Here is a 230,686-nt window from a genome sequence, read left to right on the forward strand (position 1 = left end):
GTCGACGTCCTCGGCGAGCACGTCTTCAAGCCGGCCCACATGAAGACGGCGCGCGGCATCAGCGAGGCGGACATCATTCCGAACCGCGCGGCTGGCTACCGGCTGGTCCGCGGCGAGGTGAAGAACCAGCGGTGGGTGTCGCCCTCGCTCAACACCACGGCGGACGGCTCGCTCTACTTCTCCCTGAAGGACCTGCTGGCCTGGGATGCCGCCGTGGATGCGCGCGCCCTCCTGACGCAGGGGAGCTGGCGGGAAATCCTGACGCCCGTGAAGCTCGACAGCGGCGCTCCCCATCCCTATGGCTTCGGGTGGTTCCTCGAGGAGCGCAACGGCAAGCCCCTGCACCAGCACACCGGCTCGTGGCAGGGCTTCAAGACCGCCTACTTCCGCTTCCTCGGGGACTCGCTCTCCGTCATCGTGCTGGCCAACCTCAGTCAGACGGACCCCGAGGCCTTCGCGAACGGCATTGCCGCTGTTGTCGACCCGGCGCTCGCCGTGCCCCCGCTGGCGCCCATTCAAGACCTGGAGCCGGAGGCCACCGCCCGGTTCACGACGCTGCTCGAGCAGGCCCGGGCCGGGACGATGGACCCGGCCGACTTCGCGTACGTCCCCTGGTGGTTCTTTCCGCATGGCGCGCTGAACTACCAGCGCTTGCTGCAAGGCCTGGGGCCGGCGGGGCCGCTGGTCCTGGCGAAGCGGGAAGTGGTGGGCGATGACCGCGTCTACACGTACCTGGTGGAGTTCGAGTCCGGGACCTGGCGCTACGTCGTGTCGCTCATCCCGGATGGTCGCGTGTCCTCCTTCATCCTGGAAGAGAACTAGCCGCACCGCTTGAAGCCCGCGGCGCGGTCTCCAGTCTCGAAGACCGCGCCGCGTTTCCCTGGGAGAAGCAGGTCTCAAAGGCTCTTGAAAATGCGCAGCCCGGTTGGATTGCCCCCCCCGGAGTCAGGGCACGGGGTGTATCCACCCGCGGACAGAAGGGCCCGCCGCCGCGTTGCGCCGGTGCGCGGAGCCCCCGAGAGCCAGGCCCACCATGCTCACCCGCGTCCACCTGGGGAACAACGCGTTCCGGCGCCGCGTCACGGCTGCGCCGGGGGGACCCGGGGCAGCTCGATGACGAACCTCGCGCCCTGCCCGGGCTCGCTCTCCACCCGAATCCACCCGCCGTGCGCCTCGACAATCTGCCGGGTGATGAAGAGCCCCAGCCCGAGCCCGCCGTAGTTGCGGGAGGCGGCGCGCTCGAAGCGCTCGAATATCTTCCCCTGGGACTCGCGCGCGATGCCCACCCCCTGGTCCTCGACGCTCAGCCGGGCCCTGTCCCCCTGAAGCGCGACCTCCATCCGGATGGGCTTGCCGGCGCCGTACTTCATCGCGTTCGTCAGCAGGTTGAGCATCACCTGCTCCAGCCGGAGCCGGTCCCACTGTCCGACCACCGGCCTCTCGGCGACGAGCTGGAGCTCGCATCTGGCCCTGCCGAACTGCTCCTGGAGGTGGCCCACGACGTCGCGAGCCACCTGCGCCAGGTCGACATCCTCCCGGCGGAGCTGGAGCCGGCTGTCATCGATGCGGGAGACGTCGAGCAGGTGCTCCACGAGGTGCGCCAGCCGCTTCAGTTGTTCGTCGAAGACGTCCAGCATGGCGGAGACCTTCCTCGCCAGCGGCGAGTCCTCGGGCTGGCGCGCGAGGGCCAGCTCCAGCTGCTGGGCGCGCAGCCTCATGGACGTCAGGGGCGTCTTCAGCTCGTGCGAGGCGATGGACAGGAACTCATCCCGGGTGCGGATGGATTCCTGGGCCTTGCGGTAGAGCCAGGCGTTGTCGATGGCGAAGGCCGCGCGGCGTCCCAGCTCCTCGATGAGGGGCAGGTCCGCCGGGCAGTCCGCCTGGGCCGGCTGTTCGAAAATCAGCGACAGCGCGCCGAGGATGCGGCCTCGCGCCCGGAGCGGCACGCTGACGGAGCGCTTCCCGTGGAGCGCCCTCAGGGCCTCCCACCGGGGCTCCTCCAGGGCGTCGTCGTCGAGCAGGCCCCAGGACTCCGGAGCGACTTCAGAGCGGCCGGTGGACATCACCCACGACGGGCCCCGGGCGGAGTCTGGCGCGGGCGGGTGGCGCTCGAGGAACTCGCGGAGCTGGAGGGCCCGGCCTCGCGAGCGGTCCGCGACCGCGACGGGCTGGAGGGCCGCCCCGTTGCTGGGCATGAAGACGACACACGTGCTCGCGAGCGTGGGGACGGCCAGCTCGGCCACGCGCTGGAGCGTGGCCGAGACGTCCAGCGTCGTCCCCAGCTCCCGGCTGACCTCGGCGAGGAAGCGCTGTGACAGCTCCATCCGCTTGCGCTCGGTGATGTCGGTGGAGATGCCGCAGATGGCATAGAGGGTGCCGGTGGAGTCGATGAGCGGGAACTTCTGCATCAGGTGGGTGTGGATGCCGTCCGCGTGGGGAACCCGCTCCTCGCGGACCACGGGCGCGCCGGTCTGGAAGATGGACAGGTTGGCCTGATGGAAGCTGTCGGCGACCTCCCGTGGGAAGAAGTCGTACGCGGTCCTTCCGGCGACCTCCTGCCGGGAGTGGTGGAAGAAGCGCTCCCACTGCCGGTTCGTGAAGATGTAGCGCTCCTGGGGGTCGAGGAGGAAGAAGGCGGCGGTCGCGTTGTCCAGGATGGCGCGCAGGCGCTTGTCGCTCTCCCGCAGCGCCTCCTCCGAGCGCTTCCGCTCCGTGACGTCGATGAGGACGGCGAGGGAGCGGAAGATTTCCCCGTTGGCGTCCCGCTCCGTGATGGCCGACAGGAGCACGTCGATGGGCTCGCCGTCCTTCTTCACGAACTGGTAGGGGACGTCCTTGCAGGACCCCGTCTTGAAGAACTCGGGAAGGACGACCTCCCGCGCGTACCGCTGGGACTCGGGCGTGAGGAACTCCACGGAGGGGCGTCCGATGACCTCCTCGCGCTTGTAGCCGAGCGTGCTCAGCCAGCAGTCGCTCACGCTGACGAGCCGTCCCTCGCGGTCGATGGAGTGCATCATCACGGGGGTGCTGTTGTAGAGCGAGCGGTACTTCTCGCGGCTCTTGCGCAGCTCCTCCGTCGCCGCCCTGAAGGGGGTGATGTCGTTGAGGACGGCGACCGCGCCGCGAAGCGCGCCCGTCGCATCCCGGATGGGCTGGGCGCTCGTCAGTATCCAGGTGCCGGCGGGCCGGGCGGAGTTCCGCAGGAACAGCTCCGTCCAGCTCGCGGACTCGCCGTGAAGGGCCCTGGCCAGCGGCAGTTGGTCGAAGGGACAGAGGGTCACCCGGTCGGGAAGGTAGAGGCCGTAGACCTCCGGCCACTTCTCGGGTGGCGCGTCCACCGGCCCGAACCCCAGGAGCTGCTCCGCCATGGGGTTGAAGAGCTTGAAGTGCCCGCACTCGTCCACCGCCGTCACGCCCTCGCTGATGCTGGCGAAGACCGACTCGAGAATCCGCTCCTGACTTCGCGTGTCCCCTCCGGCGCAGTCCTCCTTCCCCGCCTCGGTGAACTCTGGGTCCGGGCGCGAGGCCGGGTGCCCTGGGCTGTCGTGCAGGCGGGCCATGGAGCGGTTGGTGTGGGAAGGTGCCTCCATCATCAACGATGCTGACGCCGCAACCCGGCGCCAACCCGGCCCTTCGTGCGGCCTGAACGCGGCCAGCCATCCACGCGCTGCCTTCCCCGTTCCGTCTTCGCATGAGATACACGGAGGCCATGACCTCCCGATCTTTCTTCCTTGCCATGTCCATGGGACTTCCCGTCCTGCTGAGCTGTGGGGCTCCTGCTTCCGGAGAGCCCGTGGGTGCCTCCGTCATGGTGTCCCAGTCGCAGGCGCTGGCCGACGGAACTCCCGCCTCCACGGGGGTGCTGGCCTTCCTCAATGACCGCTCCACCACGCTGGCGGTGCTGGACACGGAGGTGCCGCTGGAGGTGCGCGCCGCGCAGGGCCTGATTGCCTGGCGTGCGGGCCCCGACGGCGTGGAGAACACGGCGGACGACCGCCGCTTCGTCTCCATTGCCCAGGTGGACGCGGTGCCCTACGTGGGCCCGGCCGCGCTCGCGGACCTGGAGTGGTACGCCCGGGGCACCGGCCGCGTGGCGGAGCTGCCGCTGGACGCGCTGGTGGGCAACTTCGACGGGCACGCCTTCACCCTGGCCGAGGCGCGGCGCACGCTTCGCGCGGCCAACACGGAGACCGCCGCCACGCTGCAGAACGGCTACGGCATTGCCCCGCTCGCGGTGCAGGACATCCTGGCCGCGCGTCCCATCGCGCACATGGTGGAGCTGTCCCGGCTGGCCCACGTGGACTCCACCGTGCTCCAGCGCTTCAAGCTCAACACCGCGCTGGCGCCCGAGGGGGACCCCTGCACCGGCGCGGGCACGTGCCAGCCGGGGCTGGTCTGCGAGGGCGTGCCGCATGACGGCTCCAGCCCCTACGGCCGGTGCATCAACCCCGCGCCCATTCCCGGCGACGGCGCCACGTGCTCCGTCTTCGCGCCGTGCCAGCCCGGGCTCGTCTGCCGGGGCATCCCCTCCGGAGCGCCGGAGGGCTGGTGCCGGCCCGCGTGGATGGCCGGGGAGTTCATCCAGTACGCGGACGTGTCACTGCCGTCGTCCGCCACGCCGGTGGAGTCCACCGTCGCCGTGGTGGGGCTGGCCACGGTGCCGGATGACATCACCGTGGAGCTGGACCTGGTGCACGCCTCGCCCCACCGGCTGGTGCTGACGCTGGTGGACCCGGGCGGGGACTCGGCGCTGCTGTGGGACGGGCCGAACGAGGGCACGCCTCCCTCGCGCATCTCCGTGACGCGGGGCATCTCTCGCGACAGCACCGTCAACGGCCGCTGGCTGCTGCGCGTCACCAACCCGTCCGGTGTGGGCAGCGGCACGCTGCGCTCGTGGAAGCTGAAGCTCAACAGCCGCTACGACTGACGCCGTTTCCGGGGCCGGCTCGGGTGGGCGAGCCGGCCCGCCGGCTCAGTCCGCCCGCGTGACGTGCACCGGCGGCCGGCGTCCTGCCCACGGGCGGGCCTCTTCCAACTGCCCGGCCAGCCGGAACAGCGTGGACTCGTCCGCGTAGCGCCCGGCGAACTGGACGCCGATGGGCAGGCCCTGCGCGTTCCAGTGGAGCGGCACGGACATGGCCGGCTGGCCGGTGACGTTGAACAGCGCGGTGAAGGGGATGAAGCCGAAGACGTACGTGTACCACTCCTCGGGCTCTCTCGGCACCATCGCGTCAAGCACGCCGAGCTTGTAGGGCGGCACCGCCACGGTGGGCGTCAGCAGCACGTCGTGCTCCACGAAGAAGGCCCCCACCGCGCGGGACACCTGGTTGAAGACGGCGAGCGCCCCCTGGAGCTCGGAGACCTTGAGCGCGCGGCCGAGCTGGACCGCCGCCCACGTGGTGGCCTCCAGGTTCTCCGGCCCCGGCGTGCGTCCCAGCATCCCGCCGAACACATCCGCCATGCCCATCATGGCCGAGGCCCAGACCTTCGTCATCGCGGAGTTCAGCGCCCCGGCATCGTACGTGGGGGCGGCCTCCACCACCTCGTGCCCCAGCTCCATGCACAGCCGCGCCGCGTTCTCGGCGGCGGCGACGCAGTCAGGGCTCACCGGCACACCCGAGGCGGCCGTCCGGGACAGCGCGATGCGCAGCCGGCCCGGCTTGTGCTGGACCTCCTCCAGGAACGGGCGCTGTGGCGGGGGCGCGTGGTACGGGTCGCCCACCTCCGGCCCGTGCGTGGCGTCCATCATCGCCGCGCTGTCGCGCACCGTGCGGGACACCACGTGCTCGATGGCCATGCCGTTGAGGAGCTCGCCCACGTCCGGACCGAGGGAGATTCTGCCGCGGGTGGGCTTCAGGCCGAAGACACCGGAGAGGGACGCGGGGATGCGGAGCGAGCCTCCGCCGTCGTTGCCATGGGCCACCGGGACGATGCCCGCCGCGACCGCCGCCGCGGAGCCGCCGCTGGAGCCTCCCGGGCTGTGCTCCAGGTTCCATGGGTTGCGCGTGGGCCCGTGGAGGACGGGCTCGGTGGTGGCGTTGTTGCCGAACTCGGGCGTGTTGGTGCGGCCCAGCAGCACCAGGCCGGCCCGCCTGAAGCGCGCCATCAGCGCGCTGTCATGCGGGTGCACGAGCCCCTGCGTCAGCCGGCTGCCCAGGTCCGTGGGCACGCCCGCGGCGTGAATCGCCAGGTCCTTGATGAGGAAGGGCACGCCGTGAAAGGGCCCCTCCGGAAGGCCCCGCTTCACGGTGTCCAGCGCCTCCGCCTCGCGCACGTCGATGACGGCGTTGAGCCGCGGGTTGACTCGCGCGATGGCGGAGGCCGCCGTCCGCACCAGCTCCTCGGGAGTGACTTCCTTGCGGCGGACCAGTTCCGCCAGCCCCACCGCGTCGTAACGACTGTAGTCGTCCAGATGCATGAGTCCTCGCTTGCTCGCGCTCCGGGAAGGGAAGCATGTGCTCGGGGCGTGCGGCCGAGGATACTCCCGGCCACCTCGGGTCCGCTGACGCGGCCGCCCATGGACGAGGGAGGGGCGGGGCGAGCCGTTGTCCAGTGCACCCATGCTCGAGGGGGGCCGGCAAAAGCCGCGCTGTGTCACCCGGCGGACTGTTAGACGAGATGGCCTGGATGCCCATGAAGAACGACTCGGTCCACGACATCTTCGACAGGGGAGGCGAGATGGGGGCGCTGATGCGCTCCTTCGACTGGGCGCGGACTCCGCTGGGCCCCGTGGAGACGTGGCCCACCAGCCTGCACACCGCGCTGGGGCTGGTGCTCGGCGGCCGCTTCCCCATGCTCCTCTGGTGGGGGGAGCAGCTCATCCAGCTCTACAACGACGCGTACCGGCCCATCCTCGGGAGCAAGCATCCGCGCTCGCTCGGTGCCTCCGGGGCGGAGGTGTGGGCGGAGATATGGCACATCATCGGCCCGCAGGCGGAGGACGTCCGCGCGGGGGGGCCGGCCACCTGGAACGAGCACCTGCTGCTGCCCATGCAGCGCAGGGGGTTCCTCGAGGAGACGTACTTCACCTTCTCGTACAGCCCCGTGCCGGACGACTCGGGCGGGGTGGGCGGCGTCCTGGTGACGTGCCAGGAGACGACCGCGCAGGTGCAGGACGCGCGGCAGCTGCGGACGCTGCGCGACCTGGGGGCCTCGCTCGTGGAGACGCGCTCCGCGGAAGAAGCCTGTGAGGTGGCCGCGCGCATCCTCGGCGCCAACGCCGCGGACGTGCCCTCCTGCCGCGTGTTCCTCGCCGGGGAGGCGGGCGCGGTGGCCCGGAGGGTGGCCGTCTCGGGCACCCTTGGAGCCGGCGAGCCGGCGGGGCCCTTCCCCATCGCCCTGGAGGATGGGACGCCACAGGAGGGGCCGTGGCCGCTCGGCCAGGTGGCGCGCACCGGGCAGCCCGCCGTCGTCCGCGAGCTGGCGCCGCCCGTGGAGCCGGCCATCTGCGTGCCCCTGTCGCGTCCGGGCCAGCCCCACGTGGATGGCTTCCTCGTGTGCGGGACGAACCCGCGGCGTGTGCTGGACGAGAGCTATCTGGGCTTCTTCCGGCTCGCCGCCGACCAGGTGGTGACGGCCATCGCCAACGCGCACGCGTGGCAGGAGGAGCGCCGCCGGGCCGAGGCGCTCGCGGAGGCGGATTGGGCGAAGACGCTCTTCTTCAGCAACGTCTCCCACGAGTTCCGGACGCCGCTGACGCTGATGCTGGGGCCGCTCGAGGACAGCCTGACGGACACGCAGCACCCGCTGCCGGAGCCGCAGCGCGAGCGCATGGAGCTGGTGCGCCGCAACGGCCTGCGCCTGCAGAAGCTGGTCAACAGCCTGCTGGACTTCGCGCGCATCGAGGCGGGGCGGGCGAAGGCCCACCTCGTTCCCACGGACCTCGCCACCCTCACCGCGGACCTGGCCAGCGCGTTCCGCTCGACGATGGAGGTGGCGGGCCTGTCGCTCACCGTGGACTGCCCGCCGCTGCCGGAGCCCGTCCACGTGGACCCGTCCGCGTGGGAGAAGGTCGTCCTCAACCTGCTGTCCAATGCCTTCAAGCACACGCTGCGGGGCGGAGTCCGCGTGGCGCTGCGGTGGCTGGGCGACCGGGTGGAGCTGTCCGTGCAGGACACCGGCACCGGCATTCCGCCCGGGGAGCTGCCCCGCATCTTCGAGCGCTTCCACCGCGTACAGGGCGCGCCGGGCCGCAGCCACGAGGGCAGCGGCATCGGGCTCGCGCTGGTGAGCGAGCTGGTGAAGCTGCAGGGCGGCACCGTGGGCGTGCGCAGCACCCTGGGGCAGGGCACCACCTTCACCGTGACGCTGCCCACGGGCACCGCCCACCTGCCCGCCGGGGAGTCCCCCTCGGGGGGGCGCCCCTTCGCTTCCAGCGGGGCCGCCGCCTTCCTCGTGGAGGCGACCCAGTGGAGCAACCTGTCCGCGTCCGGGCCCTCGAAGGAGCGAAGCGCCGCGGGGCCGGTGCAGTCCACGCTCCAGACGGGGGCGCGCATCCTGGTGGTGGACGACAACGCGGACATGCGCGGCTACCTCGTGCGCCTCCTCTCCGCGCACTGGCACGTGGAGGCGGTGGGGGACGGTCCGCGGGCGCTGGCCGCGGCGCGCGCGCGGCCTCCCGACCTGGTCCTCTCCGACGTGATGATGCCGGGGCTGGACGGGCTGGGCCTGCTGCGGGAGCTGCGCGCGGACGAGCGCACCCGCACCACGCCCGTGGTGCTCCTGTCCGCCCGGGCCGGGGAGGAGGCCACGGTGGATGGGCTGACGGCGGGCGCGGACGACTACCTCGTCAAGCCCTTCTCGGCCAGCGAGCTGCTCGCCCGCGTCAACGCGCAGCTCACCCTGTCCCGCCTGCGCCAGGAGGCGCTCGCCGCGGAGCGCGCCCACACGGACGAGGCCACGCGCCTGCTCGAGGAAGCCGAGCGCGCCACGCGCTCGCGTGAGGAGATGCTCGCCGTCGTCAGCCACGACCTGCGCACGCCCCTCACGTCCGTCTTCACCTGCGTGGAGTTGATGGAGCGCTTGCTCACCGGCGAGGGCCGCGAGGCCACCTTGAGGAAACACGTCGCCACCATCCGCCGCGCGGCGGGGCGGATGAAGCGGCTCATCGGCGACCTGCTGGACCTGGCGAGCATCGACTCCGGGACGCTGTCGCTGGACCGGCAGCCGCACGCGCCGGAGGAGCTGGCGCGCGAGGCGCGCGAGGCGTTCGAGCCGCTGGCCCTGGAGAAGGGGGTGGCCTTCACCACCCACGTCGAGCCCGCGCTGCCGGTGCTCGTATGTGACAGGGAGCGCGTCTTCCAGGCCCTGTCCAACGTGCTGTCCAACGCCATCAAGTTCACTCCCCCGGGGGGCCGCGTGGACCTGCGGGTGTGCGCGGATGGGGAGGGCGGGGTGGGCTTCTCCGTGGAGGACACCGGCCCGGGGATTCCCGCCGAGGCGCTCTCGCGCGTCTTCGAGCGCCACTGGCACACCGCGCAGCGGGGGCGGGAGGGCCACGGCCTGGGGCTGCCCATCGCCCAGGGAATCATCGAGGCCCACGGTGGGCGCATCGGCGTGACGAGCACGCCGGGCCAGGGAAGCTGCTTCTCCCTCCGGCTCCCGGGGGGAGCGGCGCGGGAAGAGCGGCCCGAGAGGCGCGAGCCGGGAGGGCCGGCGCTGGCGCGGCTTCCGGCCGGCGGCGCACTCTTCGAGGGCGGGGGAGAGCTGGGCGAGCTGATGCGCTCCACCGACTGGGGGAAGACGGCGCTGGGGCCCATCGAGACCTGGCCGCAGAGCCTGCGGACCGCCATCAGCATGGTCCTCCCGTCGAGGTTCGCGATGGTGGTCGCCTGGGGACCGGAGTTCCGCTTCTTCTACAATGACCGGTACCGGCCCATCCTCGGCGACAAGCATCCCGCCGCGCTGGGCACTCCGGCCTGGTCCATCTTCCCGGAGGCGTGGTCCGTCGTGGGCCCCATGTTCGAGCGGGCGCGGGGCGGCGAGTCCATCGCGCTGGAGGACCTGCTCGTGCCGCTGTACCGGAGCGGCTACCTGGAGAACGCCTGGTTCACCATCGCCTACAGCCCCATCCGGGAGGAGTCCGGCGGAGTCGGCGGCATGCTCGCGGTGGTCGCGGAGACGACGGAGCGCGTGGAGGGGGAGCGGCGGCTCGCGACGCTGCGCGCGCTGGCGCGCCAGGTGTCCGACGCAAGGACTGTCGACGGAGCGCTCGAGGTCGCCGCGGCCATCTGCTCGAAGAACCCCACCGATGTTCCGTTCGCGCTGCTGTATGTCACCGAGGGAGACGGGAAGCGGGCCCGGCTCGCGGCGTGTGCCGGGCTGTCCCCGGGACAACCCGGTGCGCTCCTCGAGGCCGACCTCCGGGAGGAAGGTGAGGCGCCGGGCTGGCCGCTCGCCCGGGCGCTGCGCTCCCGCCAACCCGAGGTGGTGACGGATGTCCTCTCCCGGTTCGGCGCGCTCCCGGGAGGCACGTGCCCGGAGCCCGCGCACACCGCGGTCGTCCTTCCGCTGGCGAAGGCGGGAACGGGCAGGACGCACGGCTTCCTGGTGGCGGGTGTCAGTCCCCGCAGGGCGCTCGACGAGCGCTACCGCGCGTTCTTCGAGCTGATGGGCGAGCACGTGACGGCGGCCATCGCGAACGCCACCGCCTATGAAGACGAGCACCGCCGGGCCGAGTCCCTGGCGGAGCTGGACCGGGCGAAGACGGCCTTCTTCTCCAACATCAGCCACGAGTTCCGCACGCCGCTCACGCTCCTGCTGGGCCCGGTGGAGGACGCGCTGGCGGACCCGGCGAAGCCGCTCACGGGCGAGCGGCTCGCCATGGTGTGGCGCAACGTCCTGCGGCTGTCGCGGATGGTCAACGGCCTGCTCGACTTCTCCCGCGTGGAGGCGGGGAGCGCGCAGGCCGTGCTCGTCCCCACCGACCTGGGCGCCTTCACGTCGAGCCTGGCGAGCGCCTTCCAGTCCGCCGCGGAGCACGCGGGGCTGAAGCTGACGGTGGACTGTCCACCGCTGCCCGCGCCCGTCCTCGTGGACCCCGAGCTGTGGGAGAAGGTCGTGTTCAACCTCCTCTCCAACGCGGTGAAGTACACCCACCAGGGGGAGATTGGCGTCTCGCTGCGGAGGGAGGACGGGCAGGCCGTGCTCGCCGTGCGGGATACCGGCGTGGGCATTCCCGAGGACGCGCTCCCGCACCTCTTCGAGCGCTTCTACCGGGTGCGGACCACGCGGGGCCGCAGCCACGAGGGCACGGGCATCGGCCTGTCGCTGGTGGGGGAGCTGGTGAAGCTGCACGGCGGCACCGTGGAGGTGGCGAGCAGGCCGGGCGAGGGGAGCACCTTCACCGTCCGGCTGCCGACGCGGAATGCGCCCGCGGGGGAGCCCGTGGTGGGCGCGCGCCCGGTGGTGGCGGAGGCGGCCGCCTTCGTCGAGGAGGCCCGCCGCTGGGCGGAGGGCGTGGAGGACTGGGGGGAGGCCGGGGCGCCGGCCGGGAGGGACTCCGTGCTGTCGGGGGCGCGCATCCTGGTCGCGGACGACAACGCGGACCTGCGGGCCTACGTCACCGGGCTGCTGCGCCAGGACGCCTCGTGGGTGGAGGCGGTCGCGGACGGGAACTCGGCGCTGGAGCGGGCGCGCGAGTGGCAGCCGGACCTCGTGCTCTCCGACGTGATGATGCCGGGGCTGGACGGCTTCGCGCTGGTGCGCGAGCTGCGCGCGGATGCTCGCACGCGGACCGTTCCGGTCATCCTGCTGTCCGCGCGCGCGGGCGAGGAGGCGACGGTGGAGGGGCTGGGGGCCGGGGCGGATGACTACCTGGTGAAGCCGTTCAGCGCGCGGGAGCTGCGGGCCCGGGTGCGCGCCACGCTGGAGCTGGCGCGCGCGCGCCGGGAGGTGGGGGTGCACGAGGCACGGGAAGCGTCCCTGCGGGAGGCGGTGCGGGCCCGGGACGAGTTCCTGTCCGCCGCGAGCCACGAGCTGAAGACGCCGCTGGCCGCGTTCCGGTTGAACCTGGACCTCATCGAGCGGGGGCTCAGCGCGGACTCACGCGCGCGCGTCAGCGACAAGCTGGTGGCGGCGAGCCGCCAGGTGCAGCGCCTGCGCGTGCTGCTGGAGCGGCTGCTGGACGTCTCGTTGATGACGACGGGGCGGTTCCAGCTCTCGCGGAGCCGGATGGACCTGGGCGCCCTCGTGCAGGAGACGGTGGGCCAGCTCCGGGACGAGCTGGCGCGGGGCGGGACACACGTCGAGGTGTGGGCGGAGGACGGGGTGAGTGGCGACTTCGACGCGGCGCGGGTGCGGCAGGTGCTGACGAGCCTGCTCCAGAACGCGGCGGCCTACGGCCAGGGCCAGCCCGTGGAGGTGAGTCTCGCGAAGCGGGGCGCGCGGGCCCGCCTCGGCGTCGTGGACCACGGGATGGGCATCCGCCCGGAGGACCGGGCCCGCATCTTCGAGCGCTTCGAGCGGGCCGTCTCCACGCGCCACCACAGCGGGCTGGGCGTGGGGCTGTGGACCGCGCGGGTCATCGTGGAGGCCCACGGTGGCACCATCTCCGTCGAGGACACTCCGGGCGGTGGCGCCACGTTCGTCGTGGAGCTGCCGCTCGGAGAGGCCTGACGGAGGTGAGGCGCGGCGGCCCGGGTTGACGCAGTGCTTCCACGCGGCTGGGCATGATTTGCCCGTCTCGCATGTCTTTCCAGCGGCGCTTCCACTAAGAGAGTGGCTCCCATTCGTCTCTCGGAGTGAGAGAAGGGAGTCACGTCATGCCCGGGTATCACCGTCTGGCCCGCCCTGGAGTGCTGGCCGCGCTGTCCTTCACCCTTGGTCTGGGCTGCGGTCCCGTAGAAGAGGAACCGCCGCTTCCCGTTCCCGAGCCGTCCGCCGAAGCCTCGCAGGCGCTGGCGGTGCCGGGGTTCGCGGAGTTGCACCACCACATGTTCGCGGAGGAGGCCTTCGGCGGAGGCTGGTTCCACGGCAGTCACCTGGGCTCGTTGACGAGCTGTGACGGTGGCCTGCCGGAGAGCGACCACGCCCGCGTGCGCATGGACCTGAGCAACCTGCTCGACCTGTGTCCCAACTCCGGCGGGGTGGACCTGAGCGGCGTGCCCCTCCTGTCGCAGCTCTTCGGCATCGGCGGCGCGGTGGGCTCCGAGTTCATCGGCAAGATTGAGGGCACCGAGGGCGACACCGGCCTCCACCTGGGCCGCGCCACGGTGCACACGCAGTGGCCGCGCTGGGACACGATTGCGCACCAGCAGTCGTGGGAGGGCTGGCTGCGGCAGGCGCACCAGGGCGGCATGTCCCTGGTGATGGTGTCCCTGGTCAGCAACGAGTTCCTCTGCAAGGCGCTGCCGTACCAGAACCTCAAGCGCCCCTGTGACGAGATGGCGGACGTGGAGGTGCAGCTCCAGATGGCGCGCACCTTCGACGCGAACAACGACTGGGTGGAGATTGCCCTGTCGCCCTCGCACGCGCGCAACATCATCAACTCCGGCCGGCTGGCGATGGTGCTCTCCATCGAGGCGAGCAAGCTGTTCGGCACGAAGGACTGGCGCACGGAGCTGGACCGTCTCTACGCGCTGGGCGTGCGCTCGCTGCAGCCGGTGCACCAGCTCGACAACCGCTTCGGCGGCGCGGCGCTGCACAACCCCATCTTCCAGGCGGCGCAGTTCCTGGAGAACTGCTACGTCGACTACGACTGCGGCGTGACGACGGACTCCTTCACGCTGGGCTTCGACGTGTACCGGGACGCCGCCGGCAACTGCCGCAACACCAAGGGGCTCACCGCCGACGGCCGGGCGCTGCTGCAGGCGATGATGGCCCGGGGCATGCTCATCGACGTGGCCCACCTGTCCGAGAAGGGCCTGCACGAGGCCTACGCGCTGTCGCAGGCGAACGCGTACTACCCGCTGGTCATCTCCCACGGCCACTTCCGCGAGGTGATGAACCCGGAGCTGGCGGACGACGAGAAGACGACGCCGTCGTGGGCGGTGCGCTACCTGCGGCAGACGGGTGGCATCTTCGGCCTGCGCACCGCGCATGACGAGACGCGCGCCTATACGCGCTCCGGCGTCGCCAACAGCTGCCAGGGCTCCACCCGCTCGCTGGCGCAGGCGTACGAGTACGGGCGCCAGGGCCTCAAGGTGCCCATGGCCTTCGGCGCGGACCTCAACGGCTTCATCCAGCAGACGCGGCCGCGCTTCGGTGACCACGGCGCGTGCTCGGCGGGCTTCAAGGCCGAGGCGGACGCGCAGGCGCGGCAGCAGACGGTGGGAGGCCCCGCGCGCCTGGGCACGTCCTTCGACGAGTTCGGCCTCGCGCACGTGGGCCTGCTGCCGGACCTGCTGACGGACCTGGGCCGCGTGGGCGCGAACACCACCGCGCTGGCCGGCTCGTCGGAGACCTTCCTTCGCGTCTGGGAGCGCGCGGCGGGCCCGCGCTCGGGCATGGCGGACGCGGCGGCGGACATCGACACCAGCGGCGTTGCTCCGTACGTGTCCAAGGCCACCCGCGAGGCGCAGTACCCCGTGCTGTGTGGTGAGCACTACGCGCCGGACTCCAAGGTGGTGGGCCAGGAGTGCCGCTTCGACCAGGAGTGCATCAGCGACACGTGCACCGCGGACGGGTGCGACGCCGTGGGCGTCTGCGCCTGTGACTCGGATTCAGACTGCGCCACCGGCCAGTACTGCGGCTATGCCCTCAACGAGGGCAAGTGCCAGAACAAGAAGCCCAAGGGCGCGTCGTGCCTGTACGGGCGCGAGTGCCTGTCCGGCTCGTGCAGCTGGCTGTCCTGCCGCTGACGGTGAAGGACACACGGGTGGGCCCTGGCCCGTTTCCAGGGCCCACCCCCGCGCGCCCCGGCGTGTTCGCGGGGCGCCTGTCCGGCGGCGGAGCGCCCTCAACGGCATTGCGCGGCGCACCTCCGGGGCGTAGGGAAACAGCGCCCCATGTCAGCGACCGCGCAACTGCTCGAAGCCGTCCGGAAGGAAGCCAAGCCGGGAATCTGGTCCAACGGAGTCAATCTCGCCCGCTCTGGAGCCGTCGTCCTCCAGTCCCAGAAGGAGGGCGAGCTCGAGCTGCGGGTCCGGGCCAAGGGCCGCCCGGTTCCACTCACGGTCGTCCTCTACCCGAACGATGACGCCTGGGAGTGTGACTGCCCCAGCCAGGTGGACCCGTGCGAGCACGTGGTGGCGGCGGCCATCTCCCTCCAGCAGGCGGACAAGCAGGAGACGCCGCTGGAGATGGCGGCCACGCGCTGGTCGCGCGTCGTGTACCACTTCACCCGCGCGGATGGCGGGCTGGCGCTCCACCGGGCGCTCGCGCACGCGGACGGGAAGGAGGAGCCGCTGGAGGGCAGCCTCGCCTCGCTGGTGGCCCAGCCCGCGAAGGCCGCGACGTTGCAGGTGGAGCAGGCGGACCTCCTCGCGGACCGCATCCTGGAGCAGCGCCGCACGCGCGGCACGCTGGCCCCGGAGACGCTGGAGGCGGTGCTCAAGGTGCTGGAGAACGCGCGCAACGTCCTGCTCGACGGGCGCCCCGTGGCCGTGTCGGACGAGGTCGTCGTGCCCCGCGCGGTGGTGGAGGACCGGAGCGGGCAGCTCGTGGTGACGGTGACGAAGGACGCCCGCATCCAGGAGGTGGTGAGCCCGGGCGTCGCGCTGCTCGGTGACGCGCTGGCCCGCCTGGGCGAGACGGCGATGACGGGCGCGTGGCTTCAGAGCCTGCCCATCGTCCGCACCTACGCGCCCGAGCAGATGGGCGAGCTGTCCTCGAAGATTCTCCCCGAGCTGGCCCGCCGCATGCCGGTGGACATGCGCAGCAGGCGCCTGCCGCCGCTGGACCGCGAGCTGAAGCCGCGCATCCTGCTGGAGCTGAACCAGCTCGAGTCGGGCCTGTCCGTCCTGCCCACGCTCGTCTACGGCGCGCCGCCCACGGTGCGCATCGACAACGGCCGCATGACGTACCTGCGCGGCGCGGTGCCGCTGCGTGACGAGGCCGCCGAGCAGCGCCTCATCCACCAGCTCCGCGACGAGCTGAACCTCGTGCCCGGCCGCCGGCTGACGGTGCAGGGCCAGGAGATGGTGCGCTGGGCGGACAAGCTGCGGCGCTGGCGCGGCGACCTCGCCGGAGACGCGGCGGGCGTGGTGAGCCCGGACGTGAAGCTGCGGCCGTCGCTCCAGGTGCAGTCCGCCGTCACGGCGCAGGGCATCCCCGACGTGCGTTTCACGCTGGAGTTCCAGGTGGAGGGCGCCAAGGGCGAGGTGAAGTCCGTGGACGCGGCCGCCGTCATCCGCGCGTGGACGGAGGGGCTGGGGCTCGTGCCGCTGGATGGGGGCGGGTGGGCGCCGCTGCCCCGGGCGTGGCTGGACAAGCATGGCCAGCGCGTGGCGGACCTGCTGGCCGCACGGCAGGCGGATGGCAAGGTGTCCAACCACGCCCTGCCGGAGCTGTCGGCGCTGTGCGAGACGCTGGAGCAGCCGCCGCCTCCGGGGCTGGACCGGCTGGCGCCGCTCATCGCCGGCTTCGAGAAGCTGCCGCCCCCGGTGCTCCCGCCGGACCTCACCGCGACGCTGCGCCAGTACCAGCTCCAGGGCGTGAGCTGGCTGGGCTTCCTGCGCGGGGCGGGGCTGGGCGGAATCCTGGCCGACGACATGGGCCTCGGAAAGACGCTCCAGACGATTTGCGTGCTGGGGCCTCGCACGCTCGTGGTGTGTCCCACCAGCGTGCTGCCCAACTGGGCCGCGGAGCTGAAGCGCTTCCGCCCGTCGCTCAAGGTCTCCGTGTACCACGGGCCCGGCCGCGCGCTGGATTCGGCCGCCGACGTGACGCTCACCACGTACGCCATCCTCCGGCTGGACGCGGCCGTGCTCGGGGTGAACACCTGGGACGCCGTCGTCCTGGACGAGGCGCAGGCCATCAAGAACCCGGAGAGCCAGGTGGCGCGCGCGGCCTTCGGGCTCAAGGCCGGCTTCCGGCTGGCGCTGAGCGGCACCCCGCTGGAGAACCGGCTGGAGGAGCTCTGGAGCCTGATGCACTTCACCAACCCGGGCCTGCTCGGAGGGCGCAGGCACTTCGACGACAAGGTGGCCCGGCCCATCTCCGAGGGGCGGCCCGAGGCCGCGGAGGGGCTGCGCCGCCGCATCCGCCCGTTCGTCCTCCGGCGTCTCAAGCGCGACGTGGCGCCCGAGCTTCCGCCGCGCATCGAGAACGTCATGCACGTGCAGTTGGACGAGCGCGAGCGCAGCGTCTACGACGCGGTGATGGCGGCGACGCGGAAGGAAGTGGTCGCCCTGCTCAACGAGGGCGGCAGCGTGCTGAAGGCGCTGGAGGCGTTGCTCCGGCTGCGGCAGGCGGCGTGCCACCCGGCGCTCGTGCCGGGGCAGCGGGCCAACACGTCGTCGAAGGTGCAGACGCTGGTGGACGCGCTCGACACCGCGGTGTCGGAGGGCCACAAGGCGCTGGTGTTCTCGCAGTGGACGTCGCTGCTGGACCTCATCGAGCCGCACATGAAGCAGGCCGGCATCGCCTACGAGCGCCTGGACGGCACCACCGTCAACCGTGGCGAGGTCACCTCGCGCTTCCAGTCACCGGAGGGCGCGCCGGTGCTGTTGATGTCGCTCAAGGCCGGCGGCACGGGCCTCAACCTCACGGCGGCGGACCACGTGTTCCTGGTGGACCCGTGGTGGAACCCCGCCGCGGAGGCGCAGGCGGCGGACCGCGCCCACCGCATCGGGCAGGAGCGGACGGTGATGGTGTACCGGTTGGTGTCGCAGGGCACGGTGGAGGAGCGCATCCTGGGCCTCCAGGAGAAGAAGCGCGCCATCTTCGAGGCGGCCCTGAGCGAGGCGTCCGCCGCCACCGCCATCACCCGCGAGGACCTGCTCGAGCTGTTCTCCTGAGGAGCGTGAATGCTGACATTGACCCGGTCTCACGTCCGGTTGGGACAGGCCGCCGCGAGCAAGGCGGAGGCGATTCGAATCGTCGGACAGACGATGGTCGACGCCGGCTTCATCGAGCCCGGCTACGTCGACAGCATGCTCCGCCGTGAGAGCGTCTCCGCGACGTACCTCGGCAACGGCATCGCCATTCCCCATGGCACGCCCGACGCGCGCGACCAGGTGCGGGCGACCGGGGTGGTCGTCGTCCAGTTCCCGCGGGGCGTGGAGTGGAGCGGGGACGGCCACGCCCGCGTGGTGGTCGGCATCGCCGCCCGGTCGGATGAGCACCTCCAGGTGCTGGCCAACCTCACGGGCGTGCTCGGGGACGCGGTGAAGGCCGAGGCGCTGGCCCGGACGACGGACCCGGGTGACATCGTCGTCGCGCTCAACGGGGCCTCCGCCGCGCCGGAGCCCGCCGCGGCCGAGCCTCCTCCCGTCACGGGCCCCTTCATCCAGGTCACCTCTCCGGTGCCCCATGGCCTGCACGCGCGGCCGGCCACCGCGCTGGTCGAGGTCACCAAGCGCTTCCGCGCGGACATCACCGTCCTGCACGGGGGCCGGTCCGCGAACGGGAAGAGCCTGGTGACGCTCCTCTCGCTGGGCGCGGTGGGGGGCTCGACGCTGACCATCACCGCCACGGGCGAGGACGCGCGGGCGGCGCTGACCGCCATCCGCGCGGCCTTCGACGCGGGGCTGGACGAGGAGGTGGCGGCGCCCCCCGCTCCCGTGCCGGCTCCGAAGCCGGCCGTGCGGCTCGACTATGAGGGGCCGCTCGTGGCCGGCATCTCCGCCTCGCCCGGTATCGCCACGGGCCGCGTGTGGGCCTTCCAGCACGAGCGCCTGGTGGTGGCGGAGCGGGCGCTCGACCCGGCTCGCGAGCGCCACCGGCTGGACCAGGCGCTGGCCGGCGCCACCGCGGACCTCCACAACCTCCACCAGGAGTTCCTGAAGAAGGCCGGGGCCGCCCGGGCCGCCATCTTCAAGGCCCACCAGGAGTTGCTCGACGACCCGGACATGGTGGCCGAGGCGCACCGCCACGTGGAGACCGGGGCCAGCGCCGGCTGGGCGTGGCGCCGGGTCTACGAGGAGCGGGCCGAGGTGCTCGCGCGCCTTCCGGACCCGCTGCTCGCCGCGCGCGCGGGAGATTTGCGCGACGTGGGCCGGCGCGTGCTGCGCTTCCTGGCGGACGTGGTGGAGGGCGCGGCGACGCTGCCGGACCATCCCGTGGTGCTGCTGGCCGAGGACCTGGCGCCGTCCGACACCGCGAAGCTGGACCCGGCGATGGTGCTGGGGCTGTGCACCGCCGGAGGCGGGGCCACCTCACACACGGCCATCATCGCCCGCTCGCTGGACATCCCCGCCGTGGTCGCCGCGGGGCCGTCGGTGCTGGACGTGCCCAACGGGCAGGAGTGCATCCTCGACGGGGAGGCCGGCGTCCTCGTCGCCCGTCCCTCCGCGAGGGACCTGGAGCGGGCGGCCACCCGGCGCGAGCGCGTCCGCGGGCAGCGGGAGGCGGAGACGCTGGACCGCTACAAGCCGGCGATGACCCGCGACGGGCGCCGGGTGGAGGTGGCCGCGAACATCGGCTCCGCCAGCGACGCGGAGAAGGCGGTGAACGCGGGCGGCGAGGGCGTGGGGCTGATGCGCACGGAGTTCCTCTTCCTCCAGCGCGAGGACCCGCCGGGCGAGGAAGAGCAGTACGAGGCCTACCGGAAGATGGTCCGGGCCCTGAACGGACTGCCCATCATCCTCCGCACGCTGGACATCGGCGGCGACAAGCAGGTGCCCTACCTGTCGCTGCCGGCCGAGGCCAACCCGTTCCTCGGCGTGCGCGGCATCCGCCTGTGCTTCGAGCGGGAGGACCTGTTCCGCACGCAGCTCCGCGCCATCCTGCGCGCGTCGCTCGAAGGGCCGGTGCGCATCATGTACCCCATGGTGGCCACGGTCGCCGAGCTGCGCCGGGCGAGGGCCATCACCGAGGACGTGCGGCGCGAGGTGGGCGCGAAGCCGGTGGAGACGGGCATCATGATTGAGGTGCCCTCCGCGGTGATGCTGGCCGAGCAGCTCGCCCGGGAGGTGTCGTTCTTCTCCATCGGCACCAACGACCTCACGCAGTACACGCTGGCGATGGACCGCGAGCACCCCGTCCTGGCGCCGCAGGCGGACGGCGTGCACCCGGCCGTGCTTCGCATGGTGGAGCTCACGGTGCGGGGCGCGCGGAGCGCGGGCATCTGGGTGGGGGCCTGTGGCGGCGTCGCGGGAGACCCGGCGGGTGCCCTCACCCTCGCCGGGCTGGGCGTCACCGAGCTGAGCGTGGCCATCCCCACCATCCCCTCCATCAAGGCGCTGCTGCGGAGTGTCTCCATGGCGGACGCGGAGGCGCTCGCGCGCCGGGCGCTCGCCTGTGGCGACGCGGCGGAGGTGCGGGCCCTGGTGCGGGAGCTGCTGGCCAGGACAGGGGAGGGTGCATGACTCCGGCGAGGCCCGGCATCGTCACCGTCAGCCTGAACTCCGCCATCGACCACACGCTCGACTGTCCGGGCTTCACGGCGGGCGCCGTGAATCGCGCACGGCCGGCGGCAAGGCCATCAACGTCGCCGCGTTCCTCGCCGGAGTCATGCGCCCGCTGCCGGAGGAGCCGGTGCCGGGGAGCCCTTGAAGGCGCTCCCCACGCCAGGGCCCGTCAACGGGGCGCGCCGATGTTCTCCAGCATCTGGCGGTGCATCCGCTCGATGACGTCGTAGGCCGCGTTCTGCTGGCGCTGCAGGTCCGCGAGCCGCGCGTTGCGCTCCCGGTCGATGATGCTGCGCAGCTCCGGAGAGCCCGCGGCGCGCATGCGGGCGTCGTACTCCGCGTTGATGGCGCCCTGGCGCTGCCGGTACTGCGCCTCGGACCTCGCGTGCGCGTCCGAGGTGATGCGCGTGGCCTGCTGCGTGAGAGACGTGCGGTCGGTGCCCGTCAGGCGCTGGGCCTGGGCCATCATGTCCTCCAGCGGCACGTTGAGCTCGATGCCCGCGTTGGGGATGCTCGGGAGTCCCAGGATGTCGGTCGTGCTGAGCAGGTCCCTCTCGACGGTCAGCGTGCCGTCCGTGCCCCCCTTGATGGTGACCCCTCCCACGAAGGGGAGGTCGGCCGACATACGCCCGTTGATGGCGGTGCCCTGCCCCAGCAGGGGCGGGGCTCCCTCGAACCCGAACGCCACCGAGAGGGACGCCCCCGGGGTGGCCGGAGTGCTGACGCCCAGCGCGGCGCTCCAGGAAGGGCCTCCCGAGGGATAGGGGTAGACCTGGGCCGACAGGCTGCCGTTGACCACGGAGCCGTTGAGGTTGAAGCCAATCTCGATTTTGTTCAGCCGGCTCAACGGCAGCCCGAGAGCGGCCGCGGTGGAGGCCGCCTGGTCGACGACGGCCGTGCGGATGCGCTCGCGTGTCTCGGGGCTGATGGTCCCGGGGAACCGGTCGAGCGCCCGGTCCACCGCGGTCCCGATTTCCTGGCGGATACGTGCGTCGTCGGCGGCCGCGGGGCCCGAGACCGGCGTGGCGGCGGAGGCGGCGGGGGCGCCGGAGTACTGCGCGGCGAAGGCGCGCCCCCGCTCGGCCAGGGGCGTGTCGCCGAAGGCATCCGGTGCGCTGGCGGGCGCCTGCTCTGGCGCCGGAGCGGCCGGCGCGGGCGCGGAGGCCGGGGTGGGGGCGTCGATGCGAGGGAGCTGCGTCGGGCGGCTATCGATTCGAACACTCATGGCTGATGGGATTATCGCGCGGAATCCCGGAAAGTTGAGTCTTGACGCGCCGCATCCTCCCGATGACCGATGGCGCCGGTTCCATGTGTCCGGACGCTCTCGTGGGGAGGCCAGGTGTCCCGGACAGGACGCTCGGGCGGTGGATTCGTGCGGCGGACGATGCAAAGGAGGGCCATGCTCCGCGCCATCCTTCTGTTCGCCATGGGGTCCATCGCGATGCTGCCTGACACCGCCGAAGCCGGGAAGCCGGAGTCTCCCGCCGCCGCGCTGCACTCGCTCATCCAGCGCGAGTGGCAGTACCAGTTGGAGCACAGCCCGACGTACGCGTCCGTGGCGGGTGACCGCAGGTGGAACGGCCGCTGGGATGACCTGAGCCTCGAGGCCATCGAGGCGGACCATCAGCACAACCTCCAGGTCGTCGCGCGGTTGAAGAAGCTGGACCGGGCGAAGCTCTCCGTCGCGGACCAGCTCAACTACGACCTGTTCCTCCGCGACTACGCGCTGTGGGCCGAGGAGCACCGGTTCAAGGGGTACCTGCTCCCAGCGAACCACCTGGGCGGCATCCCCGAGGGAATCAAGCAGCCGCCGGGCGTCCAGACGGCGTACCAGCTCGCGGACACGCTGCGCTTCGAGAGTGTCCAGGACTACGAGGACTGGATAACCCGGCTGAAGGGGTTCGGCACGTACGTGGACCAGGTCATCGCGCTGATGCGCGAGGGCCTGCGTCAGGGCCGCGTCCACCCCCAGGCCATCCTGCGGCGGATGCCTTCCCAGGTGGAGAAGCAGCTCGTGGACGACCCCGCGAAGAGTGGCTTCCACGCCCCCTTCGGACGGTTCCCCGCCAGCATTCCCGCCGCCGAGCAGCAGCGGCTGGCCGCCGCGGGCCGCGCCGCCATCACCCAGGGCGTGCTGCCCGCGCTGAAGCGCTACCACCAGTTCCTCGTCGAGGAGTACGTCCCCCGGGGCCCGGAGCAGGTGGGCATCTGGCAGCTCCCGGAGGGCGCGGAGCTGTACGCCTTCCTCGCCCGCAAGTACACGACGACGCCGCTGACGCCGGACGAGATTCACGCGCTGGGGCTGTCCGAGGTGAAGCGCATCCGCGCGGAGATGGAGGCGGTGAAGTCGAAGACGGGCTTCCAGGGCTCGCTGGCGGAGTTCTTCCGCTTCCTGCGCGCGGACCCGCGCTTCTACTACCGCACCGGCGACGAGCTGCTGACGCGCTACCGCAGCCTCTCCAAGCGCATCGACCCGCTGCTGGTGCGGCTGTTCAAGACGCTGCCCCGGCAGCCGTACGGCGTGGAGCCGACCCCGGAGGCCATGGCCCCGGACGCGACGACGGGCTTCTACTACCCCGGCGCGCCGGACGGCTCGCGCCCCGGCACGTACCTGGTGAACCTCTACCGCCCGGAGACGCGGCCCCGGTGGGAGATGGTCCCCCTCACGCTGCACGAGGCGGTGCCCGGCCACCACCTCCAGACGTCGCTGGCCGCGGAGCAGACCGGCATCCCCGACTTCCGGCGCTTCGGCTACCACGTGGCCTACGGCGAGGGCTGGGCGCTGTACTGCGAGACGCTGGGCGATGAGCTGGGGCTGTACGAAGACCCGTACGACAAGTTCGGCCAGCTCGCGTACGACATGTGGCGCGCCGTCCGGCTGGTGGTGGACACGGGCATGCACGCGAAGCGGTGGACGCGCCAGCAGGCGCTCGACTTCTTCATGGAGAACTCGCCGCGCCAGGAGCTGGACACCACCAACGAGATTGACCGCTACATCGCGTGGCCGGGACAGGCGCTGGCCTACAAGATTGGCCAGCTCAAGATTCGCGAGCTGCGCACGCGCGCCGAGCAGGAGCTGGGCTCCCGCTTCGACGTCCGCGAGTTCCACGACGCGGTGCTGCTCGACGGCTCCCTGCCGCTGGACGTGCTGGAGACGAAGCTCCAGGCGTGGGTGGCCGCGAGGAAGGCCGCGCCCGGAGCGCGGGCCCCCTGAGCCGCCAGACTAGCCGCAGCGCACCACGAAGCTGGCGAGCTCCTGGTTGAAGCGCGTCGTGTCCTCGGAGAAGGGCGAGTGTCCCACGTCCGGGTAGAGGGACAGCTCCGCGCCCGGCACCCGTGAGGCGATGTGCCGGCTGGTGGCAGGCAGCACCACCGGGTCCGCCAGTCCGTGGGTGATGAGCACGGGGACCTTCAGGGCTGGCAGCACGTCGTCGCCGTCCTCCACCCGCTGGCCGATGCCCACGCGCACATGGAGGGGAACCCGGGTGTTGTAGGCGACCATCTCCTCCCGCCGGTCCTCCGTCATGGGCTGGTGGGAGAGGAGGCTCACGAAGGCCGCGAGCGCGCGGAGGCCCCCGTCGCCGTCCTGGCCGAGGAGCCGGGGGATGAGCTGGAGGAACCCGGGCCCGAAGTCCGCGAAGAACTCCGGCCGGCCCACGCGCGTGAGCGCGCCGACGAAGTGCACGCCGGCCACCCGCGCATCTCCGAAGTGGCGCAGGTAGTCCGTGACGACCACGCCCCCGTAGGACCAGCCCGCCAGCACCGGGCGGTGGAGGCGCAGGGTGGTCATCACGGAGTCCACGTCTCCGGCCCACTGGCGGCTGTCGGCATAGGCCCCCTCGGGCTTGTCCGAGTCACCATGGCCGCGCAGGTCCATCGCCACGAGGCGGAAGTCCCGCGCCAGCTCGCTCTGGAGCTGGTACCACCAGGCCTGGTGTGACTGGCAGAAGCCGTGGACGAAGAGCACGGCCGGGCCCTCGGGGTTGCCGGTCTCCACCACGTTCAGGTCCACCCCTCCGGCGCCCTTCACGGTGTGCCGTCGCACGGGGTGGGGCTCGGCGAGCTCACAGGAGGGCACGAGCGCGGTGGTGACGAGGGACGGCTTCGGGGCGGAGGAGGGCGTCATGGCGGCACCTGTCGGAGCGATGAAGAGGCGCGCGCATCGAGGGCCCGCCCTGCTTCCTCATACGCACCCACCGGACGTTCCTGGCTGCCGGCGCCGAGGTCATCCAGCCGGGAAGGCCAGAAGGCCCGCTGGGCCTCGAGCCAGGACGCGGCCTCGTCGAACGGCTCCGGGTTGAAGGACAGGATTGGACGCGATGTGAGGTAGCTTCGGGGCTCTCTCGACGTCTCCCCCGGAGCGCCTGCGTGAACCCCGGTATCCGAACCGCCGTCATGTCGCTGGGTCTCGTCCTCTCGCTGTCGGCCACCGCGGCCCGGGCCGAGGGCTTGTCCTTCATCCCCTACGGAGACAACTGCTGGGGCACCGGCACGGACGCGGACCAGGACGGCCTCAGCGACGACTGCGAGTACCAGGTCGCGCTGGCCTTCATGCCCATGCTCTGGTTCGACAGCGGCGAGAGCGGCTACGGGCGGCGGCCGTACTTCGCGGTGAAGAGCCACAGCTTCTCCACCCGCACGCTGCGCATCTTCTACCTGGACACCTTCTTCGAGGACACCGGCGTCACCACCGGCCACGACGGCGACCCCGAGTTCCAGCTCTTCGAGGTGCACTACTCGGCGGGCAGCTGGTACCTCGACTGGGCCTACCTGTCCGCGCACCGGAAGAGCGCGTGTGACTCGTCGGCCTGGTACTCGTACGAGCAGCTCGAGTACGACCTGAGCGACTCACGCAACGCGTACCGGGGTTGGCCCACGCTCTACGTCGCCGAGGACAAACACGCGACCTACAACAACCTGACCACCTGCGACCGGGGCTGCTTCCTCCAGGACTACTGCAGCCGTTATGCGGCCCAGTACCTGGACACGAGCAGCCGGCTGAGCTCTCGCAACGTCGGCTCCACGGCCGTGCCATTGATCAACCAGGTCCTCCTCAACGGGAAGACCGAGCGGTTGCTCGATGACGTCGACTTCAAGGGCTGGGATGATCAGTGGTATCGGCCCAACTCCCAGGGCTACCGGCGGCACCTCAACGACTTCGGTTTCTAAGCCTCATGCTTTCTGATGCTCCCCCGGGCCGCCGTCACAGGGTCCGCGTTCGTACACTCCTCGCGCTGTCCGCCGGCATGGTGCTGCTGGTTCTCGGCGGGGCCATGGTGGTCCCCGAGGAGGACGCGGCGCCGCCCCGGCCCACCAGCCTGGGCACCGTCGTGGCGACGAGCCAGCACGCGTCGGAGGCGGCTTCGGAGCTGGAATCGGTGGCGCTCATGGAGCGCTCGCCCATGGCCTCCGAGCCCGTTCCTCCGGAGGCCTCCGGTGAGGCGCTCTCCGCCGCCCTGAACGAGGAGCGGGTCCTGCTGGAGCCCCGTGCCGTCATCGAGGGCATCGACGCGAACCGCCCATGGGTGTGTACGGGCGAGCCGATGATTCTGTCCGCTCGCGTGGGAGGGGCTCTGGAGCCCGACGCGGTGCGGCGCTGGGTGTGGCCGGGCTTCGAGGGAGGAGCGGAGCTCCAGCCCGGCTCCCGGCTCCAGTGGCGTGCGCCCCCCACGCCGGGCCGGTACTTCGTGCGCTTCCAGGTGTGCAGGGACCTGGGGGGCCGGCGCGTGGGCGTGCTGGCGGAGCAGGTCGTCCTCATCGATGTGCGCTCGTGCGGCAGGGGCGAGGGGCAGGAGGCGGACTCGCTCCGTGTCGAGGTCTCCCAGCGGGGACAGGGGGAGTTCGTCTTCCGCGCGGTGTCGGCGGGAGCAGGGCCCCTCTCCGCGTACACGTGGGACTTCGGTGATGGGAGTTCGGCCGCGACCACCGGGCCCCTGGTCTCACATACCTACGACACGCGGGCGCTGGGCGCGGGGGACATCCGTGGCTTCACGGTGGGGCTGCTGGCGCTGAGCAGCAAGGGAGAGTCGCTGGCCGCCACGGCCTCCGTGCTGGTCCGGGGACAGCCGCCTCCGGACACACCGCCCCTGGCCTCGCTGGAGGTTGCCCGGGGGCAGGAGGCCGCTGGTGGCGAAGGCTGGCGGAGCGAGGTGAAGGTCCAGGTCCCGGAGGGAAGTGCCGTCACGTGGGAGCACGTCGAGCGCGTCACCCTGCGCTGGGATGACCAGGTGGAGGCCGCCACCCACGCGTGGCGCGAGGTCATCACGGTGGAGGAGGAACTGGAGCGCGGTGGCTTCCGGGGGCACGTCACCGTGCGCGCGTCCGAGGTGTCGCCGGAGGTCAAGCAGGTGGTGGACACGCTCCACGGGCGCGACGCGACGGGCCGGGAGGTGGTCCTGTCGTGGGCCTCCTTCAAGCGGAGGGCCATGCCGGTGGCGGCCGGTACTCCGGACCGGCCGCCGCCCAAGTACCCGTAGCGCTCGGGGCTCCGTGCCGTTCCCATTCCCTCGCGGGCGTGGAGGGGCGAGGATGGGGCCATGTCGTGTGATGGTGAACTCCACCCCGTGAGTGGCTGATGGTGGCCCCATCCTCGGACACCTACCGGGCGAGGCTGGAGGGACGCGCGGAGCTGCTGGAGGCCGCTCGGCTCCGTTACCGGGAGCTGCTGGACACCCTGCGCGCGCCGAACTGGGAAGAGCGGGTGCGCGCGAGGGCGGGGGGCTTGCGAGACGTGGGCGCGGAGCAGGAGCGCGTGGACGCGGCGCTCGCCATGGCCCTGCGACGCGCGCGGGCGGAGGGCTGGCCCGAGTCGTCGTCCACCGTGCGCATGCTCCACGAGACGCAGGCCCTGCGCGATGCGTGCTTTCTCACCGCTGCCCGGCGGCTTGGGGCCGGAGTGGAGGGCGCGAGCCCCACCGGGCTGCTCCGGGCGCTGGAGGACCACGCGCGGTGCGCGCCTCGCGAGGTGGTCCCGGCGCGGAGGTGGTCCGTGGCCGTCGAGGTGCTGCCCGATGACCTGCCCGCGCTGCGGGACGTCTCCACGTTCGGCACGCTGCTGCGAGACCTCTTCGCCGAGCCCCGAGACTTCGCCGGGCCGCCGCCGCTTCGGGATGATGACCTCGCGGTGCTGCGGCGGCAGTGGCCGGTGGGGGAGGCGGCGCTCTCCGTGTGCTGGGCGCGGCTCGCGGGTGTCGACCCGGCGGGAGGTGTCGAGGCGGAGGTGCGCAAGCGCGCGGGGCGTGAATCGCACCACGCGCCGCACGACGGACCCGAGCACCTCGCACGGGCCGAGTACTGGTTCCAGACGGCACGGGCATGGCTCGACTCGCTCGTCCGCGAGCGCCTGGAGAACTTCCAGCCCACGCCCGCCGAGTGGCCGGACGTGTCGTTCTGGCTCTGCGCGCGCGAGCGGTCGCCCGACGCGCGGCTGGGTGCCTCGAACGCCGTGCCGGAGGTCCGGGCCGGACTCTTCGAGCTGGCTTATGAGCTGTGGGAGGCGCTCCACCCCGAGCGTTTCGAAGCCGAGCGCTGGCCGGAGCATCGGTGGATGCGAATGGTGGAGAGCGCCCGCCGCGCGGCACCGGCGTCCCTGAGCCCGGAAGCGTCGAGGGTGCGCGGGGTCCTGCGCACGTTCATCGTGTCCCGCTCGGTGGGGACGTCGATGGCGCGGGGCTGGTGGGAGCCTGACTCACTGGAGGGACTGGTGCTGCGGGCCTGGGAGGCCGCTCGCGTGGACGCCTGAGGCCCCGGACGCGCGTGTTAAGCAGGCGCGATGCGAACCGCTCTCCTCATTCCCCTCGTACTCACGCTCGTCACCGGCTGTGCCACCGGCCGGAGCGCCGCCGGCCCCCAGCCCGAGCCGGAGAAGAAGTTCTCCATGCGCACCTATTACATGGCCTTCCTGCGGCGCGGGCCGGCGTGGACGAAGGAGCGCACGCCGGAGGCCGTCGAGGCCGGCAAGGGGCACATGGCCAACATCGAGCGGCTGGCGAAGTGCGGGAAGCTGGTCATCGCCGGCCCCTTCGACGTGCCGGCCGACGCACCGCCGGACGCCCTCGCCGGCATCTTCATCTTCGACGTCGCCACGCGTGAGGAGGCGCTCGCCCTCACGGCCCAGGACCCGGCCGTGAAGGCCGGCCGCTTCACCATCGAAGTGCTGCCCTGGTACGGCCCCACCGGCCTCACCTATGAAGGACACATTCCTCCCGAGCCCGGCCTGTCCTGCACGCCGTAGCAGCCGAGCGGAGCGCCGGCTCAGTGAATGCCGGGAGCCACCTCCTCGGTGACTCCGGGCCGCGTGCCCGCCTCCTCGCGGCGCGCGTACTGGGACATGCCCTCGAAGTCCACCAGGGTGCAGGGTTCATCACCCACGACCCAGGCATCATGGCCGGGCGGGATGATGGCCATGTCCCCCGGCCCCAGCTCGCCCCGGGTGCCGTCGTCCATGGCGATGGCCAGCCGGCCGGAGACGACGAAGCAGGTGTGGGCGACCTGGCAGCTGTCCGTGCCAGCGATGGGCCGGATATCTTCCGACCACTTCCAGCCCGGCTCGAAGACGCCCAGCCCCGTGGTGCGTCCGCCCTCGAAATTCAGGATGTCGGCATGTCCGTGCGCGACGAAAGGACGGCGCTCGTCCGGTGTCGAGAAGTGCTTGATGATGAGTTGGCTCATGGCGCGTTCCTCCGCGGTTGTCCCTGTCTTCCAGTGGAAGCTAGGGGCGCGCGCGAGCCCGGGCAGCGCTCAGGCGAGGAACTCCAGGTTCATGGACAGCCCGGCCTCGAACTCCGGCGCCTGCCGGAGCTGCTCCAGCACGCCCTGCGTGCAGTGCAGCGTCACCAGGGGCAGGGCGCCCGGCTCGCTGATCCACCGCACCGCGCTCATCAGGCGGCGTGCCTGCAGGAAGCCCAGCACCGCGTCGCGGAAGCGCCGGCCCTCTTCGCCCCCGGAGGCATGGAGCCGCGGGCGCTCGGGGGCAGGCGGGGAAACGGCCGCCCGGCTGCCCCGTGAACGCCGCGACAGCGACCGGGTCGGCCGGGGATTCTCTCGGGGCATGACGATGGCCTCAATCCACATCGCGTCATCCTCCGCGCACCACGTCGTGCAACGTTCCTTGAAGATTATCGGACAGGTCGCGTCCCGGTTTCTTGGAACCGTTGTCGCCCTGGAGGGTGGGGTCGCGTCACCTCAATGGCACGGGTGGGCCGAAAGGCCCCCGTTCGCCAACCCGGAAGGGGGGCGCCCGGACAGGTGCTCGCCCGTCTGCCTGCTCTTCCCCCAAGTCGCCTGAACGCCAGGGCTGACGGGCGCTTGCCGAAAACCGGCGCGGGCGCACCCGGGGAGCGCCTGCCACGCGGCCCGCCACTTCCTACCTTGAGGGACATGAAGGCCACGCGTCGGCAGCTCCCGGTCTATGTACCCCCGCGCACGGTGTGGGCCGTGGGGCTGCAGGTCCTGCTGCTCGGCCTGTGCTGGCTGGCCATCCGGCAGTTGTATCCCGTGCTCACGCTGCTGGCCGTGGTGGTGCTGGTATCCATCGCGCTGGACCCGCTGGTGCGCCGGCTGGAGCGCTGGGGGCTGAAGCGCGGGCTGGGCGTGGCCGTCGTGGCCTTGCTGCTGCTGGGGGTGATGGCCCTGCTGGTGGGCACGCTGGTGCCCATGCTGGTGCAGCAGCTCCAGTCCCTGGTGCAGTCCCTGCCCGGGCGGCTGCAGGCGCTCTCGGAGGCGGAGTGGGTGAGGGACTTGAGCAGGCGCTACGACGTCCAGCTCAGGACGGAGGACCTGCTGGCCCGCTTCGAGCCGGCGGACCTCGCGGGCCGCGCCATCGACGTCCTGTCCTCCACGCTGGGGTTGGTGGCGACGGGCATCACCGTCGTGGCCCTCACCGTCTTCACGCTCCTCTTCGGCGCGGACCTCTACGAGAGCATCCTCCAGTGGGTGTCCCCGCGCCGCAGGCCGCGCGTGCGCCTGCTGGTGTCGCGGATGCGCGAGGCGGTGGGCAACTACCTGGCGGGCACCCTGCTGGTGATGACCATCGGCGGCACGGTGGCCGCCACCGTGGCGCTCATCCAGGGCGTGCCGTACTTCCTGGCGCTCGGGCTGGTGGTGATGCTGCTGGGAATCATCCCCTACATCGGCAGCGTCATCAGCGCGGTGCTGGTGGCGTTCACCACGCTCGCCACCCTGGGCCTCAAGCCCGCGCTCATCGCGCTGGTGGTGTTCATGGTGTACCAGCAGATTGAGTCCAACGTGCTCGGGCCCATCATCCAGCGGCGCGCCATCCGGATGAACCCGCTGCTCATCTCCATCGTGGTGCTCTTCGGAGGCGCGCTGGCGGGACTGTCCGGCGTCGTGCTCGCCGTGCCGCTGGCGGCGGCGGCGCAGGTGCTCGTCCAGGAGGTGCTCCGCTACCGCCACGAGGGGTACAAGGAGGCGCACCGGCGCGAGCAGGCGCGGCGCGAGACGGGCCGGGGCGCGGTGGAGGAGGGGCTCCTGTTCGCCGGGCCCATGGAGGAGCCCCGGCCGTCCGTGCCGGAGCGGCCCGAGCACGCCGAGCCCCCGGAGCGGAACGAGCCCCACTGAGGTCCGCGGCCCGCGAAGAAGCGAAGGGCCCCCGGAGCGCTTCCCGGGAGCCCTTCGTCTATTCAGGTGTCACACCGGACAGGCCCACCCCGGCTCGGGGCCGGGGCGGGAGACCGGCGGGACGTCAGCGGTCCGCGGGAGCGGAGCGGCCCTGCGCGCTGCTCTTCTTGCCCGAGGGCGAGGCCGCCACCGTCGAACCGACGCCGAACACCAGGTCGTCGCGGTCGTTGTAGCTGCCGGAGGTGCAGGCGCTGGCCGTGCCGCCGTAGCGGAACTGCGCGCGGATGGCGTGCGTGCCCGCCGTGGCGCCCAGGGTGAAGGTGTGCGTGAACACCCGGGCCGCGCCACCGCCGGTGCAGGCCTGGTTCGTGGTCAGCGCCGTCCAGGTCGGCGTCGCCGCGTTGGTCGTGTAGTACAGGTCGAACTGGTCCGACGTGCCCCAGCACCAGGCCGTCACTTCCACCGTCACCTGCTTGCCCACCGCGAAGGGCCCGTTGTCCACCGTCTTGATGACCACCCGGTCGATGCTCTCGTCGGAGTGGTACGTGCCGGAGTTTCCGTCCGCGCACGAGTCGGCGATGGTGTTGGGCTGGTTGGGCTCGTTGCCGCCGGACAGCGTGCCGCGGCCGTTGACCAGCGTGGTGCCGGTGTCGCAGCCGCACACCGTGCCGCAGGCCGGGGCCTGGCGGGTGGTGTCGAACGCGGCGGCGACCGGCGTGCAGATGTTGGTGGTGGTGAAGCTGTTCGTCGCGCTGTAGGCGCTGGTGCCGCAGCTATCCGCGGCGCGGGCCCGCCAGTAGTACACGGTGGAGCTGGACAGGGCCGGCGACACCGTCCACGTGCTCGCGGCCAGCGTGGTGTTGGAGCGCACCACGTTGGTGAAGGCGGAGTCGGTGGCGACCTGCACCTCGTAGCGGGCGGCGCCCGTCACGTCGTTCCAGTCGAGCACCGCGGAGGTGCCGATGCCCGTGGCGCCGTTGGCCGGGGAGACCAGCGTGGGGGCGGCCAGGGTGATGCAGCCGCGCGTGGTGTAGCTGAACGTGGAGGACCACGCGCCCACGCCGCCGCACGAGTTCTTCGCGCGCACGCGCCAGTAGTAGGTGGCGTTGGTGTTGAGCGCCGGGGACACCGTCCAGTTGCTGCTCACGAGCGTGGTGGCGGTGGCCACGACGTTGGTGAAGGCGGAGTCGGAGGCCACCTGCACCTCGTACGTGGAGGCACCCGACACGTCGGCCCAGTCCAGCGCGGCGGCCGGCTCCACGCCGGTGGCGCCGTTGGCGGGCGTGGACAGCGAGGCGACGCCCGGCGCCGTGCAGCTCGGCGTGGCGCAGCTGCAGGTGCTGGCGCGGCCGTAGCAGGCGTTCGAGGAGGCCGGGACGATGGAGTAGCAGTACTGACGGCCGTTGGCGACCTCGGTGTCGGTGTAGCTGGTGCCGGTGACGGTGGCGACCTTGGCCTTGCCGAAGTCACAGCCGGCGAAGCCCTCGGTCTTCATCACCCAGTACTCGGAGGCGCCCGCGGAGGCCGTCCAGCTCAGGGCCACCTGGCCGTCACCCGGGGTGGCGGTGTGGGTGGGGGCGGCGGTGGGGCCACCGGAGCAGCCCGAGTTGACGGGAGCCGGCGTGCTGCACGCGATGTTGTGGCGGTTGTAGGCGGCGTAGATGGCCGTCATGTGCGGCGTGCCGTCGTTCAGGTTGCCGTTGTCGTCGTCCGCGGCCAGCCACTGCATGTAGCCGTTGGTGGCGCCACAGCCGTCGGAGGTGCCGGCGGTGCAGTTACAGCCGTGCCACGTGCCGATGTTGCCGCTACCCTGGTAGAAGACCTTGTTGCCGACGATGAAGGCGGTGTTGGAGTCGTAGTTGAACGGCGCCGCCCTCAGGTCACGCGTGACGAGGTCCCAGGCGGCCTGGCGCGCGGGAGACGCGGCGCAGTGCACCTGGCGGCCGCAGGGGCCGGTGCTGGAGCTGCACATGGGGCACACGAAGTTCTGCGGCGTGGCCGGGGTGTTGGGGACGCTGGCCGCCCAGTCCGCGTCGCGAACGCCGGAGCACTTCGTGTTGCACCACGACTGGCCGGTGACCTGGGACTCCTGCTGGTTGTAGCCGGAGCCGTCCGGCGTCTGGCCGCAGCCGCGGTTGCTGGTGTGGAAGAAGCCGTAGCCCACGCACGAGGTCTGCAGGCGGTAGATGGCGGCGATGTCCGCGTAGCCCTCGGAGGAGTTGGACAGCGTGCCGTTGGCGTCGAAGTCGTCGATGCCGTGGCCCCACTCGTGGTCGAACACGGCGCCAATCTCACCGGTGTTCCGGCAGCCACCGCCGCTGCGGTAGAAGTTGACGGAGGAGCCGTTCCAGAAGGCGTTGCAGGTGCTGTTGATGTTGACGTTGGAGACGAGCTGGCCCTGGAGCCAGGTGTTGGTGGGGAGCCAGCCGCGGGCCTGCTCGGCCAGCTTGTTCAGCTCGTAGAAGCTGGAGCGCGAGGCGGAGGTGTTGCCCGGGGAGGAGCCGGGGGGCACGGTGCAGTCATGCTGGCCGTTGGTGCCGCCCATGTCGATGTTGCCCGTGGTGGAGCTCTCGCTGATGGCGCCGCAGCTGTCCGACACGCGGACGTACTTGCCGGCCAGGGTGGTGGTGGCGGTGCCGGACGTGAAGTTGTAGATGCCGGCGCCGTCGGTGAAGTTGTTGGGGGACGCCACGCCCGTGTTGGCCCACGGCATGGGCGTGTTGGGCTGCATGGTGCCGCAGACGGTGTTGTCGGCGCAGGTCTCGATGTTGGTGGACGGGTAGACGCCGCCCTTGATCTGCGCGTCGAAGTAGTGGTTGTCGTCCTCGATGGCGAGCACCTCGCCGGAGTGGGCGTCCACCGTCACCTTCCAGCGCTGGTGGGCGTCCGGGTCCTGGAAGCCGTAGGCGTAGACGAGCTGGTGCTCGTAGCCGGTACCGACGGCGCCGCTGAAGGCCTCACCCTGGCGGGCGACGGGGGCGACCTCGAGCGTGGGCTGCTGCCAGAGCACCTGCGGGGAGGTGTTCAGGCCGACGAAGCCGTTGCCGGCCACGAGCGCGTCGGCGGGGGCGAGCGTGGGGCGGGTGTCGATGCCCACGTTGGCCCAGGCCTCGGTGCCCAGGAGGATGAGGTTGCCGTGGCTGATGGTGGCGGCCAGGCGGCCGTGGCGCACGGCGACGCCGTTGATCTGCTGCGGGATGTGGACCTGCCACAGGTGCTCGGCCACCTGGGTGACGCGGGGCGAGCCCAGCTGCATCAGGTCGATGTTGAACGCGGCCTGGTTGTCCGCGATGAACTTGAGGACGAGGTCCTCGACGACGGACGCGTCCACGTCCGCGACGGAGCGGCCGATGGACTCGCGCACCTGGTCGAGGGTGACCTTGTTGTTGAAGCCGTCACCGGGGATGAGGGGAATCGAGCCCTGCACGGCGGTGGGAGCGCCGGTGCGCGGGTCGATATAGACGTGGAAGTCCTTCCCGTTGCGGGCGAAGAAGTCATCCCACGCGTCGGCGCTGAGCGAGTTCATGCTCCGGCGCGCGGTGTCCAGCGGGACGTTCTGGATGGGGAGGTACAGCTCGGGCTTGAAGAAAGCCTTGTCTGCGACGGCGCTCTGCCCGGCCTCGGGTGGCTGGAACGCCCAGCTCACTCCTGCCACGAGCAGGGCAAGACATGCTGCTGACACCTTGGTGTGGCGCATGCGGTTCTCCTCGACGGGGGCCCGCGGGGTTACGGACCCGGGGTGGCTCCAAGACCGGAGCCCGCACACGCAATTAGCGACACTGACACAAATTGAGAATCCGGGTAATTCCCAGGGAGACCATTGAAAGCAGATCCTCAAGGAAAATCAGGGGTAGGAGTGTTGACTGGAGGACACTGCCGCGCACCGAGTGTGAAACCGGCAATGTCTCCGAGCATCACTCGGAGACATTGGTGGCGGATTTGTATTGACAGGCTGGTTCTTGCCGCTAGCGCGGCCAGATGCGCACCCAGTCGTCCTGGATGAGCTTCCCGCTGGTGCTGTCGGTGCTGCCGCTGGCCATGAAGCCGCGGGGCGCGCCGAGCGCGAGCGCGCCGGCCTCCACCCACAAGAGGAGCAGCAGGGCGGCGGCGTACGCGGGCAGCCGCGAGGCCAGCGAGGGACGGCGCGCGGCGAGGGCGACGAGGGGGAGCAGCAGCAGCGGGAGGAGCGCGGGGAAGATGGCGAGCAGCCCGCGGGAGTAGCCGAAGAAGGCGAGGGTGATGAGGGCGCGGTGCAGCAGCACCGCGGTGAAGAGGGCGAAGGTGCGCCAGGGGGGCAGCAGCGACAGCGCCGCGCCGGCGAGGAGCAGGAGGAGCAGCGGCCACTTGAGCCAGGCGCCCTCGGGCACGAAGAGGTCCACGGGCGCGCGGGCGCCGCTCAGGCCGGAGGGCAGGTTGGACGCGCCGAAGCCCAGGCTCAAGCCGTCCAGCCACCGGTCCAGCTTGGCCACGCACAGCCGGGCCGCGTCGGCGGGGTGCTCGCGCATCCACGCCAGTCCCTCCGTGTAGCCGTGCAGCAGCAGGCGGCGCTGGGCGGGGTTGGCCACGTCCAGGTTTCCGTCCTGGCCGAGCCGGTTGACGGCGTCCGGCGTGAAGCCGCCGGTGGCGCCGGCGTGGTTGGCCATGGCGAAGTTGATGGGGCCGTAGACGGTGATGGGGGCCAGGGTGGGCAGCGGCTCCAGCCCCGGGGTGCGCGCGTTGATTTCGCGCAGCACGCGCGCGTTGTGGATGGCCCACGGCGCCAGCACCAGCGCGGAGACGAGCACCGCCGCGCTCCAGCGCATGGCCAGCGCGGGCAGCGGCGTCTTCCCCCGGTACAGCCACGCCCAGGCGGTGAGGAAGGGCCAGAGGTAGAGGTGCTCGGCGCGCGTCAGCGAGCCCAGGCCCATGACGGTGCCCAGCAGCACGGCGCCCATCCACGTGGGCCCGGCGCGGTAGCGCAGCATCAGCGCGCAGGTGGCGGAGAGGAAGAGGGCGTACAGCACCTCATTGCTGTACGTGGTGGAGAGCACCAGCCAGCCGAAGCTGGAGGCGAAGAGGGCCGCGCCCAGGAGGCTCCAGCCGGTGCCGAGCACCTTGCGCCACCACACCCAGGTGAAGGCCACCGTGGCCGAGTTCAGCAGCGCGAGGACGAGCTTGTACGGGTACGCGCTGCCCTGGGGCTCGCCGAGCACGCGGTAGAGCAGCCCCAGGCTCCAGGGGAACAGGGGCGGGTGGTAGGGCAGGGTGGCCTGGGCCGGCGTGCCCCGCGCCCAGTCCAGGGCGTACGTGTGGAAGAAGCGCGAGTCACCATAGAAGAAGATGGAGAAGGGCCAGTTGCGGTCCGGCGTCCCCTGGAGGAACAGCCACCGCAAGAGCAGGCTCAGGCCGAACGCCGCCGTGGCACCCAGGGCCACCGGGTGCCGAGTCCACAGCTCCCTCGCGCTGATGACGAGCCGGCGCATGCCACCCCCCACTCCAGGTCCGGGGCCTACGTTACACAGGCCCGGCTCGCGGCGGCCAGGGTGGCCCGGCCAGGGCCCTGCCCGGATTGGAGCAGTTGATCGACTCCCATGCTCCACACTGGTGGGGCATGAACTCCCAGCCGGGCAAGGAGAATTTCGAGTTGCGTCGGGCGCTGGTAATGATGGTCGGCGCGGACAGAAAGCGGAAACACTGCCTCGTGCCGACGCTCGTTCTGGATGACCGCGGACGAACGGTGACCCTGGGCGATTACCACAGTCATCCCTGGTTTCCTTCTCCCATGTCCCAGGAGGACAGGTGGAACGAAAGTCAGCACTGGACCATCCGCATCCAGTTCGACTCCGAGTGCACGATCATGAAGCTGATTCCCTACAAGGGTGAACGCCGCCCGGGAGAGGTCTATCTGCGGCAGTCCAAGACCTGGAAGCTTGTCGGGTACATCCTCGAGGGGGACAAGGAAACCGGCTTCATTACGCCCGTGGATGGAGAGTAGCGGCGGTGATGTGGATGTTCGTTCGGATGTCTCCCTTGATGCCCAGGAACGCCTCATGAAACGGAGCCTGCTGATTCTGCTGGGGCTTGGCCTCCCTGCGTGTGCGCTGCTCTATCGCCCCTATCGTCCCGTGCATGCTCCTCCCGATGAAGCGGCCCGGTTCACGTTTCCGTTGGACCTGCCCGCCGAGGGGCGGATGAAGATTCACGCCAACGTCGCTGTAGCAACGCAGATCGCGATGGACGACTTCCGCCCATTGGACGTGAAGCCCCACAAAGGGGCGACGCCAGATGAAGTGTGTCTCTACAGGAGGGACTCCTTCGATGTGTGGACGGCACCCGGACCGGAAGGGGTGATGTTCGTACGATTCGTCCCCAAGCCGCAGACCTGCGACTCAGAAGGGCCCGTTACCGATGTCAGCGCGACCTATGCCATCGACATGCGTCAGTGGCGCATCCTCGCGGTGCAGCGTTAGGTCCGCAGTACCTCGGCTCGACTTCAAGCGCGGAGTATTACAGAACCACCGCACATCCCCGTGCTCGCCGGGGCTCCCGGTGGCCAGTCCTCCCGTCAGGCGCCACGCGATTTCCGAAATGGAACTTTCTTCGGCGTTTCGATGTCGGCATCTGTTACGCACTCCCTGGAGTTGGTGGAGTCTCTCGTCCGACGACTCCTGACCCGCAGCAGGGAGGGCCGCGTGTCCCACGCAGGTGAGCAGTGCATCCTGGCCATCGACCTTGGCACCTCGGCCGTCAAGCTGGCCGTGGTGTCCCTGCGGGGAAGAATTCTCGGCGGAGACGTGGAGCCGCTGGAAATCGACCTGCTCCCCGACGGAGGCGCCGAGCAGGACCCCGAGTCGTGGTGGCGCGCCATCGTCCATGGCACGCGGCGGCTGCTGGCGTCCGGCCGCGTCCGCGCCGAGGACATCATCGGCGTCAACTGCAGCTCGCAGTGGTCCGGCACCGTGGCCGTGGATACGGCGGGCAGGCCCCTGCGCCCCGCGCTCATCTGGATGGACTCGCGCGGCGCGGCCCATGTGAAGCGCGTGGCCGACGGCTTCATCCCCATCGAGGGCTACGGCATCCGCCGCCTGCTCACGTGGATACGCCTGTCCGGAGGGGTGCCGAGCCTGTCCGGGAAGGACCCGGTGGGCCACATCCTCTACCTTCAGAAGGAGCACCCCGGCGTCTACCGGAACACCTACAAGTTCCTGGAGCCCAAGGACTGGCTCAACCTGCGGCTGAGCGGCCGCTTCGCCGCCTCGTACGACTCCATCACCCTGCACTGGGTGACGGACAACCGCGACTTGAGCCACGTCACCTACGACGAGCGCCTCCTGGCGATAACGGGGCTCGAGCGCGAGAAGCTGCCGGACCTGGTGCCCGCCGCCACGGTGCTCGGCCCCCTGCGGCCGGAGGCCGCGCGGGAGCTGGGCCTGAGCGAGGACGTGCAGGTGGTGACGGGCGCTCCGGACATCCTCGCCGCCGCGGTGGGCTCCGGCGCGGTGCGCGACAACGAGCCGCACCTGTGCGTGGGCACCTCGTCGTGGCTGAGCTGCCACGTGCCCTACAAGAAGACGGACCTCTTCCACCAGATGGCCTCGGTGCCGTCCGCGCTGCCGGGACGCTACCTGCTGGCCAACGAGCAGGAGTCCGCCGGCATCTGCCTCACCTTCCTCAAGGACAACATCCTCTACAGCCGGGACACGCAGCCCGGGCACCCGGAGGCGGAGGACGACTCGGCGGAGGTCTACAAGCTGATGGAGCGTCAGGCCGGCAGCGTCCCCGCCGGGAGCGACCGCCTCATCTTCATGCCCTGGCTCAACGGCGAGCGCAGCCCCGTGGACGACAAGGCGCTGCGCGGCGGCTTCTTCAACCAGTCGCTGAAGACGACGCGCGCCCACATGGTGCGGGCGGTGATGGAGGGCGTGGCGTACAACTCGCGCTGGCTGTTCACCTACGTGGAGCAGTTCGTGGGCCGCCGGCTGGAGTCGATGCGCATCATCGGCGGCGGGGCCCGCTCCCCGCTGTGGTGCCAGATTCACGCGGACGTGCTGGGCCGCACCATTCAGCAGGTGGACGAGCCCGTGCTGGCCAATGCCCGGGGCGCCGCGTTCCAGGCGGCGGTGGCGCTGGGGAAGCTCACGGTGGAGGAGATTCCCTCGCTCGTCCCCATCGCCCGCACGTATGAGCCGGACCCGAAGAACCGGGCGCTCTACGACGAGTTGTTCCGCGAGTTCGTCAACCTCTACAAGGCCAACAAGGCCATCTTCGCGCGGCTCAACCGCGCCCGGAGCGCCTGAAGCCCGGCACACGGAAAGGAACCCCCATGGCACTGCCCGACCTGAAGTCGATGCGCCTGCTGAACCACGTGCCGCCGCGCCTGCTGTCCAAGGCCGAGCGCTACCTCAAGGCCGTGCCGATGGTGCGCGACCTGCTGTCGAAGGAGACGGACTCGCTGATGTCCGAGCTGGAGGGCAGCCTCAAGCCGTACCGGGGCAAGGTGCCCAGCTTCGACCACCTGCCGGTGACGGGGCGCTCGCGCGAGGAGGTGCTGAAGGAATTGCAGGCGCTGGAGCTGAAGGAGGAGTCGCGCTGGCGCGAGGGCAAGGTGTCCGGAGCCGTGTACAACGGCGACTCGGAGCACATCGACTTCCTCAATCGCGTCTACGCGCTCCACTCGCAGAGCAACCCGCTCCACGCGGACCTGTGGCCCAGCGCCACCAAGTTCGAGGCCGAGGTGGTGGCCATGACGGCGGGCATGCTGGGCGCCGATGCCGCCAACGCGGGCCGGCCCGCGAATGAGCACATCTGCGGCTCCATGTCGTCCGGTGGCACCGAGAGCATCATGCTCGCCATCAAGACGTACCGTGATTGGGCGCGCGAGAAGAAGGGCATCACGAAGCCGGAGATGGTGGCGCCGGCGAGCGCCCACCCCGCCTTCGACAAGGCGGCGCACTACTTCGGCGTGAAGATGGTGCGCGTGCCGGTGGGGCCGGACTACCGCGCGGACGTGGCCGCGACGAGGAAGGCCATCAACCGGAACACGATTGTGCTCATCGGCTCGGCGCCGGGCTTCCCCCACGGTGTCATCGACCCCATCGAGGAGCTGTCCGAGCTGGCGCGCAAGAAGCGCATCGGCTTCCACACCGACGCGTGCCTGGGCGGCTTCGTGCTGCCCTTCGCCAAGAAGCTGGGCTACGAGGTGCCGCCCTTCGACTTCCGGCTGCCCGGCGTGACGTCCATCTCCGTGGACACGCACAAGTTCGGCTACGCGGCGAAGGGCTCGTCCGTGGTGCTGTACCGGGGCACGGAGCTGCGCTCGTTCCAGTACTTCACGGCCACGGACTGGCCGGGTGGCATCTACTTCTCGCCCACCTTCTCCGGCAGCCGGCCCGGCGCGCTCATCGCGACGGCCTGGGCGTCCCTGGTGAGCATGGGCGAGCAGGGCTACCTGGAGGCCACGCGCCGCATCCTGGAGACGGCCTCCACCATCAAGCAGGGCATCCGCGCCATCCCCGAGCTGCACGTGCTGGGAGAGCCGCTGTTCGTCATCGCGTTCGGCTCGGAGACGGTGGACGTGTTCAAGGTGATGGAGCGGATGAGCGAGCGCGGGTGGAGCCTCAACGGCCTGCACAAGCCCTCCGCGGTCCACCTGTGTGTCACCCTGCGGCACACGCAGCCCGGCGTGGCGGAGCAGTTCCTGGAGGACCTCCGCGCCGCCGTGGAGCACGTGAAGGCACACCCCGGCGAGAAGGGGACGATGGCGCCCGTCTACGGCATGGCGGCCAGCGTGCCCTTCCGCGGGTTGGTGAGCGACCTGCTCAAGAAGTACATGGACCTGCTCTACAAGGTGTGAGGCCTCCTCGGCCCTGCCTCCTCGGCGGGGCCGGGCCGCTCAGGCCCACAGGTGCATGGGCCCGCGCTGCGAGGTGTGAGGCCGCGGGGGCCGTGGCCTCACGTCTCGTCAGTGGGGCCGGGCCGCCCACTCCCACGCGGTGCCCCGGTGCAGCGCCGCGTAGATGTCGTCCCGGAGCGTGTTGCACTCGTCGTGTGTCAGCGTGCGGTCCAGCGCGCGCAGCACCACGCGCAGCAGCACGTTCTTCTGTCCGGGCGTGACGCCCATCCGCTTCACCGCGCTCGCGGGCAGCGCGGCGTAGGGCGTCTCCGAGAGCACCTGCACCGTCTCCACCAGCTCCGCCCGCTCGCCCAGCGCCGCGCGCACGGCGTCTCCGAGCTCCTCGGGGGTCTGCTGCTCGTCGAGCACGATGGAGAGGTCCCTGCGCACCTCCGGCATGGAGGACACGGGGCGGTAGGGCTCCAGGTCCAGGAGCTGTGAGGCGATTCGTGGGTCCGAGGTGCGCAGGAGGCGGATGTCGTCCAGGCCCTTGCGCAGCATCAGGATGCGGTCCAGCCCGATGCCCATGGCGAGGCCCGTGGTGGTGCCGGTGTCCAGCCCGCTCTCCTCCAACAGCGCGGGGAGCGCCAGGCCGCACTCGCCAATCTCCACCCACTCCGTGCCGTGGCGCACGTCCACCTGGAGCCCGTCCGTGGTGTACGGGTGGACGGCCGGCGTCAGCTTCATCTCGCGGCCCGGGAGAAGCGCGCGCACGACAGTGGCAATCATGTCGCGCAGGTCGTCCGTGGTGAGGGGCGGCCCCCGGCGGATGCGCCAGAGGTCCATCTGGTGGGGCTCGCCGGTGTGCAGCCGGTCGATGCAGTCGCGGCGGTAGACGAGCCCGGGGCAGGCGAGCAGCACGTCCTCGGGCGGCGCCACGGACAGCCGGCGCAAGAGCCCCGGAATCATGGCCGAGGTCTGCGAGCGCAAGAGCGCGGTGTCACAGACGTAGCGCGTGTAGCGCGCGTCCCGCGCGGCGCCACCCGGTGGATAGTGCAGCCGGTCGTAGTTGTCGGCGATGGAGACGACGGGGTTCTGACGGTGGATGCGCACCTCGCAGCCCCAGGTGGAGCGCAGGGCGTCCAGCGCCGCGGACACGAGGAGTTGCATGGCGTGCGGGCCGGCGGCGGGGTCGGTGAGGTCGCGGACGGACAGGGCGCGCCGGAGCTCGTCGGCGCTGAGGATGGAGATGGACGTGGAGACAGGGAGGGAGACGGACGACATGGGAAACCTCTCGGTGGAGCGATGGAACGGAACGGTCTCCGGGACGCCGGGCGGGAAGGCCGCCTTGCGCCACCGGCCTCGGATGTCCCCCCGGCGAGTTCGGGAGGGCGTCGCGCCTGACGGCGTTCCACCAACGAGAGGGGCGTGCGCTCAGTCGAACAGCACGGCCTCCCGACTCCCAAACGGGGCCGGGGGGCGGCTAAATCGACGTGCGCTCACCACGAGGTGCATGGCGACAGGATTAACGATGCCGGTGCTTCCTGGCAAGTGGGCCCATGGAGACTCCATCACGCAAGCACGCATGCCCGGTGCCCCGGTGCGGAGTCGTGGCAGGATGCGTCCACGGGCCGGCGTTTCGAAGGAGCGCTTCCATGCGTGAGATTCATCTCCGGACCCGTGGAGTGGTGACGGGGCTCGGATTGTTCCTGGGGCTGTGCGCGAGCGTGGCGTGGGCGAATGACGACGAGCCATGTCCCTGTCAGGCGACGAACCGGAAGGTGGTCTCCGAGGTGTCGTGCCTCGATGTCAGCCTGGAGCAGGGCTGCAGCATCAGCACTGTCTGGAATGAATGCGACCAGCCCGTGACGCTGGTCGGCTGGTCCATCTTCCACTGTCGGACGGAGCCGTGTGTCGTCGAGCTGGCGCCGGGCGAGTGGAAGGGCTTCGATTACGCGGACCTGGAGCGCCCGGGCGGTGGGCGCGGGGACGGCTTCGTGGAGCAGACGTTCCACGTCGTGATGGATGGCCGCGAGTACCCCCTTACCCTCTCGGCGGACGTGGACTGCCGGCAGCGCGCTTCGTCCGCTGATGGAGCCTGTGCCGCGGCTCCCGGCGCGCTGGTGGCCGCGGGGCTGCTGTGGCTCGTCGGGCCCCTGCTGCGGGGACGCCGACGAGGCTGAGCGGCTCAGGTCCGCAGCGTCCGGTTGAACAGGTCGAGCAGCCGCTGCCAGTGCTGCTCGGCCGCCTCTTCGTCGTACGCCGCCGTGCCCGCCACCGCGTAGCCGTGGCGCTTGCCCGCGAACAGCTCGGAGCGGTGCTTGACGCCTGCTTCCTTCAGCGCGGCCTCCAGCTTCTGGATGGCCTCGGCGGGCATCGAGTTGTCATTGTCCGCGTGGCCGAAGTACAGCTCGCCCTTCACCCTGCCGACGAGCCGGTGGGGACTGTCGGGCGCGTCCGTCGCCAGGCGCCCGCCATGGGACGAGGCCGCCGCGGCGATGCGGTCCGGGGAGTCCGCGGCCATGCGCACCGCGATGCCGCCGCTCATGCAGTACCCGGCCACGCCCACCTTCGGCCCCTTCACCCTGGGATGACGGGCGAGGAAGTCGAGCTCCGCGGCGGCGTCCACCCTGAGCCGCTCGGGCGTCAGCCCTCCGATGAGCGCGTAGATGCGCTTTCGGAACGCCTCGTCCTCGAAGGAGCCGTTGAGGTCCAGCTTCGACGCGTGGCCCTCCCGGTAGAAGACGTTGGGCAGCAGGACGACGTAGCCCTCCTTCGCGAGCCGGTGCGCCATCTCCTCGAACACCGGCCGGATGCCGAACGCATCCACCAGCAGGATGACGGCGGGCCACGGCCCCTGGCCTTCCTCCGGGTGGAACAGCTTCGCATCCATCGTTCCGTTTGAAGTCTTGATGTCGATGTCCTGCATACGCCTCTCCGACCTCCAGTGGGTTACATCGAACGGGTGGCAATCTCCGTGAGCTCCGCGTCCGTGAGCACCAGGGGATTCGCCTTCATGCTGCTCGCGGCCTTCGCCCTGGCCACCAGCGCCGGGACTTCCGCCGCCGTCAATCCATAACGCCCCAGGCCCGGGACTTGGAGCGCGGCGCGCAATCCCTCCACCCAGACGAGCGCATCCTCCGCGCGTGCATCCGGCCGGCCCGTCAGCAGCGCCGCGACCTCCTGGAAGCGAGGCACCGCCGGGTGTTCCGGCGCGCGTGCGCGCAGGGCCCGCAGGTTGACGTCCAGCACCGCGGGCAGCAATGCCGCGCACACCGCGCCGTGGGGCGCCTCGAACATGCCGCCCACCGGCGCCGCGAAGCCATGCACCGCGCCCAGGCCGGAGTTGGCCAGACACAGCCCGCCGAAGAGACTGGCCAGCGCCAGGTCCTCGCGCGCGGACGCGTCCGGCCCCTCCTGCACCGCGCGCCGCAGCGAGCGCGCCGAGCGCCTCATGCCCTCGCGCGCCAGCGAGTCCGTGAGCGGGTTGGCGCGCGCGGAGAGGAAGGGCTCGATGAGCTGCGACAGCGCGTCCAGCCCGCTGGAGGCCAGCACGGCGGCGGGCGCCCCGGTGAGCAGGTCCGGGTCCACCAGCGCCAGCCGCGGCAGCATGTGCGGGCTGCGCAGGCTGGCCTTCACCTTCGCCTCCTTCGAGCCCAGCACCGCGTTGCGCGTCACCTCCGAGCCCGTGCCCGCCGTGGTGGGAATGGCCACGAAGGGCAGGGCGGGGCGTGTCAGCGGCTTGCCCCGTCCGATGACCTCCAGGTAGTCCAGCGGGTCGCCCCCATTGGCCGCCAGTGCGGCGATGGCCTTGCCCGCGTCCAGCGCGCTGCCGCCGCCGAAGGCCACCACCGCGTCGCAGCGGGACTCCACGGCCGCGGCCGTGCCCTCCCGCGCCAGCTCCACCGTGGGCTCTCCGTCCACGGGGAAGACGCGCACGGGCAGGCCTGGCCGCTCCAGCGCCTCATGCAGCGTCCGGGCGCGCGCCGGGTCCTTCCCGGTGACGAGCAGCACGCGGCTTCCACCCAGGCCGCGCACCGCCTCGGGGGCGTCGGAGACGCGGCCGGGGCCGAAGACGATGCGGGTGGCGGTGGCGAACTCGAAGGAGAGGCCGCTCACGTCACCACCCGGCGTCGTCGGGGAAGCGGTTGACGTACTTCCGGCTGGTACGCGGCTCCGCCATCATCGGCGCCACCGTGTCGCGCCAGGTGAGGTAGTGGGCCGTCTCCTTGTGCGCGGCCGGAGCCTGCGGCGTCCGGTACACCTCCACGAGCACGAAGCGCGTCGCGTCCTCCATGTCCTGGATGACGTCGAAGCGGGCGATGCCGGGCTCCTTCACGCTCTCGCGGGCATTGGCCAGGGTGGCCTCGCGGAACGCCTCCACGTGCTCCGGCTTCACGTGGACATGGACATGGACGACCAGCAGGGTCTGGGACATGCCCGGAAACTACTCCGGGCCGGGGCCGCGCGGGTGGACGGCCTTCGGCCCGGGAGTCACTCCGGTGTCCGCTGCCGGGCAGCCGCTACGGCGCGGTGACGACCGACGTCGGGCTGAGGACGTCCTGCAGCGAGCGGGCCATGGTCCACCCGTCGTGATAGACGATGCCCGTCTGGGTGATGGTGTCGTTCCGGTACAGGCCCACCTTCAGGTAGTTGAGCTGGCCCGGGAACTGGGTGGCGATGTAGCGCCTGGGCAGGACGAGCTGGCCATTGAGGTACAGCTCCACGAAGCCCACCGACGCGTCCGGCGACCACTTCGCGTGGAAGATGAAGTCCTGCCACTGCCCGCGCACCAGCGGCGTGCGCCAGACGATGACGCCCGGGTTGCCGCCGATGTTGAGGCGAATCTCCTCGCCGTAGACGTAGAACTCCACCGGCGGCGAGCCCGAGTCGCCCTCGTGGTGCCACTGGGTGAAGAGCTGCCACGTCCTCACGCTGGGGAAGGTGGAGTCGAACATCGTGCTCCAGCGGTAGTAGTACTCGGAGCCCACCGGCTCGCGCGTCATCTTCACCAGCTCATTGCGGTTGCCGCTGGAGTTGATGGGGTCGTCGCCCTGCCTCACCGTGGCCTTGATGGCGTAGCGGCCCTGGCGCAGCGGCGAGGCCACCACGGCCAGCCGGTCCGCGCTCACCATCTGCGTGTGGCTCCACTGCGAGCGGTCACCCGTCTCGAAGTCACCCACCCACACCACGCTGGAGCCGGTGGGCGGCGGGGGCGTCGTCACCGTGCCGGCGCAGGCGCGGGCCTCGGCGATGCTGGCCCAGTCATTCAACGTGTTGCCATTGACGGTGATGCGCAGGCGGCGGGCGGACACGGCCGGGAAGGTGTAGGTCTCCGCCGCCGTCGTCGTGCCGGAGCTCCTGCCGGAGAAGACCTGCGTGTACGTGTAGCCGTCCGGAGAGACGGACACCGTGAAGGTGTTGGACCGCGTGTTGCCGTTGTGCCACGCGACGGTGGCACCGGCGACCGTCCTGGTGGTGCCCAGGTCGTAGTCAATCCACGAGCCCTTGCCCAGGCTGCTCCACCGCGTGTCCAGACGGTCGTCCAGGGTGTTCGCGGGGACGTTGCCGTCATTGCCGCTGGCGATGACCGAGGTGGCCGTGAGCTGCGCGCAGTTGGACGCGGTGAGCCCGGAGGCGGAGGTGTCCGGGGCCTCGCCCGCTTCGGTGGAGGGGGCGTACGCGCCACAGCCAGCGCCGCCGACGCCGAGCAGCGTTCCAACCAGCAGGAGGGTCTTCTTCATGATGGCTCTCTGGGGGGGCAAAGGCAGACGGGGAGTGAAGCCGCGCCGCGGAGCGCGGGCGGGTGGGCGTCTGGCTTTGAGGGATGGGGGCTTCGCTGCGACGAGAACGAGTATCAGGGAGAACTATTTCGTACTCAACACTTCCCCCTGGAGCCTGCCTGCCCTCCAGGAAGGAAAGCGAGACATGCATCGCGGTATTTGGAGTAACCGGGTTGTAATTGTTCGTCGCGGCGCGATTGTCGTCCCGTTGTCAGCCCGAAGGTCCATGTGCACCGTGGGGTGACGACACTCGTACAGCCCTGAGGCGCGAGGCGCGCGAAATACCCGGGGCGTTAGAACTCCAGGGTCGCCCCACACATCATTTCAATGGAGGTGGCCATGGCCTCGTCCTCGGGCATTTGTGTTGCCTGTGGGGCTCGAATTCCGGCGGGCACCCTCGCATGCCCGCGGACCCCACCCGGGGGGCGACAGGGCGCACCGGTGCGCAGGTGGACGCCACCCACCTGCCAGCCCCCACTGGTCGGGAGAGCGGCGCAACTGGGCCGGCTGCGGGGCCTCGCCGCGGAGACACGGCGAGGGCAGGGGCGCGCGGTCTGGCTGGTGGGCGAGGCGGGCCTGGGCAAGTCCCGGTTGAAGGATGCACTCGTGGTGGAGCTGGCCCTCGGAGGTTTCGAGGTGTGGGAGGGCAGTGGCATGGCCCTGCCCGGCACGCCCGCCGGCCCCTTTCGCGAGCTGCTGGAGGCCACGCGCGCCCTGCAGCCGCCTCCCGGGGTGGGCCGTGTGTCCAGCTCGGATGCGGAGCTGCTCGCACGTTTCCTGGAGGGCCGTGAGCGGCAGGGGGTGCCCGCGAGCCTCGCCGCGGAGCGCACCGCGCTGTTCGACGCCGTCTGCCATGCGTTGATGCCCCACCGCCAGCCCCGGCTGCTCGTGCTGGAGGACTGGCAGCACGCGGACCCGCTGAGCCATGCGCTCCTCGAGGTCCTGGTGTCTCGCCTGAGCCACACGCCGCTGCTGCTGCTCGCGCTCCAGCGCCCCGGTGGCACGGCGCCGATGCCGCTGCCGGTCGAGGTTCTCACGGTGGGGCCGCTGTCCGACGAGGAGTCCGCGGCCCTGTTCTCACAGCGCGTGCACTCCAGCTGGGTGGCACCCGAGGCGCGTGAGGCGCTGCTCCGTGGCAGCGCCGGACATCCGCTGCACCTGCTGCATGCCATCACCCTCCACGAGGAGTGCCCCGGAGCCCCGGTGCCGCTCACGGGCACGGAGGCGCTCGCGGCGCGCCTGGAGGCGCTGTCCCCCGGGCAGCGCGAGGCGCTCCATGCGGCGTCCGTGCTCGGGCCTTCCTTCCCCCGGCCGGTGCTGGGCGCGCTGGTGGGCGGCTACGCGCCGCTCGCGTGGCTGGAGACGGGTGGGTGGCTGCGGGCCGCGGCGGGCGGACGGTACATCTGGGCCGCCAGCCTTTCCGAGGGCGGGGCGGACGAGGGCGGGGAGGACTCGTACGCGCTGCACCGCCGGGCCGCGGAGGCCTACGAGGCGCTGCCCGTGGAGCTGCGGCGCAGGGCCTGCGCGGAGCTGAGCCGGCACTGGCTCGCCGCCGGCCAGCCGGAGCGCGCACTGCCCCACCTGCTGGAGCTGGCGGGATGGCACCGCGCGGCGCTGGAGCCGGCCTCCGCGCTCGCGGTGTATCGCTTCGCGCTCGGGCTCGCGCTCGGACTGGAGCCGGCCGCATCCCGCGAGTGGCAGCGCGTGCTCTGGGAGCAGCAGGGCGATGCGCACCGGCTGTCCGGGGCGAAGGAGGAGGCCGAGTCCGCGTGGCGCAGCGCCCGTACGCTGGACCTGGAGGACCCACCGCCCACGGGCGTGGACCGGGCGAGACGCCTGCACAAGCTGGCCTCCGTGGTGTTCGCCCTGGGCCGTCATGAGGAGGTGGTGGCGCTGGCGGAGGAGGGCTACCGAGAGGGATTGGAGACGGTGCCCACGCTGGCGGCGGCGCTGGATGCGCTCGCCGCGCTCGCGCTCTGTGCGATGGGACGGTTCGAGCCGGCCCGCGCGCGGCTTCGCATCGCTCGCGAGCGGCTGCGGCTGGCGCCTCCGGAGTACGGGCCCGCGCGCGCCAGCGTGGAGGCGGCCCTGCACCGCGCCATGGGCAACGTGCTGATGGGCCTGGGCCGTCCCCGGCAGGCCACCGCGGAGTATGCCGCCGTGCTGCGCTGGAGCGAGCGCGCGGGGGACACGTGGGAGCACTCCATGGCCCTGCTCCACCTGGGAGATGCCCACGCGCGCGCGGGAGACAGGGAGCGCGCGGCGCACTTCTTCCAGCTCGCGCTGGACCTGGAGTCGCGCACCGGTGACCGCTGGGGCATGGCGTACACGCACCACGGGCTGGCGCTGCTTCACATCCAGGCGGACGCGCCGGAGCTGGCGAAGGAGGACGCCGTCCGTGGCTTGCAGCTCGCCGCGAGGATGGGAGACCGCAAGCTCCAGTCGCTGCTGCGCTGCACGCTGGGCCGCGCCCAGTTGCGGCTGGGGGAGCTGGAGGAGGCCGGGCGCCAGCTCCAGCTCGCCGCGCAGGACGCCGCCGCGGTGGGGGCCCGCTCGGAGCAGCTCCAGGCGGAGGCCGTGCTCCGGACGCTCGACTCCCTCCGTTGAGTGGGGAACCCCTACCGTCCCGGGCGACAGACGTGGAATCCTCCGGGGGTGATCGAGATCGAAACCATCGACGCGTTCGAACGGCACCTCCGCGCGGGAGCGCATTTCTCCAACGCCGTCATCCAGGGACTGGACCTGCGGCGGTACACCCGCGAGCTGGCCTCCGCCGAGCTCGCGGGCACCGTCTTCCTGGGCTGTGAGCTGGAGAAGGAAGCCCTGAGCGCCGCGCTCGCGCACGGGGCCATGGTGTTCCCTCCGTTCTCGGGGCTGCCCTACCAGCCCTACCGCGGCGGCCTCTACTCGCCGGAGGAGCTGTACGCCGGCTTCGACCCCGCGCGGCCGGAGACGTACGCCGACACGCCGGACGCCCGCATCTACGCGCACTGGGCCTCCCACGGCCGGGGCAACCCGCCCACCCTCCTGGAGACGCTGTCGCAGCGCCTCCATGACCATGCCGTCACCGATGCGATGGAGGACCTGCTCGGAGCCGAGGGCGGCGCGCGCAAGGTGGTGGCCATCATGGGCGGTCACTCCATGAAGCGCGGGCAGCCTGACTACCGCGCGGTGGCGGCACTGTCCCGGGAGCTGACCCGCCAGGGCTTCTTCATGGTCAGCGGCGGCGGCCCGGGCGCCATGGAGGCCACCCACGTGGGCGCCTGGTTCGCCCGCCGCACCGAGGCGGAGCTGGACGCAGGGCTCGCCATCCTCGCGAAGGCCCCCAGCTACACGGACCGCGAGTGGCTGTCGCGCGCCTTCGAGGCGCGCAACGCGTTCCCGCTGCGTGACGAGGACAGGCCCCACTGCGACAGCCTGGGCATCCCCACCTGGCACTACGGGCACGAGCCGCCCAACCCCTTCGCCACCCACATCGCCAAGTACTTCGCCAACAGCGTGCGCGAGGACGGCCTGCTCACGATTGCCCGCGGCGGCATCGTCTACGCGCCCGGCAGCGCGGGCACCATCCAGGAGGTCTTCCAGGACGCCTGCCAGAACCACTACAACTCCGTGGGCGTCATCAGCCCGATGATCTTCCTCGGCACCGAGTTCTGGACGCGCACCCGGCCCGTGTACCCGCTGCTGGTCCAGCTCGCCCAGGGACAGGAATACGCGCGCTACCTCCGGCTGACGGACTCTCAGGAGGAGGTCGTCCAGGCCCTGGTGGAGTACGACCGCGCGCGGCACGGCCCGAGGCAATGACCTCACGGCCAGCTCCGCCCGCCGCGAGACGGCGCGGCGAGCGGAGTGGCTGACGGGGTGGACGGCTCAGTCCCCCAGCCCCAGCCGGAAGTCCACGTGGTCCGCCCACTCGGGACGGTCGATGAAGGGGTTCCGGTTCCCCTGCACCTCGTGAATGGCCTGGTTGCGATGCCGCTCGTGGTCCGAGACCGGGTCCGCGCGATGCCAGCTCAGGAGGACCTGGAGCCGCTCGGCCTCGAGCTCCGCGCTCGAGTCATTGACGATGCCAGGGTAGCGGACGAGGAAGTAGAGCGTCGCGCGCGCGACCGCGCCCTTGCCGTGGACCGGCTCGAAGCCATTGTTCTCGGAGCGGCCGCACTCATCCCTCCAGGCCTCTTCGCCCCCCTTGAAGTCGAAGTACGGCGTGTTGCTCCGGAAGCTATTGCACCGCGACTCGCACGTGAAGAGGTGGTGGAGGTCGCCGCGCATCGGCTCCTTCTCCCGGAACCAGGACTGGGGAACGACGTGCTCGCAGTTGTACGGGAGGTCGGACTCCAGCCGGGCCGCCTCCTCGGTCAGGTCCTCGTAGACAATCATGCGCTCGGGGCGGAAGAGCTCCCGGAGGCGCTCGGCGCGCGCTCTCTCCACCTCGGCGTCGAGGCGGAGGATTTCTTCCGGCGAGAACGGCTTGCCCGAGTAGATGCTGCGCAGCCGCCAGTCCGGATGGAGGTCGACCCAGGTGTAGAGGTGCTCCGCACGCGCGCGCCGGTAGGAGACGGGGCGTGTATGGGACTGCTTCACGAGCCTGCTCAGGTCCTCGAAGGACGGGCGGCTGGGAAGCCCGCGGTAGTAGTCATTCCTCGCCTGGGTGTCCGCCGCCGCGTCGTAGTAGGTGCGGCGGCGGGATTCCTCCAGCCGCTCGAGCCCGGTCTCCAGCGAGGCCCGTGGAGGCACCATGCTCGTTGCCGGCCGCCTGGGAGGCTCGGGCGCGGTGGCCTCCGCCGTGAGCTGGTTCAGGACGGACATCAAACCGGCGTGGGGCGTGGAGCCTCCGCGCCTCGCGCGCGAGGCTTCAGGCCGGCTTTGATTGAGGCTCATCCGGATGAGCACGGGGCGGTGGTCGCTCAGGTCGGTGAGATAGGTTGGCAGGGTGCGATCGGCGGCGACCACGAAGAAGTCCTTCGCGCCGTAGGTCTTCGCCAGGTTGGGCGACAGGAAGACGTGGTCGATGAACGAGCGATGGGGCGCCTTCACGTAGGTGATGGCGCCAGCGCCTTCGTCCTCGGCACTGGCCGCGAGGTGGCCTGCCTGCGACAAGTGGGAGAAGTCCTCTGACGCGAGGGCCGCGTTGAGGTCACCCCCGATGACCCAGTCCTCGTCCTTGCCGTACTGGTTGATCATCCGGTCCACGGCGACGGAGAGGATTCGGGTGGCGAGCCTTCTGCGCTGGGAGCCCGAGGCGAAGGCCTTGAGGTGCAGGGGCAGGAGGAAGAAGTCCAGGGTGTGTCCGCCATCGCCGTTGGCGGCGGAGACCCGGTAGAGGGCGGGGTAGCGCGGAAAGATGCGCCCGCCTTCCGAGTCGCGCTGGGGCTCCAGGTCGAGCCCGTCGAAATCCTCGGTGTGTGCATGCAGCCAACGCTCGATGTCCTGAGGCCACGGCTCCTTCTGGAGCTTCACCGTCTTGGCGTTCCACAAGACAGTCACGGTCTGCTGGGTGTGAGGCGCGCCGGGTTCGGAGGCTTCCATCCGGAAGTCCAGCCCGTAGTCCTCGCGAAGGCGTCTGGCCAGCAGCTCGGCCGACCGGGCCGAGGACTCGCTGAGCGCCCAGACGTCCAGGTTCATGGAGGCGATCATTCGCGCGACCTCGTCCACCTTGCGCGCGTAGTCCCGCTCGAAGTGCTCGACGTTCCAGAAGCCCACGTCGACATCGCCGGCCTCGCCGCGATACGCGTTCACGACGTATTCGAAGTCCGCGTTTCCTCGCTGGGGACGTCCCAGCGTTCCGAAGAAGCCGCTCAGGGCGTCCGTGCCCCTGAAGAGGGAGAGGATTTCGAGCGCCACCTCCGTGTCGCGCCCCGTGTCGCGCCTTCTCTCCAGGTCCGCCGCGATGGCGGAGAAGAGAATGCCTTCGTTGAGGAAGCGTCCCGTCTCTCCCAGGGTGGGCAGGCCGTCCTTCGGCGCCTCCCGGCTCGCATGGTGAAGCGCGATGGGGGCCCATTCATTGTTGAAGATGGGCGCGCCGGAGCTGCCGGATTCGGTGTCGGTGGTGTAGTGGACCGTGACGACGCTCTGCCGGATGACCCTGTTCTCCTGGAGCGTCACGGCCTTCAGCCCGCCACGGGGATGGTGGATGGCATTGGCGAACTCGTCAGGGGTGACCTTGAAGGCGCTCCGGTCGAGAGGGATGAACTGATGGGTGCTTCCGGGCTCCCCCTCCACCCAGACGAAGGTGTAGTCGAGCCCGTTCCGGGCCGGGCTGGTGATGAAGAGGCGTGAGGGATTGAGCCGGTAGGTCTGAGTCACTCCGACCCCGCCGGTTTCGTCCGCCTGGTACTTGAAGAGACACGTGGCTCGCGTGGCGACGTCGGGGCTGTTGAGGACGTGGTGGTTGGTGAGCAGGATGTTGGGAGACACCAGGAAGCCCGTACCCGACCACTGCCCGGCCCTGCCCTCGTAGTCCGTGCCCGACGTGGAGATCTTGCAGACCGCGCTGGCGCGGTGTGCTCCCACCTCCAGGAAGCAGGCGGGGAGCTGGTTGGAACGCTCCAGGACCAGCTCCAGGAGGGCCTTCTCATCCATCCGGTGGGTTTCCCCACTCACCGGCAGTCCGGCTCCGGCCTGTGAATCCAGACGCAGCTTCAACCAGAGGCGCTCGGTCCTGAGCGGCGCCAGCCCGCGCTCCAATCGAGAGTCCAGGGCAATGATGCGATTGTCGTCCCGCGGAGCGGGGTCCTCGAGGAACTTGACTTCACGGCTCAATTCACGATCGGACGGCTGAAAGACTCTCATGTTGTGCCCCCCGGCAACGAGACCGTGGGATGAGGTCACGGTTCTTGCGGGATTTGCCATTGTTGGAATCCCGCATCTGTTGACTGGCAAATGATGGCCCCTGGGGGCTCCGGCCGGTCCGCGAGCGGCCCATGGCCCTGTTGCATGGGGGCAAGGCGGCGTATCCTCACCGCCCTTCGCGAGGAGTGCTCGGATGCGGCCCCGGGCCGTCTTCTTCGACCTGGATGACACGCTGATCGACCGCGCCGGCGCCTTCGCTCGCTACGTGGAGGACCTCATCCTCCGCCACCCGTCCGCGTTCCCGGAGGCCCGCAGGGCCGGGGACGTGGCCGCGCTGCACGCGATGGACGGGCGCGGCTCCTCGGACCGCACCGTCTTCTGCCGCCGCGTCATCGACACCTTTCCGGGCCTGGGGCTGTCGCCCGAGGCCCTCTGGCAGGACATGTCCTCCCGGCTCCCCACGTTCGTCCGGCCCTCCGCCGGGCCCGGTGCACTCGTGGAGGACTTGAGGAGGCGTGTGCCCGTGGCCGTGGTGTCCAATGGCTCGGGCCGCGTGCAGCGCGCGAAGCTGGAGCGAGCGCACCTCACGACGCTCCTTCCGGAAGTCTTCCTCTCCGGTGAGGTCGGCGCCGAGAAGCCCGACCCCCGTATCTTCCGCGCGGCGCTTGCGTGCGTGGACCGCGAGGCCGCGGAGGTGCTCCACGTCGGAGACGACCCGGAGCGGGACATCGCCGGCGCCGCCCGCCTGGGCATGGCCACCTGCTGGGTCTCCCACGGGCGCGCGTGGCCGAGCGGGCTGCCGCCTCCCACTTTCACCGTGGAGCGCATCGTGGGCAACACCGCGGAAATCTCCAGGGTGCTGGCGCAATGGACATGAACGCCGTGGTGGGCACGCACGACCTGCTGTTCCTCACCCTGGACACCCTCCGCTACGACGTGGCCGAGGAGCTGGCCTCCCAGGGCCGCACGCCGAACCTCTCCGCGCTGTTGCCCGGGGGGCGCTGGGAGAAGCGGCACTCGCCCGCCAGCTTCACCTATGCCGCGCACCACGCCTTCTTCGCGGGCTTCCTGCCCACCCCCGCCGCGCCCGGCCTCTACCCGCGCCTGTTCGCCATGCGCTTCGAGGGCAGTGAGACCACCTCCCCGGACACCTGCGTCCTCGACGCTCCGGACCTCGTCACCGGCCTGGCCGCGCGCGGCTACCACACCGTCTGCATTGGCGGCGTCGGCTTCTTCAACAAGCGCAACCCGCTGGGCAACGTGCTCCCCGGCCTCTTCGCGGAGAGCCACTGGAGCCGCGAGCTGGGCGTGACGGACCCGCGCTCCACCGAGCACCAGGTCGCCCTCGCCGTGAGCCGCCTGGACGCGCTGCCTCGCGAGAAACGCGTCTTCCTCTTCATCAACGTGTCCGCGCTGCACCAGCCCAACCGCCACTACCTGCCCGGCGCCACCCAGGACTCGCGCGCCTCACACGCCGCGGCGCTGGAGTACGTGGACGGCCAGCTCCCCCCTCTCTTCGACGCCCTGCGGCGCCGGGGGCCGGCCTTCTGCATCGTCTGCTCGGACCATGGGACGGCTTACGGCGAGGACGGCTACACCGGCCACCGCCTGGGCCACCCCGTCGTCTGGACGGTGCCCTACGCGGAGTTCGCGCTGCCCGCCAGCCCTCGCCCGCGGTAGGGGGGGCGGCCGCGTCACGGCGGGATGCTGTTCCGGAGGCGCGAGGCGGCATATCCTCCCGCCTTTCGGAGCCAGATACCGCACCATGACGCGCCTGGAGCAGATGCTCGGAGAGACGCCCTATGTGGCGTACCTCTACGGCTACCCCCACAAGACGGCCTACCGTCCCTTCACCCCCGCGCTGCCGCTGGAGTCCGTCTGGGCGGAGGAGCGGCGCGACGCGCTGTTCCTCTACGTCCACGTGCCCTTCTGCGAGATGCGCTGCGGTTTCTGCAACCTCTTCACCGCGGCCGGCCCGAAGCAGGACGTGGTGGACGGGTACCTCGGCGCGCTCGTCCGCGAGACGCGCCGGGTGAAGCAGGCGCTGGGGCAGGCCACCTTCGCCCGCGCCGCGATTGGCGGCGGCACGCCCACGCTGCTGGACGTGGCCGGCCTGCACACCGTGTTCGACCTCATGGAGGGCACCCTGGGGGCAGCGATGAAGGACATCCCCGTCTCCGTGGAGGTGTCGCCGGAGACGGTGGACGCGGAGAAGCTCCGCGTGCTGCGCTCGCGCGGCACGGACCGGGTGAGCATCGGCGTGCAGAGCTTCATCGAGGCGGAGGTGGCCGCGGTGAAGCGGCCCCAGAAGACCGCGCAGGTGCAAGCCGCGCTGGACCTCATCCGCTCCACGGGCTTCCCCACGCTCAACCTCGACCTCATCTACGGGATGGAGGGGCAGACGGTGGAGAGCTTCCTCTTCTCCCTGCGCGAGGCGCTCCGCTTCACGCCGGAGGAGCTCTACCTCTACCCGCTCTACGTCCGGCCGCTCACCTTCCTGGGCAAGAAGGCGCGCGCGTGGGACGACCTGCGCCTGTCTCTCTACCGCGCCGGGCGCGACTTCCTCCTGTCGCAGGGCTACACCCAGGTCTCCATGCGCATGTTCCGCGCGCCGCACGCGCCGTCCGCCGGAGGCCCCGTGTACCGCTGCCAGGAGGACGGCATGGTGGGCCTGGGCTGCGGGGCGCGCTCGTACACCGGCGGCGTGCACTACTCGTCCGAGTACGCGGTGGGCTCGCGCGAGGTGCGCTCCATCATCGCCTCCTACAGCGAGCGCACCGAGGCGTCCTTCGGCGAGGTGGGCTACGGCTTCAGGCTGAGCCCCGAGGAGCAGCGGCGGCGGTACATGCTCCTGTCGCTGCTGGCGGAGGGCGTGGACCTGGCCGCGTACCGCCAGCGCTTCGGCGCCGAGGTGCTGGAGGACTTCCCGGAGCTGGCCGAGCTGGAGACGCACGGGCTGGGGCGCCAGGAGGCGGGCGTGCTCCGGCTCACCGCGGCGGGCGTGGAGCGCTCGGACCTGATTGGCCCGTGGCTGCACTCCGAGCCGGTGCGGGAGCAGATGAAGGAGTACGCCTGGCGATGACGCTCACCGTGCTCTACCGGGGCCCGCTGTCCGGCTGCAACTTCGGGTGCGAGTACTGCCCCTTCGGCAAGTGGAAGCAGAGCGAGGAGGAGCTCGCGAAGGACCGCGCGGACCTGGAGCGCTTCATGGCCTGGGTGGAGGCGCGCTCGCACCAGCGCATCTCCGTGTTCTTCACGCCCTGGGGCGAGGCCCTCATCTGGCCCTGGTACCAGGAGGCGCTCGCGCGGCTGACGCACCTGGAGCACGTGGAGCGCGCCGCCGTGCAGACCAACCTCTCCTGCACGCTGGACTGGGTGTCGCGCTGCCGCGTGGAGAAGCTGGGCATCTGGGCGACGTACCACCCCGAGTGGATGAAGCGCCGCCGCTTCGTGGCCCAGTGCGAGAAGCTGTCCGAGCTGGGCGTGCGGCACAGCGCCGGCATGGTGGGCTTCCTTCGCTTCGCCGAGGAGGCCGAGGCCCTGCGCCGCGAGCTGCCCGAGGACACCTACCTGTGGATCAACGCGGTGAAGGACGGGCAGGAGGAGCCGTACACGCCCGAGGACCTCGCGCGCTTCACCCGCGTGGACCCGCTCTTCCCCGTGAACAACACGCGCCACCCCAGCCTGGGCCGCGCGTGCAGGGGAGGGGAGTCCGTCATCTCCGTGGACGGCGAGGGCACCGCGCGCCGGTGCCACTTCATCGACGAGCCCATTGGCAACATCTACGCGCCGGACTTCGATGAGGCGCTGAAGCCGCGTCCGTGCTCGAAGGCGGTGTGCGGGTGCCACATCGGCTACGTGCACCTGGAGTACCTGGAGCTGGACCGCGTCTTCGGCTCCGGCATCCTGGATCGCGTGCCGGCGTCGCCGCTGTGGCGGCAGCCGGGGCTCCCGCTCGCGCCGGGGTAGGGCTCGGGCCCCGGACGTCCGGTCGCCGCGTCCCGGGATGACGCCGCCGCGTGTCCGCGGAACGCGACCGGGGGGCGGAGCGTGGCTTTCGCGCACTTCTCGTGGGACGATGCCGGGGACGCGGCTCTGGCTCGGGGGTTGCTACCTGGGGGCCGCGAACCGAGGTCATCCCCATATGCCACTCAGGTACGAGGTGCGGGTGGGAGACTGCCTGTCGAGCATTGCCTTCGAGCATGGCTTCCACCCCGACACGCTCTGGAACCATCCCGACAACGCGGCCCTGCGCCAGCAGCGCGACAACCCGAACGTGCTCGTCGCCGGGGACGTCGTCTGGATTCCCGACCTCCGGCCGAAGCAGGTCCCCGTCACCACCGGCCGTGTCCACCGCTTCGTCCGGCGCGGCGTGCCGGAGACGTTCCGGCTGACGCTGCGGGAGATGGGCAAGCCCCAGGCGGGGCTCTCCTACACGCTGGAGGTCGACGGGCGGGAAGTGGCGCGCGGCACGCTGGGCGAGGACGGCGTGCTGGAGTGCCGCATCCCTCCCAACGCCCGGAAGGGCATCCTCACGCTGGGAGGCAAGGTGCGCCATGAGCTCCAACTGGGGGCCATTGCTCCGGCGGGAACGGCCGACGGCGCCCGCGCGCGCCTGTGCGCCCTGGGGCTGCTGGAGCGCGAGGACGCGTCCGACGAGGCGCTGGCCGAGGCCCTGGAGGCGTTCCAGTTCGAACAGGGACTGGAGGCCCATGGCCGGCTGGACGCTCCCACCCAGTCCCGCCTGCAGGAGGTGTTCGGATGCTGATGAACGAGAAGCGGGACCGGGACACGCCGGACGCTCCGCCGGCAAAGGCGAAGCGGCGGAAGGTCCGTACCGCCCGCAGGGCACCCAACTCCCTCGACCTGAGTCCCACCACCCACTACGCCTTCGTGGCCGGGGTGGAAGGGGACGACACGACGGGCTACCACCTCGAGCTGCAGTGCGTGGAGTCCACGTGGATGGAGCGCCTGTGGCGCTTCTTCTTGTCGACCTCCGAGGGGCAGCGCTTCCTGCAGCTTTGGGACGCTCGGGACTTCGACGCCGCGTACCCGAAGCTGAGCCGGGACGACCTGCTCTTCTCCTATGAGACGTGGTGCTGGTTCGTGCTCCAGGTCCGGGACGACGGTGGGGACCTGAAGGGCGCGCCCGTCTCCGTGCTCCGCTGCTTCGCCGAGGCGGACAGCCCATTCTGGCGGGAGCATGGCGGCAAGCTGCGCGAGTCGGACTGGTTCTTCGTCTCCCTCCAGCCGGACGAGCCCGCCTCGGATACCTGTTGTCCGGGCGAGCTGTGCACGCTGGGCTGGACGGCCGGCCAGGACGTGCTGGACGACGTGTTCCTCGTGGCCCTGGAGCGCATTCCCGACTCGACGCGCGGGAAGCAGATTCCCCAGGCGGGACTCAAGGCGCTCCACTTCCCGCAGGTCCACCCGGACCTGCTGGCGAAGCCGGACCGCGCCCCGGAGATTGGCGCGGGGCCCGGGGTGGCCCGCCTCGACGTCACCTACGAGGAGGCGTCGCCGGTGGATACGCCGGACGGGTCCGTCCAGAAGTCGCTCTCCGCGTGGCTGGAGCGCGAGGTGCTCTCGCCCGTGGGCCGCGCCGTCGCCGGGCTCGTGGGGAAGGCGCGGGACTGGCTGGATTCGCTCGTGCCCGGCCTGCCGGGGCCGCTGGCCGTGGCGGGGGCCTGTCCGGGCCATGGTGGCGCGGCATGGGGGGAGCGGGACTGGCTGCGCGGTCCGTTCGCCTACATCGGCAGTGGCGTGCCCGGAGGAGCGCAGGCGCCCAATCCCATGGCCGAGCCCGCTCCGGCCGCGGCCATGCCGCCCCTTCTGCAGCCCTTCGTCGGCGTGCTCGACATCGGCCAGGGCAACTGCAGTGCCCTCTATGACTCGCAGGGCGTGCCCTTCGCGTACTTCGACTTCGGCCTCGCCAGCGGAGGGACGGCGTGGACGATGCCTCCCGCGCCGCCGGCGCCCTGCCTGTGCAACCACCCGCTCATCATCCTGTCGCACTGGGACCTGGACCACTACGACCTGGCGCGCAACAACCACGTGGCGTACCAGCTCCGGTGGCTCGCGCCGCAGCAGCACATGGGCACGCCCGATGTGCGTGAGTCCATCGCGCGCCTGGTGACGTACGGGGGGCAGCTCTCCCTCTACGTCTCGGCGGCCCCGTCCCACATCCGCTTCGACTGGGGGTGGGTGGAGAAGTGCACCGGCCCGTGGGCCGTCCGGAACAACTCGGGCCTGGCGGCCTTCGTCTGCGTCAAGGACAACGGCGCGGTGCCGGCCGCCGCCGCGGGAGTCGCCCACCCGGCGCCGCTCGTGCCGGTGCTGCCGGGCGCGGCCGCGGCCGCCATCGCGGCGGTGATGCCCGTGGGCCCGGGCGCCTTCATCGCGCCGGCGCTGGTGACGGCCGCGCTCGCCTGGGCCGGGCTGCAGTGGGGCGCCATCACCGTCGCCCGCACCGCGGTCAACCAGGTGCGGGCCAATGCCGCGGCCCTGGGGGTCGCCTCCAATCCCGTCACCGAGGCGGTGGTGGCCACGGTGGCGCTCGGGGGCACGGGGGTGCCCGTCCCCGCGCTCGCGGTGCTGGGGCAGGCCGTCGTCGTGGCGGTGACGGCGCTCGGTGTGGCGGCGCTGCCCGGTGCCGTGCTGCTCAACGTGATTGGCCAGATTCCCGGCTTCGGTGTGCCGCTGGGCGGAGGCCCGGCCTTCGGACCGCTGCTGGCGGCCGCCCTGGCCGGGCTTGCTCCCGGCCTGCCGCCGGCGAACCTGAACAACGCGGTCGGCGCCACCGGCGGCGTCCATGCGTACGTCCTCCAGGCCGCGCGGGCCCACCAGCCGCCGGGCCCCGCGCCGGTGATTCCGGCGGTGATGACGGGGCACGCCCCCTTTGACCCGGCCGAGCGGTACGTGCTGCTCACGGGAGACGCGAACTTCAACGTCGTGCCGTCGCTCGGGCACAACGGCGTGGGGGGGCTGCCCGCCGCGCCGCCCTGCGTGGTGGGGCTCATGGCCACCCACCACGGCTCCAACATGGTCAACGGCGCGGCCATCCACGCGGACACCATTCCCTGGGCTCCTGGAACGCAGGCCACGCGGGCCGCTTCGAAGGCCTCGGCCGCGGCGACGGGCGCGCTGGGGCTGGGCGCGGCCATGAACGTGGTGGCCGTCTGCGCCGCGGCCGCCGCGGCGGACGAATTGGCCGCGATGCCCGCGCTTCCCGCCGCGCCTCCGGGGGCCGTTCCCGCCGCCTACCTGGGAGGGGGCCTGGCCGGACAGGCCGCGGCGGCGCTGGCCGCGGCGCCGGCGGCGGCCAACGTGGGGGCCATGCCGGGCGCCAACGTGGACGTGGACTGGGCCGCGCTGGCGGTCTCCGCGGCCCAGAACATCCCGGGCAATGACCTGGCAAACGCGTGGCTCGGCGTGACGGCGGTCATCTTCCCTCCCGCCGGGCTCGGGGTTCCCCCCGCCTTCTTCGGCGCCAACCTGCCCAACATCGAGCGCGTCGTGCCCGTGGTGCTCGCCGAGGCGCTCGCGGCGGGCTTCAGCCGCACCCAGGCGGTGCGCACCGCCGCGGCCGCCATGGCGGTCATCTCGGCGCTGCCCGGGCAGGACGCGGTGAACGTCGCGCGGGTGGCGCGGTTCGCGGCGGCGTCGATGATAGGAGGGGCCGGGGGCGCGGGCGCCATCCACGTCGCGGTGCTGGCGGGTCCGGCGGCGGCGGCGGCGGCCATCCCCGTCGCCATGGGAACCATGCTCGGGCAGGTCGTGGCGCAGGCGGTCTGGTGGGTGTGGAACGGAGCGGGAATCGGAGGCCTGGCCGTGGGCGGCGGGGGCCCGGTGTTCGCTCCCGGCAACAACCTGCTCGCGCGGACGGCGGCCATGGCGGTGGGGCGCAATCTCGGGCATGCGGTTCCCGCCCTGGTGAACCTCCCGCCGGCGTTCGCCAACCTGCCACCGCAGCTCGCCATCCTCCTCCGCGCGACGGAGGCGGCCGTGGCGCAGCAGGGGCAGCCCCGCCACTTCGCGGGAGCGGCCAATGCCTCGGACCGGATTGCCTACTCCTATGGTATCGGCCCCGGCCCCGGGTTCGCCCACCCGCACGTGAATGTCGCGGGCGTCGGGCACCCGGACCCCAAGGCGGCGGACAAGTACGCCGGTCACGGCTGGGGGGGCCGGATGAATACCTCGGTGAATGCGTGGCAGAGCGCGCAGCCGTACCCGGCACCGGCGCTGCTCGCCGCCCCCGCCGCGCCACTGGCCGGTGGCCACCTGGCCCTGGGCTGGGAGGACTTCTCGGGCATGGGTGGCTACGAGGGGCCGCTGCGGGGCACCGCGGCTGCTGGCGGAGGCGTGGCCGCCGCCAACGCGCTCCCCCGGCCGTGCCCGACGTGCGCGGGGCTGAACTTCGTGTGCTGAAGCTCACGCCCCGCGCAGGGCCTCGCGAATCTCCCACTCGTACACGGTGAGCCCGTCGCGGCGCAGGTTGGGCAGCAGGTCGCCGAAGGCGTTGGCCTCCAGTACGCGGTGTCCCGTGAAGTACTCCTCGAACATCAGGTCGATGCCCACGTGCAGGCAGTCGTGCGCGCGGGCCACGGCGCGGCAGCTCTCCAGGGCCTCCTCCCACTCGTTCGCGGGCGCCGCCGCGCGCAGTTCCTCCAGGTCCCCGCGCCAGCCGCCCAGGTGCAGGTTGGTGACGGGGTGCCGGCTCTGCCGCACCACCGTGAAGGCCGGCTCGCCGCGGACCATCAGCATCCGGCAGTCGAAGTAGTCGCCGCCCAGCCGCGCCTTGGGGATGGAGCGCTCCACCTGCGAGCCCTCGGCCAGGAGGAACTCCAGCACCTCGTCCACCCGCGAGGGCTCGTCGATGCGGCGGACCTTCAGCGAGTTGTACCAGCCCGTCTCCGCCTGCTCGATGGTGGTGACCAGGGTGTCCCGGGCGCGCCCCCGCCGGTAGATGGCCAGGCACGACGCCGACGAGCCGCAGGACAGCTTCACGAACACCTCGCGGCAGTCGTGCGCCCGCATCCGCTCGCGCAGCGACTCCGCGTCCGTCACCCCGTCCAGCGGCTCGGGCACGGGCACGCCCAGGGCCGCGTACTTCCGGGAGGTGAGGCGCTTGTCGAAGAGCTCCGCGATGCTCGCGGGCGACTGGAGCACCCGCCAGCGCGGGTGCGCCGTGAAGATGGACTCCAGCTCCGCCAGCGCGCGCAGGAAGCCCAGGTGGTGCTGCCGGGGGAAGAGGATGCGCCCGTGGTCGTACTCCAGGGCGTCCACCTCCTCCGGTGACAGGCGCCCGCATTCCAGGGCCCGGGCCTCCGGGAACCCGCGCTTGAGCAGCGCCTTCTCCACCTCCCAGCTCTCACCCGCCGAGTCGATGCGGACCAGCGCCTCCGTGTCCGGCAGGTCCGCGAGGAGCCCCGGGTGGGCGAGGAAGTCCACCCAGGGCACCACCCGGGCGGGTGGCAGCCCCTGGTGGGCCAAGGCCTCCTGGAAGAGGGTGACGCGGCGGTTCTCCGCGTTGCCGATGAGGATGAAGGGAGGGGCCGCCGCCATCCGGCGTTACTCGCCCACCGCCACGTAGCGGTGGTCGTCGTCCTCGTCGAAGTCGTGGCGGCGCTGGTGGCCGCGGGCCACGTCCGGGCACAGCTTCGCCAGCGACTTCGCGGCCTTGTCGCTGAGCAGGTTCTGGGTGACGTCCAGGTGCTTGAGGTGCTTGAAGGCCGCGGCGTTGGCGACCAGCACCTCCGCGCCCTTGTCCGTCAGGGTTCCCCGGGACAGGTCCAGCGTCTCGAGCTGCTTGAGCACCTTGGACTTCGGCAGCGCGTCGCACAGCGCGTCGGTGAACTCCGCGTTGCACAGCCCCAGGTGCTTCAGCTCCGGCAGACCCGTGGCGTCCAGGATGGGCTGGATGTGGCTCACCTCGCCCCCGGCGCCGTACTCCTCGGCGCCGAACCAGACCTCCAGCCGCTCCAGCTTCGGCCAGTGCGCGGCGGCAATGGACTTCACCGCCGGGCGGGGCAGGCCGCCCGTCTCCACGGTGAACTCACGCAGCTCCGGCAGGTCGACCTTCCCCAGGCTCACGTCGCCGCCGCGCAGGTGCAGCGAGCGGAGCTGGGGCAGGGCCTTGTACAGCGGCGCCACGTTGCCCACGTGGGTCCAGGAGATCTCCGTGTCGTCGGGGAACACGAAGTCTCCGATGAACAGTTTCCGGAGCGCCTTGGGGGCCGCCTTCGCGATGAGGCGGATGAGGTCGCCGTACTCGTTCTCCCCCTCGTTGTCCGCCAGGCCGAGGCTCAGCTCCTGGAGGAAGCGCGCGGACGGGTGGGCGAGGAGCATCGACAGCGTCTCGTCGATGGCGAACTCCACGTCCTGGCCATACTCCGCGGCCGCCACGCGGGCCTTCCGGATGAAGCCCAGGTGCCACTCCACCGACAGCGTCGGGTCGCCGAGCATCGTCGAGAGGCGCGTGCCCAGCAGCAGGCCCTGGTGCTTCTTGAGGTGGGCGGCCACCTTCCGCTTGAGCGCGGTGGCCTCCGCGCCCTTCGCCTGGAGCAGCGCGTGCTGGAGGGCAATCAGCTCGCCGCGGGGGTCTCCCTGGGACTGGAGCCAGTCGCCATAGACGAGATAGCCGTCCGGCGCTTCCGGAGCGCGGAGGATGGCGGCCTCCAGCTCCTTGTTGGACTTCGGCGCGGGCCCGGTCTCCGTCGGCTTGACGCGGGCGTAGCCCTTCTTCTCCTTCTCCAGGACCTGCTTCTGGTACGCGTTGCGCGCTTCCCAGCTGCCGTCGAACTTCTGGGTCTTCTCCTGACCGTCGGTGCCGATGCGCCCCCAGCGCGTGGTGAGGACGTTCTCCTGCCGGGTGATTTCCCAGAACTTGTTCGACGTGCCTTCCTTGAACTCGTAGCGCGGCATGGTGTGCCCCCCTCGGGCGTGGTGCGGGTGGTGCTACTCGCCCACGGCGGCGTAGCGGTAGTCCTCTTCGTAGTCGCGCTGGTTGCCCGCGCTCACGCTGGGGCACAGCTTCGCCACCAGCCGCTCGCCCTCGCCGGTGAGCGTGTTCTCGGTGAGGTCGATGTGCTTGAGGTGGGCGAAGGCCGCCGCGTTCTCCGCGAGGATGCGAGCGCCCTCGTCGGACAGGATACCTCGGGACAGGTCCAGCCGCTCGAGCTGGGGGAGCACCTTCGCCTTCGGGAGCAGCTTGCAGAGCTCGTCGGTGAACTCCGAGTTGCACAGGCCCAGCGACTTGAGGTTGGGCAGGCCCTTGCCGTCGAGGATGGGCTGGATGTCCTCCACGCCGCCCTCGGCGCCGTAGTTGTCGTTGCCGAACCAGACCTCCAGCCGCTCCAGCTTCGGCCACTTCGCGGCGGCGATGGACTTCACGGCGGACAGGGGCAGGCCGCCGGTCTCCACGGTGAACTCGCGCAGCTCCGGCAGGTCGATGTTGCCCAGCTCCACGGAGCCGCCGCGCAGGCGCAGGGAGCGCAGGTGGGGGAGCAGCTTGTACAGCTCCGAGATGTCATGGATGTGGGACCAGGAGATCTCCGTGTCGTCCGGATACTCGAAGTCACCGATGAACAGGCTCTGGAGCGTCTTGGAGCCGCCCAGCTCCTGGAGCGCCTCCGTGAGGCCCGAGACGACGTCGCTGTAGTCGTTCTCGTCGTCGAAGTGCGCCATGCCGATGGTGAGCCCGCGGAGGAACTTCGCGGACGGGTGGGCGAGCAGCTCCTTCACCAGCTCCGCCACGTCGCGGCCGGAGTCGTAGTCCTTCTGGCCCACGCGCGCGGAGCGGATGAAGCCCAGGTGCCACTCCACCTTCAGCTCCTCCTCGTCCGCGGCGTCCGCGAGGTCTCCGAGCAGCGCGGCCTTGTGGCTCTTGAGGAACTTGTTGATCTGCTTCTTGAGGTTCGCGGCCTCGTCGCCGCTGGCCTGCATCGCGGCGTGCTGGAGGGCGATGAGCTCGCCGCGCGGGTCACCCTGGCGCTGCAGCCAGTCGCCGTAGACGAGGTACGCGTCCACGTTGTCCGGGTTCGTGAGGATGGCGGCCTCCAGCTCCGGGTTGGACGCGGACTCGCCGGCCTCGCCTTCAGCCTCCTCGCCGGCCTCGCCGTCGCCCACCAGCTCGTAGCCCTTCTTCTCCTTCTCGCGGACGAGCTTCTCGTACTCCTTCTTCGCCTTGTCCGGGGAGTCGAAGGTCTGGGTCTTCTCCTGCCCGTCGGTGCCGATGCGGCCCCAGCGCGTGGTGAAGGTGGTGCCGGAGAGGGTGATCTCCCAGAACTTGCTGGAGCTGCCTTCCTTGAACTCGTACCGCGGCATGGACGTCCTCCGCGCGCCGTCGTGGCGCGTCCGGGACCGGACGCTAGAGAAGCCCCCGGGCAAGCTCAAGCGTCGCGCCAGTCCACGCCTCCCAGGGGCCGTCGGCGGCGGGCTCGGTGGCGGGGGCCGCCCTGTTTCCGAGCACGCGGACCCGGGGGCCCGGCCCGCTCAGGTCGAGGAGGTGCAGGCCTACCCGGGTATCCGGCTCCAGTGCGTCGTGCCCGCCATGACGGGCCGCGTCCAGGAGGAGCACGTCCACCCGGGCCCGCTTCGTGCCCGCGGCGGCCTCGGAGAGCACGGAGTCCAGGTCGGGGGCGGTGAGAACCTCCGCCGTGCCCCGGGCGCGCCACTCGCGCAGGAGCAGCTCGCACAGGCCGCGCTCCGCCTCCAGGGGGGAGAGGCCCTTTGCGTCCTGCACGAAGACCACCCGGAAGCGGAGGTCCTCGGCGGTCAGCCATGCGGACAGCCGGCGCACGAGGCACAGCACCAACCCCAGCGCGACGACGGCCCGCTGCCAGCGCACGCCCGCGTCCTTCACCCGCGCGTCCGCCAGGTCCGGCAGCAGGGCGAAGGTGATGACCCGCCGCCTGCGCACCGCGAGGCTCTCATCGCGCGTGTAGTAGAGGAGCTCGCCCTCCACGTAGCGCACGTCGAACAAGTCCAGGGTGGGCTCGTCCTCCATGTAGACCAGCTCGGAGGTGACGAGGTTCTCCAGGCTGCCCACGTTGGACACGGAGGCGAAGCCTCCCTGCGGGAAGGCGGCGTCGTCTTCCATCGCGGTGGGCGTGGGGCCGGAGGAGACGGGACGCGCGCGGAGCTTCGGAGGCAGTGTGCGGGACAGCGCCTCGGCGGCCTCCACCGCCTGTTCCAGGGCCAGCCGCTGGGCCTTGCCCTGGAGGTGCTCCAGGTTCTCCAGCGTGAAGGCCTCCGCGTCACCCATCAGCGCCTGGGCGCGGCGGGCCGCGCCGGCCAACGCCTCGTAGCCCTCCGCCAGCCGCTCCAGCACGGCGTGGGCTCCTGGCTCTCGCAGGGCGCTGTAGCCGGCGTGCAGCAATTCGGTGGGAGGACGGTCCAGCACCCGCCGCGCCAGGGCCGGGCTCAGCGCCGTGCCGGCCGTGAAGCCGAGCCGTGTCAGGACTCGCGCTACGAGGAAGGCCACGCCCCTGGCGCGGAGCGGCTCGGGCAGGCGGGCCAGGGCGGAGGAGACGGCCTCCAGGTGCGGCTCCGCGGCCAGCCGTGCCAGCACGTGGTCGTCATACGCGCGCACGGCGGCGCGGAGCCGGGGCAGCGTGTCCGGGACGGGCAGGGTGGGGGAGAGCGGGACGCCGGAGACGAGCCGGCCGAGGTCGGAGACGAAGGCCGGTGGAGGCAGGTCCGGCGACTCCGCGAGCGTGGCCAGCAGCCAGGGCACGGCCGCCGTCAGCGCCTCGGACGTGGGGCCGTCCTGACGGGCAAGGCAGAGTCCGGCGCACAGCCAGCGCTCCGCATCCTGGGGTCCTCGCAGCTCCGCGCTCATGGGTGCTCGTCACGAAGGCGGGGTGGGACGCGGGTCCGCACCCCGGAGTGAGCCAGAGCCTATCAGCCGCCCGTGGACCCGCGCGCGCCCTACCGGGTGCTGGCGTGCAGGTAGACGGTGCGGCCGTTGAGCGGCTGCGGCGGCCGGTTGTTGGGGTTGAGGTGCGGCAGCCGCTGGAAGGAGGCGATTTCGGCGTCCGACATCTCGATGGGGTCCTTCATCACGTACCACTCGACACCCTCGGTGCACGGGGGCGTCGTCAGCGAGCCGTGGTACTGGAAGAAGGCCTTGTTCTTCGGCAGCAGCGCGGAGGCGTTGATGCTCGCGCCCTTGGGCTCGCTGTGGTCACCCTTGTTCCACGGCAGGTGGTGGAAGGCGTCGTCCAGGGCGCGGTTGACCGAGCCCGCCTTGATGAAGACTCCCACGACGAGGACGCCGCCGCTGGTGTTCTTGTGCACCAGGTGCAGCTCGAGCGGGAAGTGGACTCCGTCCTCGGTGTGCTCGCTGGGCGTGTGGAAGTGGAACTGCGCGAGCTGGTACTCCTTCTCGCCCACGCGCACGGTGCTCCCCGCGTCGTACTCGAACTCCACGGTGTGGCCGTTGTTGACCATGCGCACGCGGCTGGGGCGGTAGTTGAAGGAGGGCGCCGGGTGGGTGTCGGGCGTGGTGTTGGCCGTCACCAGCTCGACGGGCGACTCCTCCTTTCCGGTCGCGCAGGTGGTGGCGCCGGGCAGGTCTCCCCAGTGCGCCGGTCCGACGGCTTCGCCATAGCCCCAGTGCCCTCCGGTGTGGCTGGTGGCCTCGGGCGGGGGAGCGTGCGCCGGCTCGGAGGCCCAGGCAGCGGTGGAGCAGAGGAGGGAGAGCAGCAGCGCCCGGCGTACGCCGGGCAGGGACGGACGAGGGGGGAGGTGCATGTCGAGAGGCTCCTGGCCCGGCGCCATCCTGCCGGGCACCTGAGATTGCAGCGCGCCGCCGAGGGCGTGTCCAGCCGCCCTCCGGACAGATGGAACAGGCGGACTGCTGCCTTCATTTACGACTCGCGGGCGGGCTCGCCCTCGTGTCGCGCGGGGCCGAGCAACGAACCTTTCCGAAGCCAACAGCTTTCCTTCGGACGAGGTGCGGACTCCTGCGACACGGCGGTGCTGGAGCTCTTGGCGGTGGACGTGAAGGGCTCGATGGAGAAGATGCACGCGGAGGGTGTCGCGCGAGGAGAGCGCATGGAGATGGCCGAGCAGTCCCCCACACATGCGCTCCGGCCCTTTGTCGACCGCTTCTGGAGCATGCGCACCGCGCCCGGTGAGGCGGTGACCTTCGCCGAGCTTCTTCCCGGCACCGGCGCGGAGCTGATGGTGCACCTCGGTATTCCGCTCCAGCGCGCCGACGGCGCTTCGCTGCCCGCGAGCCACCTGCTGTGTCTGCGCGAGAGCACATTGCGGACGGCGGCGGGGGCGGGTGGGCTCGACATGTTCTGCGTGCGTTTCCGCGCGGGGGCGCTCCGCCACTTCATCGACGCGGAGGTCGGTGACGTCGTGGACGCCAACGCCTCCTTCGACGACCTCGCGGGGCCGCTGTCTCGCGTGCTGCGCGAGGGGCTCGCACAGCGGTACGCCTTCGTGGACCGGGTGGCGTTCGCCGAGCGCGTCCTCCAGGAACTGCGCGCGCGCTTCGTGCGTCCCGACGTGCTCGTCGACCGAGCGCTTCACCGCATCTATGCCTCGGGTGGCGAGCTGCGCATCGGGGCGGTGGCACGCGAGCTGGGCGTGGTGCCGCGCCATCTCGCGCGCCGATTCCAGGCGACGGCCGGCGTCTCACCGAAGCGGTTCGCGCGGCTCGTGCGCTTCTCCAAGACGGTGCGTGCGCTCATTCTCGAGCGGGGGCACGACATCGGGCGCGCCGCGGTGGAGCACGGCTACTTCGACCAGGCGCATTTCACGCACGAGTTCGTCGCGCTCGCGCGTCAGCCGCCGGGGGCGTTCCTGCGCGCCGTGACGAACAGGTCTCATTTCTACAAGCCGTCGCTCGCGCGCTGACGCAGGTTCTCGTCAACGGCCGCGGCCCACGGACAGGACGCGTGCCACAAGGAGAGCCAGATGCGAGTTGCCATTGCCGTCCTCGAAGCCAGACCGGAGGCAGTCGAGACCGTCGAACACGCGCTTCGTGCGCTCGTGGAGCCCACGAGCCGGGAGGCCGGGGCGGTCACCTACGTCGTGCACCGGGACTCCAAGCGCAGCACCCGCTTCGTCGTCTACGAGCGCTACGTGGACCGCGACGCGCTCGAACGTCACATGAGCGCCCCCTGGCTCACCGGGGCGGTCGGCGCGCTCCAGGCCCACCTCGCGTCGCCGCCCGCGGTCGAGTTCCTTGATGAGCTCGCCGCTTTCGACCGGCCAGCGAGGTAGGGGATCACGGCCCGCGGACCGGAGCGCCGCGGCCACCCGCCTGGAGGTACGAAGGCCCGCACCGGCTGAAGCCCGTTATGTGAGGCCCAGCAGCCGGGGCACCTTCTCCTCCAGCAAATCAATCTCCTCGCGGCTCTCGCCCAGGTAGGAGAGGAGCTGGAGGTCCTGCCGCTCCACCGCGCCGCCATGGAAGATCCACGCACGCGTGCGCAGCAGCCGGTAGAGCTTCACCAGCTTGCGGTCGCTGATGAAGACGCCGTCCTCGCGCGTCAGCGTCTGCACCACCCGGCGGAACTCCCGCAGCAGCTCGTCCCGGAAGAAGAGGTCCCTGTCGCGCAGCTCGCGTCCGTCCGGGCCCGTCTCCCTCCGGCCCATCATCAGCGTCAGGTAGCGGTGCGCCTTCAGCACGTCATCCAGCGTGGCGTGCCCCTCCGCCCACGGCTTCTGGTTCAGCTCGCGGTACGTCTGCGACTCCAGGCCGGAGTCCAGCAGCTCCAGGAAGTAGCGGTCCTGCACCGGGCGGCATGCCGCCTTGAGGCAGAAGCGGTCCTTCAGCGCGCCCAGCTCCGCGTGCTCGGGCAGCTCGTTGGTGGCCGCGAAGAGCACCTTCAGCCGCACCGGCTGCGGCGCACCGTCCTGGTAGAACTTGCGCTCGTTGATGACCGTCAGGAGTGCGTTGAGGATGGCCGAGCTGGCCTTGAACACCTCATCCAGGAAGACGAGCCGCGCGGTGGGCAGCTTGCCGCCCTCGCGCCGGATGTAGCGGCCCTGGCGCAGCAGGTTGATGTCGATGGGGCCCAGCACCTCTGACGGCTCCGTGAAGCGCGTCAGCAGGTACTCGAAGTAGTCCTCATTCGGGATGCGCAGCGCGTCCCGGAACTTGAGCACCAGGTCCGACTTCGCCGTGCCCGGGGGGCCCACCAGCAGCAGCGGCTCCTGCGCCACCGCCGCCACCGTCATCAGGTCCACCAGCGACTGCTTGCCCACGAAGTGCCGGCCCAGCGACAGCCGGAAGCGATTGAGCCGCTCGCGCAGGGCATGGGCCTCGCGGGAGAGCGCGTCCAACGACAGCTCGCTGATGGGGTCGGCGGCGGATGCCTCGCGCCGGGGAAGACTGCTCATGTTGTGCGCTCCTCCAGCTCCCGATGGATGCGCCGTCGCACCAGGAATTCGTCCTCGTCCAGCCAGCTCCGCGCGCGCTCACCGGTGCCCTGGCCCACTTCCACGTGGCCCAGCACGAGCGCATCCGCAAGCTCCACCACGGAGAGGCAGAAGTGGCTGTTCGTGTTGTAGCTGTCCGTCACCGCCGGCAGGCCTTCCGACAGCCGCGCCAGCCCCGGCAGGGCCACCTCCACCGGCGCGTACGCCAGCGCTCCCGCGAGACTCCGCGTCAGCGCCAGCCGCTCCGGCAGGGCGCCCTTCGCCGCCGCCAGTGAGTCGAAGGCCCGGTCGAACACGGCGACCGCCTCGGGCGTCTGGCCCAGCATCGCCAGTCCCGCGGCCACACCAAGCTGCGCCGGCAGCGGCGTCTTGGGGCGGGTGAGGAGCCCCTGGGCCGCCTCCACCAACTCGGCGGCCTGGCGGGACAGGCCCACCCGGCGCAGGCCGCGCAGGCTCATCCCGAGCAGGCCCTGGGCCCACGCGGGGGACTCCGGCGGCAGCGCCACCAGCACCTTGCGCAGCCGCGCCGCCAGCGCCGTCGCGCGGTCCGCCCGGCCGAAGAGGGCCGCCAGCGTGAGCGCGTCGCCGAGCATCTGTCCCTGCGCCTCGCCGGGAAGCCCCTCCAGGGCCCCCACCAGGCTGTCCAGCAGGGGCAGCGCGCGAGCCGGGGAGAGACGGGGGAGCGTGTCCAGCAGCCCTCCCACGAGCCGCTGGCGCTCCGGCGCGGGCAGCTTCGGGGCCAGGGCCCGGGCGGTGAGCGCCTCCACCTCGGCGGCCACCTTGCCCGCATCCTTTATGTCCCGCAGCGCCGCGAACTCCTCGCCGCGCAAGTCCCGCGCGCCGCGCCCGAAGGCCCGCGCCGGGTCCAGCCGCTCGCTGGGCTCCAGCAGCGCGGAGGCTTGCCGCAGCCGGTCCACCTTGTACCGCTGGAAGGTGCTCAGCGCGTTCAGCTCCGCGGCGATGTCCGCCGGCAGCGGCGTCTCCGGCGGCAGGCCCTCCAGCGCCTGCGCCACGCGCGCCCCGTAGGCCCGCGAGAGAAAGCCGTGGATGGGCTCCTGCGCGTCGAGCGCTCCGGCCGCGGTGGCCACCAGCGCGCGCGCCCGGTCCGCCTGTCCCAGCCGCGCCAGCCCGCAGGCGAAGACGAAGTGGACATACGCCTGGGTGAGCGCGGGCGGAGCCTCGACGGAGGAGCGGCGGCGCGCCGTGCGCTCGAAGCGCTCCAGCAGCGCCTCCAGCTGCCCCACCAACCGGGGCGCGTGCGCCGCGTTCGTTCCCGCGCGGAGGAAGCGGGGCACGTCCCTCGCCAGCGACAGGCCGCGCTGGAGCATCCCCAGCAGCCGGTCTCCGGCCCGGGCCAGTCCGAGCGGGTCTCCTCCCGCCAGCCGGTCCAGCGAGGCCCGCGCCAGCCACAGGGAGCGCACGTCGAGCGCCGCGTCGTGCTTGTCCAACCAGCGCTGCACGGAGGGCACGTCCCCGGGCGCCGCCTCGCCGGGCACCAGCACCGCGCGCGCCAGGGCACTGGCCAGCGCCCGCACGTCGTCGCCCGACGGCTCGGCGCGGGAGAGCAGCTCGGCGGCGGAGGCGGCGCCGTCCGCCTCGGCCCAGCGCGAGGCCAGCTCGGCGGCCTCGCTGCCCGTGGCTTCCCACAGCGCGCGTGTCCAGCACAGGCCCGCTTCGCGCCGGTGCCCGAGCTGCCCGTTCAGCTCCGCCATGCGCACCCAGAGCTGCCGCCGCTCGTCCGAGTCCGCGGGCGCGTCGAGGGCGAGGAAGGACTTCTCCAGCTTCGTCAGCTCCTCCTCGGCGGCGCTGACCTGTGAGGGCGTGAGCGGCGCCAGCCGCGCCCTGGAGGACGGGGCCTGGGCGGCGCGAGTCGTGGTGACCTGGACCGGCCTGGACGGAGCGGCAGGCTCCGAGGGAGCGCTCCGGCGTGAGCGGCGGGACGTCCGCGAGTCCTTCTCGTCCTCCTCGTCGGACTTCGTGGGCCTGGACGAGAGGGTCATCCACTCGCCCGACGTGGCCTCGAAGGCGTCGAAGTCGAAGGTCGTCCCGCGCACCCACGGCGCCAGCGCGGAGGCGCCCGTGTCCACCACGTAGTCCACCCAGGTGTCGAGCGGGTGGAAGGCCGACTCGGGCAGGCGCTCGGCGCGGAAGGCTCCGCTGCCCGTGGGGTGCAGCCAGGTGACGGTGTCTCGCTCGGGGGCGAGCAGCGCGCGCAGCCTGTCCCTCCGCACGGGCGGCTCCAGCAGGCCGTCACAGGGCAGGAAGAGGTCCGCCAGTTGCGGCAGCGGTGCGTACGCCATGCCGGACAGGCCCAGCTCCGGCGGGCGCTCGCGGCCCGGTCTCGCGCGGAGGACGATGCACGGCGATTCCGGCGGCCCGGCCACCGCGAAGCGGAGCTGCGCCAGCAGTGCCTCCGGCAGCGTGTGGACGAGCGACTCCACCTGGGCCACGGCATTCTCGCGCAGCACCCAGAGGCTGGCCGGCTCCGTGCGCGCCGCGCGGGTGAGGCGCAGCGGCACCGAGAGGCGCCCCGGTGCGGGCACGGGTTCCCAGTCCTCCGCCGGCTCGGGGAGCCGCAGGTCGGTGAGCTGGTACAGGTCCGTCCACGGCCCGTCGGACGCGGTCAGCCAGGGCCCCTCGCCGGTGATGAGCAGCAGCGTCCGGGGCGCGGGCTGGAGCGTGCGCGCGAGCGGGTGCGTGTGCCCCAGCTCCACCCAGACGGAGTGTTGCCCGGGCACCGCGGGCACGAAGGCGCGCAGTCCACCCGTGTGGTCCAGCGCGCCCGTGAGGGTGAAGTAGGGCGGCGCCATCGCGCGCAGCAGGGCCCGCTGTCTGGAGTCACCGCTGCCGTGGCTCGCGAAGCAGACCTCCTGCCGGTCGCAGCCCAGGCGCAGCATCTCGCCGGCCAGCGGGAGCAGCGCCTCCGGGGCCGCCGGAAGGAAGAGCACAGGTCCCGAGGGCGCGGCATCGACGGAGACTCGGCGCGTGGAGATGAGCTCCGCCCAGCACAGCACCGGAGCCGACTCGCCGGAGTCCGGCTTCGCCACCCTGACGCCGAAGGACGTCAGTTGCTGGAGCGCGGCCTTGCCCGGAGACACCTCCGGGGTGACGTGGAGCGCACCCTCCGCGGTCCGGCGGTAGCGCGCCGGCGCGGCCTGCACTTCGGAAGGGACGAGGCCGGAGGTGAGCGCGAGCTGGAGCGCTTCCTCGCTGGGGAAGACGAGCGTGGGCATCACCAGACGCCCTCGCGGGGCGTCCGACTCCCTGTCCTGGGCAGACCCATGGCCGGAGCATAGGGCAGGAGCACGGCGAGGAGCAGAGGGACCTCGCCGCCAGACATGCCGCCCGCTCGTGCTCCGCCCGGGCCGGGGGCGGCGGTGTGCCGCCTCGCGGCGGGCGCTACATCGTCGGCATGAAGATCTTCAGCCCGGAGCGGCCTCCCGCGCCGAGCGTGTTGCGCTCGATGAAGTCGCTCACGGACGAGCGGCCGTCGCCGGTGGTGATGGCGGTGTGGCCGTAGATGCTGCCCAGCCGCGTCGAGGTCTTCTCCCAGGTGAGGACGAGGCCCGGAATCTTCAGCGCCTCCTCGAGCGACATGTTGACCTGCTTGAACTTGTCGCGCGGCAGGTTGTTGTCGATCTGGTTCCCGTTGCCCCAGACCTTGAAGCCGAAGGCGTTCTGGATGGCCCTGCTGACGCCGGTGGCGCACAGGCCCTGGCTGGTGTACCCGCCCATGCCCAGCGCGGCCGCCCGGCCCGCGTTCGCGAGCTTGAGCATCGCGGGCGTTGCCTTGCCCGGCTTGCCGGCGCCCTGGCTGCCCTCGGTCTTCCCGCCGCCCTGGGGAGGAGCCTGGGTGCCGCCTCGCCCCGGGATGCGCAGGGTGGTGCCCGCGTGGATGAGGTTCGGGTTGGAGATGTTGTTGGCGCGCGCCAGCTCCGAGACGGTGGTCTTGAAGCGCGCGGCGATGCCCGAGAGGGTGTCGCCGGGGCGGATGCGGTAGGTGGACGCGGCGCCGCCGCTCTTCGCGGGCTCGAAGCTGTCGCCCCGTCCCGGGACGCGCAGGGTGGCGCCCGCGCGGATGAGGTTCGGGTTGGAGATGTTGTTGGCGCGCGCCAGCTCCGAGACGGTGGTCTTGAAGCGCGTGGCGAGGGCGGAGAGGGTGTCGCCGGGGCGGATGCGGTAGGTGGACATGGGCGGTTCCTGACACCATTGTCGGGGCAGCCCTTGCCGAGTTGCGTAGAGCGCTCTCGATTTCTCGGATTTCACTCCGCATCAGGCTTTCTGGCCCACCTTTCCGGAAGTCTCCTCGGCCGAGGACGTGGGCTCCGCGACCTGCCCGGCCGGGGTGTCGCGCTGGACGATGACGCGGCCCACCTCGGACGCCTTCAGCGTGCCGCCGGCGATGAGCTTGTCCACGAGGCGGCGGTGCTCCTCCTCGTGCTCCATGGGGAGCGCGTCCGAGTCGCTCTCGTACTGGATGATGACGTCCTTGCGGCCCGTCGCGGGGTCCACCTGGAGGCGGAGGATGAGGCTAGCCAAGGGCGGACTCCTTCTTCGGCGCCTGCGCGGGCGCCAGGTGGGTGAAGGCCTCGCGGTCCAACACCTTGCGTTCGATGAGCAAATCCCTCAGGGCCACGAGGCGGGCCTTCTCGCGCTGGAGGATGTCGCGGGCCCGGGTGCGCTGCTCCGCCAGCACCTGCTCCACCGCGGCCTCCAGCGTGCTGCGCGTGGCATCGGAGAGGGCATGCCGGTCCGCCTGCCGCCCCGGGGCGTCGAAGCGGCGCACCGGCACCCGGTCGCCGCCCATGCCCAGCTCCTCCACCAACTCGCGGGCCATCTCCGTGGCGCGCTGCAGGTCGTGCGCGCTGCCCAGGGACAGGTCGTCCAGCAGCAGCGCCTCCGCCTCGCGGCCACCGAAGAGCATGCAGATGCTGTCGAGCATCTGCCCGCGCGTGACGACGTAGCGGTGCGCCGGGTCCGCGTACTGCACGAAGCCGAGCGAGCCCGCCAGGTCCCCGCGGATGCTGATGCGGTCGATGGCGGGCGCATGCGGGCAGAAGAGGGCGCACACCGCGTGGCCGGCCTCGTGCGTGGCCACCACCTTCTCTTCCGCGGGCGTGAGCTCCGGCCGGTCCAGGAACTCGGTGAGGGCGCGCTCCACGTCCACCGCCTCGGTGGGGCCTTGCGAGGCGTCGCGCAGCCGGCGCCGCGCCAGGGCCCGGCACAGGGCCTGGATGTGGTCGCCGGAGAAGCGCGTGCCGGTGCCCTCCACGAGGTCCCCCGTGCGCTTCACCGCGTAGTCCAGCGCCCGCTCCGTCATCGCGAGGCCCAGCTTCTTGTCGTAGATGGACAGGATGGCGCGGCGGTCCGTGCTGTTCGGGTAGGGGATGCAGAGCTGGAACTCGAAGCGGCCGGGGCGCAGCAGCGCCGGGTCCAGCGACTCCACGAAGTTGGTGGTGCCCACCACGAAGACCAGCTCCTCCTTGCGGAAGCCGTCCATCTCCGTGAGGAGCTGGTTCACCATGGAGTGCTCCACGCCGGAGCCGGTGAAGGTGCCGCGCGCGGCGGCGAAGGAGTCCAGCTCGTCGAAGACGATGATGCTGGGCGCGGCCTGCCGGGCGCGGACGAAGATCTGCCGCAGGTTCTCCTCGCTCTCGCCCACCCAGCGGCTCTTGAGCTCCGGGCCGCTCACCACCTGCACCGCAGCGCCGAGCGAGGACGCCATCGCCTTGGCGAAGAGCGTCTTGCCCGTGCCCGGAGGGCCCCAGAAAATCATCCCGCGCGGCAGCAGCGCCTCCACGCGCTTCACCGCCTCCGGGTCGCTCAGCATGTCCTTGTGCGCGAGCACGTCCAGGATTTCCTGCTGGAGCCGCTGCTTCACCTTGGCGTACCCGCCGATGTCCCCGTGCAGGTCCAGCTCCGGCACGCTGAGGTTGCCGGTGAGCGTGGCGGTGCGGAGCTGCGCGTACGCGGGCCGAGGGTCCGCGGGGTAGTCCTCGCCCGTAATCGCGCCCAGCAGCCGGCGCAGGCGCACGGCGTTGACACCGGACACGTGCTTGTAGAGCGCGTACGGCTGGAGGCCCCGGCCGAACTTGCGGCTCTCTCGCTGGGTGATGAGGTAGCGCAGCCTGTCCCGGCTCACGCCGAGGATGCTCTCCTTGTGGGGGAAGAGGTTCTCGATGACGCGCGGCACCGGGAAGGACGGGTCCTTGAAGCCGACCCAGACCATCTCCGGGTTCTCGTACAGCAGGGGGATGACCTCGCGCGCTTCGGAGGTGAGGCCGCCGCTGCTGGTGGTGAGCAGGTCCAGGTGGGGCAGCACGACGATGCGCTCGCGCACCGCGCCTCGCACCGCGTCCCGGAGCTGGCCGATGAGCGTGGCCATCATGCTCGGCGCGGGCATGCCCGGGGGCGGCTCCTGCGCGGCGCGGCCGTCCAGGTAGAGGAACTGCTTGCCGTCCTTCTTCAGCCTGTCCCGCAGGCACTTGTAGAAGAAGGGCGTCAGCTCCTTGTCCGCCTCAATCATCACCGGCAGGCCGCGCAGCAGCGCCTCACAGATGCGGCCCAGCTCCGCGGGATAGGCGGCCTCCACGGCGGCGAAGGGCGACAGCTCGGTGGGGAGGGACTCCTCGGGGATGCGCTGGCTCATACGCGAACCTTGATGGTGAGCGAGCCGGTGGCCGCGTCCTCGTGAATCTCCTCCACGGTGCCGAGCTGACGGGCGCGCAGCTTGAGGGCCTCGGCCGTCACCTTGTTGGACACGGAGTCCAGCTCCGACTTGAGGTCGCGCAGCCGGCCTTCGAGGCGGCGGGTGACCTGCTCGCGCAGGCGCTCCGAGGCGTCCCTGGCTTCGTCCTCCAGCTTGGAGAGGGCCTTCTGCCGCGCTTGGACTTCCGCCTCCTTCGTCTCGGACTCCCGGGCGACACGCACCTCGCCCGTCGCGGTCAGCTTCACCTGCGCCTCGTCCGCGAGCGTGACGCTCACGTCTCCGGTGGTGACGTCCACGGCGATACGGACGCCGTCCGACTCGGTGCGCACGGCGACGTCGCGGTCGCGGGTGAAGCCCCGGCTCGTGAGCTCCTCCGCGAGCAGGCCGGCCAGCTCCTCACGGGACAGCAGGGGGAGCAGCTCCAGCTTGGAGCAGATGCCGTCCTCGGCCTGCACCACGCGGTTGAGGGACTCGGAGACGGAGACTCGGTAGGCGCGGCTCATGGGGCGCTCCCGGTGGAAGGTGGGGGAAGGGTACCTGGAATCGCACTGGCGGTCGTGAGCGGCGTGGACAGCTCGCGCTCCAGGTCCGCGGCGCGGCGGAAGCCGGCCTCGCCGAAGGCGCTCCACTCGGACAGGAGGAGCTGGGCGGCGTCGTAGTTGTCGTCGAAGAAGCGCACGGTGCGGTGCTCCGCGTCCCAGCGCGCGAGCCGGCCCAGCGTGCGGAGGAAGGCTCCCGCGGCCTTCGCGGCACTGGCCCTCAGGCTCAGGGACTCGGACAGGGAGAGGCCCTCCACCCAGCGTGCCGCGGGCTGCTCCATGAGGGGGCGCGCAGACTCAAGCAGGAAGCCCGCGAGGTCTCGGCGGCCGGCGGAGTCCACGGCGTCGAGGAACACGGACAGCACCGCCTCCTGCGCGGTGCCGAGCGCCACCAGGTCCTCGGGCTCGAGGATGAGGCGCTTTGACTCCTCCAGCCGGCGCCAGCGGTGCGCGAGGTCCTCTCGCAGGGCTTCGAGCAGCCAGCCATTGCCCGCGAGCAGCGGGGCGAAGGAAGCGGCGGTGAGACTTGGAGGCGGCGTGCCGAGCAGCTCCGGGAAGCCGAGCCAGCAGAGGGCGGAGTTCCGGAAGTGGGGCTGTGCGCCCACGGACTTCGCGCAGGGTGTGCCCGCGACGAGGCGGCAGCAGAGGTAGAGGAACAGCTCGTCCGCGACCGTGGGGACGCCGTCACTGTGCAGCGTTGCGCAGCCGTGCTTCACGAGCGGCTGTTCCAGGAGCCAGCGCAGGGTGTGGAAGGTCTGGGGGGAGAAGTGGAGCTCGGGGGGCGGGTGACGCTCCCAGAGCCGGGCGGAGCGCTCCTGCCCATTGTCGAGGTAGCGCTGCTTCCGCCAGCCACCGCAGCGGGCGAGGGCGAGGACGCTGCCCTTGGAGAGGGTGTCTCGCAGGACGTGCATCGCGCCGGGGCTCAGGCGCTCGGGGACGGTGTGGCGGTCGCGGAGCAGGTCCTCCACGGGGGCGTACTGCCCCAGGCCCACGATGGCGCGGGCGAGCGTGAGCAGCTCGTGCTCGGTGGGGGAGACCTGGATCATGGACGCAGCCGGTTGGCGAGCTCGGGCCAGCCGTTGATGACGAGCTTCCCCTCGACGAGGTGGACCTCGGCGGTGTTGGGAGCGGTGAACCGGGGCTCATCCGGCGAGTAGCGCGGGGTGAGGAAGTGCATGACCTGGTTGCGCGAGCCAATCCAGCGGCGTTGAGTCTCCGGCTGGTCCTTCTCGAAGCGGCCATCTACCAGAAGGTCGGCGGTTGCAAGCAGCCGCTCCACGTCTGGGTGCGCCTGGGCCTTCAGCTCCGCCAGCGTGAAGCCGGTGAAGACCATGATGCTGAGGCCAGCCGCGCGGACGCGTTCGCACAGGTCGGCGGCGGGGCCGGGCTGGGAGAAAGGTTCTCCACCCAGGAGGCTGAGGCCCTCGATGCCGGGGGTGGCCAGGACTCGCGCGGCGATGGACTCCACCGTCATGAGGGGGCCGCGCTCGAAGGCGAACATCTCCGGGTTGCAGCAGCCCGGGCAGCGCAGGGCACAGCCCTGGACCCACAGCGCGAAGCGGTTGCCCGGTCCTTCCGCCTCGGTGCGGGGGACGACCTGGGCCACCCGGAGCACCGGAGCGCTGCTGGGGGAGTTTCCTTCGACGGGGGACATGGAACCCCCGCAGCATGCCAGGAGCGATGCGGTCCGGGGAGTGGGCCCTTGCTCCCCTGGCCACCAGGCTAGCTCCTGGCGTCCCGGCTCCGCCGCCGCGAACCCGCACGGACGGGTTCGCTCGTCCTCGGGGCCCTGGGATGGGACGCGGCACGTTAGGCGTTCGCACATAGAGCCATGTGTTCCTCCGCCATCGCCACATCTCTGAGTCGTCATGGGCTCTCGAGGTCCGGGCGACAGGTGTGCATCGAGGCCGCGGCCTTTCTTGGAGACCGCGCCCACCGCTGAGTCGCGGGCGCGTCCGCCATCCACTCATGGCCCGTGAAGGCGCGGGCACGAGCATTTCCACAACCCCATCACCCGGAAAGGAGCAGGTCCATGTGGGCGCTGTCCGCCATTGCTTCGTTCGCGGCCCAGGTTCCCGGGCTGGCACTTGCCCCTGTAGGACTTCACGCGGTGGCGCTCTTCACCGCGCTGGCTGGACTCGTGTGTTGGTTCTACATGCGCATGGCCTCCTTCGTGGTCCGGCACCATGGCGCGCGCCGGCTCCACTTCGAGGAGGCTCCCCGGCTGCATGAGCTGGTGGCCCACCTCAGCATCGTCGCGAGGATTCCCTGTCCCCCCATCTACGTGGTGTGGCGCCCACAGCCGAATGCCTTCTCCCTCGGCTCGGGCCCCCGTGCTTCCTGCATCATCCTGACGAGCGCCGCCCTCGACGAGCTCGATGAGGTCGAGCTGTGCGCCATGGTCGCTCATGAGCTGGCGCATATCAGTCTCGGCCATACGCGCCGGGCCACGCTCGTGGCTGCGCTATCCACGGGGATGATGATGGCCGGGGCGCTGTGCGGACGACGCGGAGGCCGGCACGCGCGGGGCACCGCGGTGGCGAGACGGCAAGTGGCCACTTCCCGCGAGATGCTCGCGCGGCTGCATCGGCTGGGGGCTCCGCCAGGGCGGGACCTGGCCGCTGACAGAACCGCTGCCAGGCTGCTGGAGGACGCCCGGGGCCTCGCGGCCCTGCTGGCACGGCTCAAGGCGAGTGCCATCGGGAGCGGGCCGGCCTCGCTCTCCGAGGCGGGGACCCCCTACATGGCGCCCGCCGGGGAGGGGATTCCGGGGGCCTTCCTCGATGAGCGCATCCATCGGCTCCGGAGGATGGCCGCCGAGGAGCAGGCGCGGCGCGCGAAGGCCATCCTTCGCCGCTCGCGCCGTCACGGCTCCCGGCTCTCGCCACGTTCAGGCGCACTTCGGCGGCGAATGCTCGTTCGCCCACTGCCAGGAGGCCGCGTCGCGCGCCTGGAGGGGGAGGGCCAGCCGCCTCCCCAGGTTCGACGTTCGACCCACTGCTCCCACCCCGCATTCCCCCTACTCGACAGCCATGATGACGACAGTTGCCCTGGGCGTGGTGGTCATCGCCATCGTCCTCCTCTCCATCGAGCGCATTCCCATCGAGGTGAGCTCGCTTGCCATCGTCGTGTTGCTGGTGCTGAGCGGGCTCGTGACGCCGCCGGAGGCCCTCTCCGGGTTCTCGAGCGAGCCGGCCATCTTCATCTTCACGCTCCTGGCGCTGACGCAGGGGCTCGGTGCGACTGGTGTGATGCAGCTCGTGGGGCGGAGGCTGCTCTCCCTCTCGCGGTTCAACCCCCGGGCCTTCAGGGTCATGCTGCTGGTCGCCGTCGGCGTGTTCTCCTCCGTGGCCTCGAATACGGCGGTGACGGCGGCGTTCCTCCCCGTCGCGACCGCGGCGTCCTCCCAGGCGAGAGTGTCCTCGCGCGGGTTGTTGATGCCCATGGCGTTCAGCTCCATGTTGGGTGGCACCATCTTCCTGTTTGGCACGTCCACCAACCTCGTCGTCAGCGCGGCGATGGAGCAACGGGGGCTCGAGCGCATTGGCTTCGCCGAGCTCGCGCCGGTGGGACTCCTCCTCGCGGTTGCGGGAATCACCGCGACGTTGGTCCTCGTGCGGCGGCTCCTCCCCGAGCGCGGCGTGGAGACAGCCTCGAGGGCTTCGCCGCGCCGTGAATACGTGACGGAGGCGGTGCTCACTCCGGGCTCCCGCCTCGTGGGGCGAGAGCTTCGCTACCTCACCGAGGGGCTTGGCATCCCGGTGCGGGGAGTCGTGCGCGATGGCTCGCTGCGGCTCCCCGAGCCCCGGGATGTGCTCGGGCCACGGGAGCACCTCCTCATCGCTGGCGGCCTGGACGACATCCTGCGGGTGAAGGACCTGCGCAGCATCGGTCTGCGAGCCGATCTCCGGATTCCCGAGAGGCACCGCCAGGCGTATACCCTCATCGAGGTATCGGTGCCGCCGACGTCGGCCCTGGCCGGCAGGTCCTTGCGCGACATCCGCTTCGCGGAGCGCTACGGCCTCGTGGTGCTGGCCATCCACCGCCATCCCTCGCTCCTGGGCGGCCATCACCTGGGCTTGATGGGGAAGCTCTCCGGCGGTGAGGTCCTGAAGAACATCCCCCTTTCGGTGGGCGACATGCTGCTGCTGGGTGGGCCCGAGCGGCGTGCTCGCGAGCTCGCGCGGGACGAAGAGCTGACCGTGCTCGGCGGCATCGAGTATCAACGGCCGCGCTACCGGCGTGCCGTGCTCGCCGTGTGCATCTTTGCCTGCACGGTCGTTGTCGCGGGGCTGCGAATCACCTCACCGGCCATCGCGGGGCTGGCGGGGATGCTGGCGATGGTGGCGACGGGTTGTGTCGACGCACGCACGGCGTTCCGCGTGGATTGGCGGGTCGTCATCATGATTGGCGCGTTGCTGGCCCTGGGGGCGGCGGTGGAGAAGAGCGGCGTGGGAGAGCTTCTTGCCCGAGGCGTCATTCCCTTGATGGGAGCCGTGGGGCCACGAGGGGTGCTCTGCGTGCTCATGAGTGCCACCGTCCTGCTCTCCGTACCCATGAGCAACCAGGCCGCCGCGCTCATCATGCTTCCCGTCGGAATCCATGCCGCGGTGGACCTGGGGCTCGACCCGCGGACGTTCGCCATGGGGATATGCCTCGCCGCGTCGTGCTCGTTCCTCACCCCACTGGAGCCGTCCGCGGCCCTGGTGTACGGCCCCGGGCGCTATCGCTTCCGCGACTTCCTCCGCGTGGGGACACCCCTCACGGTGCTGATGCTCGCGCTGCTGACGCTCGCCGTGCCGCTCGCATGGCCGTTCACGGGGTGAGGCGGGGGGCCATGAGGCCGTGGTCCTGGTTCCCGCCAGGCCCACGAGCTACTCCGTGTCTGGAGGGTATTTCTTCATCAGCTCTTCCGGCAGGGGCGTCCGCAGGAGTGTCAACCCAGTTCCTTGTCGCATAGGTATGACCTGGAAGCCCTGGCCGGCGACCCTCACCAGTTCACCTTCCTGAGCCTTCCCGCTGGCAAGCCACGCGTCTGCTTCTTCTCTCGACGAGAACGTCTGGGAGACGGTGATGGAGTCAATGGCCGGGGTGTAGAACGAGCGGAAGAAATCACGGTAGTCGTCAAGCTTTCGGTTCTCGCGGATGTAGAGCAGCGCAACCGCGGCGATTCGGAGTGCCTCGTCCTCCTGTGAGCCTTCTTTGTATTTTTCGTTAATGATGCGCAAGGCGTCGAGAACCGAGTCAACGTCGAAGTCGGGGTTGTATTTCATTTGTGCATCCAGGTCAGAGGGCGAGGGGAGCCAATAAGGCCTACCCCATGTGCTACGGAGGCGATGCTCAGTGGAAGACCGTTGGACCTGGCTTGCCATACTCGGAACTAGCCATTCGCCATGTTGATGGAACAACTGTTGGTTGAAATCTCGCGCGCTCACTTCCCGAATGCGCCAGCACCCCCCGCCCAGGTTGCGGCGTTCGAGGAGCGGGTGGGGTGGACGCTCGACCCCGACTTGCGAGCGTTCTATCTGAACTGCGACGGAGCCACGCTGTTCCGGCCCCGACCGTACGCGAAATACCGCATCCTGCCGCTCGCGGAAGTCCAGCGTGCACGGGTCGTCATGCGAGGGGAGGATGATGATTCAATGGGTGCCGCGTCCTGGTACACCCTCCTGTACCTCCAGGACTCGGACTACGTACTGCTGGATGTGTCTCGGCAGCAGGATGGCCGCTACCCGTTGCTGGACGCTTTTCACGAGACATACCCGCTCGAGGTCCGGCAGATAGCCGCCTCGTTCAGGGAGTTCCTGGAGCGGGCGTTGAGTGGCGGCAATCGGTTGTTCTGGCTGGGCGAGTAGGCGAACCACCCACGCAGAAGGCTTCCTGGGTGCCAGCCGCGGGTATCAGCCCGCGCGGCGCGAAGTCTCTCCCGCGATTCCCTCCCGAACCTGCGCGTCCAGGCGGCGCCCTTCACCCGCCACCGAACCCAGCGCCCCGCGAACCGCATCCTGTGCCTTGCCCGCGAGCCGCAGGTCCAGCCTCACCGCCACGGGCACATCCGCCCGGCACTTCGGGCAGCGCGAGGCCTCCTGCCGGATGCGCGCACCGCACCCCGCCGGGCAGGCCCTCCGCGAGCGCGCCTCCATCCGGCGCGCCACCATGCTCGCCACCGCGCACCCCACGGTGAACACAATCACGAGTGTCAGCGCCAGCGGCGCCCACAGGATGGCCGCAGCCGCCACGCCCAGGCCGAAGAGGTCCTCCGTGCGCAGCAGCCACCGGTGCGGGTGGAGCAACTCATTCTCCAGTTGCGCCACATTCCCCTGCAGCCATTGCCGGAGCTGCAGCGTCCCCACCGCGATGCACGCGCCCACGACACCCACGGCCCAGGGAGGCATCTCGCCCGTCTGTACCCCCGCCGACGCCAGCGCCACCGTCGCGCCGCTCCCCGCGCTCAAGCCGAGCTGCGCCAGCCCCAGCAGCACGCGCAGGTCATTGTCCCGCTGCGTGAACATCTCGAAGGCCAGCAGGGCCACGAAGATGCCCATGGCCTCCGGAGTGGCCATCCACGCCATCTCCGGCGGCAGCGCCACGTAGTGAAACTGAGCGGCCAGCGCCACGAGCAGCAGACTTCCCCCTGCGCGAGTGCCGGACGCGCTGCTCAGCCCGATGAGCTGTGAAACGAGTGCGAAGGAAATCACGGCTCAGCCTCCCACCACCGGTCCGGCGAGGAACGTCTGGAGAACGCCAATCTTCTGGAACACCCACCACAGCAACATGGCCGCCGCGGTGGTGAAGGCCAGCAGCATCAGCAGGAACCCCACGAGCAGCGCCACCTCCCACTTCGCCAGCGGAATCCCCAGACCCTCGCGCTCCGTCTGCCACGACAGGTAGCGGCGCGCGAAGATGCCGGCGGCGGCGACCTGGCCCGCGCTCAGGGCCACCTTCGCCAGCGCGCCGAAGGCGGGGACGAACGTGAGCAGCTCGTGCGCGAGGATGGCCGCCGCCACGAAGCAGCCCGCCGCCAGCCGCAGCGTCAGGCGCGACACCATCCTCCGCTGCGGCGTGAGGAACTGGAGCGCCGGCCGGACAATCTTCACGCGAATCCACACCAGCGCGAGGATGAGCAGTACCGACGTGAGCAGCGGGAACCAACTCGCCGCCAGGGCCGCCGCTCCCACGGCAAGCACCGCCACCCAGAGGTGCGCCGAGGCGCGCTCGGAGGCCAGTTGGTGCAGCACCTCGCGATCGACGGGGCTCGGCAGGGTCCGCTCGCCGCACCGGGGGCACGGCTGTCCTCGCAGCGCGATGCCTCCCGGGATTCTCTCGGCGCAGCTTCGGCAACGGCCGCCCAGCAGCAACGCGAGCTCATGCTCCTCGCTGCCGGCGACCGCGGTGACACTCATCGTCAAGGCGATTTCCCCCTCATCGGCCCACCTCAGGGCCCCCGGAAGGCAAGGCTACTGGCGCGTGAAGGTGATGCCAATGGGCCGGACCAGCTCTCCCGTGGGCGGGACGAAGATGGCGCCGGTGTTACCGGAGGAGGGCAGGGGAGCGTTCGTGCGCCCATCGAACCGGAGGACGGCGCCGCGGAGGTCCCCGTCCTGGGCATTGTCGAAGCCCACCGTGTAGAGCCGGCCCTCGTCGTCGAACGTGAGGCCACCCAGGTTGTTTCCCGAGGGCACCGTGCCGGAGTAGTTCGTGGACAGGGTGGCCTCCAGCGCGCGGGTCTCCAGGTCATAGCGCCGGATGTCATTGGCGAAGTCGCTGACGAACAGGTCGCACGCGCCGCCCGTCTTTCCACAGTCCGGACCGAACGCGAGCCCGAGCAGGCTGACGTAGCCGAGCCCCGCGGGGGACAGCGCGGGCTGGTCGATGAAGACCTCGGACTCGCCCGTGGTGATGTCGAAGCGCAGCACCTGGCTGGGCAGTCCGGGGAACGTGGGCTGGCCATCCACCGCGACGGTGCCCTCGGTGGTGACATAGAGCTTGCCATCCGGCCCGAAGGCCAGCCCGTTGGGGCCGTTGAGCCCGCCCGGCTGTCCGTTCCCCGTGGCGAACACGTCGACGAAGCTCCCCGTCTCCGCTTCGAAGCGCAGGATGCGGTCCGTCAGGAAGCTGCTCACGTAGAGCCGGCCATCCGGCCCGAAGGCGAGGCCATAAGGACGCACCATTCCCCGCGCCACGGCGAACACGGTCTCGAACTCGCCCGTCTCTCCGTTGTAGCGGACCACCGCCGAGTTCTCCGCCGTGTCCCCGCTGGACACGAGCAGGTCCCCATCGGGGCCGAAGACCAGAGCATCCGGAGCGACGAGGCCGGCGGGGCCGTCGTCCGCGATGAAGTCACCGAGGAACTCGCCCGTCTCCGCGTCGAACCGCACCACGTTGTCAGCGCGTGTGTTTCCGACGAGCAGGACGCCGCGCCTGACGGGCGTCTTTGGCTCGTCGTCGTCGCAGCCCGGTGTGAAGGCCAGAATGCAGGCGGTCAGTACGGCGAGGGGGAAGCGGTAAACGGGGAGGCGGGGGGCTCGGTAATTCATGCGCCGCAAGATATGAGAGCGCGTGGCGGGCCAGGGAGTCGTATCCACCGCCAGATGCGCGGGCCCACACCCATGTACTTCCACCCCCTCCAGGTTCCACTCCGCGACGGCCGCTCCGCCGTCATCCGCGAGGCCACGCGCGAGGACTCCGCAGCCCTCTTCGAACTGGAGCGCGCCATTGTCCGGGCCCGTCAGGGCATCGTGAAGCACGAGGACGAGCTCCCCCCGGACGCGGCCACCTTCGCCGCGCAGCGCGAGCGCGCCGGGCTCATGAAGACGGACGGCTCGGCGTTCCCGCTGCTCGTGGAAGGGGAAGGGGGCGTCCTCCTGGGCGAGGCCTCCGTCCTGCGAATCGGCTACCGGATGCTGCGCCATGTGGGCGTGCTCGGCATCGGCGTGCACCCCTCGGCGCAGGGGCTGGGCGTGGGCCGCCTGCTGATGCGGCACCTGCTCCAGTGGGTGCGCTCACATCGGGACGGGGACGGGGGCCGGGTGCTGCGCGTGGAACTGTACGTGCGGGCCGACAACTCGCGCGCCATCGCCCTCTACCGCTCCATGGGCTTCACCCATGAGGGCTCGCGCCGGGCCTTCCTCCGCGCCGATGACGGCACACTCGTGGACGACCTGCTCATGGGACTGCTGCTGGCGGAGGCTGATGCGTCGTAGGTGCCGGAACGGACGTTCCGTTCCACGCCATCCTCCCGAGGGGCCATGCCCACTGTGAAACCGAAGCGCCACCCCCGGCGTACCTGCCGGCACGGGCGAGGGTGGAAAGCCACCCACGAAGCGCCGTTCCGGTGAGGCTGTAAGCAACCTGCCCCCGTCATCTTCCGAAAATCTGGGAGACCCGGCGTTCTGTGCCCGGAGTCCCAGGAATCAGGAGCGCATCATGTCCCGGCCCGTCGATAACAGTTCCGCTGAAGCCGCCCGCCGCGCCGCCGAGGCCGCCGCTCGTGCCGCCGCCGAGGCCGCCCGCCGCGCCGCCGAGGCCGCCGCCCGCCAGCAGCAGCAGGCCGCGAAGAGCGCGTCCCAGAATCAGGCCCGCCCGCAGGCCTTCACCAACGACCAGTTCTCCGCCCAGGCGGCCCGCCCGCAGGTGAACCTGAATGGTGCACCCGCGCCCACGAACGCCGCGCAGACTCGCGCCGCGGACGGCACCCCGGGCACGGAGGGGACTTCCCAGGCGCAGGGCAACAGTCCGCTGCCTCCGACGCCCGAGGAACTTCCCAAGCTCTTCCCCGAGCTGAAGGACAAGTCCAAGGAGGACCTCCAGAAGGCGTACGACGCGCTCACCAAGCTGGCCACCGGCTCCTTCTCGGAGAAGGCCACCGCACTGGGCGAGCTCTCCAAGCAGTTCCCGGAGACGGTGCCCAACGCCCTCGAGCGGCTGGGCCTGAAGGACAGCAAGCTGGCGAAGCTGGCCACCAACTCCGACGCACTGGGCGCGCTCGGCACGCTGAGCGACCCCGCCGCCTCCACGGTGGACAAGGCCAAGGCCGCCCTCACGCTGGCGAAGAGCGCCGGTGACATCTTCAAGCCCGAGGACCTCAAGGGCGTCCTCAACACCGCCCTCAACGGCCTGCCTGCGGCGGAGAAGCTCATCAACGCCGTGGCCACCTGGAGCGACCCGTCCAAGACGGGCCTGGACAAGGCCAAGGCCACGCTGGAGCTGGCCGGCGCGCTCAAGGAGTTCGCCGGGGCGGACTCCGCGAAGCTCGCCAACGACTTGCGCAAGCTGGACGGCACGCTGCGCGCCGCGGGCGCCGCCCTGACGCTGCTGGACCCGAGCGCCTCCATGCAGGACAAGGCGCTGGCCGCCGCGCAGCTCGCCGCGGAGATTCCGGACCTCCAGAAGGACATCAAGGCCTTCGCGGACCTGCTCAAGAGCGGGGGCCTCTCCCAGAAGCAGGCCACGGAGCTGGCGCAGCAGGGCGCCAACCTCGCCAACGTCGCGGTGAAGGGCCTGGACCCGGCGCTCGCCGCGAAGCTCACCCCCGCGCAGCTCCAGAAGCTGAACGACGTGGCCACGAAGCTGGGCGGCCCGGACAAGCTGGAGTCGGTGCTCAAGGGCATCACCGACCCGAAGGTGCTCGACGGTCTCGTGGGTCAGCTCGACACGCTGGACCCCGCCGCGGGCAAGCGCCTCGTCAGCGCGCTGGGCGGGCTGGAGCACGGCGTGCTGGCCAAGGCGCTGAGCGACCCGAAGATGGCGGAGCAGCTCGGCACGCTCGCCACCAAGCTGGATGACGAGGCCGCCGCCGTGGTGGCCAAGGCCATCAAGGAGTTCGACAGCGAGGCGCTCGGCTTCCTCCTCAAGCTGTCCGACGGCGCCGGGGCCGATGCCCTCAACACCAGCCTCAAGGGCCTGGGGCCCCTGCTGGAGAAGGGTGGCAGCAAGCTGCTGGCCCAGGGCCTCAAGGCGCTGGACGGAATGCTGGGCAAGCTCGGCGTGGAGATGGGCAAGGAGGTCGCCGAGAAGGTCTTCAAGAACCTCTCCAAGGCCATTCCCTTCCTCGGCGCCGTGCCCGGCGTCATCGACGCGGCGAAGTACGCCAACGAGTCCGTGCAGCTCCAGTCCAAGAACAAGGACCTGGGCTACTTCGCGCTCGTGGGCGCGCAGCTCAACGGCGCCGATGCCGTCGTGGGCACCCTCCTCGACTTCACCGGCGTGGGCGCCGCGGTGAATGCGGGCGTGGGCCTGGGCTTCGGCGTGGCGGAGCTGGCGTTCGACATCGCCTTCGAGGCCGAGAAGAAGAAGTTCGAGGCCGACCCGCAGGGCTACCAGGCCCCGGACTGGATGAAGGCCATCAACGTGGCCACCGCCGCCGCGCAGGGCCCGCAGGGCCTGGCCACGCTCGCCGCCTACTACGGGCCGGAGGAGGCCGCGAAGCTGGTGGAGTGGGGCGTGGAGAAGGGCGCCAAGGGCGCGGTGCAGCTCGCCGAGTGGGCGGGGGTCTCCGCCGCCGAGGCCACCGGTGACGGCCTCAAGACGGCCGCCGGCATCGTCCGCCAGCTCGCCGACGTCATCCGCAACCCCAGCAAGTACGGTGACGCCGTCGCGAAGAAGGCCCTCGAGACGTACAACGCCGTCATCGAGAAGGGCGGCCAGCTCGCGGACGAGGCGAAGAAGGTCCTCGCCGACGTCGTCGACAAGGCGAAGCAGGCCGGCCTCAAGGGGCTGGAGACGCTCAAGTGGATTGCCCAGAACCCCGGCCCCGCCGCGAAGCAGGCGCTGGACGGCATCAAGAGCCTCATCGACTCCGGCGTGGACTTCGCCAAGGAGACCGGCAAGGAGCTCTTCAAGAAGGCCGTGTCCACGCTGAACGAGCTGCAGGCCGGCTACGAGAAGCTCACCGGCGCGGCGAAGGAGAAGGCGAAGGAGCTCCTCGACAGCGCGAGGGCCGGGCTGTCCTCCGCCATCGACAGCGCGAAGCGGGCCGGTGAGAAGGGGCTGGAGCTGCTGACGTGGGCCGCCAAGAATCCCGGCCAGGTCGCGGACCTGGCGAAGAAGGCCCTCACCGACATCCTCGCGCAGGGCGGGGAGCTGGCGAAGAAGGCGTGGGACGGCATCCGCGGCCTGGGCGAACAGGGCAAGGCCATCGCCGAGAGCGTCATCAAGGGCCTGAAGGACGCCGGTGCCAAGGGCGTGGAGACGCTGCGCTACATCGCGGAGAACCCGGGCGCCGCCGCGCGCGAGGTGCGCGAGTGGGTGGGCCAGACGCTGTCCGACCTCGCGCGCAAGACGGGCGACGCCGCGAAGGCCGCCGCCACCGCCATCAAGGACTTCGTCGACCGCCGCGCGGACTGGGCGAAGAAGTTCGCGGTGGACCTGCTCAAGGACGGCGTGGCGTCCTTCAAGGAAGTGGCCCAGGCGTGGAAGGACAACCTCACCGAGGGCGGCAAGGAGCTGCTCTCCGCGCTCAAGGACCTGGGGGACGCCGGCGTGGACGCGCTGAAGGACCTGGCCAGCTACGGCGGGCAGCTCGCGGGCGAGGCCGTCAGCCACCTCAACAACCTCGCGCAGCAGGGCATCAGCGCCGCGAAGAGCGCGCTGGAGGGACTGCAGGCGCTGGGCGGAGAGGTGGGCCGCATCGCCGGCAACGCGCTCGACGCCATCGCGGACACCGCCACGGACATCGCCAGCGGCGAGGTCTCCGTCGGCGGCGTCACCATCGACTTCAACCCCTTCTACGACAAGTAGCGGTTGACGCGCGGGGGGCAGTCTTCCGGAAGCCTCGGCCCGTGAAGGCGCCCCTCACGCCGCGCACGAGTGATGGGTCCTGAATCCTCTTTCGCGGCAACTTCCCGCCCGAGCTTCAATCCTGAAGTAGAGTGCGTCACCCATGACGCGGCCTGTGTCCGCCTACGCCCCTCGAAGCGAGCGCAAGCCGTTGTACGTGAAGGTGGTGACGCAGCCCGCGCTCCATGGGTGCTGGGCCGTCAACATCAGCGCGACGGGCATTGGCCTCATCGCCACGCCGCGCGGTGCCTCGGAGGGGCCTCGCGAGGGCGAGGAGGTGGAGCTGTCCTTCTCGCTGCCCGACTCCGGGGAGCACGTCCGTGTGCGTGGGGACGTGCGGTGGCGGCATGAGGCGTCCGGGGCGGTGACGGCGCTGGGGGTGAGCTTCCGCGCCTTCGAGGGCTCCGACGGGGTGAAGCTGGCGCGCTACCTGGCGGCCTCGCACACCCAGGTGGTGGTGGCGTTCGCCAGCGAGTGGGAGGCGCACGCGGTGCGCGCCGCGCTGGAAGGGCAGGCCACACCGCACTTCGCCTCCAGCCCCAACGAGGTCCACGCGCTGCTGGCGCGAGGCGACGCCGCGGCGCTGCTGGTGTGCGGCCAGGACGAGGAGGAGGCCCTGGCGCTGGTGGAGTCGCTGGCCCGGCGCCGCGCGGAGGTGGACCTGTCCGGCGCGGGGCCGCCGAGCGACCTGGCCTCGCGCATCATCTACTGCGCGCCCGCCGCCCCCGAGCGGCTGGTGGCGCTCTTCAACACGGGCCGCATCTTCCGCGCGCTCGGGCCCGCGCCCTCGCCGGAGGCGGTGAGGCAGGCCGTCCTGCAGGCCGGCCGCGAGCATGGCGTGCGCACCGAGCAGTGGCGCATGGCGCTGGAGCTGGAGCGCAACCTGCTGCGCGAGCGGGCGCTGTCCCAGGCGCTGCCGGCGGCCCCGGGCGTCCGTGGCGAGGACGAGGTGGGCTTTCGCAGCGCGGCCATGCAGCGGGTGATGGAGCTGGTGCGCCTGGTGGCGCCCCACCGGGTGGCGGTGCTGCTGCAAGGGGAGACGGGCACCGGCAAGGAGGTGCTGGCGCGCATCCTCCACCGGCTCAGCGGGCGCGGGGACGTGTCGCTGGTGGTGCAGGACTGCGGCGCCCTGTCGGAGACGCTGCTGGAGAGCGAGCTGTTCGGCCACGTGAAGGGCGCCTTCACCGGCGCGGTGGCGGACCACCCGGGCCTCTTCGTCCTCGCCAACGGCGGCACCATCTTCCTGGACGAAATCGAGAACACCACCCCCAACCTCCAGGCGAAGCTGCTGCGCGTGCTGGAGACGGGGGACGTGCGGCCGGTGGGCGGCACCCAGGTGCGCCACGTGGACGTGCGCGTGGTGGCCGCCAGCAACAAGGACCTGGGCGAGGAGGTGCGCGCCGGGCGCTTCCGCGCGGACCTCTTCTACCGGCTCAACAGCTTCACCATCGACATCCCGCCCCTTCGCGAGCGGCCCGAGGACGTGCCGGAGCTGGCGCGCTTCTTCCTGGACCTGTTCAACCGCTCCCTCAAGCGCTCCGCCAGCGGCATCGCCCCGGACACGGAGGACGCGCTGCGCGCCTATGCGTGGCCGGGCAACGTGCGCGAATTGCGCAACGTCATGGAGCGCGCCGTGCTCCTGTCCCGCCCCGGTGAGGTGGTGACGCGGCGGCTGTTGCCCCCGGTGCTGAGCGCCACCGTGCCGACGCGCAACGAGCTCGCCAGTGACGGCTCGCTGCGCGCGAGGCTGGAGCGCGTGGAGCGCGACCTCATCCGCGAGGCGCTGGAGCGCCATGGCGGCGTGCTGCGGCGCGCGGCCGTGGCGCTGGGCATGGACCCGGTGACGCTGGGCCGCCGGGCCCGGCGCCACGGCCTGTGGAAGGCGGATTAGTTCCGCGGACTCAGTGGGCGCGCACCCACTGGAGCAGCGGCGTCCAGACGCGCTCCCTCGCGTCGTCCGCGAGGAACAGGTCCGCGTGGCCGTAGTCCAGCGCGCGGTACTCCTCCGGCAGCGTGCGGGCGGTGAGCACGGTGACGTCCTGGCTGCCCAGCAGTGACACGCTGTGCTCGCCGTAGCGGCCCATGCCGCCCGCGGCGCCCACGTACAGCACCGGCACCTTCACCTCGGAGAGGTGGTCGTCATAGGGGACTTCCAGGCCGCACAGCCACGCCTCCGTCTCCACCACCTCGTTGAGGCTCTGGTACGGCGCGCTGCGCTGCGCGTACTCGTACAGGTAGCCCTCGTGCGAGATGAAGGCCAGGCCTGCCGGCAGCCCCGTGGCGTCCAGCGTTCCGCCCATCAGGTGATAGCCCGGGGTGATGGCCTTGAGCGGCGCCAGCAGCGCGCCCGTGGCCGCGGCGGAGACGATGGCCACCCGCCGGTTGGTGGGCCGGCCGGTGCCGGGGCCGAACACGTCATCCGGCACGAGCTCGGACGGCGCGTCCGGCGCCAGCGTGGCAGCCTGGCCGATGGCCTGGAGCATGATTCCCGGAGCGGGCCCCAGCAGGCCTCCCTCCACGCGGCCCTCGGCCCTGTCCGCGTTCAGCACGGCGTGGCGCTCGCAGGCCTCGGCCCGCCGCTCCACCTCGTCCGGCGCGTACTGCACCACCATGTCCACGGGGATGAAGCCGTCCACCTGGCGCAGCCCGCGCGGCAGGCGCGTCTCCTGGTTCAGGTACGCGTAGCCAATCGCCGCGCCCCGGCTCCAGCCCAGCAGGTGCATGGAGCCGCGCGCGCTGCCCGTCATCGCGCGCACCACCCGCGCCAGCCGCAGGCCCGTGCCCACGTCCGCCGCGTGCGTGCCCAGCGTCCAGTCCTTCATGAACGAGAAGTCCTGCGTCCCCGCCGGCACGCCCACCCACCGCAGGTCGATGCCCCACACGTCCACGCCCTCCTGGGCCAGGAACACGCCCAGCGAGCGGTCCGCCGGCACATGCGCCGAGCCCACGCTGGAGAGGAAGGCCGCCTCGAAGCCCCAGCCGTCGCCGTGCACCATGAACACCGCCCGGCTCGTGCGAGACGGCCGCCCCGGCGCGCGCTCACGCACCACGCGGTGGAGGGTGACGACGTCGTGCTCGCCCGCGCCCACCCGCACCGGGATTCGATAGTGCGCCAGGTCACCCATGAGCGGCTCTCGCTCGGCGAAGCGCAGCGCGGCGCGGCCCGCGGTGTCGCCGCCACCCGTGTCGCCGCCCACCCACGTGACGCCGTTCAGCGTGGCCTCGGGCGAGACGGTCTGCCGCGGCTCCTCCACGGAGACCGCACCACCCTCGCAACCGAGCAGGCCGACCAGCGAGACGCACAGAATCAACCAGGAACGCATACAGAGACCTCGAACCAGCGGAAGGGGTTGGGGGGAGCCGCGTACCGCCGGCCCAGGACTCCCCCTGCCGTGTCGCCCCTTGAGCAGAATCCAAGCCACCCCCCAAACGCTTGGATTCCCTGGAGTACCGCCCAGACAGGAGCTTCACGTGTGAAGCGCACTGTGGATCGAACCTCTGACATGCCCTGCCAGGTGCGGGACTTCCGTGCCTGCTTCAGCACTGAAGCGGGTACGTCACCGGTGCGGCATCTCCGCGCGTGGGCGGAGCGGCCAACAGGGCATGAGAGGTGGGGTCGACGGGCGTTATCCACTAAACACAGGAGGCAGGATCCAGCAAGAGCCGTTCAGTCCCGAAGGGCTGGATACCTGCCTGGGTCCTGACAGCACCGGGGAACGGGAAGGGGTGCTGAACACACGGGTCACCGCCGCCCTCGCCACGCTCGGGGGCGAGGGCGCACATGGAGACGCACCCCTCTATCCGGGAGGCCCCATGGTGGAACCACGCTTCCAGCGAAACCTCGGAGTCATCGGTCCCCAAACGATGGAGCGTCTGTCACGCACGCACGTGCTCGTCGCGGGCGTGGGCGGCGCGGGCGGCCAGTGCGCGGTGGATCTGGCGCGGCTGGGTTTCGGGTGCCTCACGCTGGCGGACTTCGACACGTACGAGCGGCACAACATGAACCGGCAGGCGGGCTGCTTCGAGAGCACGCTGGGTCAGCCGAAGGTGGAGGTGGTGGGGCGGATGTGCCTGGACATCCACCCGGACCTGCGGCTGCGGAAGGTGCCGGAGGGAATCACGGCCGCCAACGTGGGGGCGGTGCTCGCGGGCGGCGGGGGCCTGCCTCCGGTGGACTTCGTGGTGGAGGTCATCGACATCGCGGGGGCGCGGGCCAAGCAGGCGCTCCACCGCGCGTGCCGCGAGCGCGGCGTGCCGGTGATGACGGGGCTGATGCTGGGCTTCGGCGCGGCGCTCCACGTCTTCCAGCCGGACGCGCCGCTGTACGAGCAGCTCTACATCCTTCCGGACGGCCGCATCGACCTGCCCGCCATCATCCCCCACCTGGGCAGCTACATGCTCCAGGAGTACATGGACGCGTGCTACCAGGGCCTCGGGCACGCGCCCACCTGCGTCGTGGGCGCCACCACCGCGGCGGGGATGATGGTGAGCGAGCTGATGCGCGGGGTGATGCTCGGCCCCCGCGCCATGGTGTCCTGGCCGGAGTACCTCTACGTGGACCTCTTCGACCACCGCTACGTCCGGGCGTCGCTTCCACCCGCGCGTGCCCGGCTCACACCACGCCGCGTGAGCGCGCCTCCTGGATGACCTTCACCCCGTCCACGCCCAGGCGCTTGCTGAGGTACGGCGCCACCAGGTCCGCGTGCTTGTGCACGTGGTGGTAGGTCTCGTCATACGTGCGCGTCACCAGGTTGATGCCGGAGATGATGACGCGCTGGAGGTTGTACTGCAGGTCATTGCCCTCGACGATGGCGTGAATCTCCGAGAAGAGGGGCCGCGCGTCGGACTGGAGGTTGGACAGGTTGCGCCGCTGCTCCGTGTTGGGCACGGAGGACCTGGGAGACAGGCTCGCCACCAGCACCATCGGAGGCTTGAGCTGCTCGTACGCGCCCTTCATCTGGCCGAGCACGGCCTGGGTCTCCTCCAGCGTGGGAGGCGCCTCCCAACGGAGGAAGAAGACCCTGTCGATGAGGGCTGTCTTGAAGACCGGAGTTGCCATGGTGTCGCACTGCTCCTTCGCTAGACCGGGAGTTCCCGGTACCCCTCTCGCCGGGGAACGGACGAAGGGCCCCCGGCGGTCTGGGCGCGAATCGTGCGCGCCATTCCAGTGAACGGAATCGGACCTGGAGGCCGGCATCTCCGGCAGGACACAGTACGCGTCCACTGGAGGACGGAGGGCCGCGAGCGCGAAGGGGCTCGAGCGGGCTCCGGTGCGGACCCCGGGTCCGAGGCGGGTGTGTGCCTCGGGCCCCGGGCCATTGCTTCAGGTGGAGGCCCCTCTCACGAAGGAGAGGGGCCCCGGGGCGGCGTCAGTCGCCGGAGAGGGTCTGCTCCTCGGCGGGCGCGGCGGCGACCTCCGCCTCCGAGAAGAGGATGGGGCGCCACTGCTTCTGGGAGAACAGCCGCGTCTGGTCCGCGAAGTACGGGGAGGCCGGGTCGCTGGACTGGCTGTAGGTGAGCACCGCGCGGCCCTTCGGCCCGTTCTCGGTGAACTCCATGGCCATGATGAAGCTGCTGCCGTTGTTGATGACGTAGCCCTTGTCGGTCAGGCCCGTGCGGGTGTTGACGTACCGGCCCTGCGGGGCGGTGAAGTCGGCCACGGCGGTGGTGGACTTGAAGGTGCCGTAGCTGACGACGTTCGCCGTGCCGTCCGTGAGCATGCCGCCGTGGATGGGAATCTTCTCGCCGGCGACGCGCGGGGTGTACTGCACGTCACCCAGCCGGCTGTTCACCGGGATGCCCGCCTCGTTCAGCAGGCCCGTGGCCATCGCGAGGCGCGTCAGCACCAGGTCGTCGCCGGAGGCCGGCGGCGGGGCCAGCGTGTTGGGCGTGGCAATGGGGTCGTTCGGGTCGAAGTGATTCGCGTAGAGCGTCCCACCGTTGGTGTGCGTGCCGGCCGGAGCGGTGCCGGCGAACTCACGCCACACCACGGCGCCCACGCTGTTGATGTCGTAGCGCTGGTCCCACCCTGCGAGCGCCTCACACGCCGGCTGGATGTTCACCGTGACAGTCTCGGGGACTCCGTTGACCGTCCGCTGGTAGCTCGCCGTCGTCTTGCCCTGGCAGCGCTGGACCACCGCCGTGTGCAGCAGCTCCGCCGTCATGCCGCGGTTGCTGAGGATGGCGTTCTCCAGCTCGGCCTGGGTGAACTTGCCGTCCGCGCCGGACGCGCCGTCCTCGCGGACCTCCATGAGCAGCGTCGCGTTCATGCGCGTGCGCGGGCTCTGCCCCGTCCTCTCGAAGCCGTGCATGGGCGAGAAGCCCGTCAGCGGCTGGAGGGGGTTGGCCAGCCAGTAGCTGTCGTTGGCGTTGAAGACGAAGTCGGTGCGGTCCAGCTGGGGCACCTTGCTGAACGGAACGATGCCCGGCCTGGGGGCGCCGGCCTCATCCTGCCACTCGTTCACCTTCTTGCTGCCGTCCAGCAGCACCACGCCCTGGGTATTCCAGAAGGCGGCGATCTGCGGGTCCGTCCCGGTGATGGCGTCGCGCCAGGCGGCGATGGCCTCGGGCAGCAGGTTGGGGGTGGGCGTGGCGTCCGTGTACCAGGTGTTGCCCTCCTTGTCGGCCGCCATGGTGTTCACCCAGGGGATGCCCTGGACGTTCGCGTAGACGTCCTTGAACTCCTTGAAGCTGCGCGACTTGTCCATGCCCACGAACTGGGCCACCAGCGCGGTGTTGTCGATGTTCGCGTCACGGAGGCTGTACGCGAACTGCGTGGTCCAGTCCGCGCTGCCCGGGATGGCGATGATGGGGCCGTAGTGGCTGGTGTACATCTTCCGGGTGACGTTGGTCACCGAGCCCTCGGGCAGCTTCACGAGGATGGTGATGTTGTGCTCCGTCATCTGTCGCTCCTGGTTCTCGTACCAGTACGACGTCGGCTTGCCGTCCACGAGCGGCAGCCGGTACAGCGTCATGCGCTGGCCGAAGGAGAAGGTGTGCGTCCACGCCACGTTCTCGTTGAAGCCGATGAGCACCGCGGGCACGCCCAGCAGGCCCACGCCGTACACGTTCAGCTCGCCCGGCACGGTGAGCTGGCTCTCCCAGAGCTTCAGCTCTCCCTCCCAGGGGAAGTGCGGGTTTGCCACCACCATGCCGCGGCCGCCGGCGGACTTGTCCTTGCCCAGGGCCCAGCCGTTGCTGCCCACCTGGTGCGCTTCGGGGCGCTCGAACTTGAAGCTGCCCGGCGCGGGGCGGCCCACGGTGCCGCCGCTCACCGTGGGCGGCTGGGCCGCGGCGATGGCCAGGATGAGCTGGTAGCTGCTGGCCGCCAGGCCCACGCTGATGTGGTACGCCAGCAGGTCCGTCTCGGTGATGGGCTTCACCCAGTCCGCGCCCTTGCACGGCTGGGGCAGGTTGGCCGCCGGCGTCTCCGACAGGTAGCGGTTGAAGCCCGCGACGTAGCCCTTGATCAGCGCCTGCACGTCCGCCGGCTGCTTGCCGAAGCTGGCCTGGGCGCGCCCGGGCAGGTCCAGCAGGCGGTACGCGAAGTCACTGGCCGCGATGAGGCTGCCGTTGCCCTGGCCCAGGTAGCGCGCGCGCTCGCCGCGCACCTTGAGGATCTGCTCCGACAGGATGCAGACGTGGTCCTGGGCGAAGGCATAACCCTGGCCGTACCCCAGGCTGCCCATGTCCTTGGCCTTGATGTGCGGAATGCCGTGCGCCGTGCGGCGGATGGTCGCCTCGTAGGTGGGCGTCGGGGTCGGCTGCGGCGGGGGCGGATCCTCATCGTCGCCACACGCCGTGGCCACTGCCAGGCTGAGCCCGGCCATAAGGGAAAGTTGCCAACGGGTGCGCCGAGGGTCCGGGCGCACTCTCTGCGGAGAAGAAGCAGGGTGGGTCGAGTGCATAAGTTGGGCAGCGTACGGACGGGTTGATTCCAACGTCAAAAGTTTTCCGGGAATGAACTTTTTCCCACCCCAGCGTACCAGACGTGACTGACCGGAACGAGGCTACGGGCAGTGAAGACACGGTGTGCTAGGAGAGCGTGGATATGACGACCGAGCAGCCTCGTGCCCGCCGTCCGCGCCGCCACTTCTCGATGATTCGCACGTTCGTGCTCGCCGACTTCGTCACGCTCGGCAACGGCTTCGCGGGGGCGGGGGCCATCCTCTCCGCGATGCAGTACCTGGCCTCGGGGGAGCGGCAATGGCTGTGGGTGGCCTTCGGGCTGATGCCGCTGGCGCTGCTCCTGGACTTCATGGACGGGCGCATCGCCCGGTGGCGCTTCAAGAAGTCGCCCCTGGGGGCGGACCTGGACTCGCTGGCGGACGTCATCTCCTTCGGCATGGCGCCGGCGGCGCTGGCCTTCGCGGTGGGGATGCGGGGGGCGCTGGACGTGGCGGTGCTCCTCTACTTCGTCGCGTGCGGCATCAGCCGGCTGGCGCGCTTCAACGTCACCTCCGCGGAGATGGCGGACGAGACGGGGAAGGTGAAGTACTTCGAGGGCACCCCCATTCCCACCAGCCTCGCGCTCGTCATGGTGCTGGCGGTGGCCACCTGGAATGATCGCATCGGCGAGAACCTGCTCGGCGGGGCGTGGGAATTGGGGCCGGTGACGCTGCATCCGCTCGTGCTGCTGTACGCCGCGAGCGGCAGCGCGATGATCAGCAAGACACTGCGCATCCCGAAAATCTGAAAGCGGACAGGGCCCGCCCCCGGGTCCCCGGTTTTCCCATCCGTGGGTGGTTGCCCGCCCCGGAGTGGGTGCCTAGCTTCGCCACCGAACCGTCCGGTCTCCTCCCCGTGGGGTGAGTGGCGGACACGGGCGATGGGTGTGGGGAAGGGGTGGGAGCCATGACGGGGCGCTGGGGCTTGCTGGCCCTCGCGGTGGTGGGGCTGCTGGCCGGGTGTGCGGACCGGGAGCGTTCGGCGCTCGCGGACGGGCGGCTGACGGCCACTCCTGGCGGGGTGGACTTCCAGAAGGTCGCCATCTTCGACGCGCGCGAGGCGGAGGTGACGCTGCGCAACGTGGGCCGCGCGCGCATCAACGTGAATGAAGTGTGGGTGGAGGGGCCGGAGGGCGCCTACCTCGCGGACTTCACGCAGGCGGGGCCGCACGGCCTTGCGCCGGGGAACGCGTCCACGCTGCGCGTGCGCTTCGCTCCGCCCAAGCCGGGGGCGCTGCCCGCCATGCTGGTGGTGCGCTCGGACACGCGCCTCGAGCCCGTGCTGAAGATTCCGCTGAGCGGCACGGGCGTGGCGGCGTGGGCGGAGGTGTCGCCGCGGCGGCTGGACTTCGGCCGCATCGAGGCGGAGTCCTCCAAGACGCTGTCGCTCACCCTGGAGAACACCTCGGAGATGCCGGTGGTGGTGACGCCGCGGTGGGTGGGCGCGGACCGTGACGAGTTCAGCGCGGAGCCGGTGACGCTGGCGGCGGGGGAGCGCAGGGACGTCTCCGTGACGTTCAGCCCGGTGCGCGTGGGCCGCAAGCAGGTGGCGCTGGCGGTGGCGCCCTGCCGCGGCTGCGCGGACGTGCCGGTGCTGGTGGCCGCCGAGGCATTGGACAGGGCGGTGGTGGCCGAGCCGGAGGTGGTGGACTTCGGCGCGGTGCCGGTGGACCGCGAGTCCTACCGCGAGTCGCGCATCCGCAACATCAGCACCGAGCCGGTGACGGTGACTCGGCTGACGCTGGAGGGCAAGGACGCGTCCTTCAGCCAGAACAACCCGGGCTTCCCGCTGGTGCTCCAGCCCGGCGAGGTGCGCGGCTTCCAGCTGCGCTACAGCCCGGACCACCAGGGCCCCGCGCGGGACACCGCGCTGTACCACGTGGAGAGCCGGCGCCACCCCACGCTGCCCGTGGGCCTGCGGGGCTACGGCGGCGCGGCGGAGCTGTGCGTGTCGCCGCTTTCATATGACTTCGGAAAGCAGCCGCTGGGCTCGAAGACGCGCGTCATCGTCAACGTGAAGAACTGCGGCTCGTCCAACGCGGGCGCGCTCACGCTCCAGACGCTGCAGTGGCAGCCGTCGCCCGGCGGCCCCTTGCAGTTCAACCACGCGCCGCTGGCCATGCCGCACGTGCTCCAGCCGGGGGCGGAGGTCAACATCGAGGTGTTCTACGAGCCCACGCGCGTGGGCCCGGCGTCGGGCTCGCTGGTGATGACCACCAACGCCTTCTCCGCGTCCTCGGTGCAGATGGACTTCCTCGGCCAGGCCGAGCAGCACGCCCCGTGCAACCTCGTCGTCACGCCGCTGGCGCTGGACTTCGGCACGGTGCCGCCGGCGCAGGGCGCGGTGCTGGGCGTGAAGCTGGAGAACCGGGGCACGGACCTGTGCCCGGTGAAGAACATCCAGCTGCGTGACGACGGAGGCGGCGTGTTCGGCATGCCGGGTGGCGCGCTGTACGGCGGCATCATGTACCCGGGGGACTGGTTCAGCTTCCAGGTGTCCTTCATCGCGCCCCCGAGGGGCGGCAGCTTCACCGGCCTGCTGCAGGTGGAGCAGATGGAGCCGGCCAACCCGTTCATCCTGGTGCCGCTGCGGGCGAACTCGCAGGCGGCGTGCCTGGTGGCCTCGCGCCGCTACCTGGACTGGGGCGTGGCGCGCCGCGACTGCCCGCCCGAGCCGATGGAGGTGAACTTCCTCAACGCGTGCACCGCGCCGGTGACGGTGGACAACATCTGGATTGGCCCCGGCACCACGGACTCCGAGTTCGCGCTCCAGAGCGTGCCGGCCCCCATTCCCTTCACCGTGCAGCCCAACCAGGGCTTCACGGTGGGCGTGGAGTACTTCGCGCAGGTCTACGGCATGAACCTGTCGCCGCTGTTCGTGGGCTCGAGCGACTTGCCGGCGCCGCTGCTGGTGCCGCTCATCGGCGAGTCCTCCAAGCGGGTGGAGAAGACGGACACCTTCGTCCAGCAGGACGTGAGCAAGGTGGACGTCCTCTTCGTGGTGGACAACACGGACTCCATGGCGGTGGAGCAGACGCGGCTGGTGGAGGCCGTCCCCACCTTCGTGGACACGGCGCTGGAGAAGAACGTCAACCTGCACGTGGCCGTCACCACCACCGGCATCCAGCCCGCGCCGCAGCCCAACCCGGCGGATGACTGTCCCGGCGGGGCGCTGGGCGGGGAGGCGGGCCGCTTCTTCCCGGCGGACAACACCTTCAACCGCATCCTGACCAGCGGCATGCCGGACCTGGTGGCGCAGCTCCAGCGCAACGTGCAGGTGGGCAAGTGCGCGGAGGTGGAGGAGGGCTTCGAGGCCATGCGCCGCGCGCTGTCGCGGCCGCTGGTGAACAACGCGGACGACGCGCGCACCCGCCTGCCGCGCGACGGCAACCTCGGCTTCCTGCGCGACGAGGCCGCGCTGGTGGTGCTCTTCGTGAGCGACGAGGACGACCACTCGCCGGACGCGGTGGAGACGTACGTGCAGTGGGCCCAGCAGCTCAAGGGCGTCAACCAGCCGCAGCGCGCCACGTTCTACGCCATCGCTCCCCCGGAGGACGGCTGCGACACGGCGGGCGGCGCGGGCACGCGCTACGCGGAGGCCACGGCCCGCACCGGCGGCGAGGTGGTCAGCGTGTGCGCCCCGGACTACCGGCCCCTGCTGCGCGCGGTGGCGGACAAGGCCTTCTCCGCGCAGACGCGCTTCCCGCTCAGCGAGCTGCCCGAGCCGGGCTCCCTCGTGGTGTCGGTGAATGGCGCTCCGGTGACGTCGGGCTGGAGCTACGACGGCCCGAGCAACAGCGTCGTCTTCTCCAACGTGCCGGGCCCGGGCTCGCGCATCTCCATCACCTACCGGCGCTCGTGCGCCGCGCTGTAGGGCGGGCGGACAGGCAGCGGGTGTGATCCAGCCGAAGGACCCGCCATCCGGCCCTCGACGTTCGTGTCAGCCCCCGGTGCTACAGGTCTGCACCTGGCTGTGCGAATGACCAGAAAGTTGGAGGGCACCTCGCGGTGTGTACCCTGAGGTCGTACCCGCTGCTGCCGAGGAGGCACCCGGTGATCTCCCGAGACCAGGATGGAACGATGACGACCGAGGCGCGGGCGCCGGTGCGCGCACCCGGGCTGCGTGTCATCCGGGGTGAGGGACAGCGGAAGCAGGAGCCGCTGGCTTCCCGGGATGCCGTGGCGCGTGTGCTGATGGAGGCGGGCGCGGACCTGCTGCTCCGCCGCATCAGTCCGGTGCGGGCGCGGGAAATCGAGCGCATGGTGGACCGGGTGCTGGACCTGTTCGACCGGGTGGACGCGGCGCCGGTGCTGATGCCGGTGCTGAAGCGGCACCTGGACGAGCTGGAGGCGCTGATGCGGGAAACCCGCGAGGTCCGGGCCGCCCGGCGGTAGCCAGCGGGTCGGGCCGTCAGGGGCACCTGGACGTTTGACCCCCCTGGCGCGTGGGCTTACGCTCGGGGCCTTCCCGCGCCCGGACCCTTGGGGCCACCCGTGGTGTGGCAGCCCAGGGGGAACGGTCAGGTCGCCGTGTCCATCGAAACCTATGGCAGCTACCAGCTCCTGAAGCGTCTCGCCACGGGCGGGATGGCGCAGATCTATCTGGCGCGGCGCCAGGGGCCGGACGCGTCCGACGCGCTGCTGGTGGTCAAGCGCATCCTCCCGCACCTCACGGACAACGACGACTTCATCAAGATGTTCCTGGACGAGGCGCGCATCGCCGCCCGCCTCAACCACCCCAACGTGGTGCAGATCTTCGACCTGGGGGCGCAGGGCGACTCGTTCTTCATCGCCATGGAGTACATCCACGGCGAGGACCTGCGGAAGCTGTGGAAGGAGGCGGAGACGCGGGGGCAGCCGGTGCCGGTGCCGCTGGTGTGCCGCATCCTCATCGAGACGTGCGCGGGCCTGGACTACGCGCACAAGCGGACGGACCCCGCCACGGGCCGGCCGCTGGGCATCGTCCACCGCGACGTGTCCCCGCAGAACATCCTGGTGACGTTCGAGGGCGGGGTGAAGGTGGTGGACTTCGGCATCGCCAAGGCGGCGGACCAGGCCACCGTCACCCGCTCCGGGGTGCTGAAGGGGAAGTACGCGTACATGTCCCCGGAGCAGGCGGCGGGGCAGCGCGTGGACTGCCGCGCGGACATCTTCGCGCTGGGCGTGGTGCTGTACGAGCTGCTCACCGGCACGCGCCTGTTCAAGCGCGCCACCGACATGCAGACGCTGACCGCGGTGTCGGAGTGCCGCGTGGTGCCGCCGTCGCAACTGTCGGAGCGCGTGCCGCGGGACCTGGACGCCATCGTCCTCAAGGCGCTCGCGAAGGAGCCGGCGGAGCGCTACCAGGAGGCGGCGCAGCTCCAGCAGGCGCTGGAGGCGTGGCTGGCCGCGCACCGGCTGCCCGGTTCGTCCGCGCACCTGGCCGCGTACATGAGGGAGCTGTACGCGGAGCGGCTGGCGGCGGAGGCCCGCTCGGGTGAGGTGCAGGTGGAGGAGTCCGAGCCGTCGCCGCAGCCTCCGCGTCCCGAGGCACCCTCGCGCCGCACGGGCCTGCGGCCGGCGCTGCCCCGGACGCGGACGCCCCCCGCCCTCGTGGAGGAGACGGCCGCGCAGCGCCCGCGCGCCGCGTCGCGGCCGGCGCGCCTCGAGCCGGAGCCGGAGCCCGAGCGTCCGGCGCCGCGGTCGATGACGGGCACGCGGCGCGCGCTGGAGGCGCCGAACGAGCGTCCCTCCCGCCCCGGCCCCGGTGGGGTACCCGCGCCGCCCCCGGTGGACGAGGAGGAGGACGGGCCCACGATGGACATCCGCATCGACGCGCGGGGGACGCGGTCGGACGTGACGGCGCCGCCGGTGCCGGAGGCTCGCACCGTGCCCCGGGTCATGCCCCAGGCGGGACGGCCCGACGCGGTTCCTCCGCACGAGATGCAGGTCGAGGACGACGGACCCACGCTGGCCATGCCGGAGGTGGTGCGGGCCGCGCGCGTGGTGGTGCCGGTGGCCCCGGAGAACGAGGCGGAGGAGGACGCGCCCACGCTGTCCCTGGCCCTGTCGCGCCCCGCGCGGCCCGCTCCGTCCGTGGTGCGCCCGGCGGCCGCGCCCGCAGCGGGGCTCCGGCGGTGGCACCTGGCCGCGGGGGGAGGGCTGCTGGTGGCCGTGGTGGTGGCCGCGCTGGTGTGGGCCTGGCCCGGGCCTCCGCCGGCCACGGTGCGGCTGGAGACGCTGCCTCCCGGGGCCACGGTGGTCTTCGAGGGCCAGCCGCTCATGGAGCGGACGCCGCTGGTCCTGCCTCCGATGGAGGCCGGCCGCTATTCCGTCGTGCTGAGCCGGGAGGGCTACGAGGAGCTGCGGACCACGGTGGAGGTTCCGGCCGCCGGCTCGGTGTCACCCGGGCTGCTGCGGCTGGTGCCGCTGGCCTCGAAGGGGGAGCCTCGCGTGGCGGTTTTTCCTCCGGAGGCGGCCGCTTCGGCCCGGGTGCGGCTCCGGGTGGAGACGGTGCCCGCGGAGGCCATCGTCTTCGTGAATGGCCAGCGGCAGGGCCCCGCGCCGGTGGAGGTGCGGGCGGTGGCGGGAACGGAGCTGGCGGTGCGCGCGGAGGCGGCGAAGCACCACCCGCTGGTTCGCGCGGTGAAGGTGGGGCAGGGCCCCACGCAGGTGGAGCACCTGGAGCTGCAGCCGGAAACCCCGGCGGAGGGGCGCATGGGCCGCGTCCGCTTCGTGGTACAGCGCGGGGCGGAGGTGACGTGCGACGGCCGGTGGCTGGGTGAGGCGCCCTTCGAGGCCGTGGAGCTCCGCGTGGGCACCCATGAGTGCAAGTTCTTCCAGCCCGACCTCAAGAAGACGCTCTCTCGGCGTATCGAGGTCAGTCCCGTCGACATCAACGTGGTGAGCGTGAAGTTCGACTAGCGCTCGTCCTGGAACCTCTCGTGACTCTCGAAGCCGGAACCCACATCGGCAAGTACGTCGTCCGCCGCAAGCTCGCCGAGGGCGGGATGGCGGAGATCTACCTGTGCACGGCCCGCGGCCCGGAGGGCTTCGAGAAGGAGGTCGTCATCAAGCGGGTGCGCGCCTTCCTGGCGAGCGACCCGGAGTTCGTCGGGATGTTCATCGCCGAGGCGCGGCTGGCCTCGCGGCTGAACCACGCCAACGTGGTGCAGATCTTCGACTTCGACAAGCACGAGGACACGTACTACCTGGCCATGGAGTACGTGCGCGGCTGCTCGCTGTGGGAGCTGCGCAAGAAGTGCAAGGAGCTGATGGAGCCGGTGCCGCCGGTGCTGGTGGCGCACATCGGCGCGGAGGTGGCGCGGGGTCTGCACTACGCGCACCGGCTCAAGGTGAACGGGCAGCCGCTGGACCTGGTGCACCGGGACGTCACGCCGCACAACGTGCTGCTGTCCTTCGACGGGGCGGTGAAGCTGACGGACTTCGGCATCGCGAAGGCGGGCAACAAGCTCACCCAGCCCGGCGTGCTGAAGGGGAAGTTCGCGTACATGTCCCCGGAGCAGGCCCGTGGCGAGGCCGTGGACGCGCGCACGGACATCTTCGCCCTGGGCGTGGTGCTGTGGGAGATGCTCACGGGCGGGCGGCTGTTCGACGGGGACTCGGAGGTGGCGGTGCTGCGCGCGGTGCAGCAGAGCGCCATTCCGCCCCCGGCCCGGCTCAACCCGGACGTGCCGGCGGACCTGGACGCCGCCGTGGTGCGGGCGCTGGACCGCGACCCGGGGGCCCGCTTCCAGACGGCGGGGGAGCTGGAGCGCGCCCTGGCCCAGTGCGTGCTGAAGCACGCCCGGTCGGTGGACGACACGGACCTGAGCGCCTTCATGCGGCGCCTGTTTCCCACCAGCCTCACCCAGGCCCTGCCCACGGTGCAGGAGCGGACCCACGTCGAGCAGGTGCCGACGCCCCCGGGTGACGAGGCTCCTGTCCCGGCCCCGCGCGAGCCCACGGCGGTGATGCCGGGGGTCTCCAGCGGCCGAGGCATCGCGGTGGCGCCGTCGCCCGACGAGGACGTCAACGCGAGCACCTTCGTGCTGCCTCGCAGGGACGAGGAGCCCGTCGCCGCGCCCGTGCCGCTGCCGCCCATGGCCACGCCGATGATGCCGCTGCCGGCCGTGGCCTCGTCGCCGGTGCCGCGCCCCCTGCCACCCCTGGCCGCGCCCATTGCCGCGGTTCGGCCGAGCCGTCCGGAGGGCACCCCGGCGGTGCCCCCGCCCGAAGCAGGGGAGGGTGACGTCGCGGTGTCGTCCGGCACGGCTTCCGGAGCGAGGCTGCCGGGCCAGGGGGAGGGCGTGCCGTCGCCGGGGATGGGGGCCGCGACCGACGGAAAGCGACCGAGCCAGGGCGGGGGAGTTTCGTCCGTGTCGTCGGGGACGGCTTCCGGCACGAAGCGGCCGAGCGGGGCGAGAGACCTGCCGTCCGTGTCGTCGGGGACGGCTTCCGGCACGAAGCGGCCGAGCGGGGCGAAGGGGCTGCCCGCGGTGCCATCCTCCGGGACGGACTCCGGGAGGCGGCCGAGCCGTCCGGATGGGATGCAGGCCGTGGAGGAGGAGAGAACCGAGTCGTCGACCGAGCCCGCCGCCCTGGCTGATGCCGAGCTCCCCGAGAACGAGCTCCCCGGCGCGCGGGAGGAGGGCTCCGGAGGGGTGAGGCCCGTTTCGCGCCGCCGCCCGCTGGCGCTGGGGCTGAGCGCCGCGCTGGGCCTGGCCGTCGTCGGAGGCGGAGTGGCCCTGATGCGCTTCCGCGCCGAGCCCGCGCCGGCGACCGCACCCTCGGAGGCCGGAACGGCCGCGTCCGCCGGGATGCCGGCTACCACGGGCGGGCCGCCCGCCGTCTCCCCCCCGGCTTCCGCCGCTCCGGTGGACGCCGGGAGCGAAGCGGCGCTCGCCGTCGCTCCGCCCGCGAATGGTGGCGAGGACGCCGACTCCGAGGTGGACGGGCTGAAGCGGGAGGAAGCGCTCGCCGGCACCGAGCCCCGGCCCGCTTCGGGGGACTCGCGGCCCGAGGCCTCCGAGACACGGGAGGCCCGTCCGGCCGTGTCCACGGGCACACTCCAGGTGCGCGCCGCGCCGTACGCCACCGTGTTCATCGACGGGAAGAAGATGGGTGAGGTCTCGGGGCGTGCCTCGTACCGGCTGCCCCCGGGCACCTATAAGCTGGTCTTCCAGCACCCCACCGGCGACAAGCGCTTCGACGTCACCGTCACCGCCGGCGGCTCCGTGACTCGCGAGTTCCGGGCGCCCCGAGCCCGCTGAAGCGTCAACCAGTGAACGCCGCCGGGCGCCGGAAGGCCCCGGTGTCCAGGCTCCCTCCGCGCCGCGCTCATCGGCCGCTTCCGGCCACCTTCCGTCTCCACCCCCCGTGTGTCCTGAAGCCGCTTGCGGCCGGGTGAGGGGCCCCGAGTCATTTCCGCCCACCTCCCGCTTCAGCGCCCACCGCGCGGCCTGAAGCCGCTTCCGGCCTCCTCACGCCGCTACGCCTCCGCGCGTCCTCTATCGGTCTCCGCCGAACAGGCCTGTAGCGGACTGCCTTGACTCCTGCGATCGGCTCTGGCACTCAGTGCAGCCCATTCAGTAGAATATATTCAATGGATTCGATGCACCTGCTGGCTCCCGACGAGATTGCTCGGATCGAGCGCGAGAACGCGGGAGGTCTGCCCGCGAGCGCCATCCTGGAGATCTTCCGGCCGCGGGGTGTGCGCCTGTCGGAAGCAACGTTCCGCAAGTACGTCCAGGCGGGGCTGCTACCGCGCAGCCGCCGCGTGGGGCGCAAGGGCAAGCACCAGGGAAGCCGGGGGCTCTATCCGGTGGAGGCGGTGCGTCGCATCAATGTCATCAAGAAGATGATGGCGGAGGGGCACACCCTGGAGGACATCAAGCGCTCCTACGTCTTCCACCGCAACCACATCGACCAGTTGGAGCGGGACCTGGCGGGTCTATTGGATGGGTTCCAGGAAGAGCTGGGGGATCGCGCCTTTGGGGGGGAGCACCGGCGTACGCTCGAGGCGGAGTTGGCAACATTGCGGCAAAGAGCGCAGGATCTGGTCCGGGATGTGGCCCGGCTGGGCAGCGCCGTAACCGCACGCGCAGACGAAACCATCCGTTCGCAATAAGATGCCGGCCCGGAAGCGGGTAGACTGGCTCCACGTGGAGGGGACATGTCGGAAGTGAAGCAGCTACAGGAGGAGGGCGGGGCCCAGGAGACGGAGCAGGCGCAGGAGCGCCGCCGTTCCAAGACCATGTCGCGCAAGGAGATGGCGCGCGACCTGCGGCGGCGCCGTCTCACCGGCCAGGTGGACCCGGAAGAGGCGGACCTGCTGAAGCAGATGGACGACACGCGGCCGCGCACCCGCGCCGACTGCGTCAACGGCCCGCGCCCGTGCATGTTCGTCTCCTGCAAGCACAACCTCTACCTGGACGTGAATCCGGAGACGGGGTCCATCAAGCTCAACTTCCCGGACAAGGAAATCTGGGAGCTGGAGCACACCTGCGCCCTGGACGTGGCGGAGAAGGGCGGCATCACCCTCGAGGAGGTCGGGGAAATCATGAACCTCACCCGCGAGCGCATCCGCCAGGTGGAGACTCGCGGCCTGATGAAGCTGCGCGAGGCCACCGAGGCCGAGCCTCCGGTCTCCGCTCGCAAGCCCTGAGGGGCGGGGCGGTTTTCGCCCGTCGACGGAGGGCCGACGTGATGCGTTGACACCCCAGGGGGTGGTTGCTAGGACCGCCGCTCCCCGCACACCGAGGCGCACACGTGCTGGCTCTCCTCAGCGTTTCCGACAAGCGAGGCCTGGTTCCCTTCGCCCAGGGCCTCGTTCGACTGGGTTTCCGTCTGCTCTCCACGGGCGGCACGCTGGAGGCGCTCAAGAGCGCCGGCGTCCCCGCCACCAAGGTCTCCGACCATACGCAGAGCCCCGAGATTCTCGGCGGACGCGTGAAGACGCTCCACCCCCGCATCCATGGCGGCATCCTCGGCCGCTTGGATTTGGAGGGGGACCGGGCGGAGATGAAGGCCCACGGCATCGAGCCCATCTCCCTGGTCGCGGTGAACCTGTACCCCTTCCGCCAGACGGTGGCGTCGGGCGCCGCGGAAGCGGACGTCATCGAGCAGATTGATATCGGCGGGCCGGCCATGGTGCGCGCGTCCGCGAAGAACTTCCGGCACGTGGCGGTGGTGGTGGACCCGGACGACTACACCGGGGTGCTCGCCGAGCTGGAGCAGCACAAGGCGGTGGGCGAGGAGACGCGGCGCCGGCTGATGCGCAAGGCCTTCGCCCACACGGCGGCCTACGACGCGTCCATCTCCGCGTGGCTGTCCGGTGGCGCCGGCGAGCCGTTCCCCGGCGAGCTGTCGCTGGCCTTCCAGAAGGTGCAGGACCTGCGCTACGGGGAGAACCCGCACCAGCGCGGCGCCTTCTACCGCGAGCACTCCGCGCCCGCGGAGCCCACGCTGGCCTTCTCCAAGGTGCTGCAGGGCAAGGAGCTGTCCTACAACAACATCCTGGACCTGGACGCGGCGCTCGGGCTGCTGCTGGAGTTCCCGGAGAAGCCCTGCGCGGTCATCATCAAGCACAACACCCCGTGCGGCGTGTCGGTGGATGACTCGCTGGTGAAGGCGTACCGCACGGCGCGCGCGGTGGACGAGGTGTCCGCCTTCGGCGGCATCGTCGCGCTCAACCGCGAGGTGGACGAGCCCACCGCCCAGGCCATGGCGGAGACGTTCCTGGAGGCGGTCATCGCGCCGTCCTACTCGCCCGCGGCGCTCCAGGTGCTGGCGGCGAAGAAGAACCTGCGGCTCCTGGAGGCGGGCGCGGCGCTGGCCTCGCCGAGCGCCCGGCCGAGGGCCCAGCTCGACGCCCGGAGCGTGTCCGGCGGACTGCTCCTGATGGACCGGGACGCGGTGGAGCCGGCGCTGAGCTGGAAGGTGGTCTCCAAGCGCGCCCCCACACCGGACGAGGAGCGGGCCCTGCGCTTCGCCTGGAAGGTGTGCAAGCACGTGAAGAGCAACGCCATCGTGTTCTCCTCGGGAGACAGGCTGCTGGCGCAGGGCGGTGGCCAGACGAACCGGGTGGACTCGGTGCGCATCGCGATGCAGCGCGGCGGAGAGGCCCTCAAGGGGAGCGCCGTGGCCTCGGACGCCTTCTTCCCCTTCCGGGACGGCCTGGACGAGGCGGCCAGGGCCGGGGCGACCTGCGTCATCCACCCGGGCGGCTCCATCCGGGACGCGGAGGTCATCGCCGCGGCGGATGAACATGGAATGGCCATGGTACTGACGGGAGTGAGACACTTCCGTCACTGAGTCATGCGCATCGTCTGTCAGAAATGCGCGGCCGCCTATGCGATCGATGATCGACTGATCACCGCCAAGGGCGTTCGCGCGCAGTGTCCCCGCTGCCGGCACCTGCAGTTGGTCCGGCGCGATCCCTCGGCCGCGCCCGCTGCTGGCGCGCCGGCTCCCTCGTCGCAGCCCGCGGCGCCCGCCACCCAGCCTCCGCAGCCGCAGGCCGCGCCCGCCGCTCCGGCGCTTCCGGCGGAGGGAGACCTCTTCGGCGACTTCGGCTCGCCGCCTCCCACCGCGGCTCCGCCGGTCCCTCCACCCGCGGCGAACCGGCCTTCCCAGGGGGCCGCCCGGCCCGCGCAGGCCGCGGCTGCTCCGGCCTCGGACCTCTTCGGAGACTTCGGGGCCATGCCGTCTCCCGGTCCCGCTTCCGCGCCCCCGGTGGACCCGTTCGCGAGCCTGGATGCCCCTGCGCCGGCCGCTCCGGGCGCGGACCCGCTGCTCGACTTCCTGGGGCCGGCTCCCGCCGCGCCGCCCGCCCCGGTGGCCCGCGTCTCCTCGGGGCCCGGGGCTGCTCCCGTTCCGGTGACTCCGCCCACGGCGGCGTCCACGCCCCGCGCCGCGCCTCCGGCCACGGCGGCGACGGCCCCCTTGGCGTCGTCCAGGCCGGCCACCTCCGGCTGCCGCTCCTGTGGCAAGCCGCTGACGGACTCCTTCGACCAGGCGCTCGGGATGTGCGACGACTGCCGGCAGCGGGAGCCCGCCCGGGCGCCGGCCGCTGCCGCCGCGTCGGCTCCGGTGGCCGCCGCCTCGGGAGGCGCGGACTTCCTTCCGCCGCTCACCTCGCTGGAGGAGGGGGCCTCGCCGTCTCTCTCGCCCGAGCCTCGCGGCGGCCCTCGAGCCTCCGCGGCCCCGGGCCTGGGCGCGGAGCCCCGGAGCAGCCCGCGCATTCCCATCAGCACCGACATCATCCCGGACATGGGGCCCGAGCCCCGCAGTGGCGCTCGCACCGCGCCGTCGCTGGGGGCCGAGCCCCGCAGCGGCTCCTCGCGCATCTCCGGCGTCCCCGGGCCGCGGACGGGCTCCGCGCAGATTCAGGCCGCGGGCCGCGCGTCCAGCGGGCGCGGGCGGGGGCTGCTCCTGGGGGGACTGGTGCTGCTGCTCATCGGCGGTGGCGCTGGCGGGTTCATCCTCTTCCAGCGGCATCAGGAGCAGGCGCGCCGGAATGCACAGCCTCCGGCCCCGCCCCCTGTCCCGGGAGAAATCCAGGCGGTGCTGTCGCGCTGGAAGCTGAAGTACCTGGAGCTCAGCGGCAGCAGCGCGGAGCGGCTCGCGGAGGGGCAGAAGCAGCTCGCCAGCGACGACCGCTTCGCCTACGCCGAGGCGGAGGAGTCCTTCCAGCAGGCGCTGCTGCTGGACCCCCGGAGCGACGCGGCCATCGCCGGCTATGTGCAGGCGCTGGCGCTGGGGCGTGGCGCCGGCCTGGATGACGCCACCTTCCAGGAGGCGCGCACGCTGATGGAGGCGGCGGAGGCCCGCTCGGGCCGCACCGCGCCGCTGCTGCTGGCGCACGCGAACCTGCTGCTGACGCGCTCCCGGCAGTCCGACCCGCTCGAGCAGGCGCGCAAGCTGGCCGAGGAGCTGCTGGGCCTCTCCGAGGTCCCCGACGTGCAGAAGGCCGAGGCGCACCTCATCCTGGGGCGCGCGTACCTGTCCACGTCCAGCGAGCTGGCGCGCAACCACTTCGACACCGCGCAGCAGCTCGCACCGGACCTCAAGCGCGTCCCGTACTACCGCGCGCTCGCGCACGAGTCGGCCGGCGAGTACTCGGCCGCGCTGGACACGCTGCGCAAGCGCCTGGCGGCGAATCCCCAGGACTGGGACAGCCTCGCGGCCACCTCCCGCATCTACCAGGAGGTGGGCGAGCCCTCCGAGGCGCGGCGGCTGTACGAGGCCCGGGTGAAGGCGGACGCCGGCGAGCTGCGCGCGCTGCTGCCGCTGGCCATGCTGCGCTACCAGACGGAGGGCAACGCCGCCGCCGCGGTGCGCGAGCTGCGCGCGCTGCTGAAGAACCGCTCCGAGTACGAGAACCCCGAGGTGGCCGAGGCGCTGGTGCACCTGGCGGCCGCGGAGCGCGCGGTGGGCAATGCGGACGCGGGGGCGAAGGCGGCCGAGGAGGCCCTGCGGCTCGTGAAGGGCCTGCCCGAGGCGCACCTCCAGGTCTTCCTGGTGGCGCTGGGCCGCCGCGACGCGACGAAGGCGCGGGAGCACTTCTCGGGCCTCCGGGGACGGCTGGAGGACGCGGCGCTGGAGAAGGTGCTCGAGGGCCGGCTGCTGCTGCTGGAGAAGAAGCCCGCGGAGGCGCTGGAGCGCTTCCAGGAGGCGGTGCGGCTGGACGGGCGGAGGCTGGACGCGCAGTTGCTGGCCGGCGTTGCCGCGGCGAGCGCGAAGCGGCGCGAAGATGCGTTCCGCGCGCTCAACCCGGCGCTCCAGTCGGACCCGCTGCGGCTGGAGCCCCGGCCGGCGGTGACGCGCTTCTGGCTGCGCCCGGCCGAGACGGTGGAGGGCATGGAGGGCATCATCCTCGCGCTGGCCGAGGGCCCCGAGGACCCGTCGCCCCTGCTGTACGAGGGCCTGCTGCGCTTCCACCAGGGAGCCCTGGACGCGGCGGAGCGCCACTTCCGCGACGTGCTGGAGGTGGACTCCAACAACGGCGCGGCGCAGGCGTACCGGTCGCTCATCGCGCTGAAGCGCGGCAACACCTCCGAGGCGAGGAGCCTGGGCCAGCAGGCGGTGGAGGGCGGGCGGCAGATGCCCGTGGCGCACCTGTCGCTGGGACTGGCCCTGGCGGAGGCCCGGCAGGTGGAGCCGGCCAAGCGCGCCCTTCGCGACGCGCTGACGCTGGCGCCCGGGCTGCTGTCGGCGCAGGTGCGGCTGGCGGAGCTGGAGCCGCCGCAGCGGCGCGCGGCGGCACGAGACACCCTGGTGAAGGTGGTGGGGTTGGATCCGGCGTACCTCCCCGCCAAGCGGATGCTCTATCAGTTGGAACGGTGAGGTGGATGTGAAGGTCCTGCTGCTCGGTTCCGGAGGCCGTGAGCACGCGCTCGCGTGGAAGCTGTCCCAGAGCCCCCGGCTCACCCGGCTGCTGTGTGGCCCGGGCAACCCGGGCACCGCGAAGCTGGCCACCAATGTCCCCGTGCGGCCGGACGTGCCGGAGGAGGTGGTGGCGCTGGCGCGGCGCGAGGCCGTGGACCTGGTGGTGGTGGGGCCGGAGGCGCCCCTGGTGGCCGGCGTGGCGGACGCGCTGGCCGCGGCGGGCATCCCCTGCTTCGGCCCCGTCCGGGGCGCCGCCCTCATCGAGGGCTCCAAGGCCTTCGCCAAGGAAATCATGGCCGAGGCGGGCGTGCCCACCGCGGCCTTCCGCACCTTCACGGACGTGAATCAGGCGGAGGCCTACGCGGTGGAGCAGGGCCGCATCGTCGTGAAGGCGGACGGGCTGGCCGCGGGCAAGGGCGTCATCGTGGCGCATGACGTGGAGGCCGCGCGCGAGGCGGTGCGCGCGGTGGGCGCCATGGGCTCGGCGGGCCAGACGATGGTCCTGGAGGAGCTGCTGGAGGGCGAGGAGGTCTCCGCCATGGCCCTGTGTGACGGCGAGCGCTACGTGATGCTGCCGCTGTCCCAGGACCACAAGCGCGTGGGTGACGGGGACACGGGCCCCAACACCGGTGGCATGGGCGCGTACTGCCCGGCCCCGTTCCTGACGGAGGCGCAGCTCGCCGAGGTGGGGGAGCGCATCGTCGCGCCGACGCTGGCCGTGCTGCGCCGGCGCGGAATTCCGTTCCGGGGCGTGCTGTATGCGGGATTGATGCTCACGCGCACCGGGCCGAAGGTGCTGGAGTTCAACGCGCGCTTCGGCGACCCCGAGACGCAGGTGTTGATGATGCAGCTCGGCGAGGACCTGCTGCCGCTGGTGGACGCGTGCGCGCGCGGGCGGCTGGAGCCCCGGACGCTGAAGACGCACCCGGGCGCGTCGGTGGGCGTGGTGATGGCGGCGCAGGGCTACCCGGACGCGCCTCGCAAGGGCCAGCCCATTGAAGGGCTGGACGCGGTGCCGGCGGACGCCACGGTGTTCCTGGCCGGTGTGGACGCGAAGGATGGCGCGCTGGTGACGAGCGGCGGCCGGGTGCTGACGGTGTGCGCGCGGGGCGAGGACCTGGCGCGGGCACGTGAGCGGGCCTACGCGGCGGCGGCGGCCGTGCGCTTCGAGGGCATGCACTTCCGCCGGGACATCGGCGCGCGAGGGATGAAGGCGGCGCCGTGAACCGGATTTCCCGCTACCTGCTCAGGGAGCTGCTGGTGCCGCTCGGGGTGTGGGTGGCGTTCATGTTCCTGCTCCTGTTCGTGATGCAGTTCCTGCGGGGCACGGAGGTGCTGCTGGGCTCCTCGGTGACGCTGGTGGACCTGGGGCGGCTGATTGCCTACCTGTCGCCGCACTTCCTGATGATGGCGCTGCCCATCGCCTTCCTGCTGGCCATCCTCCTGGGGCTGGGGCGGCTGGGCGAGGACCGGGAGCTCACCGCGCTGCAGGCGCTGGGCGTGGGGCCGATGCGCCTGCTGGCCGCGCCGCTCGGCGTGGCGGTGGCCATCAGCGCGCTGATGCTGCTGATTACCTCCACCGCGCAGCCCTGGGGGCTCACCGGCGTGAAGGAGCTGGTGAGCGAGGTCATCCGGAAGAACGTGGTGGGCGACGTGAAGTCCGGCGTCTTCTACGAGGACATCAGTGACTTGACGCTGTACGCGGAGCGGGTGTCCCCGGACGGGCGGTGGACGAACGTGCTGCTGCACGACGACCGGGAGGCGAGCGCGCCGCTGCTGGTGCTGGCGCACCGCGGGCAGGTGGGCGTCAGCGGGCGCGGAGAGGTGCTGCGCTTCGCCCTGGAGGACGGTGAGGTGCACCGCTCCGGGCGGGCGGACGAGGACTACAGCGTCATCCACTTCGACAAGTCGGAGATCAGCGTGGGCGTGGGCGTGTCCGCGAGCAAGCGCAGCCGCTTCACCTCCGCGAAGGAGGAGCTGACGCCCGTGGAGCTGATGCAGGCGGCGAAGGAGGCGGAGGAGCGTGGAGGGGATCCGCGCTCGTTCCGCATGGCGCTGCACAGCCGGCTGGGCAACGCGCTGGCGCCCATCGCCTTCGCGCTGCTGGGCACGCCGCTGGCCATCGGCCGGCGCCAGTCGGGGCGGGCGTGGGGATACCTGCTGACGCTGGGTGGCTACGTCCTCTACTACCTGCTGAGCCGCGCCTTCGAGCAGATGGGCCAGAAGGGGCGGCTGCCGGTGGAGCTGGCGGGACAGCTCGCCAACGTCATCTTCATGCTGGTGGGCGCGGTGGCGCTGTACCGCGTGAGCCGCTCGGGGACGGTCCGGTGAGGGGCACGCTCTTCGGCTATGTGCTGCGCACGTACCTGCGCTTCGCGCTCGGTATCCTCCTGGGGCTGGTGGTCATCTTCGTGGTGGTGGACTTCGTGGACCGCGCGAAGTCGTACACGGGGCCCGGCTGGGTGGAGGCCGCCGCGAAGCTGTACGGCTACAAGGCGCTGATGTCGGTGCAGCAGCTCGGGCCGGCGGCCCTGCTGCTGGCGGCGGGCACGGCGGTGTCCGCGCTGCGAAAGCAGGGCGAGGTGACGGCCATCCGGGCACTGACGTTCGGCCCGTCCGCGCTGTACGTGCCCATCCTCGTGTGCGCGCTGGCGGCGTGCGTGGGGCTGGTGGCCTTCGACGAGCTGGTGGCGACGCACGCCGGGCGCCGGGTGGATGAAATCACCACGCAGCGCTTCAACCGCGGAGGCGACTGGCGCATCTACTACACGCCCAAGCAGTGGTTCCGGCGGGGGGACCACATCTTCTTCCTCCGCTCGGGCAGCGCGCAGGACGGCTTCCGGGACGTGTCCATCTTCACGGTGTCGAAGCAGTTCGAGCTCTCGCGGCGCCTGGACGCGGCGGAGATGCACTCGGTGGAGGGCACGCGCTGGCGGCTGACGGGCGTGGTGGAGCGCGGCTTCTCCGGCGAGGGGCGCACGTCGGTGCGGCAGATGGAGTCGGCCGAGTACGACCTGGGCGTGGCGGCCAACGTCTTCCGCATCCGGCCGGGACGGCCGGAGCAGCTGCGCGTGGAGGAGCTCCGGGAGCAGATTTCGGCGCGCAAGGAGGTGGGGCTCGCGACGCGCCAGTTCGAGCTCGCGCTGCACAACCGCTTCGCGTACCCCATGGCGGCGCTGCCCGCGGCGCTGCTGGGCGTGGGCCTGGCGCTGCGCTCGAACCGGCGGGGGCACCTCACCGCGGCCATCATCGAGGGGCTGCTCACGGCGGTGGCCATGTGGGGGTTGATGGTGGTGTGCCGCACGCTGGTGCTCACGGAGCGGCTGTCCCCGTTCATCGCCGCGTGGATGCCCACCTTCCTGCTGGTGCTGGTGGCGGGGGCGGTGTGGCTGAGGCGGGAGGGAATGTTGCCGTCGCCACGCCGTTGGCTGGCGGCGAGGTAGTGGGGTATAGGCCACCGTGAGGATTCAAGGACGCACAGGGCCGACGCACTCCACGGGTCCTCCCGTCAAGACCATGTCGACCTCTTCCTGGCGTGAGCCCCCTGGGGCCTCGGCGCCACCTGATTCCCTCCCGGCGGCCCCTGCCTCCGAGTCCAGCGCCACACCCCTGACGCACCCTGTGGGGCGGACCACCCGGTGGTCCTGGCCCCTGGCCGCGCTGGTGACGTGGGTGGTGGGGGTGCAGGTGTCGGAAGCCGTGGCCACGGTGGGGCTCGCTGGCTGCATGTTGTCGGCGCTATGGGCCGCCCGGCGGGCGGGCGGGCCGGCGCTCAAGGCCGGGCTGAGGAGCTGGTGGCCCCTGGGACTGCTGCTGGGCTGGGCGCTGCTGGCGCCGACGCTCGCGGGACGCCCGCCTTCCGGCAGCGGCGTGGCCCGGCTGGTGGACTGGGTGGCCATCCCCGCCGCGGTCTGGGCGCTGGGCTCGGTGGGCACGCGAGGGGCACGCGTGCTGCTGTGGGTCGCGGGTGGGGTGCTGCTGGTGTCGTCGGTGATTGCCGGCCTGCAGCACTTCGGCATCTGGCCGCAGCCGGAGGCGCTCACCGCGCTGATGCCCCTCAAGGTGTCCCTCCTGCGCGTCTACGAGCCCATCCCCGGCGCGGAGTCGCGCTTCATGGGCGGCGGGCTGCTCTTCCACCGGCTGAAGTTCGCCCACGTCAGCGCGCTGGTCATCCTGGTGCTGCTGGCCTTCGGGCTGCGCGCCCAGGGCCGGAACCGGGTGCTGGCGCTGGGTGCCGCGGCGGCCGGCCTGGGGGCCGTCATCGCGTTCCCGTATGCGCGCGCCGCGAGCGCCGCGCTCGTGGCCTCGTGTGTGGCCGTCCTCGTGCTGGGCTCGCCGCACCGGCGGCTGGCACTGCTGCTGGGAGGGCTGCTGGCGGTGGGGGCGTTGGGCGTCGTGTGGATGAAGCCCACGCTCCGCAACCGCTTCGCCTCCAGCCTCACGCACGAGGGTAGCGGGGACCGGATGATGCTGCTGAAGGCGGGCGTGGACGCCGTGAAGCTGTATCCGGTGGCGGGCACGGGGGCGGGGCGCTTCCGCGCGGGCGAGTGGGTGGATGCCTCCGCGCCCATTGCCGTGCGCGAGCAGCGAGGCAAGGCGCACAACCAGCTCCTGAGCGTCGCCGCGGAGCTGGGGCTTCCGGGGCTGGTGTTCTTCCTGGTGCTGCTGGTCTCCGTGGCCCGGCGCATGACGCTGGCGCACCCCGCGGGCGTCGCCGGGGTGGGGGCGCTGTGCTTCTTCCTCCTGCTGTCCGCGGTGCACGACCCGCTCTTCCAGGCGCCGTTCTCCATGGCGCTCGTGCTGGCATTCGCCGTGGGCGTGCGGGGCGGCCTCGACGCTTCGGCCTCCCGGAGCGCCTGACATGGACTCCGCGTGGCCGCGGAGGGGGCCCGTCGTCGCGGTGCTCGTGCTCGCGGCCTCGCTGGTAGCGGCGCCCTGGGCCGCGCACCTGGATGACGGGGATGCGAACCTCTACACGGTGGTGGCCCGCAACATGGTGGAGCAGGGGACGTGGCTGAACCCGAGCTACCTCCCCGACGTCTACCCCGAGTTCCGCGAGCACCTGCCCTTCGGCCTGTGGCCCCAGGTGGCGGCCATCCGCTGGGTGGGGGAGGGCGCGCTGGGGCCGCTGAACGCGTTATGGACGCTGGCCACCGTGGCGCTGGTGGGGTGGCTTGGAACGCGGCTGTGCGGCGCGCGGGCCGGGCTGCTGGCGATGCTGGTGCTGGCCACGTCGGAGACGTTCTTCGTCTACGGGGGGCGTCCGCGGTTGGACCCGCTCCTGGTGCTGCTGGGCACGCTGGCGGCGGCGCCGGTGCTGCTCGACGGGCGGAGCCTCCGGGCGTTGTTGCTGGCCTCGGTGGCGGGCTCGGCGGCGGCGCTCATCAAGGGGCCCTTCGGGCTGTTGCCCATCGTCGCAGCGGGCGCGGCGCGGGGGCTGGCGACGCGCTCGGTGCGGCCGTTCCTCGTGGGAGGCACGGCGGCGGTGCTGGCGGCGCTGCCGGTGACGGGCTTCCTGGTGTGGGACCGCTTTGCGGGGGATGGCACCTGGTGGTCGGGGTATGCGGAGCGGCAGTTGCTCGCGTCGGCGATGGGTACGCGGACGGATGGGAAGCTCGTGTTCTGGTTCCCGTTCCGGAGCGTCGCCAGCCGCTTCTGGCCGGGCCTTCCGCTGGTGTTGCTGGGGGCGTGGACCGCGGTGCGGCAGCCTCGCGCCGGGCAGGAAGCGCGAGCCCAGGAGCAGGTGGGGCTTCGCATCCTCGCCCTGTTCAGCCTGTTCGTGTTGCTGGGGCTGTGCCTGCCGGCGCGCAAGCTGTGGAACCACACGCTGGTGGCCTACCCCGGGCTGGCCCTGCTGGCCGGAGCCGCCGCCGCGCCCTGGGTGGAGCGCCTGCTCCAGGCGCCGCGCCGGAAGCGGGTGGCGGCGAGGGCGCTGATGGGGCTGGCGCTCGTCGTCGCGGTGGCCTCCATGGCGGGGCTGGGCCGCTACCTGGCGCCACCTCCGTGCGTCGCCTCGCGCGAGTTCGCGGCGGAGTTCGACAGGCTCGCGCCCGGAACGCGCGTGCCCGTGGTGGCGGCGACGCCCGCGTGGATCCTCATCGCGGCCATCGCGGCGGAGCGGCGGCTCGCGCCACAGCCGGTGGACCAGCTCTCCGTGCTGGAGGGACACGAGGCACGGCTCGCGCTCGTGGAGGAACGCGTGCTCCAGACGTCCATGCCCGCGGGGTGGCACGAGGTCCGGCGGGCGCGCGACTGGGTCCTCCTGGTTCGAGACCGCTGAGCGGCGCGAGCCCGGGCCGTGGCGTCAGCGGGAGCGCTCGGGGGGCGCTTCCAGCACCCTCCGGTACACCGCGAGCGTGCGCCGCGCGCAGTCGTCCCAGGTGAAGCGCGCGGCCCGCTCACGGCCCAATTCAATCAGCTCGCCGCGCAGCACCTCGTCGCGCAGCAGGCGCAGCGTGGTCTCCCGCCAGAGCGCCGCATCGTCCGGAGGCAGCCGCAGCGCCGCGCCGCCCACCACCTCCGGCAGCGCCGTCGTGTCCGCCACAATCACGGGGCAGCCCGAGGCCATGGCCTCCAGCGCCGGCAGCCCGAAGCCCTCGTACTTCGACGGCAGCAGCAGCGCCGCCGCCGCTCCGTAGAACAGCGGCATCTCCGCCTCGGGCAGCTCCTCCAGGTCCACCACGTTCTCATGGAGGCCCAACTCGTGCGCCACCGCGCCCCTGCCGGCGAGCAGCACGATGGGCACCGGCAGCTCCGCCGCGAAGTGCTTCAGCATCGCCAGGTTCTTGAACGGCTTCGCGTTGCCCACCGCCGCCACGTACCGCGCGGGCAGCCCGTGCCGCTCGCGGAACGCCTTCGCCTCGGCGGGCGTCGGCGGCTGGAAGCTCGCGTCCACCCCGTTGTGAATCACCTGCAGGCGGTACGGCGACAGCTTGAGGTACTTCGCCAGCTCCTCGCGCGAGAACTCCGACACCGTCACCAGCGCCGCCGCCTGCCTCGCCCGGGGGCCCACCACCAGCCGGTAGTACAGCGCCTGCGCCGGCGTGTACTGCTCCGCCAGTGCCAGGTGGTTGGCGTCATGCAGCGTGGCCACCAGCCGCCCGTCCCAGAACCGAGGCAGGGAGAATGACGTGGCGTGGAAGACGTCCGGCCTCACCCGGCTCAGGTCCGCCGGCAGGGTGGGTTGCTCCAACGGCGAGAGGAATCCCGCGAGCGCGCGGTGCTGGGGCATGGGCGGAGTGAGGTCGCCCAGCCCGGCCGGCAGCCCCTCGGGCGGCACCAGGGCGGTGAAGCGCAGGTCGGGCGCGAGCGCCGGCATCCGCCGCGCCAGCTCCAGGGCGTACCGGGCAATCCCGTGCAGCCGGCCGCGCACCATGCGCAGGTCGAGGAGGACGTGAGCCACGGTCCACGGCCTACCACACGCGCGGCCCTCATGGGGGACAGGCAGGCGGGCGGGCCTTCTGACTTTCGGCACGGCCCGCTCCGGGTGCTAGAAGCCGCTTCCGTGAAGGTCGCCCTGGTCCACGATTGGCTCGTCACCCACCGCGGGGGGGAGCGTGTCCTCGACGCGCTCTGCGAGGTCCTCCCGGACGCGGACATCTACACGCTCGTCCACAAGCCCGGCAGCCAGTCCCCGGCCATCGAGTCCCGCCGCATCTTCACCTCCTTCCTCCAGCGCATCCCCGGCATCCACTCGCGCTACCGGCACTTCCTGCCGCTGATGCCGCGCGCCATCGAGGCCCTGCGCCTCCAGGGCCACTACGACCTGGTCCTCTCCTCCAGCCACTGCGTCGCCAAGGGGCTGCGCGCCCCGCCGGGCACCCCGCACCTCAGCTACGTGCACGCGCCCATGCGGTACATGTGGGATTTGTTCGATGACTACTTCGGCCCGGGCCGCGCGCACCTGCCCGTGCGCGCCGCCGCCCACGCCGTGCGGCCGTGGCTCCAGCGGTGGGACCGGGAGTCGGCCTCGCGCGTGGACCGCTTCGTCGCCAACAGCCACCACATCGCCGCGAAGATTGGCCGCTTCTGGGGCCGTGAGGCCTCCGTCGTCCACCCGCCCGTGGCCCTGGAGCGCTTCGCCAGCGTTCCGCTCGAGGGAGGAGGGCGGGGCGGCTACTTCCTGTGGCTCGGCGCCTTTGCCCCCTACAAGCGGCTGGACGTGGCGCTGGAGGCCTTCCGCGAGCTGGGCGCGCCGCTGTGGGTGGTGGGCACGGGCCAGGAGGCCTCGCGCCTCATGTCCGGTCCGGTGCCGCCCCACATCCGCTTCCTCGGCAACGTCCCGGACGATGCGCTGCCGGGCCTCTACCGCGAGGCCCGCGCGCTCATCTTCACGCCCGAGGAGGACTTCGGCATCACCCCGCTGGAGGCCCAGGCCACCGGCCGCCCCGTCATCGCCTACGGCAAGGGGGGCGCGCTGGAGACTGTCACCTCGCGCACCGGCCTCTTCTTCTCCGAGCAGACTCCCGCCGCGCTCGCCGCCGCCGTGCGCCAGTTCGAGGCCTGGGAGCCCGGCTTCCGCCCCGAGGACGCCCGCTCGCAGGCCGAGCGCTTCAGCCGCGCCGCCTTCCAGCGAGCCATGCTGGCCGAGGTGGACGCCCTGCTTCGCGTGGGGAAACAATCCACACCCCGGACCGCGGGGGTGTGACTTCGCTGTCACTCCCCTCTCTGTCTTCCGTGGCCCACTTCTGTCCACATGAGGACGCTGTGGAGGAGGGGTCAAGGCAACCCGTTGGTTTCACAAGTTTTTCCGTGTTAGGAGACGCGGCCGTCACACGGTGTTGGGCAGGCCACGTGCCCGTCAGTATGGGGTGCGAGTCTTGCATGGGGGTGGCCGCCCGTTGACCAGGCTACAGGGGTGCCTCGGTGTTCAGTCGTCTCCAGCGTTTCTACACATCCATCAAGGTCGTCGCGGACATGGGGATGCTCACGGTGGCGTTCGCGCTCGCGTACGTCACGCGCTTCTCCGGAATCGTTCCCGTCACCGAGGGGATTCCTCCCTGGGAAGACACGCTGATTTCGCTGTTGATGGTGCTCGTCATCTTCCCGGTGACGTTCAAGCAGTCGCGCCTGTACGCCACCAACCGCTCGCGCACGAACACGGGCGAGGTGTTCGAGGTCTTCAAGTCCACCATCACCGCCACGCTCATCCTCGTCGCGGCGACGTACTTCGCGCGTGAGCGCTACTCGCGCCTCACGCTGGTCATCTTCGTCGCCTACGCCTTCGTGCTGGTGACGTGCAGCCGGCTGGCGTTCCGCTACGTGCTGAGTGAGATCCGCCGTCGCGGCCACAACCTCAAGTCCATCCTCGTCATCGGCGCGGGGGAGCTGGGGCAGCGGGTCATCGAGACGGTGGAGGGCCACCGCGAGCTGGGCTTCCGGGTGACGGGCGTGCTCACGCTGCGGCCGGAGAAGGTGGGCCAGTACGTGGGCGGCGTGCGTGTCATCGGCCACGTGGACTCGGTGAACGAGGTTCTGGATGCGCAGCCGGTGGACCAGGTCATCCTCGCGCTGCCCCTGGAGGACCAGGCGCACGTGAAGCGGCTGATGGAGCAGCTCGCGCTGCGCACGGTGGACGTGCGCGTCGTTCCGGACCTGTACCAGTACATCACCCTCTACGGCGGCCTGGAGGAGTTCGGCGGGTTGCCCATCATCCGCCTCCAGGGCGACCCCATGGAGGGCTGGAGCCGGGTGGCCAAGCGGGCCTTCGACATCCTCTTCTCGCTGCTGGCCATCCTCGTCACCTCGCCGCTGATGCTGGCCACCGCGCTGGCGGTGCGGCTCACCAGCCGCGGGCCCGTGCTCTACCGCCAGGAGCGCATGGGTATGGACGGGCGCACCTTCCCCATCCTCAAGTTCCGCACCATGCGCGTGGACGCGGAGCACTGCGGCGCGATGATGGCGTCCCCCGAGGACCCGCGCCGCACGCCCATCGGCACGTTCCTGCGCAAGTACTCGCTGGACGAGCTGCCGCAGTTCTTCAACGTGCTCCTGGGCGACATGAGCCTAGTGGGCCCGCGCCCCGAGCGCCCCGTCTTCATCGAGGAATTCAAGCGGCAGATTCCCCGCTACCACCTGCGCCACAAGGTGAAGGCGGGCATCACCGGCTGGGCGCAGATCAACGGCCTGCGCGGTCAGACGTCCATCCAGAAGCGCATCGAGTACGACCTGTACTACATCGAGAACTGGTCGCTGCTGATGGACCTGAAGATTCTCGTGCGCACGGCGCTGGGCGGCTTCCTCTCGAAGAACGCGTACTGAAGGCGGAGGCGGGCGGTGGACTTTCACGAGTGGACGCGGGGCGACTTCATCATCAGCACGGACCGGGCCCGCGTGGACGTGGAGGTGGTGCACCGCTTCCTCCAGTCCTCGTACTGGGCGGCGGGCATTCCCCTGGAGCTGGTGCGCCGCGCGGTGGAGAACTCGCTGCCGTTCGGCCTCTACCGGCTCGGCACGGGGGAGCAGGTGGGCTTCGCCCGGGTGGTGACGGACTTCGCCACCTTCGCGTACCTGGCGGACGTGTTCATCGCGGAGGCGGTGCGCGGCCAGGGCCTGGGCAGGTGGCTGGTGGAGACGCTCGTCGGCCACCCGGAGCTGCAAGGGCTGCGGCGGTGGCTGCTCGCCACGCGTGACGCGCACTCGCTCTATGCCCAGCAGGGCTTCACGCCGCTGAAGGCGCCCGAGCGCTTCATGGAGAAGTGGGACCCGGAGGTCTACCGGCGCGGCTCGCGCTGAGGCGCGCGCGCTTCCGGTGCCGCGAGCCCGGGCCGCGGCGAGGTGCCACGGCCCGGACCCGGCGGCTCACCGCTCCGGTGGGGCTACTGGATGCTCCACACCACGGTGCCGCTGCAAGAGTTGCTGCTGTAGCAGCCGGCGCGGATCTGCAGCGTGCCGGTGGCCGTCGCCGTGTACGTCAGGCTGGAGCCCACGCCGCTGCACGCGTCGTCGTTGGCGGCCGCCTGCGTGGCGCCGTTGAAGAGGCGCAGGTACGTGTCACCGGTGAACGAGGCGCCCGTCAGGCCGCAGGTGGCCACGGTGATGCTCTGCCCCGCGGTGATGCTGACGTCCCGGTTGGTGGTGTTCTGCTGCGCGCTGTTGGTGTTGCTGGCGCTGAAGGTGAACGAGCCACCGGTGGGCGGCGGAGGCGGGGTGCCGTTGGTGATTTCCCACACCACGGTGCCGCCGCAGCTCCCGCTGGAGTAGCAGCCGGCGCGGACCTCGAAGTCGCCGCTGGTGGTGGCCGTGTAGGTGATGCTGGAGCCGCGGCCGCCGCAGGCGTCGTCGTTGGAGGCCACCTCGACGGCGGAGGGGCTGAACAGGCGCAGCCAGGTGTCACCGGTGAGGGTGGTGCCCGTCAGGCCGCAGGTGGCCACGGTGAGCTTCTGGCCGGCGGTGAGGGCAATCTTCTTGTTGGTGGTGTTCTGCTGCGCGCTGTTGGTGTTGCTGGCCGTGTAGGTGAAGGAGTTGGCCGGAGGCGGGGGCGGCGGCGGAGGCGGCTCGCCGGTGCCATTGGGGTTCGGGCAGCCGGCGGCGGGCAGGGCACACGTGGGCAGGCTGGTGCCCAGGTGGCTGATGACGGCCTGGATGGGCACGCCGCGGTTGGGGCAGTTGGCACAGTGGTGCAGCGCCACCACCAGGTTGTCGCCGTGGCCGATGACGGGCGAGCCCGACGAGCCGCCCTGCGTGTCCGCGAAGTAGCCCACGTCGTTGGGGCCACCCGTCTGGCAGGAGGCCTCCGTCAGGCTGTAGACCTCGGCGAAGCCGGACTGGTCCCGGCTGTCCGTGGACGTGACGGCGATCTTCTTGCCGTAGCCGGCCGGGTGCTGCGGGATGAAGATGCGCTCGTCCACCACGGCGCCGGTGGAGCGCAGCTGCAGGTAGCCGTAGGTGGCGGTCGGGTTCTGCGACAGCTGCACCAGCGCGTAGTCACGCGGGGCGTCCACCGCCACCAGCGTGCCGCCGGCGATGACGTTGCCCGGGCAGCCGAACCAGCTCGCGCAGCTCGTGGTGCAGGTCGCGCCCTCGGCCATGAACTCGAAGTTGGTGTTCGCCGCGTCGCTGGCGGTGCCGATGCAGTGCTGGTTCGTCATCAGGTGGCCCTGGCTGCCCACGAGCCAGCCGGTGCACGCGCCGGAGCCGTTGATGAGCAGGCGCGCCACCGGACGGGCGCGGCCGTAGATGGCGGGGTCGCTGGAGGCGTAGCAGGGCGCCCAGCCGGAGTCGTCCGCGCCGCACAGGGCCTCGTTGAAGCTGGCGAAGCCCATCTCCTGGTTGGAGAAGCCGCGGGCGTACCGGTCGATGGAGTAGCCGTGCTTGTTGAGGATGCCGCGCCGGCCGGAGTTGTCCCGGCTGTGCAGCTCGATGATGGCCGTGTCGCCGGGGATGTGGATGGCCCAGAAGCCGTCGCGGGCGGCGGGGTGCGAGTTGTCGTAGCTCCACGAGCGCGAGCCGTCCGGCGAGCGCACCACGACGAAGTCTCCGTCCTCCAGGTCCAGCCGCTCGAAGTGCGGGGCGATGTAGGCAGCGCCGGGGTGGTTGATGACGTCGGAGTGCACGGGGCCGCTCTCCGAGCGCAGCTCCGTGGTGGCGTACGGGTGCGCCGTCTCGAAGCGCCGGAAGACGTCCTCGCCGACCTTGGTGGGCCCCTGCGAGGCGGCGGAGGGCTCCGCCTTGCATACGGGCGCCGAGGCCAGCGCGGCCGGCGCCGCCAGGGACAGCGCTGCGGCGAGACATGCGAGCTGGATGCGTTTCATCGGGTCTCCTGCGGGATGAGGACTTCACAGCCTTGGGCTGCACTCCCAGTTATACTTGGCATCCCCGACATCCCGTTATTGGTTTGTTGTTTATTGTGTTGCAATAAGTGCATGGCTCCGGTGGCTCTTTCGTCTCACTGCCCCCGGGGGCAGGTAGGTGGGGAGGCGGGGTTCGGGCCTGCGTGATGCGTCACGCGCGGTGCGGCAGGGCAGGCAGGCATGCACGCTGTTTCACGCGGAGCGGTTGTTTCCGCCGGGTGGGGGGCCGCCCAGGGTGCGGGCGTGCGGAAAGAAGCGCCGGGTGCGGGGCGACACGGGGTGCTCGGGCGCGAAGCCGTCTACAATCCGAGGGGCATGGCCGAAAAGCTTGGAGCGATCCTGGTCCGCAAGGGCCTCATCACGCAGGCGCAGCTCGACGAGGCCCTCAAGGCCCAGCTCATCTACGGTGGGCGGTTGGGCACCAACCTCGTCGAACTGGACATCCTCGACATCGACACACTGGCCATGGTGCTGGGGGAGCAGTCTCGCTACCCGGTGGCCCAGGAAGCGGACTTCGAGGCGGTTCCGGATGCGACGCTGGCGTTGTTGCCGGCCGCGCTGGCGGAGAAGCACCTCGCCTTCCCGCTGGGGCAGGAGGGACGGCGGCTCAAGGTGGCGATGGTGAACCCGCAGGAGCTGCGGGACACGGATGCGCTCAGCTTCGCGACCGGGTTGCGCATCGTCCCGTATGTCGCGCCCGAGCTGCGCGTGTATCACTTCCTGGCGAAGCGCTACGACATCAAGCGGGAGGCGCGGTACATCCGGCTGGAGCCCGGAAGGCGTCCGGCTCCGGTCCAGGCCATGGCGGTTCCCGCGGGCGCCGCGCGAGCACCGGCGGCGGCGCCCGCCGTGCCTCCCGCGCCCGTGCGTCCCGCCCCGGACGCCGGGGGAATGTTCGGCGGGCTCGCGCCGGGCCAGTTCCTCAGTGACGATTCGGACGACGAAGGCACCGATACGGGCACGGCACCGCCCGCGAATGTGCTGCCTCCGCCCGCGCCGCCGCAGCTCGCCGCCATGGACGCGTCGCGAGGCGCGCAGGTGCCCGGGGCCACGAGGCCCGCGGCTCCACCCCGGCTCGCGCCCGCCGTGGCGGAGCCGCCCCGGCTTGCCCCTCCCGTCCAGGCGGAGGAAATCGACGTGCTGGAGGCGGACGTGCTGGAGGAGGTCCCGGTGGTCACGGGCGTCGGCTCCGAGCCTCCGGTGTTGGGGGCCGTCGGGGAGCGCGTGCCCGTGGGAGGGCGTCCCGGCTCACCGCCTCGCCTCACGCCGACGGAGATGCCGCGTGTGGCGGTGCCTCCGCAGCTGGCTTCCACCGAGGGGGCTCGGGCCATGCCGCCGCAGCTCGGGCAGGCGCAGGCCGCGCCGCCACGGCTGGCCGCTTCGGTTCCGGCGGAGGCGCCGGTGCCCACGGGCGGCGCGCAGCCGCCGGGCATGGTGGCGCGTCAGGCTGGAGGTCCGGGCGCGATGCCGCCGCAGCCTCCGGTGATGAATCGGGCCCCGCAGGCTCCGGGCATGGCCACCGCGCCGACGCCGCCGCCCGTGATGGGGCAGTCCCGTCCCATGCCGCCGCAGGGTGGGCCCGCCGGGGCGGAAGGGCCGCAGGGACCTGCCGCGTCCATGCCGCCGGGGATGATGGCGAGACCTGCCCCGGCGCAGGCGATGGCGGGGGCCGCCGCGGTGCCGCCCGGAATGATGGGCGCCTCGGGGGCACGGCCTCCTTCGGCGACGGGAATCCCCACTGTGCCGGGGCCTCAGGGGGCTGTTCCGCCGGGCATGGCGCGTCCGCCGACGCCGCCGCCGGGTGCCGCGCAGCCGCAACCCATGCCGCCGCAGGGCGCTGCGCCGCGGCCTCCTGCTGGAGCGCCGCAGCCTCCGGCGATGGCGCGGCCCATGCCTCCGCAGGCAGCGGCGCCACAACCTCCCGGCATGGCTCCCAGGGGCATGTCGCCCACGATGGCGCAGGGTGGGGCGATGGCTGCTCACGCCGGGGGCGCGGTGCCTGCGCAGGCGCCCGCGAACGCGCCCATGGCGACTCCGTCCGGGGCAATGCCTGCTCATGCGGCCGGAGCTGTCTCCTCGCATGCGCCCGCGAACGCGCCCATGGCGACTCCGTCCGGGGCGATGCCTGCACATGCGGCTGGGGCTGTCCCGCCGCAGGCTCCCGCGCACCCGGCCACGCCCCCTCCGTCCGGAGGGATGCCTGCTCAGGCGTCCGGGCCTGTACCTCCGCAGCCATTGGCGAATCCGGCCGCGGTGTCGCCTCAGGGAGCGAGGCCCCCGCAGCAGCCGGGAGCGCCGTCGGGGCCCATGCCCGCGAACGCGCCCATGACGCCTCCGCCGGGAGCGATGTCTCAGGGGGCCCGTCCCCCCGCGATGCCGGGGGCTCCCATGCCTCCGGGCGCCGCGAGGCCGCAGATGCCGCCGGGACAGATGATGCCTGCGGGCGCGGGTGGTCCGCCCATGCCAGGCCAGGCGAGGCCCATGGCGCCGGGCATGATGCCGGGCGCTCCGGTGCCTCCGGGCGCCCCGATGGGCGCGCAGCCGGGAATGCCTCCCCGCCAGGGGCCGCCTCCGGGCGGGCCGATTCCCCCTGCCGGTGCTCGCGGGCCCGGCATGCCTCCGGGGATGCATGGCCCGGGAATGCCGCAGGGCGGTCCGCCCATGCCCGCGCGTCCGTCGCAGTCCGTTCCCGCGGTGGGCATGGCACCTGCCGCGCAGCCTCGGCCCGGAGAGGCCCCGCAGGCCCGTGTGTCCGGTCCTCCGATGGCGGCGCCTCCGGGGATGTCCCAGGTTCCGCCGGGGATGTCGCCCGCGGCTTTGAGGCCTCACGGCCATGCGCCGTCGACCCCGTCCCAGGCCGTTCCGGTTCCAGCGCAGCCACCTGCTCCCGCTTCGGAGGCGCAGGCACCGTCGTCCAGCGTGGACCTCGCCGCCCCCGTACTGTCCCTTGCGACCGGGGACGTGGCGGAGCCAACGCATGTCACGGGCGACCAGCGCCCGGGCCAGTCGCATCCCGCGGAGGCGGGTACTGCGCCGGTGCTCGAGGCCGGGAAGGACGCTGTCGTCGAGCAGGCAGCGCCCCACCGTGACGAGTCCAGCCCGGTTGCGGGGACTGCGCCGGTGCTCGAGGCCGGGAAGGACGCTGTCGTCGAGCAGGCAGAGCCCCACCGTGACGAGTCCAGCCCGGTTGGGAGTACTGCGCCGGTGCTCGAGGCCGGGAAGGACGCTGTCGTCGAGCAGGCAGAGCCCCACCGTGACGAGGCCAGCCCGGTTGGGCCGTCGGACGCCGGAACCCCCGGCACCGCGCGCACGGAACCGGAGGCAGCGGCTCCCACCGGCGAACAGCCGCACGCGTTGAACGCCGAGTCCGCCTCCGCGCCCCTCACACCAGCGGTAGAGGTTCTCGAGGCCAGCGCCGAGCCCGTGATGACGAACCCGGCGGGGCAGGGGGCTGAATCCTCTGCCACCGAGACCGCGCCCGTCGCGATGGACGCGGAATCGTCTGCCCGGACGGACTCGGGGGCCGACACCGATGCTGCCTCCGTGACGACTCGGATGGCAGTCCTCGACATAGCGGTCGAGCCCGCCAGCGTGACCGAGGATGCGGCGCCGGTGTTGCCGGATGCCATGAATCCAGCGGCCGTCACTCAGGGCGAGCCACGTGAAGAGCTCGCGACTGTCGACCTGTCCGCGGAGCCGAGCGAGCAACTCGACGTCGCCGCGGACAGCGAGCCACGGATGGAGACAGAGCGGACCACGGTCTACGGCTTCGCTCTGCCCGCGGATGAGCCTGGCGAGGACGACCCCAGTCTCTCCACGGAGTCGGGCACTTCGGTCGAGGCAGGTGCTCCAGCATCCGTGCTGGTTCTGGACGCGGAGGTTCTCGGCGAAGCGCAGGCCGAAGCCGCACCGTCGCTCCAGGCGGGGGCTGATGCGGACAGCTTGGCGTCCACCTCCGACGCAGGTACGCCGCCAGCCGATGCGCAGCCGGTGATGCAGCAGGGCGAAGGACTCTCGGACTCCCGTGCCACCGCGGAGGCCGAGCCCTCCTCTTCCGAGCACCCCGCTGCGACGGGTGCCGAGGGAGCGCCCCAGCCGGACACGACGCCCCCTCCATCGGTCGTTGCCGCCTCCGAGGACGCAGTCACGGCCCGCGCTGCCGCGGAGCCCGGGTCCACCTCCGAGAGCACCGCTCAGGACTCCGCGCCCGCCGCCACGCTCGGCGCGGACGCGGCGTCCGTGTCTGTCGCCGCGAGTCCCGTGCAGGCCTCGGCCCAGGAGTCCGAGCCCACCTCCGACACCGCCACTCCAGAGGCGCCGGAGCCGGAGCAGGCCGCTCCGCGAGCCCCCATCGAGCTCGACGACCTTCCCGCCTCCTCCGGCGACACGATGGAGCTCGCGTCGACGTGGGAGTTCGTGGGCTGGCAGGGCCACGAGGGCAATGGGACCATCGGCCACACCGCGGAGACGACCTGGGCGGATCGGGCCGTGGACCTCGACGGGCCGGCCGTCGCCGCCGTGCCAGCGGAGCCTCCGGCGTCCGAGGTGCCACTGGCCTCGGCGTGGGACTTCATCCAGCAGCCCTGGCAGCCTCCGGCGGGGCCCTCCGAGCTCGTCACCTCGCTCCTGGCCGCGGCCAGCGCTTCCACGGAGACGCCGTCCGGCGGGCCGTCGGTGACGGCGGAGCAGGTGCTCTCGGCGCTGGACGCCGTGGGGACGCAGGGCACGCTCGGCAAGGTGCTGCTCGCGTACTGCGCGGGACGCTTCCGGCGCGCGTTCCTGCTCGGCGAGAGCCTCGGCCTCGCGCGGGTGGGGCACGCCTGGGGCCCGGGCAGTGACAGCCCGGCGGTGTCCGCGCTCAAGGTCGATCTCGAGGCCCCGTCGCTCCTCACCACGGCGATGGCGGGCACCGGCCCGAGCGTCTTCAACGCTCCGAGCTGCGCACAGGACGAGGCCATCTTCTCCGCGCTCGGCGAGACCTCCTCGCGGTTGCTGGTCGTCGCCCTCCGGAGCCGGGGCCGTCCCGTCGCCTTCGTCGTGGCGGACTCCGGCTCGGAGCCCGTCGACAGCGCGCTCCTCGAGGACCTCGCCCGCGTCGTCGACAAGGCGTCCGAAGCCTACGACCGCCTCCCCGCGTACCGGGGCGAATGACCCGGACCTCTCCTCGCCAGCGAACCCGCGACTCGAGGGGAGGGCAGAAACGCGGAAGGGCCCCGGAGCCAGTCTCTCCGGAGCCCTCCTCACTTCACGCGCGTCGCGCGAGGCTCAGCTGCAGCCGCTGGTGGCGCCGCAGTTGCCGCACTTGTAGCAGGCCCCGCTGCGCACCATGATCGCGCCGCAGGTGTGGCACGGCGGGGCGTCCGCCTGGTTGAGCCACGTGCTGCGCAGCCCCGAGACGGGGAGGGCGGGCGCCACCACCTCGGCGGGCAGGGCCTGCGGGGTGGGCGCCGCCTCCACCGGAGACGCCAGCACCGCGTCCTCGCTCTCGTCCTGCTTCGGCAGGAACTTCAGCTCCAGCCACCGGAAGATGTAGTCGGTGATGGACTTGGCGATGGGGATGGCCGGGTTGCCCGTGAAGCCGCTGGGCTCGAAGCGGGTGTGGCTGAGCTTGTCGACCAGCACCTTCAGCGGCACGCCGTACTGGAGCGCCAGGGACACGCTGGTGGCGAAGCTGTCCATCAGCCCGCTCACCACCGAGCCCTCCTTCGCCATGACGACGAACAGCTCGCCCGGCGTCCCGTCCTCGTACATGCCCACCGTCAGGTAGCCCTCGTGGCCCCCGATGGAGAACTTGTGGGTGATGGACCGGCGCTCGTCCGGCAACCGGCGGCGCACCGCGCGCGGCTCGGGCTTCACCGCCGGCTGCACCTCCGGCGCGGGCGCCCTGGCCTGCGGGGTGTCCTTCACCGCGTCCTTGGACGTGTTGAGCGGCTGCGTCCGCTTGCAGCCGTCGCGGTACACGGCAATGGCCTTCAGGCCGCGCTTCCACGCCTCCAGGTACGCCTTCTCGATGTCCTCCACCGTCGCGTCGGACGGCATGTTCACCGTCTTGGAGATGGCGCCGGAGAGGAACGGCTGGCAGGCCTCCATCATCTGGATGTGGCCCATCCACCCGATGCTGCGCTGGCCGCGCGCCGGCTTGAAGGCGCAGTCGAACACCGGCAGGTGCTCGGGCTTCAGGTGCGGGGCGCCTTCAATCGTCTCCTGCTTGTCCAGGTAGCTGATGATGTCCTGCGCCTGGGTCTGCGGGTAGCCCAGCTTCTCCAGCGCCAGCGGCACCGTCTGGTTGACGATCTTCAGCATGCCGCCGCCCACCAGCTTCTTGTACTTGATGAGCGCGATGTCCGGCTCGATGCCGGTGGTGTCGCAGTCCATCATGAAGCCGATGGTCCCCGTGGGGGCCAGCACCGTCACCTGGCTGTTGCGGTAGCCGTGCGCCTCGCCGAGCGCCAGCGCCTCGTCCCAGGCCGCCTTCTGCGCCGCGTACAGGTCCTCGCCCACGCCCTCCGGAGCGATGTGGTACGCCGCCTTGCGGTGCTTGCGGATGACGCCCAGCATGGGCTCCGCGTTCTTCGCGTAGCCGGCGAACGCGCCCATCTTCTCCGCCAGCCGCGCGCTCATCGCGTACGCCTCGCCGCACATCAGCGACGTAATCGCCCCCGCGTAGTTGCGGCCGGCGGGCGAGTCATACGGCAGGCCCGTGGCCATCAGCAGCGCGCCCAGGTTGGCGTACCCCAGGCCCAGCGGCCGGTAGTCGTGGCTGTTCTTCTCGATGCGCTCGGTGGGGTAGCGCGAGGAGCCGACGATGATTTCCTGCGCCGTCAGCATGATGTCGACGGCGTGCTTGAAGGCCGTGACGTCGAAGCCGCCGTCGATGGTGCGGAAGTGCATCAGGTTCAGGGACGCCAGGTTGCAGGCCGAGTCGTCCAGGAACATGTACTCCGAGCACGGGTTGGACGCGTTGATGCGCGCCGTGCCCGAGCACGTGTGCCAGTTGTTCACCGTGGTGTCGAACTGGAGTCCCGGGTCGCCGCACAGGTGCGCCGCCTCGGCGATCTCCCGGAACAGCTCCCGGGCCCGGTACGTGCCCATGGGCCGGCCGTCGCGCACGGCCTTCGTCGTCCACGTGCCGTCGCTCACCACCGCCTTCATGAACTCGTCGGTGGCGCGCACCGAGTTGTTCGAGTTCTGGAAGAACACCGACGAGTACGCCTCGCCGTTGAAGGACGGGTCATACCCGGCCTCGATGAGCGCCCAGGCCTTCTTCTCCTCGGCGGACTTGCAGCGGATGAACTCGAGGACGTCCGGGTGGTCCGCGTTGAGGATGACCATCTTCGCCGCGCGGCGCGTCTTGCCGCCGCTCTTGATGACGCCGGCGAAGGCGTCGAAGCCCTTCATGAAGGACACCGGGCCGGACGCGGTGCCGCCGCCCGCCAGGAGCTCCTTGCTGCCGCGGATGGAGGACAGGTTGCTGCCCGTGCCGCTGCCGTACTTGAAGAGCATGCCCTCCGTGCGCGCCAGCGACAGGATGGAGTCCATGTTGTCCTCCACGCTGTTGATGAAGCACGCGGAGCACTGCGGCTGCGACTCCACGCCCACGTTGAACCAGACGGGCGAGTTGAACGACGCCTTCTGCCGCAGCAGCAGGTGCGTCAGCTCCGCGTGGAAGGTCTCCCGGTCCGTCTCCGTCGCGAAGTAGCCGCCCTTCATTCCCCAGTCGGTGAGCGTGTCCACCACCCGGGCCACGAGCTTGCGGACGCTCGACTCGCGCTCCGGCGTGCCGGGCGTGCCGCGGAAGTACTTCGACGCCACGACGTTCGTCGCCAGCATCGACCAGGACTTCGGCACCTCGATGTTCTTCTGCTCGAAGACGGCCTTGCCGTCCTCTCCGGTGATGCTGGCGCTGCGGTATTCCCACGCCAGCTCATCCGCGGGGTCCACTCCCGGCGTCGTGAAGAAGCGCTCCACGGACAATCCCGTGGCCGCTGCCCGCCCCTTTCGCCCGTTGCGTCGCTCCTTCCCGTTCACCGACGGTTTCGAGCTCAGCTCCTTGTCCATGTCACCTGCCTCCGCGGGGTTCACTGAGAGTCCTGATGCAAAACTTTGCAAAACGCCAAAGCCGCGAGATCGCTCAAGATCCGGGAGGCGGGTCGCGAGCAGTCGCGAGGGGCCTCCGAGCGGGCTCGGGAAGCGGTTCGAGGGGCGCGGCGCGCCGGAATCTGTCCTGGGAAGGTGCCCGCCTGCCCGGCGGGCGAGGCGATCAATACGACGCTCGTGGCAACCCCGTCAAAGAATCGGCCCATACAATGAATAGTGCTGGGCATCATCACACCCACCATGAATTGTGGCTCACGCACGAAGAGGGCGGGTTGCTACGGCTGGCTGCCTGCCTGTAGCGACGGCGGGCGGGGACGGCCGATCTAAAGCCATGCGCGCGCGCTAGCAAGAGGTGCTTTGCAATGGCAGAGGCCATATGGCGAGCCATGTAGCGTCACTCCTTCGCAAGCGAGCGTGATCACTGGGAGACGTTTGCTGGAAGTGTGTGCACGGATCTTTCCCCCGCCTAGTGGCCTGGCCAGAAAGCGGTGCCCGGGGCCGGTGGCGGGCGGTCCGGTGGTGAACGAGGGCGTCGATTTCACGCCTCTGTCGCGTTAGGAGGCGGACATGCCTCCTCCGTTCAAGCGCCACGTCTTCGTCTGCACCAACCGCCGCCCGGAAGGGAACCCCAAGGGGTGTTGCGCCAGCAAGGGCGCGGAGGAGGTGCGCGCCGCCTTCAAGGAGGAGCTCGACAAGCGCGGGCTCAAGGGCGGCATGCGCGCCAACGCGGCGGGGTGCCTGGACACGTGCGCCTTCGGCGTCTCCGTCGTCGTCTACCCCGAGGGTACCTGGTACGGCGGCGTGAAGGTGGAGGACGTGCCGGAAATCGTGGACCAGCACCTGGTCAACGGCCGCCCCGTGGAGCGGCTGATGATGCCGTTCTCCCGCAAGGAGAAGGCGGGCGGCTGACGCCCGTTACGTTCGCTCGCCCCGATTCAGCTGACCGGGTGGCGTCAGGCCTCGCGGGGGCGCCCGAGCCGCCAGCAGAGCGGCATCAACGCGGCGGCGATGGCGGCCTTGAGCAGCGCGCCCGGGACGAAGGGCAGGAAGCCCTTCGCCAGGGCCGTGTCGACATCGAGCCGGGCTACGACGGCAAGCCAGGGCACGCCGACGGCGAAGATCACCAACTGGCCGGCGACGAAGAGGGGCAGGGCCTTCCACGGAGACCGGTCCAGACCGCGCTGCGCGGCCAGCCCCACCAGGAAGGCCGCCGGGATGAAGCCCACCAGGAAGCCGCCGGTCGCCCCGAGGACGGTTTCGATGCCACTGGCGGCGCGTGAGTAGAACGGCAGTCCCACCGCTCCCATCACGACATAGGCCAGCTGCCCCAGCATGCCGCGCAGCGGCCCGAGCGCCGCGGCGGTGAGCATGACCGCGAGCGTCTGGCCCGTGATGGGCACCGGGGAGCCAGGCACCGGAACAGCGAGCTGCGAGAGGCCCGCGGTGAACAGGGCCGCGCCGAGCACGAGCATCACGTCATGCGCCCGGGTGTGAGCGACCCGGTCGGCCAGGACCACGGGCTGGGGTTGGGCGATGGGGGCAGCGGGCAAGAGGGACCTCCGGAGCCGGTCATACAGAAGCGGCGGCGCGGCCTCGGGAGAGGTCCACACCGCCGCTTCGGGAAACGGCTTCGCTGTTCGCGGTGACTACCGGCGGCGGCCGAGCAGCCGCAGGATGGCGAGGAACAGGTTGATGAAGTCCAGGTAGAGCGTCAGCGCGCCGACGATGCTCACCGTCGCGGCGCTGCTGTAGCCCGTGCTGGCGTGCATCTGTCGCAGCTTCTGGGTGTCGTACGCCGTCAGGCCCGCGAAGACGATGACGGACGCGCACGCGACGACGAAGGACACGGCGTCACTGCGCATGAACATGTTGACCAGGCTGGCCAGCACCACGCCGATGAGGCCCATGAAGAGGAAGGTGCCCCAGGCGCTCAGGTTCTTCTTGGTGACGGTGCCGTAGATGGCCATGGCGCCGTAGACGCCCGCCGTCAGGAAGAACGCCTGCGCGATGCTGCCCGCCGTGTAGACGAGGAAGAGGATGGACAGCGTCATCCCCGTGAGCGCCGAGTAGCCGAGGAACATCGCCGCGGCCACCGCGCCCGACAGGCGGGGCGCGAGGAACGACAGCGCGAACACCACGCCGAGCTGCACGAGCAGCAGGGGCATGCTCCAGTTCATCACCGTCCGCAGCAGCGCATCATTGCTGACCGTCACCAGCGCCGTCACGCCGGTGAGCATCAGCCCGGCGAACATCCAACCGTGGACGCGCGTCATGAACGCGCGCTGCGACTCCTGCACGAGGACGGAGTCCACCGAGGCGCTCTCGGCCGCCTGCCATCCCGAAGTTTCCCAGGCCATGAACCTTGGTCCTTTCATGCCGGGGAAGGGCCCCGGCGACGCGCCCTTATAACGCGTCCGGCCGGGGCGTGCGCACGCCCCGGCCGTCTGTAGCTCCGCTTAAATGGCCTTCCACGCCATCAAAAGCTTGGAGGCCACTTCCGTGGTGATGAGCGGCAGCACGCCACCGCCGCCGACGATGTTGACGATCTCCGACATGGAGCCCCGGCAGACACCTCCCCAGGCGGGCTGGCGGGCGAGCCCCACCGAGGCGTACGCGGAGTAGTCCACGAAGAAGGACGCGGGAAGCACGGTGCCGTTGGGCTCGCAGAGCAGGTGGTCCTCCGGAGGGCTGTCCACCACCTCCTGCACCACGAAGCCACCGCCCTTCGGGTCCGCGGCGGCGCGGGCGCACAGCTCCGGCCATCCGAGGGGCTCGCCGTAGGCGGCCTTCACCCGCTCCGTGTAGGGCACCGTGCCCGTCGAGCGGCCCAGGAACACGGCCTTGCCGCCGTAGTCCCACGAGCGCTTGAGGACGAAGCGCGCCGGCTCCGCGGCCACCAGGGCCACCAGGTCCTCCACGCGCCCGCCGTCCGGACCGATGGCGGGGCCAGGACGGAACACTCGCGTCCACGGCACCGAGGCGCGCACCGCCTCCAGCTCGTCGGCGGTGAGGCCCGCGGCCTCGGCGAGCCGGGGCTCGGACAGGGCCTGCGACAGGCGGGCGAACGTCGACTTCACCTCCATCTGCGAGGCGGGCGGGTTGAGGAACACCGCCTTCTTTCCCGGCACCACGCCCAGGAAGTCCTCCACCCACGGCGAGGGCGTCTCCTCCAGCCGCCGCACGAAGAGGTGCCGGTACACCAGGTCGTACTTCTTGCCATTCACGACGAAGGCGTCGTCACCGGAGACCTCGTCCGGGTGCACCACGTCCGCGTCCGCGCCGAACTCGCGGAAGCGCTCGCACAGCCAGCGCAGCTCCGAAATCTGCGCGTCATTGCGCCGGCACAGCAGGGCCACCGTGTCCGGCAGCTTCCCGTCGCGCTCGGCCGCGTACCCGTCCAGCAGCGCCCGGTACAGCGCCAGCGTGTTGCTGCCATTGAGGGCGAGCAGCGCGTGCAGCGCCTTCTCCGGGTAGCGGAAGTAGCGGCCCACCACCTCGATGAAGGTGCGCGCGGCGATGTCGCTGTAGCCCTGCATCGCGGGGATGGTGGCGTTGACCTCCAGCGCCCAGGGCTTGCCGCCGGCGACGAAGTAGTCCACGCGGGTGGTGGCCAGCCGGGAGGACTGGCGCCAGGTGCGCTCCGCGAGCGAGCGCTCGAGCGGGGAGAGGGCGCCCAGCAGGTCCTCCGCGTCGGGGCCGCCGAGGATGGCCCGCGACAGCTTCGCCGTGGCGGACGCGAGGTGCGCGGACAGCTCCGCGCGGCGGCGGATTTCCGCGGCGTCCAGCACCACGGGGGTGGCGGTGATGGGGATGGGCCGGGTGGTGCCGTCCTTCTGCGTCACCGCCAGGCCCCGCTTGTACGCGAGTTGGGCCAGCTCGGGCGCGATGTGGCGCGCCTGGCTCCGCAGCACGTCGATGAACTCTTGCACTGAAGTCCTGACCTCGAAGAAGCGCCCGGTCCGCCCGGGCGCGAGCAACCTACGCCCGGAGGGGTTCTCGGGTCCACGGTGTGATGTGGCTCCGCCCCTCCTGCAAGCCTGTTCCCGGTAGTCAGCGGAGACCCGGACACGCCACGATTGCTCCCTCGCCCGGAGGGCGGGCGCCAGCGGGTGGCTCCCGGTCCTTCGTTTGTTTCCCGCACAGGAGGCTCGGTCATGAGCAGCATGGTCAGCGGTGGGCAGCTCGTCGCGCGGATGCTGAAGAAGGAAGGCGTGCGGCACATCTTCACGCTCTCCGGGCTGCACGTGGCCCCCATCTACGCCGCATGCGTGGAGGAGGGCATCGCCATCATCGACACCCGGCACGAGCAGGCCGCCGCGCATGCCGCGGACGCCTATGCGCGGCTGACACGCGGCGTGGGCGTGGCGGTGGTGACGGCGGGCCCCGGCGTGACGGACGCGCTCACCGGCGTGGCCAACGCGTACGCGGCCAGCTCGCCCATGCTGCTGCTGGGCGGCGCGGCGCCGACGTTCAACCAGGGGCGCGGCGCGCTGCAGGAGATGGAGCAGGTGGACCTGTTCCACCGCATCTCCAAGTGGTCGGACCGCGTGCCCACGCCGGAGGCGGTGCCGCACTTCCTGGCGAAGGCCTTCCGCGTGGCGCTCTCCGGCCGCCCCGGGCCGGTGTTCCTGGAGCTGGCGTGGGACGTGCTCTGCAACGGCGTGGAGGAGGAGTCGCTGCGCATGCCGGAGCGCTACCGCACGGACGCGCGCGTGGCACCGGACCCGCGCAAGGTGGACGAGGCCCTGGCGCTGCTGCGCGCCGCCGAGCGTCCGGCCCTGCTCGCGGGCTCCTCCGTGTACTGGGATGGCGCCTGGGACGCGCTGCGCGCCTTCGCGGAGCGGGCCCAGGTGCCCGTGTTCCTCAACGGCGCGGGCCGTGGCTGCCTGCCGGCGGGGCACCCGCTCTTCTTCCAGCACTCGCGCAAGGAGGCGCTGAGCGGCGCGGACGTGGTGTTCGTCATCGGCACGCCCTTCGACTTCCGCCTCAACTACGGCGCGGAGCCCACCTTCAGCGCCGAGACGAAAATCGTGCAGGTGGACATCGACCCGACGGAGCTGGGCCGCAACCGCCCCGTGGAGGTCGGCCTCGTGGCGGACAGCTTCAGCGCGCTCACCGCGCTGGAGGCGGGCGCCGACCGGGCGCGGCGCGACACGCTGCTCGCCACGCTGCGCGAAGGAGAAGCGCGCCGCCAGGCCGCCATCGACGAGTGGGCGCGCAGCGACAGCACGCCCATCCACCACTACCGGCTGGCGAGGGAGCTGTCCGACGTGGCCAATGCCGCGGGACAGGACCCGGTGTTCATCGCGGACGGAGGAAACTGGGTTGCAATGGCGGCCAAGGTACTGGAGCTGAAGCGGCCGGGACGGTGGTTGGATCCGGGCCCGCTGGGCTGCCTGGGTGTCGGGGCTCCGTTCGCGCTCGCGGCCAAGGTGCTGCACCCCGAGCGCACGTGCTGGGTGGTGCAGGGCGACGGCTCGTTCGGCCTCAACGGCTTCGACTTCGAGACGGCGGTGCGCTTCAAGCTGCCCATGGTGTGCGTGGTGGGGAACGACGCGGCGTGGGGGCAGATCCGCCTGCCGCAGGTGCAGATGTTCGGCGAGGACAAGTCGCCCGCCACGCTCCTGTCGCCCACCCGCTACGACAAGGTGGTGGAGGCGTTCGGCGGCCATGGTGAGTACGTCACGGAGCCGAAGCAGATCCGCCCCGCGCTGGAGCGGGCACTGGCCAGCGGCACGGTGGCGTGTGTCAACGTGCTGCTGGACCCGGACGGCCCCGTGAAGGCGGGTGCGATGGGGTACGCCGTGTGAGGGGTTGAAACAGTCCGGCTTGCAGCCGCGGTCTGTCTGGCTTAAAACCGCAACCGGATATCACCTGGGAACCCGTTGACGTGAGCCGCTCCACCCGCCGCCTGCCCGTGAGTCTCGTCCGGTCGCGCCTCCTGGCGCTGCCGCTCGTGCTCGTGTGTGCGCTGGCGTACGGGAGCAGCGTCCTCCACCACGCCCTGGTCCAGCACACCACGTGTCTGGAGCACGGCGAGGTGGTCCACGTCGACACCTCCGGTGAGCACGCGGTGGCGCAGGTCGAGGACTCCTTCGACGACGCCCGCGTCGCCTCCCGGAGCGAGGCCGCCGAGTCGCACGGCGCCGAAGCCCACTGTGTCCATGCCTTCAACCGCCGGGAGACACCTCCTCCGGCGGAGGGCACCACCCTCCTGGCGGTGATGCCCACCCGCTCCGCGCCGGCGCTGGCCGTGTTCCGCTTCCATTCGGAACCCGTCGCCCGGCTGCACCTCGCGCCCAAGGCCTCTCCGCCTCGCGCCTGAGGCCCGGGGAGTGCGTTTCTCCGTGAGGCATTGTCATGCCTCGTGGAGTGTGTCGCTCACGGACGTCCCATGCCCGTCGCCCGCCTCGTGCGGGTCGCGTAGGCACGGGCTCCCTGGCGCCGCCGCGCTCTGAAGCCATCTCCCGAGCCTCCTGGCCACGCCGCCGGCCTCACCCAAGCATTCCAGGTTCGCCGCGTCCGCGCTGGCGCCGCCCTCACCGGCGGTGTCCGGAACGGCGTGTCGGGCCTGGCCCACCCGCAGTCCATCCACGTGGAGTAACACCATGAACAAGAAGCTCCTTGCTGCCCTCCTGATGTCCACCGCGCTGCTCGCCGCCGCCTGCGGCGATGACGAGGAAGAGGGGGAGAACGTCGACGTCGAGGGGTGCGAGCACCTCCAGGAGGGGCCGGCCACCGCCGTCACCGCCACCCTCACCGGCACGCCCCCGGCGGTGAGCAATGACCACCGCCGCTACGACATCACCCTGGTGGACGGCACCGGCGGCAAGACGGGCTCCGTGTCCTTCGCCGCGGCCGAGGCCACCGACTACATCATCTTCACCAGCGCGGACGTGGCCCTCACCGTCACCAACTCCAGCGGCGCGGCGGTGGAGATCGAGGAGAGCACGAAGAGCTCCTCCCAGTGCACGGACATCAAGGGCCGCCACGTGGTGCCCATGACGGTGGGCACGCACACCCTGGCCTTCGGTCCCACCACCGCGTCGTCCGTCTCCATCGTCATCGAGGAGGCGGCGCACGAGGACCACGAGTAGGCCGGGCTTCAACGCCTCGGGTCTCGTACCCCCAACACCCGGGGCCGGCGGATGCGCCGGCCCCCTTTCCAGGAGAGACGACGATGGGTGCCTTCCAGCAGTTCCTGACCGAGAAGCAGATTTCCCAAGACACGCTGCTGCGCCTGTCCCGGCAGCTCGAGGCCCATGGCGACGCGGACCGCGTCCTCGTCCGCAAGCGGGCCGGCAAGCGCCGCGACAAGGAGACGCAGGGCAAGAGCTACCAGGAGCTGGAGCTCGGCAAGCCGAAGAGCGGCCGTGGCGTGAGCTCGCAGCAGCTCCAGGCCGCGCTGGGTGACCAGCCGCTGCCGCCCCGCGTGCGCGGCAAGCTGGTGCGCGCCGTCAACGCCGTGCTGACGAAGAACGGCGGCGGCGCGGTGGATGCCGTCGCGCTGTTCGGCGCGGTGCCGGTGCGCCGCGGCGGCACGGCGAAGAAGGCCGCGAGCTGAGCGTGAGGCGCCCCATGCCCGGCCAGGACGCTTCCACCGTGTTGCCCTGCGAGCTCCTCCGCGACGGAGAGCGTCTGTTCGACGCCTCCATGTGGTGCCTCGGCAGGGATGTGCTGTGTCCCGAGGGGAACCTCCTCGCGCGGCGGGGACTCGTCCGCCACGCGCGTCCCGAAGGCGTGGAGGGGCAGAGCGCGTACACGGTGGACCTGCCGGGCGGTGGGCGCCTCGTGCTGTGGGGCTTCGGCGTGCTGTGTGAGTGCGGAGAGGCCGTCTTCGTTCCGAGGGACGGCTTCTCTCCGCGCATCCTGGAGGCGGCGCCCGCGCGGCCTCCCTTCCGTGCCTGCGACCTGGGCCCGTGGCGAGAGCCCGCCACGGCGGAGGAGCGGCGCTCGGCGCGCGCGGGATTGGTGTCACTGGCCGGGTGGCTCGCCGGCCATGAGGAGTGGGTGGCGCGGGAGCTGGGGCCGGACTGGAGGCGCACGTGCCTGGCGGCGCGTCGCAAGGCTGCTCCGGTCGCGGCGGAGGCGCTGGCGACCGCCTGGCGGCGGCTCGGCTCGCGCATCCGCTCTCTGGATTCTGGATTCAACGCCTGTAACGCCCCGGTCTCCGGGGCCTGAGGAGGACACCATGCTGGCGCGACTGCTCCGAGCCGACGAACCGTCCATCTACGTCCATGTCCCCTGGGAGGACGTCGCGGACGAGGCGCTGCCGCCTCCGCCCCTGCGCGAGGGCCTGGGCACCGCGCACCTGGAGGTGAGCACCCGCGAGCCGCTGGCGCAGGCGTACTTCGACCAGGGCCTGCGGCTGCTGCACCTGGGCTGGGGCGAGGAGGCCCGCCGCGCCTTCGCCGAGGCGGCGCGCAGGGACTCCGGACTGGCCATGGCGTGGTGGGGGCTCGCCCTGGCGCGTGGCGCGGGTGCCCGGTTCGCCGGCGCGCGCGCGGAGGCCACCCGCCGCGCGCTGGCCTTGAGCGAGGGCGCCACGGACGTGGAGCAGCGCTACGTCGTCGCCGCCAGCCTGCTGGCGGACAAGGGGCCCGCCAACGGCCGCCATGCCTTCGTGCGGGACATGGAGTGCCTCATCGACCGCTACCCCGAGGACGCCGAGGCGCGGCTGCTGCTGGCCGGCTTCCTCCTCGACGGCTACGAGCCGGACGGCCGCCCCGGGCAGGGACAGCCCTACGCGCAGGCCCTGCTACGTGAGCTGCTGCGCACGCACCCGGACCACGCGGGTGTGCACTGCGCGTGGGTGCACGCCATGCTGCACAGCGCCCGGCCCGAGGCCGCGCTGGAGAGCGCGAGGAAGCTGGTGCGGCTCGCGCCCGCGGCCAGTCCGGCGCTGCTCGCCGCCGGCCGGCTCCTGCATCGGGTGGGGAAGGTGGACGAGGCGCGCCGCGCGCTGGAGGCCGCGGTGGCGGCGGACGACGCGTGGCTCGCGGGGGAGCACCTGCCGCACACGGCGGCTCCGAGCGCCGAGACCGCCATGCGGCTGCTCAGCCAGGGCTGCGCGGAAGCGGGGCAGTACACCGAGGCCCAGGCGTGGGCCCGCCGCCTGCGGCACCGTGTGGAGGAAGCGGGGCGCGAATCCCAGGCGCTGCTCGTCCACCGCCGCGCCGAGGCGGTCCGGGACACCGAGGCCCTGTCCGGATTCCTCCCTCAGCACCGCGTGGATGGCGCGGGGAGCGAGCCCCAGGCCCTGCTCGGTCAGGGCCGCGCAGAGCCGGGCCAGCACACGGACATCCCATCCTCGGCTCACCGCTCACGTGACCTCGTGGAGGGCGCTGGGAACCAGTCCCAGGTGCTGCTCGGCCAGCACGCCGGCCTCCGTCCGCCGCACCGCGTGGATGGCGCGGGGAGCGAGCCCCAGGCCCTGCTCGGTCAGGGCCGCGCAGAGCCGGGCCAGCACACCGACCTTCGTCCGTCGCACCGCGGGGAGAGCGCGGGGAGCGAGCCCCAGGCGCTGCTCTTCGCGGCCATCACCATGGTGTCCACGCACCTGCGCTTCGGCTTCTGGCGCGCGGCGGCGGACGTGCCCATGGAGCTGCCGGAGTCCGCCCCGCTGGCCGTCCGGGCGCTGCGCGACGGAGTCCGCCTGTACACGCGCGGGGTGAGCGCGCTCGAGGCGGGGAAGCTGATGGAGGTGGAGCGCGCGTGTGACGCGCTCGATGCGCTGCACCCGCCGCTGTCGGAGGAGCGCCGCTCGGAGGGACGCCTGCTGTGCCCCCGTGATGTGGCGCGGGTGGTGGAGGTGGCCGCACAGGAGCTGCGCGGCTCGCTGGAGGCCCGCCGGGGCGACGCCGGCCGTGCCGAGGCCACGCTGACGCGGGCCGTGCGCCTGGAGCGCCGTCTGCGCGCCGCCGGCCCCGCGCCCTTCTCCCGCTCGCCGCGCGAGGCGCTGGCCCGCCTGCGGCTGCGCTCGGAGCGCGAGGACCGGGCGCTGTCCCTGGCCCGGACGCTGGTGTCGGAGCGGCCCGGCTGCGGCCACTTCCGGCTGCTCGCCGCCGAGGCCCAGGTGGCCCTGGGCGCCTGGGACGACGCGGTGGCGGACTTCACCGCCTTCCTCGACTGCTGGCGTGACGCGGACCCGCACCTGCCGGAGCTGCGTCGCGCACGGACCTTCATCGCCGGCCGGGGCCGCGTCCTGCGTCTCGTCCACTCCTCCGACGTCCCGACGCCCCTGGAGGCGGGGGCCCCGGCCTTCCGGGTCCTGGAGACGGTGTCTTGCTGACCGCCGCTTCGAACACGACGGAGACCTCCCGCTGGGACGGCGTGGGACAGCTCGTCTCCGCGCTGTGCATCGCCCACTGCGTGCTGCTGCCCGTGGTGCTGGCCCTCCTGCCGGTGGCCCTCGCGGAGGTGCTGGAAGCCGAGGCCGTCCACCACGGCCTCCTGGCACTGGTGGCGGTGAGTGCGCTCGCCGCCTTCGTCCCGGGTTGGCGCCTCCACCGCCGGGCGTCCGCGCCACTGCTCGCAGTGCTCGGCATGGCGCTGCTTGCGGGCGGGGCCTTCGGCGTGCCGGAGGATGCCGCCGGGCCCTGGGAGACGGTCCTCACATTCGCTGGCGGCCTGGTGATGGCGCTGGCCCATGGCCGCAACCGGACGCTGTGCCGCGACTGTTGCCCTCCCGAACCGGCGTGAGCGGGAGCGTCGTCCCCGAGTGGTGCCGTACGCCCGCCGCTTGACGGACCGGAGCCGTTCGCGCGAGGAGGAGGGCATGCCCACCTTCCGCCTCAAGTTGGACGAGACCGCGCTGCTCATCGTGGACATCCAGGAGCGGCTGACCGCCGCCATGGACCGTGATGCGCTGGACCGGATGCTCATGCGCACCAACGCCGCCATCGAGGGGGCGCGGGCGCTCGGCGTCCCCATCATCCTCACGGAGCAGTACCCCAAGGGCCTGGGCCCCACGCACTCGCTGGTGCGCATGCGCCTGGGCGACGTGAAGCCCCTGGAGAAGCTGGAGTTCAGCGCGGCCGTGCCGGAGGTGCTGGCCGCGCTCGGCTCGCGGCGGCAGGTGCTGGTGGCCGGCATGGAGACGCACATCTGCGTCTTCCAGACGGTGCGCGACCTGGCCGAGCGCGGGCTGTCCCCCTTCCTGCTGGCGGACGCGGTGCTGTCGCGCTCGGCGGAGGACCGGCGGGTGGGGCTCGACTTGTGCCGCGACGCGGGCGCCCACGTCGTCACCGTGGAGGCCGCGCTGTTCGACCTGCTCGGGCGCGCCGGCACGCCCGAGTTCAAGAAGGTCTCCGCCGCGGTCCGCTGATTGACCGCCGCCTAGAAAATGGGCGGATGCTCGACCATTGGCGGGGCCGGGCGGATGCCCGACGGCGGAGGCGGCGTCAGGTCCTTGGACACGGCGGGCAGCGACGGCGTCAGCGCGCCCACATAGAGCAGGCCATGGTAGCCCTCGGGCGTGGGCGTCTCGAAGGGCCGGACGAACGGCGTCTGTCCGGCCTCGGCTGCTACCCGTTCGGAGGGCGAGGCGCCGATGTAGCCGCACTGGAGCTTCCCGGCCCGGTTCAAGTCACAACCCCAGCGCGTGCCCTGGGCGTAGCTCATCTCCAGCACCACGAGCCGCCCCTGGTTCAGGTGGGACGCCATGGGCTTGAAGTTCTGGTCCCACGGCGTGCCGGCGACGGTTCGCGTGTGTGTGTTGCCCGCCAGCACGACGTGGACCTCGTCGGGATGGGCCGCGCGGCGGTCGGCCCACACCTTCGCCAGCGCGGCGTCGCGCTCGCTGCCGCTCGCCACGTCCGTGTCATAGGCCACCAGCGTCACGCGCAGGCCCGCGGCGCGCATGGCGCGCACCCGGTCGATGAGGTCGAAGATGGCGCGGCTGCTGCGGCCATCCTGATAGGGCCGCTGCCAGAAGCGGCCTTCCAGCAGCGCGTCCTGGTCCACCGGGGCGCCGGGGCTGGCCAGGTAGCGCTCCAACCGCTCCTGCTCGGTGCGCGGAATGGACAGGCCGAGCACCACGGCGTGTCCCGCCTCGGCCGTCTGGCACACCACGTTGCCCACCACCGCGGGCGCCTCGCGCGAGCCGAGCTGCTCGCCGATGAGCAGCGTCAGGCCCGGGTGGAACAGCTCCGACAAGCCCCGCACCGTGTCCCCGCAGCGGTGCGTCTTCGGGTCCACGTCCTTCCACCGCGCCAGGTAGAACGCCTCGTCCCGCACGGGCGTGGGCAGCGGGTCCTGCTGGATGTTGCCGCTCACCACCTCGATGGACGGGTTCGACTCCAGGCGCAGCGTCAGGGCCTTCTCCAGCTCCAGGTCGCGTTGGCCCTTCGTCGCCATGCGCATCTCCGGCAGGTCCGCGCCCCCCCTGGCGAGCTGGGTCCGTCTGAAGCGCGGGTCGGCCGTCATGTAGTTGATCTCCTTGACCATCCTCCACCAGGGGGAGCTTCCGTTCTCGGCGACGTTGTCCACCGCGTGGAAGGACATGCGGAAGATGCGGACCACGGACTGTCTCGGCCCCACGGCGATGCCCGTCACCAGGTAGCGCGAGTACGCATCCGTGCCGGTGCTTGGGCGGTCCGGCACCTCCCACGTGGTGAGGAGCTGGTTCGGGTCCTGGGTCTCCTCGAAGGTGTACCCCTTCGAGGCCAGCAGCTCGCGCGCGGTGTCCATCGCCTCGGACAGCGGCTTCTGGAAGACGTGTTCGTACTTCGGCGTCTGGGACTGTGCGGTACGCGGTGCGTGCGCACAGCCGACTCCCACCACCACGAGCAACAGCGTCAGCCAACGGACGTTCATCGAAGTTCCCCCGGCAGCACCGGAAAACGAAGTCTTCCGAAGGAACGCTACGACGGGCGTCGTATATCGCGGGCGGGCGCCGAGTCCTGGCGCCCGCCCGTGCCGCGGGCTCAGCGTGCCCGCTGGAACAGGCCCATGAGGGAGCGCAGGCCCATGGCCACGGCGACCAGGACGCCGGCGAGCACCGTCTGCGAGCCGCCCACGGGGAAGTCGAAGAAGTAGGCGAAGAGGTAGCCGCCCACGCCGGAGATGGCGCCCGCGAGGGTGGCGACGAAGAAGGTCCAGGGCAGCCGCAGCTCCAGCATCAGCGCGGCGATGGCGGACAGTGTCGAGAAGGCGAACACCGGCAGCGCGCCCAGGGCGCGGGCACACACGCCCACCATGACGCCGATGGACACCATCAGCGCACCGTCCAGCAGGCGCACCGGCAGGCCCTGCACCAGCGCGCCAATCCGGTCGAAGCTGGCGAAGGTGATGCCCCGGTACCACCACAGGTGCAGGACCATCACCACCGCGCCGGCGATGGCCACGGTGTGGAGCTGCTCGGGCGTCACCAGCACCGCGGTGCCGAAGAGGATGCCCTGGATGTCATGGGCCTCCTGGGCGATGCGGTCGCCCACCAGCACCGCCGCGCCTCCCGCCAGCGCATATGCGAGGCCGAGCAGGCTCTCGCGCGTCAGCCGCAGCTTCGTGGGCTCCGTCATGAGGAGCAGGGTGGCCGCCAGCGCCATCAGGGTGGCGCCGACGACGGGCTCCACGTGCATGCCCAGGTGGATGCTCGCGTAGAAGGCCAGGGCCACGCCAAGGCCCGCGGACTGGGCCACGGCGGCGCTGACGAACACCATGCGCCGCAGCACGACGTAGACGCTCAGGAAGCCCAGCACGCCCCCGGCGATGAGGGCGCACAGCAAGGGGTCCCTGAACAGCTCGAAGCCGGCCAGGAACTCGTCCCACTTCGAGGGTTCAGCGAGCATCGGGTCCACGGTGGGGTCCCTCGGGTGCCTTGTGGCAGTACTCGTCGCCGTACTGGCGGCGGAAGGCGGGGTGGCAGAATACTGTCTTCGCGTCGCCCACCACGAAGGCGGACGTCTCGCGGTCCACGAAGAACAGGATGTCGGCGTGCTCGGCGGCCACCTCCAGGTCGTGGACCACCACCACCACGCCCAGGCCCCGCTTGCGCGCCAGCGCGCACAGCCGCTGCATCGTCTCGCGCTCGGCGACGGCGTCCATGGCGGCGGTGGGCTCGTCCAGCAGCACCAGGTCCGCCTCCGTGGCGATGAGCCTCGCCAGCAGCGTGCGCTGCTTCTGGCCCTCCGACAGCTCGCGGTACGGCCGCGGGGCAATGGCCCTGGCCCCCGAGGTCTCCAGCGCCTTCTCCACCGCGTCGCGGTCCACCTTCCGGGAGAACGGCCACAGGAAGCTCCACCCGCGCAGCCGGCCCCAGGACGCCAGCTCCCGCGCCCGGATGGGCAGCAGCGAGTCGATGGCCGACGTCTGCGGCACGTACGCGCTGCGCATGTCCGGCGAGGCGCGGGTGATGCTGCCGGACACGGGCTGGATCATCCCCAGCAGCGTCTTGAACCACGTGCTCTTGCCGGAGCCGTTGCGGCCCACCACCGCCACGAACTGGCCGCGCCGGATGACCATGTCGATGGGCGGCAGCATGGGCTTGTCGTTGTAGCCGATGACCAGCTTCTCGCAGGTGAGCAGCGGCTCGCCCGGCGTGAAGGTGGGCGGCACCTCGTGCTCGAAGGCCTGCGGCTCCTGTACGTCACCGGTCTTCACGCTGTACCTCCGCTTCGGGCTCCAGCGCCGCCAGGGCCTCCAGCACCTCGCGCCGGAGGGCCTCGTTCTCCGGCGCGCCCAGGTCCACCACGCCGTCGTCGCCGGGCTTGGCGGCGGCCCAGTCCAGCCCGTCGAAGAGGGTGGGGGTCATCACCAGCGCCAGCGCCAGCTTCACGCGCGGCTCGTTCTCGCGGTCCGAGGGGACGTCCAGCACCCCGTTCAGCGTCACCAGGGGCTCGGCCTCCTCCTCGCCTTCGCCTCCCTCCACCGCGAGGTCCAGGCGGAAGGGGCGCTCACCCTGGAAGCGAGGGGTGGCGCGGTTGTCGCGCACGACGCCCTGGAGCCGCAGCGCCGTCACGTCCCACCGGGCGCGAGTCACGGTGGTGCGCGGCAGCTCGCAGTCCGGCTCGCACTCCGGCTCGCGCATCTCGGACGCCAGCAGGTCCAGCTCGTCGTCCACGTGCAGCGCGGCCACCGTGGTGGGCGCGGTGGCGCCCCCGCCGTTCATCTCCGCCTGGATGTCCTCGTAGTCCACCAGCGCGCCGTCGTCGCGGTGGCAGTGCCCGCCGTGACACAGGCTGTAGCCGGGCGGAGGGTTGGCCGGGTCGAACGTGCCGCCGGTGCCACCGCCACCGCCGCCACTGCTGCCGGAGGTGAGCAGCGCGACGTGGTCCACGCCCAGGGCCGCGGCGTCCAGGCGCACCTGGAAGTCGGAGGCGAGCTGCTGGAAGCCGTTGCCCGCGTCACGCGAGGGCAGGGGCGTGTACCCGGCGCTCACGGTGGGCTCCAGCACGGCGAAGCCCTCGCCCGCGTCCAGCGCGCAGCCGGACAGCACCAACAGGGGAAGAAGCAGTCGTGCCTTCATGGCTCAGCTCCCCTTTCCGGCGAGCGCCTTCTCCAGGCGCTCCACCAGCTCGTTGACGTGCTGGATGTACGTCTCGCCCGCGCGGAAGTCCGTGCCACCGTGGACGGTGACGAGCGGGGCGGGAATCTTGGAGGCCACCAGCTTCGCGGTGGTGTCCGGGTAGTAGCTCTCGATGAGCACCAGGCGCGCCTTGCGCTGCCGGCCCTGGGCGAGCACGCCCGCCACGTGGGACGGGTTGGGGGGAATGCCCGGCTTGGGCTCCAGGAAGGCGATGGGTTCGAAGCCCAGCCAGTCCGCCAGGTACGCCGTCGTCCGGTGGTAGGCGATGACGGGCGCGCCCTTCAGCCCGGCCAGCCGCTTCTCCCAGCCCGCGCGCGCCTGCTCCAGCTCGGCGGTGAACTTCGCCAGGTTGGCGCGGTAGGCCGCCGCGTTCTTCGGGTCGAGCTGCACGAGGCGGTCGGTGATGCCGATGGCCACCGCCAGCGCCTGCCGCGGGTCATAGAGGTAGTGGGGGTTGCCGCCCGGGTGCACGTCACCCTGGCTGCGGTCCACCTTGCCCGGAGGAATCTCCAGGATGCGGGGGAACTGCGAGGCGTTGAGGAAGCCGGAGCCGCCCACCTGGATGCGCGGGTTGCGCGCGCCAATCTGCAGCGTGGGCAGCCAGCCAATCTCCAGGTCCAGGCCGATGGAGATGAGCAGGTCCGCGCGGTTGAGGGCCAGCGCGAGGTTGGGCTTGGCGTCCACGAAGTGCGGGTCCTGGCTGGACAGCGCCAGCGACTGCACCTGGACGTGCTCTCCACCCACTGCCTTGGTGAGCGCGGCCAGGTCCGGCACGGTGGTGACGACGTTGAGGGCCGCGCGGGCGGGCGCGGCGGCGAGGAACGAGATGGCGGCGCACAGGGCCGCGAGGAGACGGAAGTGTCGCATGGGGCAGAGCTCCTGTGAGGCGGGTTAGAACGCGTGGGCGCCGTGGGCGCCGGTGACCAGCTCGAGGGCGAGGAAGACGGAGTAGTCCGGCGACTCGCGCCAGCCCACCCGGTCGGTGGCGCCCTGGAGGCGCAGGCGGGAGAACTCGGTGGGCCAGAAGGTGACGTTGGCGGAGATGCGCTGCCGGTCCTCCGTCCAGTCCGGGTCCAGCGGGTCGGTGACGACGTCGCCGCTCTCGCCGCGCGCGGGCGTGCCCAGCTCGTAGCGCAGCGCGGTGGCCCACCGCTGGGAGAAGCGCCACGCCCCCTGGGCGTAGGCGCTGAAGTCGGTCAGCACGTCGTCCGGCACCTGGCGGCGGCGGTAGAAGCCCTCCGCCTGGAAGGTGATGAGCGTGGTGTTGCCGCCGTCGGTGATGGGCCGGTAGCGCAGGTACACGTCCGTGCCGTACACGTCCGTGCGGTTACGGTAGCCGGTGGCGTTGGGGCCGGTGGCCGCGGACAGGCCCCACATCAGCGACAGGTCGTCCGACAGCGGGAAGAATTGCTTCAGGATGCCGGTGAGCTGCAGGTCCAGCGGCGACTGCACGCGCTCGGCCGAGGCGCCGAAGAAGCTGCGCGCGGTGGACTCACCCGTGGCGTCCGTGGCGCTGCCGATGAGCTCCACGTACCAGGGCAGCGGCGTGAGCCAGGACAGCTCCGTGCCCAGGCCGCGGTTGCCCTCGCCGCCGAAGACGCGGCCCAGGGCGAACGGCTGGTCCACGAAGTCCCACGCATGCGGGTGGGTGGGGTTGAGGCGGCCGAAGCGCGTGAGGAACTGGCCCGCGCGCACCTGGAGGTTGGCGGGCAGCGCCAGCGTGGTGCCGTACGCCTCTTCAATCTCCACCCCGAACTGGCTGAAGACGAGGTTGCCGTCGAAGCGGAAGTACGGGTCCACCACCGAGCCGATGGACAGCTCCAGCTGCTGGAGGTTGAAGCCGTTCTTCGCCGGGTCATGCCCGCCGGTCTGCAAGGGCTCCTTGGAGCTGAAGCCCGCGGCCGCCACGTCCAGGATGAAGCTCAGGTCCAGGAAGTTGGCGCCGCTGGTGCTTCCCACGCCCGGCAGGGAGAGAGCGCTGCCCCCTGGCGACGACTGGGGCGCGCTGGCGGTGCCGGTGGGCGCGTTCTGCTGCGCCTCCCGTGCATCGCTCCCCAGCGCTTTCTGAATCTCCTCCAATTCCTCCGGGCTGAGCTCGGCGGGGGCCTCTCCGGCCTCGCCCGCGCCGGGCGTGCCCGAGTCGGGCGCCGTGGCGGACTCCTGGGCAACGGCGCTGGCGGAGGACAGGAGGGTGATGACGGTAACGATGATGAAGGCGTCGCTGGGACGCCGTGACACGGTGAACACCTGGGATGCTCCTCATACGGACGCCCGCGTGACGCGGACGTCCACCAAGACCTGAAACAGACCCGACGGGACGCGACTCAGCCGCGCGCGGGAGGAGAGGCCTTGGGCGCCGTGGCGAGGACGGAGAGGGGAGGGGCGACGCTTGGCGGCGCGGTGGCCGGAGCGCTCACCGCGAGGTGCGCCAGGACGGGCAGCTCCGCGCGCGAGGCGGGTGCCTCGTCGCGCGAGCCGGAGTTGAGCAGCGGGCAGGTCTCGTGCGTGAGGCCCGCCGCGTCCGCCCCCGCCGCCGGCAACGCCGTCAGCAGGGGACTGCGCGCGGACGCGAGCCGTGCCACCGCCTGGCCCTTGCCGCCGGCCGACTCCTCGAAGGCCTGATGCTGCGGGCAGTAGCGGTGCGCGTGCGCGTCCCTCACGTGCAGCAGCGTGCCCATCGGCTGGAACGCCCACAGCGCGACCAGCAGCGTCGCGGCGAGTCGGGCGAAGGTGTGGGCGTGCTGGAGCATCGGAGGAGGACTGAGCCGGGTGCTGTAATGACGACGCGCGGGAAGTGTCAAGACACGGTATCACGCCGTGTTCCACGGTGTGGACGTGATTGCCAGCCCTCCATTCATGGATGGAGGGATGTGTCATGACTTCCGGGGTGTTGGAGACCCGGCGCGATGCGGGGACACGCTGAGGGAATCTTCATTCCGGTGGCGACGCTGGGAGACCTGGACGACCGGGGCCGCGCGGTGGTGGACGTGGGCGGCACCCGGGTGGCGCTCGTGCGCGTCGACGGGCGCCTCCATGCCCTGGAGGACACCTGCCCCCACCGGGGGGGTCCGCTGTCGGAGGGCGACCTGGCAGGGACGCTGTTGCACTGTCCGCTGCATGCCTGGCCGTTCGACGTGCGGACGGGGCAGTGCCCGGAGCGCCCCGGCGCGAGGGTCCGCATCTACGAGGTGCGCGTCGATGGCGAGCGCATCCTCGTGTCCGCATCGGGTAGCTTCCCGCCCCGCTGAATGCCGGCCCCCTCCAGGAGCGACCGACACCGTGACTTCGTCCCGAGCCCGCCGCGGAACCCCGTCCGCCCCGACTCCCCCCGCCGTCGTGGCCCCTGACCGCGCGGCCATGGCCCGCGCGGTGGAGGACTTCCTCCGCGCGGCGGGCCTGCCCCTCCAGGACGCCAACCTCCAGGGCACCCCCGAGCGCGTCGCCGAGGCCTGGGCGGGCGAGTTCCTCGACGGTTATGGCCGCACGCCCGAGGAGGCGCTGGGGGAGACGTTCCCCGCGCCGCCGGACTCGTCCGGGGAGCTGGTGGTGGTGACGGACCTGCGCTTCCACTCCATGTGTCCGCACCACCTGCTGCCCCTGTCGGGCCGGGCCCATGTGGCGTACGTGCCGGGCAAGCGCGTGGTGGGCTTCGGCCGGCTGTCCTCGCTGGTGGACTGCTTCGCGCACCGGCTCATCCTCCAGGAGGACCTGGCCCGGTGCGTGGCAGGCGCCCTGGCCCGAGTGCTCGGCAGCCCCGCCACCGCCTGCATCATCGAGGCGGAGCAGGCCTGCCTGCGCCTGAGGGGCGACAAGCAGCGCGACGCCGTCACCCACGCGGAGGCCTACGAGGGCACGCTGCGCAAGGACGGAGCCCTGCGCCGCGAATTGTGGGCCCGGCTGGGGGCCCGGCGATGAGCACGCCCGCGCGCGTCTTCTCCCGCGTGGAGCCCGAGCGCGTGGAGCGCGCCTGCGCGGAGCTCCTGAGGGTGCTCTCCCCGGGCCAGGTGCGCCGCGATGCGGACACGCTCGCCGCCTACGCGCGCGACGAGTCCGACAGCGGCGTGTACCCGCCGGACGCCGTCGTCTTCCCGGAGAGCACGAGCCAGGTGTCCGCCGTCTTCAAGGTGTGCGCGGCGCACGGCGTGCCCTTCACACCCTGCGGGGCGCGCAGTGGAAAGAGCGGGGGCTCGCTGCCCTTGAAGGGCGGGGTGGCGGTGAGCCTGGAGCGGATGAACCGCATCCGCTCCATCTCCGCGGAGGACCTCACCGCGGTGGTGGAGCCCGGCGTGGTGACGGGCGACCTGATGAAGGCGGTGGAGGCGGTGGGCCTCTTCTACCCGCCGGACCCGAACTCGTGGGAGTGGTGCACGCTGGGTGGCAACGTGGCGGAGAACGCCGGCGGTCCGCGCGCCCTCAAGTACGGCGTCACGCGTGACTACGTCATCGGCCTGGAGTGGGTGCTGCCGGACGGCGAGGTGCTGCGCGTGGGCCGCCGCACCATCAAGGGCGTGGCCGGTTATGACCTCGTGGGCCTCTTCGTCGGCTCGGAGGGCACGCTGGGCGTCGCCACCGAAATCACCCTCCAGCTCATCCCCCTGCCGCGCAAGGTGATGACCGCCCTGGTGGTCTTCCCCTCCGTGCAACACGCCGCGCGCGGTGTCTCCGCCGTGCTCGCCGCCGGCATCCTCCCGCGCTGCCTGGAGCTCATCGACGACGTCGCCCTGCGCGCGGTGGACGGCCGCGGCTTCCACTTCCCGCCGGGCGCGGGCTCCGCCGTCATCATCGAGGTGGACGGCAACCATGAGGACGGCCTGCTCGCCGAGCTGGCTCAGCTCGGTGACATCTGCGCACAGCAGGGCGCCACCCAGACGCTGGTGGCCCAGGACGACTCCCAGCGCGAGAAGCTCTGGGCCGCGCGCCGCTCCATTTCCCCGGCGCTCCGGGCCGTCAAGCCTCACAAGATTTCCGAGGACATCGTCGTGCCCCGCTCCCGGATTCCGGAAATCATCGAGCGGCTGAAGGCCATGGGGGCGGAGCTGGGCCTGACGGTGGCGACGTACGGCCACGCGGGCGACGGAAACCTCCACGCCAACATCCTGTACGAGGGGCCGCATCAGCGGGCGCTGGTGGAGGAGGCCCTGCGCCGCATGCTGGTGATGACGGTGGAGCTGGGCGGCACGATCACAGGCGAGCATGGTGTAGGCCACGCCAAGCGGGAATATCTGCCGCTGGAGCAGCAGCCGGCGCTCATCTCCCTGCAGCGCAGGCTCAAGACCTTCTTCGACCCATCAGGCCTCCTCAATCCGGAGAAAATCTTCCCCGCGCCCGAGCGTTCTTAATTCGTAGCCGGAATGGGCTCATTTTCGTCGGGCCGTCACGCCCCTTACCTTCCAAGTCCCGAGAAGGGCTGGGCATTGACGGCCTTGTGACAGGGGTAAGGGAGCGAAATGCCCCTCTGGGACGGAATGAGAAACCCTTTCGCTCGTTGCGCGTCTTAGTTGCAGGTGGACGCGGAGCGGCGGGGGAGCGCGTCCGGCATCGAACGGAGGACGGGAAATCATGGCCAATTCGACGAAGTACGGGACGGAGGGCCTGTCTCACTACCTGCGCAACCTGGGCGGCCACCAGCAGCTGACCCGCGAGCAGGAGTACGAGCTGGCTCGGCGCGCTCGCAAGGGGGACGAGTCCGCGCGGCAGACGCTCGCCAGCTCCAATCTGGCCTTTGTCGTCGCCGTGGCGAAGAAGTTCGCCAACCGCGGCGCGCGCCTGGATGACCTCATCCAGGAAGGCAACGTGGGGCTCATGAAGGCAATCGAGCACTTCGACCCCAAGAAGAACGTGCGCTTTGCCACCTATGCGGTGTGGTGGATTCGCGCCTACATCACCCGCTACCTGAAGGACAACCGCAGCCAGGTGCGCGGCGGCGAGGCCGAGCGCGGCAGCATGGTGGACTTCTCCCTGGATGCCACCATCGACGAGGAGGGGGAGACCACCTTCCTCGACCGCATCGAGGACACCGGCCCCTCTCCGCAGCAGATCTATCTGTCTCGCGAGCAGGACACGGAAATCCAGGAGGCGCTCGCCAAGGTCCGCAAGCGCATTGGCGACCTGGGCTGGGACATCCTCACGGAGCGGCTCACCCAGGACAAGCCGCTCACCCTGGAGGAGCTGGGCCAGCGCTGGGGCGTGTCGCGCGAGCGCGTGCGCCAGGTGGAGCTGAAGACGAAGAACTTCCTCGAGCGCTACCTCTCCGCGTTCAACGAGAACGAGGAGCTGGCCGACGAGCTGACCTCCTCCGCCGACGCCGCCTGAGTCATCACGGCCTCCCCACCCGGGGAGACGCCCCCCCAGGGCGGGACTGGACGGGTCTTCCCCCCGACCGGCCCCGCCCTTGTTTTTTCCAGTGAACACCCGGTGGGTTGGATTGCCTGCTGGCGAGCGTGCGTGCTAAACCCACCCGCCATGCGCTTGATTTTGCTCGCCTTGTTCCTGCTCGTGACCTCCGCGGCACGGGCGGCGGACCCCGGGCTTGTGTCCACGCTGGACTCCCTCCATCAGAAGCGCGGGGACTCCGCCTCCGTGAAGGAGTTGGAGGTCCAACTGAAGCAGGCGCTGGACGCGGCCCCGGAGGACTTCGAGCTCGTCTGGCGCAAGGCCCGCCTCCTCCAGTGGCAGGCGGATGGGGCCCGGGACGAGAAGCTGAAGAAGGTGCTCGGCCGGCAGACCTGGGACTGGGGGGACAAGGCCGCGAAGCTCTCCCCCGAGCGCGTGGAGGGCCACTACTACGCGGCCGCCGGCATCGGCGCCTATTCCCAGGCGGTGGGCGTCATGAAGGCGCTGGGCGAGGGGTTGGAGGGCAAGTTCAATGAGCGGCTGGACAGGGCCATCCAGCTCAATCCCGATTTCGATGGGGGCGCCCCTTTGTTGGCCAAGGGGCGGTACTACTACGAGCTGCCGTGGCCCAAGCGAGACCTGGGCAAGTCCGCGGCGTTGTACGAGAAGGCCATCGCGAAGCATCCGTGGATGCTGCGCGCGCATCTGTTCCTCGCCGAGACGCTCCTGAAGGACGGCAAGGCCCAGAAGGCGCGTGACGCCATCCAGAAGGTGAAGCAGGGCAGTATCGCGTACGACCCACCCGAGGGCCGTCGCGTGCAGGAGTTGGCCAGGCAGGTCGAAGCCGACATCGAGGAGGAGCTCAAGTGAGAGCAGAGAATCAGATGGTAGCTCCGGCTCCCGCGGCCGGGGGGGCGCAAGAAGGAAACCTCGTCCAGCTGCTCGTCCAGAACGCGCGCAACGCCTCGAAGGTAGGCGCGACGCACAAGAAGGACGGGCGGTGGCAGGACGTCACGTGGGCGCAGATTCTGGAGGACGTGAAGGCGGTATCCGCGGGCCTGGTGGCCCTGGGTGTGAAGCCTGGAGACAGGGTGGCGCTCTTCGCCAACACCAGCCTCCAGTGGATCATCTGTGACCTGGCCATCAGCGCGACGCAGGCCATCACCGTGCCCATCTACTCGTCCAACACCCCGGACGAGTGCCGCTACATCATCAACCACTCCGAGGCGTCGGTCCTCTTCGTCGACAGCGACGAGAAGGACGCCAAGCAGGTGGGCCGGCTGACGCGCATCCGCCAGAAGCTGGCGGAGATGCCGTCCCTCCAGAAGATCATCGCCTTCAACGGGCCCGTCTCCGGCGGCAACGAGATGACGCTCGACGACCTGATCGCCCAGGGCCGCGCGGAGCACCAGGCCCGCCCCGGCGCCTTCGACGAGCGGGTGGCGGCGGTGAAGATGGAGGACACCAACTCGCTCATCTACACCTCGGGCACCACGGGCGAGCCGAAGGGCGTCATCCTCACCCACAGCAACTGGTACTACGAGGCCAAGGCGGCCCAGTCCGTGGGCATGATGCAGCCCGACGACGCCGTCATGCTCTTCCTGCCGCTGGCGCACGTGTTCGCGCAGGTGGTGAAGGCGGCCTGGCTGAGCATGGGCTACCGGCTCATCCTCGCCGAGTCGGTGGACAAGCTCCTCGCCAACCTGGTGGAGACGAAGCCCTCCGTGCTGCCCTCGGTGCCGCGCGTCTTCGAGAAGGTCTACAACGGCGTGGTGGCCAACGGCTCCGCGGCCCCGGGCCTCAAGGGCCGGCTGTTCCGCTGGGCCTTCAAGCACTTCGACGCGTACGTCGAGGCCCGCGTCCAGGGCCGCGAGTACAACAGCATGGGCTTCGCGCTGGCGAAGAAGCTGGTGTTCAGCAAGGTGCAGGCCACCATCAGCGAGAAGCTGGGTGGCAACATGCGCATCTTCATCTCCGGTGGCGCGCCGCTGTCCGCGAAGATTGGCTACTTCTTCGACCTGCTGGGCTTCAAGGTCCTGGAGGGCTACGGCCTGACGGAGACGTCCGCCGGCACCACCGTCAACCGCGAGAACAAGATCAAGATCGGCAGCGTGGGCGCCCCCATGCCGGGCACGGAGGTCAAGATCGCCCCCGACGGCGAGATTCTCCTCCGCGGCCCCGGCATCATGAAGGGGTACTACAAGAACGAGGCCGCCACGAAGGAGGCCCTCGAGCCGGACGGCTGGTTCCACACGGGCGACATCGGCGAGCTGGACTCGGACAACTACATTCGCATCACCGACCGCAAGAAGGACATCATCGTCACCGCGGGCGGCAAGAACGTGGCGCCGCAGAACATCGAGAACCAGCTCAAGACGCACCCCATCATCAGCCAGGCCATGGTGTACGGCGACAAGCGCCCGTACCTCGTGGTGCTCATCACCGTGTCCGAAGAGGCCGCCCGCAAGCTCCTCCAGGACAAGGGCGCCCCGGTGGGCACCTACGCGGAGAACGCGAAGCGGCCGGAGATCCACGCCGCGGTGAAGGCGGCCGTGGACGCGGTGAACTCGGAAATGCCTCCGTACTCCACCGTCAAGCGCTTCGTGGTGCTGGATGCGGACTTCTCCCAGGAGACGGGGGAGCTGACGCCCAAGCTGAGCGTGAAGCGCAAGGTGTGCAACGCCAAGTACAAGGCGCAGATCGACACCATGTACGAGGGCGCCGCCGTCGTCGACTGAGTCCCGCGGCCCGCGGCCCGGCCCCTCACGCGGGGGCCGGGAGCAGGGTGGCAGGTCCGTCAAAAGACAACGCCCGACTCACCCCGTGCGAGCAGGGTGGGCCGGGCGTTGGTGTCTCGGCACCCGGGGGACGGGCGCTTCGAGAAGGGCTCAGCCGTGGTGGCTGGGCGTCTGCGACTTGGAGACGTCCTTCTCCACGCCGGTGCTGCTGGCGAGCGTGCCGCCCGCCTTCTTGTCCCCGGCGCCCGGGCCGCCCGCGTCGCTCTCCTCGCTGTTGAAGCTGCGCTTGAAGTTGCGGATCGCGCTGCCCATGGACGCGCCCAGCTGCGGCAGCCGGGTGGCCCCGAACAGGAGCAGCAGCACGAAAAGGATCAACATCAATTCCATTGGCTTCAGCCCCAGCATCGCACGGCTCCTTCGCGTAAACGCGCGGAGCATAGCGGTGGGCGCCTCCGGCCGCCAGCAACTCCGGACGGACACCTACATCTGCATGCTCGCTGGAGGACCAAGCTCGGCCGGGGGGGCCATGGCGAGTGTGAGGAAGAGGGTGCTGCCGGCGCGGTCCGTCTCCACGCCCACGCCGCCGCCATGGACCTCCACCTCCTGCCGGGCGAGGGAGACGCGGAGCGGGTCCTCCAGCTTCTTCTCCCGGAAGGCGCGCTCCTCGCGCTGGAAGACGGCCGTGGCGTCCTCGTCCGACAGGGGCGTCCCCTCGCGCCGCACCTCCACCCGCACCTGGGGCGGGGTGGTCCGCACGCGCAGGCGGATGACCTCTCCGGCCTGGGCGCGCGCCAGATGGTACTGGATGAAGGACTCCACGGCGTGCTGGATGCGGGCCCCGTCCACGCTCACTTCCGGCACCACCGCCCGCGGGTCCACGTCCAGCAGCAGCGCGACGTTGGCCGCGGTGGCGGCGGCGCGCTGGCGCTCCACCGCCGCGTCCAGCAGGGGGAGCAGCGGCTGCCGCTCCGGCTCACAGGCGAGCGCGCCCAGGTCCGCCCGGCTGGCGTCGAAGAAGTCCTGGGCGAAGGCCAGGGAGCGGTCCGCGTTGCGGAGGATGGTCTCCAGGCCTCGCTTCACCTTCGGCTCCAGGGGCGAGCGCCCGTTGAGCAGCAGGGCCGCGTACGAGCGGACGTTGGCCAGCGAGCCCCTCAGGTCATGCGACGCCATGCCCAGGTAGCGCACGTGCCGGCGGACGGAGGCCTCGTCCCAGTCCAGCGGGAAGGTCCACAAGAGCCTCGCCCCGTCCTCCAGGGCCTGTTCGCCGGCCAGCACCGCGCGGCCGTCGCGCTCCCAGACGCTCCCGTGGATGGCCCGCCGCCGGAAGCCGGCCCCGGCCAGCAGCGCCTCCACCGAGGACACCGTGGGCGGCAGCTCCCCCAGGCCCAGGTGCTCGAGCAGCGTGCGGCCGAGCAGCCGGGGGCCGCCCTGGCGGGGGATGAGGACCAGCCCGGGCGCCGCCGGGGTGCTGCCTGCTCCCATCTCCCTCGGGCTCCCCACTTTTTCCGCCTCCTGTCCAGCAGGTCACGGAAAGGGTGGGCAGCCAATGTCGGTTTTGCAACGTGCACTCCGGTCTCGAAGGGCCGGTGCACTTTCCTGCGCCGCTGGTTGGAGGGATGGTGGAAAATCCAGGTGTCGCACCCAGGGAGACTGCTCTGACCCCGCACAACACACAGCATGCTGGCGCTCCAGTCGTCCTGGTCGTCGATGACGATCCGGACATCCTGGAGGCGCTCTCGGAGATTCTGGAGGCCGAGGGGTTCGAGATCCGTCGCGCCCGCAACGGCAAGGAGGCGCTGGAGCGGCTCGAGCCCGACCCGCCGAACCTCATCCTGCTGGACCTGATGATGCCGGTGATGGACGGCTGGGAGTTCGCCCAGCGCATGCGGCAGAAGCCGGCGGTGGCGGGCATCCCCCTCATCGTCCTCAGCGCGGACCGGAACGTGGGCAGCAAGGCCGCGGACATCGGCGCGGTGGGGCACCTGGCCAAGCCCTTCGAGCTCAATGATTTGCTGGACATGGTACGCCGCTCGCTCAACCCCGCCGCCGCGTCCACCAGCGCCTGACGGAGGGTGCACGGCTTGTCTTGACCTGCCAGGGGGCCGCCATTACGGTCCCCCTCAGTCTTGATTCACCAATCAACGACCAGGCCAAGGAGCAAGCCGTGACCGCGCAGGACATTATCGAGACCGAAATCCCCAACGTCCTCAAGCAGAAGCCGGAGCTGGCCAAGGAGATCAACGCGATCATCCACTTCGACATCACCGGCGACAACGGTGGCAAGTGGACGCTGGACCTCACCAAGCCGGACAACTGGGTCACCAAGGGCGCCGAGGGCACGTCCAAGATGACGGTGACGGTGAGCAACGACGACTTCGTGAAGATTCGCGAGAAGAAGCTGAACCCGCAGATGGCCGCCATGCAGGGCAAGCTGAAGTTCAAGCCCATGGACATGGGCCTCGCGATGAAGCTGGCCAAGCTGCTGTCGTAGTGGCGGTTCCTGACCTGGAGCGGAGTGGCCGGCGGGTGGATGCCGGCCACGGCTCCTGGTGCGCGGCGCGTCCTCCTCACGGGGGCCGCGCCGCTCGTGTTTCCACCCCTCGTGTTGCCCCGTCCCTGGAGGAGTCCCATGTCGTCGCTTCCGCTCACCGGCCTGCGCGTGCTGGACCTGTCGCGCCTGCTGCCCGGGCCCTACGCCACGCTGGTGCTGGCGGACCTGGGGGCCTCCGTGGACAAGCTGGAGGAGCCGGATGGGGGCGACTACGTCCGGCAGATGCCGCCCCTGCGCGACGACGTGAGCGCGCTCTTCTACGGCCTCAACCGCAACAAGCGCTCGGTGACGCTCAACCTCAAGACGCCCGAGGGGCGTGAGGCGCTGAAGCGGCTGGTGCGCCACTACGACGTGCTGGTGGAGAGCTTCCGGCCGGGCGTCATGGACAAGCTGGGCGTGGGTGAGGCGGTGCTGCGGGCGGAGAACCCGCGGCTCATCTACTGCGCCATCTCCGGCTACGGGCAGACGGGGCCGGACCGGCTGAAGGCGGGGCATGACTTGAACTACGTGGCCCGCGCGGGGCTGCTGGGCTACGGCGGCGAGGCGGGCGGGGCGCCGGCCTTCCCGGGCGTGCAGATGGGGGACATCGGCGGGGGGAGCCTCTTCGCGCTGGTGGGCATCCTCGCGGCGCTGCACGAGCGCGAGCGCACGGGGAAGGGGCGCTTCGTCGACGTGTCCATGACGGACGGGGCCGTGGCCTTCCTGCACATGCACCTGGCGGCGCGGCTCTTCATGGGGGCGGAGGGCTCGCCGCTCCAGCGCGGGCGCGAGGCGCTCAACGGGGGCTACGCGTGTTACGGCCTCTACCGCACGGCGGATGACCGCTGGCTGGCGGTGGGGGCGCTGGAGCCCAAGTTCTTCGCGGGCGTGTGCGAGCGGCTGGGGCGGATGGACCTGATGGAGGACGCGTACGCGCCGGGCGAGGCGGGGGCGCGCGTGAAGGCGGAGCTTCAGCGCCTGTTCGCGGAGCACCCGCTGGCGTACTGGAAGGAGCGCTTCGCGGGCTCGGACGTGTGCGTGGAGCCGGTGGCGGAAGGGGACGAGGTGCTCCAGGACGCGCAGCTCCGGGCGCGGGGCCTCTTCGTGGAGGCGGAGGATTCGCGCCTGGGCCGCGAGGTGACGCACCTGCTGACGCCGCTGCGCATGGGGGAGACGCCGCTGCGCGAGCCGCCCGCGCTGGGCCAGCACTCGCGAGAGGTGCTCGCCGAGGCCGGCTTCACGGAGGAGGAACTGGCGCGGCTGGGGCACTGACGGGCGCGAATCACCGCGCTCCGAGAGCGCCGCTCCCAGGTGCCTCACGGCGCGCGGCGTGGCAGGGGTCGCCGGCGATGGGGCACTGACGGACGCGCATCACCGCGCTTCGCGGGCATCGCTCCACAACGCCTCGCCCCGGGCGGCGTGGCAGGTGTCGCCGACGAGGTCCAGCGCGAGCTGGCGCTCCCTCGCGGCGAGCGACTCCACGTCGTTGAAGGCGCCGGCCTCGTTCAGCCGGCGCACGGTGCCCTCCAGGTACATGCGCGCCCGCTCCACCGTCTGGCGCTGGGCCTCCGTGGGCCGCCACCCCGTGTCGTCGCGGTAGCGCCCGAGCGTCTCCAGCAGGTGCCCGTGGAACTTCAGCATCTGCACGAGGATGGGGAGCCGGTACGCGGGCGCGGAGGCGAGGGCCGTCTCGTACTGCCGTGCCTCCGAGTCCAGCCGGTACAGCAGCACGTCCACCTGCGCATCCAGCCGCTTGCGCCACTTCTTGCGCACGGACGGGTGGCGCGCCCAGCCGGCCACGGCCTGGAAGAAGTGCAGCCCGCCGCAGGGATGCGCGTAGATGCCCTGCCTGCGCTTGGGCACCTCGGGGCGGCCGGCCTTCATGCCCGCGGACAGCTCCGCGTGGGCCGCCTCCAGCGTGGTGAGCGCGGTCTCCATCACCGCGTCGAAGCGCACGATGGTGCCGGCGCCGTCGCGGAACGTGGCTCCCGGCTTCAGTGACAGGGCCAGCGCATCCAGGGCCCAGGCCCCCTCGGGGGAGGAGGCCAGCACGGGACGGAAGTCGCGCTTCAGGTCCTCCACCAGCTCGCGCGGCGTCACCGTTCCCCACGACGTGCGGAAGCGGTGGCCCGCCGCGTAGCCCGCGAGCAGCAACGTCTTCAGGTGCAGGGCGGGGTGGGGCTCCACCGGCGTGCCGTCCGGGGCGTACGCGTCGAAGGAGAGGTCCTCGGCCTGCGGGGCGGCGCCCGCCGTGCCAACGCCGTGGGTATCACGGACCCTCCCCAAGGCCTCGGAAGGCGGCGGCCCGGGCTTCTTCGGAGCCCTCGCTCCTGTCTCATGCGTGCGGGCTGGCACTTTCCGACGGAGGAAGTCCGCGATGATGACCTCGGCCGCGGGCCGCCCGTCCCGCGCGCGGAAGTCCCGTCCATCCAGGACCATGCCGTGCGCCAGTGCCCAGGGACTGTGAGGCTCCGCGGCCCAGGCGCGGCACTGGAGGGCCAGCAGCGAGGGCGCGCTCGTAGGAGGAGCGCTGACGGGCGTCCGAGGCGGAGCCACCGCCCGGCGCATGCGTGGGCCGGAGCGTGCCGCGACGGGGGAGGGAGGCGCCACGGAGGCGGAGGGCAGGGGCCTCGCGGCAGCCGGAGCTACCCCGGACGCGCCTCCGAGTGCGCCATGAGCGGCGGCATTCGGCGCGACCGAGGCAACGAATCCAACGAGGAGAGAGGCGGCAAGGCGCATGAGCGGCGGGAAGGAGCACACGCGCCGGCGGAACACCCGGCCGGCGCGTGGCCTCATCCTCTCACACCGTCTGCTGCGCGCGGCTGGCGAGCCGCTTCAGCAACCGCTCCATCAGGCCGAACAGGGCCTCCCGGTCCTCGGGCTCCATCAACGCCAGCATCTGCCCCATGGCGTGGTTCACGCTGCGGTTGAGGCGGTCGTACAGCGCCGCGCCCTGGTTGGTGAGGCGGGCGATGACGGCGCGCCGGTCCTCGGCGTCCCTCGTGCGCTCCACCAGCTTCATGTGCTCCAGCCGGTCCACCACGCCGGTGATGGTCTTCTTCGTGATGCCGATGCGCTGGGCCAGCGCTCCCACGTGGGAGGGGCCATCGTTCCCCAGCCACATCAGCGCGTGGACCTGGGTGGGGGTGAGCTGGTGGTCCTCGCAGATGCTGTGGAGCGGGTCCCTCAGCGAGCGGTACCGCCCGAGCTGGATGATCAGCTCGTGCAGCCGCCGGGACTCGGGAGTGGACGCGTCTCCCTCCAGTTCCTCGCCGAGGTCCTGCTCCTGCTCGCCGTCGGTGTCGACGGCGAGCAGCCGCGCGCCCGGAGCCGGTCTGTCGTCCGGCCGCCGCATCAGGCCGTCTCCACCCGGGCGGCCGCGGCCACCGGCTGGGGCTCACCGTGCGGGCCCACCGCGTGCGGCGTACCCATGCCCGGCGCCACGCCCGGACCCTTGCGGCGCTTGAACTTCTCGGAGAGCTGGTCCATCAGCGAGTACACCACCGGCACCACCGCCAGCGTGAGGAACGTGGAGGTGATGAGGCCGCCGATGATGGTGATGGCCATGGGCGCGCGCGTCTCCGCGCCGTCGCCGCGGGCAATCGCCACCGGCACCATGCCGGCGATCATCGCGATGGTGGTCATCAGGATGGGCCGCAGACGGATGGGAGCCGCCTCCAGCAGCGCCTCCGTGGCCGTCTTCCCCTGCTCGCGCAGCTGCAGGGTGAAGTCCACCAGGAGGATGCCGTTCTTCACCACCAGACCCATGAGCATGATGATGCCGATGAGGGCGAACATCGACATGGCCTGGCCGGTGATGAGCAGCGCGCCGATGGCGCCGATGAGCGCGAAGGGCAGCGACATCATGATGGTGAACGGGTGGATGAGGCTCTCGAACTGCGCCGCGAGAATCATGTAGATGAGGATGATGCCCAAGAGCAGCGCGGAACCGAACGCCGCCACCGACTTGCCCATCTCCTTCGCGTTACCCTCGAAGTCGTAGATGACCGTCTTGGGCAGCTCCTTCGCCGCGTAGCCGTTGAGGAAGTTGACCGCCTCGCTCAGCGCGTAGCCGCTGTTGAGGTTGGCCAGCAGGGTGATCTGCCGCTTCTGGGACTCGCGGTCGATCTGCACCGGGCCGTCCGCCGGGGTGATCTTCGCCAGGTTGCGCAGCTCCACCAGCTGTCCGCTCGGCGCGCGCACGGTGAGCTTGCCCAGCGCGTCCGCGGACGCCAGCGTGGCCTCCGGCAGCCGCAGCTTCACCTCGTACGTCTCGCCGCCCTCGCGGTAGTCCGCGAACTTGTCGCGGCCCAGGAAGGCGCGCAGCGTGGTGCCCAGCGACGCCGCCGGCACGCCCAGCTGGGCCGCGCGCTCGCGGTCCACCTGCACGTCGTACTGCGGCTTGCCGGAGCGGTACGTGAGGTCCACGTCCACCAGGCCCGGGTTCTGCAGCATCGCCTGGCGCACCTTCTCCGCGGACGTAATCAGCTCCTGCCAGTTGTCGCCGCGCAGGTTGAACTGCACCGCCTGCGTGCGCGAGCCGCCACCCGACACCGGAGAGATGTCCTGCACCGTGACGTTGACGCCCGGCCGCGGGTGGATGGTGTTGCGCAGGTAGGTCTTCAGCTGGCCCTGGCCGAAGCCGCGCTCCTTCAGCGGCACCAGGTTGACGATGATCTCACCCTTGTGGACCTCCTCCTGCACGCCGCCACCGGTCGTGGAGAAGGTGGAGGCGATGCCGGGCAGCGCGCCGACCTGCGCGGACAGCGCGTCCAGCTCCGCCTGCGTCTCCAGCAGCGTCGAGCCGATGGGCAGCTCCACCGCCAGCTTGATGTTGCCGTTGTCCTGCTCGGGGATGAAGGTGAACTTCAGGAAGCGCGCCAGGCCGAACGTGGCGAACAGCACGCCCACCGCCACCACCAGCGTCAGCGCGCGGCGCTTGAGGATGCCCGCGAGAATCTTGCGGTAGCCGCTCTCCGTGGCCACCAGCACCTTCTCCACCTTCGCGGACACGCCCGTGGGCGCGCCGTGGTGGCGCAGCATGCGCGAGGACAGCATCGGCGTGAGCGTCATGGACACGGCGTAGGAGATCATCACCGCCACGGCCACCGTGACGCCGAACTGGTAGAAGAACTTGCCCATCATGCCGTCCATGAAGGCCACGGGGATGAACACCGCCACGATGGCCAGCGTCACCGCGAGCACCGCCAGGGCAATCTGGCCGGCGCCCTCCATCGCCGCCTGCATGGGCGTCTGTCCCTCTTCCAGGTGACGGACGATGTTCTCGATGACCACGATGGCGTCGTCGATGAGCAGGCCGATGGACAGCGTCAGCGCCAGCATCGTGATCATGTTGAAGGTGAAGCCCAGCGCCGCCATCACCGCGAACGTGCCAATCACCGACACCGGCAGGGCGATGGCCGCCACCAGCGTGGAGTTCAGGTTGCGCAGGAACACCAGCACGATGAGCACCGCGAGCACGCCGCCGAGCACCAGGTCGAACTTCACCGCGTTGATGGACGAGCGGATGAACCGCGAGTTGTCCGTGACCTGCTCCACCTTGGCGCCCTCGGGCAGCTGGCTGTTCAGCTCGCCCAGCGACTCCTTCACGAGCTCCGCCACCTGCACGGTGTTGGCGCCGGACTGCTTCTTCACCACGAGCGCCACCGCGTTGCGGGCGCCGAACTTCGCGGCCGAGCGCGCCTCCTCCGGGCCGTCCACCACGTCCGCCACGTCGCGCACGCGCACCGGGGCGCCGTTGGGGCTGGTGATGATGAGGTTGCGCAGCTCCTCCACGCTCTTCACCTCGGAGGTGAGGCGCACCACGCGCTCGCGGCCGCTGTCCATCGTGCGGCCACCCGGCACGTCCAGGTTCTGGGCCCTCACCGCCTGGCTCACGTCGCTGATGGCCAGCCCGAAGCCACGCAGCCGCTCCGGGTCCACCACGAGCTGGATCTCCCGCTCGCGGCCACCCACCACGTCGACGCTGCCCACGCCCGCCTGGCGCTGCAGCGCGGGCTTCACGAGGTCCTCGGCCGTGCGCGTCAGCTCCTCGATGGGCAGCGAGCCGGACAGGGACAGCGTCATGATGGGCGCCGCGCCGATGTCGAACTTCTCCACCACCGGCGTCTCAATCTCCGCCGGCAGCTTGCTCAGGGTGGCCTGCACGCGGTCTCTCACGTCCTGCGCGGCCACGTCCACCTTGGTGTCCAGGGTGAAGCGGACGATGACCTGCGACACGTTCTCCACGTTGACGGAGCGCAGCTGCTCCACGCCGTTGAGCGTGTTGAGCGCCTCCTCCAGCGGGTCGGAGACGTTCTTCTCGATGGACTCCGGGTCGGCGCCCGGGAGCACCGTCGTCACCGTGACGACGGGGAAGTCCACGTCGGGGAACTGGTCCACGCCGATGCGCGGATAGGCGTTGAGGCCGAACACCACCACCGCCAGCATCAGCATGGCGGTGAAGATGGGCCGGGAAATGAAGGTCTTCAGCGGGCTCATTCAGGAGCTCCCAATTTCAAGAGGGGAGGGCAGGCGTCACTGGACCACGCGGACGGCCGTGCCCTCCTTGACGTTCAGGGACGCGTCGGCGAGCACCTTCTCCTCGGCGGCGAGTCCCTGGAGGACACGGACGTAACCGGGCAGCACGCGCTCGACGCGCACGTCGCGCTTGCGCACCGTGCCGTCCTGCACCACCCACACGAAGCCCTGCTGGCCGTTGGCGCTGACCGCCTGCGCCGGGAGGAAGAGGCCCTTGTCGTCCGCCTCACTCGCCGCGGCGGAGAAGTCCAGCTCCACCAGGGAGCCGGGGCGCAGCGGCGAGGCCGTCTCGCCCACCACGTCCGCCAGCACCTCCACGGTGCGGTTGGTGGTGTCCACCACCGCGCCCACCGTGGCCACCTTCACCTCGAAGCGCATGCCGCTGGGGCTCACCGTGCCGTGCGTGCGGGTGCCCGGCTTCACCCGGTCCACCACGGACTCCGGCACCAGCGCCCGGACCTCCAGGCCCGTCGTGTCCACGAGGGAGAAGACGGGCGTGGGCGGCATCATCGCCACCGTGTCGCCGATGCTCTTCATGCGCGCGGTGATGACGCCGTCGAACGGGGCGAGGATGGCCATGTCTCGCAGGTTCTCCTCCGCCATGCGCAGCGCGGCGCCGGCCTGGGCCGCCTGGGCGGCCGCCTGCTTCTGGGCGATTTCCGCCTGCTCCAGGCCGGCCGCGGCCACGCCGCCCGCGTCCGCCACCTTGCGGACGCGCTCCAGGTTGGACGTGGCGAGCTGCAGCGCCGCGTCCGCCGCGTCCTTCACCGCCCGCGCCTGCGCCACGCCGATGGAGACGTTGGAGGTGTCCAGCACCGCCAGCGCCTGGCCCTTCTTCACCTTGTCGCCCACCTTCACGTTCATCTTCGCGATGGTGCCGGTGGCCTGGGCGCTCAGCGTCGCCTCCTGCTTGGAGCGGACCGAGCCCGTCACGCGGGTGATGTTGGCGTTCAGCTCCGTCGCGGGGGCAATGGCCTTCACTCCCATCGCCGAGGAGCCCTGCTCCGCCACCGCCGGGAGGGCCGGCTTGTCACTGCCCTTGCCGCACCCCGTCACCACCACCGTCGCCACCACCGCGGCCATCCACATGCGTCGAATCACGGTCGTCCTGCTCCTGCCAGCTCGCGATCCCCGGCCCTGGGGGTGGGTCGCGCCGGCTTCTGCTTGGAAAGTCTGCGCCACGGAAACTACAGGCTCTCTACTGTCTGTCAAGAAGATACTCCGTAACACGGACTATCTTGCACCGGGGGGTGTTTAACGCCCGGCGGCACGGCTGGCAGGGGAGAGTGCACGGCTCGCGAGAGGGGGATTTCCAGAGGGGGCCGTCCCGCCGGGGGCGACATCCCCGGCGCTTGTGGCCTCCGGGAGCGCCTGTTATTGATTCGAAAATCAATTCTTTCCCCAGTCGAGGAGCGCGCATGCCCAATCCGTTCACCGAGGAACACGAGGCCTTCCGCAAGACGGTGCGAGCTTTCGTCGAGAAGGAGATGGCGCCTTACGGCCTGGAGTGGGACCGGGCGGGCATCTTTCCCCGCGAGCTGTTCAAGAAGTGCGGTGAGCTGGGCTTCCTGGGCATCAACCACGACCCGAAGTACGGCGGCAGCGGGCTGGACTACTGGTACGTGACGGCCTTCGCGGAGGAGCTGAGCCGCAGCTACAACGCGGGCGTCAACATGGCGCTGCTGGTGCAGAGCCAGATGGCCACGCCCATCATCAACGAGATTGGAACGGACGAGCAGAAGCGCGAGTTCCTCGAGCCGGCGCTCAAGGGCGAGAAGATCGCCGCGCTGGGCGTGAGCGAGCCGGGCTGCGGCTCGGACGTGGCCAGCATCAAGACGACGGCGCGCCGGGACGGGGATGACTACGTCATCAACGGCTCGAAGATGTGGATTACCAACGGCACCCGGGCGGACTTCATCACCCTGGCGGTGCGCACGGGCGGGGAGGGCTACGGCGGCATCTCCCTGGTGACGTTCCCCACGGACGTGAAGGGCTTCAGCGTCTCCAAGAAGCTGGACAAGGTGGGCAACCTGTCCTCGGACACGGCCGTCCTCTACTTCGAGGACTGCCGCATCCCCGCCCGCTACGTGCTGGGCGAGGAGAACGAGGGCTTCTACTCCATCATGACCAACTTCCAGGGCGAGCGCCTGGTGGGGGCCATCACCACCGTGGCCGGCATGGAGCGCATGGTGGAGGACTCCATCCGCTACGGCAACGAGCGCGAGGCGTTCGGCCGGCCGCTGCTGAAGTTCCAGGTGTGGCGCCACAAGTTCGTGGAGCACCTGACGGGGATTGAAGCAGCCAAGCGGCTCACCTACCACGCGGTGGACGTGTTCGACCGGAAGGAGGTCCCCGCGGTGAAGGAGATCTCCATGGCGAAGCTGTTCGCCGGAGACCTGGCCCAGCGCGTGGCCTACGACTGCCAGCAGTTCTTCGGCGGCATGGGCTACGTCGAGGAGACGCCCATCGCCCGCATGTGGCGGGACGTGCGCCTCATCACCATCGGCGGCGGCACCTCCGAGGTGATGAAGGAGATCCTCTCCAAGCTCTACGGCTTCTGAGCCGCCGGGAGCCCGGTGGGTTGCATTCGTGGGGCGGGGACCTGCCCTGTTTCAGGTCACCCGCGCCTCGCGGCAAACGCCCAATGCGGCTGGGGATTCGCCGCGCCGCTCGTGAAATTGCAAGATTCCTTTGCGGTCGGCCTGGAGCACGGATGCTCCAGTGTGGGGGGCCGGCCTCGCCAACCCCGCGTTCCCTCACAGGTCTGAAGTTGGCGCGAGCCTTGCTGTAGGAGGCCAGCCCCGGGCGCGACCCCGACGCGACCGGGCCTCCTCCTCACACAAGGAAGCCCCCATATGAGCAAGCATCCCCGTGGTTCCTCCCGTTGGCTGGCCGGGTGGCTGGTCGGCGCATCCCTGCTGGGCGCCTGCGCGGCGCCCGAGGACTCCGCGCAGCCGGGAGGGGAGCCGCAGGTGGACGTGGCGGCCGAGGCGGCCGACATCTCCGTGAGCCTGTCGGTGCCGAAGGCGGCGCTCAGCGCCCGCGAGGACGTGATGGTCACCGTCACCCTGCGCAACAACGGGAGCCGCGCGGCGCGCCTGCTCAAGTGGCACACGCCGGCGGAGGACGTGGAGGAGGCGCTGTTCGACGTCACGGTGGACGGCCAGGCGGTGGAGTTCCTGGGGCCGCACTACAAGCGCCCGGCGCCCACGGCGGGCGACTACCTCACCCTGGCCCCCGGCGAGAGCCTCACCCGCACGGTGGCGCTGTCGGACTTCTATGACCTGTCCCGCACGGGCAGCTACCGCGTGAGCTACGCGGCGGAGCTGCACGGCGGCGCGGTGGCGGCGTTCCGCTCCGACGCCGTGGAGCTGTGGGTGGAGGGCCGCGAGAGCGTCCTCCGCGAGGCCGCCGCGGCGCCGGGGAGCACCGTCTCGCTGGGCGCGGTGACGTACAGCAAGTGCGACAGCACGCAGCAGGCCACCGCGCTGCAGGCGCTGAACGCCGCCAGCACCATGGCGAACGACTCGGTGACCTACCTGAACGGCACGGCGTCGGGCACGCCGCGCTACACCACGTGGTTCGGCGCCTTCTCGTCGAGCGGGTGGAACACGGCGAAGACGCACTTCGTGGCCATCAAGGACGCGCTCGACACCAAGCCCATCACCATCGACTGCGGCTGCAAGAAGACCTACTACGCCTACGTGTACCCGGCGCAGCCGTACAAGATCTACGTGTGCAAGGCGTTCTGGTCCGCGCCGCTGACGGGCACCGACTCCAAGGGCGGCACGCTCATCCACGAGCTGAGCCACTTCAACGCGGTGGCGGGCACGGACGACTACGTCTACGGCCAGAGCGGCGCGAAGTCGCTGGCCATCTCCAACCCCACCCAGGCGCTGGGGAACGCGGACAACCACGAGTACTTCGCGGAGAACACGCCGTTCCTGCAGTGAGCTGACGGCTTGAGGTGAAACGCGGGGACGGGAGCGCGGTGCTCCCGTCCCCTTTTTCGTCGCCGGCGTCAGGGCGCTCGGAAGTGGTCGAAGTACGGGTCCAGTGTCCGGGTGCCGTCAGCCTGGTTGATGCCCGTGGTCAGCCACGGGGGGACGACTCCGCCCATCACCGCCGGCACGTTCATGGGCTGGCGCCTCGGGTCCTGGTAGCGAGGCCCGCTGCCCGCGGTGAGCGCGCCCAGCTTCAGGCCCGGCAGGGGCGCCGTGCCCGTGTGGCAGGAGAGGCAGAACGCGTTGCCGCTCGTGTCCGGGCGCGGCGGGTTCGCCTGGAGCACCGGGAGCTGCAGCTTCGACGCGCGCAGGCACCGGGAGGCGAGCGTCGGCTCCAGGTGCGGATTCTTGTGCACCCGGTCGATGCACAGGTGCTCCCCGTACTGCGCCGGGTAGTCCGCCGGGTCCGAGTAGGTGCCCAGCCGCATCTGCTCGCAGACCTGGGTCCTGTAGACGGGGCTCCGGTTCGCGGCGGCGCGCAGGGCGGTGAGCGCCGGGTGGGAGACCTCGTTGGCCTTCGGGCCGATATCCACCAGCGTCCCGAGCGCCTGGTTGCACACGAGCTCGTCCGTCCACGGGTGGTGCGCGTCCCCCGGGGCCAGCGCGTAGATTCGCAGCTCGTCCACCCAGCCGTAGAACGGCCGGCGCGTCTGCGAGGGGACGAAGGTGGACGGCCCCGGGTCGCTCACCGTCATCCACGTCCAACCGTTCATCGAGTTCCACATCGGGTCGAACCCGGCGTCGGACGAGGCCACGGTGCTCGTGGACACATGCGTGCCGTTGATGAAGACGGACACCTTGCGCTGGTTGTTCTCCACGAAGATCTTCAGGCTCAGGTGGAAGTAGCGGCCCGGCTCCACCAGCGCGCCCAGGTTCACGCTCTGACTGGCGCCCGTGGCGCCGTTGTAGAGGACCAGCTCGTGCCACGCCGCGCCCGAGGAGTCCTTCCCCCGGACGAGCCCCACCCACGAGTTGTCCGAGAAGAAGAAGATGGTGCGCGGCAGGCTCCGGGCCACCGTCGCCCCCGGCTTCAGCATGGCGTCCTGCCTCGAGTCCAGCCAGATGCCCAGCAGCCAGTCGCGCTGCGAGGCCGCCACCGGATAGCCCAGGTCCATGAAGTCGTTGAGGCCGTCCAGCCACACGCCCTTGCCGCTCACGCCGCCCAGCGCCACGGGCTCGATGCGCGCGCCGCCGCGCAGCCGCAGCGAGCCGGGGGCCTCGGGCCCATCCGTGCCGAACAGCGAGCAGCCGGTGGCCGCGTTCTGCACCCGCGGGTTGCGCGTGAAGCGGAAGTCCGCCACGCCGCCGCCCCGCACGTAGGCCCAGACGTCGCGCGTGGGCGTGAAGCCGTCCTGCGGGAAGGTCTCCGCGCGCTGCGCGCCGTGGGGCGACACGTCCATGCGGATGGGCGCGTTCATGTGCGAGACGACGAAGGCCCGCTTGTTCAGGTAGTCGTCGAAGGCCACCTGCGAGTTGCGCTGCGTGTTGGACTGGACGTTCCACACCACGTCGAAGGGCAGGGTGGGCCGCATCGCGTCGAAGTGGTTGAGCTGGTTCTCGAAGGAGAAGATCTGCGAGCTGCCCGTGGGCGCCACCGGCAGGTCCGCGCCCGCGTAGAGGCGCAGGTCATACGTCCGCTTGTAGGAGTCCCCGCTGAGGCCGCCCAGGTCGGTGATGCTCAGGCCGTTGTCGAGGATGACCGCCTTGCCGTGGGTCCACGCGCCCAGCACGCTGACGGCCTGCGCGGGCGCCCGGTCCGGGTTGAAGCGCGCGCGGTCCGTGTCATTGGCCGGCGCACCGGCCGCGGTGTCCGTGTACGAGGTGCCGTCGTAGAGGTTCTCGCCCACCACCTTGCGCGCGTAGTAGCCGTCATGCGGGTTGTTCTTCGCGGCGAAGAAGAGGTTCTTCCCCTCGCGGTCCAGCCATGGGTACGCCCACGGGTTGCGCACGCCGAACGGGATGGAGTTCCCCATGGAGTCCCGGAACGGATACGGCGTCCCGTTGATGACCTGCGACTTCGCGAGCTCGTAGCGGGTGTTCACCGCCGGGTCCATGGGCATCATGCTGATGGGGCGGAAGTGCGACCAGCCGGCGGCGCGGCAGGCCTCGGACGAGTACGCGTAGTAGAGCCCGTCCATGTTGATGACGAGCAGGCGCCCGTCGCCGCTGGTCGCGGGCTCGAAGAGGGCATAGGGCCGCTCCTGCCCGCCCGGCGCCGGCCAGGCGCTCACGCCGTTCCAGGTGCCTCCGTCGTCCGGGTTGGCGTCCTCGTCATCCTCCACCTTGAAGGACGCGGTGTAGGTCTGCCGGTCGAAGAACTGGCACCACTTCGGCGCCGCCGGCGAGGTGTCCCGCACGTAGCTCGTCTTCCCGAGGACGGTCGTCGCCGTGTAGCACTTGAAGCTGGCGTGGTTGGTGAAGAGGTTCCGCCAGTTGATGTTCTGCGTGCCGGGGTACGTCCACGTCGAGCCGCCGCTCATGTCGTTCCACGGCGTTTCGTGCACGTTGAAGGGCTTGAAGGGCGGCAGCTCCCACGTCGGCAGGGACTTCACCTCGCCCTCGGGGTTGCGCGGGTAGACCCAGAGCCCCCAGTTGCTCACGCCGCCCGGCGCCACGATGTCCCCCGCGGTCACGGACTTGGGCGCGCGGACGAAGACGGTCAGGTGTACCGAGCGCAGCTCCCAGCGGTTCGTCGAGGCCGCCTTCAGGCCGTAGACGAGGGAGACGTCGTAGCAGTCACCCGATACCAGCGGGTAGCCCACGTCGTAGCGCGCCGTGCAGGCCACCGGGTTCCGTCCATGGCCCAGGGCGTTGTACGAGGCCACCGAGTCCTCGCACATCGTCGAGTGGAGCGCGTCCGGGAAGTCGCCGTTGTTGCTCGCCGGCAGCAGGGTGGCCATGGGGTTGAAATAGATGAGCGGGTGCAGGCCCATCGCGGAAGGCGGCTGCACCCACCGGGTGCCCTTCGTCGCGAAGTCGTAGCGGAAGTCCTGCCCCAGCAGCTCCGGGCGGAAGGTGAACAGGGTGGAGCCCTCGGCGCAGCCGCGGCAGCCACCGCGCACGAAGAGGCGCCCGTCATTGGAGCCGCGGTTGGCGGGCAGCACCTGCTGGGCCGTGGCCGCGTCCGCGTACTGCGGCTGCGAACTCCAGCTGCCGCCGTACTCGAAGGGCGGGAAGGGCTGCATCACCCCGGTGAGCGTCGCGGGCTTCAGCGACATGGGCTGGCCGGACGCGCGATAGGGGCGGTACGCCGGGGACAGCTCACGGAAGATGCTGGGGCGCTCCGGGTTCAGCTCGTTGTAGCAATTGTCGACGGTGGAGTAGTCGTAGGAGCACGGCACCGTGCCCACCATCGCGACCTCGTCGAAGCGCGTCGGTGTATCGAGTGCGGCTTGCGACGTTCCAGGGGACTCCGGTCCGGGAGCGGGCTCCGGCTCGGACGGCTGAGGGCGGCATGCGGCGGCCACGGACAGCAGCAGCACGAGTGACGACAGGCGACAGCGGAAGGCGGGATGTATCAAGCGATGTTTCAAGGGCATCGCGCAGGTGTAGTCATGCTGACATACGGAGAGTCAACCCCTTGCTGATTGCCAATGAATTGCGATGAATCGGATTTTGAGAGTGTTCACGGGGCCGTTTTGACTCACGGCTCGCGGACGGCCGCCGGCTGTACGCAGGGTGCCTTCGTTCAATATGCTGACGCCCATGGCCCTCAACGAAATCCAGGTCGCGTACAGCCACTCGAACGCGGAGCCCGCGAAGAGCTACCGCGAGCAGCTCGCCAGCTTTCCCAGCCTGTTCGGCAAGATGTCCATGGGAGGCAGGTGCGTGGCCTACTTCAAGTTCACCGACGGGACCTGGATGGCGCAGATGAGCGAGTCCTCCATGGTGGGCGGTGTCGGGCTGGGGTACGCCAAACATGCGGAGCAGGTGCTGATGGACTGCTTTGCCCTGGAGGCGCCGAACAAGACGGTGGAGTTTGTCTATACGGAGCTGCAGTGCTGTGGCACGGGGAGCGGCATGCGCAATTGCCGGCAGGCCATGGAGGACTTCCTGACCACCCACGGTGAGCACGGCGCCCAGACGCCCGTCTATTACTCGTTCCCATACCCGGCGGGCGGAGACACGACGAGCAAGAGCACCCGCGCCGACTCCATCGAGCAGCTCAAGAAGGAAGCGAAGAACTTCTGACGCCCGGCGGTCGGGCGGTGCGCTGAGCGCGCGGAGCGGGGCGGCGATTCCCCCGTCCCTGACGTGTCCCTGGAGGGCCCGCCCTCAGTGGAACGGGAGGACGAACAGGTAGCGCAGTCCCAGCAGGCTTCCCAGCACTCCGAGGGTGAGCAGCACCGTGATGAGCCGCTGGTCGCGCAGCTTGGTGGCGAGTCCCCCGAAGAAGAGGCCCAGGGCGAAGAAGACGGCGGTGAGGATGTAGTCGTCCGCGTGCTGATTCGCGCGCCGGGCCTCGTCAAGCTGCTGTGCGGCGAGCCGCTCCAGCCGGAGGCCCTCCTGGAACTGTGCGTTGGTATAGGACTTCATCTCGAAGGGGTTGGGGGGCGCGCCGGGGTTCTCCAGCGGCTTCATCGCCGCCCACTCCAGTGCGACGGGCCGGAACTCCTCGCGCAGGAAGCGCTCGCCCACCAGCCGGGCGGTACGCTGCTCTCCCTGGAGGCCGGCGAGCACGAGCTGGACGAAGGTGCTGGCGTCATACGACATCTGGACGTTGGCGTTGCTGAAGGCGCGAACCGCCTCGACGCGCGAGGCGGACGCGCTGGCGTAGTGATACGCCTGCACACCCCCCCAGCGTGAGGACTGCCAGGCGCTGTAGGCCGAGCCGACGGCCGCCAGCGAGAGCAGGAAGGTGGCCAGCAGGTCCTGCCAGTAGGCCGGCTCCCGGGATTTCGTCTCGTCCGCCATGGCGCCCAAGGTGGGCCAGGGGGGGACGCGCCGGAACCCGTCCCCAGGGGCCGCGGTGCTCACTTCTTCCGGAACAGCGCCTCCGCGGCGTTCAGCAGCGCGTCGCGGCTCTCCTTCGCGTGGAGGCCACCCTCGCCAATCTGGAACAGCTCGCAGAAGTTGGCGCTGTCCTTGTCCTTCGGCACCTCCGCGAAGGGCTCCTTGCACTCCTTGGCCACGCCCGGGTCGAAGTGCCGGCAGTTGCGGCACGAGCGCACGTCCTCGCCACAGCCGGGACAGGCGTCGCGCCGTCCCACCTGGTTGGCGATGATGTCGAGCGGGCGTCCACAATGCGCACAGCCGGGCATGGCCACCTCCGGAAAAGGGCAGGGACCTCCATTCTGCCAGCGCGCCCTCGAGTACGGCGAGCCTTCAGCGCTGCGCGCTGGAGACGAGCGCCGGAGTGCGCTCCGAGGAGACAGGCTCCGGCGGCGGGGCCGACGGGCGCAGGTCGCCCATGGCGTCCACCAGCTGGTCATCCAGGCGCTTGAGCAGGAACAACATGTACGCGGACACCGCGGCCAGCACCGCCGCCAGCACACCGAGCATCATGCCGCGCTGCCACCGGTGGGCCCGCTCCAGCACCGCCCGGCGCTCCGCGAAGGACTTGAGCTGCGCGTCCGCGGCCGTGCCGTCCAGCTTGTTGGCGTACTCCTCGGCCTGGGCGGTGCCCCGCTCCATCAGCCACTGGCCCTGCACCTGAAGGGCGTCCGCGCGCGTGTAGCAATAGCCCGCCGTCCCCGCGGAAATCAGGGAGATGCACAACGCCACCGTCACGCTCCGGGTGCCCATTCCCACTTCCTCCGGCTCGCCCACTGCGCGGGCCTGGACACCCGCGACCGCTCCGGCTTCCCGAAGACAGTAGCGGATGGTAGGGACCCCCTCCGACATGGGCAAGCCCTACCGTCCTAAAGACCACTATTTCCAGAAAGCCAAGCAAGAGGGGCTGCGCGCCCGCTCAGCGTTCAAGGTCGACGAGCTCATCAAGCGCTTCCCCATGGTGAAGAAGGGCCATGTGGTGCTCGACCTGGGGGCGGCCCCCGGGGGCTTCCTCCAGATACTCGCGGACGCGGTGGGCACGGGCGGCCGGGTGATTGGTGTGGACATCGTCCCCATCCGTCCCTTCACGCAGCGACACGTGCAGACAGTGGTGCTGGACGTGCTCGCGGACGACTTCGACAGGAAGCTGGCGGAGCTGTACGACGGCCCCTTCGACGCCGTCATCTCCGACATGGCGCCGAAGACGAGCGGCATCAAGGCGACGGACGAGGCCCGCAGCCTGCGGCTCGCCGGCAAGGCGCTGGAAATCGCCGCCACGCGGGGGCGGTCCGGCTCGTCCTTCGTGGCCAAGGTGTTCATGGGCGGAGACTTCGAGGACTTCCGCAACCAGGTGCGCGCCCTCTTCGAGGAGGTGAAGGTGGTCCGCCCGGAGGCCACGCGCGGCGCGAGCATGGAGGTCTACCTGGTGGGGCTTCGCCGCAAGGCGCCCCCTCCCGAGGCCCCCTGACGTCCATTGTGGAACGCTTCGGCGGCCGGCTGTGTCTAGAGTGCCGACCCTATGCACCGGACCTCGTGGATTCGCCCACCCTCCGCCGCCCTGTTGCTGCTGTCCCTGCTGCTGACCGCCTCGCCCGCGCTGGGACAGGGCAAGGCCCCGCCGTCGTGGAAGGCCATCGACGCGCTGGTGGAGGAACAGAAGGTGGAGGCCGCCGCGCAGGCCGCCGAGGCCCGCCTGGAGCGGGCGAAGGGCCGCGGTGACGAGGCGGAGTGGACGCGGGCCCTGGTGCGCACGGTGCAACTGCGCACCGCGCTGCACGGCTATGAGACGGCGGTGCGCTTCCTGCGCGAGCAGCCCTGGCCCAAGGGCGCGCTGCACCGCGCGACGCTGAACCTCTTCTACGCGCACTCGCTCGTCACCTACGCGCAGGCGTACGGCTGGGAGGTGCGCAAGCGCGAGGCGGTGGCCTCCACCGGCCCGGTGGACCTCAAGTCGTGGACGTACGAGCAGATCCTCACCGAGGCGCAGCGCGCCTACGAGGACGTGTGGAAGCAGCGGGAGGCGCTCGGCGCCGAGCCGGTGAAGGCGCTCGCCGAGTACCTCGAGCCCAACACGTACCCGCAGGGCATCCGGTCCACGCTGCGCGACGCCGTCTCGTACCTGTTCGTCAACCTGCTGGCGGACAGCTCCCACTGGCGGCCGGAGCACGCCAACGAGGTGTACCGCCTGGACCTCCGCTCGCTGATGGAGGGGACGCCCACGGTGGCGCTGACGGACCCCAACGTCCATCCGCTGGTGAAGGTGGCCGCGGTGCTGGGGGATTTGGAGGCATGGCACCGCGCCGCGGGCCGGCGCGAGGCGGCGCTGGAGGCGCGGCTGAAGCGCTACGAGGTGCTGCACTCGCACTTCTCCGAGAAGGACGACCGGGCCCGCCTCCGCGAGCACCTCTCCGCGCACCTCAAGGCCTTCCGTGACGTGCCCTGGTGGGGCATGGGGCAGGCGCAGCTCGCGGAGATGGAAATCACCGCGGACCACGCGGTTCGCGCGCTCGAGCTGGCGAAGGCGTGCGCGGAGGCGTACCCGAAGTCGGAGGGCTCGCGGCGGTGCATCTCCCTGGTGAGCTCGCTGCAGCGGCAGGACTTCCGGATCGCGTCCATGCAGTCGGATGGGCCGAAGCGGCGCTCCGTCGAGGTGACCCACCTCAACATGACGGCCCTCCACTTCCGCGCCTACGCCTTCGACCTGGAGAAGCGGCTGTCGCGGGTGGACGACTACAACCTGCTGCCCTACGGCGACGCGGTGCTGCGCATCATCCAGGGCCAGAAGCCGGTGGCCTCGTGGAGCGTCCAGCTCCCGCCGGCGCAGGACCTCCGCGAGCACCGCACCTTCGTCACGCCGCCGCTGGAGCAGCCCGGCACGTACATCATCGCCGCCTCCGCTCGCGAGGACTTCGGCGGCGCGGACAACCGCGTGCAGGCGGTGTTCATGACGGTGTCGCCGTGGGTGGTCGTCACGCGCAACGCGGCCGGCAGCGCGGTGGAGGCGCGGGTGGTGCGGGGCGACTCCGGCCAGCCCGTGTCAGAGGTGCCGGTGCGGCTCATCCTCGCGGACTACAACAGCGGCTTCCGCGAGGTGGCCCGCGCCACCACCGACCCCCAGGGTGAAGTGACGTTCACCGCGCCTCGGGGGGAGAGCTACCGCAGCTACCTGCTGGTGGCCGGGAAGGGGAAGGAGACGCTGCTGCACCCCAGCGGCTTCTCGTTCTACCCGCGCCCGGAGCCCACCGAGCACACCGCGTCGCTCGTCTTCACCGACCGCTCCGTGTACCGGCCGCTTCAGAAGGTGCTCTGGAAGGTGGTGGCCTTCCGCGGGCGCGGCGACCAGGCGCGCTACCGGACGCTGCCGGAAGAGCGGCTCGTGGTGTCGCTGATGGACCCCAACCGGCAGGTGGTGGAGAAGCGCGAGGTGCGCACCAACGGGTTCGGCTCGGCGGCGGGGGAATTCACCATCCCCACCGGCCGCGTGCTGGGCGGGTGGTCCGTGCAGGTGGAGTCGGGCGGCGCCGCGAGCATCCGCGTGGAGGAGTACAAGCGGCCCACCTTCGAGGTGACGCTGAAGGACCCGGAGGCGCCGCTGCGCCTCAACCGGCCGGCCACCTTCAAGGGCGAGGCGCGCTACTACTTCGGGCTGCCGGTCGCGGCCGGCACGGTGCGCTGGCGGGCCTTCCGCGAGCCGGTGCTGCCCTGGTGGTGGTGGTGGGACGAGTCCTCCATGCCCGTGAAGCGGCAGGTGGTGGCGTCCGGCTCGTCCTCGCTGGCCGAGGACGGTACCTTCGCAATCTCCTTCACTCCGGAGGTGGATGAGCGCTCCGCGCGCACGCCGGGGCTCACCTGGCGCTACCGCGTCGAGGCGGACGCGACGGACGAGGGCGGCGAGACGCGCTCGGCGGAACGCAGCTTCCGGCTGGGCTTCGTCGCGGTGGAGGGGCGCGTGGACGCGGACGAGGGCTTCTTCCGCGAGGGCGTGGCGGCCGAGGTGCGGCTGGTGCGCTCCACCCTGGACGGCGTGCCGCAGCCCGGCCCGGGGCGCTGGAGGCTGGTGGCGCTGAAGCAGCCCACTCAGCCGCTGCTGCCCGCGGAAGAGCCCGTCGTCGTGCCTCCGGCGGTGGAGGTGGACCCGGAGGCGGTGCGCACGCCCACGCCGGGCGACGCGCTCCAGCCGCGCTGGGTGACGGAGTACACGCCCCAGGTCGCCCTGGCCCGCTGGCAGGACGGCGCCGAGCAGGCGAAGGGCGAGGTGCGGCACGACGCGGAGGGCCTCGCCCGGGTGAAGCTGCCCGCGCTGAAGGCCGGCGCGTACCGGCTGCACTACGAGACGAAGGACGCCTTCGGCCAGACGTTCACCGTGACGCGGGAGATTCTGGTGGCCGGTGCGTCCGCGCCCATCGAGCTGCCGGCCTCGCTGGTGCTGGAGCGGGAGACGGTGCGCGTGGGCGAGGTGGCGCGGCTGCTGGCCTTCTCCGGCTTCGAGGGCCAGCCGCTGGTGCTGGACGTGTACCAGGGCGAGCGGCGCGTGCTGCGGCGGGCGCTGGTGGGCGGGAAGGCCCCGGCGGTGGTGGAGGTGCCGGTGACGGAGGACCTGCGCGGCGGCTTCACGGCGGTGCTGGTGGGGGTGCGTGACTGGCAGTTCCTGCGCTTCTCCGCGCCCGTGTTCGTCCCCTGGGACGACAAGGAGCTGAGCCTGGAGTTCGCCACCTTCCGCGACAAGCTGCGCCCCGGCGCGAAGGAGACGTGGCGCGTGACGGTGCGCGGGCCGAAGGGGGCGAAGGTGGAGGCGGGCGCCGCGGAGTTGCTCGCGTACATGTATGACCAGTCGTTGGATTTGTTCGCGAAGCACACGCCGCCGAGCGTGGCCACCCTCTACCCGCGGCGCATGACGGCCGTGGACCAGCGCGCCTCGGTGGGCGCGGCGATGGCCCAGTGGCTCGTCAACGAGGGCTTCGGCGAGGTGCGGAGCTGGGAGCCGCCCGTGCCGGACAGCCTGCGCTTCGAGGAGGGCTACGGCCTGGGCGGTCCCGGCCGCCGGCGCATGCGCGGCTACGCGGGCGGGGCGGTGTCTCGCGCTTCGAGGGCCGCGCCGATGGCTCCCGCGCCCATGGAGTCGGCCGAGGCCGATGCCGCGCCGCCTCCTCCTCCCGCGCCCCCGGGCGAGGCGACGAAGGAGGTGAAGCAGCAGGCGATGGCGGATGCCACCGTCGCTAACGCGCAGGCGGGGCAGGCCGCGCCGGCGCAGGCGCTGCGCTCCAACTTCGCGGAGACGGCGTTCTGGATTCCGCAGCTCCTCACCGGGGCGGATGGCTCCGCGACGCTGGAGTTCACGGTGCCGGATTCCGTCACGGCCTGGAGCGTGTGGGTGCACGCGCTCACTCGCGACCTGAAGGGCGGCTCGGTGCAGCGCACCACCCGCAGCGTGAAGGAGCTGATGGTGCGGCCGTACGTGCCGCGCTTCCTGCGCGAGGGGGACCAGGCGGTGCTGGAGGTGGTGGTGAACAACGCGGCGGAGCGCCCGCTGCAAGGGGCGCTCACGCTGGACATCGTGGACGCGCAGTCCCAGAAGAGCCTGCTGGCGGACTTCGGCGTGAAGGGCGCGTCCCAGTCCTTCAACGTGGCGCCGGGCAAGGGCACGCACCTGCGCTTCCCGCTCACCACGCCCACGAAGGTGGGGGCGGTGGCCTTCCGCGTGGAGGCGCGCGCGGGCAACCTCAGTGACGGCGAGCTGCGCCCGTTGCCGGTGCTGCCCGGCCGCATGCACCTGGCGCAGTCGCGCTTCGTCACGCTGAAGGGCAAGGCGTCGAAGACGATGACCTTCGAGGACCTGCGCGCCGGGGGAGACCCGACGCGGGTGAACGAGCAGCTCGTCGTCACGGTGGATGCGCAGCTCTTCTACGCGGCGCTCCAGGCGCTGCCGTACCTGATGGACTACCCCTACGAGTGCACGGAGCAGACGCTCAACCGCTTCGTCTCCGCCGGCATCCTCGCCAGCCTCTACGGCCAGTACCCCGAGGTGGCGAAGATGGCGAAGAAGCTGAGCGAGCGCCCCACGCGCTTCGAGACGTGGGACGCGGTGGACCCGAACCGGAAGATGGCGCTGGAGGAGACGCCATGGCTGGAGATGGCCAAGGGTGGGCCCGCGGGGGAGGAGTCCCTGGTCCGGGTGCTGGACCCGAAGGTGGCCAGCGCCGAGCGCACGGCGTCCATGGCGAAGCTGCGCAAGGCGCAGACCTCCAGCGGCGGCTTCCCCTGGTGGCCGGGCGGCCCGCCGTCGCCGTACATGACGCTCTACATCCTCCACGGGCTGTCGCGCGCCATGGAGTACGGCGTGGAGGTGCCCCCGGAGATGACGCGCAACGCGTGGAGTTACGTGGCCCGGCACGTGCGCGACGAGTACCTGGCGAAGGCGATGAAGAAGAACGAGGGGTGGGAGTTCATCACCTTCCTCAACTACGTGGCCTCCACGTACCCGAGTGAGCGCTACACCGGGGAGGCGCTCACCGCCGCCGAGCGCGAGCGCATGCTGGCCTTCAGCTACAAGCACTGGAAGAAGCACTCGCCGTACCTGAAGGGCTACCTGGCGCTGACGCTCAAGCGCGCGGGCCGGGGCGCGGACGCGGAGCGCGTCTGGGAGAGCGTCATGGACTCCGCGAAGACGAGCGAGGAGCTGGGCACGTACTGGGCGCCCGAGGACCGGAGCTGGCTCTGGTACAACGACACCACGGAGACACACGCCTTCGCGCTGCGCACGCTGACGGAGCTGAAGCCGAAGGACCCCCGGCGCGAGGGGCTGGTGCAGTGGCTGCTGTTGGACAAGAAGCTCAACCACTGGAAGTCCACGCGGGCCACGGCGGAGGCGCTGTACGCGCTGGTGAAGTACCTCCAGTCGGAGGGGGCGCTGGGCGTGCGCGAGGACGCGAAGGTGACGGTGGGCCCGCGCGTGGTCCAGATGGAGTTCTCTCCGGACGAGTACACGGGGAAGAAGAACCAGGTGGTGGTGCCCGGGCCGGAGCTGAACCCGGCGACCATGAGCTCGGTGGTGGTGGAGAAGACGACGCCGGGCTTCGCCTTCGCCTCGGCGACGTGGCACTTCTCCACGGAGAAGCTGCCGGAGGAGGAGCGCGGGGACTTCTTCCAGGTGTCGCGGCGCTACTTCCGGCGCGAGCGCGAGGGCCGCGAGGCGGTGCTGCAGCCGCTGGCGGAGGGCGCGGTGCTGCGGCCGGGTGACGAGGTGGAGGTGCAGCTTTCGCTGCGCACGAAGCACGCGGCGGAGTACGTCCACCTGAGGGACCCGCGTGCGGCGGGCCTGGAGCCGGAGAACGTGCAGTCCCGCCACAAGTGGGACCTGGGCATCGTCTGGTACGAGGAGACGCGCGACTCGGGCACCAACTTCTTCTTCGAGTGGCTGCCGGCGGGTGAGTACACCTTCAAGTACCGGCTGCGCGCCAACATGGCGGGCACCTTCCGCGTGGGCCCCGCCACCGTGCAGTCCATGTACGCCCCCGAGTTCACCGCGTACTCCACCGGCGCGGTGCTCACGGTGGGACCGGCGAAGTAGCGGGGTAGGGCGCGGAGGCCGGGGCTCGCGAGCGCGCGCGGGTCCGGGCCTATGGATGGTAGGGGAAGCGGGCCAGGACTTTCCCCTCTGCCGTAACGGCGTATAGCTCGAGCCAGTCGAGCGTGGCATTGACGCCCGGAGCGATGCGTCCGCACCTGTCCGGGCGGCGGTGGATACGGACGAAATACAATCCCGAGTCCTGGCCGACGACGACCTCCATGGCCTTTGCCGAATAGGAGCAGGTTCCCGCGTACTCCTTCGGCAGTCCCGCCAGGACTCGTTGCAACGCGGCATGTGCCGCGATGATGGCGGGGCCATCCAGCGTGGCCATCGGTGTCAGTTCCGTGGGCCAGCGAATGCCCTCCGCGAGCACGTATCGGGGTTCGGTCGTTCCTGCGTCGGGAGTTGAGAGGGGAGCAGGAGAGACGGGCTGCCCCGCATCGCTGGCAGGAGGGGGAAGGGAAGGAACGGTCGCAGTCCCTCCGTCCGTGGCGAGCGAAATGAGCAGGATGATGTGGTGCAGCTTGAGCATGGAGCTACTCCAGGAGTCTCTGATCGTTCCTCAGTTCAAGGCAGGAACACACTGCGCTGGCAGGACTCCGGTATCGAGCATGGATGTCCGAGGGCGACAGGTCGCCTGGAAGTCCCAACGTCTCCTGTCCTCGTTCCACTTGAAGAGCGCCCCTTCGTGGTTCCATTTGTAGAAGCGAGGCTCGTCGCGGTGACCCGTCGCCAGCCAATGCTCCGCCGGAATCAACTCTCCCCGCGAGTCGCGAACCAGTTTGCCACCAGGTGTTGCCGCATAGGCCACCATCATCCAGAGACCGTCACCCGATTTCACCATTGGAAAAACCGAGAGGTCCGGGCTGCTCACGTTGGTTCCACAGGGATGATTGTGAGCGAAGCCAAAGACGGCCAGCTCCCGCCCGAAGTCCTCATCGTCAACACCGCCGAATGGGGGTTGGCATGAGTTGCGTGCGCCCGTCAGGCTCCGGACCGGCTACGAGACGCGCCAGTCGTCGGGTGTCCGGTAGCGCGCGACGCAATACTCGGCCGCATCTGGACGCGGGCGGCCTGTGTTCGGGTCGCAGGCATCCGCCGCGCCGGGCAATGCCATCAAGGCCCTGAGTGTGGGCAGCACCAGGTCATCTGGAACACCCGATGTATCCGCAAGCACGGCGGATATTCCCTCTACCTTCCACGGCCCCGGCGCCACTGCGAGGTCGGGGTCATTCTCCTCCTTGGGCAATTCACCATGGAGATAGAAGAGTCGAGGGCTCGTACATGCCACAATGATGCCGAGCAGGGGCAGGCAGATGCGCCGCATGTGTCGTCAGTCCCCGCAGGTGGCCTTCTCGTCGGTGGGGTGCAGGGTGGCGATGCCGTAGGTGCCGTTGCGCGTGCCGCACCAGATGCGCCAGTTCGTCCCGCCGAGGTCCGGCGCGGAGTACACGCCGCCTTCCTTCTTCGCCCCACCTCGCGCACAGCAGCGGGCGAAGGCGCGCGTGCCGATGGCCACCAGCCCCACCGCGTCCGGTGAGCGGGAGAAGCCGCCAATCTTCTTCTCCCCGCAGGACCACGGCGCCACGCCGCGGAACTTGATGAGGTACTGGTCGCCCTTCATCGCGTTGCCCCCGCGCGCCGGGCCCCCGTAGCAGAGCTTCCCCTCCGCCTCGAGCTGCGCGTAACGCGGCAGGAAGTGCAGCCCGCCAATGGGGCCGCGCTGCCAGTCGTCCCCGCAGAACACGTGCGTGAAGGCGTTGCGCGGACCGGTGCTCACCCACAGACCCGTGAGCCACTCCAGGTTGCCCTGCCGTGAGCCCGGCCGCCCCGCCACGGACAGCGCCGTCTGGATGCGCGGGTCGTTGTAGTGCCGGGAGAAGAAGCGCTGCACGTCCCCCGCACTCACACTCACGTCCGGACGCGCCGGGCACATGTCCAGCACCTCCCGGTCCTGCGCCGTCAGCGCCGGCAGCTTGCCGAACAGCGGCTTCGAGTCACACGTCGTCGCGCAGCCCGTGGCCGGCTTCCAGTCCGCGCGCGCGGTGGCCCCACTGGATGAGGCGAACTGGACGTCGCCCCCGGCGCGCTCCTCGTCGGCCTCCTCGTCGGACGCACGGGCCAGGAGGGCCTGCTGCTTCGCCCGGCCCCGGGCCTGCTGCTCGGTGTTGGCGCGGTCCGCCGCCGCCAGGGCCGCCGCGTCCGGGGCCCTGGGCGCCGCGGACTCCGGCGCGCCCTCGCACAGCACCCAGCCCTCGCCGGACGGTCCCTTGAGCTTGCACCAGGCCCGGTTCGGCCCGCCCTTCTTCAGCAGCGGATACGAGGTGTCCGGCTCCACCGTGAAGACCACCCGCTTCGACTCGGGCTGCTCCACCGCGTCCACGCGGACCTCGGACACGAAGGCCCCCGGGCCCGCCAGGGCGGGCAGGGCGGCGGTGAGAATCAGGGCAAGGAAGGGCAGGGGAAGACGCATGGCGCGCGGAGTCTACAGCAGTCCCCGCGTGCCCTCGGGAGGAGGGCGGGGGGACGTCCGTCGGCGCATGGGACGGAGCTCTCCCGTCCGGCATTCAACCGGGGACAGGCGGGAGCAGGCAGGCGGGCGCGCCTGGGGGACCGCATGCGGCGGGATGCGGAATGGAGATTCCGTTCCGCGGTGGGCGCCCACCCGCCGGGCTCGACGAAGCCTCAACGGGCCTGTGGGCGGCGGGGGCGGAATGGACGTTCCATTCCGCGGAGCCTCCGCCGGACCGCATGCCGCCCGTGCGGTCCGGCCTGGCCGGGCCTCAGCTGAGCTTCAGCCGGACCGCGTTCGGCTTGTCCGTCTTCGCCTTGCCCACCTGGACGGTGTACTCGCCCGCGCCCAGCTCGGCCTTCAGGTCCATCACCTTCTCGCCGTTGACGCGCACGCTGCCCTGGGCCATCGCCTCGCGGGCCTTGGTCGCCGAGGCCACCAGCTTCGTCTCCGGCAGCAGCTTGAAGAGCGGCAGCTTCTCCGCCCCGGCGAGGGAGACCTCCACCAGCTCCAGGTTCTGCTGGGGCGCTTCCTTCTTCCCCATGGTGGTGTCCCACACCGCCAGCGCCTTCTGGCCGCCCTCCTCGCCGTGGAAGCGCGTGGCGATCTCCTGCGCGAAGCCCTTCTTCACCGCCATGGGGTGCAGCTCGCCGGCCTGCACCTTCGCCTTCATCTCCGCCACTTCCCGCAGCGACTTCGACGACAGCAGTTCGATGTACCGCCACATCAGGTCGTCGGTGATGCTCATCAGCTTGCCGAACATCGTCTCCGGCGGCTCGCTGACGCCCACGTAGTTGTCCAGGCTCTTGGACATCTTGTCGCCGACGATCTTCCCGTCCACCAGCTTCGCGTTCAGCCCCTCGAGGATGGGGCCGGTCATGATGACCTGCGGCTCCAGCCCCTCCTCCTTCATGAGCTGCCGCCCCACCAGCAGGTTGAAGAGCTGGTCCGTCGCACCCAGCTCCACGTCCGACTTCAGCGCCACCGAGTCGTAGCCCTGCAGGAGCGGGTAGAGGAACTCGTGGATGGCGATGGAGACGTTGTCACGGAAGCGCTTCTTGAAGTCGTCGCGCTCCAGCATGCGCTGCACCGAGTAGCGCGCCGCCAGGCGGATCATCCCCTCCGTGCCCAGCGCGTCCAGCCAGGTGGAGTTGAAGCGCACCTGCGTCTTGCTCTCGTCCAGCACCTTGAAGACCTGCTGCTTGTAGGTCTCCGCGTTGGCCTTCACCTCGTCGCGCGTCAGCGCCGGCCGCGTGGCGTTGCGCCCCGTCGGGTCGCCAATGAGCGCCGTGAAGTCGCCGATGAGGAACACCACCGTGTGGCCGAAGTCCTGGAAGCGCCGCATGCGCGTGAGCAGCAGCGAGTGGCCCAGGTGCAGGTCCGGCCGGCTCGGGTCGAACCCCGCCTTGATGACCAGCGGCTTGCCCGTGTCATACGAGCGCTGGAGCTTCTTCTTCAGCTCCTCGGCCACCTGGATGTCCACGGTGCCGCGGGTGACTTCTTCGAACTGCTCCTCGGGGGTTGCCTTGCGCAGCGCGTCCTGATTCATGGCCCGGGCAACCTAGCCGATTTGCCGCGCCAGGGGCGGCATATCCTCGGGCGGCTTTCAGGTACCCGGCAGGCGCTGGCGCACCCGCTCGATGCTCCGCGCCCGGCCCGTGGCGTCGTCCAGGTCGATGACCACGCCTTGCAGGTACACCAGCCGCTCCGCCAGCTCGTAGGGCGCCTTCTCCCCGAGGAAGCGCGCCACCGAGGACTCCTTCTTCATGCCGATGACGGAGTCCAGTGGGCCACACATGCCCACGTCGGTGATGAAGGCCGTGCCTCCGGGAAGCAGCCGCTCGTCCGCCGTCTGCACGTGCGTGTGCGTGCCCACCACGGCGGACACCTTCCCGTCGAGGTACACGCCCATGGCGTTCTTCTCACTGCTGGCCTCGCAGTGCATGTCCACCAGGATGCAGGGCGTCTGCTGGCGCAGCTCCTCCACCAGGGGCAGCACAGCCTCGAAGGGGCTGTCCTGGAGCCGCATGAAGACGCGCCCCTCCAGGTTGATGACGCCCAGCGCCCGGCCGTCCTTCGTCCGCACGAGGCCATGCCCGCGCCCGGGAGTCCCCTTGGGGTAGTTGGCCGGCCGCAGGAGCTGGTCCGGATGCTCCTTCACCCAGGGGAGGATGGCCTTCTTCGAGTAGAAATGATTGCCGCTCGTCAGCAGCGAGACGCCGCTGTCGAGCAGGTACTGCGCGGACTCCGGGCTGAGGCCCGCGCCGCCTTCACTGTTCTCGGCGTTGGCCACGCACAGGTCCACCCCGTGCTCGGAGACCAGGCGCGGCAACAGGGCGCGGACCGCCTGGAGTCCCGGGCGGCCCACGACATCTCCCATGAAGAGGACTCTCACGTATCCAGGAAATCCGCGTCGCGGTACAGGCCCCGCAGCGACTCGGACTCCGTCACGATGAGGTCCATGTCCACGTCGTCACCCGTGGTGGGCAGCACCTCGACGACCTGGTCATTGAAGGCCAGTCCGACGCGGCGGCTGCGCTGGCTGGCCGCGCGAAGGGTGGCGTCGTAGTAGCCACCTCCGCGTCCCAGCCGCTTGCCGTCCCGGGTGAAGCCCAGGCCCGGCACCACGAAGAGGTCAATCTGGTCCACCGGGATGAGGTCCGAGGAGTTGCTCGGCTCCCGGACACCCAGGCGGCCGGGCTCCAGCTCGCTCTCCGACTTGATGGCCCGGAACGACAGGATGCGCCCGTGGACATGGGAGAGCGGGTAGCAGACGATTTTGTCGTCCTGCAGCGCCGCGATCAGGATGTCCCGGGTGGGCACCTCGCCCCGGATGGGGGCGTACAGGGCCACCGTCCTTGCCTTCTGATAGTACGGCGTTGCCAGGAATCGAGACTGAACCTTGAGACCCCGCGTGTCGATGATGTCCGGCGTCATCGCCTTTCGGCGCGCCGTCAACTCCTCACGCAGCGTCTGCTTCCTCGCCGCCGCCTCTTCCACCACCGTCTCGCTCACCGCCGCCGCTCCGAAGAAAAAGTCCCCCGCCGCATGGCCGTGTGCCCAGCGTCCATTGAACCCTCAAAAGCCAGGTGGGAACCGAAATCATGCCGCCGCAGGCTTCCCTCATCCCCCGTGAGAGGGGAGGGCTTGCACATGGCGACCGAAACGGACCCCGGAATGGACGTATCGGTTCGAATTTCTGCTGGGCATCACGCGCCCCGCAGGGGACAGCCCTTGTAACAAAGCTACAGTGCTACCAAGTCCTCGAATCTATTGGGAAAACCCGTAAGAGTCTTTGGAAATGATAAGGACGGGGGACGGCGGGGTCAAGGCTTCCTCGTGCGTTTACAAGGCAGGCTCGCGACCCCTATGATGAGGACCACCCAGCACATGCCGCCCGCGCTTTCAAACAAGGGTCTCGCGACGATTCTTTCCGTCGCCTCCGGCCTCGCGTGGGCGGGGCCGACCGTGTCCGGTCCCTACCTGGGAGATACCTACGGACAGGTCCGGTTCCGCACGGAAGGCGAGCGGGTGATTGGCACCGCCACCGGCGGCCCCTGCCGCTTCGAGCCCGACACGGAGGTCATCTCCGGGGAGCTCCAGGGCAACGTGCTGGTGGCCCATGTGCTGCTCTGCCAGCAGGGCGGCTCCGCGTGCGAGGAGCGCAAGCTGCATCCGGCCCTGGTCGTCTTCAACCCGAAGGACCGGGTGCTGAGCGCGATGATTCGCCTCCGGGAGGGCTGCTCCTCTCCGGCGCTGAAGGGGAACGCGCTGGTCCTCACGTCCACCGCCCCGCAGGACGACGGCGACGTGGAGCCCGAGCCCGAGTCCGAGGCGGCGAAGCCCCCGGCGGGCGGTGCCATGGCCCCTCCCGCGGAGGGGGTGGGCTCGGCGGCGCTGGTGGCGCAGGCGCGCCGGCGCGAGCCGGAGATTCCGCCCCTGGAAGAGGGGCAGCGGCAGCTGCTGGCCGGCAACCACGCGGCGGCGCAGACCCTGTTCACGCACGTGCTGGAGTCGGACGCGCGCAACCCCGAGGCGCTGATGGGGCTGGGCGCCTCCCAGCTCGGCCGCGGAGACACGGACGGCGCGCTGAAGACGCTGGAGCGCGCCCGCGCGTCCACGCGTCCCGACGTGCACCTGTGGCTGGCCTACGCGCACTTTCGAGACGGCAACCGTGGCAGGGCCCGGGAGTCGCTGCGCAAGGCCCTGGACCTGGGCTGGGCGCCCGGGAACCGGCCCCTGGAGGCGGTGCCGGAGTCGGCGCTGCGCGGCGAAATCGAGATACTGATGCAGCAGCGGGCCCGGAAGCGGGCCTCGGGCCGCGATTCGACAGGATCCGGAAGCACGAGCCCGTGAGCCAGCCGCCTTCGCCACCCAAGCCGCTCCGGGTCTTCGGCAACTACGAGATCCTCTCCGTGCTCGGAAAGGGCGGCATGGCGGAGGTGTACCGCGCGCGAGTGCTGTCCGGCCCGCGCGCGGGGTGGACGGTGGCGCTCAAGCGGCTGCAGCCGGCGCTGACGCGGGATCCGCAGTCGGTGGCGCTCTTCGCCCGCGAGGCTCAGCTCTCCAAGCAGCTCCACCACCCCAACATCGTCACGGTGCTGGATGCCGGGGAGCTGGAGGGCATCTACTTCATCGTCATGGAGCTGGTGGACGGCCGCGACCTGGGGCAGATCCTCCGGCGCTGCAAGGTGCGCGGCATCCCCCTGCCGCTGGACTTCGCGGTGTACCTGGGGAAGGTGCTGCTGGAGGCGCTCGCGTACGCGCACTCCGCCACCAACCCCCAGGGCGAGCCGCTGGGCATCGTCCACTGCGACGTGTCCCCGTCCAACCTGTTCATCTCCCGCGTGGGGGAAATCAAGCTGGGCGACTTCGGCGTGTCGCGCGTGCTGGTGGACGGCAAGCTCCAGGGCGGCGAGGTGCTGGGCAAGCCCTACTACCTGTCCCCTGAGTCGCTGCTCGGCGAGGTGAACCCCGCGGCCGACCTGTGGGCCGCCACGGTGGTGCTCTACGAGTTGCTGACGCTGGAGCGGCCCTTCGCCGGGGGCTCGCCGGACGAGGTCTTCGCCGCCATCTGGTCCCGGCAGTACCGGCCGCTGCGCGAGCTGCGCCCGGACGTGCCGGAGGCCCTGGAGGCGGTGGTGGACCGGGCCTTCTCCGCGCGTCCCGAGGACCGCTTCCCCACGGCCGAGGAGTTCGCCCACGCCCTCACGCCGCACTACGACGAGCGCGTGGGCACGCCCCTGGCCATCGCCGCCGTGGTGCGCGGGCTGTTCGGCGCCAGTGACGACGTGCCCTCGTCCTCGGGGGGCGCGTCGTCGGGTGGCTCGTCGCCGTCCCCGGGCTCGCGCGCGGGGTAGGGGACGGGGCCTCGCGCGCCCGCCCGCCTTCCTTGAGAGGAGCCCCTGCCGCCGCGCGTGGAGATGACGACCTTTCCTCCCGCGCGCGATGTCGCGCAGGGGAGGAGTGCGATGGCGACCGAGCCCAAGCAGCCGAAGCCCAAGCAGGAAGCGCCCGAGCGCAAGACGGAGGAGGCGGAGCCCCGGCGGCCCTCCAGGTCCAGCGAGGCCAGGGAGGACGGAATGCCCGGCTACGGCCAGCCCGACGAGGAGGTCCGCGAGAAGTTCATCCCCGAGCAGAAGTGGTAATCGCGGGGGCGCCCCTGGCGTGCCTCGCCCCGCTCCTGGCTCGCAGGGGGCCGAGGTACCGAGGCCGCTACCCGGCCAGCTCGCGCACCCTCGGCACGTGCCGGCGGAGCGCCTGGAGCACCTGCTCCACCTCCGCCTCGGTGGTAGTGGGCCCCAGGCTGAAGCGGAGGCTGCCGCGCGCCCGCGGCACCGTCAGGCCCATGGCCCTCAGCACGTGCGAGGGCGTCAGCGTCCCCGACGCGCATGCCGCGCCGGAGGACACGCAGATGCCGTCCAAATCCAACGCGATGAGCAGGGCCTCGCCCTCCACTCCGTCGAAGCGCAGGTTGCTGGTGTTGGGCACGCGCGGCGCCCCGGCGCCATTCACCTCCACGCCGGAGAGGCTCGCGCGCACCTCGCGCTCGAACGCGTCGCGCAGCGCGCCCACCCGCGCGGCCACCTCGGGCTGCTCCTCCGAGGCCAGCTCCAGGGCCAGCGCGAGGGCCTCCGCATAGGGCACGTTCTGCGTCCCCCCGCGGCGTCCTCCCTCCTGGTGGCCCGGCGTCAGCGCCCGCACGTCCACGCCCTTGCGCACCACCAGCACGCCCACGCCCGCCGGGCCGCCGAACTTGTGCGCCGACAGGGAGAGCAGGTCCGCGTCCACCTCGCGCAGGGACAGCGGCACCTTGCCCGCCGCCTGCACCGCGTCGGTGTGGAAGAGCACACCCCGCTGCCGGCACGCGCGGGCCACCTCCGCCGCGGGCTGCACCACGCCCGTCTCGTTGTTGGCCCACATCAGCGAGCACAGCGCCGTCTCCGGCGTGAGCGCGTGCAGCACGTCCTCCTCGCGCACGCGCCCGTCCTGCCCCGGGGCCACCCGCACCACCTCGGCGCCCTCGCGCTCCAGTTGCGCCACCGCGCCGAGCAGGGCGGGGTGCTCCACGGCGGACGTCACCACCCGCCGGCGCTCCGGCACCGGCCGCGCATGCCAGGCGCCCAGCAGCGCCAGCGCGTCCGACTCGCTGCCGGAGCCGGTGAACGTCACCTCCTTCGGCTCGCAGCCCAGCACGCGCGCCACCTTCGCGCGCGCCGCGTCCAGCCGGGCCCGCGCGTCGCGGCCGCTCTGGTGGATGCTGGAGGCATTGCCGAAGCCGCCCTGGGAGAAGGCGCGGGAGAGCAGCGCCGCCACCTCCGGGCGCACCGGGGCGGCGGCATTGTAGTCCCAATAAATCACGTGTCCTGCGCGCTCAGCAGCGACACGGGGCGCTCGTCCGCGACGCCGAAGGCTTCCTTGAAGCGGTTCACCAGCTCGCGCTTGAGCGCCTTGCGCTGCGCCGCCTTGCCGGACAGCGGCAGCCGCGCGCCCGCCATGCTGCCATGCCCGCCCGAGGAGCCGCCGTAGTCCTCGAAGATTTCGCGGATGAGGCGGCCCGCGTTCATCCGCCGGTCCTTCACCCGCAGGCTGAAGTAGAGCTGGTTGCGGTAGGTGCCGAAGGCGAGCGACCACTTCGTGCCCTCGAGGAACATCAGCCGCTCGGCCACCTCGGCCACCATGTCCGGGGAGTAGACCTCCTCCAGGTCGGTGATGATGGCGTGGCCGTACACCTTCGCCCGCTCGAAGGCCGTGTGGTAGAGCTGGAAGTACCGCGCCGGCAGCTCCGGGTGCTCGATCTGCGCGAGCATCGACTTGTCCATCCGCGGGAACAGCCACAGGTAGCTGTCGACGTCCGTCTGGGTCGTCTCGCGGCCCAGGTCCCGCGTGTCCGCCTTCAGGCCGTAGAAGAGCGCGGTGGCCACCTCCGGAGAGGGCTCCAGTCGCGCGGCGCGCAGGTACTCCGTCAGCATGGTGGAGGTGGCGCCGAAGTCGCCGCCCACGTCCGCGAAGGGGGCCTCCAGGCTCTCCTGTCGCAGCGGGTGGTGGTCCACCACGATGTGCGCCTCCAGCTTCGCGGGCAGCGAGTGGTTGCCCACCCTGGGCTGCGTGTCCACGAGGCCGAAGAGGTCGTACTCGTCGAAGTCGATCTGCGACACGTGCGAGATGGGCAGCCTCAGCACCTTCACGAAGGCGATGTTCTCCGCCCGGCCGATGATGCCGCCGTATCCGACGTGCGCCTTCACGTCCGCCCGGCGCTCCAGCAACTGGGCGAGCGCCACGGCCGCGGCCATGGAGTCCGGGTCCGGGTTGTCGTGGGTGAGGATGAGGGCCCTCTTGTGCCCCTTGGCCACGCGGAGCAGCCGCTCCAGCTTGTCTCGGGCCGGCAGATGGGCCAGCCGTGGTGGCGGAGGCTCCGTCAGCTCGCCTCCCGGGTTCCCGGTGTTGCGGCGGCTGTGGAGGGTGTGTGTGACGGGCATGGGTGCTCTTCTTTACTTCCTCCGGCCGTGGGATTCGAGAAGCCGGATGTTCTCCCCATAACGTTCCAGGAACGGTGTCTTCATCACCCCAATAATGGTGTGGGCGAAGGGGAGAGGCTTCACGAGATGGCGTGGGAGGTGTGGCCCGAGCGCCCCCTTGCCGGGCGTCACCGCCCGGCGAAGGCCCGGCTCACGCCTCCGGCGATGGAGTCGTGAGCCCCGGTGACAGGCGGCCTGACGTCAGCCGTTGATGGCCTTGTACTTCCGCGCCAGGTCCTTGAAGAACTTCATCCCGTTGTCGAGCGAGTTCTCCATGGCGTCCATCAGCACCGTGCGGAACGCGGACACGGGCCCCCGGAAGGACTCGTAGTACCGCTGCCGGTCGATGGAGTGGATGATGGCCGGCATGTAGCCGTTGCGCACCAGGATGAGGTTGCTGCACATGCGCCCCACCTTCCCGCTGTGCTCCGTGAAGGGGAAGATCTGCAGGAAGCGGTGCTGCACCGTCGCCGCCTGCTTGATGGGGTGGAACTCGCGGAACTCGGCGCTGGCCGTGTAGTCCACGAGCTTCTCCAGCTCGCCCTGAATCTTGGCGGGCTGGGCGATGTCGTGGAAGTACGTGCGGTGCAGCGGCATGTCCTTGCGAAGCCCCGAGCGCTCCCGCTCCTTGGCGAGCTCCTTCTCGGTGCGCTCACGCCGCTCCATCCGCGCGCGCTCGGACTGCGCCTCGGGCGTGTTGCCCAGGAACAGGTCGTGCATCCGCTTGATGGTGGTGAGCGTGATCTGCGCCTGCTTCTTCGCGCCCGCGGCCTCTTCGCGGATGTAGTCGCAGACGGCCTTGTGGTTCCGGATCTCGAGGACGACCGGAATCATGGACGCTTCCGCGTTGGTGCGGCCGGGGAACAGCGCGGCCATCAGCTCCTGGTGGGTATAGACGACTCCCTCCAGGGCAGCGTCGTGGTAGATCCACGACATCTCGAGCTTGTCGAGGAACTCGCGCGCTGGCAGCTTGTCCTTGTAGATGTCGAGGTACTCGCGCAGCGCCTCGTTCTTCTCGTCGATGTCCTGATAGCGTTCCTTCACGGACTGCGGCTCCTTCTCGCTGCGGGCCCGCGCGGGGCGGGGAGTCCGAAGCATGCGGCCGAGCATTTCAACGGCGCGCGGATTCTAGAAATTCCGCGCGGTTGGAACAACGAATTCATCACAAATTGACGAGGAAGACCTCGCACGCCTGGTCGAGGAGGTCCTTGGAGAGCGCCGGAGGAATCTGCCGGTAGCGGGCGGCGTCCCGGATGAGGGACACCAGGTCTCGTGGATGGCAGGCGCGCAGCTGCATGCTGCGGGGCTTGTAGTAGTGCTCGAAGAGGTAGGTGACGGCCTGGTCCACGTAGGGGATGCCGGCCGCCTCGCACACCCGGCGGAAGATCTCCCGGTAGGACTCCTCGTCCGGGTTGCCGACTTCAATCTTGTACTTGATGCGGCGCAGGAAGGCCTCGTCCACCAGCTCCTTGGGGTCCAGGTTGGTGGAGAAGACGAGGAGCTGGTCGAAGGGAATCTCGAACTTCTTGCCCGTATGGAGGGTGAGGAAGTCCACCCGCTTCTCCAGGGGGACAATCCAGCGGTTGAGCAGGTCCGTGGGGTGGACCTTCTGGCGGCCGAAGTCGTCGATGAGCAGCATGCCGCCGTTGGCCTTCACCTGGAACGGCGCCTCGTAGAGGCGGGTGCTCTCCGAGTAGATGAGGTCCAGCGTCTCGAGCGTCAGCTCGCCGCCCACCACCACGGAGGGCCGGCGGCAGAGGAGCCACCGGTTGTCCATCTCGAAGGTCTGCCGGCGGCCGGAGGAGTCCCGGCCCATCTCCAGGGACACCGGGGTGTGGATGAGCCGGTCGTACACCTGGATGATCTGGTTGCCGATTTCGAGGCAGTGGGGGACGTACACCTCGCCGCCGAACATGTGGGAGACGGCCTCGGCCAGGCTCGTCTTGCCGTTGCCGGGCGGGCCGTAGAGGAAGAGGGAGCGGCCGGAGTTCACCGCCGGGCCCAGCTTGTCCATCAGCTCGGCGGGGACGGTGAGGTGGCTGAGCGCCATCACCAGCTCCTCCTGGCTGACGACGGGTGTCTCCTCCGTCTGGCTGGTGATGAGGGCGTTGTACTGCTCAATCGGCACCGGCGCGGGGCCGACGTAGGTGGTGCGGGTGAGGGCGTCGCGCGCGTACTCGCGGCCCTTCTCCGTGAGGACGAACTCCACCGACGCGCGGCCGAAGCCCTTGCCGCCGCGCAGGTCCACCAGCTTCTCGGTGGTGAGGAAGTCCACCACGCGCTCGATGACGCCGGGCCACGGCAGGCACATCTCCTCCGCGATGGCCATGCCCGTCCCCGTGCCCGCGTAGTACAGGTACTTCAGCGCGATGTCGGAGAGCAGGCCCATCTTGAGACCCGTCTCCTCCACCGACTTCGGCTCGGGGGGAGCGATGTCGAGGATGGACGGATTCTCGAGCTTGAACGGATTGTCGTCGTACGCGTACCCGGGGGGAGCCATCGGCCCCTGTTCTAGCCCATCCGGAGCATGGCGGGCATGGGGCAGGCGGCCCCGTGAGGCCGCGAGGAGGCCGGGCAGGGAGGCACGGACGCACCCGGGGCACCCTCCGGAAGGGGAGGGCGCCCGGGGCGGGACGGCGCTCAGACGTAGGTGAGCCACTCCGCGTAGCGGGGCTCCTGGCCCCGCACGGTGCGGAAGTAGGTCTCCTGCACGAACTGGGTGATGGGGCCGGGCTTGCCGGCGCCCACGGTGCGGTTGTCCACCTCGCGCACGGGGGTGATTTCCGCCGCGGTGCCGGTGAAGAAGATCTCGTTGCTGATGTAGAGCGCGTCGCGGGTGAAGGTGACCTCCTCCACCTCGCGTCCGCTGTCGCGCAGCAGCTTCAGCACCGTGTCGCGGGTGATGCCGTCCAGGATGGGTGAGGACAGCGGGGGCGTCTTGATGATGCCCTTCTTGTTCACCATGAAGATGTTCTCTCCGGACGCCTCGGCGACGAAGCCGCTGATGTCCAGGAGGATGGCCTCGTCGTAGCCCGCCAGCACCGCCTCGCGCTTGGCGAGGATGGAGTTGACGTACTGGCCGGTAATCTTCCCGCGCACCATGTTGACGTTGACGTGCATGCGCGTGAAGGAGCTGACCTTGGCGCGGATGCCCTCGCGGATGCCCTTGTCACCGAGGTACGCACCCCAGTCCCAGGCGGTGACGGCCACGCGGGTGGGGTTCACCGCGCCCAGGCCCATGGCGCCGTCGCCCATGAAGGCCACCGGGCGCAGGTAGGCGCCGTTGGCGAAGCGGTCCTTCTGCTTGCGCAGCAGCTCCAGACACGCGTCGAAGAGCTCGTTCTCCGTGTACGGCATCTTCAGCATCAGGATGTGCGCGGAGTCGAAGAGGCGCTGGATGTGCTCGCGCAACCGGAAGACGGCCAGCCGGCCATCATGCGTCTTGTACGCACGGATGCCCTCGAAGACGCCGAACCCGTAGTGCAGCGCGTGCGTCATCACGTGCACCTGGCCCTCGTCCCACTGGATCATCTTCCCGTCGAGCCAGATCTGGTCCGCACGCACCGTGTTACTCGAGGTCGAGCTCATTCAAAGGTTCCTTCACCTGGGGGGATTTAAGGTGGGGCTGCCCGGGCCTTGTAGCCAGCAGGCCCTATGAGGTCAAAGCATGAAAGTGGTGGCGCGCGGCGTCACAGCACCCGCGGCAGGGGGGTGAGCATCCGTCGCAGGAAGGGGATGTCCTCGGCCAGGGCCTTGCGGCCCAGGTGGAGGGCCTTCGACGCCAGCTCCACCGAGGGCACCACGTCCAGCGGGGACAGCGTCCGCGGGAAGCGCTTGATGTGGTGCGCGTAGGGCAGGTTGGGGGCCACCGTCATCGCGGCCAGCCGCTGCAGGGGCAGCCAGAAGGGCGTGGCCAGCCGGGGCGCGAAGCCGTCCAGCCCGAGGATGAACGCGTTGCGCGTGCCGATGCGTCCCCGGGCCACCGCCTTCCACGCGGCCTTCGCGGGCAGGTTGTCCACCAGCCCACCGTCGATGAGGCGCGCCACGCCGTGCTGCGACAGGAGCCCGTCCAGCAGCGAGTGCATGCGCGGGTCCTCCCGCAGCACGTCATAGTGGATGACGCCGGGCAGGGCGGAGGAGAAGCCGGCCGCGTCCAGCGCGTCGAAGTCGGCGGTGGCGTCGTCCGCGCCCAGGTGGAGGCGGACGGTGATTTCGGGGCGGGTGAACAGCTCCGCCATGGCGCCCATGGCGGCCTGGATGCGCCGGGCCACGCCCGCGGGGTTGAGCAGGCCCAGCGGGCTGGTGCCCAGCAGGCGCTCGTAATACTCCAGCGGGCGGGGAAGCATGCCGCGGCGGATGCCGCCCACGGAGATGAGCGTGGGCAGCGGGAGGTCCCTCAGCCGCAGGCCGCTGCCCTCCGGCCCGGCGCCGAAGAAGCGCCCCAGGCCCGCGCGCAGGAACAGCCGCAGCGCCGCCGGCAGGCCGTAGCGGCTCTCCGTGGAGATGAAGCGGAACAGCTTCCGGAAGGACAGCCCCCGGACGATGTTGATCATCTCCGTGGGGTCGAAGCGGGCCATGCGCGCACGCATGATGGCGAGGATGGCGCCCATGGACGCGCCGGCCAGCAGCCGGGGCTCCAGGCCATGCTCGTCCAGCAGGCTCATCACCCCCAGGTAGACGAACGCGGTGCCTCCACCCCCGCCGGCCACCAGCACCAGCTCCTTGTGGCGGATTTCCCGGTCCAGCGCCTCCGGGGGAACCCGCTCGCGCAGCCGCTCCGCCACCGCGTCCCGGGCCCGCGCGGCGTGCTCTCGCAGGTCCTTCACGTGGGGCACGAGCCGGTCCCGGGTCGGAGGCCGGGGGCCCCGGAGGACGGGGGCGAGGCGCCGCTCCACCTCCTCGCGGAAGGGGGTGAGCAGCGCGCCCACGCCCACGTCCAGGCCTCCGTGCTGGACCTTGTAGAGGCGCGCCAGCGACAGCGCGGTGCGGAGGATGGCCTCCTCGCGCGCGTCCAGCAGGCCCGGCGAGGCCATGGAGGCGCGGACGAGGGAGGTCTCCATCTCCTCCAGCGGCCGGGTAATCTGGAAGCGTTCCTTCAGCAGCACGGGCGGGGAGTCTCGGGGCGCACCGCGCGCCTCAGGCCTGGGCAATCTGCGGGAGGTTGGCCCGGGCCTTCTCGATGTCGCCCTCGTACTTGAGGACGAGGTTGAGCGTGGAGGCCACCATGTCCGAGGTGAGCTGCTCCGCGTTGAGCAGCGCCAGGCTCTGCGCCCAGTCCAGCGTCTCGCTGATGGAGGGCGCCTTCTTCAAGTCCAGCGCGCGGATGGCGGCCACGGCCTCCACCACCTGCTCGGCCAGCACCTGGGGCACGCCCGGCAGGCGCGCCTTGACGATGCGCAGCTCGCGCTCGCGGTCCGGGAAGTCGATGTGCAGGTGCAGGCAGCGGCGCTTGAGGGCGTCCGACAGCTCGCGCGCGTTGTTGGAGGTGAGCAGCACGCGGGGGATGTGCTTCGCGCGGAAGGTGCCCAGCTCGGGGACGGTGACGGCGTTGTCCGACAGCACCTCCAGGAGGAAGGCCTCGAACTCCGGGTCCGCCTTGTCGATTTCGTCCACCAGCAGCAGGGCGGGGCGCTCGGAGACCAGGGCGCGGAGGATGGGGCGCGGCAGCAGGAAGCGCTCGGAGAAGAACACCGCGTCGCCGGTGGCCAGCCGGTCCGCCGCCTCGGCCAGCGAGGTGGTGCCCTGCACCATGTCCCCAATCTTGTCCTTGAGCAGCTGGGTGTAGAGGAGCTGCTTGGCGTACTCCCACTCGTACAACGCCTTGGCCTCGTCCAGGCCCTCGTAGCACTGGAGCCGGATGAACTCGCGGCCCAGGGCCTGGGCCAGCGCCTTGGCCAGCTCCGTCTTGCCCACGCCCGCGGGGCCCTCCACCAGGATGGGCTTGTCCATCCGGTCGGCCAGGAAGGCCGCCGTCGCGATTTCGGGGGAGGACAGGTATCCCACCTGCTCCAGGCGCTGCTCCGCGTCCTCCACGTTGGTGAAGGGGCGCGTCTCTGCCGTCGAAGGGGTGCTCACCCGGCAAACTTAACCGACGGCCCCCCACCCACTGCGGCAAAAATGCCAGGGTTCCGGCCCCCATCCCGCGGGCAAACCGCCTCTCTGCCCTGCAACCCGGCGTAACCACGTAGGGAAATTTTTCGCGCATCGTGGGCACACGTCGTGCATCTCTCCGCCGCAATTCCCGAAGCAGCGAGGTCAGCGGTCATGGTGTGGGCGTGGTTGAGGATGGTGATGGCGGTGGCGGTGATTCTGATGCCGGGGGGCTTCCCGCTCCTGCTGGTCTACATCGCCGTGCGGACGCTCCGCTCTCGCTGGCACAACGCCCGGCTCGAGGCCCACAGCAACGGCCGCGAGGCGTCGCTGCGTGACGTCGTCGCCACGCTTCAACTCAAGGAACTGGTCCGGGAGGCCCGCGCCGCCCTCTGATGCACGTGCCCGGGTAGGACACGGATGTCAGGGTGGGGCCGTCCGGCCCCGGGAATCCGAAGCCTCGACGCAGCCCCTCCGAGCTGAGCCGCCACCCCGGACCGCTCCCCCACGCAGGGGAGGGGCTCCGGGGTGAAGCCGTTTCAGGGGCCGGGTGCCGGTCCTCCGGCGGGGTGCCGGCTTCCCGGCGGCCGGGAAGGCACCGGGAGGCCCCGGTGCCCCCGGGGGCTACTTGTCCAGCTCGTCCACCATCGACAGCCAGTCGGCGTCTTCCTTCGCGACCTCGGTGGGGATCTGCACCATGACGGTGCGGTCGGTGGGCTCGGACTCCTCGCCGAAGGCGGTGGGCGCGGGCGGGGGAGGCGCGGCCTTCTTCGCCGGGGCCGGCTTTGCCGCGGCCTTGGGAGCGGCCTTGGCCGGGGCGGCCGCCTGCGCGGGCGGGATGACCTGGTTGACCTGGGTCCTCAGGGAGAGGTCCTCGTCCTCGGCGGGGGCGGCCTTCGCGGGGGCGGCCTTCGCGGCGGCCGGCGCGGCGGCCGCGCCGGGCTTGCTCTTGAAGCGGGCCAGCTCCAGCTCGGCGACCTTGAGCGCCTTGCTCTTCTCCTGCACGGACTGCTGCAGGCGCGCCACCTCCTGCGCCTTGATGGCCTCGCGGCGCTCGAGCTCCGCCTTCTGCTTCGTGGCCAGGTCCTCCAGCTCCTTGAGCTGCCGCGCCTCCAGGTCCTTGCGCTCCTTCTGCGCGGTGGCGAGCCGGGCGGCGGCCTCGTTGGCCCTGGCCTCGGCGGCGGCCACCTTGGCGTTCAGCTCCTTCTCCACGCGGCCCTTGGCGCCCTGGGCGCTCTCCAGCGCCAGCTCCAGGTCCTGGATCTTCTTCGCCCGGGTGTTGAGCTGCGTCTGGAAGTCCTTGGCCTTCGCCTCCGCGTCGGCGGCGCGAGCCTGGGCCTCCTGGGTGAGCTGGGCGACGCGCTGCTCGGCCTTGGCCAGCTTCGCGGCCAGCTCGTCCGCCGCGCGCTTCGCCTCGGCGCGCTCGTGCGCCGCCTGCTGTGCCTGCTGCTGGAGCTTCGCCTCGCTCTGCTGGAGGTGGCCGGCCAGCTCGTTGCGCTCGGCGGTGAGCTTCTGCTGCGCGGCCCCGGCGGCGCGGAGCTGCTCCTCGCGGTCGGCGAGCGCCTTCTTGCCCAGCTCGAGCTGGTTGTTGAGGCCGGCCATCTGCTGGCCCAGCGCGTCCGCCTGGCGCCTGGCGTCGGTGGCCTGCTGCTGGAGCTTCGCCTCCATCGCCTTGAGCTGCTCGGTGCGGGTGGCCACCTCGCGGTTGAGCACCTCGGCCTGACGCATCTTCTCCTGCGTCACCTGCGTGAGCTTGCGGAGCGTGTCCGACAGCTCCTTGCCCTTGCCGGCCAGGTCGTTCTGGAGGAGCTCCTCGCGGCGCTGCGACTCCTCGGTGAGCGTGTGCAGCCGCTCCTCGAGGCTCGCCCGCGCGTTCTCCACCTGCGCGAGCTGGGCGGTCAGCTGCGTCACCTCGGCGACGCGGGTGCCCAGCTCGTGCTTGGTGAGGGTGAGCTGCTCGCCCAGCTCCTCGCCCTGGTTGCGCGCCTCGTCGAGCTGCGCCTCCAGCGAGGCCTGGGTGTTGGCCGCCGCCTGCTTCGTGGCGATGTGGGCCTGCTGCTCGCGGCCCAGCGTGTCGCGCGTGGCGGCGAGCTGCGCCTGCGTCTGCTCCAGCGTCTGGGTGGTGGCCTCCAGCTCGGCGCGCAGCCCGTCGCGCTCGCCGGTGAGCGCTTCAATCTGCGCGCTCGTCTCGGCGGCCAGCTTCTCGTGCGCGGCCCGCTCGGCCTCGTAGTTGCCCAGCGTCTCGGACAGGTCGCCGCGCAGCTGGCCAATCTGGCCGGTGAGGTCCTGCTCCAGCGCGTCCTTCGCCGCGCCCAGGGCCTGCAGCTCCGCCGTGCGCTGGTCGCGCTCGTGCGTGGTGCGGGCCAGGGCGTTGTTCGTGTCCTGGAGCGCGTCGCGCGTCTCCCCCAGCTCGGCCTGGAGCGCGTCGCGCTGGGCGGTGGTGCTGCCCAGCTGCTCGCGCGTCTCCTCCAGCGCGGCCTGCGTCTGCGTCAGCGTCTGGCTGGTGGCCTCCAGCTCGCCGCGCGTCTCCGCCAGCGTGCCTTCCGTCTGGGACAGCCGGGACTGCGTGTCCGCCAGCGCCGCTTCCGTGCGGGCCAGCGTGTCCTGCGTCTGCGCCAGCGTCTGGCTGGTGGCCTCCAGCTCGCCACGGGTGTCGGCCAGCGCCTCCTCCGTCTGGGAGAGGCGGGCCTGCGTGTCCGTCAGCGTCTGGCTGGTGGCCTCCAGCTCGCCGCGCGTCTCGGAGAGCGTCTGCTCGGTGCGGGCGAGGGTGCCCTGGGTGTCCGCGAGCGTCTGCTCGGTCTGGGCCAGGGTGTCCTGCGTCTGCGCCAGTGTCTGGCTGGTGGCCTCGAGGTTGCCGCTCAGCTCGGCGATGCGCTCGTCGCGCGCCGCCACGTCGCCTTGCAGGGCCTCGATGGTGGCCTCGCGCTGGGCGACGGTCTCCTCCAGCGCGGCCACGCGCGCCTGGAGCTGCTCGCCCGTGCGCTGCGACTCCTCGAGCTGCTGGGTGAGCGCCTGGATCTGGCCGGTGAGGTCCGCCTCCAGCTCGGCCTTGGCGGAGCGCAGCTCCTCGAGCTGCCGGGAGAGGTCCGCCTCCAGCGCGTCCTTGGCCTCGCCCAGGGCCTGCAGCTCGGCGGTGAGCTCGGCCTCGCGGTCCGCCAGGTGCGTCTTGACGGCCTCGACTTCGCCCTCCAGCTCGCCGATGCGCTCCAGGTGCTGCTGGATGTTGGCGTTGAGCTCCGCCTCGCTCTGCTCGCTGCGGGCGATGGTCTCCGACAGCTCGCGCTCCAGGGCGCCAATCTTCGCGTCGCGGTCCTCGACGCGCTGGGTGAGCTCGGTCTCCTGGGCGTCCTTGTCCAGCCGGAGCTGGTCGCGCTCGCTGGTGGTGCGCGCGAGGTCCGACTCCAGGTCCGCCACCTGCTGCGAGAGGCGGGCCTCCAGGGCGTCCTTCTCGGCGTTCAGCCGGACGATTTCCGCGTCCGCCTGGGCGCCGTGCTCCTCGGCCTTGGTGGAGCGGGCCTCCAGGGCGCGCACGGTGGAGTCGCGCTCCTGCTCCGTCTCCTGGAGCCGGTCCTGGAGGGCCTGAATCTCTCCGCCCAGCTCGGCGTAGCGCTGGTCGCGCTCGCTGACGGTGCGGGCCAGCTCCGCCTCGAAGTCGTCACCGCGCTTGCCCAGCCGGGCGATCTCCGCCTCGTGGGCGCGCAGCGCGTCCTGGAGCTTCTGCTCCTTGACCTCGAACTCCAGCGTGACGACGCCGAGGTGCTTCTCCAGCTTGTCGTACTCGCCGCGGAGGTTCTCCAGCTCCGAGGCGCGGCGCGCCAGCTCGTCCTCGCGGTTGTGGACCTCCTTGCGAAGGACGTTGATGTCCTTCTCCTTGGAGGCGACGACCTCGATGAGGTCCTTCTCCGCGGAGAACTTCTGGAGGAGCAGGTCGTCCACGGCGGCGCCGTGCTCGCGCTCCTTCTGGAGCATGGCCTGCTGGGCCTCGTTGAAGCGGCGGAGCAGGTCGTCCACCTGCATCTTGAGCCCTTGCAGCTCCACGTCCTTCTCGTGGAGCCGGTCCTCGCCGGACAGGAGCTCGCGCTCGCGCACGCCCCAGATTTCGGAGATGCGGGCGAGCTGGGCCTCGCGCGTCTTCAGCTCGTCGCGGAGGATTTGAATCTTGCCCTCGGGGGTGCCCATCAGCTCGCGGCGCGGAGGCGGGCGCTTGAGCTGGCGGGACTCGGCGAGCAGCTCCGCCTTGCGGTCCGCGATGGACTGGAAGGCGCGGTCGAGGAAGGCGCGGTCCTCGTCCGTCATCGCGCTGCGGCGCTCGCGCTTGGGCAGCTTGGGAGGGCCGCCGGCGCTGGTGCGGATGGGGGGCGGCATGGGCGGCGGCGCCTCGCGGGGCGTGTTGCCGGCGAGCGCCGCGTCCAGGGACGCGTCCGACTCGTCGGTGCCCGGCGGGACGATGCCGTGGCTCATGGACGCGAGCTCGCCCATTTCGAAGGGGATGACGAGGTAGCCGTCCGCGGCGCCCGGCGTCTGGCGGTGCTGCGCCAGGCCGTCCACCCCGGTGTCGGAGGAGAGCAGGAGGACCTTGAGATTCTGTCCCCACTTGCCCTTCTTGATCTGACCGCAGAGAACGAAGCCGGATTGATCCGGCAGCTCGGCGCGCAGGACGACCAGATCCGGCCGACGCTTCTCCAGCTCGCGCTGTGCGTCTGACGCCGTCGCCGCCATGGCCGTTTGGTACCCCGCGCTCTTGAGCACGGTGGCCATGCTGAGGGCGAATTCATTCTGGCTTTCGACGATGAGGACCCGACGCTCCATGAAGCCCTTTGACCCGGAAAAAGTGCTGTGAAAACCGCAGCATCCTATCGGGCGCGTGTAACGCTTGGAAAGTTTATGGGTGGTGCTCGGTTGGCTGCTTCACGAGCTCTTGCCGCGAACGACGCCTGGTGCACGCGTCGGAGGCTGGCGGGAGGGTTGGGTGTCCTCGTCCCGACCGGGGAAGGTCGTGGGGGGCGTAGGCCTGTCGAAACGGATGCCGTCGGGTGGACAGTAGCCGTGGGCGAGCTGGGCGAACCAGGGATTCAGTGACGAGGGCACGGGCTCGGGCGCGGGGCCCTCGTCCACGGGGGCCTGCTCGGATTCCACCTCGTGCAGCTCTGCTTCATCGAGCAGGCGAGCGGCGCCAGTGGCGGAGACCTCGGCGTCCTCCACCTCGTCGCTGCTGATCTCGTCCGGCTCGTCCAGACGTGGGCGCGAGTGCGCGGGAGTCGCAGTGCCATCGGTGCCATCGTCGATGGGCTGTGCCTCGTCCTCGGAAATTTCCTCGGGCTCGTCCTCCGTGCCGGCCGCCGCGGGGACGGAGGCCTTCAGGGAGGGTGGGACGACCGGGCGAGAGACGGGCGTGAGGCGGGGCGGCTCCGTCGGCGTGAGCTGCGGCGGGCGCTGGCGGGGAACGGGAGGCGGCGCGGCCGCGCGGGGCGGCAGCGCGGGCGGGCGCTCCAGCTCGGAGGTGACGAGGCCTCCGCGAATCTGCGGGAGCTTCTCCCCGTCCGTGGACGCGGCGCTGGGGCGGAGCACCGGGGGCGGGCGCTCCGGCTCGGAGGCGGAGGCCCCGCCGCGAATCACCGGCGGGAGCACCGTCTCCTGGGTGGGCGTTCGTGGGCGCTCCATGTCGGAGGTGGGCCCGGCGGCGCGGAGCACCGGGGGGATGACCGTCTCCTGAGAGGGAGGGCCGCCGCGGATGACAGGAGGGAGCGCCGTCTCCTGAGTGGAGGAGCGAGAGCGCTCGGGTTCGGAGGCGGATGCGCCACCGCGGATTGCCGGGGGAAGCGCCGGCTCGGAGGAGGCCGCCCCGCCACGGATGGGCGGAAGGGGGGCCGGCTCCTGGCTGGAGGCGCGCGGGCGCTCCGGCTCGATGGCCGAGGTCCCACGGGACGGGGTGGCCAGGGGGGCGATGCGCCTCGAGGGCGTCTCCACCCGGGCCGAGGTGCTGCGACTGCTGAGTGCGGGGATGGAGGTGCGCGAAGGCGAGGACGCGCGGCTGGTGGAGGACTGCGTGAGCGACTCCTCCCGCATGAGCAGCGCCTCGGGCACCTTGACGATGGGCGTGGGGGCCGGAGGCTCATCATCGCGGTACGGCGTGACAGCCGAGCGGCCCGTGGAAGCCGGAGCGTCCTCGCGAGTCGCAACAACGGTCGCGCGGAACGCCACGGGCGTTGGAGCCTCCTCGCGAGTCGAACCCCGGACGGCGGGCGCCGGTGGCTCCTCGCGAGTCGCGCCGAGCGGCGCGCGCGCCCCGAACGCGGCGAAGGGGGCCTCCTCTCGGGGATACGGGCCGGGCGCGCGAGTGATGGGCGTCGGCGCCGGAGGCTCCTCGGAGTCCGGAGGCGCCGGGGCGCGGACCACGGGCGTGGGGGCCGGAGGCTCCTCGGAGTCGATGGAGGCCGGCGCGCGGACGACCGGCGTCGGCGCCGGAGGCTCCTCGGGGGCGGCGGGGGCACGGACGACCGGCGTGGGGGCCGGAGGCTCCTCATCACCCGAAGTGCCGGAGCTCCGGATGGCGGGCGTGGGCGGTTCCTCCGCGAGAGACGGCGGCTCACCGGCTCCCGTGTCCGCCCGCCCCGAGGTGGGCGATGCCGTCTCCCCCATCATCGAAGACAGGGACTCGCTCACCTCGACGGTGGACGGCGACGGCGCGCTCTCGCGCAGGGGCAGGCCCATCACCACGGGAGGCCCGGAGGGCTGCTCCTCCAGCTCCGTCTTGACGAGGCGCGTATCGACTCCCTCGTCCAGCACCTGGCCCATCACCAGCGGCAGCTCCTCGCGCGAGGGCTCGTTGCTGGCGGGCGGGGCCGAGGCCCGGGTACCAGGGGGCTCGGGCTTCCGGGTCACCGGAGTGCCTTCCGGCGGCAGCAGGGCCGCCAGCCGGTTGGTGGGCGTGCCCGTCACCGTGGTGGGGGAGGGAAGGTCATCCTCGCCGCGAGGCGCCACCGGCACCGAGCGCTTGTCCAGCAGCGAGTCATAGAGGTCCAGGAGCTTCCCGCGGATGAGCCCCGCGTCGAGCACCTCCTCCGCGTGCGCGCGCGCCTTGCGCCCCAGCTCCACCCGGCGGGGGACGTCGCGCGCCAGCTCGACGATGTGCTGGGCCAGGGCCTGCGTGTCTCCCGGCGGGAAGAAGAGGGCCGTCCCCGGGGGAATCAGCTCGCGCGTGACGGGCAGGTCCGCCGCGATGACGGGCCGGCCGGCGGCGAAGTACTCGGACACCTTCGCGAGGGGGCCCCCTTGCTGCCGGTTGCGCTCCACGTCGTCCATCGGCAGCACGCCCACATCCGCCAGCGCGAGCACCTTGGCCAGGTCGTCGTGGGCGACGGGCGGCTGGAACTCCACCCGCTCCTGAAGCCCCAGCTCCTTCACCAGGTCATCCAGGTGCGGCTGCCAGTCCGCGTGCCGTGCGCCCACCAGCGTGAGGCGCACGTCCGCCTGCCGGACCGCCAGCGCCATGGCCCGCAGCAGCGTGGGCAGGCCCTGCCATCCCACCTGGCTGCCCAGGTACATCAGCCGCAGCGGCTGGCCGTCCGGGATGCCCAGCACGTCCGGGGCATACGGCTGGAGGTCCACGGGCGCGCGGAGCACGTGGATGAGCTCCTCGCTCGCTCCGAGCGACTGGATATGGGCTCGCGTGGTCCGCGAGCCGGTGATGATGAGGTCCGCGTTCATCAGGCAGAACAGCTCCTGCCTGCGGACCTTCGACAGGAAGCGGCGGTCCCCCTCCGTCTGCGGGTGCGTGTAGCGCAGCTCCTGCGACGGGAAGGTCTGCGCCTCATAGATGAGGCGGTAGCCGTAGTCCGCCTTCATCTCGCACAGGGCGTAGCCGCCGAAGGGGTCGGTGAAGTGGGCGAGCGCGTACTCCTCGCTCTCCAGCTGGCGGCGCACGGCGCGCTCGAAGGCCTGGATGCGGGACGCCAGGTCCCCCGAGCCTACCGGCACCCGTAGCAGGCGGGCTCCCTGGTACTTCTCGATGTGGGAGTGGTCAGGCGTCTTCGCCGATAGCACCACCACGGAGAAGCGGTCCGGCAGCGCCTTGAGGTACTCCGTGACACGACGCGACGAGCCCGATGGGCCGGGGATGACGTCGAAACTGCACAGGAGCAGTCTGGGCAGGTCGCTCAAGCATGGGCAGGATACCGGGCCGCATCCTGGGTGTCATCGGGCGATGCAGGGGGAGGGGGGGTCGGGCGAAGAACACATGAAATGCTGGCACGTTGACCCTCCACTGCCAGCGACCTAAAGGCGGCCTTGCCTATGGACGACCTCAAGAGCGTGACCGTCAGCCACCTGCGCGAGCTGGCCCAGAAGCACCTGGGGGGCGGTTACAGCAAGATGAAGAAGGAGGAATTGATCGCCGCGCTCGCCGCGTATGTCCCCGCCCTGGCGAAGCTCGCCAGGCTGGCAGGCATCACCGTGACGCGGAAAAGTTCCACCGCGAAGAGGGCCGCCCCGGCGAAGAAGGCCGCTACGGCCACGGAAGCGGAGCCGGCCCGGGCCGCCAGGACGGAGCGTCCCAGGAGCGCGGCCGCGAAGAAGTCCACCGCCGCTGCAAAGGAGAAGTCGTCTGGCGGCCGGGCCGCCGCGTCGAAGCCGGCTTCCAAGGTGAAGGAGGTCCGGCAGAAGGTGGCGGCGAAGGTGAAGGAGGCCCTGGAGCCCAGGACGGCTTCCACGGTGAAGGCGGCTCCCAAGGTGAAGGCGGCTCCGGAGCCGCGACCGCCCCGAGACACCACCGCGAAGGCGAAGCCCGTCGAGCAGCTCGGCGAGGGGCGGGTGTCCGCGCCCAAGCGGGTGGCGGCCAAGCGGGCATCGGAGAAGCCGGGCGCCACCCCGCCTGCTCGCCCTGCCCAGGTGGTGACGTTCCTTCCCAAGGCCCGTGCGTCCAGGGAGCCGGCGGCTTCCAACACGCCCGTTCCCGAGCCGACGGCGGGCGCCATCACGGGAGTGGCGGATGCGTTCGCTTCGACGCCGGCTCCGGAAGCACCGGCCGCTCCGCCAGTCGAACAGCACGCCGCGGAGCCGCTGGTGGAGGGCTTCTTCGTGGCGCGAGTCGCGGGGGAGGACGAGGCGCGCCGCCATCACATGGTGGGGGAGTCGCAGCGGCCGCCCTCCTCGAATCACCTCGCGGAGTACGACGAGGGACTGGGAGAGCTTCCGGCCGGGTACCAGGACGACGGCGCGCTGCTGCTGCCGAAGGATCCGCACACGCTGTTCGTCTCGTGGGACTTCAGTTCCGCCGCGAAGAGCCGGGCGATGCGGGGCCTGGAGTCACCGCGCGCCGTGCTGCGGGTGTTCGACGGGGAGAAGCTGGCGCGCGAGCAGGACTGCATGCTCGAGATGCACGGCTTCTACATCCACGGCCTGCAGCCGGGCCGGCCCTACCGGGTGGAGGTGCACTTCGTCGGACGGGATGGCCGCTCTCGCCGTATCGGTCAATCCAGCAACCGGGTGGCGCTTCCGCCCATCGGTACGTCCACGGACCATACGGTGCGCTTCCTCCGCGTCCCCACGCCGCGCGCGCCCGAGCCGCAGTTCCTGCCGGAGAGGGTGCCGCCGGTGCGCGCAAACGCTCCGGAGGCCGAGGAGCGCGAGTACATCACCTGGCGCCGCGTGAGCCTGCCGGGCAGCGCGGGCGCGCAGGACATCCCCGAGTCCCGTCGCGAGCGGAGCGGGCCGGGGCCGGGAGCGCCGGCCGCTTCCCATATGGAAGCCGTGCCGCGCCCGGCGGGAGCGTCGGACCAGCGGTACGTGGAGTCGCGGGAGCGTGCGCCGGGGGCCTCGGACATGCGCTACCTGGAGTCCACGGAGCGCGCGCCGGGGGCCTCGGAGCAGCGCTACCTGGAGGCGCCGCGGGAGCGTCCGTACCTCGACGTGGGCCGCGCGCCCGGTGCGTCGGACCTGCGCTACCTGGAATCCCCGGGCCGGGCTCCGGGGGCCTCGGACATGCGCTACCAGGAGGCGTGGCCGGGTAGGGCGTCGGCGCCGTACCAGTACCTGGACATCGGGCGGGCTCCCGGCGGCGCGTCGGACCTGCGCTACGGGGCCTCGCCAGGGCGTGCGCCGGGTGCTTCGGACTCCGCGTCGCGTCCCCAGGGCTCCTCGGAGGAGCCGCTCCCCCGGAAGCCGCCTTCGGGCGGAGGCCACTCGTGAACCCGCACGGACATCTCGAACGCTTATGAGCCTGGGCTCTCTCGCGCTGGTCCTCCACGCGCACCTTCCATTCGTCCGCCACCCCGAGCACGAGAACTTCCTCGAGGAGGATTGGCTCTACGAGGCCATCTCCGAGACGTACATTCCGCTGCTGCTCGTCTTCGACAAGCTGGCGGAGGACGAGGTCCCGTTCCGGGTGTCGATGACGCTGTCTCCCACGCTCGTCTCGATGCTGCGGGACGAGTTGTTGATGACGCGCTACGCGCGGCGGCTGGACTCCCTCTGCGAGCTGGGCGACCGCGAGGTCCACCGCACCCGGAACGACCCGACGTTCGGGCGGCTGGCCCGCTTCCACCGCGACCACTTCGAGTCCCTGCGCCGGGCCTTCCACGAGCGCTACCGGCGCGACCTGGTGCCCGCCTTCCGCCGCCTCCAGGACGCGGGGCACCTGGACATCCTCACCTGCAACGCCACGCACGGCTTCCTGCCGCTCATGCAGCAGGTGCCGGAGGCCGTGCGCGCGCAGGTGACGGTGGCCGCCAACCACTACCGCCAGAACTTCGGCAGGGACCCGGCCGGCATCTGGCTGGCCGAGTGTGGCTACTACCCCGGGCTGGAGCGGCTGCTCGCCGCCGAGCGCATCCGCTACTTCTTCGTGGACACCCACGGCCTCACGGACGCCACGCCCCGTCCGCTCCACGGCCCCTACGCCCCCATCTTCACCGAGGTGGGCGTGGCCGCCTACGCGAGAGACCCGGAGAGCAGCCAGCAGGTCTGGAGCACCGAGTTCGGCTACCCCGGCGACCCGGCCTACCGCGAGTTCTATCGGGACATCGGCTGGGACCTGGACCTGGACTACGTCCGCCCGTACATCCAGCCCACCGGCGACCGGAAGAACACCGGCTTCAAGTACTTCCGCATCACCGGCAAGACGAACGACAAGCAGCCCTATGACCCGGACGCCGCCCGTGAGCGCGCCGCGGTCCACGCCGGCAACTTCCTGTTCAACCGCGAGCGGCAGATCGAGCACCTCGCCTCTCGCCTGGGAGGCCGCAAGCCGGTGGTGGTCGCCCCCTACGACGCGGAGCTGTTCGGCCACTGGTGGTTCGAGGGGCCCATGTTCCTCGACTTCCTCATCCGCAAGGCCGCGTATGACCAGAAGACCTTCACGCTGGTGACGCCCTCGGACGACCTGCGGGAGAATCCGGAGAACCAGGTGGCCACGCCGCCGCTGTCCTCGTGGGGCGCGGGCGGCTACGCCAACATGTGGCTGGACAGCTCCAACGACTGGATCTACCGCCACCTGCACCACTGCGCGAAGCAGATGGTGGAACTGGCCCGGGACTTCCCAGACTCCGCCAGTCCCCTGCATCGCCGGGCGCTCAACCAGGCCGCGCGCGAGCTGCTGCTCGCCCAGTCCTCCGACTGGGCCTTCATCATGAAGACGGGCACCATGGTGGAGTACGCGCGGCGCCGCACCCGCGAGCACGTCCTGCGCTTCCAGCGGCTGCACGACGAGTTGCGCGCCGGCACCATCGACGAGGGCTGGCTGGCCCACGTCGAGGGCCGTGACAACCTCTTCCCCGAGCTGGACTACCGCGTGTACCGGCCCGGCTGAGCCCCCAGGGAACAGTCGGGTGGGCGGACTGTTTCCCTTCCGTCGCCAGGGGGTGGGTTTCGCTTGCGGGACGTCATTTCCGCCTTAGCTAGGAATGCATATGAACCGTTCTCCCGTCGCTCCCCGGAGGGCCCTGGTCGCGGCGCTCCTGCTGGCACTGCCAGGCGCCTCCTTCGCCCAGGCCCCGGCCGCCCCGAAGCCGGCCCAGCCCGCTTCGCAGGGGGCGCAGCCGGCTCCGGCTCCGGATGGCAACGTCCTCCAGCCCGCCACGCGCGAGGCCCAGGCGCTTCCGTCGCTGGCGCCGCTGGTGGAGTCCGTGAAGACCGCGGTGGTCAACGTGGACGTGCAGGCCCGGGGTGGGGGCGGCATGGAGGGCATGGAGGGGAACCCGTTCTTCGACCGCTTCTTCGGCGGTGGCCGTGGCGGGCCGCGCGAGCCCATCCGTCAGGGCGCGGGCTCCGGCTTCATCATCGACCCCAAGGGCATCATCCTCACCAACAACCACGTGGTGGAGGACGCGGTCTCCATCACCATCCGCCTGGATGACGGGCGCACCTTCGCGGGCGACGTGGTGGGGCGAGATCCGCTCACCGACGTGGCGCTGGTGAAGGTGAAGGAGAAGGTCGAGAACCTGCCCACGGTGAAGCTGGGAGACTCGGACGCGCTGCGCGTGGGCGACTGGGTGGTGGCCATCGGCAACCCGTTCGGCCTCGCCTCCAGCGTGAGCCTGGGCATCGTCTCCGCGCGCGCCCGCGAGATTGGCGCCAGCGCGTATGACGAGTTCCTCCAGACGGACGCCGCCATCAACCCCGGCAACTCCGGCGGCCCGCTCTTCAACATGAAGGGCGAGGTGGTGGGCATCAACACCGCCATCGTCGGTGGGGGCACGGGCATCGGCTTCGCGGTGCCCAGCAACCTGGTGAAGGCGCTGCTGCCACAGCTCGAGAAGGAAGGCGCCGTCACCCGCGCGTGGCTGGGCGTGGGCATCCAGGACCTGACGAGGGACCTGGCCGGCGCGCTCAAGTTGCCGGTGACGGAGGGCGCCATCATCACCCAGGTCAACCCGGGCTCGCCCGCGGCCAAGGGGGGGCTGAAGGCGGACGACGTCGTCACCGCCATCGACGGCCGGCCGGTGACCTCCAGCAGCGAGCTGACCCGCACCGTGGCGCTCAAGCGTCCGGGCAGCACCTCCACGCTGACCGTCTTCCGCGAGGGCAAGAAGCAGGACGTGAAGGTGACGCTGGGCACGCGGCCGGACCTGGAGGGCGTGGCCTCCAAGCGGCCGAGCGCCACCGACGAGCAGGAGAGCTCGCGCCGCGTGGGCGTCAGCCTCCAGAACCTGGACGCGCGCACCGCGCAGCAGGCGGGCTTCACCGAGCGCCAGGGCGCGCTCATCACCGACGTGGTGCCCGGCTCTCCGGCGGACCGCGCACAGCTCGAGCCCGGCATGCTGGTGGTGGAGGCCAACCGCAAGCCCGTGAACAGCGCGGACGAACTGGCGCGCGTCATCCGGTCCGCGAAGTCGGGTACCACGCTGCTCCTGCGCGTGGCGGGGCCGGGGGGCAACCGCAACCTGCGCGCCCTCCGGGTGCCGTGAGGCGGAGCGTGCGTGCCTACGCCTTGGCCACGCCGCCCGGGGCCGAGGTGGTGGCCACGGCGGGGGCTTCCGTCGCGGGAGTGTGCGGGCCGCGCTCGCGGCCGGGGTGCATCTCCATGCCGGGCTCGTAGGGCGTGGTCCGGTTGCGGCCGGTGCGCTTGCTGCAATAGAGCGCCGCGTCCGCGCAGTCCACCAGGCCCTCCTGGGTGGAGGCGTCGGTGGGGTAGTGGGCCACGCCGATGGACACCGTGACGTGGTTGCCGGGCAGGCCGGGCTGGCTCAGCATCAGGGTCTCCGCCACCGCGCGGCGCAGCTTCTCCGCCACTTCCACCGCGTCCGCCTTGCTGGCCTGGGGCAGCAGCAGGACGAACTCCTCGCCGCCGTAGCGCGCCAGCGTGTCCACCTTGCGCACGCGCACGCGGAGCACGTCGCACACGCGGCGCAGCGTCTCGTCGCCCACGCGGTGGCCCGCCACGTCGTTGAGGCGCTTGAAGTGGTCCACGTCAATCATGAGGAGCGCCAGCGGCGTGCCGAAGCGGTGCGCCCGCGCCACCTCCAGCTCCATGCGCTGGAAGAGGTGGCGCCGGTTGGGCACGCCGGTCAGCGGGTCCGTCATGGTGAGCTTCACCGTCTCCGCGTGCAGCCGCGCGTTCTTCACCGCCGTGGCCGCCAGGTCCGCCACCGCCGTCAGCAGCTCGATTTCCCCCGCGGAGAAGCTGGCCACCTCCGGGCGCTGGCAGTTCATCACCCCCAGCAGCGTGCCCATGTGCACCATGGGCACCGCCAGCAGCGCGCCCCGGTCCATGGCCCCCTCCACCAGGCCCCGCCGCGCGAAGACGCTGGTGCGGTCCTCCAGGTCCGGCAGGTACACCGCCTTGAGCGTCTCCGCCGCGCGCCCGCACGCGCCCTCGCCCACGGAGAAGGTGAGCCCCTCCGTGCCGCGCCCCTCCGGCCACGCGTGCCTCACCTCCAGCAGGCCCTCCACGTTGAGGACCATGATGGAGAAGTCCGGAATCTGGAGCCGCTCCACCACCATCCGGGTGACGGCCTCCAGCAGCTCGTCCAGCTCCAGCGTGGCGTTGACCGAGCGCGCCACGTCGAACAGCAGCGACAGCTCCCGCAGGCGCTCCTCCAGCTCGTCCTTGAGCGCCAGCTTCTCCTTCACCACCTCCAGGTCGCGGTGGGTGTCGATTTCCTCCGCCTTCATCGCGGTGAGCCGCGCCAGCATCTGGTTGAAGGCCGCGCCCAGCCGCGCCAGCTCGTCCGTGCCCCGCGAGTCCGCGCGCACCAGGAAGTCGCCGGCCTCGGCGCGCCGCATGGCCGCGCTCAGCTTGCGCAGCGGGCGGGTGAGGTTGAAGTGCAGCCCCAGCGCGGTGAGCACCGCCAGCAGGGCGATGAACAACACCATGGCGCCCAGCGCGCCGCGGAACATCTCCGTGAGCTGCTGGTGCAGCGCCGGCTCCGTCATCCGCATCTGCAGGACGCTGGCGCCCGGCACCTCCCCCTCGGTGTGGCAGCTGCCGCACTCGGGGCCGCCCAGCGGCCGCACCACCTCCGTCACCCCGGCCGTGGAGCGCGCCGTCTCCGGCCCGGGCGCCGTCAGCCGCTTCGCCTCCGCGTGCACCGTGCCCACCTCGTCCGGCTGGCGCGACCAGCGGATGCGCCCGTCCGGCGTCAGCACCCGCACGTCCTCCACCGAGCGGAACAGCCGCGTGTCCGAGCGGAGCACCTCCGCCACCGCCTCGTGGGCCCTCGCCCCCGGCGCCGACGGCAGCGCGAACGTGGAGGCCACGAACTCCGCCAGCGCCAGCGACTCCACCTGCGTGGCGTCCTGGACGGCCACCCGCGCGTCACGCCAGAAGTGGCCCACGCCCAGCAACGCCACCACCAGCCCCGGCAGGGCGATGCTCCACAGGAGCTTCCTGCCAACAGTGTCCGGACCCAGGGGCATGCGCTTGTCGCGGCTCTCCGCAGCGGTGGCTTAAACTTGTTTCACGAACTTCATACGGAATTGTCAATTGGCTGACGCGGACTGTCAAACGTACTTGTACGAGAATATTCCCGTTTCAGCGGGGTTTCCCGAGACACATGGCCACTGAGTTCCTGTCTTCCCCTCTGCTTCCCGTCCCCCATGGCTTCGCCACCCGTGCGGGGGGCGTCTCGGACGGGCCTTATGCTTCGCTCAACCTGGGCTTTTCGGTGGGGGACGCGCGGGAGCGGGTGCTGGAGAACCACCGCCGGCTGGCCGCCGCCGCGGGCGCGTCGCTGGGCGCGCTGTGCCGGGTGTCCCAGGTGCATGGGGACCGGGTGCTGGAGGCGAGGGGAGGGGAGGGCACGGACGGGCTGAGGCCCGTGGAGGGCGAGGCGGACGCGCTGTGGACGGAGGCGCCGGGGACGTGGGTGGCGGTGGGCACGGCGGACTGCGTGCCGGTGCTGCTGGTGGACCCGGACGGCCGGCGCGTGGCGGCGGTGCACTCGGGGTGGCGGGGGACGGACGCGGACATCAGCGCGCGGGCGGTGGAGGCCCTGGTGGCGAAGGGGGCCCGGCCGGAGCGGCTGCTGGCGGCGGTGGGGCCCTCCATCCAGCGCTGCTGCTACGAGGTGTCCGACGAGCTGGCACAACGCTTCAGCGGGCGCTTCGGGGCGGAGGTGGTGGAGTCCGTGGGCGCGAGCGTGCGGCTGGACCTGACACGGGCGGTGCGGATGACGCTGCTGCGCGCGGGGCTGAAGCCGGCGCACGTGGACGTGCTACCGGCCTGTACCGCCTGCGAGCCTGTCCGCTTCTTCTCCCACCGCCGCGACGCGGGGCGCACCGGACGGCACCTCAACTACGTGGTACACCGGTTCTAGCCCCACGGGGCGCGTCCCGGCCGTTTTCTTGACGCTCTCCGACGGGCCTTCCTATCCTCGGGAAGACTCCCGTCCGAAGAGGCCCGTGCCCGCGCGCTCCGTCATCTTCCGCCTGCTCGCCGCCGCGCCGCTGTGCGTGCTGAGCGCCTGCGCCACCACCGCCCCCACCCAGGCGGACGTGACGGCGCTGAGGGCGGAGCTGCGCGCGCTGCGCGAGTCGCAGTCCCGGATGATGGAGCGGCTGGAGCGGCTGGAGGCGCACGACGCGGTGGCGCGCGCGGCCACCGGAGGGGGCTCGAAGGCGCCTGCCCCGGAGCCCGGCGACGCCGGCGATGCGCTGGGCGCCACCCCGGAGCTGGCGGTGGTGAAGCTCAAGCCCCGCTCCGAGCCCGCGCCGAGGCTGCCCACGCAGGTGCCCGTGGTGGAGCCGGACTCGGACCAGATGGAGATGTTCATCAGCAACGTGCCGGACGGTGCCCCGTCCTCCGGCGCGGCCACCGTGGTGGCCACGCGCGAAGAGGAGGCCGAGCAGCAGGACCCGGACGTGCTGGAGGCGGAGTACGAGAAGGCCGTGTCGCTCCTGCGCACCGGCAACGTCGAGGGCGGCGTGGAGCGCCTGCGCCGCTTCGCCGAGGACAACCCCCGCCACCCGCGCGCGGACAACGCGCTGTACTTCAGCGGGCTCGGGCAGGTGGGCCTCAACGAGTACAAGGAAGCCGCGAAGACGTTCGAGCGGCTCATCAAGACCTATCCCGCCGGGGATGCCATGCTGGACAGCATGCTCCGGCTCGCCGAGTGTCGGGTGCGGCTCAATCAGGCCGCGGATGCCCGGGCGCTCTACACCCGCGTCGTCACCCAGTTTCCGGGGACGGCCGCCGCCACGCAGGCGGAGCAGCGGCTCGCCGCGCTCCCGCAGTGATGCCTCTTTCGAAAGGACGTCGTCCGATGCGCTCCAGGATCCTCACCTCGCTGATGCTGAGCCTCGCCGTCGCGCCGGCCTGGAGCGCGCGCGCCCAGGATGCCGAGGACCAGGACACCGAAGCCGGAAGCGAGATGGAGGGCGCCGAGGTGGTGGACGAGGCGCCGGAGCCCGCCCCCGGTGCCGTGACGGTGCCGCCGGGCGCCCCCCGGGGCCGTGACAGCGCCCCGGGCCAGGTCCACTCGGTGCAGGAGGGCGACACGCTGTGGGATTTGTCCCAGCGCTACCTGGGCAGCCCCTGGTACTGGCCGAAGGTCTGGTCCTACAACCCGGAGATCGCCAACCCGCACTGGATCTACCCGGGCAACCAGGTGCGCTTCTTCGCCGGCGGCGAGGAGGTGCCCGCCCGCGTGGAGCCCGGCACGGAGATGGTGGTGGACGAGGGCGACGTGACGGCCCCCGTGGAGATGCCCGGCGCGGCGGTGACGGTGACCGGGAAGATTGGCTACGACGTGTCCACGTCGCGCCCCGTGACGACCCAGGGCTTCGTCACCCAGCGCGAGCTGGACGAGGCCGGCCGCATCGAGGGCTCGTCCTCCGGCGCGCTGATGCTGTCCTTCCCGGACCACGCCTACGTGCGCTTCAAGAAGAAGGGCAGCGCCAAGGTGGGCGACCGGTACGTCGTCTTCCACACCACCCAGGAAATCAACCACCCGGTGACGGGGAAGAAGCTGGGCTTCCTCACCGACTTCCTCGGCACCCTGCGCGTGGTGCGCATCAATGAGAACGTCGTCACCGCGCAGGTGGTGGACACCTGGGACGGCATGGAGCGCGGCGACCTGGTGGGCCCCGTCGGCGAGCGCCTCACCGAGCGCATCGCCCCGCGGCCCAACACCAAGGAGGTGCAGGCCACCGTCATCACCGCCCTGGTGCCGTACCTCACGCAGCTGGGTGAGCACCACACGGTGGTGATGGACCGGGGCAGCGCGGACGGCGTCCAGCTCGGCAACACCTTCACCATCCTCCGCCGGTGGGACCCGGCGCTCCATGTGCTCGGCCAGGGCCGCGTGGTGCTCAGCGACAAGGAGAAGCGCCTCCCCTGGGAGGACATCGGCACCTGCATGGTGACCGAGGTGAAGGAGCGCACCTCCAACTGCCTCATGCTGCGCTCCCTGGAGGAGCTGGTCCCCGGCGACCGCGCCGTCATGCGCGTCTCCCAGCCCACCGCCAGCCGCTGAGCGGCGGCAGGAAATATGCATTCCCCCGGCCACTGGAGGGGTTGAGAGCTTGACCGGTGGCGGTCGGGTGTCTATGTGTCGCGCCCCTCCTGGGGACCCATCTTCTATATAGGTGGGAAACGGGCAGGGGACAGGAATGGCGGACGCTGAGACCGACAGCCTCACGGCGGAGCAGCAGGCGTGCCTGGCGCTCTGGGCGGTTCCCGGCCTGGGGCCGAGGACACTGGCCTCCCTGCGCGCGTTCGCGGATGGAGGTCTCGCACCGCTGGCCTCCGTCCCTGTACGGGACTGGGTGTCCGACGCGCCGGTCTCCCCACAGGTGCGCCGCCGGCTGGCCCAGGTGGACGCGCTCCCGGCGCTGGCCTCGCGGGTGCTGGACGCCTGCCACAGGGGCGGCATGAGGGTGGCATTCGCCGGGGAGCGCGCCTATCCAGAGCGGTTGAAGGAGGTGCTGGATGCGCCGCCGCTGCTCTTCTACCGGGGCCGCCCGGGGCTGCCCCGGCGCCGGGTGGCCATGGTGGGCAGCCGCCATCCGGACCACGGCTTCCTGCCCTATGCGCGCGGCTTCGCGCGGAAGGTGGCGGAGGGCGGGGTGGGGGTGGTGTCGGGCGCGGCCATCGGGGTGGACCAGGCGTGCCACTGGGGCGCCCTGGACGTGGCGGGGGAGACGTGGGCGTTCCTCGGGTCGGCCCTGGATGCGCTGGACGCGGCGCAGGCCCGCCTGCTCCCCCACTTCCTGGAGGGAGGCGGCGTGTTCTTCAGCGAGCTGCCTCCTGGCGTCCGGGCGAGCGTCACCACCTTCCCGCGCCGCAACCGGCTCATCTCCGGCGCATCCGACGTGGTCCTGGTGTTGAGGGCAGGGGTGGGCTCGGGTGCGCTGTATACGGCGGAGGCGGGGCGGGTGCAGGGGCGGCCGGTCTTCGCGCTGCCCGGAGATGTCACGCAGCGGGCGGCCGCTGGCTGCAATGCGCTGCTCCGGGACGGGCATGCCAGGGCGTGCACGGGCCCGGAAGAACTCTGGAGGGCGGTGGGCGTTCAGCCGGGACTGACGCTTCCCCCGGAGCCTCCCGAGGCATGGGACTCGCTCTCCGCGGAAGCGAAGGGCGCTTATGAGGTGTTGGACCGGGTTCCCCGGACATTCGACGAGGTGCTGGCCGACAGCACCCTCTCCCCCGCGGCGCTCACCGGCGCGCTGGTGGAGCTGGAGTTGACGGGGCTGATCATCCAGCACCCGGGACGGTTGTACGAAAAGGTCTAGGTAGGAGAGTCATGGCCACGCGGACGAAGAAGAAGGTGGAAGAGACTGAGGCGGCCGAGGAGAAGGCCCCCCGCAAGGCGACCCGCCCGGCCGCCAAGAAGAAGACGGCGGCCAAGGCGAAGAAGACGGCGGCCCGCCGCCGCACCAAGAAGGGCGACGACGACACGCTGCCCACCGTGGAGGCGGACGCGGACGACGAGGCCACGCCTCGCGGCAAGGGCCCCCACTACCTCGTGGTGGTGGAGTCACCCGCCAAGGCGAAGACCATCAAGAAGTACCTGGGCTCCGGCTACACGGTGAAGGCCTCCGTGGGGCACGTGAAGGACCTGCCCAAGAGCAAGATGGGCGTCGACGTGGAGCACGACTTCCAGCCCGAGTACGAGGTCATCAAGGGCAAGGAGAAGGTGCTCAACGAGCTGAAGAAGATGGCGAAGTCCGCCGACAAGGTCTTCCTCGCGACGGACCCCGACCGCGAGGGCGAGGCCATCGCCTGGCACATCAAGGAGGAGCTCGCGCACCCGGACGCCATGCGGGTGACCTTCAACGAAATCACCAAGAAGGCGGTCCAGGAGGCCATCTCCCAGCCGCGCGAGCTGAACCAGGACAACTACGACTCGCAGCAGACGCGCCGCATCCTCGACCGGCTGGTGGGGTATCAAATCTCCCCGCTGCTCTGGCAGAAGATCCGCCGGGGCCTGTCCGCCGGCCGGGTGCAGTCCGTGGCGGTGCGGCTCGTCGTGGAGCGCGAGGAGGCCATCAAGGCCTTCGTCCCCGAGGAGTACTGGACGCTGGACGCGCTGCTGGAGGGCCCGTCCGGCCCGCCGCCCTTCAAGGCCAAGCTGTCCAAGGTGGACGGCAAGAAGGTGGAGCTGAAGGACCGCGCCACCACCGAGGGGCTCGTCTCCGAGCTGCAGACGGCCGACTTCGTGGTGGCCAAGGTGGACCGCCGCGAGCGCCGCCGCAACGCGCCCGCGCCCTTCATCACCTCCAAGCTGCAGCAGGAGGCCGCCAACCGGCTGTCCTTCACCGCCAAGAAGACGATGACGCTGGCCCAGAAGCTCTACGAGGGCGTCCCCCTCGGCGAGGAGGGCCAGACAGCGCTGATTACCTATATGCGTACGGACTCCACCCGTCTGTCCGACGACGCGGTGAAGCAGGTGCGCGAGTTCATCGACGGCAGGTACGGCAGGGACTTCCTGCCGGACGAGCCGGTGGTGTACCGCACCCGCAAGAGCGCGCAGGACGCGCACGAGGCCATCCGTCCCACGTCCCTGGAGTACCCGCCGGAGCGGGTGCGGCCCTTCTTCGAGGCCATGGACGAGCTGGACATGTTCCGCCTGTACGAGCTCATCTGGAACCGCTTCGTGGCGTGCCAGATGAAGCCGGCCGTCTATGACCAGACGAGCGCGGACATCTCCGCGGGCCGCGCCACCTTCCGCGCGTCCGGCAGCACGCTGAAGTTCGCCGGCTACCTCGCGGTGTACGGCGCCGGCCTCACCCCGGAGGAGGAGGCGGAGAAGGAGAAGGCGAAGGCCGCCGGTGACGACAGCGCGGACGGCGCGGACGCCGTGGGCGAGCTGCCCGTCATCAACGAGGGCGACACGCTGGCCCTCCAGAAGCTGCTGCACGAGCAGCACTTCACCCAGCCGCCCCCGCGCTTCAGCGAGGCCACGCTGGTGAAGGAGCTGGAGGAGCGCGGCATCGGCCGCCCGTCCACCTACGCCGCCATTCTCTCCACCATCCAGGACAAGAAGTACGTGGAGAAGATTGAAGGCCGCTTCCGGCCCACCGACCTGGGGCAGATGACCAACGAGATGCTGGTCAAGCACTTCCCCCACGAGCTGGACGTCACCTTCACCGCCACCATGGAGGAGAAGCTGGACCAGATCTCCGAGGGCGGCGCGAGCTGGAAGGCCGTGCTGCACGACTTCTACGGGCCCTTCAAGGAGACGCTCGAGAAGGCGAAGGCGGAGATGCGCGACGTCAAGCGCGAGGAGATCAAGACCGACATCGCCTGCGAGAAGTGCGGCAACCCCTTCGTCATCAAGTTCGGGAAGATGGGGCACTTCCTCGCCTGCTCGAACTACCCCGACTGCAAGAACACCAAGGACTTCAAGCGGGACGCCGAGGGGAAGATCGTCATCGTGGAGGAGGAGACCACGGACGAGAAGTGCGAGAAGTGCGGCAAGCCCATGGTCATCAAGCGCGGCCGCTTCGGCCGCTTCATGGCCTGCTCCGGCTACCCGGACTGCAAGACGTCCAAGCCCATCTCCATCGGTGTGGGATGCCCGGAGTGCAAGCAGGGCTACCTGACGGAGCGCCGCAGCGGCCGCGGGAAGATCTTCTTCGGCTGCAACCGCTACCCGGACTGCAAGTTCGCCGCGTGGGACAGGCCCCTGGCCGAGCAGTGCCCGCAGTGCCAGTCCCCGTACCTCCTCCAGAAATTCTCCAAGCGGGACGGCGCCTACATCGCCTGCCCGAACAAGGAGTGCGGGTACCGGCGGGAGGTGGTGGAGCAGGGGGGCGTACCCGGTACTCCGGAAGCCTCCTCGGCTGCTTGAAAGCCCAGTAGTTCCGAAGGGCTGGCCCGTCCCTTGGCTTGACAGCCTCGGCGGGCCCGCCCTAGAAGTCCGGGTTGCCCCCTCCTCGGGGAGTGACTCATGGGTGCCCGTGTCCGGACGGGCCCGCCTGGGGGGACGGGCGTCGAAAGGACACCAGGCGCGATGATTCTCTCGGTGAGCGAGCTGCTGCTGGACGTGACCCTTGCGGCCGCGGAAGGCGGCAAGATGGGCGTCGCGGACTCCGTCATCAAGTTCTTCAAGGATGGCGGTCCGTTCATGTTCGTGAACCTGTTCTGGCTGGCGTGCTCGCTGGCGGTGGCGCTGGAGCGCATCGTCACCGTGGTGTTCCGCTACAACCTGCCGGCGCCGCCGTTCATGGAGCAGATCGCCAAGCTGGTGCGCAGCGGCAACCTGGACCGGGCGGTCAAGGTGTGCGGCATGGCGCCCAACGCGCCGCTGGCGAAGGTCATCCGCGCGGGCCTGGTGAACGCCAACCGCGGCGAGATTGAAGTGGCCAAGGCGGTGGAAGAGGCCATCGTCGAGCAGAGCCCGCACGTGACGAAGCGCATCCCCTGGCTGTGGTCCCTGGCGAACATCGCCACGCTGGTGGGGCTCGTCGGCACCATCTTCGGCCTCATCGGCACCTTCCAGGCGCTGGGCAACGTGCCGGCGGAGCAGAAGCAGGTGCTGCTGTCGGACGGTATCTCCAAGGCGATGAACAACACCGCCTTCGCGCTCTCCATCGCGGTGCTCTGCATCATCTTCCACCTGTTCCTCACGTCCCACGCGAAGGGGCTGGTGGAGTCCATCGAGCTCAACGCGCTGAAGCTGGAGAACCTCCTGTCCCGCCGCGGCGGGACGGATCCGGGCACCACGGAGCTGGAGTCCCGCGCGTCGTAAGGCGGGCGGTGCGTCCATGGCGTTCCACTACTCCCGGCGCAAGCTGAAGGTCCGTGAGGAGGAGGAGACGGGCGAGCTGAACATCGTCCCGTACCTCGACATCCTCATGAACCTCATCATCTTCATGCTGCTGTCGATCACGGGCCTGGCCACGTTCGGCATCCTGAACGTGAACGCGCCCGCCTATGGCGCTCCGTCCGCGGGCGTGACGCAGGAGGGCTCGGACGAGCAGAAGCTGACGCTGTCCGTGCTCATCTCCAAGAAGGGGCACTTCGTCAGCAGTGAGAATGCCATCCTCGGGGCGGAGGGCGCCGCGGCGGACGCTCCCACCGTGCCGGTGCGCGCGGACGGCAGCTACGACTTCGCGGCGCTCAACGCGAAGATGGTGGAAATCAAGGCGGCGTTCCCCAAGGAGACGAAGGTCATCGTGGGCGCGGATCCGGACATCCCCTACGAGAGCCTCACCCAGACGCTGGACGCCATCCGCGAGACGCAGGGCAAAGAGCGCCGGCTGCTGTTCCCGGACGTCACGCTGGCGGGGACCTGAGCCATGGCCGAGCCGACGACACCCGTGCTGACCGAGGCCGACGAAGAGACGCTGGCCCGCATGCGCTACCGCAAGGCGCTGGCGCGCAAGAAGCGCAAGGAGCGCGAGGCGGCGGGGGAAATCAAGGAGCTGAACATCACCGCGATGATGGACATGATGACCATCCTCCTGGTGTTCCTGCTCAAGTCCTTCGCGTCGTCCTCCGCGGCAATCACGGCGTCCGAGGACGTGCGGCCGCCCGTGTCCACCACGCGCGCCACCCCGAAGGACACCGTGGCCGTCACCATCACCCCCAAGAACATCCTGGTGGGTGAGCGCGAGGTGCTGCGCCTGCAGAACGGCCAGCTCCCGGCCGACAAGCTCCAGGGCCGGCTGGTGCTGCCGCTGGACGCGGCGCTGAAGAAGGAAGTGGAGAAGCTGAAGTACATCGCCGAGCGCAACCCCTCGGCGCCGTTCAGCAGGGAGCTGTCCGTCATCGCGGACCGGAAGGTTCCCTACGACATGCTCCTCACCGTGCTCTACACGGCGGGGCAGAACGAGCTGGAGAACTACCGGTTCGTCGTGCTCCAGAAGGATGGCGAGTAGGGCGCTCCCCGGGCGGCGGTGGGAGCGCCTGTTTCGCCGTGGGCTAGAGCGAGGGCGTGGCCATGGGCCCGCCGCGCGTCTCCAGCTCGTGGAGTGTGGCGTCCTCCTCGCAGCGGATGGCGAAGGGCAGCGCCTCCAGCCGCTCAATGGGGATTTCGAAGCCGCAGTCCACGCAGTCTCCGAAGACGCCCATGTCCATGCGACGCAGGGCGGCGTCGATGAGCATGATTTCGCGGCGCTGCGACTCCATCAGGCTGGACAGGGTGTAGTCCGCCAGCTCCGACTGGGCATTCTCCTCGTACTCGGGGTCCCGCTCCTGGTCCTTGAGGGCCGTCAGCTCTCGGTGCGCGCCCGCGTTCGCCGCGAGAATCTCCCGGCGGCGGCGCTGGAGGATCTCACGAATCCTGTTCAGGTCATTGGCTCGGCTCATGGCCTTGGTCTCCGGTGCTCCGGTCCTCTGGGTTCACTTCCGCTCGCCCGGATGCAGGCCGCCCCCGAGCGTCGAACGCGAAAAACGTAGGGGTTCAACCCAGGTAGGGAAACCGCGCCTTCCGACGATGCGCGACGGCGGCCCGGGGGGCAGCCGGGCGGGCGGGAGGCCCGAGGAGCGAGCGTGGGTTGACGCGGCTCGTTTCGCTGCTGGGAAAGGGCGCCTCGGTCCTGCTAACAGTTCGCCGGACGGGCCGAGCGCGGCCGGCCCCATCAGGCTCAGGAGCTCAGGATGGCGGACGTGAAGCAGCGGGTGACGGTGATTGGCGGCGGCCTGGCGGGAAGCGAGTGTGCATACCAGCTCGCCCGCCGTGGGGTGCCGGTGGTGCTGCGCGAGATGAAGCCGCACAAGCGCTCGCCGGCCCACAAGTCGGACCAGTTCGCGGAGCTGGTGTGCAGCAACTCGCTGCGCTCGGACAACCCGGAGAGCGCCATCGGCCTGCTGCACGCGGAGCTGCGCGCGCTGGGCTCGCTGGTGCTGGGCTCCGCGGACGCGCACCGCGTGCCCGCGGGTGACGCGCTGGCGGTGGAGCGAGAGCGTTTCTCCGGGGCGATTACCGAGTCCCTCCAGCGCCAGCCCGGCGTGGAGGTGGTGGCGGGCGAGGTGGAGCGGCTGCCGGACGAGGGCCCGGTGGTGGTGGCCACGGGGCCGCTCACGTCGGACGCGCTGACCCGCGAGCTGGAGCGGTACGTGGGGGAGCGGCTCTACTTCTACGACTCCATTGCCCCCATCATCTCCGGGGACTCCATCGACCTGTCGGTGGCCTTCCGCCAGAGCCGGTACGGCAAGGGCGGCGGGGACGACTACCTCAACCTGCCGATGAACCGCGAGGAGTACTACCGCTTCATCGCCGAGGTGAAGGCGGGCCAGAAGGTGGTGCCGCACAGCTTCGAGGAACCGAAATACTTCGAAGGGTGTCTGCCGATTGAAGTGATGGCGGAGCGCGGCGACGACACGCTGGCCTACGGGCCCATGAAGCCGGTGGGGTTGAAGGACCCGCGCACGGGGCAGGAGCCCTACGCGGTGGTGCAGTTGCGGATGGAGGACGCGGCGGGGACGTCGTGGAACATGGTGGGCTTCCAGACGCGGCTGACGTGGGGTGAACAGAAGCGCATCTTCAGCACGTGCATCCCCGGCCTCCAGCAGGCGGAGTTCCTGCGGATGGGGCAGATCCACCGCAACACGTTCATCGACTCGCCCCGGCTGCTGTCGCGGGACTTGTCGCTGAAGACGGAGCCGAGGCTGTTCTTCGCGGGGCAGATTTCCGGTGTGGAGGGCTACGTGGAGAGCGCGGCGTGCGGGTACCTGGTGGCGCTGGCGCTGCACGCACGGCTGACGGGGAAGGAGTGGGTGCCTCCGCCGGCCACCACGGCGCTGGGCTCGCTGTTGCGGCACGTGACGGGAGAAGCGCACCCGCCGGACCATCCACACCAGCCGTCGAATGTCATCTTCGGCATCTTCCCGCCGCTGGCGGGGCGGGTGAAGAAGGCGGACAAGCGGGCGGCGTATTCGGCGCGGGCGAAGCAGGACCTGGCGGCGTGGCTGCCGCATGCGGGCGTCCCGGGGCCGGGCGCGCCCGAGCACACGGAACAGAGGAGCGCATGATGCGGATGCGGCAGGGGCGACTTCTGGGGGCGGGCCTGGTGGCCGCCCTCGTCATGGCGGGTGCGGGCTGCAAGAAGAGTGACGGCGGTGGTGGCGGCGCGGCGTCCCCCGGTGCGGGCGGTGGCGCGGCGCAGGGGAGCGCCGCGGCGAGTGCCCCCGCGCCCAGCCGTGGCGCGCCCGGCGCGGGCCAGGGCCTGCTGCTGGCGGCGGGCCGCGCGGCGGACCTGCGGGTGACGCCGGACGGGCAGTACGCCACGTTCCTGCTGAACGGACAGAAGCCCCGGCTGGACGGGGTGCCTCCGCAGATGCTGCTGGGCGAGCTGCACGGGGTGCCCGTGGCCGGCGGCGAGCCCCGCAAGCTGGGCGAGGGCGTGACGAACGTGCCGGGCGGGCTGCTCTACACGCCGGACTCGAAGTACGCGCTCTTCCTCACCGGCTACAACCCGGCCTCGCAGTCCGGCGCGCTGACGGTGGCCTCGCTGGTGGACGCGAAGGCGGAGCCCACGGTGCTGGGCACGGCGGTGAGCTACATGCTGCCCAGCCCGGATGGCTCGCGGCTGGCGTTCGTGGACGCGGGCCGGTTGAAGCTGGGGGCGTTGCCCTCGGGCCCCTTCACCGAGGTGGCGGGCGAGGTGAGCACCGCGCAGTTCACCCCGGACGGGAAGACGCTGCTCATCAAGCGCCGGCTGTCCGCCGCGGGAGGACTGGCGGCGGTGTCGGTGGAGAAGCCGGAGGAGGCGCCGCGCAAGCTGGCGGACCAGGTGGGGGACTACGCGGTGTCCCCGGATGGCAAGCGCGTGGCCTTCCAGGTGCGGAGCGAGTCCGTGCGCGGGCTGTATGACCTGTTCCTGACGGAGCTGCCGGCGCTGAAGCCGCAGCGGCTGGCGGTGGCGTCCAGCGCGTTCGCCTTCTCTCCGGACGGCAAGTGGCTGGGGCGCACGGAGAACGGCAAGCCGGATGTGCCGGGCGACTTGTACGTGGGGCCGGCCGCGGGCGGCGCGGGCCGCAAGCTGGGGGAGCGGGTGGAGAAGTTCTCCTTCTCTCCGGACTCGCAGGCGGTGGGCTTCCTGGAGAAGTACGACTCGACGGCGGGCGCGGGGCTGATGGCGGTGGCGTCGCTGCCGGATGGGGTGACGAAGCAGGTGGGCGGCCGGGTGCCCAACTTCATCTGGGGCTCGGACGGGCGTTATGTGGCGTTCCTCTCGCGCTTCCTCAAGCCCGAGTACTCCGTGGACCTGATGCTGTACCCGCTGGGCGCGGAGAAGGCGGAGAAGGTGCACCGGGGCGTGTTCGGCTACGGCTTCATGCCGGGCAACACGCGAGTGGTGTTCCGCTCCAACTGCATCCGCAATGGGCGCGCGTGTGACTTCAAGGCGCTGGACCTGCCGCGCACGGGCGAGCCGCAGACGTGGATGCAGGGCATCTTCAGCTACAAGCTGTCCTCGGACGGCCAGCGGGTGCTCGTCACGTATGCGCGCATGGACTCGGACACGTACGACGTGGCGGTGTACGACGTGAAGACGCAGGCGCGGAAGACGCTCGACCAGGGCGTGCAGGTGCCGGTGTCCTTCGCGGGCAAGGATGACTCTCGCGCCGTGTACATCATCGGCCAGGGTCCCAAGGCCGGCGTCTACAGCGTGGCCGCGGTGCCGTAGCTTCCGCGAGGTAGCGCGTGCGGTCGGCGAGGCGGTGTGCTTACTTGCGCCGCCCGTATGGGCTCTCTCGTCTATCGTCGCTATGGTGGTTCGCTCCAGGTCGACCTTCCCTCCTTCGACGTGCTCGAGGAGGCCGTCCGCATCCCCGAGACGCAGTGGATCGCCACGGCGTGTCCGCTCGCGGGGCTGAGCTGTGATCCGCGCTTCCTGTCGCTCATGGACATGGACGGCAACGGCCGCATCCGGGTGGCGGAGGTGCGCACCGCGGTGGAGTGGGCGGCGAAGCGGCTGAAGGACCGGCGGGGCGCGGACGCGGGCAGCCCCGTGCTGGAACTGGATGCGCTCACCGAGGAGGCCCGGCCGCTGCGGGGCGCGGCGGAGACCATCCTCCGGACGCTGAAGGCGCCGGACGGGGCGCGCATCTCGCTGGAGCAGGTGCGGGCCAGCGACAAGGCGCTGCGCGAGGCGGGGCAGAACGGGGACGGCATCGTCGCGCCCGCGCACCTGCCCGAGCGGCTGCGCCCGCTGGCGCGGGACATCATGGCCTGCTTCCCGGAGGCGAAGAACCGGGCGGGCGAGGCGGGCATCGACCCGGCGATGCTGAAGGCCTTCCGAGAGGAGCGCGCGGCGCTGCGCGCGCACCTGGACGCGAGGGGCAAGGCGTTCGTACTGGGCGAGGCGAGCCTGGACACGGCGAAGCGCATCCGCGCGGTGGCGCCGCTGCTGGACACGTACTTCGTGCAGTGCCGGCTGGTGGCCGCGCAGCCGGAGGCCGCGGCGAGCCTG

The 230,686-nt window shown here is 71.1% G+C and carries 167 protein-coding genes, 1 other RNA gene and 2 pseudogenes (2 of these 170 only partly in view); 93 read left to right on the plus strand and 77 right to left on the minus strand.

Annotated elements, in window-relative coordinates; genetic code table 11:
• Positions 1–822: the 3' portion of a serine hydrolase gene (locus K8638_RS04695; RefSeq protein WP_223753184.1), read on the plus strand. It extends 585 nt beyond the left edge of the window; the window shows 822 of its 1,407 coding nt (coding positions 586–1,407); its start codon lies beyond the left edge, outside the window; it ends in the stop codon at positions 820–822.
• A 257-nt stretch (positions 823–1,079) separates the two neighbouring features.
• Here the strand turns inward: K8638_RS04695 and K8638_RS04700 are convergent, their stop codons facing one another.
• Positions 1,080–3,593, minus strand: a complete 2,514-nt coding sequence (locus K8638_RS04700) for a PAS domain S-box protein (protein ID WP_223753185.1) — start codon at positions 3,591–3,593, stop codon at positions 1,080–1,082.
• Positions 3,594–3,709: 116 nt separating this feature from the next.
• Between K8638_RS04700 and K8638_RS04705 the strand changes: the two genes are divergently transcribed.
• Positions 3,710–4,927 (plus strand): proprotein convertase P-domain-containing protein, encoded by a 1,218-nt coding sequence (locus K8638_RS04705; protein ID WP_223753186.1) that lies wholly within the window; start codon positions 3,710–3,712, stop codon positions 4,925–4,927.
• Between the two features lie 45 nt (positions 4,928–4,972).
• On the opposite strand, the gene K8638_RS04710 is transcribed toward K8638_RS04705, so the two are convergent.
• Positions 4,973–6,418 (minus strand): amidase, encoded by a 1,446-nt coding sequence (locus tag K8638_RS04710; protein ID WP_223753187.1) that lies wholly within the window; start codon positions 6,416–6,418, stop codon positions 4,973–4,975.
• A gap of 215 nt (positions 6,419–6,633) precedes the next feature.
• On the opposite strand from K8638_RS04710, the gene K8638_RS04715 reads away from it, so the two are divergent.
• The 4 genes from K8638_RS04715 to ptsP all read left to right on the plus strand — a co-directional run bounded on the left by K8638_RS04715 (position 6,634) and on the right by ptsP (position 20,408).
• Positions 6,634–12,615, plus strand: coding sequence for an ATP-binding protein (locus tag K8638_RS04715; RefSeq protein ID WP_223753188.1), 5,982 nt, complete (start codon positions 6,634–6,636; stop codon positions 12,613–12,615).
• Between the two features lie 146 nt (positions 12,616–12,761).
• On the plus strand, positions 12,762–14,798 hold the full coding sequence (locus K8638_RS04720) for a membrane dipeptidase (protein WP_223753189.1): 2,037 nt from the start codon (positions 12,762–12,764) through the stop codon (positions 14,796–14,798).
• A 147-nt stretch (positions 14,799–14,945) separates the two neighbouring features.
• Complete coding sequence (locus K8638_RS04725; protein WP_223753190.1) at positions 14,946–17,897, plus strand: DEAD/DEAH box helicase; 2,952 nt, start codon at positions 14,946–14,948, stop codon at positions 17,895–17,897.
• 9 nt (positions 17,898–17,906) lie between these two features.
• Positions 17,907–20,408 (plus strand): phosphoenolpyruvate--protein phosphotransferase, encoded by a 2,502-nt coding sequence (ptsP, locus tag K8638_RS04730; RefSeq protein ID WP_223753191.1) that lies wholly within the window; start codon positions 17,907–17,909, stop codon positions 20,406–20,408.
• Between the two features lie 211 nt (positions 20,409–20,619).
• Here the strand turns inward: ptsP and K8638_RS04735 are convergent, their stop codons facing one another.
• Positions 20,620–21,675: a hypothetical protein gene (locus K8638_RS04735; protein ID WP_223753192.1), complete on the minus strand. Its 1,056-nt coding sequence runs from the start codon at positions 21,673–21,675 to the stop codon at positions 20,620–20,622.
• A gap of 174 nt (positions 21,676–21,849) precedes the next feature.
• Between K8638_RS04735 and K8638_RS04740 the strand changes: the two genes are divergently transcribed.
• Positions 21,850–23,664: a DUF885 family protein gene (locus K8638_RS04740; protein ID WP_223753193.1), complete on the plus strand. Its 1,815-nt coding sequence runs from the start codon at positions 21,850–21,852 to the stop codon at positions 23,662–23,664.
• A 9-nt stretch (positions 23,665–23,673) separates the two neighbouring features.
• On the opposite strand, the gene K8638_RS04745 is transcribed toward K8638_RS04740, so the two are convergent.
• Entirely contained in the window at positions 23,674–24,576 is a 903-nt protein-coding gene (locus tag K8638_RS04745; protein WP_223753194.1) for an alpha/beta fold hydrolase, read from the minus strand.
• Positions 24,577–24,818: 242 nt separating this feature from the next.
• On the opposite strand from K8638_RS04745, the gene K8638_RS04750 reads away from it, so the two are divergent.
• The 4 genes from K8638_RS04750 (at position 24,819) to K8638_RS04765 (ending at position 28,683) form a co-directional block, all read left to right on the plus strand.
• On the plus strand, positions 24,819–25,619 hold the full coding sequence (locus tag K8638_RS04750) for a hypothetical protein (RefSeq protein WP_223753195.1): 801 nt from the start codon (positions 24,819–24,821) through the stop codon (positions 25,617–25,619).
• Positions 25,620–25,696: 77 nt separating this feature from the next.
• Positions 25,697–26,926 (plus strand): PKD domain-containing protein, encoded by a 1,230-nt coding sequence (locus K8638_RS04755; protein WP_223753196.1) that lies wholly within the window; start codon positions 25,697–25,699, stop codon positions 26,924–26,926.
• Positions 26,927–27,024: 98 nt separating this feature from the next.
• Positions 27,025–28,191, plus strand: a complete 1,167-nt coding sequence (locus tag K8638_RS04760) for a hypothetical protein (RefSeq protein ID WP_223753197.1) — start codon at positions 27,025–27,027, stop codon at positions 28,189–28,191.
• Positions 28,192–28,221: 30 nt separating this feature from the next.
• The gene (locus K8638_RS04765) at positions 28,222–28,683 is read left to right on the plus strand and encodes a YciI family protein (protein WP_223753198.1); all 462 of its coding nucleotides are present in this window, start codon (positions 28,222–28,224) and stop codon (positions 28,681–28,683) included.
• Positions 28,684–28,703: 20 nt separating this feature from the next.
• On the opposite strand, the gene K8638_RS04770 is transcribed toward K8638_RS04765, so the two are convergent.
• Positions 28,704–29,120, minus strand: coding sequence for a cupin domain-containing protein (locus tag K8638_RS04770; protein ID WP_223753199.1), 417 nt, complete (start codon positions 29,118–29,120; stop codon positions 28,704–28,706).
• A gap of 69 nt (positions 29,121–29,189) precedes the next feature.
• Positions 29,190–29,501, minus strand: coding sequence for a hypothetical protein (locus K8638_RS04775; protein ID WP_370643910.1), 312 nt, complete (start codon positions 29,499–29,501; stop codon positions 29,190–29,192).
• Between the two features lie 327 nt (positions 29,502–29,828).
• Here K8638_RS04775 and K8638_RS04780 point away from each other — a divergent pair, with 327 nt between their 5' ends.
• Entirely contained in the window at positions 29,829–31,028 is a 1,200-nt protein-coding gene (locus K8638_RS04780; RefSeq protein WP_223753201.1) for an AI-2E family transporter, read from the plus strand.
• 124 nt (positions 31,029–31,152) lie between these two features.
• Here K8638_RS04780 and K8638_RS04785 read toward each other — a convergent pair whose 3' ends face one another.
• Together K8638_RS04785 and K8638_RS04790 are read right to left on the minus strand one after the other, a co-directional pair.
• A complete protein-coding gene (locus K8638_RS04785; RefSeq protein ID WP_223753202.1) occupies positions 31,153–34,725 on the minus strand; it encodes an endopeptidase in 3,573 nt (1,190 codons plus the stop codon).
• Between the two features lie 268 nt (positions 34,726–34,993).
• On the minus strand, positions 34,994–36,490 hold the full coding sequence (locus tag K8638_RS04790; protein ID WP_223753203.1) for a glycosyltransferase family 39 protein: 1,497 nt from the start codon (positions 36,488–36,490) through the stop codon (positions 34,994–34,996).
• A gap of 128 nt (positions 36,491–36,618) precedes the next feature.
• Here K8638_RS04790 and K8638_RS04795 point away from each other — a divergent pair, with 128 nt between their 5' ends.
• The 4 genes from K8638_RS04795 (at position 36,619) to K8638_RS04810 (ending at position 40,860) form a co-directional block, all read left to right on the plus strand.
• On the plus strand, positions 36,619–37,002 hold the full coding sequence (locus tag K8638_RS04795) for a hypothetical protein (protein WP_223753204.1): 384 nt from the start codon (positions 36,619–36,621) through the stop codon (positions 37,000–37,002).
• A gap of 55 nt (positions 37,003–37,057) precedes the next feature.
• A complete protein-coding gene (locus K8638_RS04800; RefSeq protein WP_223753205.1) occupies positions 37,058–37,477 on the plus strand; it encodes a hypothetical protein in 420 nt (139 codons plus the stop codon).
• Between the two features lie 222 nt (positions 37,478–37,699).
• Positions 37,700–39,304, plus strand: a complete 1,605-nt coding sequence (locus K8638_RS04805; protein ID WP_223753206.1) for an FGGY-family carbohydrate kinase — start codon at positions 37,700–37,702, stop codon at positions 39,302–39,304.
• A 26-nt stretch (positions 39,305–39,330) separates the two neighbouring features.
• A complete protein-coding gene (locus K8638_RS04810) occupies positions 39,331–40,860 on the plus strand; it encodes an aminotransferase class V-fold PLP-dependent enzyme (protein ID WP_223753207.1) in 1,530 nt (509 codons plus the stop codon).
• A 108-nt stretch (positions 40,861–40,968) separates the two neighbouring features.
• Here the strand turns inward: K8638_RS04810 and K8638_RS04815 are convergent, their stop codons facing one another.
• A complete protein-coding gene (locus tag K8638_RS04815; protein ID WP_223753208.1) occupies positions 40,969–42,123 on the minus strand; it encodes a hypothetical protein in 1,155 nt (384 codons plus the stop codon).
• Positions 42,124–42,494: 371 nt separating this feature from the next.
• Between K8638_RS04815 and K8638_RS04820 the strand changes: the two genes are divergently transcribed.
• Positions 42,495–43,022 (plus strand): MXAN_0125 family MYXO-CTERM protein, encoded by a 528-nt coding sequence (locus K8638_RS04820; RefSeq protein WP_223753209.1) that lies wholly within the window; start codon positions 42,495–42,497, stop codon positions 43,020–43,022.
• A 5-nt stretch (positions 43,023–43,027) separates the two neighbouring features.
• Here K8638_RS04820 and K8638_RS04825 read toward each other — a convergent pair whose 3' ends face one another.
• The 4 genes from K8638_RS04825 to K8638_RS04840 form a co-directional block, all read right to left on the minus strand.
• On the minus strand, positions 43,028–43,768 hold the full coding sequence (locus K8638_RS04825) for a dienelactone hydrolase family protein (protein ID WP_223753210.1): 741 nt from the start codon (positions 43,766–43,768) through the stop codon (positions 43,028–43,030).
• A 23-nt stretch (positions 43,769–43,791) separates the two neighbouring features.
• Complete coding sequence (locus tag K8638_RS04830; RefSeq protein WP_223753211.1) at positions 43,792–44,958, minus strand: iron-containing alcohol dehydrogenase; 1,167 nt, start codon at positions 44,956–44,958, stop codon at positions 43,792–43,794.
• Position 44,959: 1 nt separating this feature from the next.
• Positions 44,960–45,277: a putative quinol monooxygenase gene (locus K8638_RS04835; RefSeq protein WP_223753212.1), complete on the minus strand. Its 318-nt coding sequence runs from the start codon at positions 45,275–45,277 to the stop codon at positions 44,960–44,962.
• A gap of 85 nt (positions 45,278–45,362) precedes the next feature.
• Positions 45,363–46,583, minus strand: a complete 1,221-nt coding sequence (locus K8638_RS04840) for a heparin lyase I family protein (protein WP_223753213.1) — start codon at positions 46,581–46,583, stop codon at positions 45,363–45,365.
• Positions 46,584–47,063: 480 nt separating this feature from the next.
• On the opposite strand from K8638_RS04840, the gene K8638_RS04845 reads away from it, so the two are divergent.
• Positions 47,064–49,229, plus strand: coding sequence for an AAA family ATPase (locus tag K8638_RS04845; protein ID WP_223753214.1), 2,166 nt, complete (start codon positions 47,064–47,066; stop codon positions 49,227–49,229).
• A 48-nt stretch (positions 49,230–49,277) separates the two neighbouring features.
• Positions 49,278–50,426: a hypothetical protein gene (locus tag K8638_RS04850; RefSeq protein ID WP_223753215.1), complete on the plus strand. Its 1,149-nt coding sequence runs from the start codon at positions 49,278–49,280 to the stop codon at positions 50,424–50,426.
• A gap of 66 nt (positions 50,427–50,492) precedes the next feature.
• On the opposite strand, the gene K8638_RS04855 is transcribed toward K8638_RS04850, so the two are convergent.
• Positions 50,493–53,384, minus strand: a complete 2,892-nt coding sequence (locus K8638_RS04855) for an endonuclease (RefSeq protein WP_223753216.1) — start codon at positions 53,382–53,384, stop codon at positions 50,493–50,495.
• A gap of 223 nt (positions 53,385–53,607) precedes the next feature.
• On the opposite strand from K8638_RS04855, the gene K8638_RS04860 reads away from it, so the two are divergent.
• The 6 genes from K8638_RS04860 (at position 53,608) to K8638_RS04885 (ending at position 61,841) form a co-directional block, all read left to right on the plus strand.
• Positions 53,608–54,291 (plus strand): HAD family hydrolase, encoded by a 684-nt coding sequence (locus tag K8638_RS04860; protein WP_223753217.1) that lies wholly within the window; start codon positions 53,608–53,610, stop codon positions 54,289–54,291.
• Positions 54,282–55,094, plus strand: a complete 813-nt coding sequence (locus K8638_RS04865) for an STM4013/SEN3800 family hydrolase (RefSeq protein WP_223753218.1) — start codon at positions 54,282–54,284, stop codon at positions 55,092–55,094. The genes K8638_RS04860 and K8638_RS04865 overlap by 10 nt, the downstream gene beginning before the upstream one ends.
• An 85-nt stretch (positions 55,095–55,179) precedes the next feature.
• On the plus strand, positions 55,180–56,496 hold the full coding sequence (locus K8638_RS04870; RefSeq protein ID WP_223753219.1) for an STM4012 family radical SAM protein: 1,317 nt from the start codon (positions 55,180–55,182) through the stop codon (positions 56,494–56,496).
• The gene (locus K8638_RS04875; protein ID WP_223753220.1) at positions 56,493–57,383 is read left to right on the plus strand and encodes an STM4011 family radical SAM protein; all 891 of its coding nucleotides are present in this window, start codon (positions 56,493–56,495) and stop codon (positions 57,381–57,383) included. The genes K8638_RS04870 and K8638_RS04875 overlap by 4 nt, the downstream gene beginning before the upstream one ends.
• Before the next feature lie 175 nt (positions 57,384–57,558).
• Positions 57,559–58,182 carry a LysM peptidoglycan-binding domain-containing protein gene (locus K8638_RS04880; protein WP_223753221.1) on the plus strand — a complete coding sequence of 208 codons (624 nt, stop codon included), beginning with the start codon at positions 57,559–57,561 and terminating at the stop codon, positions 58,180–58,182.
• On the plus strand, positions 58,176–61,841 hold the full coding sequence (locus K8638_RS04885) for a hypothetical protein (RefSeq protein WP_223753222.1): 3,666 nt from the start codon (positions 58,176–58,178) through the stop codon (positions 61,839–61,841). The genes K8638_RS04880 and K8638_RS04885 overlap by 7 nt, the downstream gene beginning before the upstream one ends.
• A 3-nt stretch (positions 61,842–61,844) precedes the next feature.
• Here K8638_RS04885 and K8638_RS04890 read toward each other — a convergent pair whose 3' ends face one another.
• The 5 genes from K8638_RS04890 to K8638_RS04910 form a co-directional block, all read right to left on the minus strand.
• Positions 61,845–62,978, minus strand: coding sequence for an STM4014 family protein (locus K8638_RS04890; RefSeq protein WP_223753223.1), 1,134 nt, complete (start codon positions 62,976–62,978; stop codon positions 61,845–61,847).
• A 6-nt stretch (positions 62,979–62,984) separates the two neighbouring features.
• Positions 62,985–64,337, minus strand: a complete 1,353-nt coding sequence (locus K8638_RS04895; RefSeq protein ID WP_223753224.1) for a WGR domain-containing protein — start codon at positions 64,335–64,337, stop codon at positions 62,985–62,987.
• A 33-nt stretch (positions 64,338–64,370) separates the two neighbouring features.
• Entirely contained in the window at positions 64,371–65,738 is a 1,368-nt protein-coding gene (locus K8638_RS04900; RefSeq protein WP_223753225.1) for a WGR domain-containing protein, read from the minus strand.
• A gap of 43 nt (positions 65,739–65,781) precedes the next feature.
• Positions 65,782–67,254: a hypothetical protein gene (locus tag K8638_RS04905; protein ID WP_223753226.1), complete on the minus strand. Its 1,473-nt coding sequence runs from the start codon at positions 67,252–67,254 to the stop codon at positions 65,782–65,784.
• Between the two features lie 89 nt (positions 67,255–67,343).
• Positions 67,344–68,168: a carbonic anhydrase gene (locus K8638_RS04910; protein ID WP_223753227.1), complete on the minus strand. Its 825-nt coding sequence runs from the start codon at positions 68,166–68,168 to the stop codon at positions 67,344–67,346.
• A gap of 225 nt (positions 68,169–68,393) precedes the next feature.
• Here K8638_RS04910 and K8638_RS04915 point away from each other — a divergent pair, with 225 nt between their 5' ends.
• Together K8638_RS04915 and K8638_RS04920 are read left to right on the plus strand one after the other, a co-directional pair.
• Complete coding sequence (locus K8638_RS04915) at positions 68,394–69,284, plus strand: helix-turn-helix domain-containing protein (RefSeq protein ID WP_223753228.1); 891 nt, start codon at positions 68,394–68,396, stop codon at positions 69,282–69,284.
• 60 nt (positions 69,285–69,344) lie between these two features.
• On the plus strand, positions 69,345–69,653 hold the full coding sequence (locus tag K8638_RS04920) for a putative quinol monooxygenase (protein WP_223753229.1): 309 nt from the start codon (positions 69,345–69,347) through the stop codon (positions 69,651–69,653).
• Positions 69,654–69,728: 75 nt separating this feature from the next.
• On the opposite strand, the gene K8638_RS04925 is transcribed toward K8638_RS04920, so the two are convergent.
• From K8638_RS04925 to K8638_RS04960, 9 genes and pseudogenes are all read right to left on the minus strand, one after another.
• Positions 69,729–70,775 (minus strand): AAA family ATPase, encoded by a 1,047-nt coding sequence (locus tag K8638_RS04925; protein WP_223753230.1) that lies wholly within the window; start codon positions 70,773–70,775, stop codon positions 69,729–69,731.
• Positions 70,772–74,047, minus strand: coding sequence for a hypothetical protein (locus K8638_RS04930; RefSeq protein WP_223753231.1), 3,276 nt, complete (start codon positions 74,045–74,047; stop codon positions 70,772–70,774). Before K8638_RS04930 ends, K8638_RS04925 begins: the two co-directional genes overlap by 4 nt.
• 166 nt (positions 74,048–74,213) lie before the next feature.
• On the minus strand, positions 74,214–74,807 hold the full coding sequence (locus K8638_RS04935) for a LysM domain-containing protein (protein ID WP_370643920.1): 594 nt from the start codon (positions 74,805–74,807) through the stop codon (positions 74,214–74,216).
• 69 nt (positions 74,808–74,876) lie between these two features.
• Positions 74,877–75,005 (minus strand): annotated as a pseudogene (locus K8638_RS45110) (LysM domain-containing protein); the annotation flags it as partial.
• 81 nt (positions 75,006–75,086) lie between these two features.
• Positions 75,087–75,353: a hypothetical protein gene (locus K8638_RS04940; RefSeq protein WP_223753233.1), complete on the minus strand. Its 267-nt coding sequence runs from the start codon at positions 75,351–75,353 to the stop codon at positions 75,087–75,089.
• Entirely contained in the window at positions 75,346–77,463 is a 2,118-nt protein-coding gene (locus tag K8638_RS04945; protein WP_223753234.1) for an AAA family ATPase, read from the minus strand. Before K8638_RS04945 ends, K8638_RS04940 begins: the two co-directional genes overlap by 8 nt.
• On the minus strand, positions 77,460–78,026 hold the full coding sequence (locus tag K8638_RS04950; protein ID WP_223753235.1) for a hypothetical protein: 567 nt from the start codon (positions 78,024–78,026) through the stop codon (positions 77,460–77,462). The genes K8638_RS04945 and K8638_RS04950 overlap by 4 nt, the downstream gene beginning before the upstream one ends.
• The gene (locus K8638_RS04955; protein WP_223753236.1) at positions 78,023–79,108 is read right to left on the minus strand and encodes a hypothetical protein; all 1,086 of its coding nucleotides are present in this window, start codon (positions 79,106–79,108) and stop codon (positions 78,023–78,025) included. The genes K8638_RS04950 and K8638_RS04955 overlap by 4 nt, the downstream gene beginning before the upstream one ends.
• Complete coding sequence (locus K8638_RS04960) at positions 79,105–79,716, minus strand: 4Fe-4S single cluster domain-containing protein (RefSeq protein WP_223753237.1); 612 nt, start codon at positions 79,714–79,716, stop codon at positions 79,105–79,107. Before K8638_RS04960 ends, K8638_RS04955 begins: the two co-directional genes overlap by 4 nt.
• Positions 79,717–80,223: 507 nt before the next feature.
• On the opposite strand from K8638_RS04960, the pseudogene K8638_RS45115 reads away from it, so the two are divergent.
• Together K8638_RS45115 and K8638_RS04970 are read left to right on the plus strand one after the other, a co-directional pair.
• Positions 80,224–80,763: pseudogene (locus K8638_RS45115) on the plus strand (M48 family metalloprotease); the annotation flags it as partial.
• A 331-nt stretch (positions 80,764–81,094) separates the two neighbouring features.
• A complete protein-coding gene (locus K8638_RS04970) occupies positions 81,095–82,888 on the plus strand; it encodes an SLC13 family permease (protein WP_223753238.1) in 1,794 nt (597 codons plus the stop codon).
• 48 nt (positions 82,889–82,936) lie between these two features.
• On the opposite strand, the gene K8638_RS04975 is transcribed toward K8638_RS04970, so the two are convergent.
• Positions 82,937–83,335 (minus strand): hypothetical protein, encoded by a 399-nt coding sequence (locus tag K8638_RS04975; RefSeq protein ID WP_223753239.1) that lies wholly within the window; start codon positions 83,333–83,335, stop codon positions 82,937–82,939.
• A gap of 126 nt (positions 83,336–83,461) precedes the next feature.
• Here K8638_RS04975 and K8638_RS04980 point away from each other — a divergent pair, with 126 nt between their 5' ends.
• Positions 83,462–83,917 (plus strand): SMI1/KNR4 family protein, encoded by a 456-nt coding sequence (locus tag K8638_RS04980; RefSeq protein ID WP_370643921.1) that lies wholly within the window; start codon positions 83,462–83,464, stop codon positions 83,915–83,917.
• A 45-nt stretch (positions 83,918–83,962) separates the two neighbouring features.
• Here the strand turns inward: K8638_RS04980 and K8638_RS04985 are convergent, their stop codons facing one another.
• From K8638_RS04985 to K8638_RS04995, 3 genes are read right to left on the minus strand one after another with little or no spacing between them, the layout of a single operon-like run.
• Positions 83,963–84,760 (minus strand): DUF4126 domain-containing protein, encoded by a 798-nt coding sequence (locus K8638_RS04985; protein WP_223753241.1) that lies wholly within the window; start codon positions 84,758–84,760, stop codon positions 83,963–83,965.
• 3 nt (positions 84,761–84,763) lie between these two features.
• Positions 84,764–85,465, minus strand: coding sequence for a hypothetical protein (locus tag K8638_RS04990; protein ID WP_223753242.1), 702 nt, complete (start codon positions 85,463–85,465; stop codon positions 84,764–84,766).
• Between the two features lie 54 nt (positions 85,466–85,519).
• Positions 85,520–86,443 (minus strand): esterase-like activity of phytase family protein, encoded by a 924-nt coding sequence (locus tag K8638_RS04995; RefSeq protein ID WP_223753243.1) that lies wholly within the window; start codon positions 86,441–86,443, stop codon positions 85,520–85,522.
• Positions 86,444–86,671: 228 nt separating this feature from the next.
• Here K8638_RS04995 and K8638_RS05000 point away from each other — a divergent pair, with 228 nt between their 5' ends.
• The 3 genes from K8638_RS05000 (at position 86,672) to K8638_RS05010 (ending at position 92,730) form a co-directional block, all read left to right on the plus strand.
• Positions 86,672–87,265, plus strand: coding sequence for a GNAT family N-acetyltransferase (locus tag K8638_RS05000; RefSeq protein ID WP_223753244.1), 594 nt, complete (start codon positions 86,672–86,674; stop codon positions 87,263–87,265).
• 223 nt (positions 87,266–87,488) lie between these two features.
• Positions 87,489–90,800, plus strand: coding sequence for a Dauer Up-regulated (locus K8638_RS05005; protein WP_223753245.1), 3,312 nt, complete (start codon positions 87,489–87,491; stop codon positions 90,798–90,800).
• A 142-nt stretch (positions 90,801–90,942) separates the two neighbouring features.
• A complete protein-coding gene (locus K8638_RS05010; protein WP_223753246.1) occupies positions 90,943–92,730 on the plus strand; it encodes a sigma 54-interacting transcriptional regulator in 1,788 nt (595 codons plus the stop codon).
• Between the two features lie 10 nt (positions 92,731–92,740).
• On the opposite strand, the gene K8638_RS05015 is transcribed toward K8638_RS05010, so the two are convergent.
• A complete protein-coding gene (locus K8638_RS05015; RefSeq protein ID WP_223753247.1) occupies positions 92,741–94,162 on the minus strand; it encodes a hypothetical protein in 1,422 nt (473 codons plus the stop codon).
• 490 nt (positions 94,163–94,652) lie between these two features.
• Here K8638_RS05015 and K8638_RS05020 point away from each other — a divergent pair, with 490 nt between their 5' ends.
• Entirely contained in the window at positions 94,653–95,486 is an 834-nt protein-coding gene (locus tag K8638_RS05020) for a ThiF family adenylyltransferase (RefSeq protein WP_223753248.1), read from the plus strand.
• On the opposite strand, the gene K8638_RS05025 is transcribed toward K8638_RS05020, so the two are convergent.
• Entirely contained in the window at positions 95,452–95,898 is a 447-nt protein-coding gene (locus tag K8638_RS05025; RefSeq protein ID WP_223753249.1) for a DofA protein, read from the minus strand. The two genes, K8638_RS05020 and K8638_RS05025, sit on opposite strands and share 35 nt — an antisense overlap.
• Before the next feature lie 310 nt (positions 95,899–96,208).
• Entirely contained in the window at positions 96,209–98,668 is a 2,460-nt protein-coding gene (locus K8638_RS05030) for a penicillin acylase family protein (protein WP_223753250.1), read from the minus strand.
• Between the two features lie 221 nt (positions 98,669–98,889).
• Between K8638_RS05030 and pssA the strand changes: the two genes are divergently transcribed.
• The 14 genes from pssA to K8638_RS05100 all read left to right on the plus strand — a co-directional run bounded on the left by pssA (position 98,890) and on the right by K8638_RS05100 (position 120,434).
• On the plus strand, positions 98,890–99,534 hold the full coding sequence (gene pssA, locus K8638_RS05035) for a CDP-diacylglycerol--serine O-phosphatidyltransferase (protein WP_223753251.1): 645 nt from the start codon (positions 98,890–98,892) through the stop codon (positions 99,532–99,534).
• Positions 99,535–99,692: 158 nt separating this feature from the next.
• Positions 99,693–102,659, plus strand: coding sequence for a choice-of-anchor D domain-containing protein (locus K8638_RS05040; RefSeq protein WP_223753252.1), 2,967 nt, complete (start codon positions 99,693–99,695; stop codon positions 102,657–102,659).
• Between the two features lie 134 nt (positions 102,660–102,793).
• Positions 102,794–103,180: a hypothetical protein gene (locus K8638_RS05045; RefSeq protein ID WP_370643911.1), complete on the plus strand. Its 387-nt coding sequence runs from the start codon at positions 102,794–102,796 to the stop codon at positions 103,178–103,180.
• Positions 103,181–103,315: 135 nt separating this feature from the next.
• On the plus strand, positions 103,316–105,688 hold the full coding sequence (locus tag K8638_RS05050) for a serine/threonine-protein kinase (protein ID WP_223753254.1): 2,373 nt from the start codon (positions 103,316–103,318) through the stop codon (positions 105,686–105,688).
• Positions 105,689–105,708: 20 nt separating this feature from the next.
• Positions 105,709–108,036, plus strand: coding sequence for a protein kinase (locus K8638_RS44815; RefSeq protein WP_370643912.1), 2,328 nt, complete (start codon positions 105,709–105,711; stop codon positions 108,034–108,036).
• Between the two features lie 332 nt (positions 108,037–108,368).
• Positions 108,369–108,893, plus strand: a complete 525-nt coding sequence (locus K8638_RS05060) for a MerR family transcriptional regulator (protein ID WP_223753255.1) — start codon at positions 108,369–108,371, stop codon at positions 108,891–108,893.
• Positions 108,894–108,938: 45 nt separating this feature from the next.
• Complete coding sequence (locus tag K8638_RS05065; RefSeq protein WP_223753256.1) at positions 108,939–109,430, plus strand: sigma factor-like helix-turn-helix DNA-binding protein; 492 nt, start codon at positions 108,939–108,941, stop codon at positions 109,428–109,430.
• Between the two features lie 104 nt (positions 109,431–109,534).
• Positions 109,535–111,079 (plus strand): bifunctional phosphoribosylaminoimidazolecarboxamide formyltransferase/IMP cyclohydrolase, encoded by a 1,545-nt coding sequence (gene purH / locus K8638_RS05070; RefSeq protein WP_223753257.1) that lies wholly within the window; start codon positions 109,535–109,537, stop codon positions 111,077–111,079.
• 3 nt (positions 111,080–111,082) lie between these two features.
• Positions 111,083–114,112 (plus strand): zinc-ribbon domain-containing protein, encoded by a 3,030-nt coding sequence (locus K8638_RS05075; protein ID WP_223753258.1) that lies wholly within the window; start codon positions 111,083–111,085, stop codon positions 114,110–114,112.
• A gap of 1 nt (position 114,113) precedes the next feature.
• Positions 114,114–115,379, plus strand: coding sequence for a phosphoribosylamine--glycine ligase (gene purD / locus K8638_RS05080; protein ID WP_223753259.1), 1,266 nt, complete (start codon positions 114,114–114,116; stop codon positions 115,377–115,379).
• The gene (locus tag K8638_RS05085; RefSeq protein WP_223753260.1) at positions 115,376–116,485 is read left to right on the plus strand and encodes an LptF/LptG family permease; all 1,110 of its coding nucleotides are present in this window, start codon (positions 115,376–115,378) and stop codon (positions 116,483–116,485) included. Before purD ends, K8638_RS05085 begins: the two co-directional genes overlap by 4 nt.
• Positions 116,482–117,597, plus strand: coding sequence for an LptF/LptG family permease (locus K8638_RS05090; RefSeq protein WP_223753261.1), 1,116 nt, complete (start codon positions 116,482–116,484; stop codon positions 117,595–117,597). The genes K8638_RS05085 and K8638_RS05090 overlap by 4 nt, the downstream gene beginning before the upstream one ends.
• Before the next feature lie 178 nt (positions 117,598–117,775).
• Complete coding sequence (locus tag K8638_RS45120) at positions 117,776–119,014, plus strand: O-antigen ligase family protein (protein ID WP_223753262.1); 1,239 nt, start codon at positions 117,776–117,778, stop codon at positions 119,012–119,014.
• Position 119,015: 1 nt separating this feature from the next.
• Positions 119,016–120,434 (plus strand): glycosyltransferase family 39 protein, encoded by a 1,419-nt coding sequence (locus K8638_RS05100; RefSeq protein ID WP_223753263.1) that lies wholly within the window; start codon positions 119,016–119,018, stop codon positions 120,432–120,434.
• A 24-nt stretch (positions 120,435–120,458) separates the two neighbouring features.
• Here the strand turns inward: K8638_RS05100 and K8638_RS05105 are convergent, their stop codons facing one another.
• Positions 120,459–121,529: a glycosyltransferase family 1 protein gene (locus tag K8638_RS05105; protein ID WP_223753409.1), complete on the minus strand. Its 1,071-nt coding sequence runs from the start codon at positions 121,527–121,529 to the stop codon at positions 120,459–120,461.
• Between the two features lie 129 nt (positions 121,530–121,658).
• Here K8638_RS05105 and K8638_RS05110 point away from each other — a divergent pair, with 129 nt between their 5' ends.
• From K8638_RS05110 to K8638_RS05120, 3 genes are all read left to right on the plus strand, one after another.
• On the plus strand, positions 121,659–122,801 hold the full coding sequence (locus K8638_RS05110) for a glycosyltransferase (protein WP_223753264.1): 1,143 nt from the start codon (positions 121,659–121,661) through the stop codon (positions 122,799–122,801).
• A 218-nt stretch (positions 122,802–123,019) separates the two neighbouring features.
• The gene (locus K8638_RS05115) at positions 123,020–124,414 is read left to right on the plus strand and encodes an undecaprenyl-phosphate glucose phosphotransferase (protein WP_223753265.1); all 1,395 of its coding nucleotides are present in this window, start codon (positions 123,020–123,022) and stop codon (positions 124,412–124,414) included.
• A gap of 15 nt (positions 124,415–124,429) precedes the next feature.
• Positions 124,430–124,888: a GNAT family N-acetyltransferase gene (locus tag K8638_RS05120; RefSeq protein ID WP_223753266.1), complete on the plus strand. Its 459-nt coding sequence runs from the start codon at positions 124,430–124,432 to the stop codon at positions 124,886–124,888.
• An 83-nt stretch (positions 124,889–124,971) separates the two neighbouring features.
• Here the strand turns inward: K8638_RS05120 and K8638_RS05125 are convergent, their stop codons facing one another.
• Positions 124,972–126,906 (minus strand): serine protease, encoded by a 1,935-nt coding sequence (locus tag K8638_RS05125; RefSeq protein WP_223753267.1) that lies wholly within the window; start codon positions 126,904–126,906, stop codon positions 124,972–124,974.
• A 354-nt stretch (positions 126,907–127,260) separates the two neighbouring features.
• On the opposite strand from K8638_RS05125, the gene K8638_RS44820 reads away from it, so the two are divergent.
• Positions 127,261–132,096, plus strand: coding sequence for a hypothetical protein (locus tag K8638_RS44820; protein WP_305071142.1), 4,836 nt, complete (start codon positions 127,261–127,263; stop codon positions 132,094–132,096).
• A gap of 114 nt (positions 132,097–132,210) precedes the next feature.
• On the opposite strand, the gene K8638_RS05140 is transcribed toward K8638_RS44820, so the two are convergent.
• Positions 132,211–135,003, minus strand: coding sequence for a vitamin B12-dependent ribonucleotide reductase (locus K8638_RS05140; protein WP_223753268.1), 2,793 nt, complete (start codon positions 135,001–135,003; stop codon positions 132,211–132,213).
• A 606-nt stretch (positions 135,004–135,609) separates the two neighbouring features.
• On the opposite strand from K8638_RS05140, the gene K8638_RS05145 reads away from it, so the two are divergent.
• Complete coding sequence (locus tag K8638_RS05145) at positions 135,610–135,951, plus strand: ferredoxin (protein WP_223753269.1); 342 nt, start codon at positions 135,610–135,612, stop codon at positions 135,949–135,951.
• A gap of 44 nt (positions 135,952–135,995) precedes the next feature.
• Here K8638_RS05145 and K8638_RS05150 read toward each other — a convergent pair whose 3' ends face one another.
• From K8638_RS05150 to K8638_RS05160, 3 genes are all read right to left on the minus strand, one after another.
• Complete coding sequence (locus tag K8638_RS05150) at positions 135,996–136,514, minus strand: biotin transporter BioY (RefSeq protein WP_223753410.1); 519 nt, start codon at positions 136,512–136,514, stop codon at positions 135,996–135,998.
• Between the two features lie 174 nt (positions 136,515–136,688).
• Positions 136,689–137,399 carry a Bax inhibitor-1/YccA family protein gene (locus K8638_RS05155; protein WP_223753270.1) on the minus strand — a complete coding sequence of 237 codons (711 nt, stop codon included), beginning with the start codon at positions 137,397–137,399 and terminating at the stop codon, positions 136,689–136,691.
• Positions 137,400–137,498: 99 nt separating this feature from the next.
• Positions 137,499–138,971 carry a hypothetical protein gene (locus K8638_RS05160; protein WP_223753271.1) on the minus strand — a complete coding sequence of 491 codons (1,473 nt, stop codon included), beginning with the start codon at positions 138,969–138,971 and terminating at the stop codon, positions 137,499–137,501.
• A 225-nt stretch (positions 138,972–139,196) separates the two neighbouring features.
• Between K8638_RS05160 and K8638_RS05165 the strand changes: the two genes are divergently transcribed.
• From K8638_RS05165 to K8638_RS05200, 8 genes are all read left to right on the plus strand, one after another.
• Positions 139,197–140,852 (plus strand): thiamine pyrophosphate-binding protein, encoded by a 1,656-nt coding sequence (locus K8638_RS05165; protein ID WP_223753272.1) that lies wholly within the window; start codon positions 139,197–139,199, stop codon positions 140,850–140,852.
• A gap of 80 nt (positions 140,853–140,932) precedes the next feature.
• Entirely contained in the window at positions 140,933–141,367 is a 435-nt protein-coding gene (locus K8638_RS05170; protein WP_223753273.1) for a hypothetical protein, read from the plus strand.
• A 283-nt stretch (positions 141,368–141,650) separates the two neighbouring features.
• Positions 141,651–142,139, plus strand: coding sequence for a hypothetical protein (locus K8638_RS05175; RefSeq protein ID WP_223753274.1), 489 nt, complete (start codon positions 141,651–141,653; stop codon positions 142,137–142,139).
• A gap of 83 nt (positions 142,140–142,222) precedes the next feature.
• Entirely contained in the window at positions 142,223–142,606 is a 384-nt protein-coding gene (locus tag K8638_RS05180) for a hypothetical protein (protein ID WP_223753275.1), read from the plus strand.
• Positions 142,607–142,620: 14 nt separating this feature from the next.
• A complete protein-coding gene (locus K8638_RS05185) occupies positions 142,621–143,223 on the plus strand; it encodes a hypothetical protein (RefSeq protein WP_223753276.1) in 603 nt (200 codons plus the stop codon).
• Between the two features lie 10 nt (positions 143,224–143,233).
• Entirely contained in the window at positions 143,234–145,333 is a 2,100-nt protein-coding gene (locus K8638_RS05190; RefSeq protein ID WP_223753277.1) for a tetratricopeptide repeat protein, read from the plus strand.
• Entirely contained in the window at positions 145,327–145,743 is a 417-nt protein-coding gene (locus K8638_RS05195; protein WP_223753278.1) for a MerC domain-containing protein, read from the plus strand. The genes K8638_RS05190 and K8638_RS05195 overlap by 7 nt, the downstream gene beginning before the upstream one ends.
• Positions 145,744–145,819: 76 nt before the next feature.
• On the plus strand, positions 145,820–146,368 hold the full coding sequence (locus tag K8638_RS05200) for an isochorismatase family protein (RefSeq protein WP_223753279.1): 549 nt from the start codon (positions 145,820–145,822) through the stop codon (positions 146,366–146,368).
• 11 nt (positions 146,369–146,379) lie between these two features.
• Here the strand turns inward: K8638_RS05200 and K8638_RS05205 are convergent, their stop codons facing one another.
• The 7 genes from K8638_RS05205 to K8638_RS05235 all read right to left on the minus strand — a co-directional run bounded on the left by K8638_RS05205 (position 146,380) and on the right by K8638_RS05235 (position 153,318).
• The gene (locus K8638_RS05205; protein WP_223753280.1) at positions 146,380–147,858 is read right to left on the minus strand and encodes a hypothetical protein; all 1,479 of its coding nucleotides are present in this window, start codon (positions 147,856–147,858) and stop codon (positions 146,380–146,382) included.
• A 110-nt stretch (positions 147,859–147,968) separates the two neighbouring features.
• Positions 147,969–148,841 (minus strand): metal ABC transporter permease, encoded by an 873-nt coding sequence (locus tag K8638_RS05210; protein WP_223753281.1) that lies wholly within the window; start codon positions 148,839–148,841, stop codon positions 147,969–147,971.
• The gene (locus K8638_RS05215) at positions 148,822–149,643 is read right to left on the minus strand and encodes a metal ABC transporter ATP-binding protein (protein ID WP_223753282.1); all 822 of its coding nucleotides are present in this window, start codon (positions 149,641–149,643) and stop codon (positions 148,822–148,824) included. Before K8638_RS05215 ends, K8638_RS05210 begins: the two co-directional genes overlap by 20 nt.
• A complete protein-coding gene (locus K8638_RS05220; RefSeq protein WP_223753283.1) occupies positions 149,630–150,508 on the minus strand; it encodes a hypothetical protein in 879 nt (292 codons plus the stop codon). Before K8638_RS05220 ends, K8638_RS05215 begins: the two co-directional genes overlap by 14 nt.
• Positions 150,509–150,511: 3 nt before the next feature.
• Positions 150,512–151,435 carry a metal ABC transporter substrate-binding protein gene (locus K8638_RS05225; RefSeq protein ID WP_223753284.1) on the minus strand — a complete coding sequence of 308 codons (924 nt, stop codon included), beginning with the start codon at positions 151,433–151,435 and terminating at the stop codon, positions 150,512–150,514.
• Positions 151,436–151,459: 24 nt separating this feature from the next.
• The gene (locus tag K8638_RS05230; protein ID WP_223753285.1) at positions 151,460–152,815 is read right to left on the minus strand and encodes a zinc-regulated TonB-dependent outer membrane receptor; all 1,356 of its coding nucleotides are present in this window, start codon (positions 152,813–152,815) and stop codon (positions 151,460–151,462) included.
• A gap of 77 nt (positions 152,816–152,892) precedes the next feature.
• Complete coding sequence (locus tag K8638_RS05235; RefSeq protein ID WP_223753286.1) at positions 152,893–153,318, minus strand: hypothetical protein; 426 nt, start codon at positions 153,316–153,318, stop codon at positions 152,893–152,895.
• A gap of 156 nt (positions 153,319–153,474) precedes the next feature.
• On the opposite strand from K8638_RS05235, the gene K8638_RS05240 reads away from it, so the two are divergent.
• The 6 genes from K8638_RS05240 to K8638_RS05265 all read left to right on the plus strand — a co-directional run bounded on the left by K8638_RS05240 (position 153,475) and on the right by K8638_RS05265 (position 159,639).
• Positions 153,475–153,816, plus strand: coding sequence for a Rieske 2Fe-2S domain-containing protein (locus K8638_RS05240; protein ID WP_223753287.1), 342 nt, complete (start codon positions 153,475–153,477; stop codon positions 153,814–153,816).
• A 109-nt stretch (positions 153,817–153,925) separates the two neighbouring features.
• Positions 153,926–154,483, plus strand: a complete 558-nt coding sequence (gene folE, locus K8638_RS05245) for a GTP cyclohydrolase I (protein WP_223753411.1) — start codon at positions 153,926–153,928, stop codon at positions 154,481–154,483.
• Entirely contained in the window at positions 154,480–155,907 is a 1,428-nt protein-coding gene (locus K8638_RS05250) for an FAD-binding oxidoreductase (protein ID WP_223753288.1), read from the plus strand. Before folE ends, K8638_RS05250 begins: the two co-directional genes overlap by 4 nt.
• Positions 155,908–156,127: 220 nt before the next feature.
• Entirely contained in the window at positions 156,128–156,880 is a 753-nt protein-coding gene (locus K8638_RS05255) for an RNA polymerase sigma factor RpoD/SigA (protein ID WP_223753289.1), read from the plus strand.
• 150 nt (positions 156,881–157,030) lie between these two features.
• Entirely contained in the window at positions 157,031–157,771 is a 741-nt protein-coding gene (locus tag K8638_RS05260) for a tetratricopeptide repeat protein (protein ID WP_223753290.1), read from the plus strand.
• Complete coding sequence (locus K8638_RS05265; protein WP_223753291.1) at positions 157,768–159,639, plus strand: long-chain fatty acid--CoA ligase; 1,872 nt, start codon at positions 157,768–157,770, stop codon at positions 159,637–159,639. Before K8638_RS05260 ends, K8638_RS05265 begins: the two co-directional genes overlap by 4 nt.
• A gap of 150 nt (positions 159,640–159,789) precedes the next feature.
• Here the strand turns inward: K8638_RS05265 and tatA are convergent, their stop codons facing one another.
• Both tatA and K8638_RS05275 read right to left on the minus strand, forming a co-directional pair.
• Entirely contained in the window at positions 159,790–160,077 is a 288-nt protein-coding gene (gene tatA / locus K8638_RS05270; protein WP_370643913.1) for a twin-arginine translocase TatA/TatE family subunit, read from the minus strand.
• Between the two features lie 42 nt (positions 160,078–160,119).
• On the minus strand, positions 160,120–161,121 hold the full coding sequence (locus K8638_RS05275) for a sensor histidine kinase KdpD (protein WP_223753293.1): 1,002 nt from the start codon (positions 161,119–161,121) through the stop codon (positions 160,120–160,122).
• Between the two features lie 134 nt (positions 161,122–161,255).
• Here K8638_RS05275 and K8638_RS05280 point away from each other — a divergent pair, with 134 nt between their 5' ends.
• From K8638_RS05280 to K8638_RS05290, 3 genes are all read left to right on the plus strand, one after another.
• Positions 161,256–161,705 carry a response regulator gene (locus tag K8638_RS05280; RefSeq protein WP_223753294.1) on the plus strand — a complete coding sequence of 150 codons (450 nt, stop codon included), beginning with the start codon at positions 161,256–161,258 and terminating at the stop codon, positions 161,703–161,705.
• Between the two features lie 98 nt (positions 161,706–161,803).
• On the plus strand, positions 161,804–162,130 hold the full coding sequence (locus K8638_RS05285; protein WP_223753295.1) for an SCP2 sterol-binding domain-containing protein: 327 nt from the start codon (positions 161,804–161,806) through the stop codon (positions 162,128–162,130).
• A 138-nt stretch (positions 162,131–162,268) separates the two neighbouring features.
• Positions 162,269–163,441, plus strand: a complete 1,173-nt coding sequence (locus K8638_RS05290; RefSeq protein ID WP_223753296.1) for a CaiB/BaiF CoA-transferase family protein — start codon at positions 162,269–162,271, stop codon at positions 163,439–163,441.
• A 99-nt stretch (positions 163,442–163,540) separates the two neighbouring features.
• Here K8638_RS05290 and K8638_RS05295 read toward each other — a convergent pair whose 3' ends face one another.
• The 4 genes from K8638_RS05295 to K8638_RS05310 form a co-directional block, all read right to left on the minus strand.
• Positions 163,541–164,608, minus strand: coding sequence for a hypothetical protein (locus K8638_RS05295; RefSeq protein ID WP_370643914.1), 1,068 nt, complete (start codon positions 164,606–164,608; stop codon positions 163,541–163,543).
• Positions 164,609–164,969: 361 nt separating this feature from the next.
• Positions 164,970–165,524: a MarR family winged helix-turn-helix transcriptional regulator gene (locus K8638_RS05300; protein ID WP_223753298.1), complete on the minus strand. Its 555-nt coding sequence runs from the start codon at positions 165,522–165,524 to the stop codon at positions 164,970–164,972.
• Positions 165,524–168,670 carry an efflux RND transporter permease subunit gene (locus K8638_RS05305; protein ID WP_223753299.1) on the minus strand — a complete coding sequence of 1,049 codons (3,147 nt, stop codon included), beginning with the start codon at positions 168,668–168,670 and terminating at the stop codon, positions 165,524–165,526. The genes K8638_RS05300 and K8638_RS05305 overlap by 1 nt, the downstream gene beginning before the upstream one ends.
• 36 nt (positions 168,671–168,706) lie before the next feature.
• Complete coding sequence (locus tag K8638_RS05310; protein WP_225937031.1) at positions 168,707–169,798, minus strand: efflux RND transporter periplasmic adaptor subunit; 1,092 nt, start codon at positions 169,796–169,798, stop codon at positions 168,707–168,709.
• A 329-nt stretch (positions 169,799–170,127) separates the two neighbouring features.
• Between K8638_RS05310 and K8638_RS05315 the strand changes: the two genes are divergently transcribed.
• Positions 170,128–171,270 (plus strand): acyl-CoA dehydrogenase family protein, encoded by a 1,143-nt coding sequence (locus tag K8638_RS05315; protein ID WP_223753301.1) that lies wholly within the window; start codon positions 170,128–170,130, stop codon positions 171,268–171,270.
• A gap of 294 nt (positions 171,271–171,564) precedes the next feature.
• Positions 171,565–172,662 (plus strand): M35 family metallo-endopeptidase, encoded by a 1,098-nt coding sequence (locus tag K8638_RS05320; RefSeq protein WP_223753302.1) that lies wholly within the window; start codon positions 171,565–171,567, stop codon positions 172,660–172,662.
• Positions 172,663–172,730: 68 nt separating this feature from the next.
• On the opposite strand, the gene K8638_RS05325 is transcribed toward K8638_RS05320, so the two are convergent.
• A complete protein-coding gene (locus K8638_RS05325; RefSeq protein WP_223753303.1) occupies positions 172,731–176,234 on the minus strand; it encodes a hypothetical protein in 3,504 nt (1,167 codons plus the stop codon).
• Between the two features lie 172 nt (positions 176,235–176,406).
• On the opposite strand from K8638_RS05325, the gene K8638_RS05330 reads away from it, so the two are divergent.
• On the plus strand, positions 176,407–176,904 hold the full coding sequence (locus tag K8638_RS05330; RefSeq protein WP_223753304.1) for a nucleic acid/nucleotide deaminase domain-containing protein: 498 nt from the start codon (positions 176,407–176,409) through the stop codon (positions 176,902–176,904).
• Positions 176,905–176,988: 84 nt separating this feature from the next.
• Here the strand turns inward: K8638_RS05330 and K8638_RS05335 are convergent, their stop codons facing one another.
• The 3 genes from K8638_RS05335 to K8638_RS05345 form a co-directional block, all read right to left on the minus strand.
• Positions 176,989–177,627 (minus strand): hypothetical protein, encoded by a 639-nt coding sequence (locus K8638_RS05335; RefSeq protein ID WP_223753305.1) that lies wholly within the window; start codon positions 177,625–177,627, stop codon positions 176,989–176,991.
• A gap of 59 nt (positions 177,628–177,686) precedes the next feature.
• The gene (locus tag K8638_RS05340; protein WP_223753306.1) at positions 177,687–177,974 is read right to left on the minus strand and encodes a hypothetical protein; all 288 of its coding nucleotides are present in this window, start codon (positions 177,972–177,974) and stop codon (positions 177,687–177,689) included.
• 64 nt (positions 177,975–178,038) lie between these two features.
• Positions 178,039–178,458: a hypothetical protein gene (locus tag K8638_RS05345; protein ID WP_223753307.1), complete on the minus strand. Its 420-nt coding sequence runs from the start codon at positions 178,456–178,458 to the stop codon at positions 178,039–178,041.
• A gap of 76 nt (positions 178,459–178,534) precedes the next feature.
• On the opposite strand from K8638_RS05345, the gene K8638_RS05350 reads away from it, so the two are divergent.
• Together K8638_RS05350 and K8638_RS05355 are read left to right on the plus strand one after the other, a co-directional pair.
• Entirely contained in the window at positions 178,535–179,173 is a 639-nt protein-coding gene (locus K8638_RS05350; protein ID WP_223753308.1) for an RlmE family RNA methyltransferase, read from the plus strand.
• 51 nt (positions 179,174–179,224) lie between these two features.
• Entirely contained in the window at positions 179,225–185,272 is a 6,048-nt protein-coding gene (locus K8638_RS05355; protein WP_223753309.1) for an alpha-2-macroglobulin, read from the plus strand.
• A 49-nt stretch (positions 185,273–185,321) separates the two neighbouring features.
• Here K8638_RS05355 and K8638_RS05360 read toward each other — a convergent pair whose 3' ends face one another.
• The 8 genes from K8638_RS05360 to ssrS all read right to left on the minus strand — a co-directional run bounded on the left by K8638_RS05360 (position 185,322) and on the right by ssrS (position 191,014).
• On the minus strand, positions 185,322–185,804 hold the full coding sequence (locus K8638_RS05360; protein ID WP_223753310.1) for a hypothetical protein: 483 nt from the start codon (positions 185,802–185,804) through the stop codon (positions 185,322–185,324).
• A 30-nt stretch (positions 185,805–185,834) separates the two neighbouring features.
• Entirely contained in the window at positions 185,835–186,146 is a 312-nt protein-coding gene (locus tag K8638_RS05365; protein WP_223753311.1) for a hypothetical protein, read from the minus strand.
• Between the two features lie 126 nt (positions 186,147–186,272).
• Positions 186,273–186,599, minus strand: a complete 327-nt coding sequence (locus K8638_RS05370; RefSeq protein ID WP_223753312.1) for a hypothetical protein — start codon at positions 186,597–186,599, stop codon at positions 186,273–186,275.
• A gap of 6 nt (positions 186,600–186,605) precedes the next feature.
• Positions 186,606–187,745, minus strand: coding sequence for an EndoU domain-containing protein (locus tag K8638_RS05375; RefSeq protein WP_223753313.1), 1,140 nt, complete (start codon positions 187,743–187,745; stop codon positions 186,606–186,608).
• Positions 187,746–188,055: 310 nt separating this feature from the next.
• Entirely contained in the window at positions 188,056–189,333 is a 1,278-nt protein-coding gene (gene tyrS, locus K8638_RS05380) for a tyrosine--tRNA ligase (RefSeq protein ID WP_223753314.1), read from the minus strand.
• Between the two features lie 57 nt (positions 189,334–189,390).
• Positions 189,391–190,179 carry a TIGR00282 family metallophosphoesterase gene (locus K8638_RS05385; protein ID WP_223753315.1) on the minus strand — a complete coding sequence of 263 codons (789 nt, stop codon included), beginning with the start codon at positions 190,177–190,179 and terminating at the stop codon, positions 189,391–189,393.
• A complete protein-coding gene (locus K8638_RS05390) occupies positions 190,176–190,799 on the minus strand; it encodes a 5-formyltetrahydrofolate cyclo-ligase (RefSeq protein ID WP_223753316.1) in 624 nt (207 codons plus the stop codon). The genes K8638_RS05385 and K8638_RS05390 overlap by 4 nt, the downstream gene beginning before the upstream one ends.
• Before the next feature lie 19 nt (positions 190,800–190,818).
• A non-coding RNA gene (gene ssrS / locus K8638_RS05395) (6S RNA) lies at positions 190,819–191,014 on the minus strand.
• 238 nt (positions 191,015–191,252) lie between these two features.
• Between ssrS and K8638_RS05400 the strand changes: the two genes are divergently transcribed.
• The 3 genes from K8638_RS05400 to K8638_RS05410 all read left to right on the plus strand — a co-directional run bounded on the left by K8638_RS05400 (position 191,253) and on the right by K8638_RS05410 (position 193,432).
• On the plus strand, positions 191,253–192,140 hold the full coding sequence (locus tag K8638_RS05400; RefSeq protein ID WP_223753317.1) for a tetratricopeptide repeat protein: 888 nt from the start codon (positions 191,253–191,255) through the stop codon (positions 192,138–192,140).
• The gene (locus tag K8638_RS05405; RefSeq protein WP_223753318.1) at positions 192,137–193,144 is read left to right on the plus strand and encodes a serine/threonine-protein kinase; all 1,008 of its coding nucleotides are present in this window, start codon (positions 192,137–192,139) and stop codon (positions 193,142–193,144) included. Before K8638_RS05400 ends, K8638_RS05405 begins: the two co-directional genes overlap by 4 nt.
• A gap of 111 nt (positions 193,145–193,255) precedes the next feature.
• Positions 193,256–193,432 carry a hypothetical protein gene (locus K8638_RS05410; protein ID WP_223753319.1) on the plus strand — a complete coding sequence of 59 codons (177 nt, stop codon included), beginning with the start codon at positions 193,256–193,258 and terminating at the stop codon, positions 193,430–193,432.
• A 67-nt stretch (positions 193,433–193,499) separates the two neighbouring features.
• On the opposite strand, the gene K8638_RS05415 is transcribed toward K8638_RS05410, so the two are convergent.
• From K8638_RS05415 to K8638_RS05445, 7 genes are all read right to left on the minus strand, one after another.
• Positions 193,500–194,645, minus strand: coding sequence for a cysteine desulfurase family protein (locus K8638_RS05415; RefSeq protein WP_223753320.1), 1,146 nt, complete (start codon positions 194,643–194,645; stop codon positions 193,500–193,502).
• On the minus strand, positions 194,642–195,763 hold the full coding sequence (locus K8638_RS05420; RefSeq protein ID WP_223753321.1) for a bifunctional oligoribonuclease/PAP phosphatase NrnA: 1,122 nt from the start codon (positions 195,761–195,763) through the stop codon (positions 194,642–194,644). Before K8638_RS05420 ends, K8638_RS05415 begins: the two co-directional genes overlap by 4 nt.
• A 240-nt stretch (positions 195,764–196,003) precedes the next feature.
• Positions 196,004–196,846 carry a Fic family protein gene (locus K8638_RS05425; protein ID WP_223753322.1) on the minus strand — a complete coding sequence of 281 codons (843 nt, stop codon included), beginning with the start codon at positions 196,844–196,846 and terminating at the stop codon, positions 196,004–196,006.
• 118 nt (positions 196,847–196,964) lie between these two features.
• A complete protein-coding gene (locus tag K8638_RS05430) occupies positions 196,965–198,302 on the minus strand; it encodes an AAA family ATPase (protein ID WP_223753323.1) in 1,338 nt (445 codons plus the stop codon).
• 140 nt (positions 198,303–198,442) lie between these two features.
• Entirely contained in the window at positions 198,443–199,390 is a 948-nt protein-coding gene (locus K8638_RS05435) for a branched-chain amino acid transaminase (RefSeq protein ID WP_223753324.1), read from the minus strand.
• A gap of 101 nt (positions 199,391–199,491) precedes the next feature.
• The gene (locus K8638_RS05440) at positions 199,492–200,907 is read right to left on the minus strand and encodes a patatin-like phospholipase family protein (protein WP_370643915.1); all 1,416 of its coding nucleotides are present in this window, start codon (positions 200,905–200,907) and stop codon (positions 199,492–199,494) included.
• A 31-nt stretch (positions 200,908–200,938) separates the two neighbouring features.
• The gene (locus tag K8638_RS05445; RefSeq protein ID WP_223753325.1) at positions 200,939–201,877 is read right to left on the minus strand and encodes a MoxR family ATPase; all 939 of its coding nucleotides are present in this window, start codon (positions 201,875–201,877) and stop codon (positions 200,939–200,941) included.
• A gap of 189 nt (positions 201,878–202,066) precedes the next feature.
• Here K8638_RS05445 and K8638_RS05450 point away from each other — a divergent pair, with 189 nt between their 5' ends.
• Positions 202,067–202,288 (plus strand): hypothetical protein, encoded by a 222-nt coding sequence (locus K8638_RS05450; protein WP_223753326.1) that lies wholly within the window; start codon positions 202,067–202,069, stop codon positions 202,286–202,288.
• Between the two features lie 228 nt (positions 202,289–202,516).
• Here K8638_RS05450 and K8638_RS05455 read toward each other — a convergent pair whose 3' ends face one another.
• Both K8638_RS05455 and K8638_RS05460 read right to left on the minus strand, forming a co-directional pair.
• Positions 202,517–206,701: a response regulator gene (locus K8638_RS05455; RefSeq protein WP_223753327.1), complete on the minus strand. Its 4,185-nt coding sequence runs from the start codon at positions 206,699–206,701 to the stop codon at positions 202,517–202,519.
• A gap of 99 nt (positions 206,702–206,800) precedes the next feature.
• Entirely contained in the window at positions 206,801–209,959 is a 3,159-nt protein-coding gene (locus K8638_RS05460) for a glycosyltransferase (RefSeq protein ID WP_370643922.1), read from the minus strand.
• Between the two features lie 225 nt (positions 209,960–210,184).
• Between K8638_RS05460 and K8638_RS05465 the strand changes: the two genes are divergently transcribed.
• From K8638_RS05465 to K8638_RS05475, 3 genes are all read left to right on the plus strand, one after another.
• Positions 210,185–212,077, plus strand: coding sequence for a DUF4912 domain-containing protein (locus K8638_RS05465; RefSeq protein WP_223753329.1), 1,893 nt, complete (start codon positions 210,185–210,187; stop codon positions 212,075–212,077).
• A gap of 25 nt (positions 212,078–212,102) precedes the next feature.
• Entirely contained in the window at positions 212,103–213,695 is a 1,593-nt protein-coding gene (locus K8638_RS05470; protein ID WP_223753330.1) for a glycoside hydrolase family 57 protein, read from the plus strand.
• A gap of 100 nt (positions 213,696–213,795) precedes the next feature.
• Positions 213,796–215,292: a trypsin-like peptidase domain-containing protein gene (locus K8638_RS05475; protein WP_223753331.1), complete on the plus strand. Its 1,497-nt coding sequence runs from the start codon at positions 213,796–213,798 to the stop codon at positions 215,290–215,292.
• A 16-nt stretch (positions 215,293–215,308) separates the two neighbouring features.
• On the opposite strand, the gene K8638_RS05480 is transcribed toward K8638_RS05475, so the two are convergent.
• Positions 215,309–217,243, minus strand: coding sequence for a diguanylate cyclase (locus K8638_RS05480; RefSeq protein WP_223753332.1), 1,935 nt, complete (start codon positions 217,241–217,243; stop codon positions 215,309–215,311).
• A 137-nt stretch (positions 217,244–217,380) separates the two neighbouring features.
• On the opposite strand from K8638_RS05480, the gene pgeF reads away from it, so the two are divergent.
• The 8 genes from pgeF to K8638_RS05520 all read left to right on the plus strand — a co-directional run bounded on the left by pgeF (position 217,381) and on the right by K8638_RS05520 (position 226,150).
• Positions 217,381–218,142, plus strand: coding sequence for a peptidoglycan editing factor PgeF (gene pgeF / locus K8638_RS05485; protein WP_223753333.1), 762 nt, complete (start codon positions 217,381–217,383; stop codon positions 218,140–218,142).
• 85 nt (positions 218,143–218,227) lie between these two features.
• Positions 218,228–219,061 carry a tetratricopeptide repeat protein gene (locus K8638_RS05490; RefSeq protein ID WP_223753334.1) on the plus strand — a complete coding sequence of 278 codons (834 nt, stop codon included), beginning with the start codon at positions 218,228–218,230 and terminating at the stop codon, positions 219,059–219,061.
• A 26-nt stretch (positions 219,062–219,087) separates the two neighbouring features.
• Complete coding sequence (locus K8638_RS05495) at positions 219,088–220,299, plus strand: LysM peptidoglycan-binding domain-containing protein (RefSeq protein ID WP_223753335.1); 1,212 nt, start codon at positions 219,088–219,090, stop codon at positions 220,297–220,299.
• A gap of 136 nt (positions 220,300–220,435) precedes the next feature.
• The gene (locus K8638_RS05500) at positions 220,436–221,557 is read left to right on the plus strand and encodes a DNA-processing protein DprA (protein WP_223753336.1); all 1,122 of its coding nucleotides are present in this window, start codon (positions 220,436–220,438) and stop codon (positions 221,555–221,557) included.
• A gap of 11 nt (positions 221,558–221,568) precedes the next feature.
• The gene (gene topA / locus K8638_RS05505) at positions 221,569–224,118 is read left to right on the plus strand and encodes a type I DNA topoisomerase (RefSeq protein ID WP_223753337.1); all 2,550 of its coding nucleotides are present in this window, start codon (positions 221,569–221,571) and stop codon (positions 224,116–224,118) included.
• A gap of 162 nt (positions 224,119–224,280) precedes the next feature.
• Entirely contained in the window at positions 224,281–225,018 is a 738-nt protein-coding gene (locus K8638_RS05510; protein ID WP_223753338.1) for a MotA/TolQ/ExbB proton channel family protein, read from the plus strand.
• A 16-nt stretch (positions 225,019–225,034) separates the two neighbouring features.
• On the plus strand, positions 225,035–225,565 hold the full coding sequence (locus K8638_RS05515) for a biopolymer transporter ExbD (RefSeq protein WP_223753339.1): 531 nt from the start codon (positions 225,035–225,037) through the stop codon (positions 225,563–225,565).
• Positions 225,566–225,568: 3 nt separating this feature from the next.
• Positions 225,569–226,150, plus strand: a complete 582-nt coding sequence (locus tag K8638_RS05520; protein WP_223753340.1) for a biopolymer transporter ExbD — start codon at positions 225,569–225,571, stop codon at positions 226,148–226,150.
• A gap of 43 nt (positions 226,151–226,193) precedes the next feature.
• Here the strand turns inward: K8638_RS05520 and K8638_RS05525 are convergent, their stop codons facing one another.
• Entirely contained in the window at positions 226,194–226,580 is a 387-nt protein-coding gene (locus K8638_RS05525; RefSeq protein ID WP_223753341.1) for a TraR/DksA family transcriptional regulator, read from the minus strand.
• Between the two features lie 291 nt (positions 226,581–226,871).
• Here K8638_RS05525 and trmFO point away from each other — a divergent pair, with 291 nt between their 5' ends.
• The 3 genes in view from trmFO to K8638_RS05540 are tightly spaced (at most 57 nt apart) and all read left to right on the plus strand, a layout consistent with a single transcriptional unit that may run on beyond the window.
• A complete protein-coding gene (gene trmFO / locus K8638_RS05530) occupies positions 226,872–228,245 on the plus strand; it encodes a methylenetetrahydrofolate--tRNA-(uracil(54)-C(5))-methyltransferase (FADH(2)-oxidizing) TrmFO (protein ID WP_223753342.1) in 1,374 nt (457 codons plus the stop codon).
• Positions 228,242–229,900 carry a gliding motility protein gene (locus K8638_RS05535; protein ID WP_223753343.1) on the plus strand — a complete coding sequence of 553 codons (1,659 nt, stop codon included), beginning with the start codon at positions 228,242–228,244 and terminating at the stop codon, positions 229,898–229,900. The genes trmFO and K8638_RS05535 overlap by 4 nt, the downstream gene beginning before the upstream one ends.
• 57 nt (positions 229,901–229,957) lie before the next feature.
• On the plus strand, positions 229,958–230,686 hold the beginning of the coding sequence (locus K8638_RS05540) for a kinesin (protein WP_223753344.1). 1,527 nt of this gene lie beyond the right edge of the window; only the first 729 of its 2,256 coding nucleotides appear in the window; its start codon is at positions 229,958–229,960; its stop codon lies off the right edge, out of view.

The organism is Myxococcus sp. RHSTA-1-4 (genome assembly GCF_020037125.1).
Classification (GTDB): Bacteria; Myxococcota; Myxococcia; order Myxococcales; family Myxococcaceae; genus Myxococcus.

Excerpts from the sequence above, each read along its gene's own strand:
- K8638_RS04820 (WP_223753209.1), top strand. The coding sequence starts at position 42,495 with ATGCGTGAGATTCATCTCCGGACCCGTGGAGTGGTGACGGGGCTCGGA.
- K8638_RS05280 (WP_223753294.1), top strand. The coding sequence starts at position 161,256 with ATGGTGGAAAATCCAGGTGTCGCACCCAGGGAGACTGCTCTGACCCCG.
- K8638_RS04775 (WP_370643910.1), bottom strand. The coding sequence starts at position 29,501 with ATGCCCCGAGAGAATCCCCGGCCGACCCGGTCGCTGTCGCGGCGTTCA.
- pssA (WP_223753251.1), top strand. The coding sequence starts at position 98,890 with ATGACGACCGAGCAGCCTCGTGCCCGCCGTCCGCGCCGCCACTTCTCG.
- K8638_RS04960 (WP_223753237.1), bottom strand. The coding sequence starts at position 79,716 with ATGTCCCCCGTCGAAGGAAACTCCCCCAGCAGCGCTCCGGTGCTCCGG.
- K8638_RS44820 (WP_305071142.1), top strand. The coding sequence starts at position 127,261 with ATGGCCGAAAAGCTTGGAGCGATCCTGGTCCGCAAGGGCCTCATCACG.
- K8638_RS05475 (WP_223753331.1), top strand. The coding sequence starts at position 213,796 with ATGAACCGTTCTCCCGTCGCTCCCCGGAGGGCCCTGGTCGCGGCGCTC.
- K8638_RS05300 (WP_223753298.1), bottom strand. The coding sequence starts at position 165,524 with ATGCGGCGGCCGGACGACAGACCGGCTCCGGGCGCGCGGCTGCTCGCC.
- K8638_RS05000 (WP_223753244.1), top strand. The coding sequence starts at position 86,672 with ATGTACTTCCACCCCCTCCAGGTTCCACTCCGCGACGGCCGCTCCGCC.
- K8638_RS05030 (WP_223753250.1), bottom strand. The coding sequence starts at position 98,668 with ATGGCCGGGCTCAGCCTGGCAGTGGCCACGGCGTGTGGCGACGATGAG.
- K8638_RS05305 (WP_223753299.1), bottom strand. The coding sequence starts at position 168,670 with ATGAGCCCGCTGAAGACCTTCATTTCCCGGCCCATCTTCACCGCCATG.
- K8638_RS05470 (WP_223753330.1), top strand. The coding sequence starts at position 212,103 with ATGAGCCTGGGCTCTCTCGCGCTGGTCCTCCACGCGCACCTTCCATTC.
- K8638_RS05320 (WP_223753302.1), top strand. The coding sequence starts at position 171,565 with ATGAGCAAGCATCCCCGTGGTTCCTCCCGTTGGCTGGCCGGGTGGCTG.
- K8638_RS05520 (WP_223753340.1), top strand. The coding sequence starts at position 225,569 with ATGGCCGAGCCGACGACACCCGTGCTGACCGAGGCCGACGAAGAGACG.
- K8638_RS05220 (WP_223753283.1), bottom strand. The coding sequence starts at position 150,508 with ATGAAGGCACGACTGCTTCTTCCCCTGTTGGTGCTGTCCGGCTGCGCG.
- K8638_RS04715 (WP_223753188.1), top strand. The coding sequence starts at position 6,634 with ATGAAGAACGACTCGGTCCACGACATCTTCGACAGGGGAGGCGAGATG.
- K8638_RS05185 (WP_223753276.1), top strand. The coding sequence starts at position 142,621 with ATGCCCGGCCAGGACGCTTCCACCGTGTTGCCCTGCGAGCTCCTCCGC.
- K8638_RS05020 (WP_223753248.1), top strand. The coding sequence starts at position 94,653 with ATGGTGGAACCACGCTTCCAGCGAAACCTCGGAGTCATCGGTCCCCAA.
- K8638_RS04815 (WP_223753208.1), bottom strand. The coding sequence starts at position 42,123 with ATGTCGTCCGTCTCCCTCCCTGTCTCCACGTCCATCTCCATCCTCAGC.
- K8638_RS05480 (WP_223753332.1), bottom strand. The coding sequence starts at position 217,243 with ATGCCCCTGGGTCCGGACACTGTTGGCAGGAAGCTCCTGTGGAGCATC.
- K8638_RS05410 (WP_223753319.1), top strand. The coding sequence starts at position 193,256 with ATGGCGACCGAGCCCAAGCAGCCGAAGCCCAAGCAGGAAGCGCCCGAG.
- K8638_RS05315 (WP_223753301.1), top strand. The coding sequence starts at position 170,128 with ATGCCCAATCCGTTCACCGAGGAACACGAGGCCTTCCGCAAGACGGTG.
- K8638_RS04710 (WP_223753187.1), bottom strand. The coding sequence starts at position 6,418 with ATGCATCTGGACGACTACAGTCGTTACGACGCGGTGGGGCTGGCGGAA.
- K8638_RS04945 (WP_223753234.1), bottom strand. The coding sequence starts at position 77,463 with ATGAGCCAGCGCATCCCCGAGGAGTCCCTCCCCACCGAGCTGTCGCCC.
- K8638_RS04835 (WP_223753212.1), bottom strand. The coding sequence starts at position 45,277 with ATGTCCCAGACCCTGCTGGTCGTCCATGTCCATGTCCACGTGAAGCCG.
- K8638_RS05150 (WP_223753410.1), bottom strand. The coding sequence starts at position 136,514 with ATGCTCGTGCTCGGCGCGGCCCTGTTCACCGCGGGCCTCTCGCAGCTC.
- K8638_RS05275 (WP_223753293.1), bottom strand. The coding sequence starts at position 161,121 with ATGGGAGCAGGCAGCACCCCGGCGGCGCCCGGGCTGGTCCTCATCCCC.
- K8638_RS04745 (WP_223753194.1), bottom strand. The coding sequence starts at position 24,576 with ATGACGCCCTCCTCCGCCCCGAAGCCGTCCCTCGTCACCACCGCGCTC.
- pgeF (WP_223753333.1), top strand. The coding sequence starts at position 217,381 with ATGGCCACTGAGTTCCTGTCTTCCCCTCTGCTTCCCGTCCCCCATGGC.
- K8638_RS05010 (WP_223753246.1), top strand. The coding sequence starts at position 90,943 with ATGACGCGGCCTGTGTCCGCCTACGCCCCTCGAAGCGAGCGCAAGCCG.
- K8638_RS05075 (WP_223753258.1), top strand. The coding sequence starts at position 111,083 with ATGCGCATCGTCTGTCAGAAATGCGCGGCCGCCTATGCGATCGATGAT.
- K8638_RS04765 (WP_223753198.1), top strand. The coding sequence starts at position 28,222 with ATGCGAACCGCTCTCCTCATTCCCCTCGTACTCACGCTCGTCACCGGC.
- K8638_RS04790 (WP_223753203.1), bottom strand. The coding sequence starts at position 36,490 with ATGCGCCGGCTCGTCATCAGCGCGAGGGAGCTGTGGACTCGGCACCCG.
- K8638_RS05105 (WP_223753409.1), bottom strand. The coding sequence starts at position 121,529 with ATGGTGCGCGGCCGGCTGCACGGGATTGCCCGGTACGCCCTGGAGCTG.
- K8638_RS04905 (WP_223753226.1), bottom strand. The coding sequence starts at position 67,254 with ATGAGCGCGGAGCTGCGAGGACCCCAGGATGCGGAGCGCTGGCTGTGC.
- K8638_RS04780 (WP_223753201.1), top strand. The coding sequence starts at position 29,829 with ATGAAGGCCACGCGTCGGCAGCTCCCGGTCTATGTACCCCCGCGCACG.
- K8638_RS05255 (WP_223753289.1), top strand. The coding sequence starts at position 156,128 with ATGGCCAATTCGACGAAGTACGGGACGGAGGGCCTGTCTCACTACCTG.
- K8638_RS04980 (WP_370643921.1), top strand. The coding sequence starts at position 83,462 with ATGGAACAACTGTTGGTTGAAATCTCGCGCGCTCACTTCCCGAATGCG.
- K8638_RS05535 (WP_223753343.1), top strand. The coding sequence starts at position 228,242 with ATGATGCGGATGCGGCAGGGGCGACTTCTGGGGGCGGGCCTGGTGGCC.
- K8638_RS05370 (WP_223753312.1), bottom strand. The coding sequence starts at position 186,599 with ATGCGGCGCATCTGCCTGCCCCTGCTCGGCATCATTGTGGCATGTACG.
- K8638_RS05455 (WP_223753327.1), bottom strand. The coding sequence starts at position 206,701 with ATGGAGCGTCGGGTCCTCATCGTCGAAAGCCAGAATGAATTCGCCCTC.
- K8638_RS05350 (WP_223753308.1), top strand. The coding sequence starts at position 178,535 with ATGGTAGGGACCCCCTCCGACATGGGCAAGCCCTACCGTCCTAAAGAC.
- K8638_RS04910 (WP_223753227.1), bottom strand. The coding sequence starts at position 68,168 with ATGCACCTCCCCCCTCGTCCGTCCCTGCCCGGCGTACGCCGGGCGCTG.
- K8638_RS04950 (WP_223753235.1), bottom strand. The coding sequence starts at position 78,026 with ATGAGCCGCGCCTACCGAGTCTCCGTCTCCGAGTCCCTCAACCGCGTG.
- K8638_RS05235 (WP_223753286.1), bottom strand. The coding sequence starts at position 153,318 with ATGCTCCAGCACGCCCACACCTTCGCCCGACTCGCCGCGACGCTGCTG.
- K8638_RS05310 (WP_225937031.1), bottom strand. The coding sequence starts at position 169,798 with ATGTGGATGGCCGCGGTGGTGGCGACGGTGGTGGTGACGGGGTGCGGC.
- K8638_RS05465 (WP_223753329.1), top strand. The coding sequence starts at position 210,185 with ATGGACGACCTCAAGAGCGTGACCGTCAGCCACCTGCGCGAGCTGGCC.
- K8638_RS04975 (WP_223753239.1), bottom strand. The coding sequence starts at position 83,335 with ATGAAATACAACCCCGACTTCGACGTTGACTCGGTTCTCGACGCCTTG.
- K8638_RS05420 (WP_223753321.1), bottom strand. The coding sequence starts at position 195,763 with ATGCCCGTCACACACACCCTCCACAGCCGCCGCAACACCGGGAACCCG.
- K8638_RS05225 (WP_223753284.1), bottom strand. The coding sequence starts at position 151,435 with ATGCGACACTTCCGTCTCCTCGCGGCCCTGTGCGCCGCCATCTCGTTC.
- K8638_RS04800 (WP_223753205.1), top strand. The coding sequence starts at position 37,058 with ATGAAACGGAGCCTGCTGATTCTGCTGGGGCTTGGCCTCCCTGCGTGT.
- K8638_RS04880 (WP_223753221.1), top strand. The coding sequence starts at position 57,559 with ATGCCACTCAGGTACGAGGTGCGGGTGGGAGACTGCCTGTCGAGCATT.
- K8638_RS05190 (WP_223753277.1), top strand. The coding sequence starts at position 143,234 with ATGCTGGCGCGACTGCTCCGAGCCGACGAACCGTCCATCTACGTCCAT.
- K8638_RS04705 (WP_223753186.1), top strand. The coding sequence starts at position 3,710 with ATGACCTCCCGATCTTTCTTCCTTGCCATGTCCATGGGACTTCCCGTC.
- K8638_RS04725 (WP_223753190.1), top strand. The coding sequence starts at position 14,946 with ATGTCAGCGACCGCGCAACTGCTCGAAGCCGTCCGGAAGGAAGCCAAG.
- folE (WP_223753411.1), top strand. The coding sequence starts at position 153,926 with ATGGCCCGCGCGGTGGAGGACTTCCTCCGCGCGGCGGGCCTGCCCCTC.
- K8638_RS04810 (WP_223753207.1), top strand. The coding sequence starts at position 39,331 with ATGGCACTGCCCGACCTGAAGTCGATGCGCCTGCTGAACCACGTGCCG.
- K8638_RS05250 (WP_223753288.1), top strand. The coding sequence starts at position 154,480 with ATGAGCACGCCCGCGCGCGTCTTCTCCCGCGTGGAGCCCGAGCGCGTG.
- K8638_RS04785 (WP_223753202.1), bottom strand. The coding sequence starts at position 34,725 with ATGCGCCACACCAAGGTGTCAGCAGCATGTCTTGCCCTGCTCGTGGCA.
- K8638_RS05495 (WP_223753335.1), top strand. The coding sequence starts at position 219,088 with ATGCGCTCCAGGATCCTCACCTCGCTGATGCTGAGCCTCGCCGTCGCG.
- K8638_RS05360 (WP_223753310.1), bottom strand. The coding sequence starts at position 185,804 with ATGCTCAAGCTGCACCACATCATCCTGCTCATTTCGCTCGCCACGGAC.
- K8638_RS05510 (WP_223753338.1), top strand. The coding sequence starts at position 224,281 with ATGATTCTCTCGGTGAGCGAGCTGCTGCTGGACGTGACCCTTGCGGCC.
- K8638_RS05340 (WP_223753306.1), bottom strand. The coding sequence starts at position 177,974 with ATGCCCGGCTGTGCGCATTGTGGACGCCCGCTCGACATCATCGCCAAC.
- K8638_RS05435 (WP_223753324.1), bottom strand. The coding sequence starts at position 199,390 with ATGAGCTCGACCTCGAGTAACACGGTGCGTGCGGACCAGATCTGGCTC.
- K8638_RS05335 (WP_223753305.1), bottom strand. The coding sequence starts at position 177,627 with ATGGCGGACGAGACGAAATCCCGGGAGCCGGCCTACTGGCAGGACCTG.
- K8638_RS05430 (WP_223753323.1), bottom strand. The coding sequence starts at position 198,302 with ATGGCTCCCCCCGGGTACGCGTACGACGACAATCCGTTCAAGCTCGAG.
- K8638_RS04770 (WP_223753199.1), bottom strand. The coding sequence starts at position 29,120 with ATGAGCCAACTCATCATCAAGCACTTCTCGACACCGGACGAGCGCCGT.
- K8638_RS05125 (WP_223753267.1), bottom strand. The coding sequence starts at position 126,906 with ATGAAACGCATCCAGCTCGCATGTCTCGCCGCAGCGCTGTCCCTGGCG.
- K8638_RS05295 (WP_370643914.1), bottom strand. The coding sequence starts at position 164,608 with ATGGTCCTGGATGGACGGGACTTCCGCGCGCGGGACGGGCGGCCCGCG.
- K8638_RS04890 (WP_223753223.1), bottom strand. The coding sequence starts at position 62,978 with ATGGCGGCGGCCCCTCCCTTCATCCTCATCGGCAACGCGGAGAACCGC.
- K8638_RS05260 (WP_223753290.1), top strand. The coding sequence starts at position 157,031 with ATGCGCTTGATTTTGCTCGCCTTGTTCCTGCTCGTGACCTCCGCGGCA.
- K8638_RS05025 (WP_223753249.1), bottom strand. The coding sequence starts at position 95,898 with ATGGCAACTCCGGTCTTCAAGACAGCCCTCATCGACAGGGTCTTCTTC.
- K8638_RS04925 (WP_223753230.1), bottom strand. The coding sequence starts at position 70,775 with ATGAGCAGTCTTCCCCGGCGCGAGGCATCCGCCGCCGACCCCATCAGC.
- K8638_RS04870 (WP_223753219.1), top strand. The coding sequence starts at position 55,180 with ATGACGCGCCTGGAGCAGATGCTCGGAGAGACGCCCTATGTGGCGTAC.
- tatA (WP_370643913.1), bottom strand. The coding sequence starts at position 160,077 with ATGCTCCGCGCGTTTACGCGAAGGAGCCGTGCGATGCTGGGGCTGAAG.
- K8638_RS04735 (WP_223753192.1), bottom strand. The coding sequence starts at position 21,675 with ATGAGTGTTCGAATCGATAGCCGCCCGACGCAGCTCCCTCGCATCGAC.
- K8638_RS05500 (WP_223753336.1), top strand. The coding sequence starts at position 220,436 with ATGGCGGACGCTGAGACCGACAGCCTCACGGCGGAGCAGCAGGCGTGC.
- K8638_RS04955 (WP_223753236.1), bottom strand. The coding sequence starts at position 79,108 with ATGATCCAGGTCTCCCCCACCGAGCACGAGCTGCTCACGCTCGCCCGC.
- K8638_RS05515 (WP_223753339.1), top strand. The coding sequence starts at position 225,035 with ATGGCGTTCCACTACTCCCGGCGCAAGCTGAAGGTCCGTGAGGAGGAG.
- K8638_RS04930 (WP_223753231.1), bottom strand. The coding sequence starts at position 74,047 with ATGCCCACGCTCGTCTTCCCCAGCGAGGAAGCGCTCCAGCTCGCGCTC.
- K8638_RS04840 (WP_223753213.1), bottom strand. The coding sequence starts at position 46,583 with ATGAAGAAGACCCTCCTGCTGGTTGGAACGCTGCTCGGCGTCGGCGGC.
- K8638_RS04875 (WP_223753220.1), top strand. The coding sequence starts at position 56,493 with ATGACGCTCACCGTGCTCTACCGGGGCCCGCTGTCCGGCTGCAACTTC.
- K8638_RS05180 (WP_223753275.1), top strand. The coding sequence starts at position 142,223 with ATGGGTGCCTTCCAGCAGTTCCTGACCGAGAAGCAGATTTCCCAAGAC.
- K8638_RS05205 (WP_223753280.1), bottom strand. The coding sequence starts at position 147,858 with ATGAACGTCCGTTGGCTGACGCTGTTGCTCGTGGTGGTGGGAGTCGGC.
- K8638_RS05060 (WP_223753255.1), top strand. The coding sequence starts at position 108,369 with ATGGATTCGATGCACCTGCTGGCTCCCGACGAGATTGCTCGGATCGAG.
- K8638_RS04860 (WP_223753217.1), top strand. The coding sequence starts at position 53,608 with ATGCGGCCCCGGGCCGTCTTCTTCGACCTGGATGACACGCTGATCGAC.
- K8638_RS04895 (WP_223753224.1), bottom strand. The coding sequence starts at position 64,337 with ATGCCGCGCTACGAGTTCAAGGAAGGCACGTCGAACAAGTTCTGGGAA.
- trmFO (WP_223753342.1), top strand. The coding sequence starts at position 226,872 with ATGGCGGACGTGAAGCAGCGGGTGACGGTGATTGGCGGCGGCCTGGCG.
- topA (WP_223753337.1), top strand. The coding sequence starts at position 221,569 with ATGGCCACGCGGACGAAGAAGAAGGTGGAAGAGACTGAGGCGGCCGAG.
- K8638_RS05175 (WP_223753274.1), top strand. The coding sequence starts at position 141,651 with ATGAACAAGAAGCTCCTTGCTGCCCTCCTGATGTCCACCGCGCTGCTC.
- K8638_RS05145 (WP_223753269.1), top strand. The coding sequence starts at position 135,610 with ATGCCTCCTCCGTTCAAGCGCCACGTCTTCGTCTGCACCAACCGCCGC.
- K8638_RS05155 (WP_223753270.1), bottom strand. The coding sequence starts at position 137,399 with ATGGCCTGGGAAACTTCGGGATGGCAGGCGGCCGAGAGCGCCTCGGTG.
- K8638_RS05165 (WP_223753272.1), top strand. The coding sequence starts at position 139,197 with ATGAGCAGCATGGTCAGCGGTGGGCAGCTCGTCGCGCGGATGCTGAAG.
- tyrS (WP_223753314.1), bottom strand. The coding sequence starts at position 189,333 with ATGAATCAGGACGCGCTGCGCAAGGCAACCCCCGAGGAGCAGTTCGAA.
- K8638_RS05290 (WP_223753296.1), top strand. The coding sequence starts at position 162,269 with ATGTCGTCGCTTCCGCTCACCGGCCTGCGCGTGCTGGACCTGTCGCGC.
- ptsP (WP_223753191.1), top strand. The coding sequence starts at position 17,907 with ATGCTGACATTGACCCGGTCTCACGTCCGGTTGGGACAGGCCGCCGCG.
- K8638_RS04885 (WP_223753222.1), top strand. The coding sequence starts at position 58,176 with ATGCTGATGAACGAGAAGCGGGACCGGGACACGCCGGACGCTCCGCCG.
- K8638_RS04825 (WP_223753210.1), bottom strand. The coding sequence starts at position 43,768 with ATGCAGGACATCGACATCAAGACTTCAAACGGAACGATGGATGCGAAG.
- K8638_RS05355 (WP_223753309.1), top strand. The coding sequence starts at position 179,225 with ATGCACCGGACCTCGTGGATTCGCCCACCCTCCGCCGCCCTGTTGCTG.
- K8638_RS04755 (WP_223753196.1), top strand. The coding sequence starts at position 25,697 with ATGGTGCTGCTGGTTCTCGGCGGGGCCATGGTGGTCCCCGAGGAGGAC.
- K8638_RS05375 (WP_223753313.1), bottom strand. The coding sequence starts at position 187,745 with ATGCGTCTTCCCCTGCCCTTCCTTGCCCTGATTCTCACCGCCGCCCTG.
- K8638_RS05040 (WP_223753252.1), top strand. The coding sequence starts at position 99,693 with ATGACGGGGCGCTGGGGCTTGCTGGCCCTCGCGGTGGTGGGGCTGCTG.
- K8638_RS05200 (WP_223753279.1), top strand. The coding sequence starts at position 145,820 with ATGCCCACCTTCCGCCTCAAGTTGGACGAGACCGCGCTGCTCATCGTG.
- K8638_RS05345 (WP_223753307.1), bottom strand. The coding sequence starts at position 178,458 with ATGGGCACCCGGAGCGTGACGGTGGCGTTGTGCATCTCCCTGATTTCC.
- K8638_RS05140 (WP_223753268.1), bottom strand. The coding sequence starts at position 135,003 with ATGGACAAGGAGCTGAGCTCGAAACCGTCGGTGAACGGGAAGGAGCGA.
- K8638_RS04720 (WP_223753189.1), top strand. The coding sequence starts at position 12,762 with ATGCCCGGGTATCACCGTCTGGCCCGCCCTGGAGTGCTGGCCGCGCTG.
- K8638_RS04760 (WP_223753197.1), top strand. The coding sequence starts at position 27,025 with ATGGTGGCCCCATCCTCGGACACCTACCGGGCGAGGCTGGAGGGACGC.
- K8638_RS05100 (WP_223753263.1), top strand. The coding sequence starts at position 119,016 with ATGGACTCCGCGTGGCCGCGGAGGGGGCCCGTCGTCGCGGTGCTCGTG.
- K8638_RS04740 (WP_223753193.1), top strand. The coding sequence starts at position 21,850 with ATGCTCCGCGCCATCCTTCTGTTCGCCATGGGGTCCATCGCGATGCTG.
- K8638_RS04990 (WP_223753242.1), bottom strand. The coding sequence starts at position 85,465 with ATGAGTGTCACCGCGGTCGCCGGCAGCGAGGAGCATGAGCTCGCGTTG.
- K8638_RS05065 (WP_223753256.1), top strand. The coding sequence starts at position 108,939 with ATGTCGGAAGTGAAGCAGCTACAGGAGGAGGGCGGGGCCCAGGAGACG.
- K8638_RS04900 (WP_223753225.1), bottom strand. The coding sequence starts at position 65,738 with ATGCCGCGGTACGAGTTCAAGGAAGGCAGCTCCAGCAAGTTCTGGGAG.
- K8638_RS05240 (WP_223753287.1), top strand. The coding sequence starts at position 153,475 with ATGCGGGGACACGCTGAGGGAATCTTCATTCCGGTGGCGACGCTGGGA.
- K8638_RS05015 (WP_223753247.1), bottom strand. The coding sequence starts at position 94,162 with ATGCGTTCCTGGTTGATTCTGTGCGTCTCGCTGGTCGGCCTGCTCGGT.
- K8638_RS05450 (WP_223753326.1), top strand. The coding sequence starts at position 202,067 with ATGGTGTGGGCGTGGTTGAGGATGGTGATGGCGGTGGCGGTGATTCTG.
- K8638_RS04865 (WP_223753218.1), top strand. The coding sequence starts at position 54,282 with ATGGACATGAACGCCGTGGTGGGCACGCACGACCTGCTGTTCCTCACC.
- K8638_RS04700 (WP_223753185.1), bottom strand. The coding sequence starts at position 3,593 with ATGATGGAGGCACCTTCCCACACCAACCGCTCCATGGCCCGCCTGCAC.
- K8638_RS05005 (WP_223753245.1), top strand. The coding sequence starts at position 87,489 with ATGTCCCGGCCCGTCGATAACAGTTCCGCTGAAGCCGCCCGCCGCGCC.
- K8638_RS04920 (WP_223753229.1), top strand. The coding sequence starts at position 69,345 with ATGCGAGTTGCCATTGCCGTCCTCGAAGCCAGACCGGAGGCAGTCGAG.
- K8638_RS04970 (WP_223753238.1), top strand. The coding sequence starts at position 81,095 with ATGATGACGACAGTTGCCCTGGGCGTGGTGGTCATCGCCATCGTCCTC.
- K8638_RS04795 (WP_223753204.1), top strand. The coding sequence starts at position 36,619 with ATGAACTCCCAGCCGGGCAAGGAGAATTTCGAGTTGCGTCGGGCGCTG.
- K8638_RS05330 (WP_223753304.1), top strand. The coding sequence starts at position 176,407 with ATGCTGACGCCCATGGCCCTCAACGAAATCCAGGTCGCGTACAGCCAC.
- K8638_RS05525 (WP_223753341.1), bottom strand. The coding sequence starts at position 226,580 with ATGAGCCGAGCCAATGACCTGAACAGGATTCGTGAGATCCTCCAGCGC.